At 51.4% G+C, this 230,686-nt stretch carries 199 protein-coding genes, 8 tRNA genes, 6 rRNA genes, 9 pseudogenes, 27 other annotated features and 1 other gene (4 of these 250 running past the window's edge); of the genes and pseudogenes, 143 read left to right on the forward strand and 80 right to left on the reverse strand.

Annotated elements, in window-relative coordinates; genetic code table 11:
* Positions 1-5,391, forward strand: a sequence feature (SHI-2) (it extends 24,350 nt beyond the left edge of the window).
* Positions 1-813 (reverse strand) — a mobile genetic element (it extends 518 nt beyond the left edge of the window). (Overlaps the previous feature by 1,331 nt.)
* A protein-coding gene (locus SF3721) for an IS2 transposase TnpB (RefSeq protein ID NP_709460.1) crosses the window boundary here: on the reverse strand, positions 1-399 show its beginning. Its footprint begins 507 nt before the window's first position; only the first 399 of its 906 coding nucleotides appear in the window; the start codon lies at positions 397-399; its stop codon lies beyond the left edge, outside the window. It overlaps the preceding feature by 906 nt.
* Positions 357-767, reverse strand: a complete 411-nt coding sequence (locus SF3722) for an IS2 repressor TnpA (RefSeq protein NP_709461.3) — start codon at positions 765-767, stop codon at positions 357-359. Before SF3722 ends, SF3721 begins: the two co-directional genes overlap by 43 nt.
* On the opposite strand from SF3722, the gene lpfC reads away from it, so the two are divergent.
* The gene (gene lpfC / locus SF3723; protein NP_709462.1) at positions 868-3,390 is read left to right on the forward strand and encodes a long polar fimbriae; all 2,523 of its coding nucleotides are present in this window, start codon (positions 868-870) and stop codon (positions 3,388-3,390) included.
* Positions 3,533-4,300: a mobile genetic element, on the reverse strand.
* On the opposite strand, the gene insB (SF3724) is transcribed toward lpfC, so the two are convergent.
* Together insB (SF3724) and insA (SF3725) are read right to left on the reverse strand one after the other, a co-directional pair.
* Positions 3,548-3,943: an insertion element IS1 protein InsB gene (gene insB, locus SF3724; RefSeq protein ID NP_709463.1), complete on the reverse strand. Its 396-nt coding sequence runs from the start codon at positions 3,941-3,943 to the stop codon at positions 3,548-3,550. Its footprint overlaps the feature before it by 396 nt.
* Complete coding sequence (insA, locus tag SF3725; RefSeq protein ID NP_709464.1) at positions 3,970-4,245, reverse strand: insertion element IS1 protein InsA; 276 nt, start codon at positions 4,243-4,245, stop codon at positions 3,970-3,972.
* On the opposite strand from insA (SF3725), the gene SF3726 reads away from it, so the two are divergent.
* The 13 genes from SF3726 (at position 4,556) to yieK (ending at position 19,016) form a co-directional block, all read left to right on the forward strand.
* Positions 4,556-5,251, forward strand: coding sequence for a fimbrial protein (locus SF3726; RefSeq protein NP_709465.1), 696 nt, complete (start codon positions 4,556-4,558; stop codon positions 5,249-5,251).
* Before the next feature lie 107 nt (positions 5,392-5,498).
* Positions 5,499-6,539: a phosphate ABC transporter substrate-binding protein gene (gene pstS / locus SF3727; protein ID NP_709466.1), complete on the forward strand. Its 1,041-nt coding sequence runs from the start codon at positions 5,499-5,501 to the stop codon at positions 6,537-6,539.
* Positions 6,540-6,685: 146 nt separating this feature from the next.
* Positions 6,686-7,585 carry a high-affinity phosphate ABC transporter permease gene (gene pstC, locus SF3728; RefSeq protein ID NP_709467.3) on the forward strand — a complete coding sequence of 300 codons (900 nt, stop codon included), beginning with the start codon at positions 6,686-6,688 and terminating at the stop codon, positions 7,583-7,585.
* Positions 7,585-8,475 (forward strand): phosphate ABC transporter permease subunit PtsA, encoded by an 891-nt coding sequence (pstA, locus tag SF3729; RefSeq protein ID NP_709468.1) that lies wholly within the window; start codon positions 7,585-7,587, stop codon positions 8,473-8,475. The genes pstC and pstA overlap by 1 nt, the downstream gene beginning before the upstream one ends.
* 91 nt (positions 8,476-8,566) lie before the next feature.
* Positions 8,567-9,340: a phosphate ABC transporter ATP-binding protein PstB gene (pstB, locus tag SF3730; protein NP_709469.1), complete on the forward strand. Its 774-nt coding sequence runs from the start codon at positions 8,567-8,569 to the stop codon at positions 9,338-9,340.
* Positions 9,341-9,354: 14 nt separating this feature from the next.
* Entirely contained in the window at positions 9,355-10,080 is a 726-nt protein-coding gene (gene phoU / locus SF3731; RefSeq protein ID NP_709470.2) for a transcriptional regulator PhoU, read from the forward strand.
* Positions 10,081-10,366: 286 nt separating this feature from the next.
* Positions 10,367-11,188 (forward strand): transcriptional antiterminator BglG, encoded by an 822-nt coding sequence (bglG, locus tag SF3732; protein ID NP_709471.1) that lies wholly within the window; start codon positions 10,367-10,369, stop codon positions 11,186-11,188.
* A gap of 133 nt (positions 11,189-11,321) precedes the next feature.
* Positions 11,322-13,199 (forward strand): PTS system beta-glucoside-specific transporter subunits IIABC, encoded by a 1,878-nt coding sequence (gene bglF / locus SF3733; RefSeq protein NP_709472.2) that lies wholly within the window; start codon positions 11,322-11,324, stop codon positions 13,197-13,199.
* An 18-nt stretch (positions 13,200-13,217) separates the two neighbouring features.
* Positions 13,218-15,405 (forward strand) — a sequence feature (Similar to Escherichia coli K12 phospho-beta-glucosidase B; cryptic gi: 2367270 (471 aa). BLAST with identity of 98% in 729 aa. This CDS has been disrupted by insertion. The sequence has been checked and is believed to be correct.).
* Positions 14,246-15,013, forward strand: a mobile genetic element. It overlaps the preceding feature by 768 nt.
* The gene (insA, locus tag SF3735; protein ID NP_709473.1) at positions 14,301-14,576 is read left to right on the forward strand and encodes an insertion element IS1 protein InsA; all 276 of its coding nucleotides are present in this window, start codon (positions 14,301-14,303) and stop codon (positions 14,574-14,576) included. Its footprint overlaps the feature before it by 276 nt.
* Positions 14,603-14,998 carry an insertion element IS1 protein InsB gene (gene insB, locus SF3736; protein NP_709474.1) on the forward strand — a complete coding sequence of 132 codons (396 nt, stop codon included), beginning with the start codon at positions 14,603-14,605 and terminating at the stop codon, positions 14,996-14,998.
* Positions 15,406-15,512: 107 nt before the next feature.
* Positions 15,513-17,090, forward strand: a complete 1,578-nt coding sequence (yieC, locus tag SF3737) for a receptor protein (protein ID NP_709475.2) — start codon at positions 15,513-15,515, stop codon at positions 17,088-17,090.
* Between the two features lie 26 nt (positions 17,091-17,116).
* Entirely contained in the window at positions 17,117-18,292 is a 1,176-nt protein-coding gene (yieL, locus tag SF3738; protein ID NP_709476.2) for a xylanase, read from the forward strand.
* 1 nt (position 18,293) lies between these two features.
* A complete protein-coding gene (gene yieK, locus SF3739; RefSeq protein NP_709477.1) occupies positions 18,294-19,016 on the forward strand; it encodes a 6-phosphogluconolactonase in 723 nt (240 codons plus the stop codon).
* A 61-nt stretch (positions 19,017-19,077) separates the two neighbouring features.
* Positions 19,078-21,742, reverse strand: a sequence feature (Similar to Escherichia coli K12 conserved hypothetical protein gi: 1790153 (196 aa). BLAST with identity of 98% in 888 aa. This CDS has been disrupted by insertion. The sequence has been checked and is believed to be correct.).
* Positions 19,637-20,484 (forward strand) — a mobile genetic element (partial). Its footprint overlaps the feature before it by 848 nt.
* Positions 20,477-21,705, forward strand: a mobile genetic element (partial). (Overlaps the previous feature by 8 nt.)
* On the opposite strand, the gene SF3741 is transcribed toward yieK, so the two are convergent.
* The 4 genes from SF3741 to yieH all read right to left on the reverse strand — a co-directional run bounded on the left by SF3741 (position 20,605) and on the right by yieH (position 22,987).
* Positions 20,605-20,952 (reverse strand): insertion sequence element ISSfl4 ORF2, encoded by a 348-nt coding sequence (locus tag SF3741; RefSeq protein NP_709479.1) that lies wholly within the window; start codon positions 20,950-20,952, stop codon positions 20,605-20,607. Its footprint overlaps the feature before it by 348 nt.
* Positions 20,949-21,623, reverse strand: coding sequence for an insertion sequence element ISSfl4 transposase (locus SF3742; RefSeq protein ID NP_709480.1), 675 nt, complete (start codon positions 21,621-21,623; stop codon positions 20,949-20,951). The genes SF3741 and SF3742 overlap by 4 nt, the downstream gene beginning before the upstream one ends.
* A gap of 48 nt (positions 21,743-21,790) precedes the next feature.
* Positions 21,791-22,264: a hypothetical protein gene (gene yieI, locus SF3744; RefSeq protein NP_709481.1), complete on the reverse strand. Its 474-nt coding sequence runs from the start codon at positions 22,262-22,264 to the stop codon at positions 21,791-21,793.
* A 66-nt stretch (positions 22,265-22,330) separates the two neighbouring features.
* Positions 22,331-22,987: a 6-phosphogluconate phosphatase gene (yieH, locus tag SF3745; protein NP_709482.1), complete on the reverse strand. Its 657-nt coding sequence runs from the start codon at positions 22,985-22,987 to the stop codon at positions 22,331-22,333.
* Positions 22,988-23,151: 164 nt separating this feature from the next.
* On the opposite strand from yieH, the gene yieG reads away from it, so the two are divergent.
* A complete protein-coding gene (gene yieG, locus SF3746) occupies positions 23,152-24,489 on the forward strand; it encodes a membrane / transport protein (RefSeq protein NP_709483.2) in 1,338 nt (445 codons plus the stop codon).
* 53 nt (positions 24,490-24,542) lie between these two features.
* On the opposite strand, the gene yieF is transcribed toward yieG, so the two are convergent.
* Together yieF and yieE are read right to left on the reverse strand one after the other, a co-directional pair.
* Entirely contained in the window at positions 24,543-25,109 is a 567-nt protein-coding gene (gene yieF, locus SF3747) for a hypothetical protein (protein ID NP_709484.1), read from the reverse strand.
* A 21-nt stretch (positions 25,110-25,130) separates the two neighbouring features.
* Complete coding sequence (gene yieE / locus SF3748) at positions 25,131-25,880, reverse strand: hypothetical protein (RefSeq protein ID NP_709485.2); 750 nt, start codon at positions 25,878-25,880, stop codon at positions 25,131-25,133.
* 156 nt (positions 25,881-26,036) lie between these two features.
* Positions 26,037-28,263: a sequence feature (Similar to Escherichia coli K12 transcriptional regulator LYSR-type gi: 1790147 (320 aa). BLAST with identity of 97% in 742 aa. This CDS has been disrupted by insertion. The sequence has been checked and is believed to be correct.), on the reverse strand.
* Positions 26,351-27,614 (forward strand) — a mobile genetic element. Its footprint overlaps the feature before it by 1,264 nt.
* Between yieE and SF3749 the strand changes: the two genes are divergently transcribed.
* Both SF3749 and SF3750 read left to right on the forward strand, forming a co-directional pair.
* The gene (locus SF3749) at positions 26,415-26,717 is read left to right on the forward strand and encodes an insertion sequence element IS600 transposase (protein NP_709486.1); all 303 of its coding nucleotides are present in this window, start codon (positions 26,415-26,417) and stop codon (positions 26,715-26,717) included. It overlaps the preceding feature by 303 nt.
* Positions 26,753-27,571: an insertion sequence element IS600 protein gene (locus SF3750; protein ID NP_709487.1), complete on the forward strand. Its 819-nt coding sequence runs from the start codon at positions 26,753-26,755 to the stop codon at positions 27,569-27,571.
* Here SF3750 and yidY read toward each other — a convergent pair.
* From yidY to tnaL, 4 genes are all read right to left on the reverse strand, one after another.
* Entirely contained in the window at positions 28,238-29,413 is a 1,176-nt protein-coding gene (gene yidY / locus SF3752) for a multidrug efflux system protein MdtL (protein NP_709488.1), read from the reverse strand.
* 131 nt (positions 29,414-29,544) lie before the next feature.
* Positions 29,545-30,792, reverse strand: a complete 1,248-nt coding sequence (gene tnaB / locus SF3753) for a tryptophan permease (protein NP_709489.1) — start codon at positions 30,790-30,792, stop codon at positions 29,545-29,547.
* Between the two features lie 90 nt (positions 30,793-30,882).
* Positions 30,883-32,298: a tryptophanase gene (gene tnaA, locus SF3754; RefSeq protein NP_709490.2), complete on the reverse strand. Its 1,416-nt coding sequence runs from the start codon at positions 32,296-32,298 to the stop codon at positions 30,883-30,885.
* 220 nt (positions 32,299-32,518) lie between these two features.
* Positions 32,519-32,593: a tryptophanase gene (tnaL, locus tag SF3755; protein ID NP_709491.1), complete on the reverse strand. Its 75-nt coding sequence runs from the start codon at positions 32,591-32,593 to the stop codon at positions 32,519-32,521.
* Between the two features lie 51 nt (positions 32,594-32,644).
* Positions 32,645-33,412, forward strand: a mobile genetic element.
* On the opposite strand from tnaL, the gene insA (SF3756) reads away from it, so the two are divergent.
* Together insA (SF3756) and insB (SF3757) are read left to right on the forward strand one after the other, a co-directional pair.
* A complete protein-coding gene (insA, locus tag SF3756) occupies positions 32,700-32,975 on the forward strand; it encodes an insertion element IS1 protein InsA (RefSeq protein ID NP_709492.1) in 276 nt (91 codons plus the stop codon). It overlaps the preceding feature by 276 nt.
* Entirely contained in the window at positions 33,002-33,397 is a 396-nt protein-coding gene (insB, locus tag SF3757; RefSeq protein NP_709493.1) for an insertion element IS1 protein InsB, read from the forward strand. It lies within the feature at positions 32,645-33,412.
* Before the next feature lie 199 nt (positions 33,413-33,611).
* On the opposite strand, the gene trmE is transcribed toward insB (SF3757), so the two are convergent.
* The 4 genes from trmE to rpmH all read right to left on the reverse strand — a co-directional run bounded on the left by trmE (position 33,612) and on the right by rpmH (position 37,468).
* Positions 33,612-34,976, reverse strand: a complete 1,365-nt coding sequence (gene trmE, locus SF3758; RefSeq protein ID NP_709494.1) for a tRNA modification GTPase TrmE — start codon at positions 34,974-34,976, stop codon at positions 33,612-33,614.
* A 105-nt stretch (positions 34,977-35,081) separates the two neighbouring features.
* Positions 35,082-36,728 (reverse strand): insertase, encoded by a 1,647-nt coding sequence (yidC, locus tag SF3759; protein ID NP_709495.2) that lies wholly within the window; start codon positions 36,726-36,728, stop codon positions 35,082-35,084.
* 223 nt (positions 36,729-36,951) lie between these two features.
* Entirely contained in the window at positions 36,952-37,311 is a 360-nt protein-coding gene (gene rnpA, locus SF3760) for a ribonuclease P (RefSeq protein ID NP_709496.1), read from the reverse strand.
* Between the two features lie 16 nt (positions 37,312-37,327).
* A complete protein-coding gene (gene rpmH / locus SF3761; RefSeq protein ID NP_709497.1) occupies positions 37,328-37,468 on the reverse strand; it encodes a 50S ribosomal protein L34 in 141 nt (46 codons plus the stop codon).
* A gap of 606 nt (positions 37,469-38,074) precedes the next feature.
* On the opposite strand from rpmH, the pseudogene SF3762 reads away from it, so the two are divergent.
* From SF3762 to yidA, 6 genes and pseudogenes are all read left to right on the forward strand, one after another.
* Positions 38,075-39,476: pseudogene (locus SF3762) on the forward strand.
* 4 nt (positions 39,477-39,480) lie between these two features.
* Positions 39,481-40,581, forward strand: coding sequence for a DNA polymerase III subunit beta (dnaN, locus tag SF3763; protein ID NP_709499.2), 1,101 nt, complete (start codon positions 39,481-39,483; stop codon positions 40,579-40,581).
* Complete coding sequence (gene recF, locus SF3764; RefSeq protein ID NP_709500.1) at positions 40,581-41,654, forward strand: recombination protein F; 1,074 nt, start codon at positions 40,581-40,583, stop codon at positions 41,652-41,654. Before dnaN ends, recF begins: the two co-directional genes overlap by 1 nt.
* A gap of 28 nt (positions 41,655-41,682) precedes the next feature.
* Entirely contained in the window at positions 41,683-44,097 is a 2,415-nt protein-coding gene (gyrB, locus tag SF3765) for a DNA gyrase subunit B (RefSeq protein ID NP_709501.2), read from the forward strand.
* 239 nt (positions 44,098-44,336) lie between these two features.
* Entirely contained in the window at positions 44,337-44,735 is a 399-nt protein-coding gene (gene yidB, locus SF3766; RefSeq protein NP_709502.2) for a hypothetical protein, read from the forward strand.
* Between the two features lie 113 nt (positions 44,736-44,848).
* Positions 44,849-45,661: a sugar phosphate phosphatase gene (gene yidA, locus SF3767; RefSeq protein ID NP_709503.1), complete on the forward strand. Its 813-nt coding sequence runs from the start codon at positions 44,849-44,851 to the stop codon at positions 45,659-45,661.
* A 45-nt stretch (positions 45,662-45,706) separates the two neighbouring features.
* Here yidA and SF3768 read toward each other — a convergent pair whose 3' ends face one another.
* Positions 45,707-46,363 (reverse strand): hypothetical protein, encoded by a 657-nt coding sequence (locus tag SF3768; RefSeq protein NP_709504.1) that lies wholly within the window; start codon positions 46,361-46,363, stop codon positions 45,707-45,709.
* A 277-nt stretch (positions 46,364-46,640) separates the two neighbouring features.
* Between SF3768 and yidW the strand changes: the two genes are divergently transcribed.
* From yidW to dgoT, 4 genes and pseudogenes are all read left to right on the forward strand, one after another.
* Positions 46,641-47,330, forward strand: coding sequence for a dgo operon regulator (gene yidW, locus SF3769; protein NP_709505.1), 690 nt, complete (start codon positions 46,641-46,643; stop codon positions 47,328-47,330).
* Positions 47,327-48,205 carry a 2-oxo-3-deoxygalactonate kinase gene (gene dgoK / locus SF3770; RefSeq protein NP_709506.1) on the forward strand — a complete coding sequence of 293 codons (879 nt, stop codon included), beginning with the start codon at positions 47,327-47,329 and terminating at the stop codon, positions 48,203-48,205. The genes yidW and dgoK overlap by 4 nt, the downstream gene beginning before the upstream one ends.
* Positions 48,189-49,951, forward strand: a sequence feature (Similar to Escherichia coli K12 2-oxo-3-deoxygalactonate 6-phosphate aldolase and galactonate dehydratase gi: 2367262 (588 aa). BLAST with identity of 97% in 588 aa. This CDS contains an in-frame stop codon. The sequence has been checked and is believed to be correct.). It overlaps the preceding gene by 17 nt.
* A pseudogene (dgoA, locus tag SF3771) lies at positions 48,189-49,951 on the forward strand. (Overlaps the previous feature by 1,763 nt.) The gene dgoK and the pseudogene dgoA overlap by 17 nt, the downstream one beginning before the upstream one ends.
* 74 nt (positions 49,952-50,025) lie before the next feature.
* A complete protein-coding gene (gene dgoT, locus SF3772; protein ID NP_709507.1) occupies positions 50,026-51,363 on the forward strand; it encodes a D-galactonate transport protein in 1,338 nt (445 codons plus the stop codon).
* On the opposite strand, the gene yidS is transcribed toward dgoT, so the two are convergent.
* Positions 51,324-52,424, reverse strand: a complete 1,101-nt coding sequence (yidS, locus tag SF3773) for an oxidoreductase (protein ID NP_709508.2) — start codon at positions 52,422-52,424, stop codon at positions 51,324-51,326. The two genes, dgoT and yidS, sit on opposite strands and share 40 nt — an antisense overlap.
* 64 nt (positions 52,425-52,488) lie before the next feature.
* Here yidS and yidR point away from each other — a divergent pair, with 64 nt between their 5' ends.
* Positions 52,489-53,763 carry a hypothetical protein gene (gene yidR, locus SF3774; protein NP_709509.1) on the forward strand — a complete coding sequence of 425 codons (1,275 nt, stop codon included), beginning with the start codon at positions 52,489-52,491 and terminating at the stop codon, positions 53,761-53,763.
* A 1-nt stretch (position 53,764) separates the two neighbouring features.
* Here yidR and yidQ read toward each other — a convergent pair whose 3' ends face one another.
* Positions 53,765-54,172, reverse strand: coding sequence for a hypothetical protein (yidQ, locus tag SF3775; protein ID NP_709510.4), 408 nt, complete (start codon positions 54,170-54,172; stop codon positions 53,765-53,767).
* 229 nt (positions 54,173-54,401) lie between these two features.
* Here yidQ and ibpA point away from each other — a divergent pair, with 229 nt between their 5' ends.
* Complete coding sequence (gene ibpA / locus SF3776) at positions 54,402-54,815, forward strand: heat shock protein IbpA (RefSeq protein NP_709511.2); 414 nt, start codon at positions 54,402-54,404, stop codon at positions 54,813-54,815.
* Between the two features lie 111 nt (positions 54,816-54,926).
* Positions 54,927-55,355, forward strand: coding sequence for a heat shock chaperone IbpB (gene ibpB / locus SF3777; protein ID NP_709512.2), 429 nt, complete (start codon positions 54,927-54,929; stop codon positions 55,353-55,355).
* Between the two features lie 4 nt (positions 55,356-55,359).
* Here the strand turns inward: ibpB and SF3777a are convergent, their stop codons facing one another.
* Positions 55,360-55,521, reverse strand: coding sequence for a hypothetical protein (locus tag SF3777a; RefSeq protein YP_008439292.1), 162 nt, complete (start codon positions 55,519-55,521; stop codon positions 55,360-55,362).
* A gap of 29 nt (positions 55,522-55,550) precedes the next feature.
* On the opposite strand from SF3777a, the gene yidE reads away from it, so the two are divergent.
* The gene (gene yidE / locus SF3778) at positions 55,551-57,212 is read left to right on the forward strand and encodes a transporter (protein NP_709513.2); all 1,662 of its coding nucleotides are present in this window, start codon (positions 55,551-55,553) and stop codon (positions 57,210-57,212) included.
* Between the two features lie 38 nt (positions 57,213-57,250).
* Here the strand turns inward: yidE and yidP are convergent, their stop codons facing one another.
* Complete coding sequence (gene yidP / locus SF3779) at positions 57,251-57,925, reverse strand: transcriptional regulator (protein ID NP_709514.1); 675 nt, start codon at positions 57,923-57,925, stop codon at positions 57,251-57,253.
* Positions 57,926-58,219: 294 nt separating this feature from the next.
* Here yidP and glvB point away from each other — a divergent pair, with 294 nt between their 5' ends.
* Positions 58,220-59,836, forward strand: coding sequence for a PTS system arbutin-specific transporter subunit IIB (gene glvB / locus SF3780; RefSeq protein NP_709515.3), 1,617 nt, complete (start codon positions 58,220-58,222; stop codon positions 59,834-59,836).
* Positions 59,836-60,474 (forward strand) — a sequence feature (Similar to Escherichia coli K12 probable 6-phospho-beta-glucosidase gi: 1790115 (213 aa). BLAST with identity of 98% in 213 aa. This CDS ontains frameshift. The sequence has been checked and is believed to be correct.). (Overlaps the previous gene by 1 nt.)
* Positions 59,836-60,474, forward strand: a pseudogene (glvG, locus tag SF3781). It overlaps the preceding feature by 639 nt. Before glvB ends, glvG begins: the two are co-directional and overlap by 1 nt.
* A gap of 172 nt (positions 60,475-60,646) precedes the next feature.
* On the opposite strand, the gene yidL reads toward glvG, so the two are convergent.
* Positions 60,647-61,540, reverse strand: coding sequence for an AraC family transcriptional regulator (gene yidL, locus SF3782; protein ID NP_709516.1), 894 nt, complete (start codon positions 61,538-61,540; stop codon positions 60,647-60,649).
* A 166-nt stretch (positions 61,541-61,706) separates the two neighbouring features.
* Here yidL and yidK point away from each other — a divergent pair, with 166 nt between their 5' ends.
* On the forward strand, positions 61,707-63,422 hold the full coding sequence (gene yidK / locus SF3783; RefSeq protein NP_709517.1) for a transporter: 1,716 nt from the start codon (positions 61,707-61,709) through the stop codon (positions 63,420-63,422).
* Positions 63,423-63,433: 11 nt separating this feature from the next.
* Positions 63,434-64,899 (forward strand) — a sequence feature (Similar to Escherichia coli K12 sulfatase gi: 1790112 (498 aa). BLAST with identity of 97% in 489 aa. This CDS contains an in-frame stop codon. The sequence has been checked and is believed to be correct.).
* Positions 63,434-64,899: pseudogene (yidJ, locus tag SF3784) on the forward strand. Its footprint overlaps the feature before it by 1,466 nt.
* 46 nt (positions 64,900-64,945) lie before the next feature.
* Here the strand turns inward: yidJ and yidI are convergent.
* Positions 64,946-65,359: a hypothetical protein gene (gene yidI / locus SF3785; protein NP_709518.1), complete on the reverse strand. Its 414-nt coding sequence runs from the start codon at positions 65,357-65,359 to the stop codon at positions 64,946-64,948.
* Positions 65,360-65,467: 108 nt separating this feature from the next.
* Between yidI and yidH the strand changes: the two genes are divergently transcribed.
* The 3 genes from yidH to yidF are packed head-to-tail and all read left to right on the forward strand — an operon-like array spanning position 65,468 to position 66,661.
* Complete coding sequence (gene yidH / locus SF3786; RefSeq protein ID NP_709519.1) at positions 65,468-65,815, forward strand: hypothetical protein; 348 nt, start codon at positions 65,468-65,470, stop codon at positions 65,813-65,815.
* Entirely contained in the window at positions 65,805-66,167 is a 363-nt protein-coding gene (gene yidG / locus SF3787) for a hypothetical protein (protein ID NP_709520.1), read from the forward strand. Before yidH ends, yidG begins: the two co-directional genes overlap by 11 nt.
* Complete coding sequence (gene yidF, locus SF3788) at positions 66,164-66,661, forward strand: transcriptional regulator (protein ID NP_709521.1); 498 nt, start codon at positions 66,164-66,166, stop codon at positions 66,659-66,661. The genes yidG and yidF overlap by 4 nt, the downstream gene beginning before the upstream one ends.
* Before the next feature lie 7 nt (positions 66,662-66,668).
* Here yidF and emrD read toward each other — a convergent pair whose 3' ends face one another.
* Positions 66,669-67,721 (reverse strand): multidrug resistance protein D, encoded by a 1,053-nt coding sequence (emrD, locus tag SF3789; protein ID NP_709522.1) that lies wholly within the window; start codon positions 67,719-67,721, stop codon positions 66,669-66,671.
* Between the two features lie 60 nt (positions 67,722-67,781).
* Here emrD and ilvB point away from each other — a divergent pair, with 60 nt between their 5' ends.
* From ilvB to uhpT, 6 genes are all read left to right on the forward strand, one after another.
* Complete coding sequence (ilvB, locus tag SF3790; RefSeq protein ID NP_709523.1) at positions 67,782-69,380, forward strand: acetolactate synthase catalytic subunit; 1,599 nt, start codon at positions 67,782-67,784, stop codon at positions 69,378-69,380.
* Positions 69,381-69,383: 3 nt separating this feature from the next.
* Entirely contained in the window at positions 69,384-69,674 is a 291-nt protein-coding gene (gene ilvN, locus SF3791; protein NP_709524.1) for an acetolactate synthase 1 regulatory subunit, read from the forward strand.
* A gap of 74 nt (positions 69,675-69,748) precedes the next feature.
* Positions 69,749-70,339, forward strand: coding sequence for a DNA-binding transcriptional activator UhpA (uhpA, locus tag SF3792; protein ID NP_709525.2), 591 nt, complete (start codon positions 69,749-69,751; stop codon positions 70,337-70,339).
* Positions 70,339-71,841: a sensory histidine kinase UhpB gene (gene uhpB, locus SF3793; RefSeq protein ID NP_709526.2), complete on the forward strand. Its 1,503-nt coding sequence runs from the start codon at positions 70,339-70,341 to the stop codon at positions 71,839-71,841. Before uhpA ends, uhpB begins: the two co-directional genes overlap by 1 nt.
* Before the next feature lie 9 nt (positions 71,842-71,850).
* Positions 71,851-73,170, forward strand: a complete 1,320-nt coding sequence (gene uhpC, locus SF3794) for a regulatory protein UhpC (protein ID NP_709527.2) — start codon at positions 71,851-71,853, stop codon at positions 73,168-73,170.
* Between the two features lie 137 nt (positions 73,171-73,307).
* Positions 73,308-74,699: a sugar phosphate antiporter gene (gene uhpT, locus SF3795; protein NP_709528.1), complete on the forward strand. Its 1,392-nt coding sequence runs from the start codon at positions 73,308-73,310 to the stop codon at positions 74,697-74,699.
* Positions 74,700-74,744: 45 nt separating this feature from the next.
* Here uhpT and yicP read toward each other — a convergent pair whose 3' ends face one another.
* Positions 74,745-76,511 (reverse strand): cryptic adenine deaminase, encoded by a 1,767-nt coding sequence (gene yicP / locus SF3796; RefSeq protein ID NP_709529.1) that lies wholly within the window; start codon positions 76,509-76,511, stop codon positions 74,745-74,747.
* 96 nt (positions 76,512-76,607) lie between these two features.
* Between yicP and yicO the strand changes: the two genes are divergently transcribed.
* The 3 genes from yicO to yicM are packed head-to-tail and all read left to right on the forward strand — an operon-like array spanning position 76,608 to position 79,926.
* On the forward strand, positions 76,608-78,020 hold the full coding sequence (gene yicO / locus SF3797) for a hypothetical protein (RefSeq protein NP_709530.1): 1,413 nt from the start codon (positions 76,608-76,610) through the stop codon (positions 78,018-78,020).
* A gap of 25 nt (positions 78,021-78,045) precedes the next feature.
* Positions 78,046-78,525 (forward strand): hypothetical protein, encoded by a 480-nt coding sequence (gene yicN, locus SF3798; RefSeq protein ID NP_709531.1) that lies wholly within the window; start codon positions 78,046-78,048, stop codon positions 78,523-78,525.
* Positions 78,526-78,570: 45 nt separating this feature from the next.
* Positions 78,571-79,926, forward strand: a complete 1,356-nt coding sequence (gene yicM, locus SF3799) for a transporter (protein ID NP_709532.3) — start codon at positions 78,571-78,573, stop codon at positions 79,924-79,926.
* Between the two features lie 40 nt (positions 79,927-79,966).
* Here yicM and SF3800 read toward each other — a convergent pair whose 3' ends face one another.
* A complete protein-coding gene (locus SF3800; protein ID NP_709533.1) occupies positions 79,967-80,260 on the reverse strand; it encodes a transporter in 294 nt (97 codons plus the stop codon).
* A gap of 190 nt (positions 80,261-80,450) precedes the next feature.
* Positions 80,451-81,714: a mobile genetic element, on the forward strand.
* Between SF3800 and SF3801 the strand changes: the two genes are divergently transcribed.
* On the forward strand, positions 80,515-80,817 hold the full coding sequence (locus SF3801) for an insertion sequence element IS600 transposase (protein NP_709534.1): 303 nt from the start codon (positions 80,515-80,517) through the stop codon (positions 80,815-80,817). (Overlaps the previous feature by 303 nt.)
* Positions 80,853-81,671 carry an insertion sequence element IS600 protein gene (locus SF3802; protein NP_709535.1) on the forward strand — a complete coding sequence of 273 codons (819 nt, stop codon included), beginning with the start codon at positions 80,853-80,855 and terminating at the stop codon, positions 81,669-81,671. Its footprint lies within the feature at positions 80,451-81,714.
* 1,041 nt (positions 81,715-82,755) lie before the next feature.
* On the opposite strand, the gene SF3804 is transcribed toward SF3802, so the two are convergent.
* Positions 82,756-83,745, reverse strand: a complete 990-nt coding sequence (locus SF3804; RefSeq protein ID NP_709537.1) for a serine protease-like protein — start codon at positions 83,743-83,745, stop codon at positions 82,756-82,758.
* Positions 83,746-83,755: 10 nt separating this feature from the next.
* Positions 83,756-85,086, forward strand: a mobile genetic element.
* On the opposite strand from SF3804, the gene SF3805 reads away from it, so the two are divergent.
* Positions 83,802-84,212 carry an IS2 repressor TnpA gene (locus tag SF3805; RefSeq protein NP_709538.3) on the forward strand — a complete coding sequence of 137 codons (411 nt, stop codon included), beginning with the start codon at positions 83,802-83,804 and terminating at the stop codon, positions 84,210-84,212. Its footprint overlaps the feature before it by 411 nt.
* Positions 84,170-85,075, forward strand: a complete 906-nt coding sequence (locus SF3806) for an IS2 transposase TnpB (RefSeq protein NP_709539.1) — start codon at positions 84,170-84,172, stop codon at positions 85,073-85,075. Its footprint lies within the feature at positions 83,756-85,086. The genes SF3805 and SF3806 overlap by 43 nt, the downstream gene beginning before the upstream one ends.
* Before the next feature lie 754 nt (positions 85,087-85,840).
* On the opposite strand, the gene lpfA is transcribed toward SF3806, so the two are convergent.
* From lpfA to asnC, 17 genes are all read right to left on the reverse strand, one after another.
* The gene (gene lpfA, locus SF3807) at positions 85,841-86,413 is read right to left on the reverse strand and encodes a fimbrial protein (protein NP_709540.1); all 573 of its coding nucleotides are present in this window, start codon (positions 86,411-86,413) and stop codon (positions 85,841-85,843) included.
* A gap of 277 nt (positions 86,414-86,690) precedes the next feature.
* Positions 86,691-88,118 (reverse strand) — a mobile genetic element.
* On the reverse strand, positions 86,705-88,051 hold the full coding sequence (locus tag SF3808) for an insertion sequence IS4 transposase InsG (protein ID NP_709541.1): 1,347 nt from the start codon (positions 88,049-88,051) through the stop codon (positions 86,705-86,707). (Overlaps the previous feature by 1,347 nt.)
* A gap of 35 nt (positions 88,119-88,153) precedes the next feature.
* Complete coding sequence (glmS, locus tag SF3809; protein ID NP_709542.1) at positions 88,154-89,983, reverse strand: glucosamine--fructose-6-phosphate aminotransferase; 1,830 nt, start codon at positions 89,981-89,983, stop codon at positions 88,154-88,156.
* Positions 89,984-90,144: 161 nt separating this feature from the next.
* Positions 90,145-91,515, reverse strand: a complete 1,371-nt coding sequence (glmU, locus tag SF3810) for a bifunctional N-acetylglucosamine-1-phosphate uridyltransferase/glucosamine-1-phosphate acetyltransferase (RefSeq protein NP_709543.1) — start codon at positions 91,513-91,515, stop codon at positions 90,145-90,147.
* Between the two features lie 350 nt (positions 91,516-91,865).
* Complete coding sequence (gene atpC, locus SF3811; RefSeq protein NP_709544.2) at positions 91,866-92,279, reverse strand: ATP synthase F0F1 subunit epsilon; 414 nt, start codon at positions 92,277-92,279, stop codon at positions 91,866-91,868.
* 26 nt (positions 92,280-92,305) lie between these two features.
* Complete coding sequence (gene atpD, locus SF3812) at positions 92,306-93,688, reverse strand: ATP synthase F0F1 subunit beta (RefSeq protein ID NP_709545.1); 1,383 nt, start codon at positions 93,686-93,688, stop codon at positions 92,306-92,308.
* A gap of 26 nt (positions 93,689-93,714) precedes the next feature.
* Positions 93,715-94,578, reverse strand: a complete 864-nt coding sequence (gene atpG / locus SF3813) for an ATP synthase F0F1 subunit gamma (RefSeq protein NP_709546.1) — start codon at positions 94,576-94,578, stop codon at positions 93,715-93,717.
* Between the two features lie 50 nt (positions 94,579-94,628).
* Entirely contained in the window at positions 94,629-96,170 is a 1,542-nt protein-coding gene (atpA, locus tag SF3814; RefSeq protein NP_709547.1) for an ATP synthase F0F1 subunit alpha, read from the reverse strand.
* Between the two features lie 12 nt (positions 96,171-96,182).
* Entirely contained in the window at positions 96,183-96,716 is a 534-nt protein-coding gene (gene atpH / locus SF3815; RefSeq protein ID NP_709548.1) for an ATP synthase F0F1 subunit delta, read from the reverse strand.
* Between the two features lie 14 nt (positions 96,717-96,730).
* Positions 96,731-97,201 (reverse strand): ATP synthase F0F1 subunit B, encoded by a 471-nt coding sequence (gene atpF / locus SF3816; RefSeq protein ID NP_709549.1) that lies wholly within the window; start codon positions 97,199-97,201, stop codon positions 96,731-96,733.
* Positions 97,202-97,262: 61 nt separating this feature from the next.
* Complete coding sequence (atpE, locus tag SF3817) at positions 97,263-97,502, reverse strand: ATP synthase F0F1 subunit C (protein NP_709550.1); 240 nt, start codon at positions 97,500-97,502, stop codon at positions 97,263-97,265.
* Between the two features lie 46 nt (positions 97,503-97,548).
* On the reverse strand, positions 97,549-98,364 hold the full coding sequence (atpB, locus tag SF3818; protein ID NP_709551.1) for an ATP synthase F0F1 subunit A: 816 nt from the start codon (positions 98,362-98,364) through the stop codon (positions 97,549-97,551).
* An 8-nt stretch (positions 98,365-98,372) separates the two neighbouring features.
* Positions 98,373-98,765, reverse strand: a complete 393-nt coding sequence (atpI, locus tag SF3819) for a membrane-bound ATP synthase (RefSeq protein ID NP_709552.3) — start codon at positions 98,763-98,765, stop codon at positions 98,373-98,375.
* Positions 98,766-99,369: 604 nt separating this feature from the next.
* The gene (gene gidB, locus SF3820) at positions 99,370-99,993 is read right to left on the reverse strand and encodes a 16S rRNA methyltransferase GidB (RefSeq protein NP_709553.1); all 624 of its coding nucleotides are present in this window, start codon (positions 99,991-99,993) and stop codon (positions 99,370-99,372) included.
* A gap of 63 nt (positions 99,994-100,056) precedes the next feature.
* A complete protein-coding gene (gidA, locus tag SF3821; RefSeq protein ID NP_709554.1) occupies positions 100,057-101,946 on the reverse strand; it encodes a tRNA uridine 5-carboxymethylaminomethyl modification protein GidA in 1,890 nt (629 codons plus the stop codon).
* A gap of 378 nt (positions 101,947-102,324) precedes the next feature.
* Positions 102,325-102,768, reverse strand: coding sequence for an FMN-binding protein MioC (gene mioC, locus SF3822; protein ID NP_709555.1), 444 nt, complete (start codon positions 102,766-102,768; stop codon positions 102,325-102,327).
* Positions 102,769-102,857: 89 nt separating this feature from the next.
* On the reverse strand, positions 102,858-103,316 hold the full coding sequence (gene asnC / locus SF3823; RefSeq protein NP_709556.1) for a DNA-binding transcriptional regulator AsnC: 459 nt from the start codon (positions 103,314-103,316) through the stop codon (positions 102,858-102,860).
* Positions 103,317-103,467: 151 nt separating this feature from the next.
* Between asnC and asnA the strand changes: the two genes are divergently transcribed.
* On the forward strand, positions 103,468-104,460 hold the full coding sequence (asnA, locus tag SF3824; RefSeq protein NP_709557.1) for an asparagine synthetase AsnA: 993 nt from the start codon (positions 103,468-103,470) through the stop codon (positions 104,458-104,460).
* 4 nt (positions 104,461-104,464) lie between these two features.
* Here asnA and yieM read toward each other — a convergent pair whose 3' ends face one another.
* Entirely contained in the window at positions 104,465-105,916 is a 1,452-nt protein-coding gene (gene yieM, locus SF3825; RefSeq protein NP_709558.1) for a hypothetical protein, read from the reverse strand.
* A complete protein-coding gene (yieN, locus tag SF3826) occupies positions 105,910-107,430 on the reverse strand; it encodes a 2-component regulator (RefSeq protein NP_709559.3) in 1,521 nt (506 codons plus the stop codon). Before yieN ends, yieM begins: the two co-directional genes overlap by 7 nt.
* A gap of 64 nt (positions 107,431-107,494) precedes the next feature.
* Positions 107,495-108,922, forward strand: a mobile genetic element.
* On the opposite strand from yieN, the gene SF3827 reads away from it, so the two are divergent.
* The 10 genes and pseudogenes from SF3827 (at position 107,562) to rbsR (ending at position 117,745) form a co-directional block, all read left to right on the forward strand.
* Positions 107,562-108,908 (forward strand): insertion sequence IS4 transposase InsG, encoded by a 1,347-nt coding sequence (locus SF3827; protein NP_709560.1) that lies wholly within the window; start codon positions 107,562-107,564, stop codon positions 108,906-108,908. Its footprint overlaps the feature before it by 1,347 nt.
* A 143-nt stretch (positions 108,923-109,065) precedes the next feature.
* Positions 109,066-110,934, forward strand: coding sequence for a potassium transport protein Kup (gene trkD / locus SF3828; RefSeq protein ID NP_709561.1), 1,869 nt, complete (start codon positions 109,066-109,068; stop codon positions 110,932-110,934).
* A 166-nt stretch (positions 110,935-111,100) separates the two neighbouring features.
* Positions 111,101-111,520, forward strand: a complete 420-nt coding sequence (gene rbsD / locus SF3829; protein ID NP_709562.2) for a D-ribose pyranase — start codon at positions 111,101-111,103, stop codon at positions 111,518-111,520.
* 7 nt (positions 111,521-111,527) lie between these two features.
* Positions 111,528-113,809 (forward strand) — a sequence feature (Similar to Escherichia coli K12 ATP-binding component of D-ribose high-affinity transport system gi: 1790190 (502 aa). BLAST with identity of 98% in 761 aa. This CDS has been disrupted by insertion. The sequence has been checked and is believed to be correct.).
* Positions 111,880-112,647 (forward strand) — a mobile genetic element. Its footprint overlaps the feature before it by 768 nt.
* Positions 111,935-112,210, forward strand: coding sequence for an insertion element IS1 protein InsA (gene insA / locus SF3831; RefSeq protein ID NP_709563.1), 276 nt, complete (start codon positions 111,935-111,937; stop codon positions 112,208-112,210). (Overlaps the previous feature by 276 nt.)
* On the forward strand, positions 112,237-112,632 hold the full coding sequence (gene insB / locus SF3832) for an insertion element IS1 protein InsB (protein NP_709564.1): 396 nt from the start codon (positions 112,237-112,239) through the stop codon (positions 112,630-112,632).
* Positions 112,656-113,809 (forward strand): annotated as a pseudogene (locus tag SF3832a).
* Positions 113,810-113,813: 4 nt before the next feature.
* Positions 113,814-114,779: a ribose ABC transporter permease gene (gene rbsC / locus SF3833; protein NP_709565.1), complete on the forward strand. Its 966-nt coding sequence runs from the start codon at positions 113,814-113,816 to the stop codon at positions 114,777-114,779.
* Positions 114,780-114,803: 24 nt separating this feature from the next.
* Positions 114,804-115,694, forward strand: a sequence feature (Similar to Escherichia coli K12 D-ribose periplasmic binding protein gi: 1790192 (297 aa). BLAST with identity of 98% in 297 aa. This CDS contains an in-frame stop codon. The sequence has been checked and is believed to be correct.).
* Positions 114,804-115,694 (forward strand): annotated as a pseudogene (gene rbsB, locus SF3834). It overlaps the preceding feature by 891 nt.
* Positions 115,695-115,804: 110 nt before the next feature.
* Entirely contained in the window at positions 115,805-116,749 is a 945-nt protein-coding gene (gene rbsK / locus SF3835) for a ribokinase (RefSeq protein ID NP_709566.2), read from the forward strand.
* Positions 116,750-116,761: 12 nt separating this feature from the next.
* Positions 116,762-117,745, forward strand: coding sequence for a transcriptional repressor RbsR (gene rbsR / locus SF3836; RefSeq protein NP_709567.2), 984 nt, complete (start codon positions 116,762-116,764; stop codon positions 117,743-117,745).
* On the opposite strand, the gene yieO is transcribed toward rbsR, so the two are convergent.
* Entirely contained in the window at positions 117,711-119,114 is a 1,404-nt protein-coding gene (gene yieO / locus SF3837) for a transporter (RefSeq protein ID NP_709568.2), read from the reverse strand. The two genes, rbsR and yieO, sit on opposite strands and share 35 nt — an antisense overlap.
* A gap of 46 nt (positions 119,115-119,160) precedes the next feature.
* Positions 119,161-119,853, reverse strand: a complete 693-nt coding sequence (gene yieP, locus SF3838) for a hypothetical protein (protein ID NP_709569.3) — start codon at positions 119,851-119,853, stop codon at positions 119,161-119,163.
* Positions 119,854-120,335: 482 nt separating this feature from the next.
* Between yieP and rrsC the strand changes: the two genes are divergently transcribed.
* From rrsC to SF4524, 6 genes are all read left to right on the forward strand, one after another.
* Positions 120,336-121,877: ribosomal RNA gene (rrsC, locus tag SF4519) — 16S ribosomal RNA — on the forward strand.
* 85 nt (positions 121,878-121,962) lie between these two features.
* A tRNA-Glu gene (locus SF4564) sits at positions 121,963-122,038 on the forward strand.
* A 193-nt stretch (positions 122,039-122,231) separates the two neighbouring features.
* Positions 122,232-125,135 (forward strand): 23S ribosomal RNA (rrlC, locus tag SF4521).
* 94 nt (positions 125,136-125,229) lie between these two features.
* Positions 125,230-125,348: ribosomal RNA gene (gene rrfC, locus SF4522) — 5S ribosomal RNA — on the forward strand.
* Together the 16S, 23S and 5S rRNA genes with 3 tRNA genes alongside form the textbook arrangement of a ribosomal RNA operon.
* Before the next feature lie 52 nt (positions 125,349-125,400).
* Positions 125,401-125,477, forward strand: a tRNA-Asp gene (locus SF4523).
* An 8-nt stretch (positions 125,478-125,485) separates the two neighbouring features.
* Positions 125,486-125,561: transfer RNA gene (locus SF4524), tRNA-Trp, on the forward strand.
* A gap of 95 nt (positions 125,562-125,656) precedes the next feature.
* Here SF4524 and yifA read toward each other — a convergent pair.
* A complete protein-coding gene (yifA, locus tag SF3839) occupies positions 125,657-126,496 on the reverse strand; it encodes a transcriptional regulator HdfR (RefSeq protein NP_709570.1) in 840 nt (279 codons plus the stop codon).
* A gap of 118 nt (positions 126,497-126,614) precedes the next feature.
* Between yifA and yifE the strand changes: the two genes are divergently transcribed.
* On the forward strand, positions 126,615-126,953 hold the full coding sequence (yifE, locus tag SF3840) for a hypothetical protein (RefSeq protein ID NP_709571.1): 339 nt from the start codon (positions 126,615-126,617) through the stop codon (positions 126,951-126,953).
* A 24-nt stretch (positions 126,954-126,977) separates the two neighbouring features.
* Positions 126,978-128,487 (reverse strand) — a sequence feature (Similar to Escherichia coli K12 2-component regulator gi: 1790201 (517 aa). BLAST with identity of 97% in 503 aa. This CDS contains an in-frame stop codon. The sequence has been checked and is believed to be correct.).
* Here the strand turns inward: yifE and yifB are convergent.
* Positions 126,978-128,487: pseudogene (yifB, locus tag SF3841) on the reverse strand. (Overlaps the previous feature by 1,510 nt.)
* A gap of 321 nt (positions 128,488-128,808) precedes the next feature.
* On the opposite strand from yifB, the gene ilvL reads away from it, so the two are divergent.
* From ilvL to ilvA, 6 genes are all read left to right on the forward strand, one after another.
* The gene (gene ilvL / locus SF3842) at positions 128,809-128,907 is read left to right on the forward strand and encodes an ilvG operon leader peptide (RefSeq protein ID NP_709572.1); all 99 of its coding nucleotides are present in this window, start codon (positions 128,809-128,811) and stop codon (positions 128,905-128,907) included.
* Between the two features lie 138 nt (positions 128,908-129,045).
* Complete coding sequence (gene ilvG, locus SF3843; protein ID NP_709573.1) at positions 129,046-130,692, forward strand: acetolactate synthase 2 catalytic subunit; 1,647 nt, start codon at positions 129,046-129,048, stop codon at positions 130,690-130,692.
* Entirely contained in the window at positions 130,692-130,952 is a 261-nt protein-coding gene (ilvM, locus tag SF3844) for an acetolactate synthase 2 regulatory subunit (protein ID NP_709574.2), read from the forward strand. The genes ilvG and ilvM overlap by 1 nt, the downstream gene beginning before the upstream one ends.
* A gap of 19 nt (positions 130,953-130,971) precedes the next feature.
* Positions 130,972-131,901, forward strand: coding sequence for a branched-chain amino acid aminotransferase (ilvE, locus tag SF3845; protein ID NP_709575.1), 930 nt, complete (start codon positions 130,972-130,974; stop codon positions 131,899-131,901).
* Between the two features lie 64 nt (positions 131,902-131,965).
* Positions 131,966-133,816 carry a dihydroxy-acid dehydratase gene (ilvD, locus tag SF3846; RefSeq protein ID NP_709576.1) on the forward strand — a complete coding sequence of 617 codons (1,851 nt, stop codon included), beginning with the start codon at positions 131,966-131,968 and terminating at the stop codon, positions 133,814-133,816.
* A gap of 2 nt (positions 133,817-133,818) precedes the next feature.
* On the forward strand, positions 133,819-135,363 hold the full coding sequence (gene ilvA, locus SF3847; protein ID NP_709577.1) for a threonine dehydratase: 1,545 nt from the start codon (positions 133,819-133,821) through the stop codon (positions 135,361-135,363).
* Here the strand turns inward: ilvA and ilvY are convergent.
* On the reverse strand, positions 135,360-136,250 hold the full coding sequence (gene ilvY, locus SF3849; RefSeq protein ID NP_709578.2) for a DNA-binding transcriptional regulator IlvY: 891 nt from the start codon (positions 136,248-136,250) through the stop codon (positions 135,360-135,362). The genes ilvA and ilvY overlap by 4 nt on opposite strands.
* Positions 136,251-136,399: 149 nt before the next feature.
* On the opposite strand from ilvY, the gene ilvC reads away from it, so the two are divergent.
* Positions 136,400-137,875 (forward strand): ketol-acid reductoisomerase, encoded by a 1,476-nt coding sequence (ilvC, locus tag SF3848; protein NP_709579.2) that lies wholly within the window; start codon positions 136,400-136,402, stop codon positions 137,873-137,875.
* 45 nt (positions 137,876-137,920) lie between these two features.
* Here the strand turns inward: ilvC and ppiC are convergent, their stop codons facing one another.
* Complete coding sequence (gene ppiC / locus SF3850; protein ID NP_709580.1) at positions 137,921-138,202, reverse strand: peptidyl-prolyl cis-trans isomerase C; 282 nt, start codon at positions 138,200-138,202, stop codon at positions 137,921-137,923.
* Positions 138,203-138,288: 86 nt separating this feature from the next.
* On the opposite strand from ppiC, the gene rep reads away from it, so the two are divergent.
* Positions 138,289-140,310: an ATP-dependent DNA helicase Rep gene (gene rep, locus SF3851; protein ID NP_709581.2), complete on the forward strand. Its 2,022-nt coding sequence runs from the start codon at positions 138,289-138,291 to the stop codon at positions 140,308-140,310.
* A 46-nt stretch (positions 140,311-140,356) separates the two neighbouring features.
* Here rep and gppA read toward each other — a convergent pair whose 3' ends face one another.
* Positions 140,357-141,841 (reverse strand): guanosine pentaphosphate phosphohydrolase, encoded by a 1,485-nt coding sequence (gene gppA / locus SF3852; RefSeq protein NP_709582.2) that lies wholly within the window; start codon positions 141,839-141,841, stop codon positions 140,357-140,359.
* Positions 141,842-141,974: 133 nt separating this feature from the next.
* The gene (gene rhlB, locus SF3853) at positions 141,975-143,240 is read right to left on the reverse strand and encodes an ATP-dependent RNA helicase RhlB (RefSeq protein ID NP_709583.1); all 1,266 of its coding nucleotides are present in this window, start codon (positions 143,238-143,240) and stop codon (positions 141,975-141,977) included.
* Between the two features lie 76 nt (positions 143,241-143,316).
* Here rhlB and trxA point away from each other — a divergent pair, with 76 nt between their 5' ends.
* The 22 genes from trxA (at position 143,317) to aslB (ending at position 161,802) form a co-directional block, all read left to right on the forward strand.
* Positions 143,317-143,700 carry a thioredoxin gene (gene trxA, locus SF3854; RefSeq protein ID NP_709584.2) on the forward strand — a complete coding sequence of 128 codons (384 nt, stop codon included), beginning with the start codon at positions 143,317-143,319 and terminating at the stop codon, positions 143,698-143,700.
* A 140-nt stretch (positions 143,701-143,840) separates the two neighbouring features.
* Positions 143,841-143,942 carry a rho operon leader peptide gene (rhoL, locus tag SF3855; RefSeq protein ID NP_709585.1) on the forward strand — a complete coding sequence of 34 codons (102 nt, stop codon included), beginning with the start codon at positions 143,841-143,843 and terminating at the stop codon, positions 143,940-143,942.
* A gap of 84 nt (positions 143,943-144,026) precedes the next feature.
* On the forward strand, positions 144,027-145,286 hold the full coding sequence (gene rho / locus SF3856; RefSeq protein NP_709586.2) for a transcription termination factor Rho: 1,260 nt from the start codon (positions 144,027-144,029) through the stop codon (positions 145,284-145,286).
* A 9-nt stretch (positions 145,287-145,295) separates the two neighbouring features.
* Positions 145,296-145,514 (forward strand): hypothetical protein, encoded by a 219-nt coding sequence (locus SF3857; RefSeq protein NP_709587.1) that lies wholly within the window; start codon positions 145,296-145,298, stop codon positions 145,512-145,514.
* 11 nt (positions 145,515-145,525) lie between these two features.
* Positions 145,526-146,629, forward strand: a complete 1,104-nt coding sequence (gene rfe / locus SF3858) for an undecaprenyl-phosphate alpha-N-acetylglucosaminyl 1-phosphate transferase (protein NP_709588.1) — start codon at positions 145,526-145,528, stop codon at positions 146,627-146,629.
* Positions 146,630-146,640: 11 nt separating this feature from the next.
* Positions 146,641-147,687 (forward strand): lipopolysaccharide biosynthesis protein WzzE, encoded by a 1,047-nt coding sequence (wzzE, locus tag SF3859; RefSeq protein NP_709589.2) that lies wholly within the window; start codon positions 146,641-146,643, stop codon positions 147,685-147,687.
* 13 nt (positions 147,688-147,700) lie between these two features.
* Positions 147,701-148,873 (forward strand): UDP-N-acetyl glucosamine-2-epimerase, encoded by a 1,173-nt coding sequence (gene wecB / locus SF3860; protein ID NP_709590.1) that lies wholly within the window; start codon positions 147,701-147,703, stop codon positions 148,871-148,873.
* Positions 148,870-150,132, forward strand: coding sequence for a UDP-N-acetyl-D-mannosamine dehydrogenase (gene wecC, locus SF3861; protein NP_709591.1), 1,263 nt, complete (start codon positions 148,870-148,872; stop codon positions 150,130-150,132). Before wecB ends, wecC begins: the two co-directional genes overlap by 4 nt.
* The gene (gene rffG / locus SF3862; RefSeq protein ID NP_709592.1) at positions 150,132-151,199 is read left to right on the forward strand and encodes a dTDP-glucose 4,6-dehydratase; all 1,068 of its coding nucleotides are present in this window, start codon (positions 150,132-150,134) and stop codon (positions 151,197-151,199) included. The genes wecC and rffG overlap by 1 nt, the downstream gene beginning before the upstream one ends.
* An 18-nt stretch (positions 151,200-151,217) precedes the next feature.
* A complete protein-coding gene (gene rffH / locus SF3863) occupies positions 151,218-152,099 on the forward strand; it encodes a glucose-1-phosphate thymidylyltransferase (protein NP_709593.1) in 882 nt (293 codons plus the stop codon).
* Between the two features lie 106 nt (positions 152,100-152,205).
* Positions 152,206-152,751: a TDP-fucosamine acetyltransferase gene (gene wecD, locus SF3864; RefSeq protein ID NP_709594.2), complete on the forward strand. Its 546-nt coding sequence runs from the start codon at positions 152,206-152,208 to the stop codon at positions 152,749-152,751.
* A 4-nt stretch (positions 152,752-152,755) separates the two neighbouring features.
* On the forward strand, positions 152,756-153,886 hold the full coding sequence (wecE, locus tag SF3865; RefSeq protein ID NP_709595.1) for a TDP-4-oxo-6-deoxy-D-glucose transaminase: 1,131 nt from the start codon (positions 152,756-152,758) through the stop codon (positions 153,884-153,886).
* Position 153,887: 1 nt separating this feature from the next.
* The gene (gene wzxE / locus SF3866) at positions 153,888-155,138 is read left to right on the forward strand and encodes an O-antigen translocase (RefSeq protein NP_709596.1); all 1,251 of its coding nucleotides are present in this window, start codon (positions 153,888-153,890) and stop codon (positions 155,136-155,138) included.
* The gene (gene yifM / locus SF3867; RefSeq protein NP_709597.1) at positions 155,135-156,214 is read left to right on the forward strand and encodes a 4-alpha-L-fucosyltransferase; all 1,080 of its coding nucleotides are present in this window, start codon (positions 155,135-155,137) and stop codon (positions 156,212-156,214) included. The genes wzxE and yifM overlap by 4 nt, the downstream gene beginning before the upstream one ends.
* Positions 156,211-157,563 carry a common antigen polymerase gene (wecF, locus tag SF3868; protein ID NP_709598.1) on the forward strand — a complete coding sequence of 451 codons (1,353 nt, stop codon included), beginning with the start codon at positions 156,211-156,213 and terminating at the stop codon, positions 157,561-157,563. Before yifM ends, wecF begins: the two co-directional genes overlap by 4 nt.
* Before the next feature lie 2 nt (positions 157,564-157,565).
* On the forward strand, positions 157,566-158,306 hold the full coding sequence (gene wecG / locus SF3869; protein NP_709599.1) for a UDP-N-acetyl-D-mannosaminuronic acid transferase: 741 nt from the start codon (positions 157,566-157,568) through the stop codon (positions 158,304-158,306).
* Positions 158,307-158,496: 190 nt separating this feature from the next.
* Positions 158,497-159,881: gene (locus SF3870) on the forward strand.
* A 102-nt stretch (positions 159,882-159,983) separates the two neighbouring features.
* A tRNA-Arg gene (locus SF4525) sits at positions 159,984-160,060 on the forward strand.
* A gap of 58 nt (positions 160,061-160,118) precedes the next feature.
* Positions 160,119-160,194, forward strand: a tRNA-His gene (locus SF4526).
* Positions 160,195-160,214: 20 nt separating this feature from the next.
* Positions 160,215-160,301: transfer RNA gene (locus tag SF4527), tRNA-Leu, on the forward strand.
* Between the two features lie 42 nt (positions 160,302-160,343).
* Positions 160,344-160,420, forward strand: a tRNA-Pro gene (locus tag SF4528).
* Between the two features lie 146 nt (positions 160,421-160,566).
* A complete protein-coding gene (aslB, locus tag SF3871) occupies positions 160,567-161,802 on the forward strand; it encodes an arylsulfatase (protein NP_709601.2) in 1,236 nt (411 codons plus the stop codon).
* A 158-nt stretch (positions 161,803-161,960) separates the two neighbouring features.
* Positions 161,961-163,291, reverse strand: a mobile genetic element.
* Here aslB and SF3872 read toward each other — a convergent pair.
* From SF3872 to hemC, 6 genes are all read right to left on the reverse strand, one after another.
* A complete protein-coding gene (locus tag SF3872; RefSeq protein ID NP_709602.1) occupies positions 161,972-162,877 on the reverse strand; it encodes an IS2 transposase TnpB in 906 nt (301 codons plus the stop codon). It overlaps the preceding feature by 906 nt.
* Complete coding sequence (locus SF3873) at positions 162,835-163,245, reverse strand: IS2 repressor TnpA (RefSeq protein NP_709603.3); 411 nt, start codon at positions 163,243-163,245, stop codon at positions 162,835-162,837. (Lies within the feature at positions 161,961-163,291.) Before SF3873 ends, SF3872 begins: the two co-directional genes overlap by 43 nt.
* Before the next feature lie 770 nt (positions 163,292-164,061).
* Complete coding sequence (gene hemY / locus SF3874) at positions 164,062-165,258, reverse strand: protoheme IX biogenesis protein (protein ID NP_709604.1); 1,197 nt, start codon at positions 165,256-165,258, stop codon at positions 164,062-164,064.
* Between the two features lie 2 nt (positions 165,259-165,260).
* Positions 165,261-166,478, reverse strand: coding sequence for a uroporphyrinogen III C-methyltransferase (hemX, locus tag SF3875; protein ID NP_709605.1), 1,218 nt, complete (start codon positions 166,476-166,478; stop codon positions 165,261-165,263).
* 21 nt (positions 166,479-166,499) lie between these two features.
* On the reverse strand, positions 166,500-167,240 hold the full coding sequence (gene hemD, locus SF3876; RefSeq protein ID NP_709606.1) for a uroporphyrinogen-III synthase: 741 nt from the start codon (positions 167,238-167,240) through the stop codon (positions 166,500-166,502).
* Complete coding sequence (hemC, locus tag SF3877; protein ID NP_709607.2) at positions 167,237-168,178, reverse strand: porphobilinogen deaminase; 942 nt, start codon at positions 168,176-168,178, stop codon at positions 167,237-167,239. Before hemC ends, hemD begins: the two co-directional genes overlap by 4 nt.
* Before the next feature lie 386 nt (positions 168,179-168,564).
* On the opposite strand from hemC, the gene cyaA reads away from it, so the two are divergent.
* A complete protein-coding gene (gene cyaA, locus SF3878; RefSeq protein NP_709608.1) occupies positions 168,565-171,111 on the forward strand; it encodes an adenylate cyclase in 2,547 nt (848 codons plus the stop codon).
* A 39-nt stretch (positions 171,112-171,150) separates the two neighbouring features.
* Here the strand turns inward: cyaA and cyaY are convergent, their stop codons facing one another.
* Entirely contained in the window at positions 171,151-171,471 is a 321-nt protein-coding gene (gene cyaY, locus SF3880) for a frataxin-like protein (RefSeq protein ID NP_709609.1), read from the reverse strand.
* Positions 171,262-175,086 (forward strand) — a sequence feature (Similar to Escherichia coli K12 conserved hypothetical protein gi: 1790240 (162 aa). BLAST with identity of 97% in 1275 aa. This CDS has been disrupted by insertion. The sequence has been checked and is believed to be correct.). Its footprint overlaps the gene before it by 210 nt.
* Positions 171,945-172,712, forward strand: a mobile genetic element. It overlaps the preceding feature by 768 nt.
* Here cyaY and insA (SF3881) point away from each other — a divergent pair.
* Both insA (SF3881) and insB (SF3882) read left to right on the forward strand, forming a co-directional pair.
* Positions 172,000-172,275, forward strand: coding sequence for an insertion element IS1 protein InsA (insA, locus tag SF3881; protein NP_709610.1), 276 nt, complete (start codon positions 172,000-172,002; stop codon positions 172,273-172,275). (Overlaps the previous feature by 276 nt.)
* Positions 172,302-172,697: an insertion element IS1 protein InsB gene (insB, locus tag SF3882; protein NP_709611.1), complete on the forward strand. Its 396-nt coding sequence runs from the start codon at positions 172,302-172,304 to the stop codon at positions 172,695-172,697.
* Here the strand turns inward: insB (SF3882) and SF3883 are convergent.
* Positions 172,632-173,609: a hypothetical protein gene (locus SF3883; RefSeq protein ID NP_709612.1), complete on the reverse strand. Its 978-nt coding sequence runs from the start codon at positions 173,607-173,609 to the stop codon at positions 172,632-172,634. The two genes, insB (SF3882) and SF3883, sit on opposite strands and share 66 nt — an antisense overlap.
* Positions 173,606-175,084, reverse strand: a pseudogene (locus SF3884). Before SF3884 ends, SF3883 begins: the two are co-directional and overlap by 4 nt.
* Before the next feature lie 186 nt (positions 175,087-175,272).
* Here SF3884 and yifL point away from each other — a divergent pair.
* From yifL to uvrD, 6 genes are all read left to right on the forward strand, one after another.
* On the forward strand, positions 175,273-175,476 hold the full coding sequence (gene yifL / locus SF3886; RefSeq protein ID NP_709615.1) for an outer membrane lipoprotein: 204 nt from the start codon (positions 175,273-175,275) through the stop codon (positions 175,474-175,476).
* Positions 175,477-175,509: 33 nt separating this feature from the next.
* Entirely contained in the window at positions 175,510-176,337 is an 828-nt protein-coding gene (dapF, locus tag SF3887) for a diaminopimelate epimerase (protein NP_709616.3), read from the forward strand.
* The gene (gene yigA, locus SF3888; RefSeq protein NP_709617.1) at positions 176,334-177,041 is read left to right on the forward strand and encodes a hypothetical protein; all 708 of its coding nucleotides are present in this window, start codon (positions 176,334-176,336) and stop codon (positions 177,039-177,041) included. The genes dapF and yigA overlap by 4 nt, the downstream gene beginning before the upstream one ends.
* Positions 177,038-177,934: a site-specific tyrosine recombinase XerC gene (gene xerC / locus SF3889; RefSeq protein NP_709618.1), complete on the forward strand. Its 897-nt coding sequence runs from the start codon at positions 177,038-177,040 to the stop codon at positions 177,932-177,934. Before yigA ends, xerC begins: the two co-directional genes overlap by 4 nt.
* Entirely contained in the window at positions 177,934-178,650 is a 717-nt protein-coding gene (gene yigB / locus SF3890) for a flavin mononucleotide phosphatase (protein NP_709619.1), read from the forward strand. Before xerC ends, yigB begins: the two co-directional genes overlap by 1 nt.
* Positions 178,651-178,733: 83 nt before the next feature.
* Positions 178,734-180,896, forward strand: coding sequence for a DNA-dependent helicase II (gene uvrD / locus SF3891; RefSeq protein NP_709620.2), 2,163 nt, complete (start codon positions 178,734-178,736; stop codon positions 180,894-180,896).
* A 424-nt stretch (positions 180,897-181,320) separates the two neighbouring features.
* Positions 181,321-183,245, reverse strand: a sequence feature (Similar to Escherichia coli K12 conserved hypothetical protein gi: 1790248 (162 aa). BLAST with identity of 99% in 641 aa. This CDS has been disrupted by insertion. The sequence has been checked and is believed to be correct.).
* Here the strand turns inward: uvrD and yigE are convergent.
* Positions 181,321-183,245: pseudogene (gene yigE, locus SF3893) on the reverse strand. (Overlaps the previous feature by 1,925 nt.)
* Positions 181,483-182,910: a mobile genetic element, on the forward strand. (Overlaps the previous pseudogene by 1,428 nt.)
* Positions 181,550-182,896, forward strand: coding sequence for an insertion sequence IS4 transposase InsG (locus tag SF3892; RefSeq protein NP_709621.1), 1,347 nt, complete (start codon positions 181,550-181,552; stop codon positions 182,894-182,896). It overlaps the preceding feature by 1,347 nt. The pseudogene yigE and the gene SF3892 overlap by 1,347 nt on opposite strands.
* 369 nt (positions 183,246-183,614) lie before the next feature.
* Positions 183,615-184,565, forward strand: coding sequence for a magnesium/nickel/cobalt transporter CorA (gene corA, locus SF3894; RefSeq protein ID NP_709622.2), 951 nt, complete (start codon positions 183,615-183,617; stop codon positions 184,563-184,565).
* 40 nt (positions 184,566-184,605) lie between these two features.
* On the opposite strand, the gene yigF is transcribed toward corA, so the two are convergent.
* From yigF to yigI, 4 genes are read right to left on the reverse strand one after another with little or no spacing between them, the layout of a single operon-like run.
* Complete coding sequence (gene yigF / locus SF3895) at positions 184,606-184,986, reverse strand: hypothetical protein (RefSeq protein NP_709623.2); 381 nt, start codon at positions 184,984-184,986, stop codon at positions 184,606-184,608.
* 13 nt (positions 184,987-184,999) lie between these two features.
* On the reverse strand, positions 185,000-185,416 hold the full coding sequence (gene yigG, locus SF3896; RefSeq protein NP_709624.2) for a hypothetical protein: 417 nt from the start codon (positions 185,414-185,416) through the stop codon (positions 185,000-185,002).
* A 58-nt stretch (positions 185,417-185,474) separates the two neighbouring features.
* Entirely contained in the window at positions 185,475-186,365 is an 891-nt protein-coding gene (gene rarD / locus SF3897) for a chloramphenical resistance permease RarD (protein ID NP_709625.1), read from the reverse strand.
* A 51-nt stretch (positions 186,366-186,416) separates the two neighbouring features.
* On the reverse strand, positions 186,417-186,902 hold the full coding sequence (yigI, locus tag SF3898; RefSeq protein NP_709626.3) for a hypothetical protein: 486 nt from the start codon (positions 186,900-186,902) through the stop codon (positions 186,417-186,419).
* Positions 186,903-187,048: 146 nt separating this feature from the next.
* Here yigI and pldA point away from each other — a divergent pair, with 146 nt between their 5' ends.
* The 3 genes from pldA (at position 187,049) to yigJ (ending at position 190,564) form a co-directional block, all read left to right on the forward strand.
* Complete coding sequence (gene pldA, locus SF3899) at positions 187,049-187,918, forward strand: phospholipase A (RefSeq protein NP_709627.1); 870 nt, start codon at positions 187,049-187,051, stop codon at positions 187,916-187,918.
* A 126-nt stretch (positions 187,919-188,044) separates the two neighbouring features.
* The gene (recQ, locus tag SF3900) at positions 188,045-189,880 is read left to right on the forward strand and encodes an ATP-dependent DNA helicase RecQ (protein ID NP_709628.2); all 1,836 of its coding nucleotides are present in this window, start codon (positions 188,045-188,047) and stop codon (positions 189,878-189,880) included.
* Positions 189,881-189,943: 63 nt separating this feature from the next.
* Entirely contained in the window at positions 189,944-190,564 is a 621-nt protein-coding gene (gene yigJ, locus SF3901) for a hypothetical protein (RefSeq protein ID NP_709629.3), read from the forward strand.
* Positions 190,565-190,625: 61 nt separating this feature from the next.
* On the opposite strand, the gene yigK is transcribed toward yigJ, so the two are convergent.
* Positions 190,626-191,246, reverse strand: coding sequence for a hypothetical protein (gene yigK / locus SF3902; RefSeq protein NP_709630.3), 621 nt, complete (start codon positions 191,244-191,246; stop codon positions 190,626-190,628).
* Between the two features lie 110 nt (positions 191,247-191,356).
* Between yigK and pldB the strand changes: the two genes are divergently transcribed.
* The 3 genes from pldB (at position 191,357) to yigM (ending at position 194,162) form a co-directional block, all read left to right on the forward strand.
* Complete coding sequence (gene pldB / locus SF3903; RefSeq protein NP_709631.1) at positions 191,357-192,379, forward strand: lysophospholipase L2; 1,023 nt, start codon at positions 191,357-191,359, stop codon at positions 192,377-192,379.
* A 7-nt stretch (positions 192,380-192,386) separates the two neighbouring features.
* Positions 192,387-193,187, forward strand: coding sequence for a hydrolase (yigL, locus tag SF3904; protein NP_709632.2), 801 nt, complete (start codon positions 192,387-192,389; stop codon positions 193,185-193,187).
* A 75-nt stretch (positions 193,188-193,262) separates the two neighbouring features.
* A complete protein-coding gene (gene yigM, locus SF3905) occupies positions 193,263-194,162 on the forward strand; it encodes a hypothetical protein (RefSeq protein NP_709633.1) in 900 nt (299 codons plus the stop codon).
* On the opposite strand, the gene metR is transcribed toward yigM, so the two are convergent.
* Positions 194,050-195,003 (reverse strand): DNA-binding transcriptional regulator MetR, encoded by a 954-nt coding sequence (metR, locus tag SF3906; RefSeq protein ID NP_709634.1) that lies wholly within the window; start codon positions 195,001-195,003, stop codon positions 194,050-194,052. The genes yigM and metR overlap by 113 nt on opposite strands.
* A gap of 235 nt (positions 195,004-195,238) precedes the next feature.
* On the opposite strand from metR, the gene metE reads away from it, so the two are divergent.
* On the forward strand, positions 195,239-197,500 hold the full coding sequence (metE, locus tag SF3907; protein ID NP_709635.1) for a 5-methyltetrahydropteroyltriglutamate--homocysteine S-methyltransferase: 2,262 nt from the start codon (positions 195,239-195,241) through the stop codon (positions 197,498-197,500).
* Between the two features lie 38 nt (positions 197,501-197,538).
* On the opposite strand, the gene SF3908 is transcribed toward metE, so the two are convergent.
* On the reverse strand, positions 197,539-198,420 hold the full coding sequence (locus tag SF3908; protein NP_709636.1) for a hypothetical protein: 882 nt from the start codon (positions 198,418-198,420) through the stop codon (positions 197,539-197,541).
* A gap of 195 nt (positions 198,421-198,615) precedes the next feature.
* Here SF3908 and udp point away from each other — a divergent pair, with 195 nt between their 5' ends.
* The 9 genes from udp to yigW all read left to right on the forward strand — a co-directional run bounded on the left by udp (position 198,616) and on the right by yigW (position 206,521).
* Positions 198,616-199,377, forward strand: coding sequence for a uridine phosphorylase (gene udp, locus SF3909; RefSeq protein ID NP_709637.2), 762 nt, complete (start codon positions 198,616-198,618; stop codon positions 199,375-199,377).
* Between the two features lie 155 nt (positions 199,378-199,532).
* On the forward strand, positions 199,533-200,945 hold the full coding sequence (gene yigN, locus SF3910) for a DNA recombination protein RmuC (protein ID NP_709638.2): 1,413 nt from the start codon (positions 199,533-199,535) through the stop codon (positions 200,943-200,945).
* Between the two features lie 94 nt (positions 200,946-201,039).
* Complete coding sequence (gene ubiE / locus SF3911) at positions 201,040-201,795, forward strand: ubiquinone/menaquinone biosynthesis methyltransferase (RefSeq protein ID NP_709639.1); 756 nt, start codon at positions 201,040-201,042, stop codon at positions 201,793-201,795.
* 13 nt (positions 201,796-201,808) lie between these two features.
* A complete protein-coding gene (gene yigP / locus SF3912) occupies positions 201,809-202,414 on the forward strand; it encodes a hypothetical protein (protein NP_709640.2) in 606 nt (201 codons plus the stop codon).
* Positions 202,411-204,051, forward strand: coding sequence for a ubiquinone biosynthesis protein UbiB (ubiB, locus tag SF3913; protein ID NP_709641.1), 1,641 nt, complete (start codon positions 202,411-202,413; stop codon positions 204,049-204,051). Before yigP ends, ubiB begins: the two co-directional genes overlap by 4 nt.
* A 36-nt stretch (positions 204,052-204,087) precedes the next feature.
* Positions 204,088-204,399, forward strand: coding sequence for a twin-arginine translocation protein TatA (tatA, locus tag SF3914; protein NP_709642.1), 312 nt, complete (start codon positions 204,088-204,090; stop codon positions 204,397-204,399).
* A gap of 3 nt (positions 204,400-204,402) precedes the next feature.
* On the forward strand, positions 204,403-204,918 hold the full coding sequence (locus SF3915; RefSeq protein NP_709643.1) for a sec-independent translocase: 516 nt from the start codon (positions 204,403-204,405) through the stop codon (positions 204,916-204,918).
* 2 nt (positions 204,919-204,920) lie between these two features.
* Complete coding sequence (yigU, locus tag SF3916; protein NP_709644.1) at positions 204,921-205,697, forward strand: twin-arginine protein translocation system subunit TatC; 777 nt, start codon at positions 204,921-204,923, stop codon at positions 205,695-205,697.
* Positions 205,698-205,738: 41 nt separating this feature from the next.
* On the forward strand, positions 205,739-206,521 hold the full coding sequence (yigW, locus tag SF3917; protein NP_709645.2) for a DNase TatD: 783 nt from the start codon (positions 205,739-205,741) through the stop codon (positions 206,519-206,521).
* Here yigW and rfaH read toward each other — a convergent pair.
* Positions 206,518-207,006: a transcriptional activator RfaH gene (rfaH, locus tag SF3918; protein ID NP_709646.1), complete on the reverse strand. Its 489-nt coding sequence runs from the start codon at positions 207,004-207,006 to the stop codon at positions 206,518-206,520. The two genes, yigW and rfaH, sit on opposite strands and share 4 nt — an antisense overlap.
* A gap of 166 nt (positions 207,007-207,172) precedes the next feature.
* On the opposite strand from rfaH, the gene yigC reads away from it, so the two are divergent.
* Entirely contained in the window at positions 207,173-208,666 is a 1,494-nt protein-coding gene (yigC, locus tag SF3919) for a 3-octaprenyl-4-hydroxybenzoate decarboxylase (protein ID NP_709647.1), read from the forward strand.
* 45 nt (positions 208,667-208,711) lie between these two features.
* Positions 208,712-209,413 carry an FMN reductase gene (gene fre, locus SF3920; protein NP_709648.2) on the forward strand — a complete coding sequence of 234 codons (702 nt, stop codon included), beginning with the start codon at positions 208,712-208,714 and terminating at the stop codon, positions 209,411-209,413.
* A 191-nt stretch (positions 209,414-209,604) separates the two neighbouring features.
* Here fre and fadA read toward each other — a convergent pair whose 3' ends face one another.
* Together fadA and fadB are read right to left on the reverse strand one after the other, a co-directional pair.
* Positions 209,605-210,768, reverse strand: coding sequence for a 3-ketoacyl-CoA thiolase (fadA, locus tag SF3921; protein NP_709649.1), 1,164 nt, complete (start codon positions 210,766-210,768; stop codon positions 209,605-209,607).
* Positions 210,769-210,777: 9 nt separating this feature from the next.
* Entirely contained in the window at positions 210,778-212,967 is a 2,190-nt protein-coding gene (gene fadB / locus SF3922) for a multifunctional fatty acid oxidation complex subunit alpha (protein NP_709650.2), read from the reverse strand.
* 189 nt (positions 212,968-213,156) lie between these two features.
* Between fadB and pepQ the strand changes: the two genes are divergently transcribed.
* The 8 genes from pepQ to rrfA all read left to right on the forward strand — a co-directional run bounded on the left by pepQ (position 213,157) and on the right by rrfA (position 222,539).
* On the forward strand, positions 213,157-214,488 hold the full coding sequence (gene pepQ / locus SF3923) for a proline dipeptidase (RefSeq protein ID NP_709651.1): 1,332 nt from the start codon (positions 213,157-213,159) through the stop codon (positions 214,486-214,488).
* The gene (gene yigZ / locus SF3924) at positions 214,488-215,102 is read left to right on the forward strand and encodes a hypothetical protein (RefSeq protein NP_709652.2); all 615 of its coding nucleotides are present in this window, start codon (positions 214,488-214,490) and stop codon (positions 215,100-215,102) included. The genes pepQ and yigZ overlap by 1 nt, the downstream gene beginning before the upstream one ends.
* A 38-nt stretch (positions 215,103-215,140) precedes the next feature.
* Entirely contained in the window at positions 215,141-216,592 is a 1,452-nt protein-coding gene (trkH, locus tag SF3925; RefSeq protein ID NP_709653.1) for a potassium transporter, read from the forward strand.
* Between the two features lie 11 nt (positions 216,593-216,603).
* Positions 216,604-217,149, forward strand: coding sequence for a protoporphyrinogen oxidase (hemG, locus tag SF3926; RefSeq protein NP_709654.1), 546 nt, complete (start codon positions 216,604-216,606; stop codon positions 217,147-217,149).
* A 377-nt stretch (positions 217,150-217,526) separates the two neighbouring features.
* Positions 217,527-219,068 (forward strand): 16S ribosomal RNA (rrsA, locus tag SF4529).
* 85 nt (positions 219,069-219,153) lie between these two features.
* Positions 219,154-219,229 (forward strand) — tRNA-Glu (locus SF4530).
* 193 nt (positions 219,230-219,422) lie between these two features.
* Positions 219,423-222,326, forward strand: a 23S ribosomal RNA gene (gene rrlA / locus SF4531).
* A 94-nt stretch (positions 222,327-222,420) separates the two neighbouring features.
* Positions 222,421-222,539, forward strand: a 5S ribosomal RNA gene (gene rrfA / locus SF4532).
* A gap of 99 nt (positions 222,540-222,638) precedes the next feature.
* Here the strand turns inward: rrfA and mobB are convergent.
* Together mobB and mobA are read right to left on the reverse strand one after the other, a co-directional pair.
* Positions 222,639-223,166 (reverse strand): molybdopterin-guanine dinucleotide biosynthesis protein B, encoded by a 528-nt coding sequence (mobB, locus tag SF3927; RefSeq protein ID NP_709655.1) that lies wholly within the window; start codon positions 223,164-223,166, stop codon positions 222,639-222,641.
* Positions 223,148-223,732 carry a molybdopterin-guanine dinucleotide biosynthesis protein MobA gene (gene mobA / locus SF3928; RefSeq protein NP_709656.1) on the reverse strand — a complete coding sequence of 195 codons (585 nt, stop codon included), beginning with the start codon at positions 223,730-223,732 and terminating at the stop codon, positions 223,148-223,150. Before mobA ends, mobB begins: the two co-directional genes overlap by 19 nt.
* Positions 223,733-223,801: 69 nt before the next feature.
* Between mobA and yihD the strand changes: the two genes are divergently transcribed.
* The 4 genes from yihD (at position 223,802) to yihF (ending at position 227,362) form a co-directional block, all read left to right on the forward strand.
* A complete protein-coding gene (gene yihD / locus SF3929; RefSeq protein ID NP_709657.2) occupies positions 223,802-224,071 on the forward strand; it encodes a hypothetical protein in 270 nt (89 codons plus the stop codon).
* Between the two features lie 76 nt (positions 224,072-224,147).
* Complete coding sequence (gene yihE / locus SF3930) at positions 224,148-225,134, forward strand: serine/threonine protein kinase (RefSeq protein NP_709658.1); 987 nt, start codon at positions 224,148-224,150, stop codon at positions 225,132-225,134.
* Positions 225,135-225,150: 16 nt separating this feature from the next.
* Positions 225,151-225,777, forward strand: coding sequence for a periplasmic protein disulfide isomerase I (dsbA, locus tag SF3931; RefSeq protein NP_709659.1), 627 nt, complete (start codon positions 225,151-225,153; stop codon positions 225,775-225,777).
* Positions 225,778-225,889: 112 nt separating this feature from the next.
* The gene (gene yihF, locus SF3932) at positions 225,890-227,362 is read left to right on the forward strand and encodes a hypothetical protein (RefSeq protein NP_709660.2); all 1,473 of its coding nucleotides are present in this window, start codon (positions 225,890-225,892) and stop codon (positions 227,360-227,362) included.
* A 40-nt stretch (positions 227,363-227,402) separates the two neighbouring features.
* Here yihF and yihG read toward each other — a convergent pair whose 3' ends face one another.
* Positions 227,403-228,335 carry an acyltransferase gene (yihG, locus tag SF3933; protein NP_709661.2) on the reverse strand — a complete coding sequence of 311 codons (933 nt, stop codon included), beginning with the start codon at positions 228,333-228,335 and terminating at the stop codon, positions 227,403-227,405.
* A 119-nt stretch (positions 228,336-228,454) separates the two neighbouring features.
* Positions 228,455-228,697 (reverse strand): hypothetical protein, encoded by a 243-nt coding sequence (locus SF3933a; RefSeq protein YP_008439293.1) that lies wholly within the window; start codon positions 228,695-228,697, stop codon positions 228,455-228,457.
* A gap of 1 nt (position 228,698) precedes the next feature.
* Between SF3933a and polA the strand changes: the two genes are divergently transcribed.
* Positions 228,699-230,686 carry the 5' portion of a DNA polymerase I gene (gene polA, locus SF3934; RefSeq protein ID NP_709662.1) on the forward strand. Its footprint extends 799 nt past the window's final position, so only the first 1,988 of its 2,787 coding nucleotides appear in the window; its start codon is at positions 228,699-228,701; its stop codon lies off the right edge, out of view.

Below are 230,686 nucleotides of genomic sequence, written 5' to 3' on the forward strand. Positions count from 1 at the left end.
CCCGTCAGAGCACCATCGCTGATTGCTTTCTTTCACGGCCACTCTGCCTGTATGTGCCCGTTTCGATGGCGGTACAGCAGGTTTTCGCTCAAGCAACAGCGCATTCTGGCGCATGAGCCGGTAAACACGTTTGGCATTGATCGCAGGCATACCATCAAGTTCTGCCTGTCTGCGAAGCAGCGCCCATACCCGACGATAACCATACGTGGGCAGCTCTCCGATAACATGGTGTATACGGAGAAGCACATCCGTATCATCAGTGTGACGACTGCGGCGGCCATCCATCCAGTCATCGGTTCGTCTGAGAATGACGTGCAACTGCGCACGCGACACCCGGAGACAACGGCTGACTAAGCTTACTCCCCATCCCCGGGCAATAAGGGCGCGTGCGCTATCCACTTTTTTGCCCGTCCATATTCAACGGCTTCTTTGAGGAGTTCATTTTTCATCGTTTTCTTGCCGAGCAGGCGCTGGAGTTCTTTAATCTGCTTCATGGCGGCAGCAAGTTCAGAGGCAGGAACAACCTGTTCTCCGGCGGCCACAGCAGTAAGACTTCCTTCCTGGTATTGCTTACGCCAGAGAAATAACTGGCTGGCTGCTACACCATGTTGCCGGGCAACGAGGGAGACCGTCATCCCCGGTTCAAAGCTCTGCTGAACAATTGCGATCTTTTCCTGTGTGGTACGCCGTCTGCGTTTCTCCGGCCCTAAGACATCAATCATCTGTACTCCAATGACTAGTCTAAAAACTAGTATTAAGACTATCACTTAAATAAGTGATACTGGTTGTCTGGAGATTCAGGGGGCCAGTCTAGTCAGTGACCCGATAAAAATGACGCTGTAAGCAAGGGATAAGGATAGGCGTATTATGATGACGACCAGAATAGTGGTTGGCCTCACGGCAGGGACGTGTCTGATTTTCTCGCAAAACCTGATGGCCGAGGTCAGTGTATTCAATCCGGCGCTTCTGGAAATCAACCATCAATCCGGAGTCGATATTCGCCAGTTTAATCGGGCAAACCTGATGCCCCCAGGTGTTTATAGCGTTGATATTTTTATCAACGGTAAAATGTTTGAACGTCAGGATGTGACATTTGTTCAGGATAATCCAGATGCTGATCTGCACGCTTGCTTTATTGCCATTAAAAAAACACTGTCCTCCTTTGGCATAAAAGTTGATGCGCTCAAATCGTTCAATGATGTGGATGAGACGGTTTGCCTCGATCCTGCTCCACGTATTGAAGGCTCATCCTGGCAGTTTGACAGTGATAAATTGCAGCTGAATATATCCATTCACCAAATCTACATGGACGCGATGGCTTATGATTACATCAGCCCCACGCGTTGGGATGAGGGGATTAATGCGCTCACCATCAACTACGATTTTTCTGGTTCACATACACTACGTTCAGATTATGGTTCACAAGAGACAGATACCAGTTATCTCAATCTGCGCAATGGACTGAATATTGGACCGTGGCGGCTACGTAATTACAGTACTTTAAACACCAGCGATGGCCGTGCGGAATACAACTCCATTAGTACCTGGATACAGCGCGATATTGCCGCGTTAAGAAGCCAGATTATGATTGGTGATACGTGGACGGCGAGCGATATTTTCGACAGTACGCAAATTCGCGGCGCGCGTTTGTATACTGATAACGATATGCTACCCGCCAGCCAGAATGGCTTTGCTCCTGTGGTTCGTGGGATTGCAAAGTCCAACGCCACCGTCATCATTCGGCAGAATGGCTACGTGATTTATCAGTCAGCCGTTCCACAAGGTGCTTTTGAGATCACCGATCTCAACACCGCAAGTACAGGTGGCGATTTGGACGTAACCATCAAAGAAGAAGACGGTAGCGAACAACGATTCACCCAACCTTATGCTTCATTGGCGATTCTTAAACGTGAAGGTCTGACAGATGTTGATGTCAGCGTGGGTGAATTGCGCGATGAAGACGGATTTACACCGGACGTCCTTCAGGCGCAAATACTTCATGGTTTTTCCCACGGGATCACTTTATATGGAGGTATGCAGGCTGCTGAAAATTATGGTTCTGCAGCTCTGGGTGTCGGTAAAGATCTTGGCGCTTTGGGCGCAATTTCTTTCGATGTGACACATGCTCGTGCGAATTTTAGCCATGATGATACAGAAACGGGTCAGTCATATCGCTTTCTCTATTCAAAACTATTTGACGACACAGACACTAGCTTGCGCCTGGTTGGCTATCGTTACTCCACCGAGGGCTACTATACCCTCAATGAGTGGGCATCGCGGCGCAACAGCCCTGAAGACTTTTGGGAAACAGGTAACCGACGTAGTCGCGTGGAGGGAACGCTAACGCAGTCGTTGGGGAGAGATTATGGCAATTTATACCTGACATTAAGCCGGCAACAATACTGGCATACCGATGATGTCGAACGATTAATGCAATTTGGCTACAGCAGTAGCTGGAAGCGTCTCTCGTGGAACGTCTCCTGGAGTTATTCCAATACTGCCAGACAGGGGACGGGGAACAACCATGCCAGTGATAACACCAGTGAGCAGATCTACATGCTCTCTTTATCTGTTCCTTTATCGGGCTGGTGGGGTAATAGTTACGCCACCTATTCTGTTTCGCAAAACGATAATTCCGGTAGCTCACATCAACTCGGACTCAGCGGTACGGCGCTGGAAAGAAATAACCTTTCATGGAATTTAATGCAGTCCTATAACAGTCATGATGATGAGGTTGGCGGTAATATGTCCCTGACCTATGATGGCTCTTATGGCACGGTGAACGGCAGCTATAACTACAGCCAAAATTCCCAGAGGCTGAATTATGGTATCAGAGGGGGAATTCTGGCACACAGCGAAGGGGTAACGTTAAGTCAGGAGTTAGGTGAAACTATTGCTCTTGTTAAAGCACCTGGGGCCGCCGGGTTAGAAATAGATAATATGCGCGGTGCTGCGACGGACTGGCGCGGCTATACGGTCAAGACACAGCTAAACCCTTATGATGAAAATCGGGTAGCAATCAGCGATAACTATTTCTCGAAGTCGAATATAGAACTTGATAATACCGTCGTTACGATGGTTCCCACGCGTGGTGCAGTGGTTAAAGCGGAGTTTGTGACTCATGTGGGTTATCGCGTTCTCTTCAGAGTGTTAAATGCAAATGGTAAACCGGTACCTTTTGGAGCCATTGCTGCGATACAAGATGCAAGTTTGGCAGATTCAGGAATTGTCGGTGACCGTGGCGAACTTTATCTTTCTGGTCTACCAGAAAAAGGACAGGTTACGTTATCCTGGGGAGAAAACGCCTCAACAAAATGCATCTTCAATTATTCATTTTCGACACCAGAAAGTGAGAGCGGATTAATTGAACAGGGTGTGACATGTCATTAAAAGGATTTTTATGAACAAGTATATCAAACAGTGGTGCTTTGCTGTGTTTATGCTCTCGTTAAGTAGTGTAGCACTTGCAGCTCCTAAAGGTATCTGTACCCCTGATAATGGCGTATTTCACAGTACGCTTGATTTCTCGGGAGGTAATGACTCCAACTTACTGATAGTGTTTTATGTTCAGATAATGCCCGATGACCTTGTCATGCAGCTCCACCGATTTTGAGAACGACAGTGACTTCCGTACCAGCCTTGCCAGATGTTGTCTCAGATTCAGATTATGTCGCTCAATGCGCTGAGTGTAACGCTTGCTGATAACGTGCAGCTTTCCCTTCAGGCGTGATTCATACAGCGGCCAGCCATCCGTCATCCATACCACGACCTCAAAGGCCGACAGCAGGCTCAGAAGACGCTCCAGTGTGGCCAGAGTGCGTTCACCGAAGACGTGCGCCACAACCGTCCTCCGTATCCTGTCATACGCGTAAAACAGCCAGCGCTGACGTGATTTAGCACCGACGTAGCCCCAATGTTCGTCCATTTCAGCGCAGACAATCACATCACTGCCCGGTTGTATGCGCGAGGTTACCGACTGCGGCCTGAGTTTTTTAAGTGACGTAAAACCGTGTTGAGGCCAACGCCCATAATGCGTGCACTGGCGCGACATCCGACGCCATTCATGGCCATATCAATGATTTTCTGGTGCGTACCGGGCTGAGAGACGGTGTAAGTGAACTGTAGTTGCCATGTTTTACGGCAATGAGAGCAGAGATAGCGCTGATGTCCGGCAGTGCTTTTGCCGTTACGCACCACGCCTTCAGTAGCGGAGCAGGAAGGACATCTGATGGAAATGGAAGCCACGCAAGCACCTTAAAATCACCATCATACACTAAATCAGTAAGTTGGCAGCATTACCTTCTCGGGATATCTTATTACCGCGAACGAAAATAAGGTTGGAACGACATTTAACACCACTGTAACTAATGGATCCTCATATCTTGGACGCTGTCATTGTGATACTGGTAACGTAGGAGAATTCCCCTATATCTATTATACGTCAAAAATAAACCAGGCATTAACTTATGCTGGGGTTCACTCTAATATTAATTATTATGATCTTAATCCGAACCTTGATGTTGGGATTGCTATAGATATTCTTGGGGTTGGGTATGTGAATGCACCTTTTGAATATCATGCTAACAACCCGTCTGGTAATACAAAGTACAATTGCAACCGCATTGAACCTTTAAGTATATCCAGTGGGGCTAAAGCGATAGTATATTTTTATATCAAGAAGACATTTGCAGGAAAATTGATTATTCCTGAAACAAAGATAGTGACATTGTATGGAACAATTAGCCGTGACACCCCGGTGGATTACTCACAGCCGATGGCTGATGTTTATATTCGGGGCGATATTACAGCTCCGCAAAGTTGCGAAATAAATAATTTAAAGCCAGTTTGTTTTGATTTTAAAGAAATACCAGCTGCAGATTTTTCATCTGTTGTTGGAAGTGCGGTAACAACACATAAAATTACTAAAACAGTCACTATTGAGTGTGAAAACCTGGGGATACTGAATACCGATGATATCAGTACGTCTTTTTATGCTACCGAACCCAATACGGACAATTCAATGGTCGTAACTTCAAACTCTAACGTGGGGATAAAAATTTACGACAAAAATAATAAGGAAATCAAAGTGAACGGTGGTGAGTTGCCAACAGACATGGATAAATCAACAGTGTATGGTGAAAAATCAGGTAGTGTAACTTTTTCAGCTGCTCCTGCGAGCCTTACTGGAGCTCGCCCAGCCCCGGGGCAATTTACTGCAACAGCGACGATAACTGTTGAGATTGTGCGCTAATAGGTCTGACAACGATTGTTCATCACATCGTTGTCATCTCACCCATTTCTTTATCACTTTTAAATGCATCATGACAAAAAGATGGCATGTGGAATTTTCATCTTCACATTTAAAATCAGTAAGTTATTTGGTAATTCCTTTCTGTCATAAAAATGTCATATTCCTTATATATAACTGTCACCTGTTTGTCCTATTTTGCTTCTCGTAGCCAACAAACAATGCTTTATGAATCCTCCCAGGAGACATTATGAAAGTTATGCGTACCACCGTCGCAACTGTTGTCGCCGCGACCTTATCGATGAGTGCTTTCTCTGTGTTTGCAGAAGCAAGCCTGACAGGTGCAGGTGCAACCTTCCCTGCGCCGGTGTATGCCAAATGGGCTGACACTTACCAGAAAGAAACCGGTAATAAAGTTAACTACCAGGGTATCGGTTCTTCCGGTGGCGTAAAACAGATTATCGCTAATACCGTTGATTTTGGTGCCTCTGACGCGCCGCTGTCTGACGAAAAACTGGCTCAGGAAGGTCTGTTCCAGTTCCCGACCGTGATTGGCGGCGTGGTGCTGGCGGTTAACATTCCAGGGCTGAAGTCTGGCGAACTGGTGCTGGATGGTAAAACCCTCGGCGACATCTACCTGGGCAAAATCAAGAAGTGGGATGATGAAGCCATCGCCAAACTGAATCCGGGTCTGAAACTGCCTTCACAAAACATTGCTGTAGTACGCCGCGCAGATGGCTCCGGGACTTCCTTCGTCTTCACCAGCTACCTGGCGAAAGTGAACGAAGAGTGGAAAAACAACGTTGGTACTGGCTCTACCGTAAAATGGCCGATCGGTCTGGGCGGTAAAGGTAACGACGGTATCGCCGCGTTCGTTCAGCGTCTGCCGGGTGCAATTGGTTATGTTGAATATGCTTACGCGAAGCAGAACAACCTGGCGTACACCAAACTGATCTCCGCTGATGGTAAACCGGTTAGTCCGACCGAAGAAAACTTCGCTAATGCAGCAAAAGGTGCAGACTGGAGCAAAACCTTCGCTCAGGATCTGACCAACCAGAAAGGCGAAGATGCATGGCCTATTACCTCTACCACGTTCATTCTGATCCACAAAGATCAGAAGAAACCAGAACAAGGCACAGAGGTGCTGAAATTCTTCGACTGGGCGTACAAAACCGGGGCTAAACAGGCGAACGACCTGGATTACGCCAGCCTGCCGGATAGTGTAGTTGAACAGGTTCGCGCTGCGTGGAAGACCAATATTAAAGACAGTAGCGGTAAGCCGCTGTACTAATAAAACTCCAGGCCGGGTACGGTGTTTTACGCCGCATCCGGCATTACAAAATGACTTTGTAAACGCGTTTAACTGAAGAGTAACTTATGGCTGCAACCAAGCCCGCTTTTAACCCACCGGGTAAAAAGGGCGACATAATTTTCAGCGTGCTGGTAAAACTGGCGGCGCTGATTGTGCTATTGATGTTGGGTGGCATTATTGTCTCTCTGATCATCTCCTCCTGGCCGAGCATTCAGAAATTTGGTCTGGCTTTCCTATGGACCAAAGAGTGGGATGCACCGAACGATATCTACGGGGCGCTGGTGCCGATCTACGGTACGTTGGTGACTTCGTTTATCGCGCTGCTGATCGCCGTCCCGGTGAGTTTCGGTATCGCCCTGTTCCTGACTGAGCTTGCGCCTGGCTGGCTGAAACGCCCGCTGGGTATCGCCATTGAGCTGCTGGCAGCCATTCCAAGTATCGTTTACGGCATGTGGGGCCTGTTTATCTTTGCGCCGCTGTTCGCCGTTTACTTTCAGGAGCCGGTCGGCAATATCATGTCGAATATCCCGATTGTTGGCGCGCTGTTCTCTGGCCCCGCATTTGGTATCGGTATCCTCGCGGCAGGCGTGATCCTCGCCATCATGATTATTCCGTACATTGCGGCGGTAATGCGTGATGTGTTCGAACAAACCCCGGTGATGATGAAAGAGTCGGCCTACGGTATTGGCTGCACCACCTGGGAAGTTATCTGGCGTATCGTTCTTCCGTTCACCAAAAATGGTGTTATCGGCGGCATCATGCTGGGGCTGGGCCGCGCGCTCGGTGAAACCATGGCGGTGACCTTTATCATCGGTAACACCTACCAGCTCGACAGCGCCTCGCTGTACATGCCGGGCAATAGTATCACCTCTGCGCTGGCGAACGAATTTGCGGAAGCGGAATCCGGTCTGCACGTTGCCGCACTGATGGAACTGGGCCTGATCCTGTTTGTGATTACCTTCATCGTCCTCGCCGCATCGAAGTTTATGATTATGCGCCTGGCTAAGAATGAGGGGGCACGCTAATGGCTATGGTTGAAATGCAAACCACTGCGGCGCTGGCTGAATCTCGCCGCAAAATGCAGGCGCGTCGCCGCCTCAAAAACCGTATTGCGCTGACGCTCTCGATGGCGACGATGGCCTTCGGCCTGTTCTGGCTGATCTGGATTTTAATGTCCACCATCACTCGCGGTATCGACGGTATGTCGCTGGCGCTGTTCACTGAAATGACGCCGCCGCCCAATACGGAAGGTGGTGGTCTGGCGAACGCCCTGGCGGGTAGCGGGCTGTTAATTTTGTGGGCCACGGTATTCGGTACGCCGCTGGGCATTATGGCGGGGATTTATCTGGCGGAATATGGTCGTAAATCCTGGCTGGCAGAAGTGATTCGCTTCATTAACGACATTCTGCTCTCCGCGCCGTCGATTGTGGTTGGTCTGTTTGTCTACACCATCGTGGTGGCACAGATGGAGCACTTCTCCGGCTGGGCGGGCGTAATTGCGCTGGCGCTGTTGCAGGTGCCGATCGTTATCCGCACCACTGAGAACATGCTGAAACTGGTGCCGGACAGCCTGCGTGAAGCGGCTTATGCGCTGGGTACACCGAAGTGGAAGATGATCTCCGCGATTACGCTGAAAGCGTCGGTGTCCGGGATTATGACCGGTATCCTGCTGGCGATTGCCCGTATTGCCGGTGAAACCGCGCCGCTGCTGTTTACCGCGCTCTCCAACCAGTTCTGGAGCACGGACATGATGCAGCCGATCGCCAACCTGCCGGTGACGATCTTTAAGTTTGCGATGAGCCCGTTTGCGGAATGGCAACAACTGGCCTGGGCCGGGGTATTGATCATTACCCTGTGCGTCCTGCTGCTGAACATTCTGGCGCGCGTTGTTTTTGCGAAGAATAAACACGGTTAACACTTTTCCGGATGCGGCGTGAACGCCTTACCCGGCCCTACGGTAAGCCTGATTAGCGAAAAGCATCAGGTACGATGAGGAAAAGATTGCAATGAGTATGGTTGAAACTGCCCCGAGTAAAATTCAGGTTCGTAATTTGAACTTCTACTACGGCAAATTCCATGCCCTGAAAAACATCAACCTGGATATCGCCAAAAACCAGGTTACGGCGTTTATCGGGCCGTCCGGCTGCGGTAAATCGACGCTGCTGCGTACCTTCAACAAAATGTTTGAACTGTACCCGGAGCAGCGTGCGGAAGGTGAAATTCTGCTTGATGGCGACAACATCCTGACCAACTCTCAGGATATCGCCCTGCTGCGTGCGAAAGTGGGCATGGTGTTCCAGAAACCGACGCCGTTCCCGATGTCCATCTACGACAACATCGCCTTTGGCGTTCGTCTGTTTGAGAAGCTCTCCCGTGCCGACATGGACGAGCGCGTGCAGTGGGCATTGACCAAAGCCGCATTGTGGAACGAAACCAAAGATAAATTGCACCAGAGCGGTTACTCTCTCTCTGGTGGTCAGCAACAGCGTCTGTGTATTGCGCGTGGTATCGCCATTCGCCCGGAAGTGCTGCTGCTCGACGAACCGTGTTCGGCGCTCGACCCCATCTCTACCGGGCGTATTGAAGAGCTGATCACCGAACTGAAGCAGGATTACACCGTGGTGATCGTCACCCACAACATGCAGCAGGCTGCGCGTTGTTCCGACCACACGGCATTTATGTACCTGGGCGAATTGATTGAGTTCAGCAACACGGACGATCTGTTCACCAAGCCAGCGAAGAAACAAACAGAAGACTACATCACCGGTCGTTACGGTTGATTCAGGAGTGCGTTATGGACAGTCTCAATCTTAATAAACATATTTCCGGCCAGTTCAACGCCGAACTGGAAAGTATCCGCACGCAGGTGATGACCATGGGCGGCATGGTGGAGCAGCAGCTTTCTGATGCAATCACCGCGATGCATAACCAGGACAGCGATCTGGCGAAGCGCGTGATCGAAGGCGACAAGAACGTCAACATGATGGAAGTGGCGATCGATGAAGCCTGCGTGCGCATTATCGCCAAACGTCAGCCGACGGCGAGCGACCTGCGACTGGTTATGGTGATCAGTAAAACCATTGCCGAGCTGGAGCGTATTGGCGACGTGGCGGACAAAATCTGCCGTACTGCGCTGGAGAAATTCTCCCAGCAGCATCAGCCGTTGCTGGTAAGTCTGGAGTCGCTGGGCCGTCATACCATCCAGATGCTGCACGACGTGCTGGACGCGTTCGCGCGGATGGACATTGACGAAGCGGTACGTATTTATCGTGAAGATAAAAAAGTCGATCAGGAATACGAAGGTATTGTTCGTCAACTGATGACCTACATGATGGAAGATTCGCGCACTATTCCGAGCGTACTTACCGCGCTGTTCTGTGCGCGTTCAATCGAACGTATCGGCGACCGCTGCCAGAATATTTGTGAGTTTATCTTCTACTACGTGAAGGGTCAGGATTTCCGTCATGTAGGCGGTGATGAGCTGGATAAACTGCTGGCGGGAAAAGATAGCGACAAATAATTCACCAGACAAATCCCAATAACTTAATTATTGGGATTTGTTATATATAACTTTATAAATTCCTAAAATTACACAAAGTTAATAACTGCGAGCATGGTCATATTTTTATCAATAGCGCATTGCTATTTTCTCTGCACGCAATTAAATTAATTTCCGAACCTGGATGTTCGTTATAAAAACCATTAATAAATGACTGGATTGTTACTGCATTCGCAGGCAAAACCTGACATAACCAGAGAATACTGGTGAAGTCGGTTTTTTTTTGTTTATAAAAAAGGTCCTTGCTATGAACATGCAAATCACCAAAATTCTCAACAATAATGTTGTGGTGGTTATTGATGATCAACAGCGGGAAAAAGTCGTCATGGGGCGCGGAATTGGCTTTCAAAAACGCGCTGGCGAAAGAATTAACTCAAGTGGAATAGAAAAAGAGTATGCCTTGAGCAGTCATGAACTGAACGGGCGATTAAGCGAACTCTTAAGTCATATTCCTCTTGAGGTGATGGCAACCTGTGATCGTCTTATCTCTTTAGCGCAGGAGCGCTTGGGAAAATTACAGGACAGTATTTATATCTCGCTAACTGACCATTGCCAGTTTGCGATTAAACGCTTTCAGCAAAACGTGTTGCTGTGGGATATCCAGCGGCTTTACCCGAAAGAGTTCCAGCTAGGGGAAGAAGCGTTAACCATTATTGATAAACGGTTGGGCGTGCAGTTACCGAAAGATGAAGTGGGCTTTATTGCCATGCATCTGGTCAGTGCCCAAATGAGCGGAAATATGGAGGATGTTGCAGGTGTCACGCAGTTAATGCGCGAAATGCTGCAATTAATAAAATTTCAGTTCAGCCTTAATTACCAGGAAGAAAGCTTGAGTTATCAGCGACTGGTTACACATCTGAAGTTTTTATCCTGGCGTATTCTTGAACATGCTTCAATTAACGATAGTGATGAATCATTACAACAAGCAGTAAAACAAAATTACCCGCAAGCATGGCAATGTGCGGAACGGATCGCCATTTTTATTGGTTTGCAGTATCAACGTAAAATTTCACCCGCAGAGATTATGTTTTTAGCCATAAATATAGAGCGCGTGCGCAAAGAACACTGAAATATTATTACTGAGTAAAGGATTGTTACCGCACTAAGCGGGCAAAACCTGAAAAAAATTGCTTGATTCACGTCAGGCCGTTTTTTTCAGGTTTTTTTTTGGAGTTTTGCCGCAAAGCGGTAGAGGGCAAGTTATGACGGAGTTAGCCAGAAAAATAGTCGCAGGAGTCGGGGGCGCAGATAACATTGTGAGTCTGATGCATTGCGCAACGCGATTACGTTTTAAGTTAAAGGATGAAAGCAAAGCGCAAGCTGAGGTACTGAAAAAGACCCCCGGTATTATTATGGTGGTGGAAAGCGGTGGTCAGTTTCAGGTGGTCATAGGTAACCATGTGGCCGATGTCTTCCTGGCGGTTAACAGCGTGGCAGGCCTTGGCGAAAAAGCGCAACAGGCACCGGAAAATGATGAGAAAGGTAATCTGCTAAACCGCTTTGTTTATGTTATTTCAGGTATTTTTACGCCTCTGATCGGTCTGATGGCGGCAACCGGGATCCTGAAAGGTATGCTGGCTCTGGCGCTCACTTTTCAGTGGACGACCGAACAAAGTGGTACTTATTTAATTTTATTCAGCGCCAGTGATGCCTTGTTTGGGTTCTTCCCGATAATCCTGGGATACACCGCGGGCAAACGCTTCGGCGGTAATCCATTTACTGCCATGGTGATTGGTGGAGCGTTAGTGCATCCATTAATTCTGACTGCCTTCGAGAACGGGCAAAAAGCGGATGCGCCGGGGCTGGATTTCCTGGGTATTCCGGTCACATTGTTGAATTACTCGTCATCGGTTATTCCCATTATTTTTTCTGCCTGGTTGTGCAGCATTCTGGAACGCCGACTTAATGCGTGGTTACCGTCGGCAATCAAAAATTTCTTCACACCATTGCTATGTCTGATGGTTATCACACCCGTCACCTTTCTGCTGGTGGGGCAGCTATCAACCTGGATAAGCGAAATGATTGCCGCCGGTTATCTCTGGCTTTATCAGGCGGTTCCTGCATTTGCGGGCGCGGTAATGGGCGGCTTCTGGCAAATCTTCGTCATGTTCGGACTGCACAGGGGCCTGGTGCCGCTGTGTATCAATAACTTCACCGTGCTGGGCTACGACACCATGATCCCGCTGTTAATGCCCGCCATTATGGCGCAGGTCGGGGCGGCGCTCGGCGTCTTCCTCTGCGAACGCGATGCGCAGAAAAAAGTGGTGGCGGGATCAGCGGCGTTGACGGGTCTGTTTGGTATCACCGAACCAGCGGTATATGGCGTCAACCTGCCGCGTAAGTACCCCTTTGTTATCGCCTGTATCAGTGGAGCATTGGGGGCCACCATCATTGGCTACGCGCAAACGAAAGTTTACTCCTTTGGTTTGCCAAGTATTTTCACCTTCATGCAGACCATCCCGTCAACGGGGATTGATTTCACCGTCTGGGCCAGCGTTATTGGCGGTGTCATTGCCATAGGTTGCGCATTTGTTGGTACGTTGATGCTTCATTTCATCACCAGTAAACGTCAGCCAGCGCAGGGTGCCCCGCAAGAGAAAACACCAGAGGTTATTACACCACCTGAGCAGGGCGGTATCTGTTCACCGATGACGGGAGAGATTGTGCCGCTCATTCACGTCGCTGATACCACGTTTGCCAGTGGCCTGTTGGGTAAAGGTATCGCCATTCTGCCCTCGGTTGGTGAAGTGCGTTCTCCGGTTGCGGGTCGAATTGCTTCGTTGTTCGCCACATTACACGCCATTGGCATTGAGTCAGATGATGGTGTGGAGATCCTGATTCATGTCGGTATCGACACCGTAAAACTGGACGGCAAATTCTTTTCCGCTCACGTCAACGTGGGTGACAAGGTCAATACAGGCGATCGGCTGATTTCTTTTGATATCCCTGCTATTCGCGAGGCCGGATTTGATCTGACGACGCCGGTATTAATCAGTAATAGCGATGATTTTACAGACGTATTACCCCACGGCACGGCGCAGATAAGCGCAGGTGAACCGCTGTTATCCATCATTCGCTAACGATAAAAGGAGTTAATTATGAAAGCATTTCCAGAAACATTTCTTTGGGGTGGCGCAACAGCTGCCAATCAGGTGGAAGGTGCCTGGCTGGAAGATGGCAAAGGGATCACGACCTCAGATTTACAGCCTCATGGCGTAATGGGAAAAATGGAACCGCGCATCCTGGGGAAAGAGAATATCAAAGATGTCGCCATCGATTTTTATTACCGTTACCCGGAAGATATCGCGTTATTTGCCGAGATGGGCTTCACCTGTCTGCGTATTTCCATTGCCTGGGCGCGAATTTTCCCTCAGGGCGACGAAGCCGAACCGAATGAAGCGGGGTTAGCGTTTTACGATCGGCTGTTTGATGAAATGGCGCAGGCGGGGATCAAGCCGCTGGTAACGTTATCCCATTACGAAATGCTATATGGGCTGGTGAAAAACTACGGCGGTTGGGCTAATCGGGCGGTCATCGATCACTTCGAGCATTACGCCCGCACGGTCTTTACCCGCTACCAACATAAAGTAGCGTTATGGCTGACGTTTAATGAAATCAATATGTCGTTACACGCGCCATTCACGGGCGTGGGGCTGGCAGAAGAGAGTGGCGAGGCGGAAGTTTATCAGGCGATCCATCATCAACTGGTTGCCAGTGCGCGGGCAGTTAAAGCCTATCATAGCCTGATCCCCGAAGCGAAAATCGGCAATATGCTTCTCGGTGGGCTGGTTTACCCCCTCACCTGCCAGCCACAGGATATGTTGCAGGCCATGGAAGAGAACCGGCGCTGGATGTTCTTTGGTGATGTTCAGGCGCGTGGCCAATATCCCGGCTATATGCAGCGTTTCTTCCGCGACCACAATATCACCATTGAGATGACTGAAAGTGACGCAGAAGATTTAAAACATACTGTAGATTTCATCTCTTTTAGTTATTACATGACTGGTTGTGTTTCCCACGACGAAAGCATTAATAAAAATGCGCAGGGCAACATACTGAATATGATCCCCAATCCGCATCTGAAAAGTTCAGAGTGGGGGTGGCAAATTGATCCGGTTGGATTACGGGTAATGCTGCCAACTTACTGATTTAGTGTATGATGGTGATTTTAAGGTGCTTGCGTGGCTTCCATTTCCATCAGATGTCCTTCCTGCTCCGCTACTGAAGGCGTGGTGCGTAACGGCAAAAGCACTGCCGGACATCAGCGCTATCTCTGCTCTCATTGCCGTAAAACATGGCAACTACAGTTCACTTACACCGCCTCTCAGCCCGGTACGCACCAGAAAATCATTGATATGGCCATGAATGGCGTCGGATGTCGCGCCAGTGCACGCATTATGGGCGTTGGCCTCAACACGGTTTTACGTCACTTAAAAAACTCAGGCCGCAGTCGGTAACCTCGCGCATACAACCGGGCAGTGATGTGATTGTCTGCGCTGAAATGGACGAACATTGGGGCTACGTCGGTGCTAAATCACGTCAGCGCTGGCTGTTTTACGCGTATGACAGGATACGGAGGACGGTTGTGGCGCACGTCTTCGGGGAACGCACTCTGGCCACACTGGAGCGTCTTCTGAGCCTGCTGTCGGCCTTTGAGGTCGTGGTATGGATGACGGATGGCTGGCCGCTGTATGAATCACGCCTGAAGGGAAAGCTGCACGTTATCAGCAAGCGTTACACTCAGCGCATTGAGCGACATAATCTGAATCTGAGACAACATCTGGCAAGGCTGGTACGGAAGTCACTGTCGTTCTCAAAATCGGTGGAGCTGCATGACAAGGTCATCGGGCATTATCTGAACATAAAACACTATCAGTAAGTTGGAGTCATTACCGGATTACGGGTTCTGTTAAATACGCTTTGGGATCGTTATCAAAAACCGTTATTTATTGTCGAGAATGGATTAGGCGTAAAAGACAGCGTTGAAGCGGATGGTTCGATACAGGACGATTATCGAATTGCCTATTTAAACGATCACCTGGTACAGGTAAATGAAGCGATTGCCGATGGTGTGGATATTATGGGGTACACCAGTTGGGGGCCAATTGATTTAGTCAGTGCATCTCATTCACAAATGTCTAAGCGCTACGGCTTTATTTATGTGGATCGTGATGATAATGGCGAAGGAAGCCTCACAAGAACGCGTAAGAAAAGCTTCGGATGGTATGCAGAAGTGATCAAAACGCGGGGGCTGTCATTAAAAAAATAACCAATAAAGCACCTTAATTATCGTCGCATTCAGAACAGTCTGGATGCGATACGTTAATTCTTTCTTTGCACCATAAAGGGATATTATGTTTAGACAAAATCTTATTACCTCTGCCATCTTATTAATGGCACCGTTAGCCTTTTCTGCACAATCATTGGCTGAATCATTAACGGTGGAACAACGCCTTGAGTTATTAGAAAAAGCGTTAAGAGAAACGCAAAGCGAACTCAAAAAGTATAAAGATGAAGAGAAGAAAAAATATACGCCAGCGACGGTGAATCGTAGCGTAAGTACGAATGATCAAGGGTATGCCGCCAATCCGTTCCCGACCAGTAGTGCCGCAAAACCTGATGCTGTACTGGTCAAAAATGAAGAGAAAAATGCCAGTGAGACAGGCTCGATTTATTCTTCCATGACTCTGAAAGATTTCAGTAAGTTTGTGAAAGATGAAATTGGCTTTAGTTACAACGGCTATTACCGTTCTGGTTGGGGGACCGCCTCTCATGGTTCACCTAAATCATGGGCGATTGGTTCTCTGGGCCGCTTTGGTAACGAATACTCCGGCTGGTTTGATTTGCAGTTAAAACAACGTGTCTACAACGAAAACGGCAAACGGGTTGATGCCGTTGTGATGATAGATGGTAACGTTGGTCAGCAGTACTCTACCGGCTGGTTTGGCGATAATGCCGGTGGCGAGAACTTTATGCAGTTCTCCGATATGTACGTTACCACCAAAGGTTTCCTGCCCTTTGCGCCAGAGGCTGATTTCTGGGTGGGTAAACACGGTGCGCCGAAAATTGAAATCCAGATGCTGGACTGGAAAACGCAGCGTACTGATGCTGCAGCGGGTGTAGGTCTGGAAAACTGGAAAGTCGGTCCGGGTAAAATTGATATCGCGCTGGTTCGCGAAGATGTCGATGATTACGATCGCAGCCTGCAAAACAAACAGCAGATTAATACCCATACTATTGATTTACGCTATAAAGATATCCCGTTATGGGATAAAGCGACCTTAATGGTGAGTGGTCGTTATGTCACGGCAAACGAAAGCGCATCGGAAAAAGATAATCAGGATAATAACGGGTATTATGACTGGAAAGATACCTGGATGTTCGGCACATCTTTAACGCAGAAATTTGATAAAGGTGGCTTCAACGAATTCTCCTTCCTGGTTGCGAATAACTCTATCGCCAGGAACTTTGGCCGTTATGCTGGCGCAAGTCCATTTACCACCTTTAATGGTCGTTATTATGGTGATCACACCGGCGGAACAGCAGTTCGTCTGACCTCGCAGGGCGAAGCCTATATCGGCGATCATTTTATTGTGGCTAACGCGATTGTTTACTCCTTCGGTAACAATATTTATAGCTACGAAACAGGCGCACACTCTGATTTCGAATCTATTCGTGCGGTTGTTCGCCCGGCCTATATTTGGGACCAATATAACCAGACAGGTGTTGAACTGGGCTATTTCACCCAGCAAAACAAAGATGCGAATAGTAATAAATTTAATGAGTCTGGTTATAAAACCACGCTCTTCCATACCTTTAAAGTCAATACCAGTATGTTGACCTCGCGTCTGGAAATTCGTTTCTACGCCACGTATATCAAAGCCCTGGAAAACGAACTGGATGGCTTCACCTTCGAAGACAATAAAGACGCCCAGTTTGCTGTCGGTGCCCAGGCTGAAATCTGGTGGTAATGGAACTTAATGAAAGGAATATTACGATGAATATAAAAATTGCTGCTTTAACGCTGGCTATTGCCAGCGGTATTTCTGCTCAGTGGGCCATAGCAGCGGATATGCCAGCCAGCCCGGCACCCACTATCCCGGTGAAACAGTATGTGACTCAGGTCAATGCCGATAACAGCGTGACCTTTCGCTACTTTGCCCCTGGGGCAAAAAATGTCTCTGTAGTGGTGGGTGTTCCGGTTCCGGACAATATTCACCCGATGACCAAAGACGAAGCAGGAGTCTGGTCGTGGCGCACACCTATCCTGAAAGGCAACCTGTACGAGTATTTTTTCAATGTTGATGGTGTACGCAGCATTGATACAGGCACCGCAATGACTAAGCCTCAGCGCCAGGTTAACTCCAGTATGATTCTGGTGCCAGGCAGTTATCTGGATACGCGTTCTGTTGCGCATGGTGATTTGATCGCCATAACTTACCACTCCAACGCATTGCAATCTGAACGTCAGATGTATGTCTGGACCCCGCCAGGATACACCGGCATGGGCGAGCCTTTGCCAGTGCTCTATTTCTATCACGGTTTTGGTGATACCGGACGTTCCGCTATCGATCAGGGGCGTATCCCGCAAATCATGGATAACCTGCTGGCTGAAGGGAAAATTAAACCGATGCTGGTGGTGATCCCGGATACCGAAACCGATGCGAAGGGCATTATTCCCGAAGATTTCGTGCCTCAGGAAAGACGTAAAGTCTTTTATCCGCTGAATGCTAAAGCGGCAGATCGCGAACTGATGAACGATATTATCCCGCTGATTAGCAAGCGTTTTAGTGTCCGTAAAGATGCCGATGGTCGCGCGCTGGCAGGGCTTTCACAAGGCGGGTACCAGGCGCTGGTTTCCGGAATGAATCATCTGGAAAGCTTTGGCTGGCTGGCCACATTCAGTGGTGTTACCACGACAACCGTACCGGATGAAGGTGTCGCGGCCCGGCTGAACGATCCGGCAGCTATTAACCAGCAACTACGTAATTTTACTGTGGTCGTTGGTGATAAAGATGTCGTAACCGGCAAGGATATCGCCGGGCTGAAAACTGAGCTTGAGCAGAAAAAAATTAAGTTTGATTACCAGGAATATCCCGGCCTGAACCATGAAATGGATGTCTGGCGGCCTGCCTATGCAGCCTTCGTACAGAAATTTAAAATAAGGCATTAAGATGAAATTAATCATTACCGAAGATTACCAGGAAATGAGCCGTGTCGCGGCACACCATCTGCTTGGTTATATGTCGAAGACGCGTCGTGTTAACCTGGCAATTACCGCCGGTAGCACGCCCAAAGGCATGTATGAATACCTCACCACCCTGGTTAAAGGTAAGCCTTGGTACGATAACTGCTATTTCTATAATTTCGATGAAATTCCCTTTCGCGGCAAAGAGGGAGAAGGCGTAACGATTACCAATCTGCGTAATCTGTTTTTCACCCCTGCGGGGATCAAAGAAGAGAATATCCAGAAGCTCACTATTGATAACTACCGCGAGCATGATCAGAAACTGGCGCGTGAAGGCGGCCTGGATTTGGTGGTGCTGGGATTAGGTGCAGATGGTCATTTTTGTGGCAATTTGCCGAATACGACCCATTTCCATGAGCAAACCGTGGAGTTCCCGATCCAGGGAGAGATGGTTGATATTGTGGCGCATGGTGAGTTGGGCGGCGACTTTTCGTTAGTGCCTGACAGCTACGTGACGATGGGGCCGAAAAGCATCATGGCGGCGAAAAACTTGCTGATAATTGTCAGTGGCGCAGGTAAAGCGCAGGCACTGAAAAATGTGCTGCAAGGTCCGGTTACCGAAGATGTTCCAGCTTCCGTGTTGCAGCTGCATCCTTCGCTGATGGTAATCGCTGATAAAGCCGCTGCCGCAGAATTAGCGTTCGGTTAAGCTGAAGAAATAAGGCCGGATGTATGAATTACGCTCCGGCCTGTTCTCATTATTTAAATAACTACGAAAAATCACCCCACAGTCTCAGCTTGCCGCAGTGGAGACAGCGGAAGAGATAACCCTGACAATCACCACCCTTTTGCAGGCATTTAGCTAGATCAGAATTTCTAATACCGAAATTCTCACAATCTTCTTCAAGGTTGGCAAATTCATCGAGGCGATCTTTTATATCATTCCAGCCCACATAGCCGATAAAAGCACAGAAATCGCCACAATGCGCAAGCCAGAATTCCTGTTGCCATCCATGATAACCTGGCGTGCGTTCAACCAACTCTTTCAGCATTTCATCAGGATATGTGTTCTTAATACCGGCAAATTCGTCCTCTTCATCATACTCAAATTCAACACCTTCTATGCTGGCATCATCCTGAAAACTACCTGCAAACTTTTCTGCAGCAGAACCGTCCGCAATACACAACGGACAGAGATGTTCAACTTCATCAACGCAATAAAAGGGACCCGAGTAATAAACTGACGTCTGTTGTTCACAGCAATCGCACTCTACGGTTTTATCCTGTTCAAATGCGCCTGTTTCCAGTGGCTTGGGATGATATTTGAATGTAAGCGCCCCGAAAAGTACGTAGCGTAAGGATTATTTTACAGACGAGAAGTTCCAGGGCAGCAGTTCATGCACTTGGTTCGACGGCCAGTCATTGAGCTTCTCGATCACTTCGCGCAACCAGTCCTCCGGCTCCACTTCGTTCTGTTTGCAGGTGACCAGCAGACTGTAGATGATCGCCGCACTTTCTCCTCCCTTGTCTGAGCCGAAAAAGAGATAATTTTTTCTTCCAACCGCCACCGATCGTAACGCGTTTTCACCGATGTTGTTGTCTATTTCCACCCGGCCGTCACGACAGAACTCGTTCAGCGCATTCCAGTGATTCAGGATATAGTCGAACGCCTTCGCCATCTCCGCATGTTTCGACAGCGTTTTCCTCTGCAACTGTATCCAGTCGTACAACGACTGCATCAACTGGACGCTTCTGGCTTTTCTGACTGCAAGCCGTTCCTCTGCCGGACTGCCACGTATCTCCGCTTCTATGTCGTATAACTCTGCTATCCGTCTGAGCGCTTCCTGAGTCATTTCTGTCGGACGGCGCACATCCTCGTCATGGATTTTTCGGCGGGCGTGGGCCAGGCACCCGGCTTCCTTCACCCGGCCCGTTTCGTACAGTACGTTATAACCTGCATAGGCATCAGCCTGCAGTACGCCCTGATACTTTGCCAGGTGGAGCTGCGGATGTTCTCCTTTGCGATCTGCCGAATACGCGAACCAGACGGCTGCCGGCAGGGATGAACCCGCATTACGATCATCCCTGACGTATACCCACAGACGACCCGTTTTCGTCTTTCCGTTCCCCGGGGCCAGTACTTTCACCGGAGTGTCATCTGCGTGCACCTTTCCTGCTCATAGCCCGCGACCTGACAGGCATACTGTCGAAGCCGACTCTGTTGCTTACGCAACATGGCTTTAAGCAGCTCAATATCATCGGGGAGTTCATTGTTCATTCCCTTGTTTTATCACGGGTTATATCCGGATGCCAGGCCGTTCTGTCCGTTTGGGATGTTGCCACGCGATCCCCTCCAGTAGCATGGATAACTGAGCTGGCGTCAGGTGCACTTTCCCTTCCCGGGTCACCGGCCAGACGAAGCGGCCCCGTTCCAGGCGTTTGGCGAACAGGCATAACCCGTCACGATCGGCCCACAGTATTTTCACCATTTTGCCACTGCGGCCCCGGAAGACGAAGATATGCCCGGAGAACGGGTCATCTTTCAGCGTGTTCTGCACCTTCGAAGCTAGGCCATTGAAGCCACAACGCATATCTGTGATGCCAGCGATGATCCAGATTTTGGTACCGGTCGGCAGCGTTATCATCGGATACCCCCTTTCATTTCGCGGATTAGCGCCCGTAACAGTTCCGGAGTGAGAGGGTCAAACAGTTTTACCACACCTGATTTAAGATGCAGCTCGCACCGTGGGACGTTTCCGGGAGCCCCCTCAGGGCGCTCATCATGCTTGTTACGCCAGAAGGGATTTGTAACTGGTCTGGTCGGCTCCGGCGTATCAGTCAGTGCCACCGGGACAGGCATGCATTCCTGTATGTCATCATCGCTCAGTAAGCCGTCCTCGTACTGGCTTTTCCATTTAAACAGCAGGTTATCATTGATATCGTGTTCTCTGGCGATCCGGGCAACAACAGCCCCAGGCTGTAATGCCTGCTTAGCCAGACGGACCTTAAATTCACGGCTATAGCTGGTTCGCCGTTCTTTTCGCCATGAGCCTTCTCTGATTTGAGGCTCTGTTAATTCCTTCTTTCTGTTGGCATAAAGGATGGCGTCAAGTTGAGCGAATGAAACTGAATCGGGCAATGGCCATGCGATACCGGATGCAAGAAATCGCTGAAAAAGCGTATGTATTGTGGAATGACTGAGACCCAGACGCTGAGCGATGGCCCGGATGGTCAGTTTATCTTCAAATCTTAAACGCAGGGCATCAGGCAAATAAGAACGGAAGCAGGGAATATCTTTTGTTGTCTGGGAATTCATCGTTCGTGTCCATCAATATAGATGGGCGCGATTGTTGCCAGACAGGACAATTTTCACAAGACGTCGCTGATGGGGCGCTTACATTTGAATTGGGGTAACGGCCTGATATTTTGAGTCATAGTAACATCCTGTCTGCTTTTGAGTAGCCCAAAGATAAAGTATCCCGCTTAACTTAAAGAGTCTGTTTCAGGACATGAAATATCCAATCCGGGCAGACGGGTAATGATTCTGCTCATCACCACACCTGCCAGCAATGCAGGAATGATGCGGACAACGAGACTGTCACCAGAAAGAATGTTTTCAAACAACTCCGAGGAAGCCATGCCCTTAATATGTACAATAACTGCACAATAGATCTCGGTGATAACGACGCCACCTATGCCACCAGCCAGACAACGATAATTTTTCTGTGACCCGATCTTTTCCGGCAGACAGGCGACCATCACGCCGGTTAACAATGCAGGAATAGCTCCCGTAGTAATCGACAATAAGAGAAACAATGGAAGTACCTGTATTATTACCAAAAGAACCAGCGGTTCTTTTGCGAAGAATATGTAGAGGACAAGAAACAGAACACCAATTAACGGTCCTAAAACCGCAAAATAAAGTCCGTGATGTATTACCCGACGTGAAACAGACATATCAAACTCCCTTTACTTACCTTTGAGCGCCAATTTAAGCGGGGTAAGTGAAGGGAGTGTGAAGAACTATGCCGTAATATCCCAACCACGCGCTTTCCACAGTTCCGGTAACTGCGAAAGATGGGTAAAGGTGGTGACTTTCGGGTGAACGATCGGCTTATTGTGCGGGTCGGCGCAGAAGTAGAACACTTCCATACCTGCGTCGATACCAGATTGCGCACCGGCAACTGAGTCATCAACCAGAATGCAGTTTTCTACATTTACATTCATCGCTTTTGCCGCATGGAACATTAACGCCGGGTCTGGCTTCCAGCGCTGAATATCGTAGCCGCTGAACAGTTTATCCGGGAAGTAGTGCAACATATTCAGCTTGCCCATAGAATGCTGCATTTTGTTATTTGGGCCGTTAGATACCACACACATTGGCGCAGTGATCGCTGACAGGAGCGCTCCAGCCCCTTCGATGGCTGAATCGAACAGCCGAGCGACTTCTGCACGGTAAACGTGTTCAGCTTCTGTTTTCGCTAACGTAACACCATGTTCAAGGGAAACAATATCGATAATTTCGTACAGTTTTACACCTTTGAAACGTTTGAATACCTCTTCAGGATCGAGCGTAATACCAAATTCCTGAAACATCGTTACATATGCGCGGGAGCAAATGACTTCACTGTCGACCAGCGTACCGTCGCAGTCGAAAAATACCGCTTCTATCCGGGACATGCCTTTCCTTTTTAATCAGTTTAACGTTTTCGTAGAGCCGATTTGCGCAACGCAATCGTTGCCGTATAAGTAAATCCAATAAAAAAGTCTCTCACAAACGCGCCTATTGTCGCATTTTGGTATACGATAGCGACGGATTTTCCCTCCTTGTTCGGAAATAGATAATGAGTCATCAACATACCACCCAGACTTCTGGTCAGAGGATGCTGGAACGTGTTTTTAAACTGCGCGAACATGGTACTACGGCACGAACTGAAGTGATTGCCGGGTTCACCACCTTCCTGACGATGGTCTACATCGTATTTGTTAACCCACAAATTCTGGGCGTTGCTGGCATGGACACCAGTGCCGTCTTCGTAACAACCTGTCTGATTGCTGCTTTCGGTAGCATTATGATGGGATTGTTTGCAAACCTTCCGGTGGCGCTGGCTCCTGCGATGGGGCTTAACGCCTTTTTCGCTTTTGTGGTTGTCCAGGCAATGGGGCTGCCGTGGCAGATCGGTATGGGCGCAATCTTCTGGGGCGCTGTCGGACTGCTTCTTTTGACCATTTTCCGCGTTCGTTACTGGATGATTGCTAACATTCCGGTAAGTCTGCGTGTGGGTATTACCAGCGGTATCGGCCTGTTTATCGGCATGATGGGGCTGAAAAACGCAGGTGTGATTGTCGCTAACTCGGAAACGCTGGTGAGCATCGGTAATCTGACTTCTCACAGCGTACTTCTGGGTATCCTCGGCTTTTTCATCATTGCTATTCTGGCCTCGCGCAACATTCACGCAGCGGTGCTGGTTTCTATCGTGGTGACGACGCTGCTGGGCTGGATGCTGGGTGATGTGCACTACAATGGCATCGTTTCTGCGCCGCCGAGCGTAATGACAGTTGTGGGTCATGTAGATTTAGCCGGGTCGTTTAACCTCGGGCTGGCAGGGGTGATTTTCTCTTTCATGTTGGTCAACTTGTTTGACTCCTCCGGTACGCTGATTGGCGTGACCGATAAAGCAGGTCTGGCGGATGAGAAGGGGAAATTCCCGCGCATGAAGCAGGCGCTGTATGTCGACAGTATCTCTTCCGTGACCGGTTCGTTTATCGGTACTTCTTCCGTTACGGCTTATATTGAGTCCTCTTCCGGCGTATCGGTTGGCGGTCGTACCGGTCTGACGGCAGTGGTTGTTGGTCTGCTGTTCCTGCTGGTTATCTTTCTGTCGCCGCTGGCGGGAATGGTGCCAGACTACGCTGCAGCTGGCGCGTTGATCTACGTTGGCGTGTTGATGACCTCAAGTCTTGCTCGCGTGAACTGGCAGGATCTTACTGAATCTGTTCCGGCGTTTATTACCGCCGTGATGATGCCGTTCAGCTTTTCGATTACCGAAGGTATTGCGCTGGGCTTTATCTCCTACTGCGTGATGAAGATTGGTACCGGGCGTCTGCGTGACCTTAGCCCGTGCGTAATCATCGTTGCGCTGCTGTTTATCCTGAAGATTGTATTTATCGACGCTCATTAAAATCGATAGCGCATTAAAAACCCGCCATGCATGATTACTGGCGGGTTTTTTATTTAGATCTTAACTCGCTGAATAAACTCACCAAATGCGGTCAATTGCCCGGTCAGGTGGTCCAGCGTACCCTGATCAATCACTTCTCCGGTTTGCGGATCAACTTTGTTCTGAATCACGCCGCCCATAAATTCCGGCTTGTTCATCACCATTGCATCGAGGAAAACCAGAATCTGGCGCAGGTGATACTGACAGCGCGCGCCGCCAATCACGCCCATTGAGCTGGTCTGAATCAACACCGGTTTACCGGCCAGCGGTTGATCCGGCAGGCGGGAAAGCCAGTCGATGGCATTTTTCAGCCCACCCGGTACCGAGTAGTTATATTCCGGCGTGACGATCACCACACCGTCAGCCTGACGGATCTGTTCCGCCAGAGCTTCAACCGTTGCTGGAAAACCTTCTTCCTGCTGTACGTCAGCGTCATACAGGGGAATGTCGGCAATGGAAGGTAACGCATTGACTTCCATGCTCGCCGGAGCAATTTTCGGCAGGGTACGTGCAACCATGCCATTAAATGAGCCTTTGCGCAGGCTCCCCAGTAACGTAACCACCTGCAATTTTTCAGACATAATGACTCCTGTGGTTGTCTATCAATTTGGCGAAAAAGACTTCACGGTAGAGAGCTGGGCAAAACGCATCATCCGGCTGGTAGGATTGTTGGCGCGGCTGTGAATATCCGGCAGGCTTTTCCAGCTGTGTTTGCCATCTAACTCCCAGACACTGAGCTTTTCAATCGCGGGCGTGACCGCCACGGACCACACCAGCACGTCCTCCGCGTCGCATAACGCTTCTACATGATTTACATGAGCACATTTCAGGCGTCCGGCAATGGGCAGCAGCTGCAGATCGCGCGGATCGTCATTCAAAACATCACCGGTTAGTTTTAGCACGCTTCGGCGCAGCGTAATGAGCTGCGCCCGCGCTTCGTTAGGATCGTTTTGTTTACTGATCCATAGCGATTCATTGCTGGAAAAGGTGTGGTTATCGGGCGCGTGTGGGCTATGAAACCCGCGCGTCGCACGCTGTAGTTCCATATCGAGGCCACATTCACCTTCGGTTGTTAACGCCACGCCAACCATATTCCCGGCATAGGAAATAGAAAACGAAGGCAAATTTTTATCACTGAAAACCGGTTTACCTTTCGGCAGGGTGACGATTTCCGGCAATTCGCCAATGCCATACAGCATGAACATCAGTTCTGCGAGTAAACCTCTGGACGCCAGAAAACGGCTTTGACGATGAGGGGGAATGTTTCGGGCTTCTTGATGACACTGGGAGGGGAGACGAACAGAAATCAGATGTCCTTCCGTTAAAATCCCTCGGGCAAAGTGAGTCGCCATTTTTCGCTCCATGCTTAATGGTCCATTATGAATACAAGAGTAATCATTTACTGGAATGATGGACAGACTAAAGCGGCTAAAAGTTCGATTCAGACAAGCTTATTACAACTTTTTTACATTTTATTGTGAAATTGGGTCGCGTTTCATACGATTCGGTTATGCCATCGACGCGTAAAGGTTTTTAATGGTTTCCCGTAACCAGACGATCTTCGGATTATGGCTGTTCCGTTTATGCCACAGCAGGGTAAAAGGAACTTCCAGCTTTTTTTGCTGGCTTTCGTCAAACGGGAGAGGAAGAGCAACCAACGGCAGTTGATGGAGTTGATTGTAGTACTGACAGTAGCGCGGCGCGGTCGCCAGTAGCAGATTGTCGGGTTGCGCTGCCATAAACAGTGACTGCTCGAATTCCGGCAGGCTCATAGCAATCGTGCGTTCGCGCCCCAGCTCCTGTAACACATTGTCCAGTGCCCTGAGGTAGCCTGAGTTTAACGGACACTCCTTCCTGAAATAGAATGGCATCAGAAGGAGCTAATAATGAGCAGAAAAACCCAACGTTACTCTAAAGAGTTCAAAGCCGAAGCTGTCAGAACGGTTCTTGAAAATCAACTTTCGATCAGTGAAGGCGCTTCCCGATTATCTCTTCCTGAAGGCACTTTAGGACAATGGGTTACCGCCGCCAGAAAAGGGCTCGGTACTCCTGGTTCCCGCACGCTGGCTGAACTGGAATCTGAAATTCTGCAACTGCGTAAGGCGTTAAATGAAGCTCGCCTTGAGCGAGATATATTAAAAAAAGCAACAGCGTATTTTGCACAGGAGTCGCTGAAAAATACGCGTTAATCGAACAATGGCGACAACAATTTCCCATTGAAGCGATGTGTCAGGTATTTGGTGTATCCAGGAGCGGTTATTACAACTGGGTACAGCATGAACCCTCAGACAGAAAACAAAGTGATGAGCGGCTAAAACCGGAGATTAAGGTGGCACATATCCGCACTCGCGAAACATATGGAACCCGGCGGCTCCAGACGGAGCTGGCAGAGAATGGCATCATCGTTGGTCGTGACCGACTGGCACGTCTTCGTAAGGAGCTGAGGCTACGCTGTAAGCAGAAACGCAAGTTCAGAGCGACTACGAACCCGAACCACAATCTGCCAGTTGCGCCAAATCTGCTGAACCAGACGTTCGCTCCTACAGCACCAAATCAGGTCTGGGTGGCGGACCTGACGTATGTTGCCACACAGGAGGGATGGTTGTACCTCGCTGGCATCAAAGATGTTTATACGTGTGAAATTGTCGGCTACGCCATGGGAGAGCGCATGACAAAAGAGCTGACAGGTAAAGCCCTGTTTATGGCGCTCAGGAGCCAGCGCCCACCTGCCGGGCTAATCCACCACTCTGATCGAGGTTCACAGTACTGCGCATACGATTACCGGGTCATACAGGAGCAGTCTGGTCTGCAAACATCAATGTCGCGTAAAGGTAACTGTTACGACAACGCTCCGATGGAAAGCTTATGGGGAACGCTGAAAAATGAGAGCCTGAGCCACTATCGTTTTAATAACCGGGATGAAGCCATCTTAGTAATACGGGAATACATTGAGATTTTCTACAATCGTCAGCGTCGTCACTCTCGTCTGGGGAATATCTCCCCGGCAGCCTTCAGGGAAAAATATCATCAGATGACTGCTTAAAAAAAGAACAAATGGTAGTGTCCGCTATTGCCAGTACACCTCACCCAGGTGTCGCTCTGTTCCCAGCAAATGCTGATATGCGGATAACGTAAAAAGGTGTCCAGATTCCACGTTTCATGCAGTGCCGGATGATCTTTGCGTAACCAGACGCAGGGTACATCACTAAACAGCACTTCATAATCAATGGCTAACGGTAGCGAGCTTAACAGCTCCCGCGAGCGAGGATGGCTTTCGCGACCGGAAAAACCAATATCCACTTCACCACGAGTAATGGCATCTAAGGAATCGTAATCCCAGTTACGTAGTTTGATGGTCGCCTGCGGGTAACGTTGGTAGATCCGTTTCGACAGCGCATTAAGCATGATCATCATCAGCGGCGATTCCGCCGCCAACTCAAACTTCAGGCCGCGCGGTGTCTGGTGGTGCGGTTTATCCAGCAGCAGATTGCTCATTTGCATCCATTCCGCCAGATTTTGCTCCATGCTGACCATTAGCTGTGTGGGCGACAGCCCCAGCGGTGAGTTCACAAAGAGCGGGTCGTCAAACCACGCTCTTAACTTTGCCAGCGACTTACTCACCGCTGAAGGGGTCACGTTCATCCGCTTCGCCGCTTTGGTCACGCTGCGCTCCTGCATCAGCAGTTGCAGACAGAGCAGCAGATTGAGATCAAGCGTGGTGATGGATTTCTTCATGAGCGGCAACGGGGCGTCCAGGCGCGACGAACATAATCAGCAACAGGCTCACTATGCTACAGGCAATCAGAATCCCGATCAGCATATTCCATGCGCCGATACCAACCACCGCGGCCAGCCAAATCCACAGTGACGAACCGCAAACCTGCGCAATACCTAAGGTCGAGCTGGCTACGCCCGCGCGTAATGAAAATGGTCCTAACGCCTGACTCATCGCTACGCCAAAACCTACCGAGAAACCGGCGCAAATCAGCGTGATACCAAACAGAGAAACCGCATGGGAAGGTGAAACGGCAAGGGTGATCCCCGCCGCAAGGAATAACACCTGCGAGGTGATCATCAACGTACGTGGCTTAAAAATTCCCAGCGCAAATGGCGTCGAGAATGAAAAGGTCATGCTGACGCCAGCGGTCAGCGCCATAATGGTGGCGTATTCTCCGCGCTCAAACCCCATGATTTCCATCAGCAATACCGGCGATGTATTGACGAAAGTGAGGATCACCGAAACGCTGAGGGTGGTGATAACAACACGGCTGAGGAAAAAACGATTAAGCAGCGACTCGCTATTTTCTCGTGGTTTGTCCGAAGCAGCGGGGGACGCTGGGCGCGTTTCTTTTAAAATAAACAAAGACAACATCAGTACCGCGATGCCCATCATTGCCATCGCCCAGAACAGACTCTGCCACGGGAATTTAAGCATAATCAGATGTCCGAGCACTGGCGCTAACACCGGAATGATGCAGGTAATACCGTTGAGTAATGACAGCACTTTAGCCCGACGTCGATCATCCAGCGTGTCGCGCAAAATGGCGAACGCCACCACGTAACAACAGCCTGCGCCCAACCCCTGTAGAAATCGGCCTGCAAGAAATAACGTGCTGGTTTCAGCCAGTGAACAGAACACCGAGGCAATAATAAATAGCGCCGCGCCGGGTATGGCGACCGGCTTTCTCCCTGAACGATCGGCCACTTTACCGGCAAATAGCATCGCAGCTGCCATCCCCGCCAGATATACGGAGAACGCAATATGCAACTGCGCTTCGCTGGCATTGAGATCGGCGGCGATGCGCGGTAAACCAACGAGGTACATATCAATCCCGGCGGGATAAAGTAAAACCAGGGCAAAACTACAAATCAAAAAGCGGGACATGGGCTAAAGCGTCCTGATAGTAAGGTGACGCAAAGCATACGTGGTGAAGGAGGATAAGGCGAGTTGCCATTTGGACATAAGTGATTTCCTGAGAGGCAAGAAGCCAGCGAATGGCTGGCTTCTTGAAGGATTTAGCCAAATTTAGGTAACACGTTAAAGACGTTGCCGAACCAGCACAAAATCACGGTTATACCAAAGAGAATGACAATCGCCGGAATAAGATTGCCGCCCCAGACCGTGAACATCTGATTGGGAAACTTCTTGCGAGCTTTGATTGCAAGCACTGCGGGAATAATGACCGCCCAGATGGTGGCGCACAGCCCGGCACCGCCGATCCCGTAAATAAAGCCGTTCGGGAAGATCAGATACAACAACGCAGGTGGCAGGAAGGTTAACAGCACGGTTTTGAAACGCCCGCCGTGGGAGTTATCAATCTTAAACAGGTCCGCCAGATAATCGAACAACCCCAGCGTGACACCAAAGAACGAACTGGCAACAGCTAAGTTAGAGAACACCAGCAGGCAAAACTCGATAATGCCGTGCTGTTTGGTGCCGAGGAACGATTTCACCAGCGAATCAATGTTGCCGCCTGAGGAGATTATCGCCTTAAAGCTTTCGCGCGGAATATTCCCCATCGTGCAATAGAGCCAGAAGAGATAAATCACCAGCGCCAGCAGCGAACCAAATACCACGCTTTTGATTAACTTATCTTTGCGTTTGCCATAGCAAATAATCAGGCTGGGAATATTGCCGTGGAAACCAAATGACGCCAGACACACCGGCAAAGCCATAAAGATATACGGGAAGTAAGACGTTCCCGCAGTGGTGCTGGTGGCATCGCGCAGGATGGAGTAATCGACCTGGAAGAAGAAAGAACCAAACACGATCACAAAGGAGATAATCTTCAGCCCGAGGAACAATGAGGTAATGCGACTGGCGGCTAACGAACTTATCCACAATACGCTGGCAACGAAAATGGCTGTGCAGATCCCGACAATACGTGGATTAGCGTGATAGCCCAAATTCATTGATATCGTTTCACTAATGATCGCACCATTAGCAGAGATATAGGCATAAGTGAGGATATAGAGAACGAAGGCAACGGTAATACCGCTGATAATGTTCCAGGTGTTACCTATTAAATCTTTGGTGATGGTGTTAAAACTGGAGCCGACAGGATAATTTAAATTTGCTTCTAATAACAATAACCCGGAATGAAGCATTGAAAACCAGGCAATGATAAGGATAAAGGCACCCCAGAAAAACCAGGCACCGGCAAGATCAACAGGTAAAGCAAACATACCTCCACCAATTACTGTACCTGCTATAACCATAACACCCCAAAATGCAGAGTTCTTTTTTTCAGCTTGATCAGTCATGATGCCACCTTTAGAGGAAGGCTATTTTTGTTATTGAGGATGTAGGGTAAGAGAGTGGCTAACATCCTTATAGCCACTCTGTAGTATTAATTAAACTTCTTTCAGTTTTGCGGTGAAGTGACGCAATACTTTTGGTTCGTAGGTAAAGGTTAATCCTTTAATATTCGCCGCGTTCTCTTTTACATGTTTAAAGGCTTCAATAATGAAGTCCATATGTGTTTGAGTATATGTTGCGCGCGGAATGGTTAAACGCAGCAGTTCAGCCGGGCATGGCAGTTGTTTACCGGTTTTCGGATCGCGGCCTAACAGGAAAGAGCCAATTTCTACCGCACGGATACCGGCGACTTTATACAGCTCGCACGCCAGCGCCTGTGCCGGGAACTGGTCTGCCGGGATATGCGGCAGCAGTTTACCGGCATCAACGAATGCCGCGTGACCGCCCGCCTGCTGGCAGACAACGCCAATCTCTTCCAGACCATCGACCAGATACTGTACCTGCGCGATACGATAAGCCAGCCAGTCGAGATTCATGCCGTCATACAGACCTACCGCCAGACGCTCCATCGCGCCGCCTTCCAGGCCGCCATATGTCGGGAAGCCTTCCTGCACCACGCAAAGGGTTCTGCACTCGGTGTACACATCAAAGAAGCTGTCGTCTTTCATGCACAGCAAGCCGCCCATCGGCACCATCGCATCTTTCTTGGCGGACATCGCCAGCATATCGGCATATTTGTAGGTTTCGCGGGTGATCTGCTCGATGGTCCAGTCTTTGTATTCTGCTTCACGCTGCTTGATGAAATAGGCGTTTTCAGCAAAGCGTGCGGAGTCCATTACCACCGGAATATCGTATTTCTTCGCGATGCTGTACATCGCTTTTAAGTTTGCCAGTGAAACCGGCTGACCACCTGCAGAGTTACTGGTGATGGTTGCAACGATATACGGCACGTTATTCGGGCCAACTTCTTCAATACCGCGTTCTAATCCTTCGAGGTCAAAGTTGCCTTTAAAGTCGTAACGCACGCCCGTATCGAAGGCTTCTTTGATATAGACGTTACGCACGGTACAGCCGTTAATCTGGCTATGGCCCTGCGTGGTATCAAAGAAATAGTTAGAGAATGCCACCATTTTGCTGCGATCCAGGCCTTTTTCCTGCTCGCGTTTTTTAATCAGTACCGGAATATAGATTTGCTCTGCGCCACGGCCCTGGTGAGTCGGAATAGTATATTGATAACCAAAGATATTTTTCACTGACTCGGCTAACGCATAGTAGCTGCGGCTGCCGCTGTAGGCTTCGTCGCCGCGCATCATCGCTGCCTGCATACTTTGGGTTACCGCCCCGGTGCCGCTGTCGGTCAGTAAATCGATAAACACATCTTCGCTATCCAGCAGGAACGGGTTCATACCGGATTTAATAATTGCTTCTTCACGATAAGCGCGAGTAGTACGTTTTACTGGCTCAATAACACGAATGCGGAACGGTTCAGGGAGATGTTTAAAGTTTTCCATTACATAATCCTTCATTTATTTTAATTACAGTGATCCCTGTGAATATTACATCTGCAATATCCATTAATTCACCATGTATATATACAAGCACCATCATTTACTAAAATAAGTAAATAAACGAGAGATGGCCTTTGCAAAAGGCAAAATTAAGATATAGCAAACTAATCGATCACATTGAATCTAATCGGTTTGGCTCTGGTGATGGCTACAGAAGGGTAAATTAAGGGCGGTGATCGACAATCTTATTGTCGATATTGAACCATTTTGAGGTCACACATACATGTAAGATATTCATAATGCACTTATCCTCGAAAGACACGCCGCTACATTATTACACTCAGAATTTGGTAATGCTGCCAACTTACTGATTTAGTGTATGATGGTGATTTTAAGGTGCTTGCGTGGCTTCCATTTCCATCAGATGTCCTTCCTGCTCCGCTACTGAAGGCGTGGTGCGTAACGGCAAAAGCACTGCCGGACATCAGCGCTATCTCTGCTCTCATTGCCGTAAAACATGGCAACTACAGTTCACTTACACCGCCTCTCAGCCCGGTACGCACCAGAAAATCATTGATATGGCCATGAATGGCGTCGGATGTCGCGCCAGTGCACGCATTATGGGCGTTGGCCTCAACACGGTTTTACGTCACTTAAAAAACTCAGGCCGCAGTCGGTAACCTCGCGCATACAACCGGGCAGTGATGTGATTGTCTGCGCTGAAATGGACGAACATTGGGGCTACGTCGGTGCTAAATCACGTCAGCGCTGGCTGTTTTACGCGTATGACAGGATACGGAGGACGGTTGTGGCGCACGTCTTCGGGGAACGCACTCTGGCCACACTGGAGCGTCTTCTGAGCCTGCTGTCGGCCTTTGAGGTCGTGGTATGGATGACGGATGGCTGGCCGCTGTATGAATCACGCCTGAAGGGAAAGCTGCACGTTATCAGCAAGCGTTACACTCAGCGCATTGAGCGACATAATCTGAAGCTGAGACAACATCTGGCAAGGCTGGGACGGAAGTCACTGTCGTTCTCAAAATCGGTGGAGCTGCATGACAAGGTCATCGGGCATTATCTGAACATAAAACACTATCAGTAAGTTGGAGTCATTACCAAGAAATTTTTGTCTATTCTGAAATTGTTTAAATGTGAATCGAATCACAATCGTTCGGGGAGCAGTATTAAATGCTTTTTTTAAAGATTATAAATTACGTAAGAATTTTAATGTTTAAAAAAGGGTTGAGGCATAACAGGAGTGCTAACAATGAAGCGAAGCCGCATCTGACAGTCAGAATACGGCTTCGTAAGCGCGGTTACTTACCAATACAGAAGCTGGAGAAAATCCGCCCCAGCAGGTCGTCTGAAGTAAATTCCCCGGTGATTTCGCTTAAGTTCTGCTGTGCCAGGCGCAACTCTTCCGCCAGCAGTTCACCTGCCCAGGCTCCCAACAGTTGCGCTTTACCTTGCTGCAAATGCTCCGCTGCCTGTTCCAGCGCCTGTAAGTGGCGACGGCGCGCCAGGAAGCCGCCTTCCATATTGGTGTCAAAGCCCATGCTCTGTTTGAGATGGTTACGCAGCACGTCCACGCCTTCACCAGTCCTTGCCGAGAGACGAATTAACGCGTGACCGTTCACTTCACTCATTCCCAGCGTTTCGCCGGTGATATCGGCTTTATTGCGTACCACGGTGATCGGCAGTTTCGCGGGCAGACGGGCGATAAATTCCGGCCAGATCTCTGCCGGATCAACGGCGTCTGTCGTGGTGCCATCGACCATAAACAGCACGCGGTCGGCCTGTTCAATTTCCTGCCACGCGCGCTCGATACCAATACGTTCCACTTCGTCACTGGCCTCACGTAGCCCGGCAGTGTCGATGATATGCAGCGGCATTCCGTCAATGTGGATATGCTCACGCAGCACGTCACGCGTGGTTCCGGCGATATCGGTTACGATTGCCGCTTCACGGCCCGCCAGCGCGTTTAACAGGCTCGATTTACCGGCATTAGGACGTCCGGCAATCACTACTTTCATCCCTTCGCGCAACAAACTACCCTGACGTGCTTCAGCACGCACTGCATCGAGATCGGCCATCACGTCATTAAGCTGGGCTTCAATTTTGCCGTCGGAGAGGAAATCGATCTCTTCATCAGGGAAATCAATTGCCGCTTCGACGTAAATGCGCAAGTGGGTGAGGGCTTCTACCAGATGATTAACCCGTGCGGAGAATGCGCCTTGCAGCGAGTTAAGTGCCGAACGGGCCGCCTGTTCCGAACTGGCGTCGATAAGATCGGCAATCGCCTCGGCCTGGGCTAAGTCAAGTTTATCGTTAAGAAACGCGCGTTCGGAAAACTCACCAGGGCGAGCAATCCGCAGGCCGGGAATGGTCAGAATGCGTTTTAACAGCAGGTCGAGGATCACCGGACCGCCATGACCTTGCAGTTCCAGCACATCTTCGCCGGTGAACGAGTTCGGGCCAGGGAACCATAGCGCAATCCCCTGATCGAGCACGCTGCCGTCGGCGTCTTTAAACGGAAGATAATCGGCGTAGCGCGGCTTAGGCAGTTTACCCAGCACGGTTTCGGCAACTTCACGGGCTTTGAAGCCGGAGATGCGCAGGATGCCAACGCCGCCACGTCCCGGAGGCGTGGCCTGGGCTACGATAGTGTCATTATCGCTCATGATGTTCCTGTTGCTTTGTGTGGCGGATGCGCGGTGCTTATCCGCCCTACGAAAAGAAAAAAGGCGGTCAACTGACCGCCCTTATTTTAGCGAAAACTCACCGAATCAGGATTTTTTCTTCTCGCGGCTATGCAGGCCACGTTTTTCCAGACCACGGTAAATCAGCTGCTGCTGAATAATGGTTACCAGGTTGCTGACGATATAGTACAGTACCAGACCTGACGGGAACCACAGGAAGAACACGGTGAAGATGACCGGCATAAAGGTCATGATCTTCTGCTGCATCGGGTCGGTCACAGTGGTCGGCGACATCTTCTGAATGAAGAACATCGTTACGCCCATCAGGATCGGCAGGATGTAGTACGGGTCCTGTGCCGACAGGTCGTGGATCCACAGTGCAAACGGTGCCTGACGCAGTTCAACGGAACCCATCAGCATGTAGTACAACGCCAGGAAGATTGGCATCTGGATCAGCAGCGGGAAGCAGCCGCCCAGCGGGTTAACCTTCTCAGCTTTGTACAGCGCCATCATTTCCTGACTGATACGCTGTTTGTCATCGCCCAGACGCTCACGCATTGCCTGAATCTTCGGCTGCAGCATACGCATCTTCGCCATGGAGGTGTACTGCGCTTTGGTCAGCGGGTACATGATGCCACGAACGATAAAGGTGATGATGATAATGGAGAAGCCCCAGTTACCCACAAAGCTATGGATCCATTTCAGCAGTTTGAACAGCGGCTGAGAGATGAACCACAACCAACCGTAATCAACGGTCAGATCCAGGTGCGGAGCAACAGCTGCCATTTTGTCCTGGATTTCCGGGCCAACCCACAGGGTGCTGTTCATCGCGCCAGTCTGACCAGGCTGAACCAGTACCGGCTGAGATTTATAGCCGATAGCGACGATGCCGTTACCCAGATTAGCGGTATAGAAGTTGTTGGTACCGTCGTTATGCGGGATCCACGCCGTCGCGAAATACTGTTGCAGCATCGCCACCCAACCACCTTTCGAAGAGATGTTCAGGTTTTCGTTATCGGCAATGGTATCGAACTTGTATTTCTCATACTTCTCGTCAGGCGTGGAGTACGCCGCGCCACGGAAGGTGTGCAGTGCGAAGTTGCTGCTTCCGGTATCGAGATGCGGTGGCAGAGTGATGGATTGCTTCAACTGACCAAACGAGGAGATTTCCAGCGGTTTCTCGCCAGCGTTCTGCACGTTGTAGTTGACGTTGACAGCGTAATCACCACGTTTCAGGACAAACGTTTTGGTAAACGTGTTGCCTGCCGCGTCGGTATACGTCATCGGCACCTGCAGTTCGTTTTGACCTTCAGCCAGCACATAAGCGTCTTTTTCAACGTTATACAGCGGACGCGGGCCGTTAGCCGGGTTATCCGGGCCATCACGACCGGTCAGACCGCTCTGTGCCTGATAAATAAACTGCGGTGAAGTTTCCAACAGCTGGAACGGCTGGGTAGAGTTCAGCTCTTTCGGGTAAGCAGGCAGCAGAGCTTGCTCAACATCACCACCACGGGTGTTGATGGTCAGATCAAGCACGTCGGTCTTAACCGAGATCAGTTTCCCCTGGCCACTGGCCGGTACGCCCTGGTCGGCGGCGCTACCCGCTGCGGTGGTCGTTGTCTGCGTGGTCTGTTGGGCCTGAGGTTGCGGGTTTTTATCCTGCTCCCAGGCTTGCCAGATCATGAAAGACACGAACAGCAAAGCGATGACTAAAAGATTGCGTTGCGAATCCATCGTTAGTGTTCTCTGGTATCAAATGGTCCGGGCGGGACGGGGGGGTGACCACCAGGGTGTAAAGGGTGGCATTTTAATACGCGTTTCACCGTCAACCAACTGCCTTTTATCACTCCAAACCTGCGCAATGCCTCAATTCCGTAGCTTGAACAGGTTGGAGTGAAACGACAATGCGGCCCGAGTAGCGGACTAATCAGGCGTTGATAGACCCGAATGAGGGCTATCAGGACCCGCGAGCCAGGCGACAGTGGCGGCGCCATAATTTTTCCAACGCTTCCGAGAGAGCACGGTTATCGAGGTCGGCAACCCCTTTTTTCGCCACCACCACGAAATCCATAGCCGGGAGTTCATGTTGGCGCAGACGGAAGCTTTCACGCGTCAGGCGTTTAATCCGATTGCGTTCATGGGCGCGTCGAACGTTTTTCTTGGCGACTGTAAGACCGATACGGGGATGCCCCAGCGAATTCAGGCGGCCGAGAATGGTAATTTGCGGCGTGCCAGCCCGTTGTGGCTGCTGGAAGACGAATGTGAATTGACTGGGAGTTAACAAGCGTAACTCCCTGGGAAATGCGAGCTTAACCACTCAGGGGTTAGCTTTATTACTTAGAAACGGTCAGACGAGCGCGGCCTTTAGCACGACGACGTGCCAGAACCTGACGACCATTTTTAGTAGCCATACGAGCACGGAAGCCGTGAGAACGGTTGCGCTTCAGTACAGACGGTTGAAAAGTGCGTTTCATGGCGATTTCTACCTAAACTTGAATAAATTCAATGGCTTTATTGGATCTCCGCCGAAAAATGAAACGATGGACACCGAAGCCATGGGTGATTAAAGAGGCCGGATTGTAATAATTGTACACACCGGAGTCAATTCTCTTTCCTTATTTACCGCGCTTTTCCGCACCTTTTCGCAGGGAAAATGTACGACCTCACACCAGTGGAAACCAGCATGGCGCGCCGGGTGGAGGATTATACGGGCTGATGGGTAAAGCGCAAGGATCGTCCTGGATCTTTATTAGATCGATTAAGCCAATTTTTGTCTATGGTCATTAAATTTTCCAATATGCGGCGTAAATCGTGCCCGCCTCGCGGCAGGATCGTTTACACTTAGCGAGTTCTGGAAAGTCCTGTGGATAAATAGGGAAAATCTGTGAGAAACAGAAGATCTCTTGCGCAGTTTAGGCTATGATCCGCGGTCCCGATCGTTTTGCAGGATCTTGATCGGGCATATAACCGCAGACAGCGGTTCGTGCGTCACCCTCAAGCAGGGTCTTTTCGACGTACGTCAACAATCATGAATGTTTCAGCCTTAGTCATTATCGACTTTTGTTCGAGTGGAGTCCGCCGTGTCACTTTCGCTTTGGCAGCAGTGTCTTGCCCGATTGCAGGATGAGTTACCAGCCACAGAATTCAGTATGTGGATACGCCCATTGCAGGCGGAACTGAGCGATAACACGCTGGCCCTGTACGCGCCAAACCGTTTTGTCCTCGATTGGGTACGGGACAAGTACCTTAATAATATCAATGGACTGCTAACCAGTTTCTGCGGAGCGGATGCCCCACAGCTGCGTTTTGAAGTCGGCACCAAACCGGTGACGCAAACGCCACAAGCGGCAGTGACGAGCAACGTCGCGGCCCCTGCACAGGTGGCGCAAACGCAGCCGCAACGTGCTGCGCCTTCTACGCGCTCAGGTTGGGATAACGTCCCGGCCCCGGCAGAACCGACCTATCGTTCTAACGTAAACGTCAAACACACGTTTGATAACTTCGTTGAAGGTAAATCTAACCAACTGGCGCGCGCGGCGGCTTGCCAGGTGGCGGATAACCCTGGCGGTGCCTATAACCCGTTGTTCCTTTATGGCGGCACGGGTCTGGGTAAAACTCACCTGCTGCATGCGGTGGGTAACGGCATTATGGCGCGCAAGCCGAATGCCAAAGTGGTTTATATGCACTCCGAGCGCTTTGTTCAGGACATGGTTAAAGCCCTGCAAAACAACGCGATCGAAGAGTTTAAACGCTACTACCGTTCCGTAGATGCACTGCTGATCGACGATATTCAGTTTTTTGCTATAAAGAACGATCTCAGGAAGAGTTTTTCCACACCTTTCACGCCCTGCTGGAAGGTATCAACAGATCATTCTCACCTCGGATCGCTATTCGAAAGAGACAACGGCGTTGAGGATCGTTTGAAATCCCGCTTCGGTTGGGGACTGACTGTGGCGATCGAACCGCCAGAGCTGGAAACCCGTGTGGCGATCCTGATGAAAAAGGCCGACGAAAATGACATTCGTTTGCCGGGTGAAGTGGCGTTCTTTATCGCCAAGCGTCTACGATCTAACGTACGTGAGCTGGAAGGGGCGCTGAACCGCGTTATTGCTAACGCCAACTTTACCGGACGGGCGATCACCATCGACTTCGTGCGTGAGGCGCTGCGCGACTTGCTGGCATTGCAGGAAAAACTGGTCACCATCGACAATATTCAGAAGACGGTGGCGGAGTACTACAAGATCAAAGTCGCGGATCTCCTTTCCAAGCGTCGATTCCCGCTCGGTGGCGCGTCCGCGCCAGATGGCGATGGCGCTAGCGAAAGAGCTGACTATCCACAGTCTGCCAGAGATTGGCGATGCGTTTGGTGGGCGTGACCACACGACGGTGCTTCATGCCTGCCGTAAGATCGAGCAGTTGCGTGAAGAGAGCCACGATATCAAAGAAGATTTTTCAAATTTAATCAGAACATTGTCATCGTAAACCTATGAAATTTACCGTAGAACGTGAGCATTTATTAAAACCGCTACAACAGGTGAGCGGTCCGTTAGGTGGTCGTCCTACGCTACCGATTCTCGGTAATCTGCTGTTACAGGTTGCTGACGGTACGTTGTCGCTGACCGGTACTGATCTCGAGATGGAAATGGTGGCACGCGTTGCGCTGGTTCAGCCACACGAGCCAGGAGCGACGACCGTTCCGGCGCGCAAATTCTTTGATATCTGCCGTGGTCTGCCTGAAGGCGCGGAAATTGCCGTGCAGCTGGAAGGTGAACGGATGCTGGTGCGCTCCGGGCGTAGCCGTTTTTCGCTGTCTACCCTGCCAGCGGCGGATTTCCCGAACCTCGATGACTGGCAGAGCGAAGTCGAATTTACCCTGCCGCAGGCGACGATGAAGCGTCTGATTGAAGCAACCCAGTTTTCGATGGCGCATCAGGATGTTCGCTATTACTTAAACGGTATGCTGTTTGAAACCGAAGGTGAAGAACTGCGCACCGTGGCAACCGACGGCCACCGTCTGGCGGTCTGTTCAATGCCAATTGGTCAATCTTTGCCAAGCCATTCGGTGATCGTACCGCGTAAAGGCGTGATTGAACTGATGCGTATGCTCGACGGCGGCGACAATCTGCTGCGTGTGCAGATTGGCAGCAATAACATTCGTGCCCACGTTGGCGACTTTATTTTCACCTCGAAACTGGTGGATGGTCGCTTCCCGGATTACCGTCGCGTTCTGCCGAAGAACCCGGACAAACATCTGGAAGCAGGCTGCGATCTGCTCAAGCAGGCGTTTGCTCGCGCGGCGATTCTCTCTAACGAGAAATTCCGCGGTGTGCGCCTGTATGTCAGCGAAAACCAGCTGAAAATTACTGCCAACAACCCGGAACAGGAAGAAGCGGAAGAGATCCTCGACGTTACCTATAGCGGTGCGGAGATGGAAATCGGCTTCAACGTCAGCTATGTGCTGGATGTTCTGAACGCGCTGAAATGCGAAAACGTCCGCATGATGCTGACCGATTCGGTTTCCAGCGTGCAGATTGAAGATGCCGCATCACAGTCGGCTGCCTATGTTGTCATGCCAATGAGACTGTAATGTCCCTCACCCGCTTGTTGATCCGCGATTTCCGCAATATTGAAACCGCGGATCTCGCTTTATCTCCCGGCTTTAACTTTCTGGTAGGTGCCAACGGCAGTGGCAAAACCAGCGTGCTGGAAGCCATCTATACGCTCGGCCATGGTCGGGCGTTTCGCAGTTTGCAGATTGGTCGCGTCATTCGCCATGAGCAGGAGGCATTTGTTCTCCACGGGCGATTACAGGGCGAAGAGCGCGAGACGGCGATTGGCTTAACCAAAGACAAACAGGGCGACAGCAAAGTCCGTATTGACGGTACGGACGGGCATAAAGTCGCGGAACTGGCGCACCTGATGCCGATGCAGTTGATAACGCCAGAAGGGTTTACTTTACTCAACGGCGGCCCCAAATACAGAAGAGCATTCCTCGACTGGGGATGCTTTCACAACGAACCTGGATTTTTCACCGCCTGGAGCAATCTCAAGCGATTGCTCAAGCAGCGCAATGCGGCGCTGCGCCAGGTGACTCGTTACGAACAGCTACGCCCGTGGGATAAAGAACTGATCCCGCTGGCGGAGCAAATCAGCACCTGGCGCGCGGAGTATAGCGCCGGTATCGCGGCCGATATGGATGATACCTGTAAGCAATTTCTCCCTGAGTTTTCTCTGACTTTCTCTTTCCAGCGCGGCTGGGAGAAAGAGACAGAGTACGCTGAGGTGCTGGAACGTAATTTTGAACGCGATCGCCAGCTAACCTACACCGCGCATGGCCCGCATAAAGCGGACTTACGCATTCGCGCCGACGGTGCGCCGGTGGAAGATACCTTATCGCGTGGGCAGCTTAAGCTGTTGATGTGCGCCTTACGTCTGGCGCAAGGAGAGTTCCTCACTCGTGAAAGCGGGCGGCGGTGTCTCTACCTGATAGATGATTTTGCCTCTGAGCTTGATGATGAGCGTCGCGGGTTGCTTGCCAGCCGCTTAAAAGCGACGCAATCACAGGTCTTTGTCAGCGCGATCAGTGCTGAACACGTTATAGACATGTCGGACGAAAATTCGAAGATGTTTACCGTGGAAAAGGGTAAAATAACGGATTAACCCAAGTATAAATGAGCGAGAAACGTTGATGTCGAATTCTTATGACTCCTCCAGTATCAAAGTCCTGAAAGGGCTGGATGCGGTGCGTAAGCGCCCGGGTATGTATATCGGCGACACGGATGACGGCACCGGTCTGCACCACATGGTATTCGAGGTGGTAGATAACGCTATCGACGAAGCGCTCGCGGGTCACTGTAAAGAAATTATCGTCACCATTCACGCCGATAACTCTGTCTCTGTACAGGATGACGGGCGCGGCATTCCGACCGGTATTCACCCGGAAGAGGGCGTATCGGCGGCGGAAGTGATCATGACCGTTCTGCACGCAGGCGGTAAATTTGACGATAACTCCTATAAAGTGTCCGGCGGTCTGCACGGCGTTGGTGTTTCGGTAGTAAACGCCCTGTCGCAAAAACTGGAGCTGGTTATTCAGCGCGAGGGTAAAATTCACCGTCAGATCTACGAACACGGTGTACCGCAGGCTCCGCTGGCGGTTACCGGCGAGACTGAAAAAACCGGCACCATGGTGCGTTTCTGGCCCAGCCTCGAAACCTTCACCAATGTGACCGAGTTCGAATATGAAATTCTGGCGAAACGTCTGCGTGAGTTGTCGTTCCTCAACTCCGGCGTTTCCATTCGTCTGCGCGACAAGCGTGACGGCAAAGAAGACCACTTCCACTATGAAGGCGGCATCAAAGCGTTCGTTGAATATCTGAACAAGAACAAAACGCCGATCCACCCAAATATCTTCTACTTCTCCACCGAAAAAGACGGTATTGGCGTTGAAGTGGCGCTGCAGTGGAACGATGGCTTCCAGGAAAACATCTACTGCTTTACCAACAACATTCCGCAGCGTGACGGCGGTACTCACCTGGCAGGCTTCCGTGCGGCGATGACCCGTACCCTGAATGCCTACATGGACAAAGAAGGCTACAGCAAAAAAGCCAAAGTCAGCGCCACCGGTGACGATGCGCGTGAAGGCCTGATTGCGGTCGTTTCCGTAAAAGTGCCGGACCCGAAATTCTCCTCCCAGACCAAAGACAAACTGGTTTCTTCTGAGGTGAAATCGGCGGTTGAACAGCAGATGAACGAACTGCTGGCGGAATACCTGCTGGAAAACCCAACTGATGCGAAAATCGTGGTTGGCAAAATTATCGATGCTGCCCGTGCCCGTGAAGCGGCGCGTCGCGCGCGTGAAATGACCCGCCGTAAAGGTGCGCTCGACTTAGCTGGCCTGCCGGGCAAACTGGCAGACTGCCAGGAACGCGATCCGGCGCTTTCCGAACTGTACCTGGTGGAAGGGGACTCCGCGGGCGGCTCTGCGAAGCAGGGGCGTAACCGCAAGAACCAGGCGATTCTGCCGCTGAAGGGTAAAATCCTTAACGTCGAGAAAGCGCGCTTCGATAAGATGCTCTCTTCTCAGGAAGTGGCGACGCTTATCACCGCGCTTGGCTGTGGTATCGGTCGTGACGAGTACAACCCGGACAAACTGCGTTATCACAGCATCATCATCATGACCGATGCGGACGTCGACGGCTCGCACATTCGTACGCTGCTGTTGACCTTCTTCTATCGTCAGATGCCGGAAATCGTTGAACGCGGTCACGTCTACATCGCTCAGCCGCCGCTGTACAAAGTGAAGAAAGGCAAGCAGGAACAGTACATTAAAGACGACGAAGCGATGGATCAGTACCAGATCTCTATCGCGCTGGACGGCGCAACGCTGCACACCAACGCCAGTGCACCGGCATTGGCTGGCGAAGCGTTAGAGAAACTGGTATCTGAGTACAACGCGACGCAGAAAATGATCAACCGCATGGAGCGTCGTTATCCGAAAGCAATGCTGAAAGAGCTTATCTATCAGCCGACGTTGACGGAAGCTGACCTTTCTGATGAGCAGACCGTTACCCGCTGGGTGAACGCGCTGGTCAGCGAACTGAACGACAAAGAACAGCACGGCAGCCAGTGGAAGTTTGATGTCCACACCAATGCCGAACAAAACCTGTTCGAGCCGATTGTTCGCGTGCGTACCCACGGTGTGGATACTGACTATCCGCTGGATCACGAGTTTATCACCGGTGGCGAATATCGTCGTATCTGCACGCTGGGTGAGAAACTGCGTGGCTTGCTGGAAGAAGATGCGTTTATCGAACGTGGCGAGCGTCGTCAGCCGGTAGCCAGCTTCGAGCAGGCGCTGGACTGGCTGGTGAAAGAGTCCCGTCGTGGCCTCTCCATCCAGCGTTATAAAGGTCTGGGCGAGATGAACCCGGAACAGCTGTGGGAAACCACCATGGACCCGGAAAGCCGTCGTATGCTGCGCGTTACCGTTAAGGATGCGATTGCCGCTGACCAGTTGTTCACCACGCTGATGGGCGACGCCGTAGAACCGCGTCGTGCGTTTATTGAAGAGAACGCCCTGAAAGCGGCGAATATTGATATTTAATGGCGTTAACCATGCGAGCGTGCCTGATGCGCTACGCTTATTAGTCCTACGAGACTCCTGCAATATATTGATTTTGCATGATTTTGTAGGCCGGGTAAGGCGTTCACGCCGCATCCGGCAAGAAGCTATAAGAAAAGGGCGGAGATCATCTCCGCCCTTTTTATTTCTGCAATCCGCAATTATCATCCCGCAGATCTATACTTTTTGGGTCAACACGTAACGCTTTACAGGTGATTATCATGGGGCTTTTTGATGAAGTTGTCGGTGCCTTTCTGAAAGGCGATGCGGGGAAATATCAGGCGATTTTAAGTTGGGTTGAGGAGCAGGGTGGCATTCAGGTGCTGCTGGAAAAACTGCAAAGTGGCGGCTTAGGGGCCATTCTCTCAACCTGGTTGAGTAATCAACAGAGAAATCAATCAGTTAGCGGCGAGCAACTGGAGTCGGCGCTCGGCACAAATGCGGTGTCCGATCTCGGGCAAAAACTTGGCGTGGATACCAGTACGGCTTCCAGTTTACTGGCAGAGCAATTGCCGAAGATTATTGATGCGCTCTCACCGCAAGGTGAAGTGTCAGCACAAGCCAATAACGATCTGCTTTCCGCAGGCATGGAACTGCTGAAAGGGAAACTCTTCCGCTAAGCAAATGGGGAGCATGCAACCCGCGTTGCATCCCCTTTTCCCTCGGGTGTTGTACTGATTTTTGAGCGGAATCGCGTTAGCATGGGTCAGGAACTAATCTACCTTGGGAACTCATGGCTATCAAACTCATTGCTATCGATATGGATGGCACCCTTCTGCTGCCCGATCACACCATTTCACCCGCCGTTAAAAATGCGATTGCCGCAGCTCGCGCCCGTGGCGTGAATGTCGTGCTAACGACGGGTCGTCCGTATGCAGGTGTGCACAACTACCTGAAAGAGCTGCATATGGAACAGCCGGGCGACTACTGCATTACTTATAACGGCGCGCTGGTACAGAAGGCCGCTGATGGTAGCACCGTGGCGCAAACCGCTCTCAGCTATGACGACTATCGTTTCCTGGAAAAACTCTCTCGCGAAGTCGGTTCTCATTTCCACGCCCTGGACCGCACCACGCTGTACACCGCTAACCGCGATATCAGCTACTACACGGTGCATGAATCCTTCGTTGCCACAATTCCGCTGGTGTTCTGCGAAGCGGAGAAAATGGACCCCAATACCCAGTTCCTGAAAGTGATGATGATTGATGAACCCGCCATCCTCGACCAGGCTATCGCGCGTATTCCGCAGGAAGTGAAAGAGAAATATACCGTGCTGAAAAGTGCGCCGTACTTCCTCGAAATCCTCGATAAACGCGTTAACAAAGGTACGGGTGTGAAATCACTGGCCGACGTGTTAGGTATTAAACCGGAAGAAATCATGGCGATTGGCGATCAGGAAAACGACATCGCAATGATTGAATATGCAGGCGTCGGTGTGGCGATGGATAACGCTATTCCTTCGGTGAAAGAAGTGGCGAACTTTGTCACAAAATCCAACCTTGAAGATGGCGTGGCGTTTGCTATTGAGAAGTATGTGCTGAATTAATCTGTGGGCGGGCAAACAGCATAAACGCGTTTGCCCGCTTACTGATTATTGGTTTACTGCATATACAACCAGAAATTGCAGCGGTGCAGTAATGATGTCCAGTGTAACAGTCACTGGCAGTAATGCTGCGGAAACACCATCCGGAATGCCTCTGGGTGAATAGTATTCATAAAATCGCACTTTAAATGGATGGTAGAACGCCATCACCTTTGAGTAATCCATGTTTTTATTTTTCTCATGGATTGTGCCTTTTAGGTTTTCCAGTGACCTGGTACAGTGTTGAACACCACAGGCAAAACCATAATGCGTTGCCAGTGCCTTTTCTTCTTCGTTATTCCAGTAGTAGTAAAGCGATATTGTGCCGGTAAATTTCTTTTTCCCCGCATTTAAAACAAATCTTGCGTCATCGGCAACCTGAATATTGTGCCGGTTAAGTGCTGGATCATTGAGCATCTTAACGATGTCATCGGCACCATCAGTGATAAGGTAATCCAGCGATTCCCCTACAAAAACATAGCCTTTTGTTCCATTACTATCTTTTGCCTGCGATAGCCCAGTGATGGTGTCTGACTGCGATTGATACTTTCCTGAACTACCCTTTGCGGTATGGGAAACCAGAGCATACGAGATACAGCCTGAAAGCATCAGCGCCAGTGGGAATAAACCGGCAGCCTTAAAAAATCCCTTAAAATTCAACTTCATGATTAATCCTTTAAACGAGTAGCTAAGCCGTTGAAAGCATACTCTTCTTTCCCTCCTGTTTAGCGCCTGATATCCCTTTTCAGATTTCTGCCCGACGCATGTCATTTTTTTATGTGTTGTTCTTTTTTTGATCTAAATTGTAGCGCAACAATATAAGTTTGTACTACATTACGCGCGCGGCAAACGCGAACGTCATCACGCTGGTACTACAAAGTTGCCGCGTTATGCATCGATCGGGGTAAAGTAGAGAAGAACATACAGAGCACAAGGACTCTCCATGACTCTCAATAAAACCGATCGCATTGTCATTACGCTGGGTAAACAGATCGTTCACGGCAAATACGTACCTGGCTCGCCACTTCCGGCTGAGGCGGAGCTCTGTGAAGAGTTTGCAACCTCGCGCAACATCATCCGTGAGGTGTTCCGTTCGCTGATGGCGAAGCGGCTGATTGAAATGAAACGTTATCGCGGGGCGTTTGTGGCACCGCGTAACCAGTGGAATTACCTCGACACTGACGTACTGCAATGGGTGCTGGAAAACGACTACGACCCACGGCTTATCAGTGCCATGAGCGAAGTGCGAAATCTGGTGGAACCGGCGATTGCCCGTTGGGCAGCAGAGCGCGCGACCTCCAGCGATCTGGCGCAGATTGAATCGGCGCTGAACGAGATGATTGCCAACAATCAGGACCGCGAAGCGTTTAACGAAGCGGATATTCGCTACCACGAGGCGGTGCTGCAGTCGGTGCATAACCCGGTGTTACAGCAACTTAGCATTGCGATCAGTTCGCTGCAGCGGGCGGTTTTTGAACGAACCTGGATGGGCGATGAGGCCAACATGCCGCAAACGCTCCAGGAACATAAGGCGCTGTTCGATGCGATACGGCATCAGGACGGCGATGCGGCAGAGCAGGCGGCGCTTACCATGATTGCCAGCTCGACACGAAGGTTAAAGGAAATCACATGACAGCTCGCTACATCGCAATTGACTGGGGATCGACCAATCTGCGCGCCTGGCTTTATCAGGGCGACCACTGCCTGGAGAGCAGGCAATCAGAAGCAGGCGTCACGCGCCTGAACGGAAAATCTCCGGCTGCAGTGTTAGCAGAAGTCACGACCGACTGGCGTGAAGAAAATACGCCAGTGGTGATGGCAGGAATGGTCGGCAGCAATGTCGGCTGGAAAGTTGCTCCGTATTTATCTGTTCCTGCCCGTTTTTCGTCTATTGGCGAACAATTAACGTCTGTTGGCGACAATATCTGGATTATTCCCGGATTATGCGTCTCTCATGACGATAACCACAATGTGATGCGCGGCGAAGAAACACAATTGATCGGCGCGCGAGCTCTGGCTCCTTCCTCTCTTTATGTTATGCCCGGTACGCATTGCAAATGGGTGCAGGCCGATAGCCAGCAAATCAACGATTTTCGCACCGTGATGACCGGTGAATTACATCATTTACTGTTAAATCACTCATTGATTGGCGCAGGTTTGCCGCCGCAGGAAAACTCTGCCGATGCCTTCGCGGCTGGCCTTGAGCGCGGCCTTAATGCGCCCGCCATATTGCCGCAGCTTTTTGAAGTTCGCGCCTCGCATGTGCTGGGAACACTTCCCCGCGAACAGGTCAGCGAATTTCTCTCTGGTTTGTTGATTGGCGCAGAGGTTGCCAGTATGCGCGACTATGTGACCCATCAACACGCCATCACCCTTGTCGCCGGAACATCGCTGACCGCGCGCTACCAGCAAGCCTTTCAGGCGATGGGTTGCGACGTGGCGGCGGTGGCGGGCGACACGGCATTTCAGGCTGGTATAAGGAGCATCGCTCATGCAGTGGCAAACTAAACTCCCGCTGATCGCCATTTTGCGCGGCATTACGCCCGACGAGGCGCTGGCGCATGTTGGCGCGGTGATTGACGCCGGGTTCGACGCGGTTGAAATCCCGCTGAATTCCCCACAATGGGAGCAGAGCATTCCCGCCATCGTTGATGCGTATGGCGACAAGGCGTTGATTGGCGCAGGTACGGTACTGAAACCTGAACAGGTCGATGCGCTCGCCAGGATGGGCTGTCAGCTCATCGTTACGCCCAATATCCATAGTGAAGTGATCCGCCGCGCGGTGGGCTACGGCATGACCGTTTGCCCCGGCTGCGCGACGGCGACCGAAGCCTTTACCGCGCTCGAAGCGGGCGCGCAGGCGCTGAAAATATTTCCGTCATCGGCTTTTGGTCCGCAATACATCAAAGCGTTAAAAGCGGTATTACCACCGGACATCGCAGTCTTTGCCGTTGGCGGCGTGACGCCAGAAAACCTGGCGCAGTGGATAGACGCAGGTTGTGTTGGGGCGGGCTTAGGCAGCGATCTTTATCGCGCCGGGCAGTCCGTAGAACGCACCGCGCAGCAGGCAGCAGCATTTGTTAAGGCGTATCGAGAGGCAGTGCAATGAAAATCACCAAAATTACCACGTATCGTTTACCTCCCCGCTGGATGTTCCTGAAAATTGAAACCGATGAAGGCGTGGTCGGTTGGGGCGAGCCCGTGATTGAAGGCCGCGCCCGTACGGTGGAAGCGGCAGTTCACGAGCTGGGTGACTATTTGATTGGTCAGGATCCTTCGCGCATCAACGACTTATGGCAAGTGATGTATCGCGCCGGATTTTATCGTGGCGGTCCAATCCTGATGAGCGCCATCGCCGGGATCGACCAGGCGTTATGGGATATCAAAGGCAAAGTGCTGAATGCGCCAGTCTGGCAACTGATGGGCGGCCTGGTTCGCGACAAAATTAAAGCCTACAGTTGGGTCGGCGGCGATCGTCCGGCGGATGTTATCGACGGCATTAAAACCCTGCGCGAAATCGGCTTCGATACCTTCAAACTGAACGGTTGTGAAGAACTGGGGCTAATTGATAACTCCCGCGCGGTAGATGCGGCAGTCAACACCGTGGCACAAATTCGTGAAGCTTTTGGCAATCAGATTGAGTTTGGTCTTGATTTCCACGGTCGCGTCAGCGCGCCAATGGCGAAAGTGCTGATTAAAGAACTGGAGCCGTATCGCCCGCTGTTTATTGAAGAGCCGGTGCTGGCGGAACAAGCCGAATACTACCCGAAATTGGCGGCACAAACGCATATTCCACTGGCGGCGGGTGAGCGCATGTTCTCACGTTTCGATTTTAAACGCGTGCTGGAGGCAGGCGGTATTTCGATTCTGCAACCGGATCTCTCCCATGCAGGCGGTATTACCGAATGCTACAAAATTGCTGGAATGGCAGAAGCCTATGATGTGACCCTTGCGCCGCACTGTCCGTTCGGACCGATTGCACTGGCGGCTTGCCTGCATATCGACTTTGTTTCCTATAACGCGGTACTTCAGTAACAAAGTATGGGCATTCATTACAACAAAGGCGCGGAGTTACTCGACTTTGTGAAAAACAAAGAAGACTTCAGCATGGTTGGCGGCTTCTTTAAACCGTTAACGAAACCGGGCTTAGGTGTGGAAATCGACGAAGCTAAAGTTATTGAGTTCAGTAAAAATGCCCCGGACTGGCGTAATCCGCTCTGGCGTCATGAAGATAACAGCGTAGCAGAGTGGTAATTCCTGCCACGTAAGCCCCTCATCGGGCACTAAAACAGCAATACAAAAATATAACCCTCTGTAAATTACAGGGCATGGTGAGCGGCTTCGCTATGCCCAAAATCTGGAGAAAGCTCGCTATGGATATTCCCGTTAATGCAGCAAAGCCGGGGCGTCGGCGTTATCTGACGCTGGTGATGATCTTTATTACGGTGGTCATTTGTTATGTTGACCGCGCTAACCTGGCCGTGGCTTCCGCCCATATTCAGGAAAAGTTCGGCATTACGAAAGCGGAAATGGGCTATGTATTTTCGGCCTTCGCCTGGCTTTATACGCTATGCCAGATCCCCGGCGGTTGGTTTTTAGATCGCGTAGGTTCTCGCGTGACTTATTTTATTGCGATATTTGGTTGGTCAGTGGCGACTTTATTCCAAGGCTTTGCCACGGGATTAATGTCATTAATTGGTCTGCGTGCGATAACCGGTATTTTCGAAGCGCCCGCTTTCCCGACCAATAACCGGATGGTGACCAGCTGGTTCCCGGAACATGAACGCGCTTCCGCCGTTGGTTTTTATACGTCTGGTCAGTTTGTCGGTCTGGCGTTTTTGACTCCGCTGCTGATCTGGATTCAGGAGATGTTGAGCTGGCACTGGGTGTTCATTGTCACTGGTGGTATCGGCATTATCTGGTCGCTGATTTGGTTTAAGGTTTATCAGCCGCCGCGCCTGACCAAAGGTATCAGCAAAGCTGAACTGGATTACATTCGTGATGGCGGCGGTCTGGTGGATGGTGATGCGCCGGTGAAGAAAGAGGCGCGTCAGCCGTTAACAGCCAAAGACTGGAAACTGGTGTTCCATCGTAAACTGATCGGCGTTTATCTTGGGCAATTTGCGGTGGCTTCTGCACTGTGGTTTTTCTTAACCTGGTTCCCGAACTATTTAACCCAGGAAAAAGGAATCACGGCGCTGAAAGCAGGCTTTATGACCACGGTGCCATTCCTCGCGGCGTTTGTCGGCGTCCTGCTCTCTGGCTGGGTCGCGGATCTGCTGGTACGTAAGGGCTTTTCACTGGGCTTTGCGCGTAAAACGCCGATTATCTGCGGCTTGCTGATCTCCACCTGCATTATGGGCGCTAACTACACCAACGATCCGATGATGATTATGTGCCTGATGGCGCTGGCATTCTTCGGCAACGGTTTTGCTTCGATTACCTGGTCGCTGGTCTCTTCTCTGGCACCGATGCGCCTGATTGGTTTAACCGGCGGCGTGTTTAACTTCGCCGGTGGTCTGGGCGGCATCACCGTTCCGCTGGTGGTGGGGTACCTGGCGCAGGGTTACGGTTTCGCGCCTGCACTGGTTTATATCTCCGCCGTCGCGTTGATTGGCGCGCTCTCTTACATCCTGCTGGTGGGTGATGTGAAGCGCGTTGGATAATCTTTCAACTGTGGAATATGCGCCACACCACTGCGCATAATCCACTTTCTTAAAGCCGGTGCGGTCAGGCATCGGCTTTTTACTATCTTGCCGAAGAGTTTTAAACGCAGTTTGTGTGTGGCGCGCCAGTAAGCGGCGTTGCTCTTCTCCGGCTGTTTCAGGAACACCGCACGCAGAATCTCTGCGCTATCCAGCGCATAGCTAATCCCCTCCAGCGAGCTGGCGCTGATAAATCCCGCCGCTTCACCAATCAGAAAGGCGTTGTCCTTACCACAGACAAAATCCTGCCAGCGTGAGGGAAACAACACCGTGCATTTCTCACTTTTCACCGCTTTGCCAAACTGGAACTGAAAGGCGCTCATTTTCTCTTTCAGCGTCGTGAAACGCGTCTGACCGTCTTTCATTGGATAGGCACCGCCAAAGATAAAATAACCATCTTTGCTGATACTCCATGAGTAACAGTCAGTTATCGCATTATCAAAGATGCAGGAGTAGAACGGCACCGGATGTTTCTCTGCGAACCACTGCTGGATAGCGACATATTTACGGATTTGATGATCCGGGTAGAGATGTCGCCGCACCATCGAGTTTGCGCCATCGGCACCGACCAGATAGCGGGCGGTAATATGTTGCTCCCAGCCGTCTGCACGAAAAATGACATGCCATTTATCATCCTCACGCCAGATTTTTCGGCACAGGCTATCGTGATAAACCTCAACGCTGGCGGGGATCAGCGATTTCATCCACAAGTCGAAAGCATGGCGATTAATATTGATATAGCTTCGCTGGTAGTTACGCGTGAGCGATGCGGCGACGTCGACAGTTTTGACGCTGAAAATCTGTGGATTGGCGATCACATCGACAGGAAGCGTCAGTCCATCGCGAATAAAAGATCGCTGCGCGTCCGGTGCCAGCAGACCGCCGCAAGGTTTGCTGAAACCTTCAGTACCGCACTGGTGCTTTTTATCCAGCGCGATCACCTGCATTTTGCCGGCTAACTTTCGTGCCAACGCCGACCCTGCCGGGCCGAGGCCAATAATCGCCACGTCGAAATGTTCCATCTTTTCACTCACATTCATCACGATGGCAAAAGACTATTGTCTGAAAGTGAAGTCCTTGTGAAGTATGATGGCGGGAACCGTTTTGTATCAGGACCGCGCCATGAAACAGATAACCTTTGCTCCCCGTAATCACCTGCTCACCAATACCAATACCAATACCAATACAAATACCAATACCTGGACGCCCGACAGCCAGTGGCTGGTATTTGACGTGCGTCCTTCTGGGGCGTCGTTTACCGGCGAGACCATTGAGCGTGTGAATATCCATACAGGCGAGGTCGAGGTTATCTATCGCGCGTCACAGGGCGCACACGTCGGCGTGGTGACCGTTCATCCGAAGTCAGAGAAATATGTCTTTATTCACGGCCCTGAAAATCCTGATGAAACATGGCATTACGACTTCCATCATCGACGCGGAGTCATTGCTGAAGGCGGCAAGGTGAGCAATCTCGATGCAATGGATATTACCGCGCCGTATACGCCAGGAGCGCTGCGCGGTGGCAGCCATGTGCATGTCTTTAGCCCGAACGGTGAAAGGGGGAGCTTTACCTATAACGACCATGTAATGCATCAACTCGATCCGGCGCTGGATTTGCGAAACGTCGGGGTTGCTGCACCGTTTGGCCCGGTCAACGTACAAAAGCAACATCCGCGTGAATACAGCGGTAGCCACTGGTGTGTGCTGGTGAGTAAAACCACGCCCACGCCGCAGCCTGGCAGTGATGAAATCAATCGTGCTTATGAAGAAGGATGGGTAGGAAATCACGCGCTGGCGTTTATTGGCGACACACTTTCGCCAAAGGGCGAGAAAGTGCCGGAGCTATTTATCGTTGAGTTACCGCAAGATGAAGCTAGCTGGAAATCGGCAGGTGATGCGCCGTTAAGTGGAACGGAAACAACCCTACCCGCGCCACCGCGTGGCGTCGTGCAGCGACGTTTAACCTTTACCCATCATCGGGCTTATCCGGGGTTAGTCAACGTCCCGCGCCACTGGGTGCGCTGTAATCCGCAGGGTACGCAAATCGCGTTTTTAATGCGTGATGATAACGGCATTGTGCAACTGTGGCTTATCTCGCCACAGGGCGGCGAACCGCGCAAGTTAACCCATAACAAAACGGATATTCAGTCTGCATTTAACTGGCATCCGTCAGGAGAATGGTTGGGCTTTGTGCTGGATAATCGAATTGTTTGTGCCCATGCGCAAAGCGGCGAGGTTGAGTATTTAACCGAAAACCACGCCAATCCACCTTCTGCGGACGCCGTGGTCTTCTCGCCGGATGGTCAATGGCTGGCGTGGATGGAAGGTGGCCAGCTGTGGATCACCGAAACTGATCGCTAAATCAGTTATCAGGCATTCTGGCCGGTGGAATAACCGCATTGGTGGCTTGCGCGTTGGCTTCGCTTTTTTCAACGCGCGAGCGCACCGAGCTGTCTTTGCGGAACACATCCCACGGCAGTAAAAGCGTGTCCATTACAGCGGTAAACGGCATATCGAGAATCGCCAGCGACTTAGTGCCCCAGTTGGTTTCATCGTCGCCAATCATGGTGGCGCTGGCGCGGGTGCCGGGATACGTTCCTTCTTTCCCCCCGGTATGGGACATCACGCTGGAGCATCCTCCGAGTAATGTCATTCCGCTGCATATCATGAACGCTAACAACACATTTCTTATCATAATAAATTCATCTGTTGATCGTGGGTGTTGGCCTGATGAGTTATAGCGATCCCTTGCTGAAAATAACATCATCATTACGTCGCACTGTGGCGGCTATCGCACTTTAACGTTTCGTGCTGCCCCCTCAGTCTATGCAATAGACCATAAACTGCAAAAAAAAGTCCGCTGATAAGGCTTGAAAAGTTCATTTCCAGACCCATTTTACATCGTAGTCGATGAGGACGCGCCTGATGGGTGTTCTGGCTACCTGACCTGTCCATTGTGGAAGGTCTTACATTCTCGCTGATTTCAGGAGCTATTGATTATGCGTAACTTTGATTTATCCCCGCTTTACCGTTCTGCTATTGGATTTGACCGTTTGTTTAACCACTTAGAAAACAACCAGAGCCAGAGTAATGGCGGCTACCCTCCGTATAACGTTGAACTGGTAGACGAAAACCATTACCGCATTGCTATCGCTGTGGCTGGTTTTGCTGAGAGCGAACTGGAAATTACCGCCCAGGATAATCTGCTGGTGGTGAAAGGTGCTCACGCCGACGAACAAAAAGAGCGCACCTATCTGTACCAGGGCATCGCTGAACGCAACTTTGAACGCAAATTCCAGTTAGCTGAGAACATTCATGTTCGTGGGGCTAACCTGGTAAATGGTTTGCTGTATATCGATCTCGAACGCGTGATTCCGGAAGCGAAAAAACCGCGCCGTATCGAAATCAACTAATTCCCTAAGGCCGCCTGGCGCGGCCTGACATCTCCATGCTCGCCGTCAGGGAGCATATGCGAATCTTCGGATTTGCAGGTACTTACTCGCTTCTTAGAAGGAGAAATGACTATGCGTAACTTCGATTTATCCCCACTGATGCGTCAATGGATCGGTTTTGACAAACTGGCCAACGCACTGCAAAACGCCGGTGAAAGCCAGAGCTTCCCGCCGTACAACATTGAGAAAAGCGACGATAACCACTACCGCATTACCCTTGCGCTGGCAGGTTTCCGTCAGGAAGATTTAGAGATTCAACTGGAAGGCACGCGCCTGAGCGTAAAAGGCACGCCGGAGCAGCCAAAAGAAGAGAAAAAATGGCTGCATCAAGGGCTTATGAATCAGCCATTTAGCCTGAGTTTTACGCTGGCTGAAAATATGGAAGTCTCTGGCGCAACCTTCGTAAACGGTTTACTGCATATTGATTTAATTCGTAATGAGCCTGAACCCATCGCAGCGCAGCGTATCGCTATCAGCGAACGTCCCGCGTTAAATAGCTAACTAGCTATTCTCTTTGCCCCGCCATTCTGGTGGGGCTTTTTTTGTCTTTCTTCTTCAACAATGCGTTAAATTTCGACTGTTTAAGATATTTCGGCACGTTCTTTCCCGTGATAATGTGCGCTATAAGGCAAATCTGCTTCACCGATTCAGCCATAATCCGTAGCAATTAAAATGTTATCTCAAGAGAAATGGACGATGAGTGATATAGCATTAACGGTCAGTATTCTGGCTTTGGTGGCAGTCGTCGGTTTGTTTATCGGCAACGTCAAATTTCGCGGCATAGGATTAGGTATTGGCGGCGTGCTGTTTGGTGGGATCATCGTCGGCCATTTTGTTTCTCAGGCGGGGATGACATTAAGTAGCGATATGCTGCATGTTATTCAGGAATTTGGCCTGATCCTGTTCGTTTATACCATCGGGATTCAGGTAGGGCCGGGCTTCTTTGCCTCATTGCGCGTCTCCGGATTACGCCTCAACCTGTTTGCTGTTCTGATCGTCATCATCGGTGGTCTGGTTACCGCCATCCTGCATAAACTGTTTGATATTCCACTGCCGGTAGTGCTGGGGATTTTCTCCGGTGCGGTAACCAATACGCCAGCGCTGGGGGCAGGGCAGCAGATCTTGCGCGACCTGGGTACACCAATGGAAATGGTCGATCAGATGGGGATGAGTTACGCGATGGCGTATCCATTCGGCATTTGCGGGATTTTGTTCACCATGTGGATGTTGCGGGTTATTTTCCGCGTCAATGTCGAGACAGAAGCTCAGCAGCACGAGTCTTCACGCACCAATGGCGGCGCGCTGATCAAGACTATCAATATTCGCGTTGAGAACCCTAACCTGCATGATTTAGCCATTAAAGATGTACCGATTCTCAACGGCGACAAAATTATCTGCTCGCGTCTGAAACGAGAAGAAACCCTAAAAGTACCTTCGCCAGATACCATTATCCAACTGGGCGATTTGCTGCATCTGGTGGGGCAGCCAGCGGATTTACATAATGCGCAACTGGTGATTGGTCAGGAGGTCGATACCTCGCTGTCTACGAAAGGCACTGATTTGCGCGTCGAGCGTGTGGTGGTCACCAATGAAAACGTGCTCGGAAAACGTATTCGCGACCTGCACTTTAAAGAACGCTATGACGTTGTTATCTCGCGCCTGAACCGTGCCGGGGTCGAACTGGTCGCCAGTGGCGATATCAGCCTGCAGTTCGGCGATATCCTCAACCTGGTGGGGCGTCCGTCCGCAATTGATGCCGTTGCCAATGTGCTGGGGAATGCGCAGCAAAAACTGCAACAGGTTCAGATGCTGCCAGTGTTTATTGGCATCGGGCTTGGCGTATTGTTAGGTTCTATTCCCGTCTTTGTGCCAGGATTCCCGGCCGCGTTGAAACTGGGGCTGGCGGGCGGTCCGCTGATTATGGCGTTGATCCTCGGGCGTATCGGCAGTATCGGCAAGCTGTACTGGTTTATGCCGCCAAGTGCCAACCTCGCGCTGCGGGAGCTGGGGATCGTGCTGTTCCTCTCGGTCGTTGGTCTGAAATCTGGTGGGGATTTTGTGAATACCCTGGTCAATGGCGAAGGGCTAAGCTGGATTGGTTATGGTGCCCTGATCACCGCCGTTCCGCTGATTACTGTTGGCATTCTGGCGCGGATGTTAGCCAAAATGAATTACCTGACCATGTGCGGGATGCTGGCAGGTTCCATGACCGATCCTCCGGCGCTGGCGTTTGCTAATAATCTTCATCCAACCAGTGGTGCGGCGGCGCTCTCTTACGCCACTGTCTATCCGTTAGTGATGTTCCTGCGCATTATCACCCCCCAATTACTGGCGGTGCTCTTCTGGAGTATCGGTTAACTTTTTTCCGGGTGGAGTCGCCGTAAATGGTACTCCACCTAGTATTCGCTGGCATTTCTGAACATCACTGAATAATTCAAAAACTCCCCGCTCTCGCTATATGACAACGAGGTGATCCGCAGCAGTGGCGTGTGTTCCGCTACCTTCATTTGCCGCGCCAGCAGTCTATCGGCGAGCACCGGCATCAGGCTTTCATAATTACCGCCAATCAAAATCCCGCACTCTTGTTCAATATATTCAAACTTCGACCCTTCCAGATGTTGCAGCGAAAGGTTACGGAACAGTTTTACCGGCATATAGCTGTCTTCCAGCATTAGCGGTTTCCCTTCCACAAAACGAACGCGACGGGAGAAGTAGATCTGCTCGTTGATTTGAATCCGTAACTGGCTGGCAATGGCCGGAGGCGCAGGCATGATTTCAAAAATCAGCACCTGGCTGGTGACCGTTTTTCCCTGCCGTTTTAACACCTCCACCAGTCCGGTCAGGCTGGCGGTTTGATGCAGCACATCTTTGCGCACCAGGTAAGTGCCGCTGCCGTGGCGGCGGACCACCAGCCCCCACGCTACCAGCAGGTCAATGGCTTTACGGATAGTCATCCGCGATACCGCAAACTCTTCCGCCAGCTTTTTTTCACCGGGAAGAAGGCTGTTTAGCGTGAAATCCGCGGAATTAAGTCGAATTCTTAACCGCTCCGCAATGCTTTTGTAGATCATCTCTAGCTCTCTTTTTTGCCTGCAAGCACGGGTAATGCGCCCACAAGTTCTGCTTAATCGATTGAAAAAAATCTTTTTTTTAAAGATGTGTTCGATGCTGTGTACCTGTGCTCACAGATGTCTACTTTTTCGCGAAAACGTAGATCTCTACCGCCCAACGAAAAGCATGAAAGCGATCACGAATCCCATTGGGTCGTCATGTTCTGCCGATCGCATCTTCCTATCCTCGCTCCAGGTCTGCCGCATAACCAATCAGGCTTCCTACTTACAGAATTGAGAAAAGAGGATGTGGAAATGCTCAGTCAAATTCAACGCTTTGGCGGCGCGATGTTCACGCCAGTGCTGCTGTTTCCCTTCGCCGGGATTGTGGTGGGTCTTGCCATCTTGCTGCAAAACCCGATGTTTGTCGGGGAATCACTGACCGATCCGAACAGTTTATTCGCGCAAATCGTACACATTATTGAAGAGGGCGGTTGGACGGTATTCCGTAATATGCCGCTGATTTTTGCTGTCGGTTTACCCATTGGCCTTGCTAAGCAAGCGCAGGGACGTGCTTGTCTGGCGGTGATGGTGAGTTTCCTGACCTGGAACTATTTCATCAATGCGATGGGAATGACCTGGGGAAGCTACTTCGGCGTCGATTTCACTCAGGACGCGGTGGCAGGTAGCGGTCTGACAATGATGGCCGGGATTAAAACCCTCGATACCAGCATTATCGGCGCAATTATCATTTCCGGCATTGTGACGGCGCTGCATAACCGTCTGTTCGATAAAAAACTGCCGGTTTTTCTCGGCATTTTCCAGGGGACGTCTTATGTGGTGATTATCGCCTTCCTGGTGATGATCCCCTGTGCCTGGCTGACATTGCTCGGCTGGCCAAAAGTACAAATGGGGATTGAATCTCTGCAAGCGTTCCTGCGTTCGGCGGGTGCGCTTGGGGTGTGGGTTTACACCTTCCTCGAACGTATTCTGATCCCAACCGGTTTACACCACTTCATCTACGGACCGTTTATCTTTGGTCCGGCAGCTGTTGAAGGCGGCATTCAGATGTACTGGGCGCAGCATCTGCAAGAGTTCAGTCTGAGCGCCGAGCCACTGAAATCGTTGTTCCCGGAAGGCGGTTTTGCCCTGCACGGTAACTCAAAAATCTTTGGTGCCGTGGGCATTTCTTTAGCGATGTACTTCACTGCCGCACCGGAAAATCGGGTAAAAGTGGCGGGCTTGCTGATTCCCGCAACCTTAACCGCCATGCTGGTGGGAATTACCGAACCGCTGGAATTTACCTTCCTGTTCATTTCACCGTTGCTGTTTGCGGTACACGCCGTGCTGGCGGCCTCAATGTCGACCGTAATGTATCTCTTTGGTGTGGTGGGCAACATGGGCGGAGGTCTGATTGACCAGGTTTTACCGCAAAACTGGATCCCGATGTTCAGCAACCACGCGGATATGATGCTGACCCAAATCGCCATTGGGTTGTGCTTTACCCTGCTGTACTTCGTGGTTTTCCGCACCCTGATTCTGCAGTTCAACATGTGCACGCCGGGACGTGAAGATGCGGAAGTGAAACTCTACTCAAAAGCCGAATACAAAGCCTCGCGAGGCCAAACCACCGCTGCAGAGCCAAAAAAAGAGCTGGATCAGGCTGCCGGTATCCTGCAAGCCCTGGGCGGGGTCGGCAATATCTCCAGCATTAACAATTGCGCGACGCGTCTACGTATTGCACTGCATGACATGTCACAAACGCTGGATGACGAAGTCTTTAAAAAGCTGGGAGCGCACGGCGTCTTCCGTAGTGGCGATGCCATTCAGGTGATCATTGGTCTGCATGTATCCCAATTGCGTGAACAGCTCGATAGCTTAATTAATTCTCATCAATCAGCAGAAAATGTTGCCATTACGGAGGCAGTATAATGACCAAATTCTCAGTGGTTGTCGCAGGCGGTGGAAGCACCTTTACGCCAGGCATCGTGTTGATGCTCCTGGCGAATCAGGACCGTTTCCCGCTTCGTGCACTGAAATTTTATGATAACGATGGCGCGCGGCAGGAAGTGATTGCCGAAGCCTGTAAAGTCATCCTTAAAGAAAAAGCGCCGGACATTGCGTTTAGTTACACCACCGATCCTGAAGTGGCGTTCAGCGACGTTGATTTTGTCATGGCGCACATCCGCGTCGGCAAGTACCCGATGCGCGAACTGGATGAAAAAATCCCACTGCGCCACGGTGTTGTTGGTCAGGAAACTTGCGGACCCGGCGGAATAGCGTACGGCATGCGTTCCATTGGCGGCGTCCTGGAACTGGTGGATTATATGGAAAAATATTCACCAAACGCCTAGATGCTCAACTACTCCAACCCGGCAGCAATTGTCGCAGAAGCCACGCGTCGTCTGCGCCCGAATGCGAAAATCCTCAACATCTGTGACATGCCAATCGGTATTGAAAGCCGGATGGCGCAAATTGTTGGGCTGCAAGATCGCAAACAGATGCGCGTGCGCTACTACGGCCTGAACCACTGGTGGTCGGCGATATCCCGCAGTTTCAGAAAGGGTTAATGAGTCAGCAAGTGGCGGTGGAAAAACTGGTCGTGGACGCCTGGGAACAGCGTTCATATCAGCACCTGTGGCAGGCGATTACGTTGTCGAAAACGGTACCGAGCGCCTCGGTCGCCAAAGCTATTCTGGATGAGTTGCTGGAGGCCAACAAAGCGTACTGGCCAGAGTTACGTTAATTGTGTGGACTGGCATCCGTTGGGTGCTGGTCCGTATTCTTTAGCACGGCTGACGGCGCATAACCAAATTTATGTTTAAAGGCTTTGCTGAAATGAAAGGAGTCGAAGAAGTTGAGCGTATCAGCGACTTCGCCAACCGAGTTTCCTTGTTGCTTTAATAGCGATAGCGCCAGATCCAGACGCGCATCGAGGTAATATTCTTTCGGCGTCTTGCCGGTATAGCGTAAAAACAGACGACGCAACCAGGCTTCGCTACAGGGGATCGTGGCAGCCATATCAGCTACGCTCCAGCGTTGTTGCAGACTGGCATGTAAAGTGGCAATTAATTTTTCAATTTGCCGCCGTTGTGGATCTTTTTTACCATCTGCGGACATAAGACAAATCCACTGATAAATAATTTTCGTCAGAAAAGCGACTGCCAGATTATTTTTTATTGCTTCTGGTGAAGTTATTAACTCAGCAACTTCGGTGAGTTCCTGATTATAAATTTCGCCATTATAAATAACGCTTTGCTGACCAACGGGAATATCCATCATACTGGTGGGGGTAAATTCCATCCAGTACTGTTCCCAGACTAAACCTTCACAGTGATAAGAGTGAATATCCATTGGCTTTAAAAATATAATACAGTTGCTATGCAGAGTTATTTGTTCGCCATTCTTTAAAAGAATTTTCCCACATCCTTGTACGGTATACACCGCAACCCATGAGTTGGCGATAAGCGGTTTCTTCTTGTCCCGCGGCCAGATCACCCGGTAATGCTCGTCGGCGTAGGTATGCCAGAGCGAGATCAGAGAAATTCCGCTGGAGATCACATTTTCGTTAATCAATAAGGGAATATTGTACGGAGTTTCGTTTTTTACATCTGAACTTTGCAATTTTCCATTCATTTTAATATCCCTCCGGCGAATTATGCTCACAACCTGAACTTAACAGAAAACAATCCGTTCAGGGATACGACGTTTGTATTTTAAGAATCTGACTGCCTGACCCGACGCATTTTACCTCTCCCTATATTCATGCGTCCGGGACATAAACATAAATAAGGGCTATGAGATGAATTCGTTACAAATCTTGAGTTTTGTCGGTTTTACGCTGCTGGTGGCGGTGATCACCTGGTGGAAGGTTCGCAAAACAGATACCGGATCGCAACAAGGCTATTTTCTTGCCGGACGTTCACTAAAAGCGCCGGTTATTGCCGCTTCGTTAATGTTAACCAACCTTTCCACGGAACAACTGGTTGGTCTTTCCGGGCAGGCCTACAAAAGCGGCATGTCGGTGATGGGCTGGGAAGTGACTTCAGCGGTGACGCTGATCTTCCTCGCGCTAATCTTTTTACCGCGCTATCTGAAGCGCGGCATTGCCACCATCCCCGATTTTCTGGAGGAACGTTATGATAAAACGACGCGTATTATCATCGACTTCTGCTTCCTCATTGCCACCGGCGTCTGCTTTCTGCCGATTGTTCTCTACTCCGGCGCGTTGGCGCTCAACAGCCTGTTTCACGTCGGGGAATCGCTACAGATTTCTCACGGTGCGGCTATCTGGCTACTGGTAATTTTGCTTGGTCTGGCGGGAATTTTGTATGCGGTGATCGGCGGACTGCGCGCAATGGCAGTGGCGGACTCCATCAACGGTATTGGGCTGGTTATCGGCGGGTTGATGGTGCCGGTATTTGGCCTGATCGCGATAGGCAAGGGCAGCTTTATGCAGGGCATTGAGCAAATTACCACCGTTCACGCCGAGAAATTAAACTCAGTCGGTGGCCCGACCGATCCCTTGCCGATTGGCGCGGCATTTACCGGTTTAATTCTGGTGAACACCTTTTACTGGTGTACAAATCAGGGCATCGTGCAACGCACGCTGGCGTCAAAAAGCCTGGCGGAAGGGCAAAAGGGGGCGCTGTTAACGGCGGTGCTGAAAATGCTCGACCCGCTGGTACTGGTGCTGCCAGGGTTGATTGCGTTTCATCTGTATCAGGATCTACCGAAAGCCGACATGGCCTACCCGACGCTGGTCAATAACGTTCTGCCAGTGCCACTGGAGGGTTTCTTCGGCGCGGTGTTATTTGGTGCGGTGATCAGTACCTTCAACGGCTTTCTGAATAGCGCCAGTACATTATTCAGTATGGGTATTTACCGTCGCATCATTAACCAGAATGCCGAGCCGCAGCAGCTGGTCACCGTCGGGCGCAAATTTGGTTTCTTTATCGCTATCGTTTCGGTTTTGGTAGCGCCGTGGATCGCGAACGCGCCGCAGGGGCTGTATAGCTGGATGAAACAGCTCAACGGCATTTACAACGTGCCGCTGGTTACCATCATCATTATGGGCTTTTTCTTTCCGCGCATCCCGGCGCTGGCGGCAAAAGTGGCGATGGGGATTGGCATAATCAGCTACATCACCATCAACTATCTGGTGAAGTTCGACTTCCATTTCCTCTATGTGCTGGCCTGTACGTTCTGCATCAACGTGGTCGTGATGCTGGTGATCGGTTTTATCAAACCGCGCGCCACGCCGTTCACCTTCAAAGATGCGTTTGCGGTGGACATGAAACCGTGGAAAAACGTCAAGATCGCGTCAATTGGTATCCTGTTCGCGATGATTGGCGTCTATGTCGGGCTGGCTGAATTCGGCGGCTACGGTACGCGCTGGTTAGCGATGATCAGTTATTTCATCGCTGCCGTAGTGATTGTCTACCTGATTTTTGACAGCTGGTGGCATCGTCACGACCCAGCCGTAACCTTTACTCCCGACGCGAAGGATAGCCTATGAAACGCCCCAATTGACCGATACCCAGGCCACCAATATGGTCGGTTGCTATAGCGGTAAACCGCTGAATACGCAAAATATTGATAGTCTGGCGGCGGAAGGTATTCGCTTTAATTCCGCCTACACTTGTTCACCGGTTTGTACGCCTGCACGGGCCGGACTATTCACCGGTATCTACGCTAACCAGTCCGGCCCGTGGACCAACAACGTCGCGCCAGGCAAAAACATCTCCACTATGGGGCGCTACTTTAAGGATGCCGGCTATCACACCTGTTACATCGGCAAATGGCATCTCGACGGTCATGACTATTTCGGCACTGGCGAGTGTCCGCCGGAGTGGGATGCTGATTACTGGTTTGATGGGGCGAACTATCTTAGCGAACTGACGGAAAAAGAGATCAGCCTGTGGCGCAATGGCCTAAACAGCGTCGAAGATTTACAGGCGAACCATATTGACGAAACCTTCACCTGGGCGCACCGCATCAGCAATCGAGCGGTAGATTTTCTGCAATAGCCCGTGCGCGCCGAGGAACCCTTCCTGATGGTGGTTTCGTATGATGAGCCGCATCACCCGTTCACCTGTCCGGTGGAGTATTTAGAGAAATACGCTGATTTTTACTACGAACTTGGCGAGAAATCACAGGATGACCTGGCGAACAAACCGGAACATCACCGCTTATGGGCGCAGGCGATGCCATCGCCAGTCGGTGATGACGGGCTTTATCACCATCCGCTCTATTTTGCCTGCAATGACTTTGTTGATGACCAAATCGGACGTGTCATCAATGCCTTAACGCCAGAGCAACGTGAAAATACGTGGGTCATTTATACCTCCGATCACGGTGAAATGATGGGCGCACATAAGCTGATCAGTAAAGGAGCGGCGATGTATGACGACATCACCCGTATTCCGCTGATCATCCGTTCGCCGCAAGGGGAGCGGCGACAGGTCGATACGCCAGTCAGTCATATTGATTTACTGCCGACAATGATGGCGCTGGCAGATATTGAAAAACCAGAGATTCTGCCGGGGGAAAATATCCTTGCCGTGAAAGAGCCACGCGGCGTGATGGTGGAATTTAACCGCTACGAGATTGAGCATGACAGCTTTGGCGGTTTTATTCCGGTGCGTTGCTGGGTGACGGATGACTTTAAACTGGTGCTCAACCTCTTCACCAGTGATGAACTTTACGATCGCCGTAATGACCCAAATGAAATGCATAACCTGATCGATGATATCCGTTTTGCAGACGTTCGCAGCAAAATGCATGACGCCTTATTGGATTACATGGACAAAATTCGCGATCCGTTCCGCAGTTACCAATGGAGTCTGCGTCCGTGGCGTAAAGATGCACGACCGCGCTGGATGGGGGCGTTTCGCCCACGCCCACAAGATGGCTATTCGCCAGTGGTACGCGACTATGACACCGGCCTACCGACGCAAGGAGTGAAGGTGGAGGAGAAAAAACAGAAATTCTGACGATAATGCCCGCTGATGATCACCCGGCGGGCATTATTCAGGCTGCTTAAACCAGCGAACCGCCGGTCAGGAAGGAAAAAATCAGGAATATCAGCAAAATGCTGCACACGATGCCGATACCAAAAACCAGCGCGCCGCGAATGCCCCAGCGATTTTCCTTACGCATACCGCCAATAAATGCGCAAAGTAGCGCAGCAATGGCCAGTGCGATACCGCTTTGATCGAGGATTTTATCGATATCCATGTCCTCTTTTTTCTCCACAGTGGTAATTTTTTCGCCTTTTATTCCGGCGAGAAGACCTCTTTTAATTTCAGCCGTTTTGTCCGCCACGATGCTTTCAAGCGTTGGCGGTGGTGCGGAAAAAGGGCCGAATGAAAAGTGGATAATCCCCATCATTAAAGCGATGGCACCGAACAGCATGCCCAATGAACTGATTTTATTTTGCGCTATGATACCCATCTGACCTCCTTGTAGCGGATGGCAAAAGCATATCAGGAAACGGGCGGACGAAATTCTTAAAAAAAACCGCTAAAGATAGAGCGTTAGTGAAATTGCAAAGGAGCAACAATGAAAATTTCCCGCCTTGGAGAAGCGCCCGATTACCGCTTCTCGCTGGCTAATGAGCGTACTTTTCTGGCGTGGATCCGTACCGCACTAGGATTTCTGGCGGCGGGGGTTGGGCTTGATCAACTTGCGCCAGATTTCGCCACGCCCGTCATTCGTGAACTGCTGGCGTTGTTGTTGTGTCTGTTTTCCGGCGGGTTAGCAATGTATGGCTACCTGCGCTGGTTACGCAATGAAAAAGCGATGCGTCTGAAAGAGGACCTGCCCTACACCAACAGCTTATTAATCATCAGCTTAATATTGATGGTTGTGGCGGTGATCGTTATGGGACTGGTGTTGTATGCCGGATAGCCGTAAAGCCAGACGCATTGCCGACCCAGGGCTGCAGCCGGAGCGCACATCACTGGCGTGGTTTCGTACCATGCTGGGCTACGGCGCGTTGATGGCGTTGGCTATCAAACACAACTGGCACCAGGCGGGCATGTTATTCTGGATTTCGATTGGCATCCTCGCCATCGTGGCGCTGATCCTCTGGCACTACACCCGTAATCGCAATTTAATGGATGTCACGAATAGCGATTTTTCCCAATTTCACGTAGTCCGTGACAAATTTTTGATCTCCCTCGCGGTGTTATCTCTCGCAATACTGTTTGCTGTAACGCATATACATCAACTTATCGTATTTATTGAGAGAGTCGCATGACAGGAAGTCAGGTCATTGATGCTGAAGAGGACAGGCATAAGCTGGTTGTAGAGTACAAGGATGCTCTGCAACCTGCCGATTTTTATCACAATTTCAAACAGCGGGGCATCCGCTCCGTACAGCTCATTCCCTATCTTGAATTTGATGACCGGGGCGATCTGACGGCCGCTTCGGTGACAGCAGAGCTGTGGGGGAAATTTTTAATTGCCCTGTTTGAGTGTTGGGTGCGGGCAGATATCAGTCGTATCTCGATTGAGCTTTTTGACGCCACCTTACAAAAATGGTGTGGCAGCGAAAACCCGCAACCGCGCCGTGACTGCCAGGCGTGCGACTGGCATCGCCTGTGCCCGCACGCTCGGCAGGAGACGCCAGACAGCGTGCTTTGTGCGGGCTATCAGGCGTTTTATTCTTACTCCGCACCGCATATGCGGGTGATGCGTGATCTGATAAAGCAGCATCGTTCTCCCATGGAGCTGATGACGATGCTGCGGTGACGTGCGCTTAAACGGGCTGCCCCTGATGCGACATCCGCGTCGCCAGCGGCAGCCAGCACAGCACGATCAACAATCCCATTAAGGTCATCAACAACCCCAGGCTGCCCTGACCGGTTTGCGGCAACATCGCAGAGAGCGACGCCAGCACGCCGGAACCAATGTTTTGCAGACCGCCGACCAGCGCACCAGCCGTGCCCGCCAGGAAGGGGAACGGCTCCATCGCGCCGCTGGTCGCCAGCGGAAACAGCATCCCGGCACCGAAAAAGAACAGCGCGGCGGGAACGAGCAGCGTCCAGACATTCATCACGCCAAACCAGTCGGGGATCCACATCAGCAAGCCAGCCAGCAGGCAGCAGATAACCGACTGCCACATCAACGTTGAGAAGCGTTTATTAGGACGCCCGGCAAACCATGCCCCAAAAAATGCCGCCGGAATCGGCAGAATAAACAAAATACTGACCGTCATACTGCTCAGCCCTAACACCGCGCCCATCAGCACGCCGGAGCAGGCTTCAAAGGCAGCAATCCCGGCCAGACCGCCAATCAGCATCAGCAAATAACAGTTAAAACCGCTGTTACCGAAAAGCGTTTTATAACTGGTAAGCAGGCGCGTGCGCGGTGCATCGACCGGACGCGTTTCCGGCATCCAGCGGGCCATACTGAAGGTCACACCAGCACAAAGAACCAACAAAAAGAGATAACAGGCGCGCCAGTTCCACATCGTATCCAGCAGACCGCCGATTAGCGGTGCGAGCAACGGACTGACGAGAATCCCCATGTTTAACAGGCTGTTAGCATGGCGCAACTGTGTCCGTTCATATAAATCACGCGGCAAAGTACGCGCCATTACGCCGCCAACGCCGGTGCCCATCCCCTGCATCGCGCTGGCGGCAATCAATACCGTCAAACTGGAGGTCGTGACCGCGACCAGCGTTGCCAGCATAAAAATGGACATTCCGACGAGGATCACTGGTCGGCGACCGACACGGTCGGATATCGGGCCATAAAACAGCTGTGAGACACCGTAAGTCAGCAGATAAGCGCCCATTACGCTCTGCACCGCCCCTTCACTGCTTCTAGATCGGCCGGCACCGCGGTGGAACAGCAGGGCATTAAGATTGTGACGGGCATTCCGGGCGGTTCTATCCTGCCTGTTTACGACGCCTTAAGCCAAAGCACGCAAATCCGCCATATTCTGGCTCGCCATGAACAGGGCGCGGGGTTTATCGCTCAGGGAATGGCGCGCACCGACGGTAAACCGGCGGTCTGTATGGCCTGTAGCGGGCCGGGTGCGACTAACCTGGTGACCGCCATTGCTGATGCGCGGCTGGACTCCATCCCGCTGATTTGCATCACTGGTCAGGTTCCCGCCTCGATGATCGGCACCGACGCCTTCCAAGAAGTGGACACCTACGGCATCTCTATCCCCATCACCAAACACAACTATCTGGTCAGACATATCGAAGAGCTCCCACAGGTCATGAGCGATGCCTTCCGCATTGCGCAATCAGGCCGCCCTAGCCCGGTGTGGATAGACATTCCTAAGGATGTACAAACGGCGGTTTTTGAGATTGAAGCTCAGCCCGCGGTGGCAGAAAAAGCCGTTGCACCCGCCTTTAGCGAAGAAAGCATTCGTGACGCAGCTACAATGATTAACGCTGCCAAACGCCCGGTGCTTTATCTGGGTGGTGGTGTGATCAATGCGCCTGCGCGGGTGCGTGAACTGGCGGAGAAAGCGCAACTGCCTACCACCATGACTTTAATGGCGCTGGGCATGCTGCCAAAAGCGCATCCGTTGTCGCTGGGTATGCTGGGGATGCACGGCGTGCGCAGTACCAACTATATTTTGCAGGAGGCGGATTTGTTGATTGTGCTCGGTGCGCGTTTTGATGACCGGGCGATTGGCAAAACCGAGCAGTTCTGTCCGAATGCCAAAATTATTCATGTCGATATCGATCGCGCAGAGCTGGGTAAAATCAAGCAGCCGCATGTGGCGATTCAGGCGGATGTTGATGACGTGCTGGCGCAATTGATCCCGCGGGTGGAAGCGCAACCGCGTGCAGAGTGGCACCAGTTGGTAGCGGATTTGCAGCGCGAATTCCCGTGTCCAATCCCGAAAGCGTGCGATCCATTAAGCCATTACGGCCTGATCAACGCCGTTGCCGCCTGTGTCGATGACAATGCGATTATCACCACCGATGTGGGTCAGCATCAGATGTGGACCGCGCAAGCTTATCCGCTCAATCGCCCACGCCAGTGGCTGACCTCCGGTGGGCTGGGCACGATGGGTTTTGGCCTGCCTGCGGCGATTGGCGCGGCGCTGGCGAACCCGGATCGCAAAGTGTTGTGTTTCTCCGGCGACGGCAGCCTGATGATGAATATTCAGGAGATGGCGACCGCCAGTGAAAATCAGCTGGATGTCAAAATCATTCTGATGAACAACGAAGCGCTGGGGCTGGTGCATCAGCAACAGAGTCTGTTCTACGAGCAAGGCGTTTTTGCCGCCACCTATCCGGGCAAAATCAACTTTATGCAGATTGCCGCCGGATTCGGCCTCGAAACCTGTGATTTGAATAACGAAGCCGATCCGCAGGCTGCATTGCAGGAAATCATCAATCGCCCTGGCCCGGCGCTGATCCATGTGCGCATTGATGCCGAAGAAAAAGTTTACCCGATGGTGCCGCCAGGTGCGGCGAATACTGAAATGGTGGGGGAATAAGCCATGCAAAACACAACTCATAACAACGTAATTCTGGAGCTCACCGTTCGCAACCATCCGGGCGTAATGACCCACGTTTGTGGCCTTTTTGCCCGCCGCGCTTTTAACGTTGAAGGCATTCTTTGTCTGCCGATTCAGGACAGCGACAAAAGCCATATCTGGCTACTGGTCAATGACGACCAGCGTCTGGAGCAGATGATAAGCCAAATCGCTAAGCTGGAAGATGTCGTGAAAGTGCAGCGTAATCAGTCCGATCCGACGATGTTTAACAAGATCGCGGTGTTTTTTCAGTAACCGCTCAAGGCTTGAACAACATCGCGCTTATCGTTAAGGTAAGCGCGTTTTTTTTTACCCGCCAGGACAAGACCATGATCACCGTTGCCCTTATAGACGATCACCTCATCGTCCGCTCCGGCTTTGCGCAGCTGCTGGGGCTGGAACCTGATTTGCAGGTAGTTGCCGAGTTTGGTTCGGGGCGCGAGGCGCTGGCGGGGCTGCCGGGGCGCGGTGTGCAGGTGTGTATTTGCGATATCTCCATGCCCGATATCTCCGGTCTGGAGCTGCTAAGCCAGCTGCCGAAAGGTATGGCGACGATTATGCTCTCCGTTCACGACAGTCCTGCGCTGGTTGAGCAGGCGCTTAACGCGGGGGCACGCGGCTTTCTTTCCAAACGCTGTAGCCCGGATGAACTCATTGCTGCGGTGCATACGGTTGCCACGGGCGGCTGTTATCTGACGCCGGATATTGCCATTAAACTGGCATCCGGTCGTCAGGACCCGCTGACCAAACGTGAACGCCAGGTGGCGGAAAAACTGGCGCAAGGAATGGCGGTGAAAGAGATTGCCGCCGAACTGGGCTTGTCACCGAAAACGGTACACGTCCATCGCGCCAATCTGATGGAAAAACTGGGCGTCAGTAACGACGTAGAGCTGGCGCGCCGCATGTTTGATGGCTGGTGATGAAGACGTTGTTCTCCCGCTTAATTACCGTTATTGCCTGCTTTTTTATCTTCTCTGCCGCATGGTTTTGCCTATGGAGTATCAGCCTGCATCTGGTTGAGCGCCCTGATATGGCGGTGCTGTTATTTCCGTTTGGTCTGCGTCTGGGGCTAATGCTGCAATGCCCGCGCGGATACTGGCCCGTATTGCTGGGTGCGGAGTGGCTGCTGATTTACTGGCTAACGCAGGCGGTCGGTTTAACCCATTTTCCGTTATTGATGATCGGTAGTTTGCTGACGTTACTGCCCGTAGCGCTGATCTCGCGCTATCGCCATCAGCGTGACTGGCGCACCTTGCTGTTACAGGGTGCGGCGTTAACGGCGGCGGCGTTGTTGCAGTCGCTGCCCTGGCTTTGGCACGGCAAAGAGTCGTGGAATGCGCTGTTGCTGACTTTAACTGGCGGTCTGACGCTGGCCCCGATATGTCTGGTGTTCTGGCACTATCTCGCCAATAACACCTGGCTGCCGCTCGGCCCGTCACTGGTTTCTCAGCCCATCAACTGGCGCGGGCGGCATCTGGTCTGGTACTTGCTGCTGTTTGTTATCAGTCTCTGGCTCCAGTTGGGATTGCCGGACGAACTGTCGCGCTTTACGCCATTCTGTCTGGCGCTGCCGATTATCGCGCTGGCCTGGCACTATGGCTGGCAAGGAGCGCTGATTGCGACGTTGATGAACGCCATCGCGCTGATCGCCAGTCAAACCTGGCGCGATCATCTGGTGGATTTATTACTCTCGTTGCTGGTGCAAAGTCTGACAGGGTTGTTACTGGGCGCAGGCATCCAGCGGTTGCGTGAACTTAACCAGTCGCTACAAAAGGAACTGGCGCGCAATCAGCATCTGGCTGAACGTTTGTTAGAAACCGAAGAGAGCGTGCGCCGCGACGTGGCGCGTGAGCTGCACGACGATATCGGTCAGACCATCACTGCTATTCGTACTCAGGCGGGCATTGTTCAGCGGCTGGCGGCAGATAACGCCAGTGTGAAGCAGAGCGGGCAGCTCATCGAACAACTGTCGCTGGGCGTTTACGACGCGGTGCGCCGTTTGTTAGGACGGTTACGTCCGCGCCAGCTGGATGATCTCACCCTAGAGCAGGCCATCCGCTCACTGATGCGGGAAATGGAGCTGGAAGGGCGCGGCATTGTCAGCCATCTCGAATGGCGTATCGATGAATCAGCATTAAGCGAAAACCAGCGCGTGACGCTGTTTCGTGTCTGCCAGGAAGGGCTGAACAACATTGTGAAACATGCCGATGCCAGCGCGGTTACGCTGCAAGGCTGGCAGCAGGATGAACGGTTGATGCTGGTGATTGAAGACGATGGCAGCGGTTTGCCGCCGGGTTCCGGGCAACAAGGTTTTGGCCTCACCGGAATGCGCGAGCGCGTAACGGCGCTGGGCGGCACATTACACATTTCCTGTCTGCACGGCACGCGTGTCAGCGTTTCTCTACCTCAACGTTATGTCTAAGGTTCGATGATGTTGCCGTTTCTGAAAGCGCCTGCCGATGCGCCATTAATGACTGATAAACATGAAATTGATGCCCGTTATCGCTACTGGCGTCGGCATATTCTGCTGACCATCTGGCTGGGTTACGCGCTGTTTTACTTCACGCGGAAAAGTTTTAACGCCGCGGTACCAGAAATCCTTGCTAACGGCGTGCTCAGCCGTAGCGATATCGGCCTGTTAGCGACCCTGTTTTACATTACTTACGGCGTGTCGAAGTTTGTCTCCGGCATTGTCAGCGATCGCTCAAATGCCCGTTATTTTATGGGGATAGGGCTTATCGCCACGGGCATCATGAACATTCTGTTTGGCTTCTCGACGTCGCTATGGGCGTTTGCCGTGCTCTGGGTGCTGAACGCCTTTTTCCAGGGCTGGGGTTCACCGGTGTGTGCGCGTCTGTTAACGGCCTGGTATTCACGTACCGAGCGCGGCGGTTGGTGGGCATTATGGAACACGGCGCATAACGTCGGCGGCGCACTCATTCCCATTGTGATGGCAGCGAGCGCGCTGCATTACGGCTGGCGTGCCGGGATGATGATTGCTGGTTGTATGGCGATAGTCGTGGGGATTTTTCTCTGCTGGCGGCTACGCGATCGCCCGCAGGCGTTAGGTTTACCGGCGGTCGGTGAATGGCGGCACGACGCGCTGGAAATTGCTCAACAACAAGAAGGGGCAGGGTTGACGCGTAAAGAGATCCTCACCAAATATGTGTTGCTGAATCCGTATATCTGGCTGCTTTCGTTTTGCTATGTGCTGGTCTATGTGGTCCGGGCGGCGATCAACGACTGGGGCAATTTGTATATGTCCGAGACGCTGGGCGTCGATCTGGTCACGGCGAATACGGCAGTGACGATGTTTGAACTGGGCGGATTTATCGGTGCGCTGGTAGCCGGTTGGGGCTCGGACAAATTGTTTAACGGCAACCGTGGGCCGATGAATTTGATTTTCGCCGCCGGAATTTTGCTTTCAGTCGGCTCGCTGTGGCTGATGCCATTTGCCAGCTACGTGATGCAGGCAACCTGCTTCTTCACCATTGGTTTTTTTGTCTTTGGCCCGCAGATGTTAATTGGTATGGCGGCGGCAGAGTGTTCCCACAAAGAGGCGGCAGGGGCGGCGACGGGGTTTGTCGGCTTGTTTGCTTATCTGGGGGCGTCGCTTGCTGGTTGGCCGCTGGCGAAAGTGCTCGATACCTGGCACTGGAGCGGATTTTTTGTGGTTATCTCTATCGCCGCCGGGATTTCCGCACTGCTGTTACTGCCCTTTTTGAACGCCCAGACACCGCGTGAAGCGTGATGCATCTCACCTTTTCACTTCATATCCGGCAAAACTAAGAAATTTTCCAGGTTTTTCTTGGACGCTATCTCAGGCCTGATTTGCTGCTGATTTTTACAATGCATGCCTCACGCAGGTATTCATTTCAGGAGTAACCCATGCTGGCTTTCCTAAACCAAGTTCGCAAGCCGACCCTGGACCTTCCGCTCGAAGTGCGGCGCAAAATGTGGTTCAAACCGTTCATGCAATCCTACCTGGTGGTCTTTATCGGCTACCTGACGATGTACCTGATTCGCAAGAACTTTAACATCGCGCAGAACGATATGATTTCGACCTACGGGTTGAGCATGACGCAGCTGGGGATGATCGGCCTGGGTTTCTCCATCACTTATGGCGTGGGTAAAACGTTGGTTTCATACTACGCCGACGGCAAAAACACCAAACAATTCCTGCCGTTCATGCTTATCCTCTCTGCCATTTGTATGCTGGGCTTCAGTGCCAGTATGGGCAGCGGCTCGGTTAGCCTGTTCCTGATGATTGCCTTCTACGCCTTAAGCGGCTTTTTCCAGAGTACCGGCGGTTCGTGCAGTTACTCCACCATCACCAAATGGACGCCGCGTCGTAAACGCGGGACATTCCTCGGTTTCTGGAATATTTCTCACAACCTTGGCGGTGCAGGCGCAGCAGGTGTGGCGCTGTTCGGGGCAAATTACCTGTTCGATGGCCATGTCATCGGCATGTTTATCTTCCCGTCGATTATCGCGCTGATTGTCGGTTTTATCGGCCTGCGTTACGGCAGCGACTCCCCGGAATCTTATGGCCTCGGCAAAGCTGAAGAACTGTTCGGCGAGGAGATCAGCGAAGAGGACAAAGAGACAGAATCTACCGATATGACCAAGTGGCAGATCTTTGTTGAGTATGTGCTGAAAAACAAAGTGATCTGGCTGCTGTGCTTCGCCAACATTTTCCTCTATGTGGTACGTATTGGTATCGACCAGTGGTCAACCGTATACGCGTTCCAGGAACTGAAACTCTCTAAAGCGGTGGCGATTCAGGGCTTTACGCTGTTTGAAGCTGGTGCGCTGGTCGGTACGCTGCTGTGGGGCTGGCTCTCTGACCTGGCGAACGGTCGCCGTGGCCTGGTGGCCTGCATCGCGCTGGCGCTGATTATCGCCACGCTCGGTGTGTATCAACATGCCAGTAACGAATATATCTATCTGGCTTCTCTCTTTGCGTTGGGTTTCCTGGTCTTTGGCCCGCAATTGTTGATTGGTGTGGCTGCTGTTGGCTTTGTACCTAAAAAAGCGATTGGCGCTGCCGATGGTATTAAAGGCACCTTTGCTTACCTGATTGGTGACAGCTTTGCCAAGTTAGGTCTGGGAATGATTGCCGATGGGACGCCGGTATTCGGCCTTACCGGCTGGGCAGGCACCTTCGCCGCGCTGGATATCGCCGCGATTGGTTGTATCTGCCTGATGGCGATAGTGGCGGTAATGGAAGAACGCAAAATCCGCCGCGAGAAAAAAATTCAGCAGTTGACAGTGGCATAAACGTAACTGGTGACTTTTGCCCGGCATGACGCCGGGCTTTTTTTATTATTCCGTGACTTCCAGCGTAGTGAAGGCAAACTTCTCGCCATCAAATAGCCCCTGACTGGTTAGTTTTAGCGCGGGGATCACTGGCAGAGAAAGAAACGCCATCTGAATAAACGGCTCATCGGGTAACGGACCGCATTCACGGGCGGCGGCTTTCAAGGCGTCAATTTGTTCCGCCAGCGACTGCGCCGTGTCGGTGCTCATCAGCCCGGCAATGGGTAACGGCAGATGACTTTGTACTTGGCCGTTACGTACCACGCACAGCCCGCCGCCATCCTGAATCACCTGATTGACCGCCAGCGCCATCTCTTCGGCACTGCGACCGATCACCACAATATTATGGCTGTCATGGCTGACTGTCGCAGCCAGCGCGCCTTCATTCAGGCCAAAGCCGCCGAGCAAACCACAGGCCGGAGCCAGCCGTTGCCCGTAACGCTCAAGTACGGCAATAAAGCACACATCATCGCGATCAAAACCATTTTCGCTGTAGACGCTGGAGCGGGAGTGCGTAATCAATTCGTTATGGATGACGTCAATGACCCGATAGCGTTTTCCGGGCGTGAATTGCAGGGCAAAGTCGCTGGCGGAAACTGGCTGGCGGGCAATGGTATTGCCATATGGCGGGGCAGACAGCGCCAGTCTCGCCGACTCTTCCGCCTGTAAGGTTTGCGCATCAATCGGTTCGCCTTTCACCAGTACCTGCTGCACCGTGACCTTACGCGCATCGCTCAACAGGACGATATCGGCCTGCTTGCCGGGTGCCAGTAAGCCGAGGTGATTCAGACCAAAGTGGCGCGCCGTCGACCAGCTGGCGACGCGATATGCCACATGCAGCGGCACATTGTGTTGTTCGATCAGGCGGCGAATTAAGGCATCGATATGCCCTTCATGGGCGATCTCCCACGGGTTACGGTCATCGGTACAGAGCATGCATTGCGGGCTGTTAAATTCGTTGATCAACGGTGCCAGTGCGTTGAGATTGCTGGCAGCGGACCCTTCGCGGATCATCAACGACATGCCGAGTTGTAATTTCCGGCGTCCTTCTTCCAGCTGATAACTTTCGTGGCAGTTTTCAATACCCGCAGCAATATAGGCGTTAAGTTCTTTGCCACCCAAACCCGGACAGTGACCGTCCAGCGTCAGGTAGCGAAATGCATCGAGTTTATCGAGCAGCGCATTCTGCCCGTTAATTACGCCAGGGTAGTCCATCATTTCTGCAAGGCCGGTAACCTGCGGATGGTCCCGCCAGGCGAGCATCTGTTCAAGGGTAAAACTGGCACCGTTAACATCGCAGCCTTCCAGAGCGGGCACGCAAGAGCTGACCTGTAAGTACTGGTTTTGCCTTGCCTGTTCGGCACAGCGGGCAAACCAGGCGAATCCGGCTTCTCCCATCACGTTGACGATTTCATGAGGGTCGCAAATAACGGTCGTCAGGCCGCGCGGCAGGGTAGCGGTTTCAAAAGTGACCGGCGTCATCATGCTGGATTCAATATGCAGGTGAGCATCAATAAACCCTGGCACCGCCGTTGCGCCGCGAGCATCAATCCGCTGCAAAGCCGGAGTATCAGCGTATTCTGCGCCAACACCGGCAATGTAACGTCCTTTAATCACAATTGGGCCGGAAATTTCTCCGGCATTGATCAGGTCGAGAATAGAGACATTATCAATAATATAATCGGCAACAGCGTCGCCACGGGAAACGGCTAACAATTCCTGGTATTCAGCCCGGCTAATGTGATGAAATTTATGGTTAATGGAATTATTCATATTTTTCTCATTTTGATTTTATCAATTTGATTATTATTTATCATAAAGAAACGTCGCGAGATTATTAAAGAATATCTATTAATGTGCAATTGAAATGTGATAATTATCACTGAACCGTTGTTGTCATTTGTTTTACAAAAGCAAGGGATTAAATCTCCTCCAATGGACAAAAAAATGAATAATGACAATACCGATTACGTGAGTAATGAATCAGGGACGCTTTCGCGATTATTTAAACTACCTCAGCATGGGACCACCGTCCGCACAGAATTGATTGCGGGGATGACCACTTTTTTAACCATGGTGTACATTGTTTTTGTGAACCCGCAAATCCTCGGCGCGGCACAAATGGACCCGAAAGTGGTGTTTGTTACCACCTGTTTGATTGCCGGTATCGGCAGTATTGCGATGGGGATATTTGCTAACTTACCCGTGGCGCTGGCTCCGGCAATGGGGCTGAACGCCTTCTTTGCGTTCGTGGTCGTGGGGGCGATGGGGATCTCCTGGCAGACCGGGATGGGCGCGATATTCTGGGGCGCAATTGGGCTATTTTTGCTCACGCTGTTTCGTATCCGGTACTGGATGATCTCCAACATTCCATTAAGTTTACGTATTGGTATCACCAGTGGAATCGGATTATTTATTGCCTTAATGGGATTAAAAAACACTGGTGTTATTGTCGCCAATAAAGACACGCTGGTGATGATTGGCGATTTAAGTTCTCACGGCGTGTTGTTAGGTATTTTAGGGTTTTTTATTATAACCGTGTTGTCATCACGTCATTTTCATGCCGCGGTGCTGGTTTCTATTGTGGTGACGTCTTGCTGTGGATTATTTTTCGGTGATGTTCATTTTAGCGGCGTCTATTCCATTCCGCCTGATATTAGCGGCGTCATTGGTGAAGTAGATTTGAGCGGCGCGTTAACACTTGAACTCGCCGGTATCATTTTCTCCTTTATGCTGATCAACCTATTTGATTCATCAGGAACATTAATTGGTGTAACTGATAAAGCGGGCTTAATAGATAGCAACGGTAAATTCCCCAATATGAATAAGGCGCTGTATGTTGATAGCGTCAGTTCGGTGGCAGGCGCATTTATCGGTACCTCGTCTGTTACTGCCTATATTGAAAGTACTTCTGGTGTGGCAGTCGGTGGTCGCACGGGGCTAACGGCTGTCGTGGTCGGCGTTATGTTCCTGTTAGTTATGTTCTTCTCACCGCTGGTGGCGATGGTTCCTCCTTACGCAACCGCTGGAGCGTTAATCTTTGTTGGCGTGCTGATGACTTCGAGCCTGGCGCGCGTTAACTGGGATGATTTTACCGAATCGGTGCCTGCGTTTATTACCACGGTGATGATGCCCTTTACTTTCTCGATCACCGAAGGGATTGCACTCGGCTTTATGTCGTACTGCATCATGAAAGTGTGCACCGGGCGCTGGCGCGATCTGAACCTGTGTGTGGTGGTGGTCGCAGCTCTGTTCGCATTGAAGATTATTCTGGTGGATTAGTAACTGGCGAGGGTTTCCAGATATCATGAGTTCTGATTACGCAGGAGAACTCATGATCTGGATAATGCTCGCCACGCTGGCGGTAGTGTTTGTGGTTGGTTTTCGGGTGCTGACATCCGGGGCCAGAAAAGCGATTCGCCGTCTCAGCGATCGGCTGAATATCGATGTCGTACCCGTGGAGTCGATGGTCGATCAAATGGGAAAGTCAGCCGGTGACGAATTTTTACGTTATTTGCATCGCCCGGATGAGTCGCACCTGCAAAACGCCGCGCAGGTGTTGCTTATCTGGCAAATTGTCATTGTCGATGATAGCGAACAGAACCTGCTGCAATGGCACCGGATTTTACAAAAAGCCCGCCTTTCCGCGCCGATTACCGATGCTCAGGTCAGGCTGGCGCTGGGTTTTCTGCGTGAAACCGAACCTGAAATGCAGGATATTAATGCTTTTCAGATGCGCTATAACGCGTTCTTTCAGCCTGCCGAGGGCGTTCACTGGTTGCATTGAAACCGTTTCGTCTTATCAGCCTACAGACCGCGCCTGACCTGTCGGGTGGATAAGACGTTCACGCCGCATCCGGTAATCTTTGCCCTGTTCCGTTTCGATCTTAACTCCAGCTCAAGCAACACCGTAAAAGTTGCAAAAACGTTAAATTCGTCACACATTTCAATGTTAAAGTGGTCGGCTTTTCCCCTGAAACATGCCACGGGTAACACCATGAGTGAATTTATTGCCGAAAACCGCGGCGCGGATGCCATCACCCGACCGAACTGGTCAGCCGTTTTCTCGGTGGCGTTTTGTGTCGCCTGTCTGATTATCGTTGAGTTTTTGCCCGTCAGTTTGTTGACGCCAATGGCCCAGGATTTAGGCATTTCGGAAGGGGTTGCCGGGCAATCGGTGACCGTGACCGCCTTTGTGGCAATGTTTGCCAGTTTGTTTATTACCCAGACAATTCAGGCCACTGACCGCCGCTACGTTGTTATTTTGTTTGCCGTTTTGCTGACGCTCTCCTGCTTGCTGGTTTCCTTTGCTAACTCATTCAGTTTGCTTTTAATCGGTCGTGCCTGTCTGGGGCTGGCGCTGGGCGGGTTCTGGGCGATGTCGGCGTCGCTGACCATGCGTCTGGTACCGCCGCGTACGGTGCCGAAGGCGCTGTCGGTGATCTTCGGCGCGGTTTCTATTGCGCTGGTGATTGCCGCGCCGTTGGGCAGTTTTTTAGGCGAGCTTATCGGTTGGCGCAATGTCTTTAATGCGGCGGCGGTGATGGGCGTGCTGTGTATTTTCTGGATTATCAAATCATTGCCTTCACTGCCAGGCGAACCCTCGCATCAGAAACAAAATACTTTCCGCTTATTACAACGTCCGGGTGTGATGGCAGGGATGATCGCCATCTTCATGTCTTTCGCCGGGCAGTTTGCTTTCTTCACGTATATTCGCCCGGTGTATATGAACCTGGCGGGATTCGGCGTGGATGGCTTAACGCTGGTGCTGTTGAGTTTTGGTATCGCCAGCTTTATTGGTACGTCGCTTTCGTCGTTCATTCTTAAACGTTCGGTAAAACTGGCCTTAGCAGGCGCGCCGTTAATACTGGCTGTGAGTGCGTTGGTACTGACGTTGTGGGGAAGCGATAAAATCGTTGCTACCGGCGTGGCGATTATCTGGGGGCTAACTTTTGCATTGGTTCCCGTCGGCTGGTCAACGTGGATCACCCGCTCGCTGGCCGATCAGGCAGAAAAAGCCGGGTCTATTCAGGTGGCGGTTATTCAGCTTGCTAATACCTGTGGCGCGGCAATCGGCGGTTATGCGCTGGATAATATTGGTCTGACTTCGCCGTTGATGTTGTCCGGCACATTGATGTTGCTGACTGCATTGTTGGTTACTGCAAAGGTGAAAATGAAGAAATCCTGATATCAGGTAAAGAAGCGTTGGTCAGTAGTTGTTGCTGTTCTTACATATCCGGGCATTCTACCTTACCCAACGCTTCCCAATAATTGCTCTGATTATTACGTTCCATCGCCACGATGGCCTCGCGTATATGTTGTTTATTGTTTTCATCTGACAACATTAACTTTTCCCACGCTTCATCTGATAATGACGCATGTGGCGTGCAAATTTTACGTAAATCTTGTAATACCGTGGTTTTCTCTTTTGCGGACTGCAGTGAGCTAAAAGGCGACTCGGCGTATACGATGCCTGGCATAGCGAAAAAAGTGAAAATAAGCAGTAGTGTCGTTGGTTTCATGGATTCAACCTTTTACAAATGTGTATCGAATGAAGCATAAGTGTAGTTTGCTTTCATCGCTCTCATCATGCTGTACGAAACGCGCTTGCGTGGTCAGTAAGAAGTGCCAGACTTTATATTCCACTTTTATTCCTTTTTATTCTTATCGATAGCGTTTCGTTTTTTAAACCGCAGCGACCTTACCGCTATATGAGGTAGCCTGAGTTTAACGGACACTCCTTCCTGAAATAGAATGGCATCAGAAGGAGCTAATAATGAGCAGAAAAACCCAACGTTACTCTAAAGAGTTCAAAGCCGAAGCTGTCAGAACGGTTCTTGAAAATCAACTTTCGATCAGTGAAGGCGCTTCCCGATTATCTCTTCCTGAAGGCACTTTAGGACAATGGGTTACCGCCGCCAGAAAAGGGCTCGGTACTCCTGGTTCCCGCACGCTGGCTGAACTGGAATCTGAAATTCTGCAACTGCGTAAGGCGTTAAATGAAGCTCGCCTTGAGCGAGATATATTAAAAAAAGCAACAGCGTATTTTGCACAGGAGTCGCTGAAAAATACGCGTTAATCGAACAATGGCGACAACAATTTCCCATTGAAGCGATGTGTCAGGTATTTGGTGTATCCAGGAGCGGTTATTACAACTGGGTACAGCATGAACCCTCAGACAGAAAACAAAGTGATGAGCGGCTAAAACCGGAGATTAAGGTGGCACATATCCGCACTCGCGAAACATATGGAACCCGGCGGCTCCAGACGGAGCTGGCAGAGAATGGCATCATCGTTGGTCGTGACCGACTGGCACGTCTTCGTAAGGAGCTGAGGCTACGCTGTAAGCAGAAACGCAAGTTCAGAGCAACTACGAACCCGAACCACAATCTGCCAGTTGCGCCAAATCTGCTGAACCAGACGTTCGCTCCTACAGCACCAAATCAGGTCTGGGTGGCGGACCTGACGTATGTTGCCACACAGGAGGGATGGTTGTACCTCGCTGGCATCAAAGATGTTTATACGTGCGAAATTGTCGGCTACGCCATGGGAGAGCGCATGACAAAAGAGCTGACAGGTAAAGCCCTGTTTATGGCGCTCAGGAGCCAGCGCCCACCTGCCGGGCTAATCCACCACTCTGATCGAGGTTCACAGTACTGCGCATACGATTACCGGGTCATACAGGAGCAGTTTGGTCTGAAAACATCAATGTCGCGTAAAGGTAACTGTTACGACAACGCTCCTATGGAAAGCTTCTGGGGAACGCTGAAAAATGAGAGCCTGAGCCACTATCGTTTTAATAACCGGGATGAAGCCATCTCAGTAATACGGGAATACATTGAGATTTTCTACAATCGTCAGCGTCGTCACTCTCGTCTGGGGAATATCTCCCCGGCAGCCTTCAGGGAAAAATATCATCAGATGGCTGCTTAAAAAAAGAACAAATGGTAGTGTCCGCTATTGCCAGTACACCTCACTGATCTGCTTGGGCCAGATTTGCACGCAGCACAAATGCACTGTCATCTATAGTAAGGTTGTCCACTGTAAGGGTTGTAAACTTCCCATTGTCACCAGTAAAACGCACCATACTGTCTTTTGTTTCTAGACGATTAATTGATGACTGGCTATTTAGATGCCAGATCGCATTATTCATGCTAACTGTAGCTTTGGGGGCTGTTATTGCGCCTCGATAGGCGGTATCAAAGCCATACAAAAGAGTCTCTGCCCATGCCTGATAAGCAGACGATATAGTCGGTGTTTCAGTTTCAGGCTGTCCCAGAGTAATGGTTGCTGCATCATCAGCATAAATATTTCCGGTGACAGATGCCATATTTCTGGCAATGAAATTTGCATTTCCACCACTCAGCCTGAATCCATCAGCAGCGTAGTGGAGACCCGGCGTTACAGTTTTACTATTCTGTTCAGGGATTCCCATCATAGTCAGTTCACCGGAGATATCAATACCTTTTGTTGTGAACATGGAATTTTGTGCTATAACTTTTGCTCCTTTATCTATACTTATAGGAGTATTATTCAGAAAGGTTGCACCATTAAGTGTAACTACAGCTTGATCACCTATGGCTATTTGGCTGTTATGTGCAGTGATGCCACCTGTAAATTTAGTTTCTCCTATGGATAGATTAGTACTGATAGTTTGTTTGAAGTCAAAACCATTATTAGTAATATTTTTCCCTGCAAGATTATCAATGTAAGCATTTTTATCGCCGATTGTGATAGCTGATTTATTTGCTGATATATTTCCTTCAACATTGGCATTGCGTGATATTGAAAAGTCAGCATTGTTCAGGTGTAATGTATCAAATTTAAACACCCCGGTTTTCCAGTCAGGCTGATCAAATGAGGTCTGCTGATTATTACTTTTGTAATCAGAATTGAACTTTTTATTATATGAACTCTCTGTTTCTTTCAAAACGGTGACCCAGTCCGTTCCACAAAGAAATACCAGGGAGCAATGACTCGCTGTGCTTCTGAATATTGCATGCTCTGTTGCATGGCCTTACATGGTAAGACTGGCATTACTGACTTCAACATCATTTTTTGTGTTGACACTACCATCCAGAATTAATTTTGCATTAGTTTTCTTATCCTGAGAATTAATATTGTGCGTTAGTTTTATATTGCCATTTATGTTCCCATGATATATGTAGGAGTCTTCGTTATTGATTGCCAGAACGGCTTCTTTCTTTGTATCTGAGTTAGTTATTGTTGTTCCATCGTCAGTGGCGGCAATTCTAGTAAAAGTCTGATTGTGTCCATTTAAATCTAGCGTGCCACCACGTTTAGTAAAAAATATCCCCGCATATTGATCATTGCCAAGGGAATTATCTTTATTTAGTATTACCTTACCATTTCCGCTTGCAAGGTATATATTGTTAAATGTTCCTTCTTCATTAAGAATAACATTTCCTTCACCTATCTTTATATTTGCCCCCTGTTTTTTTTGAACATTCAGAGTACCGGGGCCTATTTTGTGTAAAACATCATCACTGGAATACAATGCATTCCAGTTTACAATGCTTTCTTTTCCGATATCAATTCCTGCTCCTTTAAATGTAAATCTCTGACCGTTTATGTTATATTCATGGCCTTCGTCAAAGATAATACCACCGCTACCAAAATCCAAATTATCCTTAAACAGAACATTTCCCCCATTTGTGAACACAATATCTTTGTCTTTAGTTATTTTTTCTTGAGTACCAGTGGTATCTGCATTGTTTTGGTGTAATGTTATATCTGTGTTTTTAATGGTTACATTATTGCCATTCAGATTTATTTTATGACTATAGGTATCTTTTAACTCACTAACCAGTTTATCATTGTATTTTGTTATCCATGTCAGTTGGTCACCATTAACGCTGGCAATACCATGGGTTGTTCCGACTAATACCCATTTTTCTAGTTTGTTATCATATAAGTATGCTCCAGAGCCGCTGTCTCCGAATATTTCAAGATTACGAAATGTTTTATCATTTTTATAAATCATCATGCCGTATGAGTAGACTGGCCCCCTGAATCTCCAGACAACCAGTATCACTTAAATAAGTGATAGTCTTAATACTAGTTTTTAGACTAGTCATTGGAGAACAGATGATTGATGTCTTAGGGCCGGAGAAACGCAGACGGCGTACCACACAGGAAAAGATCGCAATTGTTCAGCAGAGCTTTGAACCGGGGATGACGGTCTCCCTCGTTGCCCGGCAACATGGTGTAGCAGCCAGCCAGTTATTTCTCTGGCGTAAGCAATACCAGGAAGGAAGTCTTACTGCTGTGGCCGCCGGAGAACAGGTTGTTCCTGCCTCTGAACTTGCTGCCGCCATGAAGCAGATTAAAGAACTCCAGCGCCTGCTCGGCAAGAAAACGATGGAAAATGAACTCCTCAAAGAAGCCGTTGAATATGGACGGGCAAAAAAGTGGATAGCGCACGCGCCCTTATTGCCCGGGGATGGGGAGTAAGCTTAGTCAGCCGTTGTCTCCGGGTATCGCGTGCGCAGTTGCACGTCATTCTCAGACGAACCGATGACTGGATGGATGGCCGCCGCAGTCGTCACACTGATGATACCGATGTGCTTCTCCGTATACACCATGTTATCGGAGAGCTGCCCACGTATGGTTATCGTCGGGTATGGGCGCTGCTTCGCATACAGGCAGAACTTGATGGTATGCCTGCGATCAATGCCGAACGTGTTTACCGGCTCATGCGCCAGAATGCGCTGTTGCTTGAGCGAAAACCTGCTGTACCGCCATCGAAACGGGCACATACAGGCAGAGTGGCCGTGAAAGAAAGCAATCAGCGATGGTGCTCTGACGGGTTCGAGTTCTGCTGTGATAACGGAGAGAGACTGCGTGTCACGTTCGCGCTGGACTGCTGTGATCGTGAGGCACTGCACTGGGCGGTGACTACCGGTGGCTTCAACAGTGAAACAGTACAGGACGTCATGCTGGGAGCGGTGGAACGCCGCTTCAGCAACGATCTTCCGTCGTCTCCAGTGGAGTGGCTGACGGATAATGGTTCATGCTACCGGGCTAATGAAACACGCCAGTTCGCCCGGATGTTGGGACTTGAACCGAAGAACACGGCGGTGCGTAGTCCGGAGAGTAACGGAATAGCAGAGAGCTTCGTGAAAACGATAAAGCGTGACTACATCAGTATCATGCCCAAACCAGACGGGTTAACGGCAGCAAAGAACCTTGCAGAGGCGTTCGAGCATTATAACGAATGGCATCCGCATAGTGCGCTGGGTTATCGCTCGCCACGGGAATATCTGCGGCAGCGGGCTTGTAATGGGTTAAGTGATAACAGATGTCTGGAAATATAGGGGCAAATCCACTGACTGCGCCGTAATCATTAATAAATCGCCAGGTCATTTGGCCTCCCGCAGAATTAGCAGGTAAAGGTAACGTGAGCGTTTCAAAAGGACGGATCATATTGAGGGGCACATCATGGCCATCAACGATGACATCCATCACACTGATATGAATTGGGTTGGGATTCTCTGCTATCAGATTTCGCCCTTCCCGGCGCCATTTCACTTTCGGCGCAGCATCTTCGGGAATAAGGCGGATATTTGCTGGTCGCCAGAACAGCTTGATACGCGTTTTTACTGCTATTTCCAGCGAGTTCGTCGCTTTGTTGCTCGCTGATGGCGGAATATTTTTAATATTCAGCCAGAAGACTGACTCGCGATCATCAGGCAATGACACACCTTTGGTGTGAATAATGCGTAATATTTTTTCTTGCGAAGGTTCTAATCGTGATACTGGCGGAATAACGGTAAACGGCGCTTTGCTTTTATCCTCTTTATTAAATGGATCTACCCAAGCCTGGATGAGATAAGGTATTTTTTCTTCTTTGCTAAATACAGAAATAGATTTATCAGCATTATTACTTAAGTAAACCACCCGCGTACTACCAATGACAACGCCTGCATAAGTTAATGCTGGTTGGCCTAAAAAAACGCTGAGTATAATCGCGGTAAATAACTTACATTAAACTGTTGTTTTAAAGAGCCTGATTAAACAACTTTTTCTGGACATAACGACTCCCTGGCCAAAGCCAACTGAATAAAAAGGCCCTTGATAAATTATTTCTTATATTCGACAGTAAATTGTGAATCAGCGTTCGCCGTACCAGCCGTTACGGTCGCATTGGTTGCCACATAGCGTGCAATAAACTTCATTTCAGCCTTGCCTTCAGCATCGATAGCGGTATAAGCAGAGTCGTTATAAAGTTTAACCTGCGAATTATCGGACTGGTTAAAAATACGAATACCAACGCCGGTTGCCGCAATCGCTTGTCCTGTACCGGTAAAATCACCAGGGTTGCCTGCTGTAAGCGGCGTACCCACTTTCAGGTCGCCGTCGCCGCCAGGCGCTTCTGTACCATCAAAACGAACGGCTGCTTGAGTGTACGTTGCCGGGCAATTTTCAAGTTTAATACTGAACTTCTGTGGCGACGCCAGACTACCTACACCTGAAAATGCATTTTTACTGACTTTACCCAGTGGGACAATTTGATCGGCTGTATCGGAGGTAACTTCACAAGTAGTGTCGACAATTTCACCGACGAAGTTAACAACACCATCTTCTGCCAGTGCATGCCCGGCCAGCATTAGAGATGCCAGAGTGAATGCACCGCCTATAATATTACGCTTCATAAAAACTCCATTGATATAATATATCCTTTACCATGAATCATCACTTATATTAATAAGTGTGTTTTTGATTCAAAGGAATAGTACACCAAAGAGACGGCTTTATCTAAAAATAATATTAATTACGCAAAAATAAAATATAGATTTATTGTTTAAATATTATTTAAACAGTAAAAAATCAAGTTTGTTATCAGACATTAATGATAATTCAGAATATATTTATATAGAAAGATAGATGAATTTATTGATGTCAGTTATAAAAAAGGGCCACCGGTCGGCAGTAATGCCAGTCAGTTAAGCAACTGACTGGCTCTTTTTCGGGGCTGTGGGGTATTTCCAGGGCCTCTCCTTTACCACTCTCGGGAAGGCCCTTCCCCTTCTCGTCGGTAATTTCACAAGTTGTCCCATACTTGCAAGATCGCGCATCAGCTCCGGTATACGTCCCGGTGAAGCGCCCTGCAATGTCATCAGCATTCTCATCACCATTCCGCATGATTCTGAGAAACTCAGTTGATTCGGGCAGTAACCTTTCAGATGTTCCGCCATTTTAATCATCTGATATCTCACCAGATTATAAGCCAGTAAGACACCCCACAGCTCTTGCTTCACAAGCTCCGGCTTTTTACTTCTCAGCGTCAGCCTGCTCAGTTGCATCGTCTGTTTTATCTCCCTGTATCCCAGTTCGATTTCCCAGCGATGACTGTACAGATCCGCCATTTCTCCTCCGGGGAAGCGCATGGCGTCCGTCATCGACGTCAGCAGATGGCAGACTTTTCCTTTGCGCGTCACGGTCAGCAGGCGGGCTGTCACTTCATTTCCCAGTCCCGGCCACTTTTTTCGTGCCTGCGGGCTGGTTTTCAGCTTCACCAGATGATCGCCTTTACCCAGTTTTCTGAGCTCTTCATATTGCGCTCCCTTTCTGAGAGGTATCATCCAGTGGCGGTGTTCTCCCGCCAGGCTCCAGCCATTTAACAGTCCCAGTGAGTAATAACCTTTATCCATTAACGTCAGAGTGTTATCGCCGGTTTGTTCTATAAGTTGCTCAGCAAGCTCATTTTCGCTGATCTTCATCGTGCCGAAAGCTGCAGCCGTCAGCAGATGGCTGGTCAGTTCCATCTGGCAGACCATTTTGACCTGCGGGTAGAGCGCCGGGTTCCCGGCATGTGTCTGGCGGGGGAAGGCTGCATCGTTCTCTGGTGTATCCGGTGTGCGCCAGAACACACCATCGATGGCCAGCAGGGTCAGGCCGCACCAGTGCGGATGCGGCGTGGCGTTATGCCAGAGCTGCGCTGTTTTCGTGAACACGCGGCGGACAGCCTCACTTCCCAGGCGCTGGCGGGCCTGAATAACGGCACTGGGGGCAACGAAGGGGCGATTGCCCGGCAGCATGATGTCCAGGCGATTCACAATCTGGTGAAGAGGTTCTTTACGCTCAAGCGCCATGCCAACAATACACCAGACCATCATTTCGAGGGGAAGACGGCGCTTGCGTAGCGTTACAGTACCTGATTCGGCAAGGCAACGAGAGATGAGTTCGGGGTCGAGGTAATCCCCCAGAGAAGTCAGTGGGTTACGCAGAGAATCGTAACGGGATACCAGATCAAGAGCCTGTCCAATGTGCATAAAAAAATCCGGAAACAAGTGAGCGTTTCCGGATTCTTACACAGCCACTGGATCGGTCAACTGATCCTTAACTGATCGGCATTACACCGGTCGGCAGCCCTTTTTTATCTATGATAGTGATTACTCAACCGTAACCGATTTTGCCAGGTTACGCGGCTGGTCAACGTCGGTGCCTTTGATCAGCGCGACATGGTAAGCCAGCAGCTGCAGCGGAACGGTGTAGAAGATCGGTGCAATCACCTCTTCCACATGCGGCATCTCGATGATGTGCATGTTATCGCTACTTACAAAACCCGCATCCTGATCGGCGAAGACATACAATTGACCGCCACGCGCGCGAACTTCTTCAATGTTGGATTTCAGTTTTTCCAACAGTTCGTTGTTCGGTGCAACGACGATAACCGGCATATCCGCGTCAATCAGCGCCAGCGGGCCGTGTTTCAGCTCGCCTGCAGCGTAGGCTTCAGCGTGAATGTAAGAGATCTCTTTCAGCTTCAATGCGCCTTCCAGCGCGATTGGGTACTGATCGCCACGGCCCAGGAACAGCGCGTGATGTTTGTCAGAGAAATCTTCTGCCAGAGCTTCAATGCGTTTATCCTGAGACAGCATCTGCTCAATACGGCTCGGCAGCGCCTGCAGACCATGCACAATGTCATGTTCAATGGAGGCATCCAGACCTTTCAGGCGAGACAGCTTCGCCACCAGCATCAACAGCACAGTTAACTGAGTGGTGAATGCTTTAGTGGACGCCACGCCGATTTCCGTACCCGCGTTGGTCATCAGCGCCAGATCGGATTCGCGCACCAGAGAAGAACCCGGAACGTTACAGATTGCCAGCGAACCAAGGTAACCCAGCTCTTTCGACAGACGCAGGCCCGCCAGGGTATCCGCGGTTTCGCCAGACTGTGACAAGGTGATCATCAGGCTGTTACGACGCACGGCAGATTTACGATAGCGGAATTCAGAGGCGATTTCGACGTCGCACGGAATACCTGCCAGCGATTCAAACCAGTAGCGGGAAACCATACCGGAGTTATAAGAAGTACCACAGGCGAGGATCTGAATATGCTCAACCTTCGACAGCAGTTCGTCGGCGTTCGGTCCCAGCTCGCTTAAATCAACCTGACCGTGGCTGATGCGCCCGGTAAGGGTGTTTTTTATCGCGTTCGGCTGTTCGTAGATCTCTTTCTGCATGTAGTGACGGTAAATACCTTTATCGCCCGCGTCATATTGCAGATTGGATTCGATATCCTGACGTTTTACTTCCGCGCCAGTTTTATCGAAGATGTTTACCGAACGGCGAGTGATTTCCGCAATATCGCCCTCTTCAAGGAAGATAAAGCGACGGGTCACCGGCAACAGCGCCAGCTGGTCAGAAGCGATAAAGTTTTCGCCCATACCCAGGCCAATCACCAGCGGACTACCAGAACGTGCCGCTAGCAGGGTATCCGGGTGACGGGAGTCCATGATCACTGTACCGTACGCACCGCGCAGCTGCGGGATAGCACGCAGAACAGCCTCACGCAGAGTCCCGCCTTGTTTCAGCTCCCAGTTCACCAGATGGGCAATCACTTCGGTGTCGGTTTCAGAAACGAAGGTATAGCCACGCGCTTTTAACTCTTCACGCAGCGGTTCATGGTTTTCGATGATGCCATTATGCACCACCACAATGTGTTCAGAAACATGCGGATGCGCGTTAGCTTCTGAAGGTTCACCGTGGGTCGCCCAGCGAGTGTGAGCAATACCGGTGCCGCCATGCAGAGGATGTTCTTCCGCTGCCTGAGCCAGCATCTGGACTTTACCGAGGCGACGCAGGCGAGTCATATGACCTTCCGCATCAACAACGGCCAGACCGGCAGAGTCATATCCGCGGTATTCCAGACGACGTAAACCTTCAAGAAGGATTTCTGCTACATCACGTTGCGCGATCGCGCCAACAATTCCACACATAGTTTTTGATTCCGATTTATATCGTTGTCGGTCAACCTGTATGCCCGTTTTTTCGGGCGCCCCGAGCCTTGTAGAGAGTGGGGTTATTTTTATAGTTACTGCTTGTGGGAGGGAGATTATGTTATCTCCTCATCCCAGATGACCGGATTACCCGGCCAGAATTACTTTTTCTTTACCGGACGACGCCAGCCTTCTTTCTGAGTCTGCGGCACACGGCTGATAGCTAATGCATTTTCGCCGACATTACGCGTCACAGTTGTACCCGCAGCAATGGTCGCGCCTTTGCCTACTGTTACCGGGGCCACCAGCTGAGTGTCGGAACCGACAAACACATCGTCGCCGATAATGGTCTTAAATTTATTCGCACCATCGTAGTTGCAGGTAATGGTTCCCGCGCCGATGTTAACGTTATCGCCAATTTCCGCATCGCCCAGGTAAGTCAGATGCCCGGCTTTCGTGCCTTTACCCAGACGCGCTTTTTTCATCTCAACGAAGTTACCAACGTGTGCACCTTCCAGCAACTCAGCACCAGGACGCAGACGGGCAAACGGGCCAATAGTACAGGCCGCTGCCAGATTCGCGTCTTCCACAACGGTATACGGACTGATTTCGCAATCATCGCCAATCACGCTGTTTTTAATCACGCAACCGGTGCCGATTTTCACGCGATGACCGAGAGTCACGTTGCCCTCGATGATAACGTTAGTATCAATTTCAACATCGCGCCCGTGAGTAAGCGTACCGCGCAGATCAAAACGCGCCGGATCGCGCAGCATAACGCCTGCTAACAGCAGTTTTTCAGCCTGTTCGGACTGGTAAACGCGCTCCAGACGGGAGAGTTGCAGGCGGTTATTCACACCTTCTACTTCGCTTAAACGTTGCGGATGAACGGCGACGATTTCACGCCCTTCCTGATACGCCAGCGCAATAATGTCGGTGATGTAGTATTCGCCCTGAGCATTATTGTTGGTCAGCTTCGCCAGCCAGCGTTTCATATCTGCGCCGTTGGCAATCAGAATGCCGGTGTTGATCTCCTGAATCTGACGCTGCTCGTCGGTGGCATCTTTGTGCTCAACAATGCCGGTAACTTTGCCATTTTCACGGGTGATACGTCCATAACCGGTCGGATCATCCAGTTTCACCGTCAGCAGACCAATGCCACCCTGGGGTTTAGCATCACGCAGGCGCTGGAGTGTTTCGACAGAGATCAGCGGCACGTCGCCGTAGAGCATTAAAATGTCTTCATCATCGGCAAAGAAAGGTGCGGCCTGCTGCATTGCATGACCCGTACCCAGCTGCTCTGCCTGAAGCACCCAGTTAAGGTTGTCGTCTTTCAGCGCCTGTTTAAGCAGATCGCCGCCGTGACCGTACACCAGGTGAACGTGCGCTGCGCCTAATTCATTCGCAGCATCAATGACATGCTGAACCATCGCTTTCCCGGCAAGGGTATGCAGCACTTTCGGAAGATCGGAATACATGCGCGTGCCTTTGCCTGCGGCAAGGATCACTACGCTCATAGCATTATTCAACATACGCGTCCTGACTGTAATTTGAGAACGAATTTAAACCGCTTCACCTTGAAAAAACTACATTTTTTTCATCGTGAAATGGACAGAGGATAAATTGTTCAATAACGGATTATCCCCGCTGACGAAAGTGCCATTTTCGACCATCGTCACGCCTTTTATCTGCAGAAAATTAAGGCAGTACCTTCATTTAAGCGTCAGGTGGATGTTTTTGCTCTTATTTCGATCAATGAATAAACGGGAAAACAGGGGTGTTTTATATCAGCAGGATCTATGTGAACGCTCTTCAGGACGGGTCAACGCGTAAAAAAAGCCAGCCTGTTTCCAGACTGGCTTTTGTGCTTTTCAAGCCGGTGTTACATCGCTTTTTTGGTCAACTCGATAACGCGCAGCTGCGCGATCGCTTTGGCCAGTTCCGCAGACGCCTGAGCGTAATCTACGTCGCCGTGAGAGCTGCTAATGTGCTCTTCAGCCTTACGTTTCGCTTCCATGGCTCGCGCTTCGTCGAGATCCTGGCCGCGAATTGCGGTGTCGGCCAGAACGGTCACGTTGCCAGGCTGCACTTCAAGAATGCCGCCAGACAGATAGATAAACTCTTCGTGACCGTGCTGTTTCACGATGCGAATCATACCAGGCTTAATGGCGGTGAGCAGCGGTGCGTGGCCAGGGTAGATCCCCAGTTCACCTTCGCTACCCGTTACCTGGATTTTCTCGACCAGACCAGAGAACATTTGTTGCTCTGCGCTGACGACGTCCAGGTGGTAAGTCATTGCCATATCACCCTCCGATTAAGGCGTTAAAGTTTTTTGGCTTTTTCCACAGCTTCTTCGATGGAACCGACCATGTAGAACGCCTGCTCCGGCAGGTGATCGTATTCGCCTTCCATGATGCCTTTAAAGCCACGGATGGTGTCTTTCAGGGAGACGTATTTACCCGGAGAACCGGTGAATACTTCTGCCACGAAGAACGGCTGGGACAGGAAGCGCTGGATCTTACGAGCACGCGCTACCACCAGTTTGTCTTCTTCAGACAGTTCATCCATACCCAGGATGGCGATGATGTCTTTCAGTTCCTGATAACGTTGCAGGATGGACTGAACGCCACGCGCGGTGTCGTAGTGTTCCTGACCAACCACCAGCGGGTCCAGCTGACGGCTGGTGGAGTCCAGCGGGTCAACGGCCGGGTAGATACCCAGAGACGCGATCTGACGGCTCAGTACCACGGTTGCGTCAAGGTGCGCAAAGGTGGTTGCCGGAGACGGGTCAGTCAAGTCATCCGCAGGTACGTATACCGCCTGTACGGAGGTGATAGAACCAGTTTTGGTGGAGGTGATACGTTCCTGCAGAACGCCCATCTCTTCCGCCAGGGTCGGCTGATAACCTACCGCTGAAGGCATACGGCCCAGCAGTGCGGATACTTCCGTACCGGCCAGGGTGTAACGATAGATGTTGTCAACGAACAGCAGAACGTCACGACCTTCGTCACGGAATTTCTCAGCCATGGTCAGACCGGTCAGAGCAACGCGCAGACGGTTTCCCGGCGGCTCGTTCATCTGGCCATACACCAGGGATACTTTGTCGATAACGTTGGAGTCGGTCATTTCGTGGTAGAAGTCGTTACCCTCACGAGTACGTTCACCTACGCCCGCAAACACAGAGTAACCGGAGTGCTCGATCGCGATGTTACGAATGAGCTCCATCATGTTTACGGTTTTACCTACACCCGCACCACCGAACAGACCAACTTTACCGCCCTTAGCGAACGGACACATCAGGTCGATAACTTTGATACCGGTTTCCAGCAGTTCCTGAGAGTTTGACAGCTCTTCGTAGGAAGGTGCTGCGCGGTGAATCGCCCAACGCTCTTCTTCACCGATCTCGCCTTTCATGTCGACCGGTTCACCCAGTACGTTCATGATACGGCCCAGAGTCGCTTTACCTACCGGGACTTCGATCGGGTGTTCGAGGTCTTTTACATCCAGACCGCGACGCAGACCGTCGGAGGAACCCATTGCGATGGTACGCACGATACCGCCGCCGAGCTGCTGCTGAACTTCCAGCACCAGACGCTCATTACCATTTTGCACCTCAAGAGCATCGTACACGCGCGGTACGGCATCCTGAGGGAATTCGACGTCAACTACGGCGCCGATTACCTGGACAATCTTTCCAGTAGCCATCTTAAATCCTCTACGAAATAACCTGTTTAAACCGCGGCGGCCCCCGAGACGATCTCGGTGAGTTCCTGAGTAATGCTGGCCTGACGAGCTTTGTTGTATACCAACTGCAGCTCTTTAATCAGGCTGCCGCCATTGTCGGTCGCGGCTTTCATCGCCACCATACGGGCGGCCTGCTCGCTGGCCAGGTTTTCAACCACGCCCTGATAAACCTGAGATTCGACATAACGACGCAGCAGGGTATCCAGCAACGCCTTCGGATCGGGTTCGTACAGGTAATCCCAGGATTTATGTTTCAGATCATCATCATCTGATGCCGGTAACGGCAGCAGCTGGCTGATGGTCGGAACCTGAGACATGGTGTTAATAAATTTGTTGCTGACAATGTAAAGCTTGTCCAGACGGCCTTCGTCGTAGGCCTGCAACATCACTTTTACCGGACCGATCAGTTCGGACAGGGAAGGGTTATCCCCCATGCCGGTGACCTGGGCAACAACATTGCCGCCCACGGAGTTGAAGAACGACACGCCTTTCGAGCCGATCATTGCGAGGTCGCATTGAACGCCTTTGTCGGTCCAGGTCTTCATTTCCGCCAGCAGTTTTTTGAACAGGTTAATGTTCAAACCACCGCACAAACCACGGTCGGTCGACACCACCAGGTAGCCCACGCGTTTAACGTCGCGGTCTTCCAGGTAAGGGTGCTTATATTCCAGATTACCGTGTGCAAGGTGACCAATCACTTTGCGCATGGTTTCTGCATAAGGACGGCTGGCCGCCATGCGATCCTGCGATTTACGCATTTTGGAAGCGGCGACCATCTCCATCGCTTTAGTGATCTTTTGCGTGTTCTGGACGCTTGCGATCTTACTACGTATCTCTTTTGCGCCGGCCATGAGCTTCTCCTCAATGCCTTGCGGCCTGCCCTAAGGCAAGCCGCCAGACGTTACCAGGATTGGGTTGCTTTGAAGGAATCGAGGATGCCTTTCAGCTTGCCTTCGATTTCGTCGTTGTAGCCACCGGTCTGGTTGATCTCTTGCATCAACGGAGCGTGATCACGGTCGACGTAAGCCAGCAGAGCGGCTTCGAAGCTGCCAATTTTCGACAGTTCAACATCCGCCAGGTAACCACGTTCTGCTGCGAACAGAACCAGAGACTGCTGCGCAACGGACATCGGCGCATACTGTTTCTGTTTCAGCAGTTCGGTCACTTTCTGACCGTGGTCAAGCTGCTTACGTGTTGCATCGTCAAGGTCGGATGCAAACTGAGAGAACGCTGCCAGTTCACGATACTGTGCCAGAGCGGTACGGATACCACCGGACAGTTTTTTCATGATCTTGGTCTGTGCTGCACCACCAACACGGGATACGGAAATACCCGGGTTAACCGCAGGACGAATACCGGCGTTGAACAGGTTGGTTTCCAGGAAGATCTGACCATCGGTAATGGAGATTACGTTGGTCGGAACGAACGCAGAAACGTCACCCGCCTGAGTTTCGATAATCGGCAGTGCGGTCAGAGAACCGGTTTTCCCTTTCACTTCACCTTTGGTGAAGGCTTCAACGTATTCGGCGTTAACACGTGCAGCACGCTCCAGCAGACGAGAGTGGAGGTAGAAAACGTCGCCCGGGAATGCTTCACGTCCTGGCGGACGACGGAGCAGCAGGGAGATCTGACGGTAAGCAACAGCCTGTTTAGACAGGTCATCGTAAATGATCAGCGCATCTTCACCGCGGTCACGGAAGTATTCGCCCATTGCGCAACCGGCATACGGTGCCAGGTATTGCAGTGCAGCGGATTCAGACGCGGTTGCTACCACAACGATGGTGTTAGCCAGTGCGCCGTGCTCTTCCAGTTTACGTACCACGTTAGAAATGGTGGACGCTTTCTGGCCGATAGCGACATAGATACATTTGATACCGGAATCGCGCTGGTTGATGATGGCATCGATAGCCAGTGCGGTTTTACCTGTCTGACGGTCACCGATGATCAATTCACGCTGACCACGACCGATTGGGATCATGGAGTCAACGGCTTTATAACCGGTCTGTACCGGCTGATCTACGGACTGACGTTCGATAACGCCCGGAGCGATTGCTTCTACAGCAGAGAAGCCGTCGTGATCCAGCGGACCTTTACCGTCGATTGGTGCACCCAGAGTGTTAACCACACGGCCCAGCAGGCCACGGCCAACCGGAACTTCCAGGATACGGCCAGTACACTTAACTTTCATGCCTTCGGCAAGGTCAGCGTACGGACCCATAACAACCGCACCTACAGAGTCGCGCTCGAGGTTCAGTGCGATAGCGTAACGGTTACCCGGCAGGGAGATCATTTCACCCTGCATACAATCGGCCAGGCCGTGAATGCGGATAACACCGTCACTTACAGAAACAATAGTACCTTCGTTGTGAGCTTCACTCACAACATTGAACTGAGCAATGCGCTGCTTGATCAGTTCGCTGATTTCGGTGGAATTCAGTTGCATGCTCCAGTCCCCTTAAGACTGCAAGACGTCTGCAAGGCGCTCAAGACGACCGCGTACGCTGCCATCAATGACCATATCACCCGATCGGATGATAACGCCAGCCATTACAGACTTATCGATTTTGCAATTCAGCTTAACTTTGCGTGACAGACGTTTTTCCATCGCAGCAGAAATTTTCGCGAGCTGTTGTTCACTCAGTGCGGCAGCGGAAATGACGTCTACCTCAGCGGTAGCCTCACTCACGGCACGAAGGTGAATAAACTGCTCCAGAACATCCGGGAGCGCGTTAAGACGACCATTTTCAGCCATTACCCGAATCAGGTTCTGACCGTTTTCGTCCAGTTGCTCACCACAAACTGCGATAAACGACTCGGCGAGCGTTTCTGGCGCAAGCGCGCCAGAGAGAAGCTCTGCCATTTGTTCGTTTTTGGTTACCTCGGCGGCAAACGTCAGCATGTCCTGCCAGCGTTCTACACTTTGGTGTTCGACGGCAAAGTCAAAAGCTGCTTTGGCGTAGGGGCGAGCTACCGTAATAAATTCAGACATCAGCCCCTCCCTCCTTACAGTTCAGCGACAAGTTTATCCACGATGTCGCTGTTAGCAGCTTCATCCACGGAACGTTCGATGATCTTCTCGGCGCCAGCAACAGCCAGGATAGCAACTTGCTTACGCAGCTCTTCACGGGCACGTTTACGCTCGGCTTCAATTTCTGCCTGCGCCTGGGCCACGATTTTAGTACGTTCCTGTTCTGCCTCAGCTTTCGCTTCGTCCAGAATCTGCGAGCGGCGTTTGTTCGCCTGCTCGATGATTACCTGGGCTTCCGCTTTCGCTTTTTTCAGCTGGTCGGTCGCGCTGGCCTTTGCAAGGTCAAGGTCCTTATGTGCTCGTTCTGCGGAAGCAAGGCCGTCAGCAATTTCTTTTTGACGTTTTTCGATGGCTGCCATTAATGGCGGCCATACGTACTTCATGCAGAACAGAACGAACAGGACAAACGCGATGGCCTGGCCGAGGATTGTTGCGTTAAGATTCACAGCACAATGCCTCTATTTAGTTAACGTTCTGATATTGCTCTTTAAATAAAAGCAACGCTTACTACGCGACAGCGAACATCACGTACAGACCCAGACCTACAGCGATCATCGGGATAGCATCCACCAGACCCATAACGATAAAGAACTGAGTACGCAGCAGAGGAATCAGATCAGGTTGACGCGCTGCGCCTTCCAGGAATTTACCCCCGAGGATGCCGATACCGATCGCAGCACCGATTGCCGCCAGACCCATCATCACAGCGGCAGCCATGTACAGCAGATCCATATTCAGGTTTTCCATGACAGTCTCCAGTTTGTTTCAGTTAAAACGTAGTAGTGTTGGTAAATTAATGTTCTTCAGACGCCATCGACAGATAGACGATCGTCAGAACCATGAAGATGAAGGCTTGCAGCGTAATGATCAGGATGTGGAAAATGGCCCACGGCACATTCAGGATCCACTGTGACCACCACGGCAACAGACCAGCAATCAGAATGAAAATCAGCTCACCGGCATACATGTTACCGAACAGTCGCAAACCGAGTGAAACTGGTTTGGACAGCAGGCTTACCCCTTCAAGGATTAAGTTGACAGGAATGAACGCCCAGTGATTGAACGGCTGCAGCGTCAACTCTTTCGTGAAGCCGCCGATGCCTTTCATTTTGATGTTGTAGAACAGAATCAGGATAAATACGCCCAGTGCCATAGACAGCGTTACGTTCACGTCCGCAGACGGAACCACACGCAGTGCAGGCAGACCCAGTACATGTTCAGCAATGTACGGCAGCAAGTCGATAGGCAGTAAATCCATCAGATTCATCAGGAATACCCAGACGAAGATCGTCAGGGCCAGCGGAGCAATCAGCTTGCTTTTGCCATGGTACATGTCTTTCACGCTACCATTAACAAAGCCGATCACCAGCTCAATCGCGGTCTGAAACTTACCTGGCACACCGCTGGTCGCCTTTTTGGCTACGCTACGGAATAAAACCAGGAACAACAGACCCAGCACCACCGAGAAGAACATGGAGTCAATATTGATTGTCCAGAAGGTGGCTGGGGGGTTTTGTGGATCCACCAGCGAGAATGTACGCAGGTCCAGCTGAAGGTTATTCAGGTGGTGTCCTATGTAATCCTGCGGCGTCATATTTTCTGAAGCCATGATGCCTTTTACCCTTTGTTGTTAATTACAGCCGGTGCCAGTATCTGAACCACCAGCACCAAAACCCACGTAACGATCAGCGGCAAGAATACCGCCTTTAAAACCGCCAACGCCACCACCAGTAACACCAACATCGCCAGAACTTTGAAAGCTTCGCCAAATGCGAATGTCCAAGCCACCCGGCCTTTCGCTGGTGTATGCGCCTGGTGACGCCAGGCAAATATCATAAACAAAACGTTAGGCAGAAAGACTGCCAGGCCCCCGCTTATTGCAGAGACGCCCCAGAAGGGGTCTTTGAGGCTGAACAGCAATCCACTTGCTATCACCACCAGTAACTGAACGAGCAGAAGCTTCCGAGCAACGTTTCGACTCACGAGCGACACAGACATCACGTTTTTCACTCCTGCTCCCTTCGAGGTATGCCGCGTGTCGTATAAAACTTTCTTTAAGGCTTAGAGTCAAGCATCAAAAAGCGGTCAAATTATACGGTGCGCCCCCGTGATTTCAAACAATAAGTAGCCAAAAGGTGAATAAATGTTTAAATATTTTTCCAGTGCATACAATTGCGACTTTTCCGCTACCCCTGTTCGATCATGAAAAACTGTAAATAACGCGTAAACACTGGTGATAAAGCGTGCTTCAGATCACATATTGCGCATGTTCGCGCACAGCATATTTATTTACTTGGCAAATGATGCCTTTACAAGTTTATGATATTTCAGTCTAAAAACAGATACTGTTTTAATAAATAACATTTACACAACAAAAACCACTCATTGACATTTTTAATAATGTTTTAACAGCCAATGATGGTTCTTAGCGCCGATTTTTAGCAGACTGATATTTTCACTAATGACTTATTTTCTGCTTACCAAAAAAAGCCACGTTATCTTGTTGATGCAAAAGAGTGAACGTGGCGTTAAATGTAACCAGTTATATCAGTAGAAAACCTGGTTGTTGTTAACAGTCTAACCGGTCAATTTTTTATGATTTTTTTGATAAAAATTAAATTTTATTTGCTTTAATCACCACCAGATGACGTTCGCCATCCAGGGCTGGAACCTGAAGTTTAACCACTGATTCGACCTGATATTCTTCGGGCAACAAAGCGATTTCATCTTCCGGCATTTGCCCTTTCAGCGCGTAGAAACGGCCTTGCTCACCAGGAAGATGGTGGCACCAGCTCACCATATCGTTCAGAGAGGCAAAAGCGCGGCTAATTACGCCATCAAATGGCGGCTCTGAAGGAAACTCTTCTACCCTGCTCTGTACTGGTTCAATATTCTCCAGTTTAAGCTCATGTTGCACCTGACGAAGGAAACGCACGCGTTTACCAAGGCTATCCAACAGAGTGAAATGGGCTTCAGGACGCACGATAGAGAGTGGAATGCCTGGCAGTCCTGGTCCGGAGCCGACATCGATAAACCGTTCACCTTGCAGATACGGTGCCACCACAATGCTATCGAGAATATGGCGTACCAGCATCTCATTAGGATCGCGGACCGAAGTCAGGTTGTACGCTTTGTTCCATTTATGCAGCATATTCACGTAGGCAATAAGCTGGTTTTTCTGGTGATCAGTAAGCGAAATACCTGCGTCTTTCAGCAGTAAGGAGAGTTTGTTGAGCACGGTGATTACCTGTTCTTGATGCGTTGCCTGGTAAGCGGGTGCTTACCAGGCATTTTTAATGCGTTATGCGCTACGACGCAGCATACCCTGTTTTTTCAGCCACACCAGCAGAATGGAGATGGCCGCAGGCGTGACGCCAGAAATACGCGAAGCCTGGCCGATAGAGGCCGGTTTGTGATCGTTAAGTTTGGCGATCACTTCGTTAGAAAGACCGGATATCTGGCGGTAATCCAGTGTCGCGGGTAGCAGGGTGTTCTCGTTACGCAGCTGCTTTTCGATCTCATCTTGCTGGCGCGCGATATAACCTTCGTATTTAACCTGAATCTCAACCTGTTCCGCCGCCTGTTCGTCTGTCAACGCAGGGGCAAACGGCGTCAGCGTGGTTAATTTTTCATAAGTCATTTCCGGACGACGCAGCAGATCTTCACCACTGGCTTCACGGGAAAGCGGCGCAGTCAGGTGAGCATTCACTTCGGCTGCAGCTTCCGCCGACGGGGTTACCCAGGTCGATTTCAGACGCTGACGCTCACGCTCGATATTCTCAAGTTTCTCGTTAAAGCGCGCCCAACGTTCGTCATCCACCAGGCCCAGTTCACGACCGATTTCAGTCAAACGCAGATCCGCATTATCTTCGCGCAGCATCAGACGATATTCTGCGCGCGAAGTAAACATACGATACGGTTCTTTGGTTCCTAAAGTGCACAGGTCATCAACCAGTACGCCGAGATACGCCTGAGAACGTGCCGGAGCCCAACCTTCTTTGTCAGCAGACAGACGGGCAGCGTTAAGACCGGCCAGCAAACCTTGCGCAGCGGCTTCTTCGTAACCGGTAGTGCCGTTAATCTGACCAGCAAAGAACAGCCCCTGGATAAACTTGCTCTCCAGCGTCGGTTTCAGGTCGCGAGGATCGAAGAAGTCATACTCAATGGCATAACCCGGACGCACGATCTTCGCGTTTTCCATCCCCTGCATAGAGCGGACGATTTGCATCTGCACATCGAACGGCAGGCTGGTGGAGATACCGTTCGGATAAATTTCATTAGAGGTCAGTCCTTCCGGTTCAAGGAAGATCTGATGCTGATTTCTGTCTGCGAAGCGCATGACTTTGTCTTCGATCGACGGGCAGTAGCGTGGGCCGACACCTTCGATCACCCCTGCATACATTGGGCTACGATCGAGGTTACTGCGGATCACATCATGGGTTTTCTCGTTGGTATGAGTGATATAACACGGCACCTGCTGGGGATGCAGGGACGCATTGCCCATAAACGAGAATACCGGCATTGGGTTATCGCCATGCTGTTGCGCCAGCACGCTAAAGTCGATGGTTCGAGCATCAATACGCGGCGGAGTACCGGTTTTCAGACGACCAACGCGCAGCGGCAGTTCACGCAAACGGCGAGAGAGCGGAATGGATGGCGGATCGCCAGCACGGCCACCGCTGTAATTATCCAGACCGATATGAATTTTGCCGTCGAGGAACGTCCCAACGGTGAGCACCACAGCTTTGGCACGGAACTTCAGTCCCATTTGGGTAACAGCACCGACCACGCGATCGTTTTCGACAATAAGATCTTCAACCGCCTGCTGGAAGATCATCAGGTTCGGTTGGTTCTCCAGCGCCGTACGTACCGCCTGACGGTAGCGCACACGATCCGCCTGAGCTCGGGTAGCGCGAACCGCCGGTCCTTTGCTTGCGTTTAGTATCCTAAACTGGATACCCGCTTGATCGATCGCTTTCGCCATCAGACCGCCGAGTGCATCCACTTCTTTTACCAGATGTCCCTTCCCAATACCGCCGATCGCCGGGTTGCAGCTCATCTGCCCCAGAGTGTCGATATTGTGTGTCAAAAGCAGAGTCTGTTGACCCATACGCGCCGCAGCCATCGCGGCCTCAGTGCCTGCATGACCCCCGCCAATGATGATGACGTCAAAAGGATCCGGATAAAACATGGTGATTGCCTCGCATAACGCGGTATGAAAATGGATTGAAGCCCGGGCCGTGGATTCTACTCAACTTTGTCGGCTTGAGAAAGACCTGGGATCCTGGGTATTAAAAAGAAGATCTATTTATTTAGAGATCTGTTCTATTGTGATCTCTTATTAGGATCGCACTGCCCTGTGGATAACAAGGATCCGATTTTTAAGATCAACAACCTGGAAAGGATCATTAACTGTGAATGATCGGTGATCCTGGACCGTATAAGCTGGGATCAGAATGAGGGGTTATACACAACTCAAAAACTGAACAACGGTTGTTCTTTGGATAGCTACCGGTTGATCCAAGCTTCCTGACAGAGTTATCCACAGTAGATCGCACGATCTGTATACTTATTTGAGTAAATTAATCCACGATCCCAGCCATTCTTCTGCCGGATCTTCCGGAATGTCGTGATCAAGAATGTTGATCTTCAGTGTTTCGCCTGTCTGTTTTGCACCGGAATTTTTGAGTTCTGCCTCGAGTTTATCGATAGCCCCACAAAAGGTGTCATATTCACGACTGCCAATACCGATTGTGCCAAAGCGGACCGCAGAAAGATCGGGCTTCTGTTCCTGCAATGCTTCATAGAAAGGAGAAAGGTTGTCCGGAATATCTCCGGCACCGTGGGTGGAGCTGATAACCAGCCAGATCCCCGAGGCAGATAAATCTTCCAACAGCGGACCGTGCAGCGTTTCGGTGGTAAAACCCACCTCTTCCAGCTTTTCAGCCAGGTGTTCTGCTACATATTCGGCACCGCCGAGGGTGCTGCCGCTGATAAGAGTGATATCTGCCATAAACCGCCACCTTTATTAAGAGTGGCGTATTGTACGCTGTGAACGCGTTGGGATCTACCTGTGGAAAAGTATGGGATTAAAAAAGCCGATCAGGGCTTGATGGTACGCATGATCGGGTTTTGCAGGACGATCAATGTCTCGGTGGACTGAATTTCATCAATTGTTTGGATCTTGTTGATAAGTACATGCTGGAGAGCGTCGATCGAACGGCACATAACTTTTATAAAGATGCTGTAGTGGCCGGTTGTGTAATAGGCTTCAGTGACTTCATCAAGGCTTTCCAGCTTTGCCAGCGCGGAAGGGTAGTCTTTGGCGCTCTTTAATATAATGCCGATAAAGCAGCCTACGTCATAACCGAGCTGCTTCGGGCTGACATCAATACGCGCCCCGGTAATGATCCCCGCCTGCTTCATTTTCTCTACTCGAACGTGAATCGTCCCCGGACTGACGCCAAATTGTTTCGCCAGTTCGGCGTAAGCGGTGCGCGCATTGCCCATTAATGCTTCCAGGATGCCACGGTCCAGATTGTCGATCAGATAATTTTCCATAGGATTTTCTTATGCAGATTGATGATTCATTCTATTTTAGCCGTCTTTTTTAATGAATCAAAAGTGTGTTAGGCTTTTTATTGAATGATTATTGCATGTGTGTCGGTTTTTGTTGCTTAATCATAAGCAACAGGACGCAGGAGTATAAAAAATGAAAACCGCTTACATTGCCAAACAACGCCAAATTAGCTTCGTGAAATCTCACTTTTCTCGCCAACTGGAAGAACGTCTGGGGCTGATCGAAGTCCAGGCGCCGATTCTTAGCCGTGTGGGGGATGGCACGCAGGATAACTTGTCGGGCTGTGAAAAAGCGGTGCAGGTAAAAGTGAAAGCTCTGCCTGATGCCCAGTTCGAAGTGGTTCATTCACTGGCGAAGTGGAAACGTCAGACCTTAGGGCAACACGACTTCAGCGCGGGCGAAGGGCTGTACACGCACATGAAAGCCCTTCGCCCCGATGAAGACCGTCTTTCTCCGTTGCACTCGGTCTATGTTGACCAGTGGGACTGGGAACGCGTAATGGGCGACGGTGAGCGTCAACTCTCGACTCTGAAAAGCACGGTAGAGGCGATCTGGGCGGGAATTAAAGCAACCGAAGCTGCGGTTAACGAAGAGTTTGGCCTGGCACCGTTCCTGCCGGATCAGATTCACTTCGTACACAGCCAGGAGTTACTGTCTCGTTATCCGGATCTCGATGCCAAAGGGCGTGAGCGGGCGATTGCGAAAGATCTTGGCGCGGTATTCCTCGTCGGGATTGGCGGCAAGTTGAGTGATGGTCATCGTCACGACGTGCGCGCACCGGATTATGATGACTGGAGCACCCCGTCAGAGCTGGGCCATGCGGGCCTGAACGGCGATATTCTGGTGTGGAACCCGGTACTGGAAGATGCGTTTGAGCTTTCTTCCATGGGGATCCGCGTGGATGCCGACACGCTGAAGCATCAGCTGGCGCTGACCGGTGATGAAGATCGTCTGCAGCTGGAATGGCATCAGGCGCTGCTGCGCGGTGAAATGCCGCAGACCATCGGCGGCGGTATCGGCCAGTCTCGTTTGACTATGCTGCTGCTGCAACTGCCGCATATCGGCCAGGTTCAGTGTGGAGTATGGCCAGCTGCTGTTCGCGAGAGCGTCCCTTCTCTGCTGTAATAATTTATCGCCGCCAGCGTCTGAGCAGGCGGCTTCGCATCCCGGTATCAAAGCGCCAGATATGATCGAAAATGCGCATGATGCCGGGTTTGCCGTGTGCCGACATCGCCACGGCATGAAAGCGATGCTGATGTACCCGCTGCAGCTCTTTCACTTTACTCGTCACGTCGTCAGGCAACCGCTGAGCGATAAAATCAGAAATCACCACCGCATCGGCATCAAACCATTCCCTGCTTTGCAAGCGTTCCATAATGGCGCGAAAACAACTGGCAAGATCGGTGCCGCCACGAAACTGCTGGCTTAAAAAACGGATTGCTTGTTCGATGCCTTGTGGGCCTGAAAGCTCATAACGGACGATCTCGGTGGAAAATAGCATAATATAACAGCGCCGGTTTTCAGCGAGAGCAATGCGCATCAAAGCCAGGCAGAACGCTTTCGCACACTGTTCATTAAAGCCGCCCATTGAGCCGGAAGTATCCACACAGACAATAAACGGCCCGCGCGGCTGTTCATCGTAATCTTTATGTACCACCGGACGTTCGAACACTTTTTCACGCCACGACTCACCGTGCAGGCGATAGGTGAGCAACTGTTTTTCCACCAGCCGACGGTAAAACTCATACTCCAGTTCCGTTATCCCTAGTTTCGCCAGTTCTGGCGGCAGGAGACGTAAAATATCATCGCTTTGTTGCAGACCATCAACCTGCTCAGGAACCGTCGCCGGTTCGCGCACCATGGTGCGGAAGGTTTCCATCTGCGCATCGTTGCGCGGTATTGATTTGGCTTCCCGAGAACGCCCCAGCTGCTCTGCCAGGCGTTTCAGTTCCGGCTGTTCGTTAAGAAATTCACCGTATTTCACAATAAACTGATAGTCGCCACGTTTAAGTTGACCGGCGCTCATATCCCACAGACGACCAGCTGCGGTATTGTTATCTGCGAGAATCGGTTCAAGTTGTCCGCTCAGCGTCATGCGTTCCTGAACTTCACTTAACAGTTGTTCGCGTTCTTCTTCTAATAGCTGTTGATTTAACGTCGTTGCTTGCACGATCAGACTTAAACGCCAACGCTGGAGAAAAAGCGTGTGTAACGCTGAAGTTATTGTGCTGTTAGCATCAACCAACTGCCGGGCTTGTTCTGCCCATGGGGAATTCAGACGATGCAGTAAGTCCAGGATCTGTGGTAGCTGCACAATAAACTGCGGCGTGGAGAGGAGCTGGCTTTGCTGATAGCACATCACCTCTTCGGTGAGTTCCGGCGGGACTCGGGCATCTTTCAGCCGACTGCGCAGCGCCTCACGCCAGCGGGGAACATCATCAGTGATTGCCGCCTTCAGTCGTGGGAATTTTTCAAAGAAGACCGCCAGCTGCGGTGAGGCCAGCAGTGCGATGATCATCTCTTCGATCAATCCCTCTTCGCTGACGGCCAGCATCACATTAAGCGTATCCAGCGTTAGCATTGTTGTGCCTGACGAATCTGTGCACCGACATCCTGTAGGCTGTCTTCAATGCGACCTAACCAGTCGCCAGGGATAAACAGACATTTTTGCTGTTCGCTGAATAAAGCGTGTTGCTTACGCCAGTCGCTTTCAAGCTCTTCCAGTTGTTGTTTTATTTCACCTGGCAGACCTTCAGCCGATGAACCGGGAAGTGCCAGCGTACTGCCTTGTAAACTTACATCGCGTACAACAAGATGTTGGGTGCTATCAACTTCCAGATTCAGTTTCTGGGCAAAGCCGATACCGTTCAGTTTGCCGCGAATTTCACCACCTTTACTCAGCCACTGTTCCAGCGCGCTACGCTCAAAGGAGATATGAACCACTTCCATATCATGCAGTTTTAACGGTTTTTGCAGCAGCAGAGTCAGAGTGGAAGCAGTAACGTTAACAGGAAGTTGATACTGCTGACGACGGCTGAAAATGCCGCCCAGACGAATTAACGTTAAGGCTGTTTTATCGCTTTGTTGCTGCTGGAGTTGCAGGTGACGTTGCACAATCGCGCCCAGGCGGGTCAACATCCCTTGCTGTTGCCAGGCATGACCGGTCATCAATACATCAATTTGTTGTTGTATCAAATTCAGGCTTTGCGCGTCATACCACAGGCAATCTTTCAGCAAAATGAGATCAACCGGGGCAACAGCACTGCGACCGCTAAAAAAGGCGCTGGCCTGCAATAAGCGGATCGCTTTTTTCCAGCGACGATCCGAGACATAAGGCGCATCCGGTAATTTATCCAGTTGCTGGCGCAGAATAAAAATCAGCTCAAATACATGATCGGGCAGCGTAATTTCACCAATCTCTTTCTGCCAGCGTTCATATTCTTCATCTGTGACCTGCAAGGCATCAGGAACCGGATTGTCGTTTTCATCCTGTTGACTGGTCAGCATGGAGCGGAAATTCGCTTTATCTTGCACTTTATCTAACCATAGACGAATCAGCATGCGGTCATATAACGCTTCCAGACTGCTGTCTGCTTCCGGCAGCTCGTTGGAGGCCGCCACCAGTAGACGCATCGGGATTTTTTCTACGTGTGCACCGTTGCGGAACTGGCGCTCGTTAATGGCGGTGAGCAAGGTATTAAGAATTGCCGGGCCCGCTTTCCAGATCTCATCCAGAAAGACGATTTCTGCTTCCGGCAGGTAACCGCTGGTTAAACGTTCATAGCGCCCTTCATCTTTTAGCGCCTGAATAGAAAGGGGACCAAAAACTTCTTCCGGCGTGGAGAAGCGGGTCATCAGATATTCAAACGCGCGGGCATTCTGAAAGGCGAATTTTAAGCGCCGGGCGATCAAACTTTTGGCAATACCTGGCGGGCCAAGGAGGAACACACTTTCACCACTTAATGCCGCTAATAAACACAAGCGGATGGCGTGGCTACGTTCATAAAGCCCCTTTTCCAACGAACTGCTCAGGCGGGAAATTCTTTCCGCTAATAAATGAGGGTGAGCCATAATGAAGTGGCGTCCTTTCGTCAAAAGTTCTGCGTAAATTGCGAGTATAGACGTTTCTTGCTGGTGACTAAAATAGTCTCAAAGGGGGGTAATACCGATCAGTTAAGGATCAGTTGACCGATCCAGTGGCTGTGTAAGAATCCGGAAACGCTCACTTGTTTCCGGATTTTTTTATGCACATTGGACAGGCTCTTGATCTGGTATCCCGTTACGATTCTCTGCGTAACCCACTGACTTCTCTGGGAGATTACCTCGACCCCGAACTCATCTCTCGTTGCCTTGCCGAATCAGGTACTGTAACGCTACGCAAGCGCCGTCTTCCCCTCGAAATGATGGTCTGGTGTATTGTTGGCATGGCGCTTGAGCGTAAAGAACCTCTTCACCAGATTGTGAATCGCCTGGACATCATGCTGCCGGGCAATCGCCCCTTCGTTGCCCCCAGTGCCGTTATTCAGGCCCGCCAGCGCCTGGGAAGTGAGGCTGTCCGCCGCGTGTTCACGAAAACAGCGCAGCTCTGGCATAACGCCACGCCGCATCCGCACTGGTGCGGCCTGACCCTGCTGGCCATCGATGGTGTGTTCTGGCGCACACCGGATACACCAGAGAACGATGCAGCCTTCCCCCGCCAGACACATGCCGGGAACCCGGCGCTCTACCCGCAGGTCAAAATGGTCTGCCAGATGGAACTGACCAGCCATCTGCTGACGGCTGCAGCCTTCGGCACGATGAAGAACAGCGAAAATGAGCTTGCTGAGCAACTTATAGAACAAACCGGCGATAACACTCTGACGTTAATGGATAAAGGTTATTACTCACTGGGACTGTTAAATGGCTGGAGCCTGGCGGGAGAACACCGCCACTGGATGATACCTCTCAGAAAGGGAGCGCAATATGAAGAGCTCAGAAAACTGGGTAAAGGCGATCATCTGGTGAAGCTGAAAACCAGCCCGCAGGCACGAAAAAAGTGGCCGGGACTGGGAAATGAAGTGACAGCCCGCCTGCTGACCGTGACGCGCAAAGGAAAAGTCTGCCATCTGCTGACGTCGATGACGGACGCCATGCGCTTCCCCGGAGGAGAAATGGCGGATCTGTACAGTCATCGCTGGGAAATCGAACTGGGATACAGGGAGATAAAACAGACGATGCAACTGAGCAGGCTGACGCTGAGAAGTAAAAAGCCGGAGCTTGTGGAGCAAGAGCTGTGGGGTGTCTTACTGGCTTATAATCTGGTGAGATATCAGATGATTAAAATGGCGGAACATCTGAAAGGTTACTGGCCGAATCAACTGAGTTTCTCAGAATCATGCGGAATGGTGATGAGAATGCTGATGACATTGCAGGGCGCTTCACCGGGACGTATACCGGAGCTGATGCGCGATCTTGCAAGTATGGGACAACTTGTGAAATTACCGACGAGAAGGGGAAGGGCCTTCCCGAGAGTGGTAAAGGAGAGGCCCTGGAAATACCCCACAGCCCCGAAAAAGAGCCAGTCAGTTGCTTAACTGACTGGCATTACTCAAAGGGGGGGCTTTTTCTTTGAGCCAGGTTAATGTGGCCGCATTTAGGAGTACGATTTTGCCGTTAATCGTGCATACTGTGCGCTTTTTTGTGGGCCAAGGGACTAAGCACACATTTCATATTTCAACGAAAGACTAGTCTATGAGCACTGATAATAAGCAATCATTGCCCGCGATTACCCTCGCGGCGATTGGAGTTGTCTACGGCGATATTGGTACCAGCCCGTTATATACACTTCGTGAATGTTTGTCCGGCCAGTTTGGTTTTGGCGTTGAACGCGATGCCGTGTTTGGCTTTTTATCGCTGATCTTCTGGCTGCTAATCTTTGTGGTTTCCATTAAATATCTCACCTTCGTGATGCGGGCAGATAACGCCGGTGAGGGGGGGATCCTGACGTTGATGTCGCTTGCCGGGCGTAATACGTCGGCGCGAACCACATCAATGCTGGTGATTATGGGGCTAATCGGCGGCAGCTTTTTCTATGGTGAAGTCGTCATAACACCCGCTATTTCGGTGATGTCAGCCATTGAAGGTCTGGAAATCGTCGCCCCGCAGCTGGATACCTGGATAGTTCCCCTCTCAATTATCGTTCTCACTTTATTATTTATGATTCAAAAGCATGGCACGGCTATGGTCGGTAAGCTGTTTGCGCCGATCATGCTGACCTGGTTTTTGATTCTGGCAGGACTGGGGTTACGTAGCATTATTGCTAACCCGGAAGTGCTGCATGCGCTGAATCCGATGTGGGCGGTGCATTTCTTCCTTGAATACAAAACGGTTTCTTTTATTGCATTAGGGGCAGTGGTGCTGTCGATTACGGGGGGCGAGGTGCTGTATGCTGATATGGGGCACTTTGGTAAGTTCTCTATTCGCCTGGCGTGGTTCACCGTCGTATTACCTTCCTTGACCCTTAATTACTTCGGTCAGGGAGCGTTGTTGTTAAAGAACCCGGAAGCGATTAAGAACCCGTTCTTCCTGTTGGCACCGGACTGGGCGCTGATCCCACTGCTGATCATCGCCGCACTGGCGACGGTAATTGCCTCGCAGGCGGTTATCTCTGGCGTCTTCTCATTGACGCGTCAGGCGGTACGTCTGGGATATTTGTCGCCGATGCGCATTATTCACACCTCCGAAATGGAGTCAGGGCAAATCTATATTCCGTTTGTGAACTGGATGCTCTATGTCGCGGTCGTGATTGTGATTGTCAGCTTTGAGCACTCCAGCAACCTGGCGGCGGCGTACGGGATTGCGGTGACCGGAACCATGGTACTGACGTCTATTCTCTCGACTACCGTGGCACGTCAGAACTGGCACTGGAATAAGTATTTTGTTGCGCTGATCCTGATTGCTTTCCTTTGTGTCGATATTCCATTGTTCACCGCTAACCTCGATAAACTGCTCTCCGGCGGCTGGTTGCCATTGAGCCTCGGTACTGTGATGTTTATCGTGATGACCACCTGGAAGAGCGAGCGTTTCCGCTTGCTGCGGCGGATGCATGAACATGGTAACTCTCTGGAAGCGATGATTGCTTCGCTGGAGAAATCACCGCCTGTTCGCGTGCCCGGGACCGCGGTGTATATGTCGCGTGCAATCAACGTCATTCCCTTTGCGCTGATGCATAACCTTAAACATAACAAGGTATTGCATGAGCGGGTGATTCTGTTAACTCTGCGCACCGAAGACGCGCCATATGTCCATAACGTCCGTCGGGTACAGATTGAACAACTGTCGCCCACTTTCTGGCGCGTGGTGGCAAGTTATGGTTGGCGAGAAACGCCAAACGTGGAAGAAGTTTTCCACCGCTGCGGTCTGGAAGGATTAAGTTGCCGGATGATGGAAACCTCCTTCTTTATGTCGCATGAGTCGTTGATCCTCGGCAAACGCCCGTGGTATTTGCGTCTGCGCGGCAAGCTGTACTTGCTGCTGCAACGTAATGCGCTGCGTGCACCAGATCAATTTGAAATCCCGCCAAACAGGGTTATCGAACTGGGTACTCAGGTCGAAATCTAACGCCAGACGCCTCCTTTCTTCATAAGGGGGCGTTTTTGTTTTCATGGTTAATCACCATGTAAAACGTTTCGAGGTTGATCACATTTCCGTAACGTCACGATGGTTTTCCCAACTCAGTCAGGATTAAGCTGCGGATCAGCGAAACGTTTCGCTGATGGAGAAAAAAATGAAAAAAGGCACCGTTCTTAATTCTGATATTTCATCGGTGATCTCCCGTCTGGGACATACCGATACGCTGGTGGTGTGTGATGCTGGTTTACCCATCCCCAAAAGTACAACGCGTATCGATATGGCATTAACCCAAGGTGTACCTTCTTTTATGCAGGTGCTGGGCGTCGTCACAAATGAAATGCAGGTCGAGGCTGCCATTATCGCGGAAGAGATCAAACAACATAATCCGCAACTCCACGAAACGTTGCTCACTCACCTTGAGCAGCTGCAAAAACACCAGGGAAATACCATTGAAATTCGTTACACCACGCATGAACAATTCAAACAACAAACCGCAGAAAGTCAGGCGGTAATTCGCAGCGGAGAATGTTCTCCGTATGCGAATATCATTCTCTGTGCTGGCGTGACGTTCTGAGGCCGTCATGGAAGCATTACTTCAGCTTAAAGGCATCGATAAAGCCTTCCCGGGCGTAAAAGCCCTCTCGGGCGCAGCGTTAAATGTCTATCCGGGCCGTGTGATGGCGCTGGTGGGCGAAAACGGCGCGGGTAAATCCACCATGATGAAAGTGCTTACTGGTATCTATACTCGCGATGCCGGCACGCTTTTATGGCTGGGGAAAGAAACGACATTTACCGGGCCGAAATCTTCCCAGGAAGCCGGGATTGGGATTATCCATCAGGAACTGAACCTGATCCCGCAGTTGACCATTGCCGAAAACATTTTCCTCGGTCGTGAGTTTGTTAATCGCTTTGGCAAAATTGACTGGAAAACCAGGTAATGCTGCCAACTTACTGATTTAGTGTATGATGGTGATTTTAAGGTGCTTGCGTGGCTTCCATTTCCATCAGATGTCCTTCCTGCTCCGCTACTGAAGGCGTGGTGCGTAACGGCAAAAGCACTGCCGGACATCAGCGCTATCTCTGCTCTCATTGCCGTAAAACATGGCAACTACAGTTCACTTACACCGCCTCTCAGCCCGGTACGCACCAGAAAATCATTGATATGGCCATGAATGGCGTCGGATGTCGTGCCAGTGCACGCATTATGGGCGTTGGCCTCAACACGGTTTTACGTCACTTAAAAAACTCAGGCCGCAGTCGGTAACCTCGCGCATACAACCGGGCAGTGATGTGATTGTCTGCGCTGAAATGGACGAACATTGGGGCTACGTCGGTGCTAAATCACGTCAGCGCTGGCTGTTTTACGCGTATGACAGGATACGGAGGACGGTTGTGGCGCACGTCTTCGGTGAACGCACTCTGGCCACACTGGAGCGTCTTCTGAGCCTGCTGTCGGCCTTTGAGGTCGTGGTATGGATGACGGATGGCTGGCCGCTGTATGAGTCACGCCTGAAGGGAAAGCTGCACGTTATCAGCAAGCGTTACACTCAGCGCATTGAGCGACATAATCTGAATCTGAGACAACATCTGGCAAGGCTGGGACGGAAGTCACTGTCGTTCTCAAAATCGGTGGAGCTGCATGACAAGGTCATCGGGCATTATCTGAACATAAAACACTATCAGTAAGTTGGAGTCATTACCGGAAAACCATGTATGTCGAAGCGGATAAATTGCTGGCTAAACTTAACCTGCGCTTTAAAAGCGACAAGTTAGTGGGCGATCTTTCCATCGGTGACCAGCAAATGGTTGAAATCGCCAAAGTGCTGAGCTTTGAGTCGAAAGTCATCATTATGGATGAACCGACCGATGCGCTGACCGATACCGAAACCGAATCCCTGTTCCGCGTCATCCGCGAGCTGAAATCGCAAGGCCACTGTATTGTCTATATCTCCCACCGCATGAAAGAAATCTTCGAGATTTGCGATGACGTTACCGTTTTTCGTGATGGGCAATTTATTGCTGAGCGCGAAGTGGCATCACTGACCGAAGATTCGCTGATTGAGATGATGGTGGGCCGCAAGCTGGAAGATCAATATCCACACCTGGACAAAGCGCCAGGAGATATCCGCCTGAAAGTCGATAATCTCTGCGGACCTGGCGTTAACGATGTCTCTTTTACTTTACGCAAAGGCGAAATTCTTGGCGTCTCTGGTTTGATGGGCGCAGGTCGTACCGAACTGATGAAAGTGCTCTACGGCGCACTGCCGCGCACCAGCGGTTACGTCACCCTGGATGGGCATGAAGTCGTTACCCGTTCACCGCAGGATGGCCTGGCAAACGGCATTGTGTATATCTCCGAAGACCGTAAACGTGACGGTTTAGTGCTGGGCATGTCAGTAAAAGAGAACATGTCGCTGACAGCGCTGCGCTACTTCAGCCGCGCTGGCGGCAGTTTGAAGCATGCCGATGAACAGCAGGCTGTGAGTGATTTCATTCGTCTGTTTAATGTGAAAACGCCGTCGATGGAACAGGCAATTGGTCTGCTTTCCGGTGGCAATCAGCAAAAAGTGGCGATTGCCCGCGGTCTGATGACACCCCCAAAGTATTGATCCTTGATGAGCCTACCCGTGGCGTAGATGTCGGCGCGAAAAAAGAGATCTATCAACTGATTAACCAGTTCAAAGCCGATGGCTTGAGTATCATTCTGGTGTCATCGGAGATGCCAGAAGTATTAGGCATGAGCGATCGCATCATCGTCATGCATGAAGGGCATCTCAGCGGGGAATTTACTCGTGAGCAGGCCACCCAGGAAGTGTTAATGGCTGTCGCTGTGGGCAAGCTTAATCGCGTGAATCAGGAGTAAAAAAATGATAACCCAGACTGTCTCTGGTCGCCGTTATTTCACGAAAGCGTGGCTGATGGAGCAGAAATCGCTTATCGCTCTGCTGGTGCTGATCGCGATTGTCTCGACGTTAAGCCCGAACTTTTTCACCATCAATAACTTATTCAATATTCTCCAGCAAACTTCGGTGAACGCCATTATGGCGGTCGGGATGACGCTGGTGATCCTGACGTCGGGCATAGACTTGTCGGTAGGTTCTCTGTTGGCGCTAACCGGCGCAGTTGCTGCATCTATCGTCGGCATTGAAGTCAATGCGCTGGTGGCTGTCGCTGCTGCTCTCACGTTAGGTGCCGCAATTGGTGCGGTAACCGGGGTGATTGTAGCGAAAGGTCGCGTCCAGGCGTTTATCGCTACGCTGGTTATGATGCTTTTACTGCGCGGCGTGACCATGGTTTATACCAACGGTAGCCCAGTGAATACCGGCTTTACTGAGAACGCCGATCTGTTTGGCTGGTTTGGTATTGGTCGTCCGCTGGGCGTACCGACGCCAGTCTGGATCATGGGGATTGTCTTCCTCGCGGCCTGGTACATGCTGCATCACACGCGTCTGGGGCGTTACATCTACGCGCTGGGCGGCAACGAAGCGGCAACGCGTCTTTCTGGTATCAACGTCAATAAAATCAAAATCATCGTCTATTCTCTTTGTGGTCTGCTGGCATCGCTGGCCGGGATCATTGAAGTGGCGCGTCTCTCCTCTGCACAACCCACGGCGGGGACTGGCTATGAGCTGGATGCTATTGCTGCGGTGGTTCTGGGCGGTACGAGTCTGGCGGGCGGAAAAGGTCGCATTGTTGGGACGTTGATCGGCGCATTAATTCTTGGCTTCCTTAATAATGGATTGAATTTGTTAGGTGTTTCCTCCTATTACCAGATGATCGTCAAAGCGGTGGTGATTTTGCTGGCGGTGCTGGTAGACAACAAAAAGCAGTAATAACGACTACAGGACATCTTGAATATGAACATGAAAAAACTGGCTACCCTGGTTTCCGCTGTTGCGCTAAGCGCCACCGTCAGTGCGAATGCGATGGCAAAAGACACCATCGCGCTGGTGGTCTCCACGCTTAACAACCCGTTCTTTGTATCGCTGAAAGATGGCGCGCAGAAAGAGGCGGATAAACTTGGCTATAACCTGGTGGTGCTGGACTCCCAGAACAACCCGGCGAAAGAGCTGGCGAACGTGCAGGACTTAACCGTTCGCGGCACCAAAATTCTGCTGATTAACCCGACCGACTCCGACGCAGTGGGTAATGCTGTGAAGATGGCTAACTAGGCGAACATTCCGGTTATCACTCTTGACCGCCAGGCAACGAAAGGTGAAGTGGTGAGCCACATTGCATCTGATAACGTACTGGGCGGCAAAATCGCCGGTGATTACATCGCGAAGAAAGCGGGTGAAGGTGCCAAAGTTATCGAGCTGCAAGGCATTGCCGGTACATCCGCAGCCCGTGAACGTGGCGAAGGCTTCCAGCTGGCCGTTGCTGCTCACAAGTTTAATGTTCTTGCCAGCCAGCCAGCAGATTTTGATCGCACCAAAGGTTTGAACGTAATGCAGAACCTGTTGACCGCTCATCCGGATGTTCAGGCTGTATTCGCGCAGAATGATGAAATGGCGCTGGGCGCGCTGCGCGCACTGCAAACTGCCGGTAAATCGGATGTGATGGTCGTCGGATTTGACGGTACACCGGATGGCGAAAAAGCGGTGAATGATGGCAAACTAGCAGCGACTATCGCTCAGCTACCCGATCAGATTGGCGCGAAAGGCGTTGAAACCGCAGATAAAGTGCTGAAAGGCGAGAAAGTTCAGGCTAAGTATCCGGTTGATCTGAAACTGGTTGTTAAGCAGTAGTTTTAATCAGGTTGTATGACCTGATGGTGACATAAATACGTCATCGACAGATGAACGTGTAATATAAAGAAAAGCAGGGCACGCGCCACCCTAACACGGTGGCGCATTTTATGGACATCCCGAATATGCAAAACGCAGGCAGCCTCGTTGTTCTTGGCAGCATTAATGCTGACCACATTCTTAATCTTCAATCTTTTCCTACTCCAGGCGAAACCGTAACCGGTAACCACTATCAGGTTGCATTTGGCGGCAAAGGCGCGAATCAGGCTGTGGCTGCTGGGCGTAGCGGTGCGAATATCGCGTTTATTGCCTGTACTGGCGATGACAGCATTGGCGAGAGCGTTCGCCAGCAGCTCGCCACTGATAACATCGATATTACTCCGGTCAGCGTGATCAAAGGCGAATCAACAGGTGTGGCGCTGATTTTTGTTAATGGCGAAGGTGAGAATGTCATCGGTATTCATGCCGGCGCTAATGCTGCTCTTTCCCCATCGCTGGTGGAAGCGCAACGTGAGCGTATTGCCAACGCGTCAGCGTTATTAATGCAGCTGGAATCACCACTCGAAAGTGTGATGGCAGCGGCGAAAATCGCCCATCAAAATAAGACTATCGTTGCGCTTAACCCGGCTCCGGCTCGCGAACTTCCTGACGAACTGCTGGCGCTGGTGGACATTATTACGCCAAACGAAACGGAAGCAGAAAAGCTCACCGGTATTCGTGTTGAAAATGATGAAGATGCAGCGAAGGCGGCGCAGGTACTGCATGAAAAGGGTATCCGTACTGTACTGATTACTTTAGGAAGTCGTGGTGTATGGGCTAGCGTGAATGGTGAAGGTCAGCGCGTTCCTGGATTCCGGGTGCAGGCTGTCGATACCATTGCTGCCGGAGATACCTTTAACGGCGCGTTAATCACGGCGTTGCTGGAAGAAAAACCATTGCCAGAGGCGATTCGGTTTGCCCATGCTGCCGCTGCGATTGCCGTAACACGTAAAGGCGCACAACCTTCCGTACCGTGGCGTGAAGAGATCGACGCATTTTTAGACAGGCAGAGGTGACGCTTGGCTACAATGAAAGATGTTGCCCGTTTGGCGGGCGTTTCTACCTCAACAGTTTCTCACGTTATCAATAAAGATCGCTTCGTCAGTGAAGCGATTACCGCCAAAGTTGAAGCGGCGATTAAAGAACTCAATTACGCGCCATCAGCTCTGGCGCGTAGCCTCAAACTCAATCAAACACATACCATTGGCATGTTGATCACTGCCAGTACCAATCCTTTCTATTCAGAACTGGTGCGTGGCGTTGAACGCAGCTGCTTCGAACGCGGTTATAGTCTCGTCCTTTGCAATACCGAAGGCGATGAACAGCGGATGAATCGCAATCTGGAAACGCTGATGCAAAAACGCGTTGATGGCTTACTGTTACTGTGTACCGAAACGCATCAGCCTTCGCGTGAAATCATGCAACGTTATCCGACAGTGCCTACCGTGATGATGGACTGGGCTCCGTTCGATGGCGACAGCGATCTTATTCAGGATAACTCGTTGCTGGGCGGAGACTTAGCAACGCAATATCTGATCGATAAAGGTCATACCCGTATCGCCTGTATTACCGGTCCGCTGGATAAAACTCCGGCGCGCCTGCGGTTGGAAGGTTATCGGGCGGCGATGAAACGTGCGGGTCTCAACATTCCTGATGGCTATGAAGTCACTGGTGATTTTGAATTTAACGGCGGGTTTGACGCCATGCGCCAACTGTTATCACATCCGCTGCGTCCTCAGGCCGTCTTTACCGGAAATGACGCTATGGCTGTTGGCGTTTACCAGGCGTTATATCAGGCAGAGTTACAGGTTCCGCAGGATATCGCGGTGATTGGCTATGACGATATCGAACTGGCAAGCTTTATGACGCCACCATTAACCACTATCCACCAACCGAAAGATGAACTGGGGGAGCTGGCGATTGATGTACTCATCCATCGGATAACCCAGCCGACCCTTCAGCAACAACGATTACAACTTACTCCGATTCTGATGGAACGCGGTTCGGCATAGATTTACGCTGTCTTTTGATCAAATTATTACCATCGGTTGTTTTCAGAAGCATGAACATTGCTGCTGAAGCAACAGTAATAATGCCCATCGTGATAAACGTATAGTGGAATTGTTCGACAGTCGTTGTGCCTTCCATCCCTTCATAAATGCGAAGGACGGCCGCACTTACAGCAACGCCTAAACTAATCGACAGTTGCTGCGTGACCGCCAGAACACTGTTACCGCTGCTGGCGTTGTCATCGGTCAGATCGGCAAGTGTGATGGTATTCATCGCGGTAAACTGCGTCGACATAGCCATCCCTAATATAAACAACGGCAAGATCAGCATCCATATCGCCATTGCCGGTGATTGCAAAGAGAACTGAGCGATCATTAGCCCAATAATCACCGTGATCCCCACTAATGTATGGCGATAGCCCAGACGACGTAAGACTTGGGTAACCATCGATTTTGCAATAATGGAACCTAACGCTGTCGGTGCCATCATACAGCCGGCAATAAACGCCTGATAACCAAATCCTACCTGTAACATCAATGGCATAAGGAACGGTACACAGCCGGTCCCCAGACGGGTTGCAATATTGCCTACGATACCGATCGAGAAAGTGCGGGTTTTAAATAAATCTAATGAAATTAATGGGTTTGGCGTACGTCGCGCATGGAGAATATAGAGAAGCAGTAACCCGATGCTGGTGACAATTACCGTCAAGGCAATCCAGCTGGCGACAATCTTTTCCCCGAATAGCTCTATTCCGCTTGAAAAGAGAACAAGGCTGAGGCCAAACAGCAAAAAGCCAGTGATATCGAATCTGCGTCGTGCGGTGGTGAAATTGGGCATATGTTTGCGCGCGTAAAGAAGGCCCGCAATACCTATGGGGATATTAATTAAAAATATCCAGTGCCAGGTTGCCCAGGTGACCAGCACGCCGCCAAGAACGGGGCCTAAAATTGGCCCCACCAGACCCGGCATGGCGACAAAATTCAATACCGGAAGAAGTTCATTACGAGGATAAGCACGCAGTAAGGCCGGCCGAGCAACAGGCATCATCATTGCGTCGCCTATCCCTTGAATAACCCGGAAGACAACCAGCTGTGGTAGCGAATTAGAAAGTGCGCAGGCCAGAGAACCCAACGTGAACAGACTCACGGCAAGGGTAAAAATGCGACGCGTACCGAAGCGATCGGCTAGCCATCCGCTTACCGGAATAAGCATCGCCACCGTCAGCGTATAACTGATGATGGCTGATTGCATCGCGAGAGGAGAACGATTAAGGCTATGAGCGATTGCGGGTAAGGCGGTATTCAGAATAGTGGCATCAAGTGCCTGCATGAAGAAGGCCATCGCCGCGATCCACGGCAAACCCGACATACTACGCTTCTTTTTATCGCTCATTCAATGTCCTGTTATCGGGTTATCACTTATCAGGTGAGCGTAGCAGCGCCTGACAAGCTTTAAATGCCGCGTCGCCATCGCTTTGGATAATCGCATCGACAATCGCCTGGTGCAGATCCAGCTTTATCACTGTGTCGCTGGTAATTGACGTGAAGTAAGTGTGATAAACCGAATGGAATAGCGAGGCGAATGAGGTCAAAAACGGATTGGCGCTCATTTCATAGATATGCTCATGCCAGGCCATATCGACTTCGATCCAGCGTTCACGGCGAAAGTTCTCTTTTAATGCCGCCATTTCGGCCATTAACGTATTGAGATGCGCCTTCTGTTCCGCGGTGCCAACCGTTGCTGCCAGTAGGCAGGCTTGCGGCTCCAGACAGATACGCATAACCAGAAAGTGATCGATGACCTGATGAAAGTTCTCTTCTGTTATCCACCAAGTAAGCAATTCCTGATCAAGAAAATTCCAGTTCGATTGTGGCATGACCCGAGTACCAATTCGCGGTCGCGGTAAAACCATCCCTTTTGCCGTTAACGTTTTGACCGCTTCGCGTACCGCTGTACGACTCACTCCAAATTGCTCGCCCAGCTCAATCTCACCGGGCAAAATGGTGCCGGGTTCATATTCACCTTTTAAGATCCGTTGCGCCAGCTTCTCAGCCAGAACATACGAAAGGTTTTTCTGTGCAGCTAACTGTTGTGCGCTTAAAGGCATTACTTATCTTCCTTTTTCTTTTTATTCCTCCTTAGTATGCCACCAGGAAGTGTGATTACGGTTGCAAAAACGGCAAATTGCTTGTTTTATGGCACATTAACGGGGTGTTTTGCTGAAAAAATGCGCGGTCAGAAAATTATTTTAAATTTCCTCTTGTCAGGCCGGGATAACTCCCTATAATACGCCACCACTGACACGGAACAACGGCAAATACGCCGCCGGGTCAGCGGGGTTCTCCTGAGAATTCCGACAGAAAAAGCAAAAATAAATGATTGACTCTGTAGCGGGAAAGCGTATTATGCACACCCCCCGCGCCGCTGAGAAAAAGCGAAGCGCACTGCTCTTTAACAATTTATCAGACAATCTGTGTGGGCACTCGAAGATACGGATTCTTAACGTCGCAAGACGAAAAATGAATACCAAGTCTCAAGAGTGAACACGTAATTCATTACGAAGTTTAATTCTTTGAGCATCAAACTTTTAAATTGAAGAGTTTGATCATGGCTCAGATTGAACGCTGGCGGCAGGCCTAACACATGCAAGTCGAACGGTAACAGGAAGCAGCTTGCTGTTTCGCTGACGAGTGGCGGACGGGTGAGTAATGTCTGGGAAACTGCCTGATGGAGGGGGATAACTACTGGAAACGGTAGCTAATACCGCATAACGTCGCAAGACCAAAGAGGGGGACCTTCGGGCCTCTTGCCATCGGATGTGCCCAGATGGGATTAGCTAGTAGGTGGGGTAACGGCTCACCTAGGCGACGATCCCTAGCTGGTCTGAGAGGATGACCAGCCACACTGGAACTGAGACACGGTCCAGACTCCTACGGGAGGCAGCAGTGGGGAATATTGCACAATGGGCGCAAGCCTGATGCAGCCATGCCGCGTGTATGAAGAAGGCCTTCGGGTTGTAAAGTACTTTCAGCGGGGAGGAAGGGAGTAAAGTTAATACCTTTGCTCATTGACGTTACCCGCAGAAGAAGCACCGGCTAACTCCGTGCCAGCAGCCGCGGTAATACGGAGGGTGCAAGCGTTAATCGGAATTACTGGGCGTAAAGCGCACGCAGGCGGTTTGTTAAGTCAGATGTGAAATCCCCGGGCTCAACCTGGGAACTGCATCTGATACTGGCAAGCTTGAGTCTCGTAGAGGGGGGTAGAATTCCAGGTGTAGCGGTGAAATGCGTAGAGATCTGGAGGAATACCGGTGGCGAAGGCGTCCCCCTGGACGAAGACTGACGCTCAGGTGCGAAAGCGTGGGGAGCAAACAGGATTAGATACCCTGGTAGTCCACGCCGTAAACGATGTCGACTTGGAGGTTGTGCCCTTGAGGCGTGGCTTCCGGAGCTAACGCGTTAAGTCGACCGCCTGGGGAGTACGGCCGCAAGGTTAAAACTCAAATGAATTGACGGGGGCCCGCACAAGCGGTGGAGCATGTGGTTTAATTCGATGCAACGCGAAGAACCTTACCTGGTCTTGACATCCACGGAAGTTTTCAGAGATGAGAATGTGCCTTCGGGAACCGTGAGACAGGTGCTGCATGGCTGTCGTCAGCTCGTGTTGTGAAATGTTGGGTTAAGTCCCGCAACGAGCGCAACCCTTATCCTTTGTTGCCAGCGGTCCGGCCGGGAACTCAAAGGAGACTGCCAGTGATAAACTGGAGGAAGGTGGGGATGACGTCAAGTCATCATGGCCCTTACGACCAGGGCTACACACGTGCTACAATGGCGCATACAAAGAGAAGCGACCTCGCGAGAGCAAGCGGACCTCATAAAGTGCGTCGTAGTCCGGATTGGAGTCTGCAACTCGACTCCATGAAGTCGGAATCGCTAGTAATCGTGGATCAGAATGCCACGGTGAATACGTTCCCGGGCCTTGTACACACCGCCCGTCACACCATGGGAGTGGGTTGCAAAAGAAGTAGGTAGCTTAACCTTCGGGAGGGCGCTTACCACTTTGTGATTCATGACTGGGGTGAAGTCGTAACAAGGTAACCGTAGGGGAACCTGCGGTTGGATCACCTCCTTACCTTAAAGAAGCGTTCTTTGTAGTGCTCACACAGATTGTCTGATAGAAAGTGAAAAGCAAGGCGTCTTGCGAAGCAGACTGATACGTCCCCTTCGTCTAGAGGCCCAGGACACCGCCCTTTCACGGCGGTAACAGGGGTTCGAATCCCCTAGGGGACGCCACTTGCTGGTTTGTGAGTGAAAGTCACCTGCCTTGATATCTCAAAACTCATCTTCGGGTGATGTTTGAGATATTTGCTCTTTAAAAATCTGGATCAAGCTGAAAATTGAAACACTGAACAACGAAAGTTGTTCGTGAGTCTCTCAAATTTTCGCAACACGATGATGAGTCGAAAGAAACATCTTCGGGTTGTGAGGTTAAGCGACTAAGCGTACACGGTGGATGCCCTGGCAGTCAGAGGCGATGAAGGACGTGCTAATCTGCGATAAGCGTCGGTAAGGTGATATGAACCGTTATAACCGGCGATTTCCGAATGGGGAAACCCAGTGTGATTCGTCACACTATCATTAACTGAATCCATAGGTTAATGAGGCGAACCGGGGGAACTGAAACATCTAAGTACCCCGAGGAAAAGAAATCAACCGAGATTCCCCCAGTAGCGGCGAGCGAACGGGGAGCAGCCCAGAGCCTGAATCAGTGTGTGTGTTAGTGGAAGCGTCTGGAAAGGCGTGCGATACAGGGTGACAGCCCCGTACACAAAAATGCACATACTGTGAGCTCGATGAGTAGGGCGGGACACGTGGTATCCTGTCTGAATATGGGGGGACCATCCTCCAAGGCTAAATACTCCTGACTGACCGATAGTGAACCAGTACCGTGAGGGAAAGGCGAAAAGAACCCCGGCGAGGGGAGTGAAAAAGAACCTGAAACCGTGTACGTACAAGCAGTGGGAGCACGCTTAGGCGTGTGACTGCGTACCTTTTGTATAATGGGTCAGCGACTTATATTCTGTAGCAAGGTTAACCGAATAGGGGAGCCGAAGGGAAACCGAGTCTTAACTGGGCGTTAAGTTGCAGGGTATAGACCCGAAACCCGGTGATCTAGCCATGGGCAGGTTGAAGGTTGGGTAACACTAACTGGAGGACCGAACCGACTAATGTTGAAAAATTAGCGGATGACTTGTGGCTGGGGGTGAAAGGCCAATCAAACCGGGAGATAGCTGGTTCTCCCCGAAAGCTATTTAGGTAGCGCCTCGTGAATTCATCTCCGGGGGTAGAGCACTGTTTCGGCAAGGGGGTCATCCCGACTTACCAACCCGATGCAAACTGCGAATACCGGAGAATGTTATCACGGGAGACACACGGCGGGTGCTAACGTCCGTCGTGAAGAGGGAAACAACCCAGACCGCCAGCTAAGGTCCCAAAGTCATGGTTAAGTGGGAAACGATGTGGGAAGGCCCAGACAGCCAGGATGTTGGCTTAGAAGCAGCCATCATTTAAAGAAAGCGTAATAGCTCACTGGTCGAGTCGGCCTGCGCGGAAGATGTAACGGGGCTAAACCATGCACCGAAGCTGCGGCAGCGACGCTTATGCGTTGTTGGGTAGGGGAGCGTTCTGTAAGCCTGTGAAGGTGTGCTGTGAGGTATGCTGGAGGTATCAGAAGTGCGAATGCTGACATAAGTAACGATAAAGCGGGTGAAAAGCCCGCTCGCCGGAAGACCAAGGGTTCCTGTCCAACGTTAATCGGGGCAGGGTGAGTCGACCCCTAAGGCGAGGCCGAAAGGCGTAGTCGATGGGAAACAGGTTAATATTCCTGTACTTGGTGTTACTGCGAAGGGGGGACGGAGAAGGCTATGTTGGCCGGGCGACGGTTGTCCCGGTTTAAGCGTGTAGGCTGGTTTTCCAGGCAAATCCGGAAAATCAAGGCCGAGGCGTGATGACGAGGCACTACGGTGCTGAAGCAACAAATGCCCTGCTTCCAGGAAAAGCCTCTAAGCATCAGGTAACATCAAATCGTACCCCAAACCGACACAGGTGGTCAGGTAGAGAATACCAAGGCGCTTGAGAGAACTCGGGTGAAGGAACTAGGCAAAATGGTGCCGTAACTTCGGGAGAAGGCACGCTGATACGTAGGTGAAGCGACTTGCTCGTGGAGCTGAAATCAGTCGAAGATACCAGCTGGCTGCAACTGTTTATTAAAAACACAGCACTGTGCAAACACGAAAGTGGACGTATACGGTGTGACGCCTGCCCGGTGCCGGAAGGTTAATTGATGGGGTTAGCGCAAGCGAAGCTCTTGATCGAAGCCCCGGTAAACGGCGGCCGTAACTATAACGGTCCTAAGGTAGCGAAATTCCTTGTCGGGTAAGTTCCGACCTGCACGAATGGCGTAATGATGGCCAGGCTGTCTCCACCCGAGACTCAGTGAAATTGAACTCGCTGTGAAGATGCAGTGTACCCGCGGCAAGACGGAAAGACCCCGTGAACCTTTACTATAGCTTGACACTGAACATTGAGCCTTGATGTGTAGGATAGGTGGGAGGCTTTGAAGTGTGGACGCCAGTCTGCATGGAGCCGACCTTGAAATACCACCCTTTAATGTTTGATGTTCTAACGTGGACCCGTGATCCGGGTTGCGGACAGTGTCTGGTGGGTAGTTTGACTGGGGCGGTCTCCTCCTAAAGAGTAACGGAGGAGCACGAAGGTTGGCTAATCCTGGTCGGACATCAGGAGGTTAGTGCAATGGCATAAGCCAGCTTGACTGCGAGCGTGACGGCGCGAGCAGGTGCGAAAGCAGGTCATAGTGATCCGGTGGTTCTGAATGGAAGGGCCATCGCTCAACGGATAAAAGGTACTCCGGGGATAACAGGCTGATACCGCCCAAGAGTTCATATCGACGGCGGTGTTTGGCACCTCGATGTCGGCTCATCACATCCTGGGGCTGAAGTAGGTCCCAAGGGTATGGCTGTTCGCCATTTAAAGTGGTACGCGAGCTGGGTTTAGAACGTCGTGAGACAGTTCGGTCCCTATCTGCCGTGGGCGCTGGAGAACTGAGGGGGGCTGCTCCTAGTACGAGAGGACCGGAGTGGACGCATCACTGGTGTTCGGGTTGTCATGCCAATGGCACTGCCCGGTAGCTAAATGCGGAAGAGATAAGTGCTGAAAGCATCTAAGCACGAAACTTGCCCCGAGATGAGTTCTCCCTGACCCTTTAAGGGTCCTGAAGGAACGTTGAAGACGACGACGTTGATAGGCCGGGTGTGTAAGCGCAGCGATGCGTTGAGCTAACCGGTACTAATGAACCGTGAGGCTTAACCTTACAACGCCGAAGATGTTTTGGCGGATTGAGAGAAGATTTTCAGCCTGATACAGATTAAATCAGAACGCAGAAGCGGTCTGATAAAACAGAATTAGCCTGGCGGCCGTAGCGCGGTGGTCCCACCTGACCCCATGCCGAACTCAGAAGTGAAACGCCGTAGCGCCGATGGTAGTGTGGGGTCTCCCCATGCGAGAGTAGGGAACTGCCAGGCATCAAATTAAGCAGTAAGCCGGTCGTAAAACCGGTGGTTGTAAAAGAATTCGGTGGAGCGGTAGTTCAGTCGGTTAGAATACCTGCCTGTCACGCAGGGGGTCGCGGGTTCGAGTCCCGTCCGTTCCGCCACCCTAATTAGGGGCGTAGTTCAATTGGTAGAGCACCGGTCTCCAAAACCGGGTGTTGGGAGTTCGAGTCTCTCCGCCCCTGCCGAAATCATCCTTAGCGAAACGTAAGGATTTTTTTTATCTGAAAATAATCCTCTCCGAAGTAAATCCTTCTACCGGCATCCTTGCCAGCCATTCAGATTAATACACTTCATCCAGCACGTTAATTTTCAAAAGATCGCGAATCAACGCATTTTTATCGCTATTTTGCAGCCATATGGCATAAAGCGGCCGTGAAAGTGTTGTGCTATCGACAACGGTATGCAGGCCGCCTTTTTTACGCGCCCAGCTGACGGGTAGCCAGGTGCAACCATTAAGCATCGCAATCTGTTGCTGTGCCAGTTCAGCAGAACTGGTTGTCAGAATGGGAACTTCGTCAGCACCGATCAAACCTGCCTCATGCTGTTGAAAATCTGGCCCCCACTCCAGTCGCAGATAGTTAAGATCTCCCTTTAGTTTAGAAGGGGCACTGGTATAAAGCGCTAAAGTGAAATACCCCAGCAACTGACTACTAAATTCGTCCATTTTGGGCGCTTCAGTGGTAATAAGAAGATCAAGCTGGCGTTCATGCAGCTGTTTTACCAGAGACTGCCGTTGGGCAATTCGCGCTTCGAACTGTAAGCCTGTATGGGCATCCTGATTTTGATACAAGCGTCCCAACCACTGATTAAGCATACATTCCCACAACGAGGCGCTGGCACCGATAGAAAACTCGTTATGTCGTGAGGTATGCGCCACCTCCTTGCGGGCGGCCTGCCAGGTGCTCATGAGCGTTTCTGCATAAGGCAGTAGTTTTTCACCGGCAGCGGTTAAACGGATATTGTTTCTGTGGCGGGTGAAAAGGTTCACACCCAGTTGATTTTCCAGTTGTCTGATTCGAAAGCTCACTGCTGACTGGGTCAGATAGAGCGATTCAGCCGCTCGACCAAAGTGACGCGTTCGGCTAACTTCCAGGAAAGTTTTTAACAATTCCGTATCCACAGTGCTCTCCGCAAAATTATTTGTCGTTATGATTTAAATGTTTTGTTTTACACTCTGTCAAGCGTAACTAATACTCCGCGCCATAACTAGCTCGGTCAAAGAATTAGGAGCGTGCAGGATGGCGGAAAGCTTTACGACGACTAATCGATATTTCGACAATAAACATTATCCACGTGGATTCTCTCGTCATGGTGATTTCACCATCAAAGAGGCACAACTGCTTGAGCGTCATGGTTATGCCTTCAATGAGTTGGATCTTGGCAAACGCGAGCCGGTTACCGAGGAAGAGAAACTCTTCGTAGCAGTATGCCGTGGCGAACGTGAGCCAGTGACAGAAGCAGAACGCGTGTGGTCCAAGTATATGACGCGTATTAAGCGTCCAAAACGTTTTCACACCCTTTCCGGCGGTAAACCGCAGGTTGAAGGTGCTGAAGACTACACCGATTCTGACGATTAATAAAAAGGGCGAAATGCCCTTTTTTTATGTCAGTAGTTTTTGCAGATGGATGAGCAAACGGTCAATCGCACGATAGCTAACTGCCTCCTGCAAATGCTGACGTGTGATAATGTCAGACTGATCAATATCAGCAATGGTTCGTGCAACTTTCAGTAACCGCTGCCAGGCACGAATCGATAACCCCAGATGGATCAGCGTTTCTTCCAACCACATCGCATCTTCGCTCTCAAGTTTGCAGAATTGGCGTATTTCCGGACTATCCAGCCAGGCATTCAGTTTATTCTGCCGCTTAAATTGGCGCTCTCTGGCGGCCATTACGCGTTGTTTAACGGTGGCGCTGCTTTCTCCCGGCACTACCGTTTTACTCAAAATGCCGGGGGGTGGTAATGGGATCTCCAGTGAGATAACGTAATGTCTGTTCTGGCGTGCAGCGGTTATGGTTTCCCTGATAATGTCCGGTAGGGCTGGGATTCATCGCCGCAACAAGCTGGAAACGGGCTGGATAGGTTATTTTTGCTCGTGTGCGTGAAAGATGGATCTGCCCGGATTCAATCGGCTCTCGCAAGGCATCCAGTGTACGCCGTTCAAATTCAGGTAGCTCATCAAGAAAAAGCACGCCGTTATGCGCCAACGAAATTTCACCTGGCCCTGGAATTGCACCACCGCCCACCATCGCAGTTAACGACGCACTGTGATGAGGTGAGCGGAACGGGCGCTGCCGCCATTGTTTTTGTACTGATTCAGCATTTACCAGACTTAATATCGCAGCGCTCTCCAGTGCCTCTTCATTGCTTAAATCTGGCAACAGGCCATTAATACGGCTGGCGAGCATTGTTTTACCTGTTCCCGGCGGCCCAATCAGTAAAAGGTTGTGCCCACCAGCGGCGGTAATTTCCAGTCCTCGTTTTCCTTGCTCCTGACCGACAACATCACTGAGATCATGTTGTAGCGCCCGGGATACTGCATCAGTTGGTTTCGGGCGTTCGAGAGTGTTCTTACCTTCCAGAAACGCACAGACAGCCTGCAGATGATCGGCTATCAGGCATCCTTCACCGTTAATTAGCCCCACTTCATCTTCGTTATCTTTCGCGACGATAATTTTTCTGCCCGACTTAATAGCTTCAGTTGCACTGGAGATTGCACCGGGAACGCCACGCAGAGCGCCTGTAAGCGCTAGTTCTCCGACTAATTCATATTCATCTAACTTATTGGCTGTAAGCTGTTCTGAGGCCGCCAGCAACGCAATGGCGATAGGTAAATCATATCGTCCCCCTTCTTTTGGCAGATCGGCTGGAGCAAGGTTGATGGTGATTTTTTTCGCCGGATATTCATATCCGCTATTGATAATGGCGCTGCGCACGCGATCGCGAGCTTCTTTCACCGTTGTTTCTGTTAAGCCCACCATCGTTAAGCCGGGTAGACCTTTACTGATATGTACCTCAACAGTGATTGGGGGCGCATTTACTTCCAGGGCTGCGCGGGTATGAACAATTGACAGTGACATAAACCCTCCTTGAGTCACCATTATGTGCATAAGATATCGCTGCTGTAGCCCGCTAATTCGTGAATTTTAGTGGCTGATTCCTGTTTATTTGTGCAAGTGAAGTTGAGTTGTTCTGGCGGTGGAATGATGCTCGCAAAAATGCAGCGGACAAAGGATGAACTACGAGGAAGGGAACAACATTTATACTGAAATTGAATTTTTTCACTCACTATTTTCTTTTTAAAAAACAACAATTTCTATTGAAATTATTAAAGCCATCATAAAAATAGGCCCAAAAATATCTTGTGCTATTCGCAAAATCTATGGTAACTCTTTAGGCATTCCTTCGAACAAGATGCAAGAAAAGACAAAATGACAGCCCTTCTACGAGTGATTAGCCTGGTCGTGATTAGCGTGGTGGTGATTATTATCCCACCGTGCGGGGCTGCACTTGGACGAGGAAAGGCTTAGAGATCAAGCCTTAACGAACTAAGACCCCCGCACCGAAAGGTCCGGGGGTTTTTTTGACCTTAAAAACATAACCGAGGAGCAGACAATGAATAACAGCACAAAATTCTGTTTCTCAAGATTCAGGACGGGGAACTAACTATGAATGGCGCACAGTGGGTGGTACATGCGTTGCGGGCACAGGGTGTGAACACCGTTTTCGGTTATCCGGGTGGCGCAATTATGCCGGTTTACGATGCATTGTATGACGGCGGCGTGGAGCACTTGCTGTGCCGACATGAGCAGGGTGCGGCAATGGCGGCTATCGGTTATGCCCGTGCTACCGGTAAAACTGGCGTATGTATCGCCACGTCTGGTCCGGGCGCAACCAACCTGATAACCGGGCTTGCGGACGCACTGTTAGATTCCATCCCTGTCGTTGCCATCACTGGTCAGGTGTCCGCACCGTTTATCGGCACCGACGCATTTCAGGAAGTGGATGTCCTGGGATTGTCGTTAGCCTGTACCAAGCACAGCTTTCTGGTGCAGTCTCTGGAAGAGTTGCCGCGCATCATGGCTGAAGCATTCGACGTTGCCAGCTCAGGTCGTCCTGGTCCGGTTCTGGTCGATATCCCAAAAGATATCCAGTTAGCCAGCGGCGATCTGGAACCGTGGTTCACCACCGTTGAAAACGAAGTGACTTTCCCACATGCCGAAGTCGAGCAAGCGCGCCAGATGCTGGCAAAAGCGCAAAAACCGATGCTGTACGTTGGCGGTGGCGTGGGGATGGCGCAGGCAGTTCCGGCTTTGCGTGAATTTCTCGCTGCCACAAAAATGCCTGCCACCTGTACGCTGAAAGGGCTGGGCGCAGTAGAAGCAGATTATCCGTACTATCTGGGCATGCTGGGGATGCACGGAACCAAAGCGGCAAACTTCGCGGTGCAGGAGTGTGACCTGCTGATCGCCGTGGGTGCACGTTTTGATGACCGGGTGACCGGCAAACTGAACACCTTCGCACCACACGCCAGTGTTATCCATATGGATATCGACCCGGCAGAAATGAACAAGCTGCGTCAGGCACATGTGGCATTACAAGGTGATTTAAATGCTCTGTTACCAGCATTACAGCAGCCGTTAAATATCAATGACTGGCAGCAACACTGCGCGCAGCTGCGTGATGAACATTCCTGGCGTTACGACCATCCCGGTGACGCTATCTACGCTCCGTTGTTGTTAAAACAACTGTCGGATCGTAAACCTGCGGATTGCGTCGTGACCACAGATGTGGGGCAGCACCAGATGTGGGCTGCGCAGCACATCGCCCACACTCGCCCGGAAAATTTCATCACCTCCAGCGGCTTAGGTACCATGGGTTTTGGTTTACCGGCGGCAGTTGGCGCACAAGTCGCGCGACCGAACGATACCGTTGTCTGTATCTCCGGTGACGGCTCTTTCATGATGAATGTGCAAGAGCTGGGCACCGTAAAACGCAAGCAGTTACCGTTGAAAATCGTCTTACTCGATAACCAACGGTTAGGGATGGTTCGACAATGGCAGCAACTGTTTTTTCAGGAACGATACAGCGAAACCACCCTTACCGATAACCCCGATTTCCTCATGTTAGCCAGCGCCTTCGGCATCCCTGGCCAACACATCACCCGTAAAGACCAGGTTGAAGCGGCACTCGACACCATGCTGAACAGTGATGGGCCATACCTGCTTCATGTCTCAATCGACGAACTTGAGAACGTCTGGCCGCTGGTGCCGCCAGGTGCCAGTAATTCAGAAATGTTGGAGAAATTATCATGATGCAACATCAGGTCAATGTATCGGCTCGCTTCAATCCGGAAACCTTAGAACGTGTTTTACGCGTGGTGCGTCATCGTGGTTTCCACGTCTGCTCAATGAATATGGCTGCCGCCAGCGATGCACAAAATATAAATATCGAATTGACCGTTGCCAGCCCACGGTCGGTCGACTTACTGTTTAGTCAGTTAAATAAACTGGTGGACGTCGCACACGTTGCCATCTGCCAGAGCACAACCACATCACAACAAATCCGCGCCTGAGCGCAAAAGGAATATAAAAATGACCACGAAGAAAGCTGATTACATTTGGTTCAATGGGGAGATGGTTCGCTGGGAAGACGCGAAGGTGCATGTGATGTCGCACGCGCTGCACTATGGCACCTCGGTTTTTGAAGGCATCCGTTGCTACGACTCACACAAAGGACCGGTTGTATTCCGCCATCGTGAGCATATGCAGCGTCTGCATGACTCCGCCAAAATCTATCGCTTCCCGGTTTCACAGAGCATTGATGAGCTGATGGAAGCTTGTCGTGACGTGATCCGCAAAAACAATCTCACCAGCGCCTATATCCGTCCGCTGATCTTCGTCGGTGATGTTGGCATGGGAGTAAACCCGCCAGCGGGATACTCAACCGATGTGATTATCGCCGCTTTCCCGTGGGGAGCGTATCTGGGCGCAGAAGCGCTGGAGCAGGGGATCGATGCGATGGTTTCCTCCTGGAACCGCGCAGCACCAAACACCATCCCAACTGCGGCAAAAGCCGGTGGTAACTATCTCTCTTCCCTGCTGGTGGGTAGCGAAGCGCGCCGCCACGGTTATCAGGAAGGTATCGCGCTGGATGTGAACGGTTATATCTCTGAAGGCGCAGGCGAAAACCTGTTTGAAGTGAAAGATGGTGTGCTGTTCACCCCACCGTTCACCTCCTCCGCGCTGCCGGGTATTACCCGTGATGCCATCATCAAACTGGCGAAAGAGCTGGGAATTGAAGTGCGTGAGCAGGTGCTGTCGCGCGAATCCCTGTACTTGGCGGATGAAGTCTTTATGTCCGGTACGGCGGCAGAAATCACGCCAGTGCGCAGCGTAGACGGTATTCAGATTGGCGAAGGCCGTTGTGGCCCGGTTACCAAACGCATTCAGCAAGCCTTCTTCGGCCTCTTCACTGGCGAAACCGAAGATAAATGGGGCTGGTTAGATCAAGTTAATCAATAAATACAAAAAATGGGACGGCACGCACCGTCCCATTTACGAGACAGACACTGGGAGTAAATAAAGTATGCCTAAGTACCGTTCCGCCACCACCACTCATGGTCGTAATATGGCGGGTGCTCGTGCGCTGTGGCGCGCCACCGGAATGACCGACGCCGATTTTGGCAAGCCGATTATCGCGGTTGTGAACTCGTTCACCCAATTTGTACCGGGTCACGTCCATCTGCGCGATCTCGGTAAACTGGTCGCCGAACAAATTGAAGCGGCTGGCGGCGTTGCCAAAGAGTTCAACACCATTGCGGTGGATGATGGGATTGCCATGGGCCACGGGGGGATGCTTTATTCACTTCCATCTCGCGAACTGATCGCTGATTCCGTTGAGTATATGGTCAACGCCCACTGCGCCGACGCCATGGTCTGCATCTCTAACTGCGACAAAATCACCCCGGGGATGCTGATGGCTTCCCTGCGCCTGAATATTCCGGTGATCTTTGTTTCCGGCGGCCCGATGGAGGCCGGGAAAACCAAACTGTCCGATCAGATAATCAAACTCGATCTGGTTGATGCGATGATCCAGGGCGCAGACCCGAAAGTTTCTGACTCCCAGAGCGATCAGGTTGAACGTTCCGCGTGTCCGACCTGCGGCTCCTGCTCCGGGATGTTTACCGCTAACTCAATGAACTGCCTGACCGAAGCGCTGGGCCTGTCGCAGCCGGGCAACGGCTCGCTGCTGGCAACCCACGCGGACCGTAAGCAGTTGTTCCTCAATGCCGGTAAACGCATTGTTGAATTGACCAAACGTTACTACGAGCAAAACGACGAAAGTGCACTGCCGCGCAATATTGCTAGCAAAGCGGCGTTTGAAAATGCCATGACGCTGGATATCGCGATGGGCGGCTCTACCAACACGGTACTTCACCTGCTGGCGGCGGCGCAGGAAGCGGAAATCGACTTCACCATGAGTGATATCGACAAACTTTCGCGTAAAGTCCCGCAGTTATGCAAAGTTGCGCCGAGCACCCAAAAATACCATATGGAAGATGTTCACCGTGCTGGTGGTGTTATCGGTATTCTCGGTGAACTGGATCGCGCGGGGTTACTGAACCGTGATGTGAAAAACGTACTTGGCCTGACGTTGCCGCAAACTCTGGAACAATACGACGTTATGCTGACCCAGGATGACGCGGTAAAAAATATGTTCCGCGCAGGCCCTGCGGGCATTCGTACTACACAGGCATTCTCGCAGGATTGCCGTTGGGATTCTCTCGATGACGATCGCGCAAACGGCTGTATCCGCTCGCTGGAACACGCCTACAGCAAAGACGGCGGCCTGGCGGTGCTCTACGGTAATTTTGCTGAAAACGGCTGCATCGTGAAAACCGCGGGCGTCGATGACAGCATCCTCAAATTCACCGGCCCGGCGAAAGTGTACGAAAGCCAGGACGACGCGGTAGAAGCGATCCTCGGTGGCAAAGTTGTCGCGGGCGATGTGGTGGTGATCCGCTATGAAGGCCCGAAAGGCGGCCCTGGCATGCAGGAAATGCTCTACCCAACCAGCTTCCTGAAATCAATGGGTCTCGGTAAAGCCTGTGCGCTGATCACCGACGGTCGTTTCTCTGGCGGCACCTCTGGTCTTTCCATCGGCCACGTCTCACCGGAAGCGGCAAGCGGCGGCAGCATTGGTCTGATTGAAGATGGTGACCTGATCGCTATCGACATCCCGAACCGTGGCATTCAGTTACAGGTAAGCGATGCCGAACTGGCGGCGCGTCGTGAAGCGCAGGAAGCTCGGGGTGACAAAGCCTGGACGCCGAAAAACCGTGAACGTCAGGTTTCCTTTGCCCTGTGCGCCTACGCCAGCCTGGCAACCAGCGCCGACAAAGGTGCGGTGCGCGATAAATCGAAACTGGGGGGTTAATAATGGCTGACTCGCAACCCCTGTCCGGTGCTCCGGAAGGTGCCGAATATTTAAGAGCAGTGCTGCGCGCGCCGGTTTACGAGGCGGCGCAGGTTACGCCGCTACAAAAAATGGAAAAACTGTCGTCGCGTCTTGATAACGTCATTCTGGTGAAGCGCGAAGATCGCCAGCCAGTGCACAGCTTTAAGCTGCGCGGCGCATACGCCATGATGGCGGGCCTGACGGAAGAACAAAAAGCGCACGGCGTGATCACTGCTTCTGCGGGTAACCACGCGCAGGGCGTCGCGTTTTCTTCTGCGCGGTTAGGCGTGAAGGCCCTGATCGTTATGCCAACCGCCACCGCCGACATCAAAGTCGATGCGGTACGTGGATTCGGCGGCGAAGTGCTGCTTCATGGCGCGAACTTTGACGAAGCGAAAGCTAAAGCGATCGAACTGTCACAGCAGCAGGGGTTCACCTGGGTGCCGCCGTTCGACCATCCGATGGTGATTGCCGGGCAAGGCACGCTGGCGCTGGAACTGCTCCAGCAGGACGCCCATCTCGACCGCGTATTTGTGCCAGTCGGCGGCGGCGGTCTGGCGGCGGGCGTAGCGGTGCTGATCAAACAACTGATGCCGCAAATCAAAGTGATCGCCGTAGAAGCGGAAGACTCCGCCTGCCTGAAAGCAGCGCTGGATGCGGGTCATCCGGTTGATCTGCCACGCGTGGGACTGTTCGCCGAAGGTGTCGCGGTAAAACGCATCGGTGACGAAACCTTCCGTTTATGCCAGGAGTATCTCGACGACATCATCACCGTCGATAGCGATGCGATCTGTGCGGCGATGAAGGATTTATTCGAAGATGTGCGTGCGGTGGCGGAACCCTCTGGCGCGCTGGCGCTGGCGGGAATGAAAAAATATATCGCCCAGCACAACATTCGCGGCGAACGGCTGGCGCATATTCTTTCCGGTGCCAACGTGAACTTCCACGGCCTGCGCTACGTCTCGGAACGCTGCGAACTGGGCGAACAGCGTGAAGCGTTGTTGGCGGTGACCATTCCGGAAGAAAAAGGCAGCTTCCTCAAATTCTGCCAACTGCTTGGCGGGCGATCGGTCACCGAGTTCAACTACCGTTTTGCCGATGCCAAAAACGCCTGCATCTTTGTCGGCGTGCGCCTGAGCCGCGGCCTCGAAGAGCGCAAAGAAATTTTGCAGATGCTCAACGACGGCGGCTACAGCGTGGTGGATCTCTCCGACGACGAAATGGCGAAGTTGCATGTGCGCTATATGGTCGGCGGGCGTCCGTCACATCCGTTGCAGGAACGCCTCTACAGCTTCGAATTCCCGGAATCACCGGGCGCGCTGCTGCGCTTCCTCAACACGCTGGGTACGCACTGGAACATTTCTTTGTTCCACTATCGCAGCCATGGCACCGACTACGGGCGCGTACTGGCGGCGTTCGAACTTGGCGACCATGAACCGGATTTCGAAACCCGGCTGAATGAGCTGGGCTACGATTGCCACGACGAAACCAATAACCCGGCGTTCAGGTTCTTTTTGGCGGGTTAATGGTTCGGCAAAATCTTCCAGAATGCCTCAATTAGCGGCTCATGTAGCCGCTTTTTCTGCGCACACACGCCCAGCTCAAACGGCGTTTTCTCATCGCTGCGCTCTAAAATCATCACGCGGTTACGCACCGGTTCGGGGCTGTTTTCCAGCACCACTTCCGGCAACAATGCCACGCCACAGCCGAGCGCCACCATCGATACCATCGCTTCATGCCCGCCAACCGTGGCGTAAATCATCGGGTTACTGATTTTATTGCGTCGGAACCACAACTCAATGCGGCGGCGCACCGGCCCCTGATCGGCCATGATAAACGGTACCGTTGACCAGTCCGGCTTTTCGACAGAAACCTGATTACGCACCGGGCAGGGCAATGCGGGTGCAATCAACACCACTGCCAGATTCTCCAACATCGAAAACGCCACCGCGCCGGGCAGAGTCTCTGGCTTCCCGGCAATCGCCAGATCAGCTTCACCTGTGACGACTTTTTCCATTGCATCTGCCGCATCACCGGTAGTGAGTTTGATCTCCACCGACGGGTGTTCCGCGCGGAAGCGATCCAGAATCGGCGGCAGATGGCTGTAAGCGGCGGTCACCGAGCAGAAGATATGTAATTCGCCATAGAGCAACGGCCCTTGCTGGTCGATGGTGTGGCGCAGCTGCTGATACTGCAACAGCGTTTGCTGGGCGAAAACGCGCAGTTCTTCGCCCGCTTCAGTCAGCGTCACCGTGCGGTTATCGCGCACAAACAGCGGCTGGCCGAGATCTTCTTCCAGGCGCTGAATCTGCCGTGAGAGCGTGGACGGGCTAACGTGCATCGCCCGCGCGCTGCGGCCAAAATGGCGGCTTTCCGCCAGATGCAGGAAGGTTTTCAGATCGCGTAAATCCAATGGCGCAGCCCTCAATGTTGACGTTGCAGAAATTGCAATGTGACGTTGTGAATATATCAATTTCCGCAATAAATTTCCTGTCATATAGTGAATTCAATCTCGCAAACGCGAACCGAACAATAAGAAGCACAACATCACGAGGAATCACCATGGCTAACTACTTCAATACACTGAATCTGCGTCAGCAGCTGGCACAGCTGGGCAAATGTCGCTTTATGGGGCGCGATGAATTCGCCGATGGCGCGAGCTACCTTCAGGGTAAAAAAGTAGTCATCGTCGGCTGTGGCGCACAAGGTCTGAACCAGGGTCTGAACATGCGTGATTCTGGTCTCGATATCTCCTACGCTCTGCGTAAAGAAGCGATTGCCGAGAAGCGCGCGTCCTGGCGTAAAGCGACCGAAAATGGTTTTAAAGTGGGTACTTACGAAGAACTGATCCCACAGGCGGATCTGGTGGTTAACCTGACGCCGGACAAGCAGCACTCTGATGTAGTGCGCACCGTACAGCCACTGATGAAAGACGGCGCGGCGCTGGGTTACTCGCACGGTTTCAACATCGTCGAAGTGGGCGAGCAGATCCGTAAAGACATCACCGTAGTCATGGTTGCGCCGAAATGCCCTGGCACCGAAGTGCGTGAAGAGTACAAACGTGGATTCGGCGTACCGACGCTGATTGCCGTTCACCCGGAAAACGATCCGAAAGGCGAAGGCATGGCGATCGCTAAAGCATGGGCGGCAGCAACCGGTGGTCACCGTGCGGGCGTGCTGGAATCGTCCTTCGTTGCGGAAGTGAAATCTGACCTGATGGGTGAGCAAACCATCCTGTGCGGTATGTTGCAGGCTGGCTCGCTGCTGTGCTTCGACAAGCTGGTGGAAGAGGGCACCGATCCGGCATACGCAGAAAAACTAATTCAGTTCGGTTGGGAAACCATCACCGAAGCGCTGAAGCAGGGCGGTATCACACTGATGATGGACCGTCTCTCTAACCCGGCGAAACTGCGTGCTTACGCGTTGTCTGAACAGCTGAAAGAGATCATGGCACCGCTGTTCCAGAAACATATGGACGACATCATCTCCGGCGAATTCTCCTCCGGTATGATGGCGGACTGGGCCAACGATGATAAGAAACTGCTGACCTGGCGTGAAGAGACCGGCAAAACCGCCTTCGAAACCGCGCCGCAGTATGAAGGCAAAATCGGCGAGCAGGAGTACTTCGATAAAGGCGTACTGATGATCGCGATGGTGAAAGCGGGCGTTGAACTGGCGTTCGAAACCATGGTTGATTCCGGCATCATCGAAGAATCTGCTTACTATGAATCACTGCACGAACTGCCGCTGATTGCCAACACCATCGTCCGTAAGCGTCTGTATGAAATGAACGTGGTTATCTCTGATACTGCCGAGTACGGTAACTATCTGTTCTCTTACGCTTGTGTGCCGCTGCTGAAACCGTTTATGGCAGAACTGCAACCGGGCGATTTGGGTAAAGCTATTCCGGAAGGTGCGGTAGATAACGCGCAGCTGCGTGATGTAAATGAAGCGATTCGCAGCCATGCGATTGAGCAAGTAGGTAAGAAACTGCGCGGCTATATGACGGATATGAAACGTATTGCTGTTGCGGGTTAATAGCGATTCAGAGTTCAAGGCCTTCTCCCGGAGAAGGCCTTGCTATTAGTTACGGTACAGCACCTTAATGATGTGGTAACCGAACTGGGTGTGCAGCGGGCCGGTTGGCTCCAGTACCGGACAAGAGAACACAACTTTATCGAACGCCGGAACCATCTGACCCTGGCGGAATTCACCTAAATCACCGCCGCGTTTGCCTGATGGGCAAATGGAGTGTTTCTTCGCCAGCTTGCCGAAATCGGCACCGTTCTTAATCTGCACGAGAAGATCCAGAGCCAGTTTCTCTTCTTTTACAAGGATATGCAGTGCTGCTGCTGTTTTTGCCATGATCGTGCCTTGAGTGGTAAGGATGAGGCTGGCTATACTACCACGCTGTTATTTTCCCCTCCCGACTTTCATTGAGCGATTTTCCTATGCGTCTAAACCCCGGCCAACAACAAGCTGTCGAATTCGTTACCGGCCCCTGCCTGGTGCTGGCGGGTGCGGGTTCCGGTAAAACTCGTGTTATCACCAATAAAATCGCCCATCTGATCCGCGGGTGCGGTTATCAGGCGCGACATATCGCGGCGGTGACCTTTACCAATAAGGCGGCGCGCGAGATGAAAGAGCGTGTCGGACAGACGCTGGGTCGCAAAGAGGCGCATGGGCTGATGATCTCAACCTTCCACACGCTGGGGCTGGATATCATCAAGCGTGAGTATGCGGCGCTGGGGATGAAGGCGAACTTTTCGCTGTTTGACGATACCGATCAGCTGGCGTTGCTCAAAGAGTTGACCGAAGGGCTGATTGAAGATGACAAAGTTCTCCTGCAACAGTTGATTTCGACCATCTCTAACTGGAAGAACGATCTCAAAACACCGTCCCAGGCGGCAGCCAGTGCGATTGGCGAGCGGGACCGTATTTTTGCCCATTGTTATGGGCTGTATGATGCACACCTGAAAGCCTGTAATGTGCTCGACTTCGATGATCTGATTTTATTGCCGACGCTACTTCTGCAACGCAATGAAGAAGTCCGCGAGCGCTGGCAGAACAAAATTCGCTACCTGCTGGTGGACGAATATCAGGACACCAACACCAGCCAGTATGAACTGGTGAAACTGCTGGTGGGCAGCCGCGCGCGCTTTACCGTGGTGGGTGACGATGACCAGTCGATCTACTCCTGGCGCGGCGCACGTCCGCAAAACCTGGTGCTGCTGAGCCAGGATTTTCCGGCGCTGAAGGTGATTAAGCTTGAGCAGAACTACCGCTCTTCCGGACGTATTTTGAAAGCGGCGAACATCCTGATCGCCAATAACCCGCACGTCTTTGAAAAGCGTCTGTTCTCCGAACTGGGTTACGGCACAGAGCTAAAAGTTTTAAGCGCGAATAACGAAGAACATGAAGCCGAGCGCGTCACTGGTGAACTGATTGCGCATCACTTCGTCAATAAAACGCAGTACAAAGATTACGCTATTCTTTATCGCGGTAACTATCAGTCGCGGGTGTTTGAAAAATTCCTGATGCAAAACCGCATCCCGTACAAAATTTCTGGTGGTACGTCGTTTTTCTCTCGTCCTGAAATCAAGGACTTGCTGGCTTATCTGCGCGTGCTGACTAACCCGGACGATGACAGCGCATTTCTGCGTATCGTTAACACGCCGAAGCGAGAGATTGGCCCGGCGACGCTGAAAAAGCTGGGTGAGTGGGCGATGACGCGCAATAAAAGCATGTTTACCGCCAGCTTTGATATGGGCCTGAGTCAGACGCTTAGCGGACGTGGTTATGAAGCATTGACCCGCTTCACTCACTGGTTGGCAGAAATCCAGCGTCTGGCGGAGCGGGAGCCGATTGCCGCGGTGCGCGATCTGATCCACGGCATGGATTATGAATCCTGGCTGTACGAAACATCGCCCAGCACGAAAGCTGCCGAAATGCGCATGAAGAACGTCAACCAACTGTTTAGCTGGATGACGGAGATGCTGGAAGGCAGCGAACTGGATGAGCCGATGACGCTCACCCAGGTGGTGACGCGCTTTACTTTACGCGACATGATGGAGCGTGGTGAGAGTGAAGAAGAGCTGGATCAGGTGCAACTGATGACTCTCCACGCGTCAAAAGGGCTGGAGTTTCCTTATGTCTACATGGTCGGTATGGAAGAAGGGTTTTTGCCGCACCAGAGCAGTATCGATGAAGATAATATCGATGAGGAGCGGCGGCTGGCCTATGTCGGCATTACCCGCGCCCAGAAGGAATTGACCTTTACGCTGTGTAAAGAACGCCGTCAGTACGGCGAACTGGTGCGCCCGGAGCCGAGCCGCTTTTTGCTGGAGCTGCCGCAGGATGATCTGATTTGGGAACAGGAGCGCAAAGTGGTCAGTGCCGAAGAACGGATGCAGAAAGGGCAAAGCCATCTGGCGAATCTGAAAGCGATGATGGCGGCAAAACGAGGGAAATAATCAAGGCCGGAGAAGATGCGTCAGCATCGCATCCGGCACTTACTCATTAATGCACTTCCAGCGGCCAGTGGACATAGCTCTGCCACTGGTTTTCCTGAGCAATAATCTCTTTACCCAGCGGATGTTGGGTTAGCCAACCTTGCGGAAGCGTCAAGGTCAACAGTTCATGGTTAGCCTGTAATGTCATCTCTGGCACGAGATCGTCACGGCGACGGCTGGCAAAAATGATAGCCAGGCGGAGTAAACGGCAGAGTTGTTCTGCGACGCGCGGTGGTACGGCATTTTGCTGATGCAGCGATGAGAGATCGACCGGGTTAGTCTGGTTGAGCAGTAGCGTCGCCAGCAGTTTCTTCTGTGCGGGGGTAAAACCGGGAAGATCCAGGTTACGCACCAGATAAGCAGCGTGTTGCGGAGCTTGTTTGAAGTCAACGCTCAGGCCGATTTCATGAAGCTGACAGGCGCTGATGAGCAAATCGCGGCTTATTGCTTCAAGATGCCATTCGTTTTCCACCTGATCGAAGAAGTTAGCCGCAACTTTGGCTACGCGCTGTGCCTGATCAATATCGATCATAAAGCGGCGTTGAATATTACGCAGTGTACGGCTGCGAATATCCTGCTCGACGGCCAGATGCAACATGCCGTAGACCAGGCCTTCACGCAGCGCACCGCCCGCCAGGGTCATACACTGAATATTCAGTTCGGTAAAAATGGCGATCAGGATCGCCAGACCACTCGGGAACACTAATGCACGTTCCAGCGTCAGCCCGTCAATCTCCAGTTCCTCCAGCCGACCGCAATGAATGGCTCGCTGTTTCAATTGCTGCAACTTTTCCAGGGTAATGCGTTCATCCATCCCCTGTGCCATCATGATTTCCTGTAACGCCTGCACGGTGCCGGAAGCACCAACGCACACTTTCCAGCCGTGATACCGTAATTCATCGGCAACCGGACGTAACACTTCGCGTGCCGCTTTTTCTGCAGCATCAAAATTTTCTTGCCCCAGATTACGATCGGCAAAATAGCGTTCCAGCCAGGTGACGCAGCCCATCGACAGGCTGAACAACGAGGTGGTTTGTGCACCCGTGCCGGTTACCAGTTCAGTACTGGCACCGCCTATATCCACCACCAGGCGCTGATCGGCACCACCAGTGGTGTGAGCAACGCCCTGATAAATCAGACGCGCTTCCTCTTCACCGCTGATCACCTGTACCGGACAACCGAGGATTTCCTGCGCTTTGGCAATAAAATCACCCGCATTGACGGCAAGTCGTAATGTCGCCGTAGCGACAACGCGAATTTGCGAGGGAGGGATATCTTGCAGACGTTCAGCAAACAGGCGCAGACATTGCCAACCGCGCTCCATTGCTTCATTAGAGAGGTCATTTTCGCTATTCAGGCCAGCAGCCAGACGCACTTTGCGTTTAATTCGCGTCAGCGTCTGGATGCTTCCAGCCACCTCGCGCACAACCAGCATATGAAAACTATTCGAACCGAGATCAATGGCTGCATACAGCGACGAGGTGGAACCCATACTCTTCATCCTTCAATCTGTCTCTGTGTTGGCTGCATTCTTTCACCCGAATCACTTACTACAGTAAGCTCATCGGGATTCATTCTCTTGCCATCTTGATACAGTTTGAATGATTTTGAGTATGACATTTTATTTAACCTGAACGACGACGATTACGCGGAGCGCCAGTACGACGCGGACCATTGCCTGTGCGCGGGCGCGTGAGGCGCAGCGGTTTTGGCAGATCGGTCATCAATGCGTCCGGATTGTATTTGCTTACCGGAATTGAGTGACCAATATAGGTCTCAATAGCAGGCAAATTCAATGCATACTCTTCACACGCCAGGCTGATAGAGTGACCGCTTGCGCCTGCGCGACCTGTACGACCAATACGGTGAACGTAATCTTCACAGTCATCGGGTAAATCGTAGTTAAAGACGTGCGTCACTGCCGGAATATGCAAACCACGCGCGGCAACGTCGGTGGCAACCAGAATATCCAGATCGCCACGGGTAAATTCATCAAGAATACGCAGACGTTTTTTCTGCGCGACATCGCCTGTCAACAAACCGACACGATGACCATCTGCCGCCAGGTGGCCCCAGATCTCTTCACAACGGTGTTTGGTATTGGCGAAAATAATCGCTCTGTCTGGCCACTCTTCTTCGATCAGCGTTTGCAGCAAACGCATTTTTTCTTCGTTAGAAGGGTAGAAAAGCTCTTCTTTAATACGGTGGCCCGTTTTCTGTTCCGGTTCCACTTCAATATATTCGGCATTGTTCATCTGCTCGAACGCCAGTTCACGTACCCGGTACGAAAGCGTGGCGGAGAACAGCATGTTGAGGCGCTGATTTGCAGGCGGCATACGGCGGAACAGCCAGCGGATATCTTTAATAAAGCCTAGATCGTACATGCGATCGGCTTCGTCCAGTACCACTACCTGAATGGCACCGAGGTTAATGTGGTTCTGCTTGGCGTAGTCAATTAAACGACCCGTGGTGCCAATCAGAATGTCAACGCCGCTTTCCAGCACTTTCAGCTGTTTGTCATAGCCATCACCACCGTAAGCCAGGCCCAGCTTCAGGCCGGTAGCTTCCGCCAGCGGTTCCGCGTCGGCGTGGATCTGCACGGCAAGTTCACGCGTCGGTGCCATAATTAAGGCACGCGGTTGATTCACCTTGCGATCGGCAATCGCAGGATGAGAGAGAAGATAATGAAACGTTGACGTAAGAAACGCCATCGTTTTCCCGGTACCGGTTTGCGCCTGCCCGGCTACGTCACGACCCGCCAGCGTCAGCGGAAGGGCCAGTGCCTGAATGGGCGTACAGTTATGAAACCCTTTTTTTTCAAGGGCTTCTACAACCTTCGGATGCAGGGCGAAGTCGGAAAACTTCTGTTCTGTTAAATGTGTTTTGCTCATAGTGTGGTAGAATATCAGCTTACTATTGCTTTACGAAAGCGTATCCGGTGAAATAAAGTCAACCTTTAGTTGGTTAATGTTACACCAACAACGAAACCAACACGCCAGGCTTATTCCTGTGGAGTTATATATGAGCGATAAAATTATTCACCTGACTGACGACAGTTTTGACACGGATGTACTCAAAGCGGACGGGGCGATCCTCGTCGATTTCTGGGCAGAGTGGTGCGGTCCGTGCAAAATGATCGCCCCGATTCTGGATGAAATCGCTGACGAATATCAGGGCAAACTGACCGTTGCAAAACTGAACATCGATCAAAACCCTGGCACTGCGCCGAAATATGGCATCCGTGGTATCCCGACTCTGCTGCTGTTCAAAAACGGTGAAGTGGCGGCAACCAAAGTGGGCGCACTGTCTAAAGGTCAGTTGAAAGAGTTCCTCGACGCTAACCTGGCGTAAGGGAATTTCATGTTCGGGTGCCCCGTCGCTAAAAACTGGACGCCCGGCGTGAGTCATGCTAACTTAGTGTTGACTTCGTATTAAACATACCTTATTAAGTTTGAATCTTGTAATTTCCAACGCTTCCCGTTTTATCTTAAATGCGAAGTGAACAGATTTCTGGCTCGTCACTCAATCCGTCTTGTCGTTTCAGTTCTGCGTACTCTCCTGTGACCAGGCAGCGAAAAGACATGAGTCGATGACCGTAAACAGGCATGGATGATCCTGCCATACCATTCACAACATTAAGTTCGAGATTTACCCCAAGTTTAAGAACTCACACCACTATGAATCTTACCGAATTAAAGAATACGCCGGTTTCTGAGCTGATCACTCTCGGCGAAAATATGGGGCTGGAAAACCTGGCTCGCATGCGTAAGCAGGACATTATTTTTGCCATCCTGAAGCAGCACGCAAAGAGTGGCGAAGATATCTTTGGTGATGGCGTACTGGAGATATTGCAGGATGGATTTGGTTTCCTCCGTTCCGCAGACAGCTCCTACCTCGCCGGTCCTGATGACATCTACGTTTCCCCTAGCCAAATCCGCCGTTTCAACCTCCGCACTGGTGATACCATCTCTGGTAAGATTCGCCCGCCGAAAGAAGGTGAACGCTATTTTGCGCTGCTGAAAGTTAACGAAGTTAACTTCGACAAACCTGAAAACGCCCGCAACAAAATCCTCTTTGAGAACTTAACCCCGCTGCACGCAAACTCTCGTCTGCGTATGGAACGTGGTAACGGTTCTACTGAAGATTTAACTGCTCGCGTACTGGATCTGGCATCACCTATCGGTCGTGGTCAGCGTGGTCTGATTGTGGCACCGCCGAAAGCCGGTAAAACTATGCTGCTGCAGAACATTGCTCAGAGCATTGCTTACAACCACCCGGATTGTGTGCTGATGGTTCTGCTGATCGACGAACGTCCGGAAGAAGTAACCGAGATGCAGCGTCTGGTAAAAGGTGAAGTTGTTGCTTCTACCTTTGACGAACCCGCATCTCGCCACGTTCAGGTTGCGGAAATGGTGATCGAGAAGGCCAAACGCCTGGTTGAGCACAAGAAAGACGTTATCATTCTGCTCGACTCCATCACTCGTCTGGCGCGCGCTTACAACACTGTTGTTCCGGCGTCAGGTAAAGTGTTGACCGGTGGTGTGGACGCCAATGCCCTTCATCGTCCGAAACGCTTCTTTGGTGCGGCGCGTAACGTGGAAGAGGGCGGCAGCCTGACCATTATCGCGACGGCGCTTATCGATACCGGTTCTAAAATGGACGAAGTTATTTACGAAGAGTTTAAAGGTACAGGCAACATGGAACTGCACCTCTCTCGTAAGATCGCTGAAAAACGCGTCTTCCCGGCTATCGACTACAACCGTTCCGGTACCCGTAAAGAAGAGCTGCTCACGACTCAGGAAGAACTGCAGAAAATGTGGATCCTGCGCAAAATCATTCACCCGATGGGCGAAATCGATGCAATGGAATTCCTCATTAATAAACTGGCCATGACCAAGACCAATGACGATTTCTTCGAAATGATGAAACGCTCATAAATTTGTCTTATGCCAAAAACGCCACGTGTTTACGTGGCGTTTTGCTTTTATATCTGTAATCTTAATGTCGCGCTGGCGATGTTAGGAAAATTCCTGGAATTTGCTGGCATGTTATGCAATTTGCATATCAAATGGTTGATTTTTGCACAGGGCTGGTGGGTTCGGAACGGACTTTCCCTTCTGAATAAAGGTCTTCGTGGTTATACTTCTGCTAATAATTTTCTCTGAGAGCATGCATTGTGAATTTACTGACAGTGAGTACTGATCTCATCAGTATTTTTTTATTCACGACACTGTTTCTGTTTTTTGCCCGTAAGGTGGCAAAAAAAGTCGGTTTAGTGGATAAACCAAACTTCCGCAAACGTCACCAGGGATTGATACCTCTCGTTGGGGGGATTTCGGTTTACGCAGGGATTTGCTTCACGTTCGGAATTGTCGATTACTATATTCCGCATGCATCTCTCTATCTCGCTTGTGCCGGTGTGCTTGTTTTCATTGGCGCGCTGGATGATCGTTTTGATATCAGCGTAAAAATCCGTGCCACCATACAGGCCGCTGTTGGCATTGTTATGATGGTGTTCGGCAAACTTTATCTCAGTAGCCTGGGTTATATCTTTGGCTCCTGGGAGATGGTGCTCGGACCGTTTGGTTACTTCCTGACGCTATTTGCCGTCTGGGCGGCCATTAATGCGTTCAACATGGTTGATGGCATTGATGGCTTGCTGGGCGGGTTGTCCTGCGTCTCGTTTGCAGCAATCGGTATGATTTTGTGGTTCGACGGGCAAACCAGCCTCGCAATCTGGTGCTTTGCGATGATCGCCGCCATCCTGCCATACATCATGCTTAACCTTGGTATCCTGGGTCGCCGCTACAAAGTCTTTATGGGTGATGCGGGCAGTACGCTGATTGGTTTTACCGTTATCTGGATCCTGCTCGAAACGACCCAGGGCAAAACCCATCCCATCAGCCCGGTTACCGCTTTGTGGATAATCGCCATTCCGCTAATGGATATGGTGGCGATTATGTACCGTCGCCTGCGTAAAGGCATGAGCCCATTCTCTCCTGACCGTCAGCATATTCACCATTTGATCATGCGTGCCGGGTTTACTTCCCGTCAGGCGTTTGTGCTGATTACCCTTGCCGCAGCACTGCTCGCTTCCATTGGCGTGCTGGCAGAATATTCTCATTTTGTCCCGGAGTGGGTCATGCTGGTGCTCTTTTTGCTAGCATTCTTCCTCTATGGATATTGCATTAAGCGTGCCTGGAAAGTTGCTCGCTTTATTAAGCGCGTAAAACGCAGACTGCGTAGAAATCGTGGTGGCAGCCCCAATTTAACCAAATAAATGAGGATGTGATGACACAACCAATGCCTGGGAAACCGGCCGAAGACGCTGAAAATGAACTGGATATTCGTGGGTTGTTTCGTACCTTGTGGGCTGGGAAGCTATGGATTATTGGCATGGGGCTGGCGTTTGCGTTAATCGCGCTGGCGTATACTTTTTTTGCTCGTCAGGAGTGGAGCTCGACGGCGATTACCGATCGTCCAACGGTGAATATGCTGGGGGGATATTACTCGCAGCAGCAATTTTTGCGTAACCTGGATGTCCGTTCAAACATGGCTTCTGCCGATCAACCATCGGTCATGGACGAAGCCTATAAAGAGTTTGTTATGCAACTGGCCTCGTGGGATACCCGCAGAGAGTTCTGGCTGCAAACCGACTATTACAAACAGCGGATGGTGGGCAACAGCAAAGCCGATGCGGCGTTGCTGGATGAAATGATTAACAACATCCAGTTTATCCCCGGAGACTTTACTCGCGCGGTCAATGACAGCGTGAAGCTTATTGCCGAAACCGCGCCTGACGCTAATAACCTGTTACGTCAGTATGTTGCTTTTGCCAGCCAGCGTGCAGCCAGCCATCTGAATGATGAGCTGAAAGGCGCATGGGCGGCACGCACCATCCAGATGAAAGCTCAGGTGAAGCGTCAGGAAGAGGTGGCGAAAGCCATCTACGACCGCCGGATGAACAGTATTGAGCAGGCGCTGAAAATTGCTGAGCAGCATAATATTTCGCGCAGTGCGACAGATGTGCCTGCCGAGGAATTACCTGATTCAGAAATGTTCCTGCTTGGGCGTCCAATGCTCCAGGCTCGACTGGAAAATTTACAGGCCGTCGGTCCGGCCTTTGATCTCGACTATGATCAGAATCGAGCCATGTTAAACACCCTGAATGTTGGTCCAACCCTGGATCCGCGTTTTCAGACCTATCGCTATTTGCGTACGCCGGAAGAACCGGTAAAACGCGATAGCCCACGTCGTGCCTTCCTGATGATTATGTGGGGCATTGTCGGGGGGCTGATCGGGGCTGGTGTCGCATTAACCCGCCGTTGCTCGAAATAGCAACACTGCTGCGGTGAGCGCAAAGGCGCTCGCCGCTTATTCGAAGAGAATCGATGTGAAAGTACTGACTGTATTTGGTACGCGCCCGGAAGCCATCAAGATGGCTCCGTTGGTGCATGCGTTGGCAAAAGATCCTTTTTTTGAGGCTAAAGTTTGCGTCACTGCGCAGCATCGGGAGATGCTTGATCAGGTACTGAAACTCTTTTCCATTGTACCTGACTACGATCTCAACATAATGCAGCCAGGACAGGGCCTGACAGAGATAACCTGTCGGATTCTGGAAGGGCTAAAACCTATTCTTGCCGAGTTCAAACCAGACGTCGTGCTGGTTCACGGCGATACGACGACGACGCTGGCAACCAGCCTGGCGGCGTTTTATCAGCGTATTCCTGTTGGTCACGTTGAGGCTGGTCTGCGCACGGGCGCTCTCTATTCGCCGTGGCCGGAAGAGGCTAACCGTACATTGACCGGGCATCTGGCGATGTATCACTTCTCTCCAACCGAAACTTCCCGGCAAAACTTGCTGCGTGAAAACGTTGCGGATAGCCGAATCTTCATTACCGGTAATACAGTCATTGATGCACTGTTATGGGTGCGTGACCAGGTGATGAGCAGCGACACGCTGCGTTCAGAACTGGCGGCAAATTACCCGTTTATCGCCCCCGATAAAAAGATGATTCTGGTGACCGGTCATAGGCGTGAGAGTTTCGGTCGTGGCTTTGAAGAAATCTGCCACGCGCTGGCAGACATCGCCACCACGCACCAGGACATCCAGATTGTCTATCCGGTGCATCTCAACCCGAACGTCAGAGAGCCGGTCAATCGCATTCTGGGGCATGTGAAAAATGTCATTCTGATCGATCCCCAGGAGTATTTACCGTTTGTCTGGCTGATGAACCACGCCTGGCTGATTTTGACTGACTCAGGCGGCATTCAGGAAGAAGCGCCTTCGCTGGGGAAACCGGTGCTGGTGATGCGCGATACCACTGAGCGTCCGGAAGCGGTGACGGCGGGTACGGTGCGTCTGGTAGGCACGGATAAGCAGCGAATTGTCGAGGAAGTGACGCGTCTTTTAAAAGACGAAAACGAATATCAAGCTATGAGCCGCGCCCATAACCCGTATGGTGATGGTCAGGCATGCTCTCGCATTCTGGAAGCGTTAAAAAATAATCGGATATCACTATGAGTTTTGCGACCATTTCTGTTATCGGACTGGGTTACATCGGGCTGCCTACAGCAGCAGCGTTTGCCTCACGGCAAAAACAGGTGATTGGTGTCGATATCAACCAACACGCGGTTGATACCATCAATCGTGGCGAAATCCATATCGTCGAGCCTGATTTGGCGAGCGTAGTAAAAACTGCCGTAGAAGGCGGTTTTTTACGAGCGAGCACGACGCCAGTTGAAGCGGATGCCTGGCTGATTGCTGTACCTACGCCGTTTAAAGGCGATCATGAGCCAGATATGACCTACGTTGAATCGGCTGCTCGCTCCATTGCGCCAGTGCTGAAAAAAGGCGCGCTGGTGATCCTTGAATCCACCTCGCCGGTGGGGTCAACCGAGAAGATGGCAGAATGGTTAGCAGAGATGCGCCCGGATCTGACTTTCCCACAGCAGGTGGGCGAGCAGGCGGACGTCAACATTGCTTACTGCCCGGAACGTGTATTACCGGGCCAGGTTATGGTCGAGCTGATTAAAAACGATCGCGTGATTGGTGGTATGACGCCGGTTTGTTCGGCCCGCGCCAGCGAATTGTACAAAATTTTCCTCGAAGGTGAGTGTGTCGTCACTAACTCGCGGACGGCGGAAATGTGTAAGCTCACCGAAAACAGCTTCCGCGATGTGAATATCGCTTTTGCTAATGAATTGTCGCTGATTTGTGCCGATCAGGGGATTAACGTCTGGGAACTGATTCGCCTGGCGAATCGTCACCCTCGCGTTAATATTCTTCAGCCTGGCCCTGGCGTGGGCGGTCACTGCATTGCTGTTGATCCGTGGTTTATCGTGGCACAGAACCCCCAGCAGGCGCGGCTTATCCGTACCGCGCGCGAAGTTAACGATCACAAACCGTTCTGGGTTATCGATCAGGTGAAAGCGGCGGTTGCCGACTGCCTTGCTGCTACCGATAAACGAGCCAGTGAACTGAAAATCGCCTGCTTTGGTCTGGCGTTTAAACCGAATATTGATGACCTGCGCGAAAGCCCGGCGATGGAAATCGCTGAACTGATCGCCCAGTGGCACAGCGGCGAAACGCTGGTTGTTGAGCCTAACATCCACCAGTTGCCGAAAAAACTGACCGGGCTTTGTACTCTGGCGCAGCTTGACGAGGCGCTGGCAACGGCAGACGTGCTGGTGATGCTGGTCGATCATAGTCAGTTCAAAGTTATCAATGGCGACAATGTCCATCAGCAGTATGTCGTCGATGCCAAAGGAGTCTGGCGCTGATGAGAAAAATTCTGATAACAGGTGGTGCCGGGTTTATTGGCTCGGCGCTGGTGCGTTATATCATCAACGAAACGAGCGATGCGGTGGTAGTGGTCGATAAGCTGACCTACGCCGGAAACCTGATGTCGCTGGCACCGGTCGCGCAAAGCGAGCGCTTTGCCTTTGAGAAAGTTGATATCTGCGATCGGGCAGAACTGGCACGCGTATTCACTGAGCATCAGCCAGACTGTGTCATGCATCTGGCAGCCGAAAGCCATGTTGACCGTTCTATTGACGGCCCGGCAGCGTTTATTGAAACCAACATTGTCGGGACTTATACATTGCTTGAAGCGGCGCGGGCTTACTGGAATACGCTGACGGAAGATAAAAAATCAGCGTTCCGTTTTCATCATATCTCCACCGACGAAGTATATGGTGACCTGCACTCGACGGATGATTTCTTCACCGAAACCACGCCGTATGCGCCGAGTAGCCCTTATTCCGCGTCAAAAGCCAGCAGCGACCATCTGGTGCGCGCCTGGCTGCGGACCTACGGTCTGCCGACGCTGATCACCAACTGCTCGAATAACTACGGTCCTTACCACTTTCCGGAAAAACTGATCCCGCTGATGATCCTCAACGCGCTGGCGGGTAAACCGCTGCCGGTATATGGCAACGGGCAGCAAATCCGTGACTGGCTGTATGTGGAAGATCACGCCCGCGCGCTGTATTGCGTGGCGACCACCGGGAAAGTCGGTGAAACCTATAATATTGGTGGTCACAACGAGCGTAAGAATCTCGATGTTGTGGAAACCATTTGCGAGCTGCTGGAAGAACTGGCTTCGAACAAGCCGCACGGCGTGGCGTACTATCGTGACCTGATCACCTTTGTCGCTGACCGTCCGGGGCATGATCTGCGTTATGCCATTGATGCTTCGAAAATTGCCCGTGAACTTGGCTGGCTGCCGCAGGAAACCTTTGAAAGTGGAATGCGTAAAACGGTTCAGTGGTATCTGGCTAATGAAAGCTGGTGGAAGCAGGTGCAGGACGGCAGCTATCAGGGTGAGCGTTTAGGTCTGAAAGGCTAATTTTCAGCGGAGGCAAACATGAAGGGTATTATCCTGGCGGGCGGTTCCGGTACCCGATTGCATCCGATTACGCGCGGCGTATCGAAGCAACTGTTGCCGATTTACGATAAGCCAATGATTTACTATCCGCTGTCGGTGCTGATGCTGGCCGGTATCCGCGAAATTCTCATCATCACTACGCCGGAAGATAAAGGTTATTTCCAGCGCCTGCTGGGCGATGGTAGTGAGTTCGGTATCCAGCTGGAATATGCCGAACAGCCCAGCCCGGACGGTCTGGCGCAGGCCTTTATCATCGGTGAAACCTTCCTTAATGGTGAACCTTCTTGTCTGGTGCTGGGCGATAACATCTTCTTCGGTCAGGGCTTCAGTCCGAAGCTGCGTCATGTTGCGGCGCGCACGGAAGGGGCGACGGTTTTTGGCTATCAGGTGATGGACCCGGAACGCTTTGGCGTGGTGGAATTTGACGACAATTTCCGCGCTATCTCGCTTGAAGAAAAGCCAAAACAGCCGAAGTCAAACTGGGCGGTGACCGGGCTTTATTTCTACGACAGTAAAGTCGTGGAGTACGCAAAGCAGGTGAAGCCGTCGGAGCGCGGTGAACTGGAGATTACCTCCATCAACCAGATGTACCTCGAGGCGGGCAACCTGACCGTTGAACTGCTCGGGCGCGGATTTGCCTGGCTGGATACCGGCACTCACGACAGCCTGATTGAGGCCAGCACTTTTGTGCAGACAGTAGAAAAACGCCAGGGCTTTAAGATTGCCTGCCTGGAAGAGATCGCCTGGCGTAACGGCTGGCTCGATGACGAGGGTGTGAAGCGTGCTGCCAGTTCATTAGCGAAAACTGGCTACGGCCAATATCTGCTGGAGTTACTTCGTGCCCGTCCGCGCCAGTATTGAGCCACTAACCTGGGAAAACGCCTTCTTTGGTGTTAACAGCGCCATCGTGCGCATTACGTCTGAAGCACCGCTCCTGACGTCAGACGCCTTAGCGCCATGGTCACGGGTGCAGGCCAAAATTGCGGCATCAAATACGGGGGAACTGGATGCCCTGCAACAGCTGGGATTCTCCCTGGTAGAAGGTGAAGTTGATTTGGCGCTACCCGTGAACAATGTCAGTGATAGCGGTGCTGTCGTGGCACAAGAGACCGATATTCCCGCATTACGTCAGTTAGCTAGCGCCGCATTTGCGCAAAGCCGTTTTCGTGCGCCGTGGTATGCGCCTGACGCCAGCGGTCGCTTTTATGCACAGTGGATTGAAAATGCCGTGCGCGGCACCTTTGATCATCAATGTCTGATTCTACGTGCGGCGTCCGGCGATATTCGCGGCTATGTCTCTTTACGGGAACTCAATGCGACAGATGCGCGAATTGGCCTGCTGGCTGGACGCGGTGCAGGTGCTGAGCTGATGCAAACGGCGCTAAACTGGGCGTATGCTCGCGGTAAAACAACTTTGCGGGTGGCGACCCAAATGGGCAACACCGCCGCGCTTAAACGATACATACAAAGTGGTGCGAATGTAGAAAGCACCGCGTACTGGTTATACAGGTGATCACATGATTCCATTTAACGCACCGCCGGTGGTGGGAACCGAACTCGACTATATGCAGTCGGCAATGGGTAGCGGCAAACTGTGTGGCGATGGCGGTTTTACCCGTCGCTGCCAGCAGTGGCTGGAGCAACGTTTTGGCAGCGCCAAAGTGTTACTGACGCCGTCCTGCACCGCTTCGCTGGAGATGGCGGCGCTGCTGCTCGATATCCAGCCTGGCGATGAAGTGATCATGCCGAGCTACACCTTTGTCTCCACCGCCAATGCCTTTGTGCTGCGTGGCGCGAAAATCGTCTTTGTGGATGTTCGCCCGGACACCATGAACATCGACGAAACGTTGATTGAAGCAGCGATCACCGACAAAACGCGCGTTATCGTGCCGGTCCATTACGCGGGTGTGGCCTGCGAAATGGACACCATTATGGCGTTGGCGAAAAAGCATAATTTGTTTGTGGTGGAAGATGCCGCTCAGGGCGTGATGTCCACTTACAAAGGGCGTGCACTGGGAACCATTGGTCATATTGGCTGCTTTAGCTTCCATGAAACCAAAAACTACACGGCGGGTGGTGAAGGCGGCGCGACGCTGATTAACGATAAAGCGTTAATCGAACGAGCCGAGATCATCCGTGAAAAGGGCACTAACCGCAGCCAGTTCTTCCGTGGTCAGGTCGATAAATATACCTGGCGCGATATTGGCTCCAGCTATTTGATGTCCGATCTGCAAGCTGCGTACCTGTGGGCGCAACTGGAAGCAGCGGATCGTATCAACCAGCAACGTCTGGCGCTGTGGCAAAACTACTACGATACGTTAGCGCCTCTGGCGAAAGCCGGGCGTATCGAGCTGCCGTCGATTCCCGATGGCTGCGTGCAGAACGCGCATATGTTCTACATTAAACTGCGGGATATTGATGACCGGAGCGCGTTGATTAACTTTCTGAAAGAAGCGGAAATCATGGCGGTGTTTCATTACATTCCGCTGCACGGTTGCCCTGCGGGGGAACACTTTGGTGAGTTCCACGGTGAAGATCGCTACACCACCAAAGAGAGCGAGCGCCTGCTGCGCCTGCCGCTGTTCTACAACCTGTCGCCCGTCAATCAGCGTACGGTAATTGCGACTTTGTTGAACTACTTCTCCTGATATGTCGTTGGCAAAAGCGTCCTTGTGGACGGCGGCCAGTACACTGGTCAAGATTGGTGCCGGGTTACTGGTCGGTAAGTTGCTGGCGGTGTCATTTGGTCCGGCGGGGCTTGGGCTGGCGGCAAATTTCCGCCAGTTGATTACCGTGCTCGGCGTGCTTGCCGGGGCTGGCATCTTTAACGGTGTAACCAAATACGTTGCCCAGTACCATGATAATCCGCAACAGCTGCGCCGCGTGGTCGGCACTTCATCAGCGATGGTACTTGGTTTCTCTACGCTGATGGCGCTGGTTTTTGTGCTGGCAGCTGCGCCAATCAGCCAGGGATTGTTTGGTAATACCGACTATCAGGGGCTGGTGCGTTTAGTGGCGCTGGTGCAAATGGGGATCGCCTGGGGCAACCTGTTACTGGCGCTGATGAAAGGCTTTCGCGATGCCGCAGGTAATGCGTTATCGCTGATTGTCGGCAGCTTGATTGGCGTTCTCGCGTACTACGTCAGTTACCGTTTGGGCGGTTATGAAGGGGCGTTGCTGGGTCTGGCGCTGATTCCCGCGCTGGTGGTAATTCCTGCCGCCATCATGTTGATTAAACGTGGTGTCATCCCGTTAAGCTATCTGAAACCCAGCTGGGATAACGGTCTGGCAGGGCAGTTGAGCAAATTTACGCTCATGGCGTTGATTACGTCGGTGACCTTGCCTGTTGCTTACATCATGATGCGTAAACTGCTGGCGGCGCAGTATAGCTGGGATGAAGTGGGGATCTGGCAAGGGGTGAGCAGTATTTCCGATGCCTACCTGCAATTTATTACGGCATCGTTCAGCGTATATTTGCTGCCCACGTTGTCGCGGCTAACGGAAAAGCGCGATATCACCCGGGAAGTGGTTAAATCGCTGAAATTCGTCTTACCGGCAGTGGCGGCAGCGAGTTTTACCGTCTGGTTGCTGCGTGATTTTGCTATCTGGTTGCTGTTGTCGAATAAATTTACCGCTATGCGCGATCTCTTTGCCTGGCAGTTAGTGGGTGATGTGTTAAAAGTGGGCGCTTATGTCTTTGGTTATCTGGTGATCGCCAAAGCGTCACTGCGGTTTTATATTCTGGCGGAAGTCAGCCAGTTCACTTTATTGATGGTATTTGCCCACTGGCTAATCCCTGCGCATGGTGCACTGGGCGCGGCGCAGGCATATATGGCAACTTATATCGTCTATTTTTCTCTTTGTTGTGGCGTGTTTTTACTCTGGCGTAGGCGGGCATGACTGTACTGATTCACGTACTGGGATCGGATATCCCTCACCATAACCGAACCGTTTTGCGGTTTTTCAATGACGCGCTGGCCGCGACGAGCGAGCACGCGCGCGAGTTTATGGTTGTTGGCAAGGACGACGGCTTAAGTGATAGCTGTCCGGCGCTTTCTGTGCAATTTTTCCCTGGGAAAAAATCGCTGGCGGAAGCGGTCATCGCGAAAGCAAAAGCTAACCGTCAGCAGCGATTTTTTTTCCACGGTCAGTTCAATCCCACACTGTGGCTGGCTCTGCTGAGTGGTGGCATTAAGCCCAGCCAGTTTTTCTGGCATATCTGGGGGGCAGACCTGTATGAGCTTTCCAGTGGCTTGAGATATAAGCTTTTTTACCCACTACGTCGCCTGGCGCAAAAGCGAGTCGGCTGTGTATTTGCCACCCGCGGCGATTTGAGCTTTTTTGCCAAAACACACCCAAAGGTGCGGGGAGAACTGCTGTACTTCCCGACGCGGATGGACCCTTCTCTCAATACGATGGCGAACGATCGGCAACGTGAAGGAAAAATGACCATTCTGGTGGGGAACTCCGGCGACCGCAGCAATGAGCATGTCGCCGCTTTACGTGCCGTTCATCAGCAATTTGGCGATACGGTAAAAGTGGTGGTGCCGATGGGATATCCGCCTAATAACGAAGCGTACATTGAGGAAGTTCGTCAGGCGGGGCTGGAGTTATTCAGCGAAGAAAATCTGCAAATTTTGAGCGAAAAACTGGAATTTGACGCCTATCTGGCGCTACTTCGTCAGTGCGATCTTGGTTACTTTATTTTTGCCCGCCAGCAGGGCATTGGTACGCTTTGCTTACTGATTCAGGCGGGCATTCCTTGTGTGCTTAACAGGGAAAATCCGTTCTGGCAGGATATGACGGAACAGCATTTGCCAGTGCTGTTTACTACCGACGATCTCAACGAGGATATTGTGCGTGAAGCGCAGCGCCAGTTGGCGTCGGCGGATAAAAACACCATTGCCTTCTTTAGCCCTAACTATCTACAAGGCTGGCAGCGGGCGTTGGCGATTGCCGCCGGGGAGGTCGCATGAGTCTGCTGCAATTCAGTGGCCTGTTTGTGGTCTGGCTGCTCTGCACGCTGTTTATTGCCACGCTGACCTGGTTTGAGTTTCGCCGTGTGCGCTTTAACTTCAATGTCTTCTTTTCATTGCTGTTTTTGCTCACCTTTTTCTTCGGCTTCCCGCTGACCAGCGTGCTGGTATTTCGCTTTGATGTTGGTGTCGCGCCGCCAGAAATCTTGTTGCAGGTGTTGCTTTCTGCGGGCTGCTTCTACGCGGTTTACTATGTCACCTACAAAACCCGCCTACGCAAACGCGTTGCTGATGTACCGCGCCGTCCGCTGTTTACCATGAACCGCGTGGAGACCAATCTTACGTGGGTGATCCTGATGGGTATCGCGCTGGTAAGCGTCGGCATCTTCTTCATGCACAACGGCTTTTTGCTGTTCCGGCTTAACTCCTACAGTCAGATCTTTTCCAGTGAAGTCTCCGGCGTGGCGTTAAAACGCTTCTTTTACTTTTTCATCCCGGCGATGCTGGTGGTCTACTTTCTGCGCCAGGACAGCAAAGCGTGGCTGTTTTTCCTCGTCAGCACGGTCGCCTTTGGCTTGCTGACTTATATGATTGTCGGCGGCACTCGCGCCAATATCATCATCGCATTCGCTATCTTCCTGTTTATTGGCATTATTCGCGGCTGGATTTCGTTGTGGATGCTGGCGGCGGCGGGCGTGCTGGGGATTGTTGGCATGTTCTGGCTGGCGTTAAAACGCTATGGAATGAATGTGAGCGGCGATGAAGCGTTCTATACGTTTCTCTATCTCACTCGCGACACCTTTTCACCGTGGGAGAATCTGGCGTTGCTGTTGCAGAACTACGACAACATCGACTTCCAGGGCCTGGCTCCAATTGTCCGCGATTTCTATGTCTTTATCCCTTCCTGGCTGTGGCCGGGGCGCCCGAGTATGGTGCTGAACTCAGCCAATTACTTTACCTGGGAAGTACTGAATAACCACTCCGGACTGGCGATCTCGCCTACGCTTATAGGCTCACTGGTGGTGATGGGCGGCGCGTTGTTCATCCCACTCGGGGCGATTGTGGTTGGACTGATCATCAAATGGTTCGACTGGCTGTATGAGCTGGGCAACCGCGAGACTAATCGCTATAAGGCTGCGATATTGCACAGTTTCTGCTTTGGGGCGATCTTCAATATGATCGTGCTGGCACGTGAAGGGCTGGATTCGTTTGTCTCACGCGTAGTCTTTTTTATCGTGGTCTTCGGCGCATGTCTGATGATCGCAAAACTGTTGTACTGGCTTTTTGAAAGCGCCGGACTCATTCATAAACGTACAAAATCATCGCTCCGGACGCAGGTTGAAGGATAACAATGAATAACAACACCACGGCACCGACCTATACGCTGCGTGGCTTACAGTTGATTGGTTGGCGTGATATGCAGCATGCCCTCGATTATCTGTTTGCTGACGGGCAGCTTAAGCAGGGAACGCTGGTTGCCATTAATGCCGAAAAAATGCTGACCATTGAAGATAACGCCGAGGTCAGGGAGTTAATTAACGCTGCCGAATTTAAATATGCGGATGGCATCAGCATTGTACGTTCAGTACGTAAAAAGTACCCGCAGGCGCAGGTTTCCCGCGTTGCCGGTGCCGATCTCTGGGAAGAGCTGATGGCGCGCGCAGGCAAAGAAGGGACGCCGGTATTTCTTGTGGGCGGTAAACCTGAAGTGCTGGCGCAAACTGAAGCTAAACTGCGCAACCAATGGAATGTGAATATCGTTGGCAGTCAGGATGGTTATTTTAAACCCGAGCAGCGTCAGGCGCTGTTTGAACGCATTCATGCCAGCGGAGCGCAAATCGTCACCGTTGCGATGGGATCGCCAAAGCAGGAGATCTTCATGCGCGACTGCCGTCTGGTGCATCCAGATGCGCTGTATATGGGCGTTGGCGGGACTTACGATGTTTTCACCGGTCACGTAAAACGCGCACCGAAAATCTGGCAAACGCTGGGACTGGAGTGGCTCTACCGCCTGCTTTCGCAGCCGAGCCGCATTAAGCGTCAGCTTCGTTTGCTGCGTTATTTACGCTGGCACTACACCGGCAACCTCTGATTTTCCTCTCTTTGTAAAGCGACGGAGTGGTCACTTCGTCGCCTGTCTGCTTTTTTATTACACAAAGCATTCAAATTTTTAATGCTTTATTTGCCATTTCTCCTGAATTACGAAAACATTCGCAACACTCGATGTACCCATAACGATAACCGGTAACACCGGAAAGCATGCAAACACAACACGAGGATTTATGGCAGATAACAAACCAGAGCTACAGCGTGGGCTGGAAGCTCGACATATCGAACTCATCGCCCTGGGGGGCACCATTGGCGTCGGCCTGTTTATGGGGGCCGCCAGTACCCTGAAATGGGCCGGGCCATCCGTATTGTTGGCCTATATCATCGCCGGGCTGTTCGTTTTTTTCATCATGCGTTCAATGGGCGAAATGTTGTTCCTCGAACCGGTTACCGGTTCGTTCGCCGTTTATGCGCATCGTTATATGAGCCCGTTTTTTGGCTATCTCACCGCCTGGTCTTACTGGTTTATGTGGATGACGGTGGGGATCTCAGAAATCACCGCCATTGGCGTTTATGTCCAGTTTTGGTCCCCGGAGATGGCGCAGTGGATACCCGCATTGATCGCGGTGGCGCTGGTGGCGTTGGCGAATCTGGCGGCGGTACGGTTGTACGGCGAAATCGAGTTCTGGTTCGCGATGATCAAAGTCACCACGATTATCGTGATGATTGTCATTGGCCTGGGCGTGATTTTCTTTGGCTTTGGCAATGGCGGGCAGTCGATTGGTTTTAGCAATCTCACAGAGCATGGCGGTTTCTTTGCGGGTGGCTGGAAAGGGTTCCTGACCGCTCTGTGTATTGTGGTGGCGTCCTACCAGGGCGTGGAGCTGATTGGCATTACTGCCGGTGAAGCGAAGAATCCGCAGGTGACGCTGCGCAGTGCCGTAGGCAAAGTGCTGTGGCGGATCCTGATTTTCTACGTAGGCGCGATTTTCGTTATCGTCACCATCTTCCCGTGGAATGAAATTGGCAGCAACGGCAGCCCGTTCGTACTGACTTTTGCCAAAATCGGTATTACCGCAGCGGCGGGCATTATCAACTTTGTGGTGCTGACGGCTGCGCTCTCTGGCTGTAACAGCGGCATGTACAGTTGCGGACGTATGCTCTACGCACTGGCGAAAAACCGTCAGTTACCGGCGGCAATGGCAAAAGTTTCCCGTCACGGCGTACCGGTTGCGGGTGTGGCAGTATCTATTGCTATTCTGCTAATTGGCTCATGCCTGAACTACATCATTCCCAATCCGCAGCGTGTGTTTGTCTACGTCTACAGTGCCAGCGTGCTTCCGGGGATGGTGCCATGGTTTGTGATATTGATAAGCCAGCTGCGTTTTCGGCGTGCACATAAAGCGGCGATTGCCAGCCATCCGTTCCGCTCAATCCTGTTCCCGTGGGCCAACTACGTAACAATGGCATTCCTGATTGCGTTTTGATCGGCATGTACTTTAATGAAGATACGCGTATGTCGCTGTTTGTCGGCATCATCTTTATGCTGGCGGTGACGGCGATTTATAAAGTTTTTGGGCTTAATCGCCACGGTAAAGCGCATAAACTGGAGGAATAAGCAGCAAAACGCACAAACCGTAACCAAACGAGCAATTTATTTAAAAAGGGACTAGACAGAGGGGTGGGAAGTCCGTATTATCCACCCCCGCAACGGCGCTAAGCGCCCGTAGCTCAGCTGGATAGAGCGCTGCCCTCCGGAGGCAGAGGTCTCAGGTTCGAATCCTGTCGGGCGCGCCATTTAGTCCCAGCGCTTGAGCTGCGGTGGTAGTAATACCGCGTAACAAGATTTGTAGTGGTGGCTATAGCTCAGTTGGTAGAGCCCTGGATTGTGATTCCAGTTGTCGTGGGTTCGAATCCCATTAGCCACCCCATTATTAGAAGTTGTGACAATGCGAAGGTGGCGGAATTGGTAGACGCGCTAGCTTCAGGTGTTAGTGTCCTTACGGACGTGGGGGTTCAAGTCCCCCCCCTCGCACCACGACTTTAAAGAATTGAACTAAAAATTCAAAAAGCAGTATTTCGGCGAGTAGCGCAGCTTGGTAGCGCAACTGGTTTGGGACCAGTGGGTCGGAGGTTCGAATCCTCTCTCGCCGACCAATTTTGAACCCCGCTTCGGCGGGGTTTTTTGTTTTCTGTGCATTTCGTCACCCTCCCTTCGCAATAAACGCCCGTAATAACTCATTGCCCCACGGTATGATTTCGCCCTTAACGTATTGAAGGATGACTTCAGGCAAGGAGCGACCATGCTGCAACAGGTTCCAACGCGTGCTTTTCATGTGATAGCGAAACCGAGCGGTTCCGATTGTAATCTGAACTGTGACTACTGTTTTTATCTCGAAAAACAATCCCTTTACCGCGAAAAGCCAGTCACGCATATGGACGATGACACGCTGGAAGCGTATATCCGTCACTATATCGCCGCCAGCGAACTGCAAAACGAAGTGGCTTTTACCTGGCAGGGCGGCGAACCAACGCTACTCGGGCTGGAGTTTTACCGCCGTGCCGTGGCGCTACAGGCGAAATATGGTGCTGGCAGGAAGATAAGTAACAGTTTCCAGACTAACGGCGTGCTGCTCGATGACGAATGGTGTGCATTTCTGGCAGAAAATAATTTTCTTGTTGGGTTATCGCTGGATGGTCCGGCTGAGATCCACAATCAATATCGCGTGACCAAAGGCGGCAGACCCACGCATAAACTGGTGATGCGTGCCCTGACGCTCCTGCAAAAACATCATGTCGACTATAACGTGCTGGTCTGCGTCAACCGCACCAGCGCGCAGCAACCGTTACAGGTTTATGATTTTTTGTGCGATGCGGGAGTCGAATTCATCCAGTTTATTCCGGTGGTCGAGCGCCTGGCTGATGAAACAGCTGTCCGCGATGGACTGAAACTACATGCGCCTGGTGATATTCAGGGGGAACTGACGGAATGGTCTGTGCGCCCCGATGAATTTGGTGAATTTCTGGTGGCGATTTTTGACCACTGGATCAAACGCGACGTCGGCAAGATTTTCGTGATGAATATCGAATGGGCGTTTGCCAATTTTGTCGGTGCGCCGGGTGCGGTTTGCCATCATCAGCCAACCTGTGGGCGCTCGGTGATTGTTGAGCACAACGGCGACGTTTACGCCTGCGATCACTATGTTTATCCGCAATATCGGCTGGGGAATATGCATCAGCAAACAATTGCAGAAATGATCGATTCCCCGCAACAGCAGGTGTTTGGTGAAGATAAATTTAAGCAATTACCGGCGCAGTGTCGCAGTTGTAACGTGTTAAAAGCATGTTGGGGAGGCTGCCCGAAACACCGCTTCATGCTCGATGCCAGCGGCAAACCGGGGCTGAATTATTTGTGTGCCGGGTATCAGCGTTATTTCCGCCATCTACCGCCATATCTTAAAGCAATGGCTGATTTGCTGGCGCACGGTCGCCCGGCCAGTGACATTATGCAGGCACATTTGATGGTGGTGAATAAGTAAAAAAGCGGCCATTTGGAAGCCGCCTGCGGTTGATTGCCGGATGCGGCGTAAACGCCTTATCCGGCCTACATGATCGTGCAAATTCAATAAATTGCAGCGTTCTGTGGATACTGGTTTGGGTGATCGTATCCGGCAAAGCCTTTACGTGCGGTGGCAGTTGGATTTGCCCCTATATTTCCAGACATCTGTTATCACTTAACCCATTACAAGCCCGCTGCCGCAGATATTCCCGTGGCGAGCGATAACCCAGCGCACTATGCGGATGCCATTCGTTATAATGCTCGAACGCCTCTGCAAGGTTCTTTGCTGCCGTTAACCCGTCTGGTTTGGGCATGATACTGATGTAGTCACGCTTTATCGTTTTCACGAAGCTCTCTGCTATTCCGTTACTCTCCGGACTCCGCACCGCCGTGTTCTTCGGTTCAAGTCCCAACATCCGGGCGAACTGGCGTGTTTCATTAGCCCGGTAGCATGAACCATTATCCGTCAGCCACTCCACTGAAGACGACGGAAGATCGTTGCCGAAGCGGCGTTCCACCGCTCCCAGCATGACGTCCTGTACTGTTTCACTGTTGAAGCCGCCGGTAGTCACCGCCCAGTGCAGTACCTCACGATCACAGCAGTCCAGCGCGAACGTGACACGCAGTCTCTCTCCGTTATCACAGCAGAACTCGAACCCGTCAGAGCACCATCGCTGATTGCTTTCTTTCACGGCCACTCTGCCTGTATGTGCCCGTTTCGATGGCGGTACAGCAGGTTTTCGCTCAAGCAACAGCGCATTCTGGCGCATGAGCCGGTAAACACGTTTGGCATTGATCGCAGGCATACCATCAAGTTCTGCCTGTCTGCGAAGCAGCGCCCATACCCGACGATAACCATACGTGGGCAGCTCTCCGATAACATGGTGTATACGGAGAAGCACATCCGTATCATCAGTGTGACGACTGCGGCGGCCATCCATCCAGTCATCGGTTCGTCTGAGAATGACGTGCAACTGCGCACGCGACACCCGGAGACAACGGCTGACTAAGCTTACTCCCCATCCCCGGGCAATAAGGGCGCGTGCGCTATCCACTTTTTTGCCCGTCCATATTCAACGGCTTCTTTGAGGAGTTCATTTTCCATCGTTTTCTTGCCGAGCAGGCGCTGGAGTTCTTTAATCTGCTTCATGGCGGCAGCAAGTTCAGAGGCAGGAACAACCTGTTCTCCGGCGGCCACAGCAGTAAGACTTCCTTCCTGGTATTGCTTACGCCAGAGAAATAACTGGCTGGCTGCTACACCATGTTGCCGGGCAACGAGGGAGACCGTCATCCCCGGTTCAAAGCTCTGCTGAACAATTGCGATCTTTTCCTGTGTGGTACGCCGTCTGCGTTTCTCCGGCCCTAAGACATCAATCATCTGTTCTCCAATGACTAGTCTAAAAACTAGTATTAAGACTATCACTTATTTAAGTGATACTGGTTGTCTGGAGATTCAGGGGGCCAGTCTAGCAGTTGACGGGGTATCTGCTGCGCTGGCCATGAGAGGAAGAGCGGCGGCGACAGCAACAACAAGACGTTTGGGTGAAAACGAAAATTCCATGCAAAATGCTCCGGTTTCATGTCATCAAAATGATGACGTAATTAAGCATTGATAATTGAGATCCCTCTCCCTGACAGGATGATTACATAAATAATAGTGACAAAAATAAATTATTTATTTATCCAGAAAATGAATTGGAAAATCAGGAGAGCGTTTTCAATCCTACCTCTGGCGCAGTTGATATGTAAGGCAGGTTTATTATATCGCGTTGATTATTGATGCTGTTTTTAGTTTTAACGGCAATTAATATATGTGTTATTAATTGAATGAATTTTATCATTCATAATAAGTATGTGTAGGATCAAGCTCAGGTTAAATATTCACTCAGGAAGTTATTACTCAGGAAGCAAAGAGGATTACAGAATTATCTCATAACAAGTGTTAAGGGATGTTATTTCCCGATTCTCTGTGGCATAATAAACGAGTAGATGCTCATTCCATCTCTTATGTTCGCCTTAGTGCCTCATAAACTCCGGAATGACGCAGAGCCGTTTACGGTGCTTATCGTCCACTGACAGATGTCGCTTATGCCTCATCAGACACCATGGACACAACGTTGAGTGAAGCACCCACTTGTTGTCATACAGACCTGTTTTAACGCCTGCTCCGTAATAAGAGCAGGCGTTTTTTTATGCATCAGAAAGGTCCCGGAGGTGCTTTCCTCCGGGTGAGAAGGAACTACTGTGGCGGGTTATTCTGCAACGTTAACATCAAACCGTCGCGACGCATCGCTGCAGCTTCTTCCGGCTTGTGCAGTCTGTCCAGCGCGTCGGCAAGCCATGCGTAATCGTAGGCGTCCGGACGTTGTTTCAGCGCCGCGCGGAAGGCGAGCGATGCTTCCTGCCATTCACCGTGCTTCATCAGTGACTGACCCAATGTGCTCCACAACAGCGGGCGATCACCGACGTTTTTGATTTGCTGGCGTAGCACTTTTTCCAGCTGTTCCGGGTTATTGGTTTTCAGACGCGGGATCGGCAGCAGTAGGCGATCGTCATACTGGCGTTTCAGGCCGTCGATGATAATTTGCTGGGCAGTATCATGATCGTCACATTCAATAAGATGTTCCGCCATTGCCACCTGCAACGCTACCTGATGACGCGTTTTCCGGCTTTGGTTTTTCCACCAGTTACGCAAACCTTCACTACCGTTATCGGCACGCGCCTGATCCATCAGGCCAATCCATGCCTGTTGTTCCAGCATTGCACGATGTTCTTCATCACCAACATGGGCTTTCGCCATTGATGGGATGATATCCAGCAGAGAACTCCATGCCCCTGTGCGGATATACGCCTGTTCCGCCAGACGTAATACTTCAGGATGGCGTGGCGTAACTTCCAGCAGCTTATCCACGCCGTGGCGTGCAGCATGGTTTTCATTACGGGCCAGTTGCAGACGTACACGGGTGATTTCTACCGGAATGGTGTCATTGCCGGCCAGCTCCGCTGCGCGTTCCAGATGTTGGTTGGCGCGTGCTTCATCACCACGTTGTTGCGCGGCTTCGGCAGCCAGTAGATAGTTCACCACCGGTTGTTCAGCGTGATCGGCATTTTTCGCCATCAGCTTTTCAACTTGCTGATAATCACCTTCCGCCAGTTTCAGCAGCGCCTGTTCGGTCTGCTTACGCGCACGGCGACGCTTACGTCCGACAAACCATCCACGGGTGTGCGCGCCAGTGCGGAAGATCCGCCGCAGTAGCCACTCAATGGCAAACAGCACTACCATCGCCAGAATCAATATGATCGCCAGGCCCGTGACGCTGGTTTCGATATTGTAGTTGTCGGTCTGGATCAGCACATAACCCTGATGACCGGCAATCATCGGGCCAACCACTATCCCCGCAATCAGCAAAACAAAGAGTAATAACACTTTTAGCATGGTTATTCTCCTTGCGGCGCGGCTGCCGGAGTATCACCTTGCGGTGCAGGTGCAGGTGCAGGTGCAGGTGCAGGTGCAGGTGCAGGTGCAGGTTTAGCTTCCGTTGTCCCCGCTGCCGGTTGTGCCAGCAGGTTACGCACGCGAGTCTGCATCAGTTTTTCCAGCATCGCCTGGCTTTGCAGGGTTTCCGGAAGATCCATCGAGATATTTTGCTGGCTTAACTGGTCCACCTCGTCGAGGAACGCTTTGGTGGTGGCATCATCAGTATCGTAGTAAGCACGTACCCAGGTGGAGACGTTCTCCAGCGCCTGGCGATAAGTCTCTTCCTGATGACGCGGTACAGCTTGTGCTGCGACCAGCAGGCGAGAGCGAATATTTTCGCGCAGATAGATATCCTGATTTGGCGCTAACAGCGGTACGGCGGTGTCATCACGACGGCGAATCGTAATGAAGTTGTCCATAAAGTTCTGCCAGCTTTTTTGCAGATTGATACGCCATTCGCTGATGGAACTGGAAAGCTCTTCACCGTCTGAATCCATCGGCGAACCATCGCTGTCATTATCGGCCAGACGCAGGTTATCTACCTGATTTGAAAGCTGATTAAGCTTAAGGATGATGCCGTCATAATCCACCTGCGATACTGCAGAAAGGCTGGCGATATCATCGGTAATTGCCCGACGAACGGTAATCAGACTCGGGTCATTCATATCCGCCAGGCTGGCGTCTGCACTTTTCAGCAACGCTGCAGAGGTCGTGACGTCCTGATCGCTCCACAGCTTCCGTCCGGCGAGTTTCACCAGAAAATCGGCCTGAGCCAGCAGCCAGGTTTTAGCATCGCTGCCGGAAATGGTGGCGATCTTTTGTTGGACTTCATCCAACTGTTTTGCCAGCGTTTCTTGCTGACGATTCGCCTGCTTAAGCTGCGCAGCTTGTTGCTTAATAATGCCTTCCAGCTCGGCTTTTTGGCTCTCCTGGGCTTTTTGCAATGCCGTCAGTTGGTTAGCCAGGGCATCGCTGGTGGCGGTCTGATTGACGGCCTGTTGTTTACCCCAGCCATACAAACCGACACCCGCCGCCAGAGCAATAGCGATAGCCACCGCGCTGAGAATCAATGCAGTATTGTTCTTACTCTTTTTTTCTGTTGCGACAGGTTGTGACGTGGTGTCCACGGCCTCCCTGGTCTCTTCAACCACGGCGGAGGTTTTTTCTTGTTCCGTCATTATGGCTTCCTGTTATGAGAGTTATTGTAATGCCCGTAAAAGCGCATCGTTGTCAGCGTTATCGGCGACCTTAATGTCTTGCCAGCCCAGTTCCCGGGCGAGTTTCGCCAAACGCTCACTGACGACCAATAGTCGACAGTGTAGTAACCAGTGCTCACGATACCATTGTGGGATCAGCGACCAGAGTTGCTGCAACATTTCACCGCTGGTAACAACGACCATCGTCACCTCGCGGGATTGCCAGCGCATCGCTTCTTCTGCACCATCGTAATGGATTGCGCATCGTTGATAACATTCACAAAAAGTGACCTCAGCACCGCGCACCGTCAGGGTATCCCCAATTAGCTCACGACCGCCATTGCCACGTAATATCAGCGCACGTTTGCCCGCAATATTTTGTAATTCAGGTAATTGTAGCAAGACTTCGCTGATTTCCCGATCCTGTGGGTAGAGAATCTTCTGTCCGCTTACGGTATGTAGCGCCAGTGCGGTGGTGCGTCCAATGGCGAAATAAGTAGGTAGTTGGGGCCATTTACGATCTTGCTGATGCAGCTGTGATTGGGCAAAAGCAACCGCGTGTTGCGAGAGGGCAAACAACAGATCGCTCTCCCCCAGCGCTGCCAGTTGATCAGCAAGTTGCGGTAATTGTCGACCCGGAGAAAACTCAATCAGCGGAAAATGCCAGGCCACCTGCCCCAGTGTGCGCAGACGGCTCACTAACTCTTCTCCAGCGGGAGACGGGCGGGTGACCAGGATACTCATGCCGGGGCCTCTCCGTTATAGACTTCAGCGAGGATCTCGCGCGCGCCGTTATTCAGTAGCTCTTCTGCCAGCGAAATCCCCATTTGTTCGGCATCTTGCGGCGCACCGCGGCGTTCACCGCGAATAATCTGCGAACCGTCCGGCGCGCCGACCAGCGCACATAGCCAGATTTCGCCATCAATAAGCTCGGCGTAGCTACCAATTGGCACCTGACATCCGCCTTCGAGACGGGTATTCATGGCGCGTTCTGCGGTAACGCGCAGTGCAGTTTCGTGGTGATTCAGCGCGGCAAGCAGCTCGCGAGTGCGTGTATCATCAAGGCGGCATTCAATACCGACTGCACCTTGTCCTACCGCCGGAAGAGAAATCTCGGGTGGTAACGCGGCGCGAATGCGGGACTCCAGACCTAAACGTTTTAGTCCGGCTACGGCAAGAATGATGGCATCGTATTCGCCGTTATCTAGTTTGCTCAGGCGAGTGCCGACGTTGCCGCGCAGGGAGCGGATAATCAGATCCGGGCGGCGTTCAGCCAGTTGGCACTGGCGACGTAAACTGGACGTCCCGACGATACTGCCTGCTGGTAACGCATCCAGACTGTCATAGTTATTGGACACAAAGGCATCGCGAGGATCTTCACGCTCGCAAATAGTGACCAGCCCCAGACCTTGCGGGAATTCAACCGGCACATCTTTCATTGAATGTACGGCGATATCAGCGCGATTCTCCAGGAGCGCGACTTCCAGCTCTTTTACAAATAAGCCTTTTCCGCCTACTTTCGCCAGCGGCGTATCAAGAATCACATCGCCGCGCGTCACCATCGGTACCAGTTCAACGACCAGGCCCGGATGGCTCGCCATCAACTTGTCTTTGACATAGTGTGCCTGCCAGAGTGCAAGTGGGCTTTGGCGTGTGGCAATTCTTAAAACATTGTCTAACATGCTTGTTACCGTCATTATCATCCGTGGTCCATCCTAACATCCTTGCCAGAGTGATGTCAGTGTTGTGGTGAAACGTAGACGCCTGCGCAAACCGTAAAATGAGGTCTGGCAGTGGATCCTGACAGGCGTTTCACGCCGTCGTAATAAGGAATTTACAGAGAATAAACGGTGCTACACTTGTATGTAGCGCATCTTTCTTTACGGTCAATCAGCAAGGTGTTAAATTGATCACGTTTTAGACCATTTTTTCGTCGTGAAACTAAAAAAACCAGGCGCGAAAAGTGGTAACGGTTACCTTTGACATACGAAATATCCCGAATGCCGCGTGTTACCGTTGATGTTGGCGGAATCACAGTCATGACGGGTAGCAAATCAGGCGATACGTCTTGTACCTCTATATTGAGACTCTGAAACAGAGACTGGATGCCATAAATCAATTGCGTGTGGATCGCGCGCTTGCTGCTATGGGGCCTGCATTCCAACAGGTCTACAGTCTACTGCCGACATTGTTGCACTATCACCATCCGCGAATGCCGGGTTACCTTGATGGTAACGTTCCCAAAGGCATTTGCCTTTACACGCCTGATGAAACTCAACGCCACTACCTGAACGAGCTTGAACTGTATCGTGGAATGTCAGTACAGGATCCACCGAAAGGTGAGCTTCCAATTACTGGTGTATACACCATGGGCAGCACCTCGTCCGTAGGGCAAAGTTGTTCCTCTGACCTGGATATCTGGGTCTGTCATCAATCCTGGCTCGATAGCGAAGAGCGCCAGTTACTACAACGTAAATGCAGCCTGCTGGAAAGCTGGGCCGCCTCGCTGGGTGTGGAAGTCAGCTTCTTCCTGATTGATGAAAACCGCTTCCGTCATAATGAAAGCGGCAGCCTGGGGGGCGAAGATTGTGGCTCCACCCAGCATATACTGCTGCTTGACGAATTTTATCGTACTGCCGTGCGTCTCGCCGGTAAGCGTATTCTGTGGAATATGGTGCCGTGCGACGAAGAAGAGCATTACGACGACTATGTGATGACGCTTTACGCGCAGGGCGTGCTGACGCCAAATGAATGGCTGGATCTCGGTGGCTTAAGCTCGCTTTCTGCTGAAGAGTACTTTGGTGCCAGCCTTTGGCAGCTCTACAAGAGTATCGATTCCCCATACAAAGCGGTGCTGAAAACACTGCTGCTGGAAGCCTATTCCTGGGAATACCCGAACCCACGTCTGCTGGCGAAAGATATCAAACAGCGTTTGCACGACGGCGAGATTGTATCGTTTGGCCTCGATCCATACTGCATGATGCTGGAGCGTGTTACTGAATACCTGACGGCGATTGAAGATTTCACCCGTCTGGATTTAGTACGTCGCTGCTTCTATTTAAAAGTGTGCGAAAAACTCAGCCGTGAACGCGCCTGTGTAGGCTGGCGTCGCGCAGTGTTGAGCCAGTTAGTGAGCGAGTGGGGTTGGGACGAAGCTCGTCTGGCAATGCTCGATAACCGTGCTAACTGGAAGATTGATCAGGTGCGTGAGGCGCACAACGAGCTGCTCGACGCGATGATGCAGAGCTACCGTAATCTGATCCGCTTTGCGCGTCGCAATAACCTTAGCGTCTCCGCCAGTCCGCAGGATATCGGCGTACTGACGCGTAAACTGTATGCCGCGTTTGAAGCATTGCCAGGTAAAGTGACGCTGGTAAACCCGCAGATTTCACCCGATCTCTCGGAACCGAATCTGACCTTTATTTATGTGCCGCCGGGCCGGGCTAACCGTTCAGGTTGGTATCTGTATAACCGCGCGCCAAATATTGAGTCGATCATCAGCCATCAGCCGCTGGAATATAACCGTTACCTGAATAAACTGGTGGCGTGGGCATGGTTTAACGGCCTGCTGACCTCGCGCACCCGTTTGTATATTAAAGGTAACGGCATTGTCGATTTGCCTAAGTTGCAGGAGATGGTCGCCGACGTGTCGCACCATTTCCCGCTGCGCTTACCTGCACCGACACCGAAGGCGCTCTACAGCCCGTGTGAGATTCGCCATCTGGCGATTATCGTTAACCTGGAATATGACCCGACAGCTGCGTTCCGCAATCAGGTGGTGCATTTTGATTTCCGTAAGCTGGATGTCTTCAGCTTTGGCGAGAATCAAAATTGCCTGGTAGGTAGCGTTGACCTGCTGTACCGCAACTCGTGGAACGAAGTGCGTACGCTGCACTTCAACGGCGAGCAATCGATGATCGAAGCCCTGAAAACTATTCTCGGCAAAATGCATCAGGACGCCGCACCGCCAGATAGCGTGGAAGTCTTCTGTTATAGCCAGCATCTGCGCGGCTTAATCCGTACTCGCGTGCAGCAACTGGTTTCTGAGTGTATTGAACTGCGCCTTTCCAGCACCCGCCAGGAAACCGGGCGTTTCAAGGCGCTGCGCGTTTCTGGTCAAACCTGGGGCTTGTTCTTCGAACGCCTGAATGTATCGGTACAGAAGCTGGAGAACGCCATCGAGTTTTATGGCGCTATTTCGCATAACAAACTGCACGGCTTGTCAGTGCAGGTTGAAACCAATCACGTCAAATTACCGGCGGTGGTGGACGGCTTTGCCAGCGAAGGGATCATCCAGTTCTTTTTCGAAGAAACGCAAGACGAGAATGGCTTTAATATCTACATTCTCGACGAAAGCAACCGGGTTGAGGTGTATCACCACTGCGAAGGCAGCAAAGAGGAGCTGGTACGTGACGTCAGTCGCTTCTACTCGTCATCGCACGACCGCTTCACCTACGGCTCAAGCTTCATCAACTTCAACCTGCCGCAGTTCTATCAGATTGTGAAGGTTGATGGTCGCGAACAGGTGATTCCGTTCCGAACAAAATCGATTGGCAACCTGCCGCCCGCCAATCAGGATCACGATACGCCGCTATTACAGCAGTATTTTTCGTGATGAGCGTGCCGGAAAGCGAGGCTTATCCGGCATGCAATCTTAGCGGAAACTGACTGTTTCACCCGCCTGTTGCGTCGCCGCCTGTTCCAGCAAATCCCAGAAGGTTTCGCCGCTGCGATCGCAAATCCATTCATCGCCTTTCAGGTCAAAATGGTAGCCGCCCTGTTTGGTTGCCAGCCACACCTGGTGCAGCGGCTCCTGGCGGTTAATAATGATTTTGCTGCCGTTTTCAAAGGTAATGGTCAGTACGCCGCCGTTGATTTCGCAGTCGATATCGCTGTCGCCATCCCTGTCGTCCAGACGCTCTTCAATGGTCAGCCACAGTTGATCAGCCAGGCGATGAAATTCACTGTCGTTCATTGTTGTATCCTGTTTTTAAGTGATGGCGGCAGTATAGCGGCATGGGGTCAGGGCTTCAAAGTTTGCACCTCTGCTGCTGCGTTCCGGCATGATTCATCCGTCACCGGAATAATGATGTCTCTGTTTTGAACTTCACGTACGTTCTCCTCTCTGACACGAGTTTTCGCCGGGCAGGGGGAGGGCGTAATCCTTACCTCTGTATCGGTCCATGTATAAACATTGCGATCGTCATAAGCGAAGCGATCGTTTTTAGTTAGCGAACCGTTAACTGGAATAATTTGCAAGCTCTTTGACCGTAATTGGCGGATAAAGTAAGCATGCTGTTTGCCGCTATTAAATGAGCGATCAATGACCAGGTCTGGCGTATCCAGCGGGATTATCTCAAGCTGGTCTTCACCAAATGTCGATAATTTTGTTACATACAGCCGATCTTTATATTGCGCAATATTGCCAGTAATCAGATGGAATTGTTCGGTAATGCTGCCAACTTACTGATTTAGTGTATGATGGTGATTTTAAGGTGCTTGCGTGGCTTCCATTTCCATCAGATGTCCTTCCTGCTCCGCTACTGAAGGCGTGGTGCGTAACGGCAAAAGCACTGCCGGACATCAGCGCTATCTCTGCTCTCATTGCCGTAAAACATGGCAACTACAGTTCACTTACACCGCCTCTCAGCCCGGTACGCACCAGAAAATCATTGATATGGCCATGAATGGCGTCGGATGTCGCGCCAGCGCACGCATTATGGGCGTTGGCCTCAACACGGTTTTACGTCACTTAAAAAACTCAGGCCGCAGTCGGTAACCTCGCGCATACAACCGGGCAGTGATGTGATTGTCTGCGCTGAAATGGACGAACATTGGGGCTACGTCGGTGCTAAATCACGTCAGCGCTGGCTGTTTTACGCGTATGACAGGATACGGAGGACGGTTGTGGCGCACGTCTTCGGTGAACGCACTCTGGCCACACTGGAGCGTCTTCTGAGCCTGCTGTCGGCCTTTGAGGTCGTGGTATGGATGACGGATGGCTGGCCGCTGTATGAATCACGCCTGAAGGGAAAGCTGCACGTTATCAGCAAGCGTTACACTCAGCGCATTGAGCGACATAATCTGAATCTGAGACAACATCTGGCAAGGCTGGGACGGAAGTCACTGTCGTTCTCAAAATCGGTGGAGCTGCATGACAAGGTCATCGGGCATTATCTGAACATAAAACACTATCAGTAAGTTGGAGTCATTACCGAATTGTTCAGGTTCAATACCTGGTAGGTCTATCCACTTGCTCCACTGACGGTCGGGCGTGAGCTGTTTACGCCAGCGAACGCGACTTTCCCCTACTTCAAAAGAGACGTCATCATCTACGGGTATCGCTTTGCCTGATAATTGACCAAAGGGATAACGATGCAGACCCTTATTGTCGCGAAAAACCAGCAGTGAATGAGGTATCCAGCGAATTATCTCAAATGAGTCTGCATTCGCCGTAAGGTGAACGCCATTTAAATAAATATTCTGCCCACTGCGGATAAGCAGATCATTGGAATATGAATTTCTGTTTACACTCATAAGACGTGGATTAATACCCCACCATCTTTTTTCTAATACAGTAACATCACTGCTGCTCCCCTGACGTCGACCGGACAAGTAGAGATTTTTACTATCCACCAGCGTGGTAGAGTTACCTTCGATAGCTTTTAGTGTCGCCAGCTCAACACGTGACGCGCCGCTATTACTTTCGGTGCGCTGTCCGTCAAAATAGAGGCTATATTTATCGACCGCGAAGCGGCCCATAGCCTGAAAGCTGGCAATATCGACAGTGAGTGTTCCCGGTGGATTGCTAACGATTTTGCCACGCCAGAGAATAACGCGGCCGTCTGTCACCCAGTGGTATTCCTCATTTTCTATGCTTATTTCATCGGAAGGTATATAACCTGTTTTCCCAGAGATATTTTTCACAAGGCGCAAACCGGCCCTGCTCATCTCCGGAAACTGGGCAATGATTTTCTTATCCCCCCAATAACCTTTACCGTAAGACATAACACCGTGATCATTGTAATAGTCGAACCCTATGGCCTGTACAGCAGGCGTCAGAAATGTGTGTCCCAACAGGATGAGTGCAACTGTGATTATTTGACCCTTCATTTTGTCGCCTCATTGCGCGGGGCAGGAATAAATTCGCCGTCATCAGTAATTTTTCCGTCCAGATATCCCGTTTTGTAATTTACGCCATAGACATATCCCGAATGTTGTTCCTTCCAGATTAAGCGAACTTGTTTCGGATCAGCGGTGCGGTATCGCCAGAGCTGCGCGCCATCAAAGCTGTAAATGTAGCGGTTATCGCGGGCATACCATCTGCGCAAAAAGGGATGGTCATTAAGATGGGCTTCGCGTTCATCCGGAGAACGGTTATCCAGTAAGATCAGCGGTCCGTCAGATTCAAACACGTGTAAACCGGAATGGTATGGCTACCCTTCGGCACGCGTAAGTAAATAGCCGTGGCGTTTCCCGGCGTTGAAACGTTTGTTGATAATAAGATTGGGATCATCAAGTTTCACGATCTCCAGCTTACGGTTACCAGACTCTGTTTCGATGATGGTATAAAGCGAGTCCTGATGCTGGGCGACAGCATCACTGATGGGTTGAAACTGCTCCGGATCGAGTCCGGGTAATTCTTCCTGTTTACAAGCAGGTCCTTTACGCCAGAACACTTTCTTTTCCAGCAGAGAAAAATCCAGACAGTGCTTTGTTAAATCTTCATCCCACGCCAGATTTTCCTTGTCGAGGACTTTACGCTGCAGCCCGTTTTTATCACGCCAGGTCAAGAGTGAGCCGGGCATCCAGCGCACGACGGAAAAGGTGTCCGGGTCGGCATCAAGCTGTTCGCCGTTGAGCAGGATTTTGGTCCGTGTACGAGCCAGGGTATCCCAGGGGCCAAATGGTACGGCAATGCAGGGGTTAAACGTGGTGGAAAACTTTCCTCGCTGATCCCAGGACTTCTGCGCCAGCACACGGAAACTCTCGGGGTCAGCGAGGCGATGCCCATTGATATACAAGAAATTAGCGTCACGTAATATCAGCCCCAGTAAGTCAGGATCCCAGGGAGGCCGGAATTCCACCTGATGCAGCGTTTTGATATCCAAGCTATTTCCACCACCATTGTCATCGGTGCGCTTGCCTTCAAAATAGAGACTGTGTTTATCTGCGGCAAAATCACCCCATGCCTTGAACGAGGCGACATCGACGGGAGGTGTGCCGGGAGGGTTTTGCACAACTTCACCCGCGTAGAGGATATTGCGACCATCGCTATGCCATGAATAATGAGGATACCAGGCCTGTGCGCCCTCATAGAGGTAGTCGGTTGTCAAATCAGTCAGAGGCGGTTCTTTATCCCATTCGTCTAGTGTTGTCGGGTCTATTAATAAATTGGGTAACCGACGCAAACTCTTGTAATTCACGTCAGGTAGAGAAAGATTTGTTTCTTTATAAGGGCGCAGGTACACCACGCCTTTTCCCTGTTTCTGGTAAATATTATGTTCAGGTGCGGAAAGCCGACATCCCCATGCCGACGATAAAAACAATGAACAAGACAACAAACAAACCACATTGCGATAGTGCATAAAGCCATCCTGGCGCGAGGTGTTGATCACGAAACTGCCAGCAGAACATAAATCCTCACGAGTAAGCGTTATACTCGCAGCATTTCCTCACTTTTCAGACTTCATAAAGAGTCGCTAAACGCTTGCTTTTACGCCTTCTCCTGCGATGATAGAAAGCAGAAAGCGATGAACTTTACAGGCAATCCATAATGAAAAACGTGTTTAAGGCACTCACTGTATTACTTACTCTCTTCAGCCTGACGGGCTGCGGTCTGAAAGGTCCGCTCTATTTCCCGCCTGCAGATAAAAACGCACCGCCGCCGACCAAACCGGTAGAGACGCAAACGCAATCCACGGTGCCGGATAAAAACGATCGCGCCACTGGCGATGGTCCATCCCAGGTGAATTACTAAAAGTCAGTTTCTGTACCCGCGTGATTGGAGTAAATGATGCAGTTCTCGAAAATGCATGGCCTTGGCAACGATTTTATGGTCGTCGACGCGGTAACGCAGAATGTCTTTTTTTCACCGGAGCTGATTCGTCGCCTGGCGGATCGGCACCTGGGGGTAGGGTTTGACCAGCTGCTGGTGGTTGAGCCGCCGTATGATCCTGAACTGGATTTTCACTATCGCATTTTCAATGCTGATGGCAGTGAAGTGGCGCAGTGCGGTAACGGTGCGCGCTGCTTTGCCCGTTTTGTGCGTCTGAAAGGACTGACCAATAAGCGTGATATCCGCGTCAGCACCGCCAACGGGCGGATGGTTCTGACCGTCACCGATGATGATCTGGTCCGCGTAAATATGGGCGAACCCAACTTCGAACCTTCCGCCGTGCCGTTTCGCGCTAACAAAGCGGAAAAGACCTATATTATGCGCGCCGCCGAGCAGACAATCTTATGCGGCGTGGTGTCGATGGGAAATCCGCATTGCGTGATTCAGGTCGATGATGTCGATACCGCGGCGGTAGAAACGCTTGGTCCTGTTCTGGAAAGTCACGAGCGTTTTCCGGAGCGCGCCAATATCGGTTTTATGCAAGTGGTTAAGCGCGAGCATATTCGTTTACGCGTTTATGAGCGTGGGGCAGGAGAAACCCAGGCCTGCGGCAGCGGCGCGTGTGCGGCGGTGGCGGTAGGGATTCAGCAAGGTTTGCTGGACGAAGAAGTACGCGTGGAACTCCCCGGCGGTCGTCTTGATATCGCCTGGAAAGGTCCGGGTCACCCGTTATATATGACTGGCCCGGCGGTACATGTCTACGATGGATTTATTCATCTATGAAGCAACCAGGGGAAGAACTGCAGGAAACACTCACGGAGCTTGATGACCGGGCGGTTGTCGATTATCTGATTAAAAATCCTGAGTTTTTTATCCGCAATGCGCGCGCAGTAGAAGCGATACGTGTGCCGCATCCGGTACGCGGCACCATTTCGTTGGTCGAGTGGCACATGGCCCGCGCACGTAATCACATTCATGTTCTGGAAGAGAACATGGCGTTGTTGATGGAGCAGGCTATCGCCAACGAAGGGCTGTTTTATCGCCTACTCTACCTGCAGCGCAGTCTCACCGCCGCCAGCAGTCTCGACGATATGCTGATGCGCTTTCACCGCTGGGCGCGCGATCTCGGCCTAGCTGGTGCGAGTCTGCGCCTGTTTCCAGATCGCTGGCGCTTAGGTGCGCCGTCGAACCACACTCATCTGGCATTAAGCCGTCAGTCTTTCGAACCGCTGCGTATTCAGCGTTTGGGGCAGGAACAGCACTATCTTGGGCCGCTTAACGGACCGGAGCTGCTGGTGGTGCTACCGGAAGCGAAAGCGGTGGGATCGGTGGCGATGTCGATGCTGGGAAGCGATGCTGATTTGGGTGTTGTGCTGTTTACCAGTCGCGATGCCAGTCACTATCAACAAGGGCAGGGAACGCAGTTACTTCATGAAATTGCGCTGATGTTGCCGGAGCTTCTGGAGCGTTGGATTGAACGCGTATGACCGATTTACACACCGATGTAGAACGCTACCTACGTTATCTGAGCGTGGAGCGTCAGCTTAGCCCGATAACCCTACTTAACTACCAGCGTCAGCTTGAGGCGATCATCAATTTTGCCAGCGAAAACGGCCTGCAAAGCTGGCAACAATGCGATGCAGCGATGGTACGCAATTTTGCTGTACGCAGTCGCCGTAAAGGGCTGGGAGCAGCAAGTCTGGCGTTACGGCTTTCTGCGCTACGTAGCTTTTTTGACTGGCTGGTCAGCCAGAACGAACTCAAAGCTAACCCGGCGAAAGGAGTTTCGGCACCGAAAGCGCCGCGTCATCTGCCGAAAAATATCGACGTCGACGATATGAATCGGCTGCTGGATATTGATATCAACGATCCCCTCGCTGTACGCGACCGTGCAATGCTGGAAGTGATGTACGGCGCGGGTCTGCGTCTTTCCGAGCTGGTGGGGCTGGATATCAAACACCTCGACCTGGAGTCCGGCGAAGTGTGGGTGATGGGGAAAGGCAGCAAAGAGCGCCGCCTGCCGATTGGTCGCAACGCTGTGGCGTGGATTGAGCACTGGCTTGATTTGCGCGACCTGTTTGGTAGCGAAGACGACGCGCTTTTTCTGTCGAAACTGGGCAAGCGTATCTCCGCGCGTAATGTGCAGAAACGCTTTGCCGAATGGGGCATAAAACAAGGGCTGAATAATCACGTTCACCCACATAAATTACGTCACTCGTTCGCTACGCATATGCTGGAGTCGAGCGGCGATCTTCGTGGTGTGCAGGAGCTACTGGGTCATGCCAACCTCTCCACCACGCAAATCTATACTCATCTTGATTTTCAACACCTTGCCTCGGTGTACGATGCGGCGCATCCACGCGCCAAACGGGGGAAATAATGCGTTTTTACCGGCCTTTGGGGCGCATCTCGGCGCTCACCTTTGACCTGGATGATACCCTTTACGATAACCGTCCGGTGATTTTGCGCACCGAGCGAGAGGCGCTTACCTTTGTGCAAAATTATCATCCGGCGCTGCGCAGCTTCCAGAATGAAGATCTGCAACGCCTGCGCCAGGCGGTACGGGAAGCGGAACCCGAGATTTATCACGACGTGACACGTTGGCGTTTTCGTTCGATTGAACAAGCGATGCTCGACGCCGGGCTGAGTGCCGAAGAAGCCAGTGCAGGCGCACACGCAGCAATGATTAACTTTGCCAAATGGCGCAGCCGAATCGACGTCCCGCAGCAAACTCACGACACCTTAAAACAGCTGGCGAAGAAATGGCCGCTGGTGGCGATCACCAACGGTAACGCCCAGCCGGAACTGTTTGGTTTGGGGGATTATTTTGAGTTTGTGCTGCGCGCTGGCCCGCACGGGCGCTCAAAACCGTTCAGCGATATGTACTTTTTGGCTGCGGAAAAACTCAACGTGCCGATCGGCGAGATCTTACATGTTGGGGACGATCTCACCACTGACGTGGGTGGGGCAATTCGCAGCGGAATGCAGGCTTGTTGGATCAGACCGGAAAATGGCGATCTGATGCAAACCTGGGACAGCCGTTTACTGCCACATCTGGAAATTTCCCGGTTGGCATCTCTGACCTCGCTGATATAATCAGCAAATCTGTATATATACCCAGCTTTTTGGCGGAGGGCGTTGCGCTTCTCCGCCCAACCTATTTTTACGCGGCGGTGCCAATGGACGTTTCTTACCTGCTCGACAGCCTTAATGACAAACAACGCGAAGCGGTGGCCGCGCCACGCAGCAACCTTCTGGTGCTGGCGGGCGCGGGCAGTGGTAAGACGCGCGTACTGGTGCATCGTATCGCCTGGCTGATGAGCGTGGAAAACTGCTCGCCATACTCGATTATGGCTGTGACGTTTACCAACAAAGCGGCGGCGGAGATGCGTCATCGTATCGGACAACTGATGGGCACCAGCCAGGGCGGCATGTGGGTAGGCACCTTCCACGGGCTGGCGCACCGCCTGCTGCGTGCGCACCATATGGACGCCAATCTGCCGCAGGATTTCCAGATCCTCGATAGCGAAGACCAGCTACGCCTGCTTAAGCGTCTGATCAAAGCCATGAACCTCGACGAGAAGCAGTGGCCGCCGCGCCAGGCAATGTGGTACATCAACAGCCAGAAAGATGAAGGCCTGCGTCCGCATCATATTCAAAGCTACGGTAATCCGGTGGAGCAGACCTGGCAGAAGGTGTATCAGGCGTATCAGGAAGCGTGCGATCGCGCGGGCCTGGTGGACTTCGCCGAGCTGCTGCTGCGCGCTCACGAACTGTGGCTTAACAAGCCGCATATCCTACAACACTACCGCGAACGTTTTACCAATATCCTGGTGGACGAATTCCAGGATACCAACAACATTCAGTACGCGTGGATCCGCCTGCTGGCGGGCGACACCGGCAAAGTGATGATCGTCGGTGATGACGACCAGTCAATCTACGGCTGGCGCGGGGCGCAGGTGGAGAATATTCAGCGTTTCCTTAATGATTTCCCCGGTGCCGAAATTATTCGTCTGGAGCAAAACTACCGCTCTACCAGCAATATTCTGAGCGCCGCTAACGCCCTGATTGAAAACAATAACGGGCGTCTGGGTAAAAAACTGTGGACCGATGGCGCGGACGGTGAGCCTATTTCCCTCTATTGCGCTTTTAACGAACTCGATGAAGCGCGTTTTGTGGTTAACCGCATCAAAACCTGGCAGGACAACGGCGGGGCGCTTGCCGAGTGCGCCATTCTCTACCGCAGTAACGCCCAGTCGCGTGTGCTGGAAGAAGCACTGTTGCAGGCGAGTATGCCGTACCGTATTTACGGCGGGATGCGCTTCTTCGAACGCCAGGAAATCAAAGATGCGCTCTCGTATCTGCGCCTGATTGCCAACCGTAACGACGACGCGGCCTTTGAGCGTGTGGTGAATACGCCAACGCGGGGTATTGGTGACCGGACGCTGGACGTGGTACGTCAGACATCGCGCGATCGCCAGTTAACACTCTGGCAGGCATGTCGTGAACTGTTGCAGGAAAAAGCCCTCGCCGGACGTGCTGCCAGCGCCTTACAGCGGTTTATGGAACTGATCGACGCCTTAGCGCAGGAAACTGCCGATATGCCGCTGCATGTACAGACTGACCGGGTAATTAAAGACTCCGGCCTGCGTACCATGTACGAGCAGGAGAAGGGCGAAAAAGGTCAGACGCGTATCGAAAACTTAGAGGAACTGGTGACGGCAACGCGCCAGTTCAGCTACAACGAAGAAGACGAAGATTTAATGCCGCTGCAGGCGTTCCTATCCCATGCGGCGCTGGAAGCAGGCGAAGGGCAGGCGGATACCTGGCAGGATGCGGTACAACTGATGACCATGCACTCGGCGAAAGGTCTGGAGTTCCCGCAGGTGTTTATCGTCGGTATGGAAGAGGGCATGTTCCCAAGCCAGATGTCGCTGGATGAAGGCGGGCGTCTGGAAGAAGAACGCCGTCTGGCCTACGTTGGCGTAACCCGCGCGATGCAGAAACTGACGCTGACCTACGCGGAAACTCGCCGTCTGTATGGCAAAGAGGTTTACCATCGCCCGTCGCGCTTTATTGGCGAGTTGCCGGAAGAGTGTGTGGAAGAGGTGCGCCTGCGCGCCACGGTAAGCCGCCCGGTCAGCCATCAGCGGATGGGTACGCCGATGGTCGAGAACGACAGCGGCTACAAGCTCGGCCAGCGTGTACGCCACGCTAAGTTTGGTGAAGGCACCATCGTCAATATGGAAGGCAGCGGTGAACATAGCCGTTTGCAGGTGGCATTCCAGGGCCAGGGAATCAAATGGCTGGTGGCAGCTTACGCCCGGCTGGAGTCGGTGTAACGTTGCCGGATGCGGTGCTGCGCACCTTATTTGGCCTAAAAAATCATTCAGATTCAATAAATTGCAACGTCATGTAGGCCGGATAAGGCGTTTACGCCGCATCCGGCATCAGCAGCATATTTAGTATCTGACACAAAGCTATCATTCTAACCTTTCCGCTCGACGGAAATCATGGTGACAAAAGGATAGCGTTGCCACGGGATTGCCCCGCCTTTCATATACATATGTGAAATCGTGCCACCAAGATAAAGCAGCTGCTCAACGTTCAGTTTCGCTTTGGCATAACAGGCAAAATCATAAAAATTTGTCGCCTGCTGGCTCAACAAAAACACGGCATTCCCATGTTTATTAATCCCAACACCGTTACGAATTTTACGTGAGGCGACGTTGGGATGAATACGCGGATTAATTACACCGTTTTCCATCAACATTGGTCCTGACTGCACCGCAAACTGAATATCTTTACTGGCTTTAAAAGCATCCAGACGAACGATGCCGACTTTATCTCCCGCGACATAAAACACGCCGCCAGGACGGATAAAGAAATTCCCTTCACCTGAAGCGAGATTTAACGCCACCTTCTGCTGTAATGCCGATCAGTTAAGGATCAGTTGACCGATCCAGTGGCTGTGTAAGAATCCGGAAACGCTCACTTGTTTCCGGATTTTTTTATGCACATTGGACAGGCTCTTGATCTGGTATCCCGTTACGATTCTCTGCGTAACCCACTGACTTCTCTGGGGGATTACCTCGACCCCGAACTCATCTCTCGTTGCCTTGCCGAATCAGGTACTGTAACGCTACGCAAGCGCCGTCTTCCCCTCGAAATGATGGTCTGGTGTATTGTTGGCATGGTGCTTGAGCGTAAAGAACCTCTTCACCAGATTGTGAATCGCCTGGACATCATGCTGCCGGGCAATCGCCCCTTCGTTGCCCCCAGTGCCGTTATTCAGGCCCGCCAGCGCCTGGGAAGTGAGGCTGTCCGCCGCGTGTTCACGAAAACAGCGCAGCTCTGGCATAACGCCACGCCGCATCCGCACTGGTGCGGCCTGACCCTGCTGGCCATCGATGGTGTGTTCTGGCGCACACCGGATACACCAGAGAACGATGCAGCCTTCCCCCGGCAGACACATGCCGGGAACCCGGCGCTCTACCCGCAGGTCAAAATGGTCTGCCAGATGGAACTGACCAGCCATCTGCTGACGGCTGCAGCCTTCGGCACGATGAAGAACAGCGAAAATGAGCTTGCTGAGCAACTTATAGAACAAACCGGCGATAACACTCTGACGTTAATGGATAAAGGTTATTACTCACTGGGACTGTTAAATGGCTGGAGCCTGGCGGGAGAACACCGCCACTGGATGATACCTCTCAGAAAGGGAGCGCAATATGAAGAGCTCAGAAAACTGGGTAAAGGCGATCATCTGGTGAAGCTGAAAACCAGCCCGCAGGCACGAAAAAAGTGGCCGGGACTGGGAAATGAAGTGACAGCCCGCCTGCTGACCGTGACGCGCAAAGGAAAAGTCTGCCATCTGCTGACGTCGATGACGGACGCCATGCGCTTCCCCGGAGAAGAAATGGCGGATCTGTACAGTAATCGCTGGGAAATCGAACTGGGATACAGGGAGATAAAACAGACGATGCAACTGAGCAGGCTGACGCTGAGAAGTAAAAAGCCGGAGCTTGTGGAGCAAGAGCTGTGGGGTGTCTTACTGGCTTATAATCTGGTGAGATATCAGATGATTAAAATGGCGGAACATCTGAAAGGTTACTGGCCGAATCAACTGAGTTTCTCAGAATCATGCGGAATGGTGATGAGAATGCTGATGACATTGCAGGGCGCTTCACCGGGACGTATACCGGAGCTGATGAGCGATCTTGCAAGTATGGGACAACTTGTGAAATTACCGACGAGAAGGGGAAGGGCCTTCCCGAGAGTGGTAAAGGAGAGGCCCTGGAAATACCCCACAGCCCCGAAAAAGAGCCAGTCAGTTGCTTAACTGACTGGCATTACACCTTCTGCTGACCGTTTTCGATGTACAAACCGAGCGGCGCATAGCTTTCATCATAGATGCCGCCGTTCATCGCCATCTGCACCTGACCCTGACTATTAATATCCGCCAGCAGAGCATGTAACGTTCCCCACGCTTCGCCATTGGCTTTTTGCCAGTACATTTTCACCCGCTCTGTTTGAGGATTAACGGTATACGCCTGTACGGTCAGCGTCGGATCTGAGAGTGCGCAATCATCAGCGGCAACAGCAAACAAGGGAAGTAAGGTGAGGGTGAGAAAAATCCGTTTGAGATTCAAGGTGATCATTCCTTTACCAATGAGTAGCCGATGCGCCATTATAGGTCCTAGATGTGGGATTTTTTTATCCTGTTAGCGACCTTGACGAGTACCAAAAAGCGCGAAGTTCAACTATTGTTCTGTGGTGTTCTGTTGCGTGTTGACGGCAAAATTTTGCTGGCGTAACATGCGCGCACGATCACTCTAAGAGGACATTCGCCTTGGACACACCCAGTAGATACTGGCTCACTATCCTGTCATCCAGGATCAACTCCTAAGGCTATCCCTTTTTGCTGATAGCCTTAGCGGTTGTCAGCGACCTCAATTTTTCCCGTCGCGCTGAGTCAGGCTGTTTAATGGTCTGAAACCCAATTTGTTTCTGTGTGCCCACCGAACTGTCCGATATTTTAAGCATTGGGAGTCCCGGTCATGCTGAGCGCATTTCAACTGGAAAATAACCGACTGACCCGGCTGGAAGTCGAAGAGTCACAACCCCTTGTAAATGCAGTATGGATTGATCTTGTCGAACCGGACGACGACGAGCGACTGCGCGTACAATCTGAACTTGGCCAGAGCCTGGCAACCCGCCCGGAACTGGAAGACATCGAAGCATCGGCACGTTTCTTTGAAGACGACGACGGCCTGCATATTCACTCCTTCTTCTTCTTTGAAGATGCGGAAGATCACGCCGGTAACTCCACTGTGGCATTTACCATCCGTGATGGTCGTCTGTTTACTCTGCGTGAGCGTGAACTGCCCGCTTTTCGTCTGTATCGTATGCGTGCCCGTAGCCAGTCGATGGTAGACGGTAACGCCTACGAGTTGCTGCTGGATCTGTTCGAAACCAAAATCGAACAGTTGGCAGATGAAATTGAAAATATCTATAGCGACCTGGAGCAGTTGAGCCGGGTGATTATGGAAGGGCATCAGGGCGATGAGTACGACGAGGCGCTCTCCACGCTGGCGGAACTGGAAGATATCGGCTGGAAAGTTCGCCTGTGTCTGATGGATACCCAGCGCGCTCTCAACTTCCTGGTGCGTAAAGCGCGTTTACCGGGTGGGCAACTGGAGCAGGCGCGTGAAATCCTGCGCGATATCGAATCCCTGCTGCCGCATAACGAATCCCTGTTCCAGAAGGTGAACTTCCTGATGCAGGCGGCAATGGGTTTTATCAACATCGAGCAGAACCGCATCATCAAAATTTTCTCGGTGGTATCCGTCGTGTTCCTGCCGCCAACGCTGGTTGCTTCCAGCTACGGGATGAACTTTGAGTTTATGCCAGAACTGAAGTGGAGTTTCGGCTACCCTGGCGCGATTATCTTTATGATCCTCGCGGGCCTGGCACCGTATCTGTACTTTAAGCGGAAGAACTGGTTGTAAAAAGAAGGCGGTGGCTTAGCCTGGCTAAGCCACCTGTTATTCAAAGGCTCCAGGTATTTAACCCTTTTACCTCTTTCTCATAAAACCATTTGTTCGTGTTAACAGCAACATAGGCTGCTACGGCAATTCCCAGAATGTTAACGCCAATTAATGCACCAACAAATAGAGATAGAATGCCAAGTAATAGAACTATAATTGCTTTTTTCCATAAGCCCAGAACAAATAAATAGATCCAGGAACAGAAGAAAGCAATGAAATTCATTTGAATAGTTAATCGTTGTCTTACTTTTAATGCTTTAAATGCTGCTTTATATTCTGGTGTTGCTCCCCAGAATCCAGGAAAGCCATGTTGATCATAAAAATTAAATCGGTATTTCCATTTTTCACTTAATGAATCATCGTTCATATATTCCTTACTCATAAATACTCCATAACTATTGTTTTGATGAATCAGTAGGTGCAAGCATTAGCATACTGAAAGTGGAAAAATAACAAATCAAAAAAATCATCGAACCATTGCCTGAACAGGCAAAATCTTCGGCTATCATTGTGATGATAGAGATGATATATACTGCTAATGTACCAAAAACATAAATTTTTATATATATGAAACCACTATCACGGAGTCGTTGGCAATTCATGTTGATGACGAGATAATGGAGTGCGATGGTAGAGACTATAACAAGAAAACCTGCTTCCCCATCGTTAAAAAAGATAATAAGAAAGGCAAAAATGAAATTTATTAAAATAAATAAAAATATATATCGGTGTCTGGAAATCTTACCGTTAGATGTTGGGATAAACATACGTAACATAAATTTTACATCCTTGTGTGAGTCTCCTGTCAGCATGGCAATATGCCCACTCTCATACAAGAGTCGGCATATTTTTTCAGAATATATTTATTTTTTATTTGGACGTTCTACGCTGCGTATAAATCGCGTCCATCACAAAAATTGCCAGCGCCACCCAAATAAAGGTGAAAGTCACCATCTTATCGGCACCCGGTTTTTCACCATAAAACGTCACAGCCAGCAGGAACATCAGCGTCGGGCCAATGTACTGAAAAAAGCCTAACGTTGAGAGACGCAGGCGCGTGGCAGCGGCAGTAAAACACAACAGCGGTACGGTAGTGACAATACCGGCGGCGATCAGCAGTAAATTCAGCGACATCGGGTTTTGCCCCATATGGCTGGTTGAACTGTCGGCAATAGCAAACAGGTAAATCGCCGCCACGGGCAGCAGCCACATGGTTTCAATTAACATGCCGGTTTGTGCTTCTACCGCAATCTTCTTGCGCACCAGGCCGTAGAAGGCAAAACTAAATGCCAGCCCCAGCGCGATAATAGGTAGCGAACCAAAAGTCCACAGCTGGACCAACACGCCACATATCGCCAGAATCACCGCCAGCCATTGCATCCGGCGGAATCGCTCGCCGAGGAAAATCATCCCCAGCACAATGTTCACCAGCGGGTTAATAAAGTAACCAAGGCTCGCTTCCAGCATATGGTGATTGTTCACCGCCCAGATAAACAGTAGCCAGTTGCCACCAATCAGTACGGCAGAGACTGCCAGCATAAAAATTTTCTGTGGCGTCTGAATCAGCGTTTTTAAATAGGACCACTGGCGGCAAATGCTCATCAGCACCACCATAAAGAAAAACGACCAGATCACGCGATGCGTCAGGATCTCATCGGCGGGCACGTAGTAAATCAGCTTGAAGTATGCTGGCGCAATACCCCAAATAAAATAAGCGGCAAGAGCGAGTAATACGCCCTGCCGCGTTTGTTTTGCATCCATCGGGAATACTCATTTTTAATTGGTAACAGCAGTTTACCTGCTTTTATGTCTTCAACCTACCATATAGGTGGCGGTGGCACTGGCAATATAAAGCTGTTCTTCATTGTGTAATTCAACGCGGGCGACGGCGACTTTATTGCCTGCACGCAACAGGCTACTGGTAGCAGTAAAACGCTCGCCCCTGCCTGGGCGCAGATAATCAACGCGAAGATCAATGGTCCCCATCCGCGATAGCCGCTGGCGTAGTTCATCTTCACTGATGGTTTCGTGGCGGGTTAAGGTACTTCCCACGCACACCAGACCGGCGGCGACATCCAGCGCCGACGCAATGACTCCGCCGTGCAAAATGCTTTGCGCCCAGTTACCCACCATCATCGGCTGATTTTTAAAGGCCAGCTGTGCGAACTCTTTTTCGTAACGCTCCAGTTCCATCCCCAATGCGCGGTTAAATGGCATGTGATAAACAAACATCTCACCCACTAATTTCAGGGCTTGTTCAGCGGTCAGTACGGCAGACATATCATCCTTACACTTCATTGGTTAATGAAATGTTGATTTTATGCTTCTTTGTTGTTGGTTTCTACTTTAGGAAGGGATAACTAACGGCAATGGAGTTAAGTATGTAAAATAGCCCGCAGAAAAACATTCACCTTATCAATAATTCGTTACGGAGAACACGACCGATGCGGACTCTGCAGGGCTGGTTGTTGCCGGTGTTTATGTTGCCTATGGCAGTATATGCACAAGAGGCAACGGTGAAAGAGGTGCATGACGCGCCAGCGGTGCGTGGCAGTATTATCGCCAATATGCTGCAGGAGCATGACAATCCGTTCACGCTCTATCCTTATGACACCAACTACCTCATCTACACCCAAACCAGCGATCTGAATAAAGAAGCGATTGCCAGTTACGACTGGGCGGAAAATGCGCGTAAGGATGAAGTAAAGTTTCAGTTGAGCCTGGCATTTCCGCTGTGGCGTGGGATTTTAGGCCCAAACTCGGTGTTGGGTGCGTCTTATACGCAAAAATCCTGGTGGCAACTGTCCAATAGCGAAGAGTCTTCACCGTTTCGTGAAACCAACTACGAACCGCAATTGTTCCTCGGTTTTGCCACCGATTACCGTTTTGCAGGTTGGACGCTGCGCGATGTGGAGATGGGGTATAACCACGACTCTAACGGGCGTTCAGACCCGACCTCCCGCAGCTGGAACCGCCTTTATACTCGCCTGATGGCAGAAAACGGTAACTGGCTGGTAGAAGTGAAGCCGTGGTATGTGGTGGGTAATACTGACGATAACCCGGATATCACCAAATATATGGGTTACTACCAGCTTAAAATCGGCTATCACCTCGGTGATGCGGTGCTCAGTGCGAAAGGACAGTACAACTGGAACACCGGCTACGGCGGCGCGGAGTTAGGCTTAAGTTACCCGATCACCAAACATGTGCGCCTTTATACTCAGGTTTACAGCGGCTATGGCGAATCGCTCATCGACTATAACTTCAACCAGACCCGTGTCGGTGTAGGGGTTATGCTAAACGACTTGTTTTGATGAACGGTTGAGTGGTTGGCAAATCTGGAATCCAGCATCCAGGATTACCCTCTCAGAGACTAAAAGCATTGCAGTTTCTCGCGCAGGCGCTGAAAATAGCGCCTGTTTTTATTTCAGGCAATCGGGGTGAATGTGGCGCAGGCGGAAGTGTTGAATCTGGAGTCCGGAGCTAAACAGGTTTTACAAGAAACCTTTGGCTACCAACAGTTTCGCCCCGGCCAGGAAGAAATTATCGACACTGTGCTTTCCGGTCGCGATTGCCTGGTTGTTATGCCCACTGGTGGCGGAAAATCCCTTTGCTATCAAATTCCTGCCTTATTGCTAAACGGCCTTACCGTGGTTGTTTCACCGCTGATTTCGTTGATGAAAGATCAGGTGGATCAACTACAGGCCAACGGCGTGGCGGCGGCGTGCCTTAACTCGACGCAAACCCGCGAACAGCAACTTGAAGTGATGACAGGCTGCCGCACCGGGCAAATTCGCTTACTGTATATCGCCCCGGAACGCCTGATGCTGGATAACTTTCTTGAGCATCTGGCGCACTGGAATCCGGTGTTATTAGCCGTCGATGAAGCGCACTGTATCTCCCAATGGGGTCACGATTTCCGCCCGGAATATGCCGCGCTCGGTCAGTTGCGCCAGCGGTTCCCGACGCTGCCGTTTATGGCGCTGACCGCCACAGCCGACGACACCACGCGCCAGGATATCGTGCGCCTGCTGGGGCTGAACGATCCGCTGATTCAAATCAGCAGTTTTGACCGTCCGAATATTCGCTACATGCTGATGGAGAAATTCAAACCGCTCGATCAGTTGATGCGCTACGTGCAGGAACAGCGCGGTAAGTCTGGCATTATCTACTGCAACAGCCGGGCGAAAGTAGAAGACACCGCTGCGCGCCTGCAAAGCAGGGGTATTAGCGCGGCGGCCTATCATGCCGGGCTGGAAAATAATGTCCGCGCCGACGTGCAGGAGAAATTCCAGCGCGATGATCTGCAAATTGTGGTGGCGACGGTGGCGTTCGGCATGGGCATCAATAAACCAAACGTTCGCTTCGTGGTCCACTTTGATATTCCGCGCAATATCGAATCCTATTATCAGGAAACCGGTCGCGCCGGGCGTGATGGCCTGCCTGCGGAAGCGATGCTGTTTTACGATCCGGCTGATATGGCGTGGCTGCGCCGTTGTCTGGAAGAGAAGCCGCAGGGGCAGTTGCAGGATATCGAGCGCCACAAACTCAATGCGATGGGCGCGTTTGCCGAAGCGCAAACTTGCCGTCGTCTGGTATTGCTGAACTATTTTGGCGAAGGGCGTCAGGAGCCGTGCGGGAACTGCGATATCTGCCTCGATCCGCCGAAACAGTACGACGGTTCAACCGATGCTCAGATTGCCCTTTCCACCATTGGTCGTGTGAATCAGCGGTTTGGGATGGGTTATGTGGTGGAAGTGATTCGTGGTGCTAATAACCAGCGTATCCGCGACTATGGTCATGACAAACTGAAAGTCTATGGTATGGGCCGTGATAAAAGCCATGAACATTGGGTGAGCGTGATCCGCCAGCTGATTCATCTCGGCCTGGTGACGCAAAATATTGCCCAGCATTCTGCCCTACAACTGACAGAGGCCGCGCGCCCGGTGCTGCGCGGCGAATCCTCTTTGCAACTTGCCGTGCCGCGTATCGTGGCGCTCAAACCGAAAGCGATGCAGAAATCGTTCGGCGGCAACTATGATCGCAAACTGTTCGCCAAATTACGCAAACTGCGTAAATCGATTGCCGATGAAAGTAATGTCCCGCCGTACGTGGTGTTTAACGACGCAACCTTGATTGAGATGGCTGAACAGATGCCGATCACCGCCAGCGAAATGCTCAGCGTTAACGGCGTTGGGATGCGCAAGCTGGAACGCTTTGGTAAACCGTTTATGGCGCTGATTCGTGCGCATGTCGATGGCGACGACGAAGAGTAGTCAGCAGCATAAAAAAGTGCCAGTATGAAGACTCCGTAAACGTTTCCCCCGCGAGTCAAATGTATGTTGATGTTATTTCTCACCGTCGCCATGGTGCACATTGTGGCGCTTATGAGCCCCGGTCCCGATTTCTTTTTTGTCTCTCAGACCGCTGTCAGTCGTTCCCGTAAAGAAGCGATGATGGGCGTGCTGGGCATTACCTGCGGCGTAATGGTTTGGGCTGGGATTGCGTTGCTTGGCCTGCATTTGATTATCGAAAAAATGGCCTGGCTGCATACGCTGATTATGGTAGGCGGTGGCCTGTATCTCTGCTGGATGGGTTACCAGATGCTACGCGGTGCACTGAAAAAAGAGGCTGTATCTGCGCCTGCACCACAGGTTGAGCTGGCGAAAAGCGGGCGCAGTTTCCTGAAAGGCTTACTGACCAATCTCGCCAATCCGAAAGCGATTATCTATTTTGGTTCGGTATTCTCATTGTTTGTCGGCGATAACGTTGGCACTACCGAGCGCTGGGGCATTTTCGCGTTGATTATTGTCGAAACACTGGCGTGGTTTACCGTCGTTGCCAGTCTGTTTGCCCTGCCGCAAATGCGCCGTGGTTATCAACGTCTGGCGAAGTGGATTGATGGTTTTGCCGGGGCGTTATTTGCCGGATTTGGCATTCATTTGATTATTTCGCGGTGATGCCAGACGCGTCTTCAGAGTAAGTCGGATAAGGCGTTTACGCCGCATCCGACATTATTTTTCACGCATGCCTCGCCGATGCTAACAGCGCTCCCACCAGCATAAACAACGAGCCGAAAATCTTATTCAGCGCCTTCATCTGCTTTGGTCCTTTAATCCATAGAGCAATCCTTTGAGCAAGGGTGGCGTAACCGATCATCACAATAATATCGACCACAATAGTGGTGACGCCGAGCACGATATACTGCATCAGTTGCGGCTGTTGCGGCATGATGAATTGCGGAAATAGCGCCGCCAGAAACACAATACTTTTGGGATTGGTGAGATTCACAAAAACTGCGCGCTGGAACAAATGTCGACGCGATTGAGTAGAGGCCAGCGATTTAAGATCAATTGCGCCAGCGGCGCGCCACTGCTGGATTCCCAGCCAAATCAAGTAAGCCGCGCCTGCCCACTTTAACACTTCAAACGCAATCACTGAGCGGGAAAATAGCGTCCCCAACCCCACGCCAACCAGCACAATATGAATCGCCAGTCCGGTCTGAAGCCCAGCAATAGACGCCACCGCGCCGCGATAACCGTGGTTGAGCGAGGTGGTCATAGTGTTGATTGCACCAGAGCCTGGCGACAGGCTTAAAATGATCGATGTCAGCAGGTAGGCAAACCACCATTCTAAGGTCATGATGAACTCCCGGTGTGTCTATTTTTGTGCCACAATACGCTACTGTCGCAGCGTTGTGTCAGGCACGCTTAAAAAAACGATTTTACGTGGTTTAAGAGGCAGATTACCCGATGTTTCAGCAGCAAAAAGACTGGGAAACAAGAGAAAACGCGTTTGCTGCTTTTACCATGGGACCGCTGACTGATTTCTGGCGTCAGCGTGATGAAGCAGAGTTTACTGGTGTGGATGACATTCCGGTGCGCTTTGTCCGTTTTCGCGCACAGCACCATGACCGGGTGGTAGTCATCTGCCCGGGGCGTATTGAGAGCTACGTAAAATATGCGGAACTGGCCTACGACCTGTTCCATTTGGGGTTTGATGTCTTAATCATCGACCATCGCGGGCAGGGACGTTCCGGTCGCCTGTTAGCCGATCCGCATCTCGGGCATGTTAATCGCTTTAATGATTATGTTGATGATCTGGCGGCATTCTGGCAGCAGGAGGTTCAGCCCGGTCCGTGGCGTAAACGCTATATACTGGCACATTCGATGGGCGGTGCGATCTCCACATTATTTCTGCAACGCCATCCAGGTGTATGTGACGCCATTGCGCTAACTGCGCCAATGTTTGGGATCGTGATTCGTATGCCGTCATTTATGGCACGGCAGATCCTCAACTGGGCCGAAGCGCATCCACGTTTCCGTGATGGCTATGCAATAGGCACCGGGCGCTGGCGCGCGTTGCCGTTTGCTATCAACGTACTGACCCACAGCAGACAGCGATATCGACGTAACTTACGCTTCTATGCTGATGACCCAACGATTCGCGTCGGTGGGCCGACCTACCATTGGGTACGCGAAAGTATTCTGGCTGGCGAACAGGTGTTAGCCGGTGCGGGTGATGACGCCACGCAAACGCTTCTCTTACAAGCTGAAGAGGAACGCGTGGTGGATAACCGCATGCACGACCGTTTTTGTGAACTCCGCACCGCCGCGGGCCATCCTGTCGAAGGAGGACGGCCGTTGGTAATAAAAGGTGCTTACCATGAGATCCTTTTTGAAAAGGACGCAATGCGCTCAGTCGCGCTCCACGCCATCGTTGATTTTTTCAACAGGCATAACTCACCCAGCGGAAACCGCTCTACAGAGGTTTAAATTTCTTATGTACCAGGTTGTTGCGTCTGATTTAGATGGCACGTTACTTTCTCCCGACCATACGTTATCCCCTTACGCCAAAGAAACTCTGAAGCTGCTCACCGCGCGCGGCATCAACTTTGTGTTTGCGACCGGTCGTCACCACGTTGATGTGGGGCAAATTCGCGATAATCTGGAGATTAAGTCTTACATGATTACCTCCAATGGTGCGCGCGTTCACGATCTGGATGGCAATCTGATTTTTGCTCATAACCTGGATCGCGACATTGCCAGCGATCTGTTTGGCGTAGTCAACGACAATCCGGACATCATTACTAACGTTTATCGCGACGACGAATGGTTTATGAATCGCCATCGCCCGGAAGAGATGCGCTTTTTTAAAGAAGCGGTGTTCAAATATGCGCTGTATGAGCCGGGATTACTGGAGCCGGAAGGCATCAGCAAAGTGTTTTTCACCTGCGATTCCCATGAACAACTGCTGCCGCTGGAGCAGGCGATTAACGCTCGCTGGGGCGATCGCGTCAACGTCAGTTTCTCTACCTTAACCTGTCTGGAAGTGATGGCGGGCGGCGTGTCGAAAGGCCATGCGCTGGAAGCAGTGGCGAAGAAACTGGGCTACAGCCTGAAGGATTGTATTGCGTTTGGTGACGGGATGAACGACGCCGAAATGCTGTCGATGGCGGGGAAAGGCTGCATTATGGGCAGTGCGCACCAGCGTCTGAAAGATCTGCATCCGGAGCTGGAAGTTATTGGTACTAATGCCGACGACGCGGTGCCGCATTATCTGCGTAAACTCTATTTATCGTAATCGTTCTTTATTTGGTCAGTTGTCAACCTGATACTTCGCTACAATGGATACTCGTTAATCAAAGAGTTTTCCATTGTGGCGTTACTTATCATCACCACGATTCTGTGGGCCTTCTCCTTTAGCTTTTATGGCGAGTACCTTGCGGGGCACGTCGATAGCTATTTTGCGGTGCTGGTGCGCGTTGGCTTGGCGGCACTCGTTTTTCTGCCGTTTCTGCGTACCCGTAGCAATAGCCTGAAAACGGTCGGCCTGTATATGCTGGTGGGCGCGATGCAGCTCGGCGTGATGTATATGCTGAGTTTCCGCGCTTATCTCTACCTGACGGTCTCCGAATTGTTGCTGTTCACCGTACTGACGCCGCTCTACATCACGCTGATTTATGACATCATGAGTAAGCGCCGTCTGCGCTGGGGCTATGCTTTTAGCGCCTTGCTGGCGGTGATTGGTGCCGGGATTATTCGCTATGATCAGGTCACCGACCATTTCTGGACTGGCTTGTTGCTGGTGCAACTCTCCAATATCACTTTTGCCATCGGCATGGTGGGTTACAAACGCCTGATGGAAACTCGCCCGATGCCGCAGTATAACGCCTTTGCGTGGTTCTATCTTGGCGCGTTCCTGGTGGCGGTAATTGCATGGTTCTTGCTGGGAAATGCGCAGAAAATGCCGCAAACCACGTTGCAATGGGGCATTCTGGTGTTTCTTGGCGTGGTGGCTTCCGGGATTGGCTACTTTATGTGGAACTACGGCGCGACGCAGGTGGACGCCGGAACGCTGGGCATTATGAATAATATGCACGTTCCGGCAGGGCTGCTGGTAAACCTGGCTATCTGGCACCAACAGCCGCACTGGCCAACGTTTATTACAGGCGCGCTGGTGATCCTGGCCTCACTGTGGGTGCATCGTAAGTGGGTCGCTCCGCGCTCTTCACAAACGGCAGATGATCGCAGGCGTGATTGCGCGCTGAGCGAATAAACGCTTCCGTAACTGGCTGACGCTGCTCGCCATCGCGCACGGCGGCGTACAGTCGGCTCCACAAGCCTTCGCCCAGGGTTTTGGTCACCACCAGACCCTGGCGCTCAAAACTCTCTACTACCCAATGCGGTAGCGCGGCAATACCCATCCGCGCGGCAACCATTTGAATCAACAATAAGGTGTTATCGACGCTTTTCAGTGACGGGCTGACGCCTGCCGGCTGAAGAAAATGCCGCCAGACATCCAGTCGACTACGCTGCACCGGATAAATTAATAGCGTCTCGCTGGCGAGATCTTCCGGTGTAATACGCGTTTTTGCCGCCAGTGGATGGTCAGGTGCTAACACCAGGCGTACTTCATAATCGAACATCGGCGAATAATGCAGGCCACTGCGCGGCAGGATATCGGAGGTCATCACCAGATCCAGCTCGCCCTGTTGCAACGCGGGCTGCGGGTCAAACGTCACGCCCGATTTAAAATCCATCTCTACCTGCGGCCAGTTCTTATGGAAATTTTCTAAAGCGGGTGTCAGCCACTGAATACAGCTATGGCACTCAATGGCAATGCGCAGACGCGTCTGCTGCGGTTCATTGCAGGCTTGCAGTGCCTGGCTGATTTGCGGCAGCACCTGGTTTGCCAGTTGCAACAGGATTTCTCCCTGCGGTGTAAAGCGTAGCGGCTGGCTCTTACGCACAAATAGCCGGAAGCCAAGGCGTTGTTCCAGATCGCTAAACTGGTGAGACAGGGCGGATTGCGTCTGATGCAACGTTGCCGCAGCGGCTGCGAGCGAGCCGCAGTTCCGCAACGCTTGTAGCGTTTTCAGGTGTTTTACTTCGATCATGAAAGTCCTTCACTTCGGCATGAATAATTTGCGCTTGAGGAATATACAGTAACCGCCAATTATGGATGTGTAAACATCTGGACGGCTAAAATCATTCGTCTTTTAAATTTATGGTGCGTTGGCTGCGTTTCTCCACCCCGGTCACTTACTTCAGTAAGCTCCCGGCGATGAATAAACTTGCCGCCTTCCCTAAATTCAAAATCCATAGGATTTACATATAATTAGAGGAAGAAAAATGACAATATTGAATCACACCCTCGGTTTCCCTCGCGTTGGCCTGCGTCGCGAGCTGAAAAAAGCGCAAGAAAGTTATTGGGCGGGGAACTCCACGCGTGAAGAACTGCTGACAGTAGGGCGTGAACTGCGTGCTCGTCACTGGGATCAACAAAAGCAAGCGGGTATCGACCTGCTGCCGGTGGGCGATTTTGCCTGGTACGATCATGTACTGACCACCAGTTTGCTGCTGGGTAATGTTCCGCCACGTCATCAGAACAAAGACGGTTCGGTAGATATCGACACCCTGTTCCGTATTGGTCGTGGACGTGCGCCGACTGGCGAACCTGCGGCGGCAGCGGAAATGACCAAATGGTTTAACACCAACTATCACTACATGGTGCCGGAGTTCGTTAAAGGCCAACAGTTCAAACTGACTTGGACGCAGCTGCTGGAGGAAGTGGACGAGGCGCTGGCGCTGAGCCACAACGTTAAGCCTGTGCTGCTGGGGCCGGTTACTTACCTGTGGCTGGGGAAAGTGAAAGGTGAACAGTTTGACCGCCTTAGCCTGCTGAACGACATTCTGCCGGTTTATCAGCAAGTGCTGGCAGAACTGGCGAAACGCGGCATCGAGTGGGTACAGATTGATGAACCCGCGCTGGTACTGGAACTACCACAGGCGTGGCTGGACGCATACAAACCCGCTTACGACGCGCTCCAGGGACAGGTGAAACTGCTGCTGACCACCTATTTTGAAGGCGTAACGCCAAATCTCGACACGATTACTGCGCTGCCTGTTCAGGGGCTGCATGTGGACCTTGTACATGGTAAAGATAACGTTGTTGAACTGCACAAGCGCCTGCCTTCTGACTGGCTGCTGTCTGCGGGTCTGATCAATGGTCGTAACGTCTGGCGCGCCGATCTTACTGAGAAATATGCGCAAATTAAGGACATTGTCGGCAAACGTGATTTGTGGGTGGCATCTTCCTGCTCGTTGCTGCACAGCCCCATCGACCTGAGCGTGGAAACGCGTCTTGATGCAGAAGTGAAAAGCTGGTTTGCCTTCGCCCTACAAAAATGCCATGAACTGGCACTGCTGCGCGATGCGCTGAACAGTGGTGACACGGCAGCTCTGGCAGAGTGGAGCGCCCCAATTCAGGCGCGTCGTCACTCTACTCGTGTACATAATCCGGCGGTAGAAAAGCGTCTGGCGGCGATCACCGCCCAGGACAGCCAGCGTGCGAATGTCTATGAAGTGCGTGCTGAAGCCCAGCGTGCGCGTTTTAAACTGCCAGCGTGGCCGACCACCACGATTGGTTCCTTCCCGCAAACCACGGAAATTCGTACCCTGCGTCTGGATTTCAAAAAGGGCAATCTCGACGCCAACAACTACCGCACGGGCATTGCGGAACATATCAAGCAGGCCATTGTTGAGCAGGAACGTTTGGGACTGGATGTGCTGGTACATGGCGAGGCCGAGCGTAATGACATGGTGGAATACTTTGGCGAGCACCTCGACGGATTTGTCTTTACGCAAAACGGTTGGGTACAGAGCTACGGTTCCCGCTGCGTGAAGCCACCGATTGTCATTGGTGACATTAGCCGCCCGGCACCGATTACCGTGGAGTGGGCGAAGTATGCGCAATCGCTGACCGACAAACCGGTGAAAGGGATGCTGACGGGGCCGGTGACCATACTCTGCTGGTCGTTCCCGCGTGAAGATGTCAGCCGTGAAACCATCGCCAAACAGATTGCGCTGGCGCTGCGTGATGAAGTGGCCGATCTGGAAGCCGCTGGAATTGGCATCATCCAGATTGACGAACCGGCGCTGCGCGAAGGTTTACCGCTGCGTCGTAGCGACTGGGATGCGTATCTCCAGTGGGGCGTAGAGGCCTTCCGTATCAACGCCGCCGTGGCGAAAGATGACACACAAATCCACACTCACATGTGTTATTGCGAGTTCAACGACATCATGGATTCGATTGCGGCGCTGGACGCAGACGTCATCACCATCGAAACCTCGCGTTCCGACATGGAGTTGCTGGAGTCGTTTGAAGAGTTTGATTATCCAAATGAAATCGGTCCTGGCGTCTATGACATTCACTCGCCAAACGTACCGAGCGTGGAATGGATTGAAGCCTTGCTGAAGAAAGCGGCAAAACGCATTCCGGCAGAGCGCCTGTGGGTCAACCCGGACTGTGGCCTGAAAACGCGCGGCTGGCCAGAAACCCGCGCGGCACTGGCGAACATGGTGCAGGCGGCGCAGAATTTGCGTCGGGGGTAAATCCAAACCGGGTGGTAATACCACCCGGTCTTTTCTCATTACAGCGACTTCTTCCCACCATACTGCTTAAACCATTCCAGCATACGCTGCCAGCCATCTTTCGCAGATTCGGCATGATAGCTCGGGCGATAATCAGCGTTGAATGCATGCCCGGCATCCGGGTACACGATAATCTCTGCTTTCGCATTAGCAGCCCGCAGCGCCTGGCGCATCGTTTCAACGCTCTCCTGCGGAATGCTGTTATCCTGACCACCATATAAGCCGAGAACCGGCGCGTTAAGATCGGTTGCGATATCAACAGGTTGTTTCGGTGAATTCAGCGACTTGTCGCCCGTCAGTTTGCCGTACCACGCCACTGCGGCTTTTAGCTGTGGATTATGCGCGGCATACAGCCAGGTGATACGTCCACCCCAGCAGAATCCGGTGATCATTAAACGATGAACATCGCCGCCGTTGCGGGAAGCCCAACTGGCGACATGATCGAGATCGGCCAGCACCTGCGAGTCAGGCACTTTTGCTACCAGACCGCTAAGCAACGTGGGGATATCGGCAAAATCATTCGGATCGCCTTCGCGGAAGTAAAGTTCAGGTGCGATAGCCAGATACCCCTCCAGCGCCAGACGGCGACAAATGTCGCGGATATGTTCATGCACGCCAAAAATTTCCTGCACTACAATGACCACTGGCAGTGGGCCATCGCTTTGCTTTGGTCTGGCATGGTAAGCAGGCATGTTATCCCCTTGTGAAGGGATAGAGGTGAAGCCCGCCACAATCGCGTCGTCCGGGGTCTGAACGATGGTCGAAGCGAGAGGCGATGCAGCAGGTGCAAATCCAGATTGTTGTGTTGTTGCCATGGTATTCTCCGTACCCTTATAAAAATGTTGCGCAATGTTAACTATAGTCAGCATGCAACAAATCACATTGCCTGAATCGGCTCATCTTTTATGCAGTCCTGCAGAATGAAGAGTGATTTATGTGATATGAATCACTTTTGGTGGGTAAATTTATGCAACGCATTTGCGTCATGGTGATGAGTATCACGAAAAAATGTTAAACCCTTCGGTAAAGTGTCTTTTTGCTTCTTCTGACTAAACCGATTCACAGAGGAGTTGTATATGTCCAAGTCTGATGTTTTTCATCTCGGCCTCACTAAAAACGATTTACAAGGGGCTACGCTTGCCATCGTCCCTGGCGACCCGGATCGTGTGGAAAAGATCGCCGCGCTGATGGATAAGCCGGTTAAGCTGGCATCTCACCGCGAATTCACTACCTGGCGTGCAGAGCTGGATGGTAAACCTGTTATCGTCTGCTCTACCGGTATCGGCGGCCCGTCTACCTCTATTGCTGTTGAAGAGCTGGCACAGCTGGGCATTCGCACCTTCCTGCGTATCGGTACAACGGGCGCTATTCAGCCGCATATTAATGTGGGTGATGTCCTGGTTACCACGGCGTCTGTCCGTCTGGATGGCGCGAGCCTGCACTTCGCACCGCTGGAATTCCCGGCTGTCGCTGATTTCGAATGTACGACTGCGCTGGTTGAAGCTGCGAAATCTATTGGCGCGACAACTCACGTTGGCGTGACAGTTTCTTCTGATACCTTCTACCCAGGTCAGGAACGTTACGATACTTACTCTGGTCGCGTAGTTCGTCACTTTAAAGGTTCTATGGAAGAGTGGCAGGCGATGGGCGTAATGAACTATGAAATGGAATCTGCAACTCTGCTGACCATGTGTGCAAGTCAGGGCCTGCGTGCCGGTATGGTAGCGGGTGTTATCGTTAACCGCACCCAGCAAGAGATCCCGAATGCTGAGACGATGAAACAAACCGAAAGCCATGCGGTGAAAATCGTGGTGGAAGCGGCGCGTCGTCTGCTGTAATTCTCTTCTCCTGTCTGAAGGCCGACGCGTTCGGCCTTTTGTATTTTTGCGTAGCGCCTCGCAGGAAATGCCTTTCCAACTGGACGTTTGTACAGCACAATTCTATTTTGTGCGGGTAAGTTGTTGCGTCAGGAGGCGTTGTGGATTTCTCAATCATGGTTTACGCAGTTATTGCGTTGGTGGGTGTGGCAATTGGCTGGCTGTTTGCCAGTTATCAACATGCGCAGCAAAAAGCCGAGCAATTAGCTGAACGTGAAGAGATGGTCGCGGAGTTAAGCGCGGCAAAACAACAAATTACCCAAAGCGAGCACTGGCGTGCAGAGTGTGAATTGCTCAATAACGAAGTGCGCAGCCTGCAAAGTATTAACACCTCTCTGGAGGCCGATCTGCGTGAAGTAACCACGCGGATGGAAGCCGCACAGCAACATGCTGACGATAAAATTCGCCAGATGATTAACAGCGAGCAGCGCCTCAGTGAGCAGTTTGAAAACCTCGCCAACCGTATTTTTGAGCACAGCAATCGCCGGGTTGATGAGCAAAACCGTCAGAGTCTGAACAGCCTGTTGTCGCCGCTACGTGAACAACTGGACGGTTTCCGCCGTCAGGTTCAGGACAGCTTCGGTAAAGAAGCACAAGAACGCCATACCCTGACCCACGAAATTCGCAATCTCCAGCAACTCAACGCGCAAATGGCCCAGGAAGCGATCAACCTGACGCGCGCGCTGAAAGGCGACAATAAAACCCAGGGCAACTGGGGCGAGGTAGTATTGACGCGGGTGCTGGAGGCTTCCGGTCTGCGTGAAGGGTATGAATATGAAACCCAGGTCAGCATCGAAAATGACGCCCGCTCGCGGATGCAGCCGGATGTCATCGTGCGGCTGCCGCAGGGAAAAGATGTGGTGATCGACGCCAAAATGACGCTGGTCGCCTATGAACGCTATTTTAACGCCGAAGACGACTACACCCGCGAAAGCGCGCTACAGGAACATATCGCGTCGGTGCGTAACCATATCCGTTTGCTGGGACGCAAAGATTATCAACAGCTGCCGGGGCTGCGAACTCTGGATTACGTGCTGATGTTTATTCCCGTTGAACCCGCTTTTTTACTGGCGCTTGACCGCCAGCCGGAGCTGATCACCGAAGCGTTGAAAAACAATATCATGCTGGTTAGCCCGACTACGCTGCTGGTGGCGTTGCGTACTATTGCCAACCTGTGGCGTTATGAGCATCAAAGCCGTAACGCCCAGCAAATCGCCGATCGTGCCAGCAAGCTGTACGACAAGATGCGTTTGTTCATCGATGACATGTCCGCGATTGGTCAAAGTCTCGACAAAGCGCAGGATAACTACCGCCAGGCAATGAAAAAACTCTCTTCAGGTCGCGGAAATGTGCTGGCGCAGGCAGAAGCGTTTCGCGGTTTAGGAGTAGAAATTAAACGCGAGATTAATCCGGATTTGGCTGAACAGGCGGTGAGCCAGGATGAAGAGTATCGACTTCGGTCGGTTCCGGAGCAGCCGAATGATGAAGCTTATCAACGCGATGATGAATATAATCAGCAGTCGCGCTAGCCCATTAGGGGTAGTTAAGCCGGGTAGAAATCTAGGGCATCGACGCCCAATCTGTTACACTTCTGGAACAATTTTTTGATGAGCAGGCATTGAGATGGTGGATAAGTCACAAGAAACGACGCACTTTGGTTTTCAGACCGTCGCGAAGGAACAAAAAGCGGATATGGTCGCCCACGTTTTCCATTCCGTGGCATCAAAATACGATGTCATGAATGATTTGATGTCATTTGGTATTCATCGTTTGTGGAAGCGATTCACGATTGATTGCAGCGGCGTACGCCGTGGGCAGACCGTGCTGGATCTGGCTGGTGGCACCGGCGACCTGACAGCGAAATTCTCCCGCCTGGTCGGAGAAACTGGCAAAGTGGTCCTTGCTGATATCAATGAATCCATGCTCAAAATGGGACGCGAGAAGCTGCGTAATATCGGTGTGATTGGCAACGTTGAGTATGTTCAGGCGAACGCTGAGGCGCTGCCGTTCCCGGATAACACCTTTGATTGCATCACCATTTCGTTTGGTCTGCGTAACGTCACCGACAAAGATAAAGCACTGCGTTCAATGTATCGCGTGCTGAAACCCGGCGGCCGCCTGCTGGTGCTTGAGTTCTCGAAGCCAATTATCGAGCCGCTGAGCAAAGCCTATGATGCATACTCCTTCCATGTGCTGCCGCGTATTGGCTCACTGGTCGCGAACGACGCCGACAGCTACCGTTATCTGGCAGAATCCATCCGTATGCATCCCGATCAGGATACCCTGAAAGCCATGATGCAGGATGCCGGATTCGAAAGTGTCGACTACTACAATCTGACGGCAGGGGTTGTGGCGCTGCATCGTGGTTATAAGTTCTGACAGGAGACCGGAAATGCCTTTTAAACCTTTAGTGACGGCAGGAATTGAAAGTCTGCTCAACACCTTCCTGTATCGCTCACCCGCGCTGAAAACAGCCCGCTCGCGTCTGCTGGGTAAAGTATTGCGCGTGGAGGTAAAAGGCTTTTCGACGTCATTGATTCTGGTGTTCAGCGAACGCCAGGTTGATGTACTGGGCGAATGGGCAGGCGATGCTGACTGCACCGTTATCGCCTACGCCAGTGTGTTGCCGAAACTTCGCGATCGCCAGCAGCTTACCGCACTGATTCGCAGTGGTGAGCTGGAAGTGCAGGGCGATATTCAGGTGGTGCAAAACTTCGTTGCGCTGGCAGATCTGGCAGAGTTCGACCCTGCGGAACTGCTGGCCCCTTATACCGGTGATATCGCCGCTGAAGGAATCAGCAAAGCCATGCGCGGAGGCGCAAAGTTCCTGCATCACGGCATTAAGCGCCAGCAACGTTATGTGGCGGAAGCCATTACTGAAGAGTGGCGTATGGCACCCGGTCCGCTTGAAGTGGCCTGGTTTGCGGAAGAGACGGCTGCCGTCGAGCGTGCTGTTGATGCCCTGACCAAACGGCTGGAAAAACTGGAGGCTAAATGACGCCAGGTGAAGTACGGCGCCTATATTTCATCATTCGCACTTTTTTAAGCTACGGACTTGATGAACTGATCCCCAAAATGCGTATCACCCTGCCGCTACGGCTATGGCGATACTCATTATTCTGGATGCCAAATCGGCATAAAGACAAACTTTTAGGTGAGCGACTACGACTGGCCCTGCAAGAACTGGGGCCGGTTTGGATCAAGTTCGGGCAAATGTTATCAACCCGCCGCGATCTTTTTCCACCGCATATTGCCGATCAGCTGGCGTTATTGCAGGACAAAGTTGCTCCGTTTGATGGCAAGCTGGCGAAGCAGCAGATTGAAGCTGCAATGGGCGGCTTGCCGGTAGAAGCGTGGTTTGACGATTTTGAAATCAAGCCGCTGGCTTCTGCTTCTATCGCCCAGGTTCATACCGCGCGATTGAAATCGAATGGTAAAGAGGTGGTGATTAAAGTCATCCGCCCGGATATTTTGCCGGTCATTAAAGCGGATCTGAAACTTATCTACCGTCTGGCTCGCTGGGTGCCGCGTTTGCTGCCGGATGGTCGCCGTCTGCGCCCAACCGAAGTGGTGCGCGAGTACGAAAAGACCTTGATTGATGAACTGAATTTGCTGCGGGAATCTGCCAACGCCATTCAGCTTCGGCGCAATTTTGAAGACAGCCCGATGCTCTACATCCCGGAAGTTTACCCTGACTATTGTAGTGAAGGGATGATGGTGATGGAGCGCATTTACGGCATTCCGGTGTCTGATGTTGCGGCGCTGGAGAAAAACGGCACTAACATGAAATTGCTGGCGGAACGCGGCGTGCAGGTGTTCTTCACTCAGGTCTTTCGCGACAGCTTTTTCCATGCCGATATGCACCCTGGCAACATCTTCGTAAGCTATGAACACCCGGAAAACCCGAAATATATCGGCATTGATTGCGGGATTGTTGGCTCGCTAAACAAAGAAGATAAACGCTATCTGGCAGAAAACTTTATCGCCTTCTTTAATCGCGACTATCGCAAAGTGGCAGAGCTACACGTCGATTCTGGCTGGGTGCCACCAGATACCAACGTTGAAGAGTTCGAATTTGCCATTCGTACGGTCTGTGAACCTATCTTTGAGAAACCGCTGGCCGAAATTTCGTTTGGACATGTACTGTTAAATCTGTTTAATACGGCGCGTCGCTTCAATATGGAAGTGCAGCCGCAACTGGTGTTACTCCAGAAAACCCTGCTCTATGTCGAAGGGGTAGGACGCCAGCTTTATCCGCAGCTCGATTTATGGAAAACAGCGAAGCCTTTCCTGGAGTCGTGGATTAAAGATCAGGTCGGTATTCCTGCCCTGGTGAGAGCATTTAAAGAAAAAGCGCCGTTCTGGGTCGAAAAAATGCCAGAACTGCCTGAACTGGTTTACGACAGTTTGCGCCAGGGCAAGTATTTACAGCACAGTGTTGATAAGATTGCCCGCGAGCTTCAGTCAAATCATGTACGTCAGGGACAATCGCGTTATTTTCTCGGAATTGGCGCTACGTTAGTATTAAGTGGCACATTCTTGTTGGTCAGCCGACCTGAGTGGGGGCTGATGCCCGGCTGGTTAATGGCAGGTGGTCTGATCGCCTGGTTTGTCGGTTGGCGCAAAACACGCTGATTTTTTCATCGCTCAAGGCGGGCCGTGTAACGTATAATGCGGCTTTGTTTAATCATCATCTACCACAGAGGAACATGTATGGGTGGTATCAGTATTTGGCAGTTATTGATTATTGCCGTCATCGTTGTACTGCTTTTTGGCACCAAAAAGCTCGGCTCCATCGGTTCCGATCTTGGTGCGTCGATCAAAGGCTTTAAAAAAGCAATGAGCGATGATGAACCAAAGCAGGATAAAACCAGTCAGGATGCTGATTTTACTGCGAAAACTATCGCCGATAAGCAGGCGGATACGAATCAGGAACAGGCTAAAACAGAAGACGCGAAGCGCCACGATAAAGAGCAGGTGTAATCCGTGTTTGATATCGGTTTTAGCGAACTGCTATTGGTGTTCATCATCGGCCTCGTCGTTCTGGGGCCGCAACGACTGCCTGTGGCGGTAAAAACGGTAGCGGGCTGGATTCGCGCGTTGCGTTCACTGGCGACAACGGTGCAGAACGAACTGACCCAGGAGTTAAAACTCCAGGAGTTTCAGGACAGTCTGAAAAAGGTTGAAAAGGCGAGCCTCACTAACCTGACGCCCGAACTGAAAGCGTCGATGGATGAACTACGCCAGGCCGCGGAGTCGATGAAGCGTTCCTACGTTGCAAACGATCCTGAAAAGGCGAGCGATGAAGCGCACACCATCCATAACCCGGTGGTGAAAGATAATGAAGCTGCGCATGAGGGCGTAACGCCTGCCGCTGCACAAACGCAGGCCAGTTCGCCGGAACAGAAGCCAGAAACCACGCCAGAGCCGGTGGTAAAACCTGCTGCGGACGCTGAACCGAAAACCGCTGCACCTTCCCCTTCGTCGAGTGATAAACCGTAAACATGTCTGTAGAAGATACTCAACCGCTTATCACGCATCTGATTGAGCTGCGTAAGCGTCTGCTGAACTGCATTATCGCGGTGATCGTGATATTCCTGTGTCTGGTCTATTTCGCCAATGACATCTATCACTTGGTATCCGCGCCATTGATCAAGCAGTTGCCGCAAGGTTCAACGATGATCGCCACCGACGTGGCCTCGCCGTTCTTTACGCCGATCAAGCTGACCTTTATGGTGTCGCTGATTCTGTCAGCGCCGGTGATTCTCTATCAGGTGTGGGCATTTATCGCCCCAGCGCTGTATAAGCATGAACGTCGCCTGGTGGTGCCGCTGCTGGTTTCCAGCTCTCTGCTGTTTTATATCGGCATGGCATTCGCCTACTTTGTGGTCTTTCCGCTGGCATTTGGCTTCCTTGCCAATACCGCGCCGGAAGGGGTGCAGGTATCCACCGACATCGCCAGCTATTTAAGCTTCGTTATGGCGCTGTTTATGGCGTTTGGTGTCTCCTTTGAAGTGCCGGTGGCAATTGTGCTGCTGTGCTGGATGGGGATTACCTCGTCAGAAGACTTACGCAAAAAACGCCCGTATGTGCTGGTTGGTGCATTCGTTGTCGGGATGTTGCTGACGCCGCCGGATGTCTTCTCGCAAACGCTATTGGCGATCCCGATGTACTGTCTGTTTGAAATCGGTGTCTTCTTCTCACGCTTTTACGTTGGTAAAGGGCGAAATCGGGAAGAGGAAAACGACGCTGAAGCAGAAAGCGAAAAAACTGAAGAATAAATTCAACCGCCCGTCAGGGCGGTTGTCATATGGAGTACAGGATGTTTGATATCGGCGTTAATTTGACCAGTTCGCAATTTGCGAAAGACCGTGATGATGTTGTAGCGCGCGCTTTTGACGCGGGAGTTAATGGGCTACTCATCACCGGCACTAACCTGCGTGAAAGCCAGCAGGCGCAAAAGCTGGCGCGTCAGTATTCGTCCTGTTGGTCAACGGCGGGCGTACATCCTCACGACAGCAGCCAGTGGCAAGCTGCGACTGAAGAAGCGATTATTGAGCTGGCCGCGCAGCCAGAAGTGGTGGCGATTGGTGAATGTGGTCTCGACTTTAACCGTAACTTTTCGACGCCGGAAGAGCAGGAACGCGCTTTTGTTGCTCAGCTACGCATTGCCGCAGAATTAAACATGCCGGTATTTATGCACTGTCGCGATGCCCACGAGCGGTTTATGACATTGCTGGAGCCGTGGCTGGATAAACTGCCTGGTGCGGTTCTTCATTGCTTTACCGGCACACGCGAAGAGATGCAGGCGTGCGTGGCGCGTGGAATTTATATCGGCATTACCGGTTGGGTTTGCGATGAACGACGCGGGCTGGAGCTGCGGGAATTGTTGCCGTTGATTCCGGCGGAGAAATTGCTGATCGAAACAGATGCGCCGTATCTGCTCCCGCGCGATCTCACGCCAAAGCCATCATCCCGGCGCAACGAGCCAGCCCATCTGCCCCATATTTTGCAACGTATTGCGCACTGGCGTGGAGAAGATGCCGCATGGCTGGCTGCCACCACGGATGCCAATGTCAAAACACTGTTTGGGATTGCGTTTTAGAGTTTGCGGAACTCGGTGTTCTTCACACTGTGCTTAATCTCTTTATTAATAAGATTAAGCAATAGCATGGAGCGAGCCTCACCATCGGGTTCGGTGAAAATGGCCTGAAAGCCTTCGAACGCGCCTTCGGTAATAATCACCTTATCACCCGGATAAGGGGGGGCCGGATCGACAATGTCTTTCGGTTTATATACCGATAGCTGATGAATTACCGCCGATGGGACTATCGCTGGCGACGCGCCAAAGCGCACAAAGTGGCTGACGCCACGCGTAGCGCTGATGGTCGTGGTATGAATCACTTCTGGATCAAATTCCACAAACAGGTAGTTAGGGAATAACGGTTCACTGACTGCGGTACGTTTACCCCGTACGATTTTTTCCAGGGTGATCATCGGAGCGAGGCAATTAACCGCCTGTCTCTCAAGGTGTTCCTGGGCACGTTGAAGTTGCCCGCGCTTGCAGTACAGTAAATACCAGGATTGCATAATGACTCTTATCCGTTTAATCGGGGCGCAAGGATAGCAAAAGCTTTACGCTAAGTTAATTATATTCCCCGGTTTGCGTTATACCGTCAGAGTTCACGCTAATTTAACAAATTTACAGCATTGCAAAGATGAACGCCGTATAATGGGCGCAGATTAAGAGGCTACAATGGACGCCATGAAATATAACGATTTACGCGACTTCCTGACGCTGCTTGAACAGCAGGGTGAGCTAAAACGTATCACGCTCCCGGTGGATCCGCATCTGGAAATCACTGAAATTGCTGACCGCACTCTGCGTGCTGGTGGGCCTGCGCTGTTGTTCGAAAACCCTAAAGGCTACTCAATGCCGGTGCTGTGCAACCTGTTCGGTACGCCAAAGCGCGTGGCGATGGGCATGGGGCAGGAAGATGTTTCGACGCTGCGTGAAGTTGGTAAATTATTGGCGTTTCTGAAAGAGCCGGAGCCGCCAAAAGGTTTCCGCGACCTGTTTGATAAACTGCCGCAGTTTAAGCAGGTGTTAAACATGCCGACAAAGCGACTGCGTGGTGCGCCCTGCCAACAAAAAATCGTCTCTGGCGATGACGTCGATCTCAATCGCATTCCCATTATGACCTGCTGGCCGGAAGATGCCGCGCCGCTGATTACCTGGGGGCTGACCGTAACGCGCGGCCCGCATAAAGAGCGGCAGAATCTGGGCATTTATCGCCAGCAGCTGATTGGTAAAAACAAACTGATTATGCGCTGGCTGTCGCATCGCGGCGGCGCGCTGGATTATCAGGAGTGGTGTGCGGCGCATCCGGGCGAACGTTTCCCGGTTTCTGTGGCGCTGGGTGCCGATCCTGCCACGATTCTCGGTGCAGTCACCCCCGTTCCGGATACGCTTTCAGAGTATGCGTTTGCCGGATTGCTACGCGGCACCAAAACCGAAGTAGTAAAGTGTATTTCCAATGACCTCGAAGTGCCAGCCAGTGCCGAAATCGTCCTGGAAGGGTATATCGATCCTGGTGAGATGGCGCCGGAAGGGCCGTATGGTGACCACACAGGTTACTATAATGAAGTCGATAATTTCCCGGTGTTTACCGTGACGCATATTACCCAGCGTGAAGATGCGATTTACCATTCCACCTATACCGGGCGTCCGCCAGATGAGCCCGCGGTACTGGGCGTGGCGTTGAACGAAGTGTTTGTACCGATTCTGCAAAAACAGTTCCCGGAAATTGTCGATTTTTACCTGCCGCCGGAAGGCTGTTCTTATCGTCTGGCGGTAGTGACGATCAAAAAACAGTACGCCGGACACGCGAAGCGCGTCATGATGGGCGTCTGGTCGTTCTTACGCCAGTTTATGTACACTAAATTTGTGATCGTTTGCGATGATGACGTCAACGCACGCGACTGGAACGATGTGATTTGGGCGATTACCACCCGTATGGACCCGGCGCGGGATACTGTTCTGGTAGAAAATACGCCTATTGATTATCTGGATTTTGCCTCGCCTGTCTCTGGGCTGGGTTCAAAAATGGGGCTGGATGCCACGAATAAATGGCCGGGGGAAACCCAGCGTGAATGGGGACGTCCCATCAAAAAAGATCCAGATGTTGTCGCGCATATTGACGCCATCTGGGATGAACTGGCTATTTTTAACAACGGTAAAAGCGCCTGATGCGCGTTTGTTTTGCCCTATTTATCGATCCGACAGAGAAAGCGCATGACAACCTTAAGCTGTAAAGTGACCTCGGTAGCAGCTATCACGGATACCGTATATCGTGTCCGCATCGTGCCAGACGCGGCCTTTTCTTTTCGTGCTGGTCAGTATTTGATGGTAGTGATGGATGAGCGCGACAAACGTCCGTTCTCAATGGCCTCGACGCCGGATGAAAAAGGGTTTATCGAGCTGCATATTGGCGCTTCTGAAATCAACCTTTACGCGAAAGCAGTCATGGACCGCATCCTCAAAGATCATCAAATCGTGGTCGACCTTCCCCACGGAGAAGCGTGGCTGCGCGATGATGAAGAGCGTCCGATGATTTTGATTGCGGGCGGCACCGGGTTCTCTTATGCCCGCTCGATTTTGCTGACAGCGTTGGCGCGTAACCCAAACCGTGATATCACCATTTACTGGGGCGGGCGTGAAGAGCAGCATCTGTATGATCTCTGCGAGCTTGAGGCGCTTTCGTTAAAGCACCTTGGTCTGCAAGTGGTGCCGGTGGTTGAACAACCGGAAGCAGGCTGGCGTGGGCGTACTGGTACCGTGTTAACGGCGGTATTGCAGGATCATGGTACGCTGGCAGAGCATGATATCTATATTGCCGGACGTTTTGAGATGGCGAAAATTGCCCGTGACCTGTTTTGCAGTGAGCGTAATGCGCGGGAAGATCGCCTGTTTGGCGATGCGTTTGCATTTATCTGAGATATAAAAAAACCCGCCCCTGACAGGCGGGAAGAACGGCAACTAAAACTTTATTCAGTGGCATTTAGATCTATGTCGCATCCGGCAATTGGTGCACGATGCCTGATGCGACGCTGGCGCGTCTTATCAGGCCTACATTGGTGCCGGATCGGTAGACCGGATAAGGCGTTCACGCCGCATCCGGCAAGTGGTTAAACCCGCTCAAACACCGTCGCAATACCCTGACCCAGACCGATACACATCGTCGCCAGACCAAACTGAACGTCTTTGCGTTCCATCAGATTCAGCAGCGTGGTGCTGATACGCGCACCGGAACAACCCAGCGGATGACCCAGCGCGATCGCACCACCATTGAGGTTGATCTTCTCGTCAATCTGCTCCATTAGCCCGAGATCTTTAATGCACGGCAGGATCTGCGCGGCAAAGGCTTCGTTCATCTCAAACACGCCGATATCGCTGGCAGAAAGCCCCGCTTTTTTCAGCGCCAGCTTCGAGGCCGGAACCGGGCCGTAACCCATAATCGATGGGTCACAACCAACGACCGCCATCGAACGCACACGAGCGCGCGGCTTAAGACCTAATTCATGGGCGCGGCTTTCACTCATCACCAGCATGGCAGCTGCGCCATCGGAAAGTGCAGAAGATGTGCCCGCCGTTACCGTACCGTTTACTGGATCAAACGCCGGACGCAGCGTGGCGAGGGCTTCCACGGTGGTTTCCGGGCGAATCACTTCGTCGTAATTAAACTGCTTCAGGACGCCGTCGGCATCGTGACCACCAGTTGGGATGATTTCATTTTTAAATGCGGCCGACTGCGTGGCGGCCCAGGCGCGGGCGTGTGACCGCGCGGCAAAGGCATCCTGCATTTCACGGCTGATACCGTGCATACGCGCCAGCATTTCTGCCGTTAAGCCCATCATGCCCGCCGCTTTGGCGACATTGCGGCTCAGGCCGGGGTGAAAATCGACGCCGTGACTCATCGGCACATGGCCTATATGCTCCACGCCGCCAACCAGACATGCCTGCGCATCGCCAGTCATGATCATTCGTGCTGCGTCATGCAGTGCCTGCATGGATGAACCACACAAGCGATTGACGGTAACCGCCGGGACAGAGTGCGGCACTTCTGCCAGCAGCGCCGCGTTACGGGCGATGTTAAAACCCTGCTCCAGCGTCTGTTGCACACAACCCCAGTAAATATCGTCGAGGGCCGCCGCTTCCAGCGCCGGGTTACGCGCCAGCAGGCTACGCATTAAATGAGCGGAGAGATCTTCCGCACGCACGTTACGAAAAGCACCGCCCTTCGAACGGCCCATCGGGGTGCGAATTGCATCGACAATGACAACCTGTTCCATTGTGACTCCTTAAGCCGTTTTCAGGTCGCCAACCGGACGGGCTGGCTCAACCGGAGGATAGTACGGTTCGTTATGACGCGCTTTATTACGCAGACCTTCCGGCACTTCATACAGCGGGCCGAGGTGCTGATATTGCTGTGCCATATCGAGGTATTTTGCGCTACCGAGGGTGTCCAGCCAGCGGAACGCGCCGCCGTGGAACGGAGGGAAGCCCAGGCCGTAGACCAGCGCCATATCCGCTTCCGCCGGAGTGGCGATAATGCCCTCTTCCAGACAGCGCACCACTTCGTTGACCATCGGGATCATCATGCGGGCGATAATCTCTTCTTCGCTGAAATCGCGCTTCGGTTGGCTCACTTCTGCCAGCAGGTCTTCAACGGCGGCGTCTTCTTCTTTCTTCGGCTTACCTTTGCTGTCTTCTTTATAACGCCAGAAACCGAGGCCGTTCTTCTGACCAAAGCGGTTGGCATCAAACAGCGCGTCGATGGCATCGCGGTAATCTTTCTGCATCCGCTGCGGGAAGCCTGCTGCCATGACAGCCTGAGCGTGATGCGCGGTATCAATGCCCACAACGTCCAGCAGATATGCCGGGCCCATCGGCCAGCCAAACTGTTTTTCCATCACTTTGTCGATCTTGCGGAAATCCGCGCCGTCGCGCAGCAGCTGGCTGAAACCGGCGAAATACGGGAACAGCACGCGGTTAACAAAGAAGCCGGGGCAGTCGTTAACCACAATCGGCGTCTTGCCCATCTTGCTCGCCCAGGCGACAACTTTCGCGATGGTTTCGTCGGAGCTTTTCTCGCCGCGAATAATTTCTACCAACGGCATTCGGTGGACCGGGTTAAAGAAGTGCATCCCGCAGAAGTTTTCCGGGCGTTCCAGCGCGTTGGCCAGTTCGCTGATAGGAATGGTTGAAGTGTTAGACGCCAGCACGGTATCCTGGCGTACTTTTTGTTCGGTTTCTGCCAGTACGGCTTTTTTCACTTTCGGGTTTTCAACAACCGCTTCTACCACAATATCCACGCGGTCAAATCCGGCGTAGTCGAGCGTTGGGTGGATCGTGGAGATCACGCCAGCCAGTTTCAGACCATCGATTTTGCCGCGCTCAAGCTGCTTGTTCAGCAGTTTCGCGGCTTCGGTCATGCCGAGGGTTAACGACTTGTCGTTGATATCTTTCATGACAACCGGCACGCCTTTCCACGCGGACTGGTAAGCGATACCGCCACCCATGATGCCTGCGCCCAGCACAGCAGCCTGTTTCGGGGTTTCAACGTCTTTGGTGAGTTTCTTCGCTTTGCCTTTTACATATTGATCGTTAAGGAAAATGCCGACCAGTGCGCGAGCTTCGTTGGTATGCGCCAGCGGGACAAAACTTTTGTTTTCCAGATTTAAGGCTTCTTCACGACCAAAACGGGCCGCAGCTTCAATGGTTTTTACTGCGGTGATGGGGGCCGGATAATGTTTCCCCGCCGTTTGCGCGACCATTCCTTTAGCGATGGTGAAGCTCATGGTGGCTTCAATCTTGCTCAGTTTTAGCGGTTCCTGCTTCGGCTGACGTTTCGCTTTCCAGTCGAGGTCGCCGTTAATGGCCTGGCGTAAAATCGCCATCGCCCCTTCAATCAGTTTTTCTGCTTTGACTACGCCATCCACCAGACCGATTTTCAGCGCCTGATCCGCGCCGACATCTTTACCGGCGGCAATGATTTCCAGTGCACTGTCAGCGCCCAGCATACGTGGCATACGTACAGAACCGCCAAAGCCCGGCATGATGCCCAGTTTGGTTTCCGGCAGACCGATGCGCAGATCCGGCGTCGCCAGACGATAATCGGTCGCCAGCACGCATTCGCAGCCACCACCCAGCGCATAGCCGTTGACGGCAGCAATGGTCGGCACCGGCAGATCTTCCAGGCGATTAAACACGCTATTGGCAAAGTGCAGCCACTGACTTAACTGTTCTTCAGGAACGAGGAACAGGGACAAAAATTCGGTGATATCAGCACCGACGATAAAGGCTGCTTTGTTCGAACGCAGCAGCAGCCCTTTTAGATCTGATTGCTGTTCCAGCACGCCGATGGCCTCGCCGAGGCTGGCGACGGTCGCAGTGTCGAGTTTATTAACTGAACCTGGGGCATCAAATACCAGTTCGGCAATGCCATCTTCCAGCCAGTCAAGGTACAGGGTGTCGCCTTTGTAAAGCATGTCAGTCTCCTGAATCCGCAAGGTAATCTGGTCGTACCAGATGCATCGGAGTGTGTGTTTTGTGTTAAAAATATGCAAATAAAAGATTAAAGAAATGCCGATCTGATCACGCTCGGCAGAAATCACGCTCTGGATGAACGATGTGCTAAGATGCGGAGACTTAAGGTCAAAAAAACAGAAGGGTAAAAAATGGAATCACTGGCCTCGCTCTATAAAAATCATATAGCTACCTTACAAGAACGGACTCGCGATGCGCTGGCGCGCTTCAAGCTGGATGCATTACTTATTCACTCCGGCGAGCTGTTCAACGTTTTTCTCGACGATCATCCCTATCCGTTTAAAGTGAACCCGCAATTCAAAGCGTGGGTGCCGGTAACTCAGGTGCCAAACTGCTGGTTGCTGGTGGATGGCGTGAACAAGCCGAAACTGTGGTTCTATCTGCCGGTTGATTACTGGCACAACGTCGAACCGCTGCCGACCTCCTTCTGGACTGAAGATGTGGAAGTGATCGCGCTGCCGAAAGCCGATGGCATTGGTAGCCTGCTGCCTGCTGCGCGCGGCAATATCGGTTATATCGGTCCGGTGCCGGAACGTGCGCTGCAACTGGGTATTGAGGCCAGCAACATCAACCCGAAAGGGGTGATCGACTACCTGCATTATTACCGCTCCTTCAAAACCGAGTACGAACTGGCCTGTATGCGTGAAGCGCAGAAAATGGCGGTCAATGGTCATCGTGCGGCAGAAGAAGCGTTCCGTTCTGGCATGAGCGAGTTCGATATCAATATTGCCTATCTGACCGCGACCGGTCATCGTGATACCGACGTACCTTACAGCAACATTGTGGCGCTTAACGAACACGCTGCGGTGTTGCATTACACCAAACTGGACCACCAGGCACCGGAAGAGATGCGCAGCTTCCTGCTGGATGCCGGGGCCGAATATAACGGCTATGCGGCTGACCTGACCCGTACCTGGTCGGCAAAAAGCGACAACGACTACGCACAGCTGGTGAAAGACGTAAATGATGAACAACTGGCGCTGATCGCCACCATGAAAGCAGGCGTCAGCTATGTGGATTACCACATCCAGTTCCATCAGCGCATCGCCAAACTGCTGCGTAAACATCAAATCATCACCGATATGAGTGAAGAAGCGATGGTCGAAAACGATCTCACCGGACCGTTTATGCCGCACGGTATTGGCCATCCGCTGGGCCTGCAGGTGCATGACGTCGCCGGTTTTATGCAGGATGATAGCGGTACACACCTCGCGGCACCGGCAAAATATCCGTACCTGCGCTACACCCGTATTCTCCAGCCGGGCATGGTGTTAACCATCGAACCGGGTATCTACTTCATTGAATCGCTTCTGGCACCGTGGCGTGAAGGGCAGTTCAGCAAGCACTTCAACTGGCAGAAAATTGAAGCACTGAAACCGTTCGGCGGCATTCGTATCGAAGACAACGTGGTGATCCACGAAAACAACGTGGAAAACATGACCCGGGATCTGAAACTGGCGTGATGGAAAGCTGGTTAATTCCTGCGGCACCGGTCACGGTCGTTGAAGAGATCAAAAAGAGCCGCTTCATAACGATGTTGGCGCATACCGATGGCGTTGAGGCGGCGAAAGCGTTTGTTGAATCGGTGCGGGCAGAACACCCCGATGCCCGCCACCATTGCGTGGCGTGGGTGGCGGGTGCGCCGGATGATTCTCAACAGCTGGGTTTCTCTGACGACGGGGAGCCGGCGGGAACGGCAGGTAAACCGATGCTCGCCCAGCTAATGGGCAGCGGCGTCGGGGAAATTACCGCTGTGGTAGTGCGCTACTACGGCGGCATATTGCTTGGCACCGGTGGGTTAGTGAAAGCGTATGGCGGCGGCGTGAATCAGGCGCTGCGCCAGCTAACGACCCAACGCAAGACGCCATTAACCGAATATACTTTGCAATGTGAATATAGTCAGTTAACCGGCATTGAAGCGTTGCTGGGGCAGTGTGACGGCAAAATTATCAACAGTGATTATCAGGCATTCGTTCTGCTGCGGGTGGCGCTTCCGGCGGCGAAAGTGGCTGAATTTTCCGCAAAGCTGGCGGATTTTAGCCGTGGTTCATTGCAATTGTTAGCGATTGAAGAATAATCCCCACTTCGTTTTGCAGAACTAAGGAAGCGGCAGAGATGCATTTTCGCGCCATTACCCGAATCGTTGGACTACTGGTCATCTTATTTTCAGGGACCATGATTATCCCTGGGCTGGTAGCACTCATCTACCGGGATGGAGCGGGCCGCGCTTTTACCCAGACCTTTTTTGTCGCCCTCGCCATTGGCTCTATGCTGTGGTGGCCGAACCGCAAAGAGAAGGGCGAACTGAAATCCCGTGAGGGGTTTCTGATAGTGGTGCTGTTTTGGACCGTGCTGGGTAGTGTCGGTGCGCTCCCTTTTATCTTCTCGGAAAGCCCGAACCTCACGATTACCGATGCGTTTTTTGAATCTTTCTCTGGCCTGACCACCACCGGGGCCACTACGCTGGTGGGGCTGGATTCGCTCCCTCATGCCATCCTCTTTTATCGCCAGATGCTGCAATGGTTTGGCGGGATGGGGATCATCGTGTTAGCGGTTGCGATACTGCCTATCCTCGGCGTGGGTGGGATGCAGCTCTATCGCGCAGAAATGCCCGGCCCGCTGAAAGATAACAAAATGCGCCCGCGAATTGCGGAAACGGCGAAAACTCTGTGGTTGATTTATGTCTTGCTGACCGTCGCCTGTGCGCTGGCGTTGTGGTTTGCCGGAATGGATGCCTTTGATGCCATCGGCCATAGCTTTGCGACTATCGCTATTGGCGGCTTCTCGACACATGATGCCAGTATCGGTTATTTCGACAGTCCGACTATTAACACTATCATTGCTATCTTCCTGCTGATCTCCGGCTGTAACTACGGTCTGCACTTTTCACTGTTAAGTGGGCGTAGTCTGAAGGTTTATTGGCGCGATCCGGAATTTCGCATGTTTATCGGCGTACAGTTTACGCTGGTGGTTATTTGTACACTCGTACTGTGGTTTCATAATGTCTACAGTTCGGCGCTGATGACAATTAACCAGGCGTTTTTCCAGGTGGTATCGATGGCGACAACCGCCGGGTTTACGACTGACAGCATTGCCCGCTGGCCGCTCTTTTTGCCGGTACTGCTTTTATGTTCAGCTTTTATCGGCGGTTGCGCCGGGTCAACGGGCGGTGGCCTGAAAGTGATCCGCATCCTGCTGCTGTTTAAGCAGGGGAACCGTGAGCTGAAACGACTGGTGCATCCGAACGCCGTCTATAGCATTAAGCTGGGGAATCGCGCACTGCCGGAACGTATCCTCGAAGCCGTTTGGGGATTTTTCTCCGCCTATGCATTGGTGTTTATTGTCAGTATGCTGGCGATTATCGCCACGGGCGTGGATGATTTTTCTGCCTTTGCCTCAGTTGTTGCGACATTGAATAACCTGGGGCCAGGGCTTGGCGTGGTTGCTGATAACTTTACCAGTATGAACCCGGTGGCTAAATGGATCCTGATTGCCAACATGCTGTTTGGTCGTCTCGAGGTCTTTACATTACTGGTGCTCTTTACCCCGACTTTCTGGCGTGAATGATGGAGTAATACGTGAAAACATTAATTCTTTTCTCAACAAGGGACGGACAAACGCGCGAGATTGCCTCCTACCTGGCTTCGGAACTGAAAGAACTGGGGATCCAGACGGATGTCGCCAATGTGCACCGCATTGAAGAACCACAATGGGAAAACTATGACCGTGTGGTCATTGGTGCTTCTATTCGCTATGGTCACTACCACTCTGCGTTCCAGGAATTTGTCAAAAAACATGCGACGCGACTGAATTCGATGCCGAGCGCCTTTTATTCCGTAAACCTGGTGGCGCGCAAACCGGAGAAGCGTACTCCACAGACCAACAGCTACGCGCGGAAGTTTCTGATGAACTCGCAATGGCGTCCCGATCGCTGCGCGGTCATTGCCGGGGCGCTGCGTTACCCACGTTATCGCTGGTACGACCGTTTTATGCTCAAGCTGATTATGAAGATGTCAGGCGGTGAAACGGATACGCGCAAAGAAGTTGTCTATACCGATTGGGAGCAGGTGGCGAATTTCGCCCGAGAAATCGCCCATTTAACCGACAAACCGACGCTGAAATAAGCATAAAGAATAAAAAATGCGCGGTCGGAAAATTATTTTAAATTTCCTCTTGTCAGGCCGGAATAACTCCCTATAATGCGCCACCACTGACACGGAACAACGGCAAACACGCCGACGGGTCAGCGGGGTTCTCCTGAGAATTCCGGCAGAGAAAGCAAAAATAAATGCTTGACTCTGTAGCGGGAAAGCGTATTATGCACACCCCGCGCAGCTGAGAAAAAGCGAAGCGGCACTGCTCTTTAACAATTTATCAGACAATCTGTGTGGGCACTCGAAGATACGGATTCTTAACGTCGCAAGACGAAAAATGAATACCAAGTCTCAAGAGTGAACACGTAATTCATTACGAAGTTTAATTCTTTGAGCATCAAACTTTTAAATTGAAGAGTTTGATCATGGCTCAGATTGAACGCTGGCGGCAGGCCTAACACATGCAAGTCGAACGGTAACAGGAAGCAGCTTGCTGTTTCGCTGACGAGTGGCGGACGGGTGAGTAATGTCTGGGAAACTGCCTGATGGAGGGGGATAACTACTGGAAACGGTAGCTAATACCGCATAACGTCGCAAGACCAAAGAGGGGGACCTTCGGGCCTCTTGCCATCGGATGTGCCCAGATGGGATTAGCTAGTAGGTGGGGTAACGGCTCACCTAGGCGACGATCCCTAGCTGGTCTGAGAGGATGACCAGCCACACTGGAACTGAGACACGGTCCAGACTCCTACGGGAGGCAGCAGTGGGGAATATTGCACAATGGGCGCAAGCCTGATGCAGCCATGCCGCGTGTATGAAGAAGGCCTTCGGGTTGTAAAGTACTTTCAGCGGGGAGGAAGGGAGTAAAGTTAATACCTTTACTCATTGACGTTACCCGCAGAAGAAGCACCGGCTAACTCCGTGCCAGCAGCCGCGGTAATACGGAGGGTGCAAGCGTTAATCGGAATTACTGGGCGTAAAGCGCACGCAGGCGGTTTGTTAAGTCAGATGTGAAATCCCCGGGCTCAACCTGGGAACTGCATCTGATACTGGCAAGCTTGAGTCTCGTAGAGGGGGGTAGAATTCCAGGTGTAGCGGTGAAATGCGTAGAGATCTGGAGGAATACCGGTGGCGAAGGCGGCCCCCTGGACGAAGACTGACGCTCAGGTGCGAAAGCGTGGGGAGCAAACAGGATTAGATACCCTGGTAGTCCACGCTGTAAACGATGTCGACTTGGAGGTTGTGCCCTTGAGGTGTGGCTTCCGGAGCTAACGCGTTAAGTCGACCGCCTGGGGAGTACGGCCGCAAGGTTAAAACTCAAATGAATTGACGGGGGCCCGCACAAGCGGTGGAGCATGTGGTTTAATTCGATGCAACGCGAAGAACCTTACCTGGTCTTGACATCCACGGAAGTTTTCAGAGATGAGAATGTGCCTTCGGGAACCGTGAGACAGGTGCTGCATGGCTGTCGTCAGCTCGTGTTGTGAAATGTTGGGTTAAGTCCCGCAACGAGCGCAACCCTTATCCTTTGTTGCCAGCGGTCCGGCCGGGAACTCAAAGGAGACTGCCAGTGATAAACTGGAGGAAGGTGGGGATGACGTCAAGTCATCATGGCCCTTACGACCAGGGCTACACACGTGCTACAATGGCGCATACAAAGAGAAGCGACCTCGCGAGAGCAAGCGGACCTCATAAAGTGCGTCGTAGTCCGGATTGGAGTCTGCAACTCGACTCCATGAAGTCGGAATCGCTAGTAATCGTGGATCAGAATGCCACGGTGAATACGTTCCCGGGCCTTGTACACACCGCCCGTCACACCATGGGAGTGGGTTGCAAAAGAAGTAGGTAGCTTAACCTTCGGGAGGGCGCTTACCACTTTGTGATTCATGACTGGGGTGAAGTCGTAACAAGGTAACCGTAGGGGAACCTGCGGTTGGATCACCTCCTTACCTTAAAGAAGCGTTCTTTGTAGTGCTCACACAGATTGTCTGATAGAAAGTGAAAAGCAAGGCGTCTTGCGAAGCAGACTGATACGTCCCCTTCGTCTAGAGGCCCAGGACACCGCCCTTTCACGGCGGTAACAGGGGTTCGAATCCCCTAGGGGACGCCACTTGCTGGTTTGTGAGTGAAAGTCACCTGCCTTGATATCTCAAAACTCATCTTCGGGTGATGTTTGAGATATTTGCTCTTTAAAAATCTGGATCAAGCTGAAAATTGAAACACTGAACAACGAAAGTTGTTCGTGAGTCTCTCAAATTTTCGCAACACGATGATGAGTCGAAAGAAACATCTTCGGGTTGTGAGGTTAAGCGACTAAGCGTACACGGTGGATGCCCTGGCAGTCAGAGGCGATGAAGGACGTGCTAATCTGCGATAAGCGTCGGTAAGGTGATATGAACCGTTATAACCGGCGATTTCCGAATGGGGAAACCCAGTGTGATTCGTCACACTATCATTAACTGAATCCATAGGTTAATGAGGCGAACCGGGGGAACTGAAACATCTAAGTACCCCGAGGAAAAGAAATCAACCGAGATTCCCCCAGTAGCGGCGAGCGAACGGGGAGCAGCCCAGAGCCTGAATCAGTGTGTGTGTTAGTGGAAGCGTCTGGAAAGGCGTGCGATACAGGGTGACAGCCCCGTACACAAAAATGCACATACTGTGAGCTCGATGAGTAGGGCGGGACACGTGGTATCCTGTCTGAATATGGGGGGACCATCCTCCAAGGCTAAATACTCCTGACTGACCGATAGTGAACCAGTACCGTGAGGGAAAGGCGAAAAGAACCCCGGCGAGGGGAGTGAAAAAGAACCTGAAACCGTGTACGTACAAGCAGTGGGAGCACGCTTAGGCGTGTGACTGCGTACCTTTTGTATAATGGGTCAGCGACTTATATTCTGTAGCAAGGTTAACCGAATAGGGGAGCCGAAGGGAAACCGAGTCTTAACTGGGCGTTAAGTTGCAGGGTATAGACCCGAAACCCGGTGATCTAGCCATGGGCAGGTTGAAGGTTGGGTAACACTAACTGGAGGACCGAACCGACTAATGTTGAAAAATTAGCGGATGACTTGTGGCTGGGGGTGAAAGGCCAATCAAACCGGGAGATAGCTGGTTCTCCCCGAAAGCTATTTAGGTAGCGCCTCGTGAATTCATCTCCGGGGGTAGAGCACTGTTTCGGCAAGGGGGTCATCCCGACTTACCAACCCGATGCAAACTGCGAATACCGGAGAATGTTATCACGGGAGACACACGGCGGGTGCTAACGTCCGTCGTGAAGAGGGAAACAACCCAGACCGCCAGCTAAGGTCCCAAAGTCATGGTTAAGTGGGAAACGATGTGGGAAGGCCCAGACAGCCAGGATGTTGGCTTAGAAGCAGCCATCATTTAAAGAAAGCGTAATAGCTCACTGGTCGAGTCGGCCTGCGCGGAAGATGTAACGGGGCTAAACCATGCACCGAAGCTGCGGCAGCGACGCTTATGCGTTGTTGGGTAGGGGAGCGTTCTGTAAGCCTGTGAAGGTGTGCTGTGAGGTATGCTGGAGGTATCAGAAGTGCGAATGCTGACATAAGTAACGATAAAGCGGGTGAAAAGCCCGCTCGCCGGAAGACCAAGGGTTCCTGTCCAACGTTAATCGGGGCAGGGTGAGTCGACCCCTAAGGCGAGGCCGAAAGGCGTAGTCGATGGGAAACAGGTTAATATTCCTGTACTTGGTGTTACTGCGAAGGGGGGACGGAGAAGGCTATGTTGGCCGGGCGACGGTTGTCCCGGTTTAAGCGTGTAGGCTGGTTTTCCAGGCAAATCCGGAAAATCAAGGCCGAGGCGTGATGACGAGGCACTACGGTGCTGAAGCAACAAATGCCCTGCTTCCAGGAAAAGCCTCTAAGCATCAGGTAACATCAAATCGTACCCCAAACCGACACAGGTGGTCAGGTAGAGAATACCAAGGCGCTTGAGAGAACTCGGGTGAAGGAACTAGGCAAAATGGTGCCGTAACTTCGGGAGAAGGCACGCTGATACGTAGGTGAAGCGACTTGCTCGTGGAGCTGAAATCAGTCGAAGATACCAGCTGGCTGCAACTGTTTATTAAAAACACAGCACTGTGCAAACACGAAAGTGGACGTATACGGTGTGACGCCTGCCCGGTGCCGGAAGGTTAATTGATGGGGTTAGCGCAAGCGAAGCTCTTGATCGAAGCCCCGGTAAACGGCGGCCGTAACTATAACGGTCCTAAGGTAGCGAAATTCCTTGTCGGGTAAGTTCCGACCTGCACGAATGGCGTAATGATGGCCAGGCTGTCTCCACCCGAGACTCAGTGAAATTGAACTCGCTGTGAAGATGCAGTGTACCCGCGGCAAGACGGAAAGACCCCGTGAACCTTTACTATAGCTTGACACTGAACATTGAGCCTTGATGTGTAGGATAGGTGGGAGGCTTTGAAGTGTGGACGCCAGTCTGCATGGAGCCGACCTTGAAATACCACCCTTTAATGTTTGATGTTCTAACGTGGACCCGTGATCCGGGTTGCGGACAGTGTCTGGTGGGTAGTTTGACTGGGGCGGTCTCCTCCTAAAGAGTAACGGAGGAGCACGAAGGTTGGCTAATCCTGGTCGGACATCAGGAGGTTAGTGCAATGGCATAAGCCAGCTTGACTGCGAGCGTGACGGCGCGAGCAGGTGCGAAAGCAGGTCATAGTGATCCGGTGGTTCTGAATGGAAGGGCCATCGCTCAACGGATAAAAGGTACTCCGGGGATAACAGGCTGATACCGCCCAAGAGTTCATATCGACGGCGGTGTTTGGCACCTCGATGTCGGCTCATCACATCCTGGGGCTGAAGTAGGTCCCAAGGGTATGGCTGTTCGCCATTTAAAGTGGTACGCGAGCTGGGTTTAGAACGTCGTGAGACAGTTCGGTCCCTATCTGCCGTGGGCGCTGGAGAACTGAGGGGGGCTGCTCCTAGTACGAGAGGACCGGAGTGGACGCATCACTGGTGTTCGGGTTGTCATGCCAATGGCACTGCCCGGTAGCTAAATGCGGAAGAGATAAGTGCTGAAAGCATCTAAGCACGAAACTTGCCCCGAGATGAGTTCTCCCTGACCCTTTAAGGGTCCTGAAGGAACGTTGAAGACGACGACGTTGATAGGCCGGGTGTGTAAGCGCAGCGATGCGTTGAGCTAACCGGTACTAATGAACCGTGAGGCTTAACCTTACAACGCCGAAGATGTTTTGGCGGATTGAGAGAAGATTTTCAGCCTGATACAGATTAAATCAGAACGCAGAAGCGGTCTGATAAAACAGAATTAGCCTGGCGGCCGTAGCGCGGTGGTCCCACCTGACCCCATGCCGAACTCAGAAGTGAAACGCCGTAGCGCCGATGGTAGTGTGGGGTCTCCCCATGCGAGAGTAGGGAACTGCCAGGCATCAAATTAAGCGAAAGGCTATCCGTCAGGATGGCCTTTTTGCGTTGGTGAAAAAAATGCCGGGTGCGACGCTGGCTGCGTCTGATCCAGCCTACTCTTGCTTATCCGTTCTGCTTTTGCATCCACTCCACCACAAAATCAGCCAGCCCCTCAACATCATTAATATCCAGTAATGCGACATCAAGATTAAGCGGCACATCACTGGCTACAGCAATAACATGCCTGTCTATCACTAATTCTTCAGGTCGATGTCCGGCTCCATCGCGAAACAGCACAATCTTTGCGATCTCTTCATGCTTAAACCCTTCGACCAGAATCAAATCCAGCTTTGAGGTATCCATTCGACTTGCGAGAAAATGTAGATCCAGCTCTTCTTCGTCTGGTGTTTCCGTCATCAAGGCCCATCGTTGCTGGCTGGCAACGATGGTTTGTACCGCGCCAGCCTTGCGCAGCTCATAGCTATCTTTGCCTGGCTTATCAACATCCATATCATGGTGCGTATGCTTAATCAGCCCCGGACGGATCCCTCTGGCGCATAATGCCGGGATCAGTTTTTTCAAAAGCGTAGTTTTTCCGGTACCACTCCACGCGGCAAAGGCGAGTAACGGTATCATCGTTTTTCCTGCCATCGGGCAAGCTCCTCTGGCGTATTCACGTTAACAAATGCATCTTTATGATCGCTGAAATCAACCGCATGACCGCCAGCCAGACGCATAAATGCCATTACCCGGCGTTCTCCTGCTTGCAGATATTCCAGTAATAAAGGCTCAATAGCGCGGTTTACCAGAGCAATAGTCGGGTGATCGCGTTCACCGTCATGGACCCACACGACAGGCGCATCTTTGCGCTGATGATTAAGCCGGGCGGCTAAATCATGGGGAATGTAAGGCGTATCGCACGGACAAAACAAAAACCACTCACCAGCTTCCTGCTGCATTACTGAAAGCATTCCTGCCAGAGGGCCTGGGTAATCCGCCAGTGAATCTTCAATCACTTTCAGACCGCCTGCCTGATAGATTTCCTGATGACGATTAGCATTAACCACGACGTGAGAGAGCTGCGTCTTAAGCGCGTCAGCGACATGTTGCCACAGCGGTTTGCCATTTAAGTCCAGCAATCCTTTATCTACGCCGCCCATTCGTCTGGCTTTACCGCCTGCCAGCACAACGCCTGTTATCGTCGTCATTAGATTCACCGATATCGCCTCTTTTATTGTGGGATTGACCCTGCTAACGTGTCTGTCTCAAGAGTAAGGAGCATTACTATGAAATGTAAACGTCTGAATGAAGTTATTGAACTCCTCCAGCCAGCCTGGCAAAAAGAGCCAGACTTTAACTTGTTGCAATTTTTGCAGAAACTGGCGAAAGAGTCAGGTTTTGACGGCGAACTGGCGGATTTGACGGATGACATTCTGATCTATCACCTGAAAATGCGTGATTCCGCGAAAGATGCGGTGATCCCGGGTTTGCAGAAAGATTATGAAGAAGACTTCAAAACGGCGCTGTTACGCGCTCGCGGCGTAATTAAAGAGTAAAAGCTTGTAAGCGGCGCCACCAAAATCATCGTGAAATGATATCCTTCATCATTCGTAATGTTTTCCGGATGATGGGATGAACAACAGCGCTTTTACTTTCCAGACACTACACCCGGATACCATCATGGACGCTCTGTTTAAGCAAGGGATCCGGGTGGATTCCGGTCTTACCCCGCTTAACAGCTATGAAAACCGTGTCTATCAATTTCAGGACGAAGAGCGTCGACGTTTTGTCGTCAAATTTTATCGCCCTGAACGTTGGACAGCCGATCAAATCCTCGAAGAACATCAATTTGCGTTGCAGCTGGTAAATGATGAAGTTCCGGTCGCAGCACCTGTGGCCTTTAACGGTCAGACTTTATTGAATCATCAGGGATTTTATTTCGCTGTTTTTCCAAGCGTCGGTGGTCGCCAGTTCGAAGCTGATAATATCGATCAGATGGAAGCGGTTGGGCGTTATTTAGGGCGTATGCACCAGACGGGGCGCAAACAGCTTTTTATTCATCGCCCGACCATCGGTCTGAATGAATATCTCATTGAGCCTCGCAAGCTGTTTGAGGACGCTACACTGATACCTTCCGGGTTGAAAGCGGCATTTCTGAAAGCGACAGATGAGCTGATCGCCGCCGTTACAGCACACTGGCGGGAAGATTTCACCGTTCTGCGGCTACATGGAGACTGCCACGCCGGGAATATTCTCTGGCGCGATGGTCCAATGTTTGTTGATCTGGATGATGCACGTAATGGTCCAGCTATTCAGGATTTGTGGATGTTGCTCAATGGCGATAAAGCCCAGCAGCGGATGCAACTGGAAACTATTATTGAAGCTTATGAAGAATTTAGCGAGTTCGACACCGCTGAAATCGGACTGATTGAACCTTTACGCGCCATGCGTTTGGTTTATTATCTTGCCTGGCTAATGCGGCATTGGGCTGATCCCGCGTTCCCGAAAAATTTCCCGTGGTTAACCGGGGAAGATTACTGGCTACGACAGACGGCGACTTTTATAGAACAGGCAAAAGTTCTACAAGAACCCCCTTTGCAATTAACACCTATGTATTAATCGGAGAGAGTAGATCATGAAAAAGATTTGGCTGGCGCTGGCTGGTTTAGTTTTAGCGTTTAGCGCATCGGCGGCGCAGTATGAAGATGGTAAACAGTACACTACCCTGGAAAAACCGGTAGCTGGCGCGCCGCAAGTGCTGGAGTTTTTCTCTTTCTTCTGCCCGCACTGCTATCAGTTTGAAGAAGTTCTGCATATTTCTGATAATGTGAAGAAAAAACTGCCGGAAGGCGTGAAGATGACTAAATACCACGTCAACTTCATGGGTGGTGACCTGGGCAAAGATCTGACTCAGGCATGGGCTGTGGCGATGGCGCTGGGCGTGGAAGACAAAGTGACTGTTCCGCTGTTTGAAGGCGTACAGAAAACCCAGACCATTCGTTCAGCATCTGATATCCGCGATGTATTTATCAATGCAGGTATTAAAGGTGAAGAGTACGACGCGGCGTGGAACAGCTTCGTGGTGAAATCTCTGGTCGCTCAGCAGGAAAAAGCCGCAGCTGATGTGCAATTGCGTGGTGTTCCGGCGATGTTTGTTAACGGTAAATATCAGCTGAATCCGCAGGGTATGGATACCAGCAATATGGATGTTTTTGTTCAGCAGTATGCTGATACGGTGAAATATCTGTCCGAGGAAAAATAATTCAATGTAAATTACATAAAGCCCGTGAATATTCACGGGCTTTTTTTATTATTTAATAAATATAAATACATTCTGATAATGCATCCTGCCGCTGGACATTATTTCAGCATAAGTGGATATTCAAAGTTTTGCTGTTTTATCAGGGAATATTTATATGATACGTAAGTCAGCTACAGGTGTTATTGTTGCGTTAGCCGTAATCTGGGGTGGTGGCACATGGTACACAGGTACGCAAATTCAGCCTGGTATCGAAAAGTTTATTAAAGATTTTAACGATGCGAAAAAGAAAGGTGAACATGCCTACGATATGACGTTAAGTTATAAAAACTTTGACAAAGGCTTTTTTAATTCCCGTTTTCAAATGCAAATGACATTCGATAACGGTGCACCCGATCTCAATATCAAGCCAGGCCAGAAAGTTGTATTTGATGTGGATGTTGAGCACGGTCCGTTGCCCATCACAATGTTAATGCATGGTAATGTCATCCCAGCACTGGCAGCGGCAAAAGTGAACTTAGTGAATAATGAACTGACACAACCGCTATTTATCGCCGCGAAAAATAAATCGCCCGTGGAAGCGACATTGCGATTCGCGTTTGGTGGCTCATTCTCTACGACATTAGATGTTGCCCCTGCAGAGTATGGAAAATTTTCTTTTGGTGAGGGCCAGTTTACTTTTAATGGTGATGGTAGTTCATTGTCTAACCTGGATATTGAAGGCAAAGTCGAAGATATTGTTCTGCAATTATCACCAATGAACAAAGTAACGGCAAAAAGTTTTACCATTGATTCTCTGGCGCGATTAGAAGAAAAGAAATTTCCGGTTGGTGAAAGCGAGTCGAAATTTAATCAGATTAACATTATCAATCACGGGGAAGACGTTGCCCAAATCGATGCTTTCGTTGCAAAAACCAGGCTGGATCGCGTTAAAGACAAAGATTATATCAATGTCAATCTGACCTACGAACTTGATAAGTTAACAAAAGGGAATCAGCAACTCGGTAGTGGTGAGTGGTCATTGATTGCTGAATCTATTGATCCCTCAGCAGTGCGCCAATTTATCATCCAGTATAACATTGCGATGCAGAAGCAGCTTGCTGCACACCCTGAGTTAGCAAACGATGAAGTTGCTCTGCAAGAAGTGAATGCTGCATTGTTCAAAGAGTATTTACCGTTATTACAAAAAAGTGAGCCGACCATTAAACAACCGGTAAGATGGAAGAACGCACTCGGCGAACTAAATGCCAATCTGGATATCAGTATTGCCGACCCAGCCAAATCTTCATCATCCACAAACAAAGATATCAAATCGCTCAATTTTGATGTGAAGTTACCGCTTAATGTCGTCACAGAAACCGCAAAACAGCTTAATTTATCTGAAGGAATGGATGCGGAAAAAGCGCAAAAGCAGGCTGATAAACAAATCAGCGGGATGATGACATTAGGTCAGATGTTTCAGTTAATCACGATTGACAACAATACCGCCTCGCTGCAGCTGCGTTATACACCGGGTAAAGTTGTTTTTAACGGACAGGAGATGAGCGAAGAAGAATTTATGTCTCGTGCCGGACGTTTTGTTCATTAAAATACTCACTCGCCTCTGCTCATTCAGAGGCGAGTAAAACTTACTTATTCTGACGCTGTGATGACATGAGAGACGTCAGAAGCCGGTCTTTTTCCTGCCACAATGAGTTCAGCCATTGCTGAAAATGGCGCTTAAAGCTTTTGTCATTGATGTAGTCGCCATGTAACTCATCGGCAATAGGCTGTAAATCCACATGTACGACAATCCGCGTCAGTTTACCGCTTAACATATCGAAGAACGGCTGACGGTTATTGTCCGGATAACACAGCGTAACATTAAGCAGTTTATCGAATTGTTTACCCAGTACATTTAGCGCCATCGCAATGCCTGCCGCCTTTGGTGGCAACAAGTTTTGAAAAGTGGAGTGGGTTTGCTGATGTTTTTCTTGCGTGAAACGGGAGCCTTCAACGAAATTGACAATGGTGGTGGGATGCAGGCGAAACTTTTCACAAGAACGCCGAGTGGTTTCAACATCTTGACCACGTCGCTCCGGATGACGTAATAAATAAGCGCGGGAATAACGCTTCATAAACGGCATATCCAGCGCCCAGCACGCCAGGCCAAGAAATGGCACCCAGGCCAGCTGTTGCTTGAGGAAATATTTATTCATCGGAATGTGCTTACGAAACAGCACGCACAGTACGACAATATCTGCCCAACTACGGTGGTTACAAATAAGCAGATACCAGTTCTTCTTACTTAACCCTTCCAGCCCGTGAACTTCCCATTGCAGGTGTGGGTTCAGATGCAGTAATACCGCCAGACCTTCACACCAGCAATACATCATAAAATCACAAAAACGCGAAACCTTTCGCCAAATGACTGGCACAGGTAGCAATAGTTTTACAATCCCGGCAATGATGATCGGGACGGAACAAAAAATAGTGACCAAAATGGTCAATACGATACTCAGCAAAAGGGTTATCGCAGCGAGTATTCTCGTCATAATGAATTTATTCAAAAGGTTAGCCATAGACAGTGCACTAAAGAAGCGCAAGGCGCAGATTTTAGCAGAAAATGACCCAAATAACGGATGATCCTTAAGGAGAAAAATAATTCATATCTATCCACATTAGAAAAAATCCCATTATCTCAATTATTAGGGATGGATTTATTTTTAACTGCATGAAAAACAAAGACAAACATCATGCTGTAAAAAGCATGATAATAAATTAAAAGCGATGTAAATAATTTATGCACAAAGTTATCCACATGACGATTTGCGAGCGATCCAGCAGATCTACAAAAGATTTTCACGAAAAGCGGTGAAAAACTCATGTTTTCATCCTGTCTGTGGCATCCTTTACCCATAATCTGATAAACAGGCACGGACATTATGGTTCAGATCCCCCAAAATCCACTTATCCTTGTAGATGGTTCATCTTATCTTTATCGCGCATATCACGCGTTTCCCCCGCTGACTAACAGCGCAGGCGAGCCGACCGGTGCGATGTATGGTGTCCTCAACATGCTGCGCAGTCTGATCATGCAATATAAACCGACGCATGCAGCGGTGGTCTTTGACGCCAAGGGAAAAACCTTTCGTGATGAACTGTTTGAACATTACAAATCACATCGCCCGCCAATGCCGGACGATCTGCGAGCACAAATCGAACCTCTGCACGCGATGGTTAAAGCGATGGGACTGCCGCTGCTGGCGGTTTCTGGCGTAGAAGCGGACGACGTTATCGGTACTCTGGCGCGCGAAGCCGAAAAAGCCGGGCGTCCGGTGCTGATTAGCACTGGCGATAAAGATATGGCGCAGCTGGTGACGCCAAATATTACGCTTATCAATACCATGACGAATACCATCCTCGGACCGGAAGAGGTGGTGAATAAGTACGGCGTGCCGCCAGAATTGATCATCGACTTCCTGGCGCTGATGGGTGACTCCTCTGATAACATTCCTGGCGTACCGGGCGTCGGTGAAAAAACCGCGCAGGCATTGCTGCAAGGTCTTGGCGGGCTGGATACGCTGTATGCCGAGCCAGAAAAAATTGCTGGGTTGAGCTTCCGTGGCGCGAAAACAATGGCAGCGAAGCTCGAGCAAAACAAAGAAGTTGCTTATCTCTCATACCAGTTGGCGACGATTAAAACCGATGTTGAACTGGAGCTGACCTGTGAACAACTGGAAGTGCAGCAACCGGCAGCGGAAGAGTTGTTGGGGCTGTTCAAAAAGTATGAGTTCAAACGCTGGACTGCTGATGTCGAAGTGGGCAAATGGTTACAGGCCAAAGGGGCAAAAACAGCCGCGAAGCCGCAGGAAACCAGTGTTGCAGACGAAGCGCCAGAAGTGACGGCAACGGTGATTTCTTATGACAACTACGTCACTATCCTTGATGAAGAAACACTGAAAGCGTGGATTGCGAAGCTGGAAAAAGCGCCGGTATTTGCATTTGATACCGAAACCGACAGCCTTGATAACATCTCTGCTAACCTGGTCGGGCTTTCTTTTGCTATCGAGCCAGGCGTAGCGGCATATATTCCGGTTGCTCATGATTATCTTGATGCGCCCGATCAAATCTCTCACGAGCGTGCACTCGAGTTGCTAAAACCGCTGCTGGAAGATGAAAAGGCGCTGAAGGTCGGGCAAAACCTGAAATACGATCGCGGTATTCTGGCGAATTACGGCATTGAACTGCGTGGGATTGCGTTTGATACCATGCTGGAGTCCTACATTCTCAATAGCGTTGCCGGGCGTCACGATATGGACAGCCTCGCGGAACGTTGGTTGAAGCACAAAACCATCACTTTTGAAGAGATTGCGGGTAAAGGCAAAAATCAACTGACCTTTAACCAGATTGCCCTCGAAGAGGCCGGACGTTACGCCGCCGAACATGCAGATGTCACCTTGCAGCTGCATCTGAAAATGTGGCCGGATCTGCAGAAACACAAAGGGCCGTTGAACGTCTTCGAGAATATCGAAATGCCGCTGGTGCCGGTGCTTTCACGCATTGAACGTAACGGTGTGAAGATCGATCCGAAAGTGCTGCACAATCATTCTGAAGAGCTCACCTTGCGTCTGGCTGAGCTGGAAAAGAAAGCGCATGAAATTGCAGGTGAAGAATTTAACCTTTCTTCCACCAAGCAGTTGCAAACCATTCTGTTTGAAAAACAGGGTATTAAACCGCTGAAGAAAACGCCGGGTGGCGCGCCGTCAACGTCGGAAGAGGTACTGGAAGAACTGGCGCTGGACTATCCGTTGCCAAAAGTGATTCTGGAGTATCGTGGTCTGGCGAAGCTGAAGTCGACTTACACCGACAAGCTGCCGCTGATGATCAACCCGAAAACCGGGCGTGTGCATACCTCTTATCACCAGGCAGT

Origin of the sequence: Shigella flexneri 2a str. 301 (assembly GCF_000006925.2) — a bacterium.
In the GTDB taxonomy this organism is placed as follows: domain Bacteria; phylum Pseudomonadota; class Gammaproteobacteria; order Enterobacterales; family Enterobacteriaceae; genus ECMA0423.

Excerpts from the sequence above, each read along its gene's own strand:
- yieG (NP_709483.2), top strand. The coding sequence starts at position 23,152 with ATGAGTCATCAACATACCACCCAGACTTCTGGTCAGAGGATGCTGGAA.
- glvB (NP_709515.3), top strand. The coding sequence starts at position 58,220 with ATGCTCAGTCAAATTCAACGCTTTGGCGGCGCGATGTTCACGCCAGTG.
- yigU (NP_709644.1), top strand. The coding sequence starts at position 204,921 with ATGTCTGTAGAAGATACTCAACCGCTTATCACGCATCTGATTGAGCTG.
- gppA (NP_709582.2), bottom strand. The coding sequence starts at position 141,841 with ATGGGTTCCACCTCGTCGCTGTATGCAGCCATTGATCTCGGTTCGAAT.
- yidF (NP_709521.1), top strand. The coding sequence starts at position 66,164 with ATGACAGGAAGTCAGGTCATTGATGCTGAAGAGGACAGGCATAAGCTG.
- yifL (NP_709615.1), top strand. The coding sequence starts at position 175,273 with ATGAAAAACGTGTTTAAGGCACTCACTGTATTACTTACTCTCTTCAGC.
- yieC (NP_709475.2), top strand. The coding sequence starts at position 15,513 with ATGGCACCGTTAGCCTTTTCTGCACAATCATTGGCTGAATCATTAACG.
- yidR (NP_709509.1), top strand. The coding sequence starts at position 52,489 with ATGATGGCGGGAACCGTTTTGTATCAGGACCGCGCCATGAAACAGATA.
- yidH (NP_709519.1), top strand. The coding sequence starts at position 65,468 with ATGAAAATTTCCCGCCTTGGAGAAGCGCCCGATTACCGCTTCTCGCTG.
- ibpA (NP_709511.2), top strand. The coding sequence starts at position 54,402 with ATGCGTAACTTTGATTTATCCCCGCTTTACCGTTCTGCTATTGGATTT.
- yifE (NP_709571.1), top strand. The coding sequence starts at position 126,615 with ATGGCGGAAAGCTTTACGACGACTAATCGATATTTCGACAATAAACAT.
- atpG (NP_709546.1), bottom strand. The coding sequence starts at position 94,578 with ATGGCCGGCGCAAAAGAGATACGTAGTAAGATCGCAAGCGTCCAGAAC.
- yigA (NP_709617.1), top strand. The coding sequence starts at position 176,334 with ATGAAGCAACCAGGGGAAGAACTGCAGGAAACACTCACGGAGCTTGAT.
- yidQ (NP_709510.4), bottom strand. The coding sequence starts at position 54,172 with ATGATGATGTTATTTTCAGCAAGGGATCGCTATAACTCATCAGGCCAA.
- SF3804 (NP_709537.1), bottom strand. The coding sequence starts at position 83,745 with ATGATGATTTATAAAAATGATAAAACATTTCGTAATCTTGAAATATTC.
- rpmH (NP_709497.1), bottom strand. The coding sequence starts at position 37,468 with ATGAAACGCACTTTTCAACCGTCTGTACTGAAGCGCAACCGTTCTCAC.
- wecE (NP_709595.1), top strand. The coding sequence starts at position 152,756 with ATGATTCCATTTAACGCACCGCCGGTGGTGGGAACCGAACTCGACTAT.
- yieE (NP_709485.2), bottom strand. The coding sequence starts at position 25,880 with ATGGCGACTCACTTTGCCCGAGGGATTTTAACGGAAGGACATCTGATT.
- atpD (NP_709545.1), bottom strand. The coding sequence starts at position 93,688 with ATGGCTACTGGAAAGATTGTCCAGGTAATCGGCGCCGTAGTTGACGTC.
- yigB (NP_709619.1), top strand. The coding sequence starts at position 177,934 with ATGCGTTTTTACCGGCCTTTGGGGCGCATCTCGGCGCTCACCTTTGAC.
- yihG (NP_709661.2), bottom strand. The coding sequence starts at position 228,335 with ATGGCTAACCTTTTGAATAAATTCATTATGACGAGAATACTCGCTGCG.
- rhlB (NP_709583.1), bottom strand. The coding sequence starts at position 143,240 with ATGAGCAAAACACATTTAACAGAACAGAAGTTTTCCGACTTCGCCCTG.
- SF3801 (NP_709534.1), top strand. The coding sequence starts at position 80,515 with ATGAGCAGAAAAACCCAACGTTACTCTAAAGAGTTCAAAGCCGAAGCT.
- rbsD (NP_709562.2), top strand. The coding sequence starts at position 111,101 with ATGAAAAAAGGCACCGTTCTTAATTCTGATATTTCATCGGTGATCTCC.
- glmU (NP_709543.1), bottom strand. The coding sequence starts at position 91,515 with ATGTTGAATAATGCTATGAGCGTAGTGATCCTTGCCGCAGGCAAAGGC.
- gidA (NP_709554.1), bottom strand. The coding sequence starts at position 101,946 with ATGTTTTATCCGGATCCTTTTGACGTCATCATCATTGGCGGGGGTCAT.
- mobB (NP_709655.1), bottom strand. The coding sequence starts at position 223,166 with ATGGCAGGAAAAACGATGATACCGTTACTCGCCTTTGCCGCGTGGAGT.
- yifM (NP_709597.1), top strand. The coding sequence starts at position 155,135 with ATGACTGTACTGATTCACGTACTGGGATCGGATATCCCTCACCATAAC.
- uhpC (NP_709527.2), top strand. The coding sequence starts at position 71,851 with ATGTTGCCGTTTCTGAAAGCGCCTGCCGATGCGCCATTAATGACTGAT.
- rbsC (NP_709565.1), top strand. The coding sequence starts at position 113,814 with ATGATAACCCAGACTGTCTCTGGTCGCCGTTATTTCACGAAAGCGTGG.
- SF3749 (NP_709486.1), top strand. The coding sequence starts at position 26,415 with ATGAGCAGAAAAACCCAACGTTACTCTAAAGAGTTCAAAGCCGAAGCT.
- mioC (NP_709555.1), bottom strand. The coding sequence starts at position 102,768 with ATGGCAGATATCACTCTTATCAGCGGCAGCACCCTCGGCGGTGCCGAA.
- uhpB (NP_709526.2), top strand. The coding sequence starts at position 70,339 with ATGAAGACGTTGTTCTCCCGCTTAATTACCGTTATTGCCTGCTTTTTT.
- dsbA (NP_709659.1), top strand. The coding sequence starts at position 225,151 with ATGAAAAAGATTTGGCTGGCGCTGGCTGGTTTAGTTTTAGCGTTTAGC.
- pldB (NP_709631.1), top strand. The coding sequence starts at position 191,357 with ATGTTTCAGCAGCAAAAAGACTGGGAAACAAGAGAAAACGCGTTTGCT.
- yieM (NP_709558.1), bottom strand. The coding sequence starts at position 105,916 with ATGCTAACGCTGGATACGCTTAATGTGATGCTGGCCGTCAGCGAAGAG.
- yieL (NP_709476.2), top strand. The coding sequence starts at position 17,117 with ATGAATATAAAAATTGCTGCTTTAACGCTGGCTATTGCCAGCGGTATT.
- ilvC (NP_709579.2), top strand. The coding sequence starts at position 136,400 with ATGGCTAACTACTTCAATACACTGAATCTGCGTCAGCAGCTGGCACAG.
- yidE (NP_709513.2), top strand. The coding sequence starts at position 55,551 with ATGAGTGATATAGCATTAACGGTCAGTATTCTGGCTTTGGTGGCAGTC.
- pldA (NP_709627.1), top strand. The coding sequence starts at position 187,049 with ATGCGGACTCTGCAGGGCTGGTTGTTGCCGGTGTTTATGTTGCCTATG.
- uhpA (NP_709525.2), top strand. The coding sequence starts at position 69,749 with ATGATCACCGTTGCCCTTATAGACGATCACCTCATCGTCCGCTCCGGC.
- dapF (NP_709616.3), top strand. The coding sequence starts at position 175,510 with ATGATGCAGTTCTCGAAAATGCATGGCCTTGGCAACGATTTTATGGTC.
- hemD (NP_709606.1), bottom strand. The coding sequence starts at position 167,240 with ATGAGTATCCTGGTCACCCGCCCGTCTCCCGCTGGAGAAGAGTTAGTG.
- ppiC (NP_709580.1), bottom strand. The coding sequence starts at position 138,202 with ATGGCAAAAACAGCAGCAGCACTGCATATCCTTGTAAAAGAAGAGAAA.
- wecC (NP_709591.1), top strand. The coding sequence starts at position 148,870 with ATGAGTTTTGCGACCATTTCTGTTATCGGACTGGGTTACATCGGGCTG.
- yigI (NP_709626.3), bottom strand. The coding sequence starts at position 186,902 with ATGAAGTGTAAGGATGATATGTCTGCCGTACTGACCGCTGAACAAGCC.
- atpA (NP_709547.1), bottom strand. The coding sequence starts at position 96,170 with ATGCAACTGAATTCCACCGAAATCAGCGAACTGATCAAGCAGCGCATT.
- rho (NP_709586.2), top strand. The coding sequence starts at position 144,027 with ATGAATCTTACCGAATTAAAGAATACGCCGGTTTCTGAGCTGATCACT.
- phoU (NP_709470.2), top strand. The coding sequence starts at position 9,355 with ATGGACAGTCTCAATCTTAATAAACATATTTCCGGCCAGTTCAACGCC.
- SF3768 (NP_709504.1), bottom strand. The coding sequence starts at position 46,363 with ATGAAGTTGAATTTTAAGGGATTTTTTAAGGCTGCCGGTTTATTCCCA.
- ilvA (NP_709577.1), top strand. The coding sequence starts at position 133,819 with ATGGCTGACTCGCAACCCCTGTCCGGTGCTCCGGAAGGTGCCGAATAT.
- tatA (NP_709642.1), top strand. The coding sequence starts at position 204,088 with ATGCGGCTTTGTTTAATCATCATCTACCACAGAGGAACATGTATGGGT.
- metR (NP_709634.1), bottom strand. The coding sequence starts at position 195,003 with ATGATCGAAGTAAAACACCTGAAAACGCTACAAGCGTTGCGGAACTGC.
- yidA (NP_709503.1), top strand. The coding sequence starts at position 44,849 with ATGGCTATCAAACTCATTGCTATCGATATGGATGGCACCCTTCTGCTG.
- yidK (NP_709517.1), top strand. The coding sequence starts at position 61,707 with ATGAATTCGTTACAAATCTTGAGTTTTGTCGGTTTTACGCTGCTGGTG.
- trxA (NP_709584.2), top strand. The coding sequence starts at position 143,317 with ATGTTACACCAACAACGAAACCAACACGCCAGGCTTATTCCTGTGGAG.
- yicP (NP_709529.1), bottom strand. The coding sequence starts at position 76,511 with ATGAATAATTCCATTAACCATAAATTTCATCACATTAGCCGGGCTGAA.
- SF3741 (NP_709479.1), bottom strand. The coding sequence starts at position 20,952 with ATGATAACGCTGCCGACCGGTACCAAAATCTGGATCATCGCTGGCATC.
- ilvN (NP_709524.1), top strand. The coding sequence starts at position 69,384 with ATGCAAAACACAACTCATAACAACGTAATTCTGGAGCTCACCGTTCGC.
- xerC (NP_709618.1), top strand. The coding sequence starts at position 177,038 with ATGACCGATTTACACACCGATGTAGAACGCTACCTACGTTATCTGAGC.
- yigC (NP_709647.1), top strand. The coding sequence starts at position 207,173 with ATGGACGCCATGAAATATAACGATTTACGCGACTTCCTGACGCTGCTT.
- ilvG (NP_709573.1), top strand. The coding sequence starts at position 129,046 with ATGAATGGCGCACAGTGGGTGGTACATGCGTTGCGGGCACAGGGTGTG.
- atpC (NP_709544.2), bottom strand. The coding sequence starts at position 92,279 with ATGACTTACCACCTGGACGTCGTCAGCGCAGAGCAACAAATGTTCTCT.
- yidY (NP_709488.1), bottom strand. The coding sequence starts at position 29,413 with ATGTCCCGCTTTTTGATTTGTAGTTTTGCCCTGGTTTTACTTTATCCC.
- yidW (NP_709505.1), top strand. The coding sequence starts at position 46,641 with ATGACTCTCAATAAAACCGATCGCATTGTCATTACGCTGGGTAAACAG.
- rffG (NP_709592.1), top strand. The coding sequence starts at position 150,132 with ATGAGAAAAATTCTGATAACAGGTGGTGCCGGGTTTATTGGCTCGGCG.
- rbsR (NP_709567.2), top strand. The coding sequence starts at position 116,762 with ATGAAAGATGTTGCCCGTTTGGCGGGCGTTTCTACCTCAACAGTTTCT.
- hemC (NP_709607.2), bottom strand. The coding sequence starts at position 168,178 with ATGTTAGACAATGTTTTAAGAATTGCCACACGCCAAAGCCCACTTGCA.
- yidL (NP_709516.1), bottom strand. The coding sequence starts at position 61,540 with ATGAATGGAAAATTGCAAAGTTCAGATGTAAAAAACGAAACTCCGTAC.
- wzxE (NP_709596.1), top strand. The coding sequence starts at position 153,888 with ATGTCGTTGGCAAAAGCGTCCTTGTGGACGGCGGCCAGTACACTGGTC.
- SF3933a (YP_008439293.1), bottom strand. The coding sequence starts at position 228,697 with ATGTCCGTGCCTGTTTATCAGATTATGGGTAAAGGATGCCACAGACAG.
- uhpT (NP_709528.1), top strand. The coding sequence starts at position 73,308 with ATGCTGGCTTTCCTAAACCAAGTTCGCAAGCCGACCCTGGACCTTCCG.
- atpE (NP_709550.1), bottom strand. The coding sequence starts at position 97,502 with ATGGAAAACCTGAATATGGATCTGCTGTACATGGCTGCCGCTGTGATG.
- wecF (NP_709598.1), top strand. The coding sequence starts at position 156,211 with ATGAGTCTGCTGCAATTCAGTGGCCTGTTTGTGGTCTGGCTGCTCTGC.
- yigF (NP_709623.2), bottom strand. The coding sequence starts at position 184,986 with ATGAGTAAGGAATATATGAACGATGATTCATTAAGTGAAAAATGGAAA.
- yigL (NP_709632.2), top strand. The coding sequence starts at position 192,387 with ATGTACCAGGTTGTTGCGTCTGATTTAGATGGCACGTTACTTTCTCCC.
- yicN (NP_709531.1), top strand. The coding sequence starts at position 78,046 with ATGAGTTCTGATTACGCAGGAGAACTCATGATCTGGATAATGCTCGCC.
- rfaH (NP_709646.1), bottom strand. The coding sequence starts at position 207,006 with ATGCAATCCTGGTATTTACTGTACTGCAAGCGCGGGCAACTTCAACGT.
- yigG (NP_709624.2), bottom strand. The coding sequence starts at position 185,416 with ATGCTGACAGGAGACTCACACAAGGATGTAAAATTTATGTTACGTATG.
- yidC (NP_709495.2), bottom strand. The coding sequence starts at position 36,728 with ATGGATTCGCAACGCAATCTTTTAGTCATCGCTTTGCTGTTCGTGTCT.
- asnA (NP_709557.1), top strand. The coding sequence starts at position 103,468 with ATGAAAACCGCTTACATTGCCAAACAACGCCAAATTAGCTTCGTGAAA.
- bglG (NP_709471.1), top strand. The coding sequence starts at position 10,367 with ATGAACATGCAAATCACCAAAATTCTCAACAATAATGTTGTGGTGGTT.
- asnC (NP_709556.1), bottom strand. The coding sequence starts at position 103,316 with ATGGAAAATTATCTGATCGACAATCTGGACCGTGGCATCCTGGAAGCA.
- yieH (NP_709482.1), bottom strand. The coding sequence starts at position 22,987 with ATGTCCCGGATAGAAGCGGTATTTTTCGACTGCGACGGTACGCTGGTC.
- yihE (NP_709658.1), top strand. The coding sequence starts at position 224,148 with ATGAACAACAGCGCTTTTACTTTCCAGACACTACACCCGGATACCATC.
- yieF (NP_709484.1), bottom strand. The coding sequence starts at position 25,109 with ATGTCTGAAAAATTGCAGGTGGTTACGTTACTGGGGAGCCTGCGCAAA.
- trkH (NP_709653.1), top strand. The coding sequence starts at position 215,141 with ATGCATTTTCGCGCCATTACCCGAATCGTTGGACTACTGGTCATCTTA.
- yieI (NP_709481.1), bottom strand. The coding sequence starts at position 22,264 with ATGTCTGTTTCACGTCGGGTAATACATCACGGACTTTATTTTGCGGTT.
- fadA (NP_709649.1), bottom strand. The coding sequence starts at position 210,768 with ATGGAACAGGTTGTCATTGTCGATGCAATTCGCACCCCGATGGGCCGT.
- rhoL (NP_709585.1), top strand. The coding sequence starts at position 143,841 with ATGCGAAGTGAACAGATTTCTGGCTCGTCACTCAATCCGTCTTGTCGT.
- dgoK (NP_709506.1), top strand. The coding sequence starts at position 47,327 with ATGACAGCTCGCTACATCGCAATTGACTGGGGATCGACCAATCTGCGC.
- pstS (NP_709466.1), top strand. The coding sequence starts at position 5,499 with ATGAAAGTTATGCGTACCACCGTCGCAACTGTTGTCGCCGCGACCTTA.
- wzzE (NP_709589.2), top strand. The coding sequence starts at position 146,641 with ATGACACAACCAATGCCTGGGAAACCGGCCGAAGACGCTGAAAATGAA.
- aslB (NP_709601.2), top strand. The coding sequence starts at position 160,567 with ATGCTGCAACAGGTTCCAACGCGTGCTTTTCATGTGATAGCGAAACCG.
- tnaB (NP_709489.1), bottom strand. The coding sequence starts at position 30,792 with ATGACTGATCAAGCTGAAAAAAAGAACTCTGCATTTTGGGGTGTTATG.
- pepQ (NP_709651.1), top strand. The coding sequence starts at position 213,157 with ATGGAATCACTGGCCTCGCTCTATAAAAATCATATAGCTACCTTACAA.
- yidI (NP_709518.1), bottom strand. The coding sequence starts at position 65,359 with ATGGGTATCATAGCGCAAAATAAAATCAGTTCATTGGGCATGCTGTTC.
- tnaA (NP_709490.2), bottom strand. The coding sequence starts at position 32,298 with ATGGAAAACTTTAAACATCTCCCTGAACCGTTCCGCATTCGTGTTATT.
- dgoT (NP_709507.1), top strand. The coding sequence starts at position 50,026 with ATGGTGAGCGGCTTCGCTATGCCCAAAATCTGGAGAAAGCTCGCTATG.
- lpfC (NP_709462.1), top strand. The coding sequence starts at position 868 with ATGATGACGACCAGAATAGTGGTTGGCCTCACGGCAGGGACGTGTCTG.
- rep (NP_709581.2), top strand. The coding sequence starts at position 138,289 with ATGCGTCTAAACCCCGGCCAACAACAAGCTGTCGAATTCGTTACCGGC.
- hemY (NP_709604.1), bottom strand. The coding sequence starts at position 165,258 with ATGCTAAAAGTGTTATTACTCTTTGTTTTGCTGATTGCGGGGATAGTG.
- SF3800 (NP_709533.1), bottom strand. The coding sequence starts at position 80,260 with ATGAAACCAACGACACTACTGCTTATTTTCACTTTTTTCGCTATGCCA.
- SF3802 (NP_709535.1), top strand. The coding sequence starts at position 80,853 with ATGTGTCAGGTATTTGGTGTATCCAGGAGCGGTTATTACAACTGGGTA.
- fadB (NP_709650.2), bottom strand. The coding sequence starts at position 212,967 with ATGCTTTACAAAGGCGACACCCTGTACCTTGACTGGCTGGAAGATGGC.
- yidS (NP_709508.2), bottom strand. The coding sequence starts at position 52,424 with ATGGAACATTTCGACGTGGCGATTATTGGCCTCGGCCCGGCAGGGTCG.
- recF (NP_709500.1), top strand. The coding sequence starts at position 40,581 with ATGTCCCTCACCCGCTTGTTGATCCGCGATTTCCGCAATATTGAAACC.
- ilvD (NP_709576.1), top strand. The coding sequence starts at position 131,966 with ATGCCTAAGTACCGTTCCGCCACCACCACTCATGGTCGTAATATGGCG.
- SF3750 (NP_709487.1), top strand. The coding sequence starts at position 26,753 with ATGTGTCAGGTATTTGGTGTATCCAGGAGCGGTTATTACAACTGGGTA.
- lpfA (NP_709540.1), bottom strand. The coding sequence starts at position 86,413 with ATGAAGCGTAATATTATAGGCGGTGCATTCACTCTGGCATCTCTAATG.
- udp (NP_709637.2), top strand. The coding sequence starts at position 198,616 with ATGTCCAAGTCTGATGTTTTTCATCTCGGCCTCACTAAAAACGATTTA.
- pstB (NP_709469.1), top strand. The coding sequence starts at position 8,567 with ATGAGTATGGTTGAAACTGCCCCGAGTAAAATTCAGGTTCGTAATTTG.
- trkD (NP_709561.1), top strand. The coding sequence starts at position 109,066 with ATGAGCACTGATAATAAGCAATCATTGCCCGCGATTACCCTCGCGGCG.
- metE (NP_709635.1), top strand. The coding sequence starts at position 195,239 with ATGACAATATTGAATCACACCCTCGGTTTCCCTCGCGTTGGCCTGCGT.
- rffH (NP_709593.1), top strand. The coding sequence starts at position 151,218 with ATGAAGGGTATTATCCTGGCGGGCGGTTCCGGTACCCGATTGCATCCG.
- yigP (NP_709640.2), top strand. The coding sequence starts at position 201,809 with ATGCCTTTTAAACCTTTAGTGACGGCAGGAATTGAAAGTCTGCTCAAC.
- rarD (NP_709625.1), bottom strand. The coding sequence starts at position 186,365 with ATGGATGCAAAACAAACGCGGCAGGGCGTATTACTCGCTCTTGCCGCT.
- SF3857 (NP_709587.1), top strand. The coding sequence starts at position 145,296 with ATGCCAAAAACGCCACGTGTTTACGTGGCGTTTTGCTTTTATATCTGT.
- yihD (NP_709657.2), top strand. The coding sequence starts at position 223,802 with ATGAAATGTAAACGTCTGAATGAAGTTATTGAACTCCTCCAGCCAGCC.
- yidG (NP_709520.1), top strand. The coding sequence starts at position 65,805 with ATGCCGGATAGCCGTAAAGCCAGACGCATTGCCGACCCAGGGCTGCAG.
- ilvL (NP_709572.1), top strand. The coding sequence starts at position 128,809 with ATGACAGCCCTTCTACGAGTGATTAGCCTGGTCGTGATTAGCGTGGTG.
- ilvE (NP_709575.1), top strand. The coding sequence starts at position 130,972 with ATGACCACGAAGAAAGCTGATTACATTTGGTTCAATGGGGAGATGGTT.
- corA (NP_709622.2), top strand. The coding sequence starts at position 183,615 with ATGCTGAGCGCATTTCAACTGGAAAATAACCGACTGACCCGGCTGGAA.
- hemX (NP_709605.1), bottom strand. The coding sequence starts at position 166,478 with ATGACGGAACAAGAAAAAACCTCCGCCGTGGTTGAAGAGACCAGGGAG.
- ilvM (NP_709574.2), top strand. The coding sequence starts at position 130,692 with ATGCAACATCAGGTCAATGTATCGGCTCGCTTCAATCCGGAAACCTTA.
- cyaY (NP_709609.1), bottom strand. The coding sequence starts at position 171,471 with ATGAACGACAGTGAATTTCATCGCCTGGCTGATCAACTGTGGCTGACC.
- yieK (NP_709477.1), top strand. The coding sequence starts at position 18,294 with ATGAAATTAATCATTACCGAAGATTACCAGGAAATGAGCCGTGTCGCG.
- fre (NP_709648.2), top strand. The coding sequence starts at position 208,712 with ATGACAACCTTAAGCTGTAAAGTGACCTCGGTAGCAGCTATCACGGAT.
- yigN (NP_709638.2), top strand. The coding sequence starts at position 199,533 with ATGGTTTACGCAGTTATTGCGTTGGTGGGTGTGGCAATTGGCTGGCTG.
- yidP (NP_709514.1), bottom strand. The coding sequence starts at position 57,925 with ATGATCTACAAAAGCATTGCGGAGCGGTTAAGAATTCGACTTAATTCC.
- yigK (NP_709630.3), bottom strand. The coding sequence starts at position 191,246 with ATGACCTTAGAATGGTGGTTTGCCTACCTGCTGACATCGATCATTTTA.
- SF3883 (NP_709612.1), bottom strand. The coding sequence starts at position 173,609 with ATGAAGGGTCAAATAATCACAGTTGCACTCATCCTGTTGGGACACACA.
- atpH (NP_709548.1), bottom strand. The coding sequence starts at position 96,716 with ATGTCTGAATTTATTACGGTAGCTCGCCCCTACGCCAAAGCAGCTTTT.
- yigZ (NP_709652.2), top strand. The coding sequence starts at position 214,488 with ATGGAAAGCTGGTTAATTCCTGCGGCACCGGTCACGGTCGTTGAAGAG.
- wecG (NP_709599.1), top strand. The coding sequence starts at position 157,566 with ATGAATAACAACACCACGGCACCGACCTATACGCTGCGTGGCTTACAG.
- bglF (NP_709472.2), top strand. The coding sequence starts at position 11,322 with ATGACGGAGTTAGCCAGAAAAATAGTCGCAGGAGTCGGGGGCGCAGAT.
- yigJ (NP_709629.3), top strand. The coding sequence starts at position 189,944 with ATGTTGATGTTATTTCTCACCGTCGCCATGGTGCACATTGTGGCGCTT.
- yieP (NP_709569.3), bottom strand. The coding sequence starts at position 119,853 with ATGCCTTTAAGCGCACAACAGTTAGCTGCACAGAAAAACCTTTCGTAT.
- pstA (NP_709468.1), top strand. The coding sequence starts at position 7,585 with ATGGCTATGGTTGAAATGCAAACCACTGCGGCGCTGGCTGAATCTCGC.
- rbsK (NP_709566.2), top strand. The coding sequence starts at position 115,805 with ATGGACATCCCGAATATGCAAAACGCAGGCAGCCTCGTTGTTCTTGGC.
- yigW (NP_709645.2), top strand. The coding sequence starts at position 205,739 with ATGTTTGATATCGGCGTTAATTTGACCAGTTCGCAATTTGCGAAAGAC.
- ubiE (NP_709639.1), top strand. The coding sequence starts at position 201,040 with ATGGTGGATAAGTCACAAGAAACGACGCACTTTGGTTTTCAGACCGTC.
- atpB (NP_709551.1), bottom strand. The coding sequence starts at position 98,364 with ATGGCTTCAGAAAATATGACGCCGCAGGATTACATAGGACACCACCTG.
- dnaN (NP_709499.2), top strand. The coding sequence starts at position 39,481 with ATGAAATTTACCGTAGAACGTGAGCATTTATTAAAACCGCTACAACAG.
- SF3742 (NP_709480.1), bottom strand. The coding sequence starts at position 21,623 with ATGAATTCCCAGACAACAAAAGATATTCCCTGCTTCCGTTCTTATTTG.
- ibpB (NP_709512.2), top strand. The coding sequence starts at position 54,927 with ATGCGTAACTTCGATTTATCCCCACTGATGCGTCAATGGATCGGTTTT.
- gyrB (NP_709501.2), top strand. The coding sequence starts at position 41,683 with ATGTCGAATTCTTATGACTCCTCCAGTATCAAAGTCCTGAAAGGGCTG.
- ubiB (NP_709641.1), top strand. The coding sequence starts at position 202,411 with ATGACGCCAGGTGAAGTACGGCGCCTATATTTCATCATTCGCACTTTT.
- trmE (NP_709494.1), bottom strand. The coding sequence starts at position 34,976 with ATGAGCGATAATGACACTATCGTAGCCCAGGCCACGCCTCCGGGACGT.
- yidB (NP_709502.2), top strand. The coding sequence starts at position 44,337 with ATGGGGCTTTTTGATGAAGTTGTCGGTGCCTTTCTGAAAGGCGATGCG.
- uvrD (NP_709620.2), top strand. The coding sequence starts at position 178,734 with ATGGACGTTTCTTACCTGCTCGACAGCCTTAATGACAAACAACGCGAA.
- glmS (NP_709542.1), bottom strand. The coding sequence starts at position 89,983 with ATGTGTGGAATTGTTGGCGCGATCGCGCAACGTGATGTAGCAGAAATC.
- yieO (NP_709568.2), bottom strand. The coding sequence starts at position 119,114 with ATGTCGGGTTTGCCGTGGATCGCGGCGATGGCCTTCTTCATGCAGGCA.